Below are 183,607 nucleotides of genomic sequence, written 5' to 3'. Positions count from 1 at the left end.
ACCAATCTGACCCACGTGCTCAATGGCACTCAGTCTGAACAGTGTCACCCCGACCGGCCACATCAACAATATTATCTACTGGTGCGCTGGTATCTTCAATATACGAGGTCTGACATTTGGACACGAGCTTAACAGCACCAGCGGGGTCAGGTCTGACATTCGGACACGAGCTTAACAAGAAGTCTGTTGAAGGATACCTTTTCAAACGTACTAGGGTAGAGTCCGTGTCCAAATGTCAGACCTGACCCCGGCTATTTTCCGTAAGCGATCGCATCCTCGAGACGGTCATTCCCCCAGAACATCTCGTCGCCAACGAAAAACATGGGTGCGCCAAAGATGCCGCGGGCCTGGGCATCGGCTGTGCGCGCACGCAGCGCGGCCTTGCACGCATCCGTTTTCGCTGCCGCGATGATCTCTGCACTGTCAGCGCCAAGTCCTGCGAGAATCCCGGCCAGCACCGCCTCGTCGCCAATGTCGCGGTCGTCCGCGAAATTGGCCAGCATGACCTGTTCACAGAAACCCTCAAGCCAGGACGTGCCTTTGCCCTGTAGTGCGATGCGCCCGGCAAGTAGCGCATTACGGGGAAATACGGAAGGGCGTTGCCAGCGCAAGCCGTATTTGACGCACTGGCGGCCCATATCACGCCATACGTAATTGCCTTTCAGCGTCTGCAGCACGAATGGCGACTTCTCCCACCCGAGCGACTTGAAGATCGGACCGAGCATGAACGGCTTCAGCTCGACACGCAGGTTGGCAGCGGCCGCTGCATCGCGTATCCGCATCATGCTCAGGTAACTATAGTTGCTGCCGAAATCGAACCAGAATTCGATGGTGTTCATTTAGCGTGGACCCTGTGAGTCGAAGATGAAAAGGCAACGGTTCTCGATACTCTCACGGGGAGGAGTATCGGTCGGCGTGGCCGGATGGGTGAATCCCGCGTGGGGCGCATGGCATGTCCGTGGCCGAGTCGTATTGCTTGAAAGCAGCACCTCATCGAACTGCATCTCCTGGAAATCGATTCAGGCGTGGGCCGGGTTGTACAGCACTTCGAGGACTTCGACCACACCGGCGGGATCAGGTCCGACATTCAGGCACGGGCTTAACAAGATGCCTGTTTAACGATGCCTGGTTGAAGGTACTAGGAAGAGTTCGTGTCCAAATGTCAGACCTGACCCCGGCTACTATGTCAGACCTGACCCCGGCTACTCGGCTACATGACCCCGGCTACATTTAGGGAAGAGCTCGTGTCCAAATGTCAGACCTGACCCCGGCTACCCTCGGCTACATGACCCCGGCTACATTTAGGGAAGAGCTCGTGTCCAAATGTCAGACCTGACCCCGGCTACCTGACCCCGGCTACCTTGCATCCGAAAAAATCGGCTGGGATCATGTGTGCGTCTACGGTGTAATTGTCTGGAAACTGCACTGGGCCTTAGGTCCGCTTTTGGCCGAGCCCGGCCGTTATGCTAAGCATAGCAGGTGGCCAGGTTGATAATCCAGCGGTGGCCGCGAAGGCCGGTACTGTCCTGAAGCGGCGCTTACGAGTCGAACTGATCAACGAGCTTGTACAGCAAATTGCACTCATCGAGAGTGCCTGTGTCGCCTTCCAACTCATCAATTCGATGACGTACTGCATAGTATTCGCGCGCGTTTCTGATTTTTGATCGTTCGATAATTGCGGCGAGCAGCAATGCATCCTGCCTGAAGAATTCGGGGAAGTTCCTGGCTACTGAACTGTGCAGAATCTTTGAGACTTGGGCACGTTTGCCATTCTCAACCTTGCGCAGAAGCATCGGCAGTTCGCGTAACCCTTGCTCCAAACCGGACGCTATTTGAGACTTACGTACCCCTGCCTTTAAGGCTTGTTCATAGGCGCTCTTCAAGGACTTCCATGACGAACAAAGGGACGAAATAACTGGGTCGTGTATGTCAGCGATTGCTGTAGTGAGGTCTTCATACACGGCAAACAGCTTTTCATACTTCGTGTTGGCTGTACCCATTTCGTTCCTTCAATGTTCGTAGCAAAAGTCCGCTTCTGGCCCAGCCCGGCCGTGTAGGCAGCATAGCAGTTTGCCAGGTAGAAAATCCAACAGTGGCCGCGACAGACCGAAATAGACCCACTGCAGACATTGGCCTCTAAAAGAAAAACGGGCGGGGGTTGAACTCGTTGATGACTTCTGTTGCGCTAAAGAAGCGAGTCGTCTCATCACGGGGATACTGCGATACGCGAGCTGTTTGAAGATGTTTGCACTTCTCAAGTGAGACGAGCGATTTGTCCGGAGGACATACACCTAAAAGTTCTAAATGGGTCAGCAGAGGAAGATGGGCCAACGGATCGAGCGACTGAACCGTTGTTGTTTTTCTCGAAGCGTCCCAGCTCGGGAGCGTCGACAGGGACAATGTCGTCAGCCGTTGTAGCCTGCTTAGCGGCGAGATATCGCAGATCTTCGGCATGTGCAGTATTTGCAGAAAGTGCAGTTCACTGAGCTTCCCAAGAAACTCGAAAGACTCATCAGGAAACGTAGCAATCACCAGCTCCTCCAGGTTAGGCAGCGCGCTCAGGGGTACAAGGCTCTTGTACTTACAATGCCATATCCTTGCGCTACGTACCAGTTCGGGATCTGCAACTGATGGGAATGTGCGAGCAGGGTCGCGCATTAAATCTAGGTGTACATCCGGCATATCGTGTTTTCCCATTGTTGCCATATAGCAATGTCGAGCTTGTACTCCTGGCCGAATTCGGCCCTTGCGTTAGCTTAGCGGGTTGCCATGCTGGAAAAGTCACACGCTATCTCGGCCGGCAACTGACGACTCAAAGCAGACGTCGGAGGCTACAGGCGCGCTATAACTTCACAACCTTCTCAAATTTGATCTCGTCAGGCGAGAATAAATGTAGCCATTCGGTGATTCCATTCTTGTCGCTGCATTCCAGCTCGTATCCCGGTGGCTTTTCGTAAATCTCAATGACCCACGCGACGTCACCTACCTCTGGTTTACGAATATCGCCCTTGCCCAAGTCAGAATTCACAGGCTGTCTTAACTCCGTGATCCGTACAGCGTCAAAGAGCTCAATTGTTGGGTCTAACATTTGTTCTCCTAACAAATCGGCGGAACCCGGCTGTTCGGTCCAGCATGGCAGGTCAGCCGGGCTGAAATGCAGCATTGGTCGCGACAGGCCGGTACTGGCTAATAGCGGGCTTTCCGCAAGCGTACGCAGAAATTGTCCTGGTCGCAACAAATTGCGTTTGTTGAATTTAATTATTGCGTCAATTTCGGTAGCGGTTTTTCACTGACCTGGTGCAGTCTTTGCGCTCTGTGTAACCCGACATGGGTCCGCAGACTCGAATCGCGCCCGTTTCTCGTTCTATAGTTGATTACCTCACCAATTAACCAGCGCCATGCCCCATATTGCTGTTGACGTCAACAACGTGCGCATCACGACAATCAACCTGGCCTCAACGCGCCTCATGAACGTATCCGTGCATGGCGCGCTCGACCGGACGTTGAAAGCGGCCGTCGATGCGATGGGCGGTAATTATGACGAAGGCAGCTGCGGCCATCTGACCTGGCTGATCGACCATCCCGTGCAGCTGGGAGACATCGTGCGCGTCCACCTGAACCAGGGTGACGCGAATGGCGATGCCGGCAAGACGTTCGAGGAACTGTTCCCTGACGAGCCGCCATCGACCCAGACCGATTTTTCGATCTCCGACACCATGGCCGCTGAAATTCGCGCCAGGCCACGGCGCCATGCGGCATTCGAGGTGCAGGCATCGACATCGGCCGGGCAACAGGCAACTGCCACCAGCAACGAACGCGATACCGACTTCAGATTCAGCGTGCTATGGGATCACTTCCAGCCGGACGAGGCCCGCATCCACCTCGCAACCTACTGCCTCGATCATGTGCTGGCCCGCATGGCGGGAACGACGCATCTACAAACGACGATCCGCGCAGGCGAGACTGCGACGTTCTCACTCGTGGCATGACAGGCACTGCACCGTTATTTGGTCCCCGTCCAACCCAGTTTTTTTCGCACGAACGCGGTCAGCAAGTCCGCATTGGCCTGATGCTGTTTGACACGCGGATGCTGCCCATAGCCAGTGAACGGGAAGAACAGCGTATCGATGCGCGCGTCACCTGATGCGTGCAGGTTCGCCACCGCCGACTTGACGTAGCCCGGCCACACGGAACCGGCGCGGGTTGCGTCCATGCTCCCCAGCGCGCAGACGATGTACGCGTTCGGATACAGCGCGCGCACGCGGGCAACGAACGCCTGGTAGGCCGCGATACGCTGCGCATCCGTCGGTTCCGGCTGCAGCTTGTGATCGCGCCCGATCAGCCAGCTGTCGTTCTGCATCAGGTTGATGACGACGACATCAGGCGTCCAGCGCTTGAAGTCCCAGCGGCTGTCGTTGTCGCCGACGGCATTGATCTGGTCATAAAAATCCGGCATCGTAAACGGGAACCAGCTGATCATGACGCCGATGCCGCTCTGCGACGTGATGTGTGCTTCGGCGCCAAGCTGGCGCGCTGCGATTGACGCATACGATTGGTAGTTGTTCTTGTCCTTGCCCAGATCGTCCCGCCCATCATCGGGCGCTTCGTTGCCCATGCCGCTCGTGATCGAATCGCCGAAGAACTCGATCCTGCGCGTCGGCCGTGGGGGCGGCGGCGCCAGCGGCGCCTTGTCATCGAGCTCGATGCCCTTGAAGACGGTGGCGCCCTCCTCACCCTCGGTGCGTTTGGTCAGCAGAAAACGGTGCGCGCCCGCTGCCAGGCCATTGGCGACCAGATAGGTCTTGCTGCCCTTCTCCAGCTGCAGGATGACGGGCCGCGCGGTGTCGCCATCGATGAACACATTGAAGTAATTTTTGCCGTGCTGGTCATCGAGCACGATCGCCAGCGAGGTGCCCGTGAAGTTGGCGGCAATGCTCGTCCCGGGCCAGCTCAGAACGGGCGCCTTCGCATCGGTCATGTCCACGCGGCCCGTATAGGCCAGGTTAGGATGATCCGCCGCGATCTGGTTGGCAGCGCCAGCGGGCGCAAGATGCAGCAAGGCGGCCAGTGCAAGTGAATACGCGAGATTTTTCATGGATGTCAGTATGAAAAAAGCCGGGTGCATGCTGGCACCCGGCTGTTGATAAGCGCCGTAATGATTACAGCTTGATGGTCACCGGCTTGCCGTCATAGACCACGGTCTTGTCGGCCGCGTCCAGATTCTCCGCCGTCGACACGCCCGGCTTGATGACGCGCACCTTGAACTCGCGCTTCATCGGCATGCCCTTGTACTGGCCGGCGCGCTCGCCGATCTGCACGACGCCTGTCTTGTCGTCGTAGGCGATCCGGATGCGGCTGGCCTCACCACGCTCGTAGGCATTGGTCACGCCATCATCTTCGTACAGCGTGGCTTCGCCATTGGCACCCGCGTACACGAACAGCGTGACCGGCGCATCCGGCTTCTCGTCGACGTACTGCGTCACCGGGCCCGCCGTGATAACTGAGCCGGCCTTGACGAACAGCGGCATGCGCTCACGCGGTGCCTGCACGGTGCGCGTGGCCCCGCCCTTGAAGCGCTCGCCCGTATGGAAGTCATACCAGTCCGCGCCCGCCGGCAGGTACACCTGGCGCGACGTGGCCTTGTACGCATACACCGGCGCCACCAGGAACGACGGGCCGAACATGTACTGGTCCTTGATGTTCTTGACCTTCTCGTCGTGCGGGAAGTCCATCACCAGGCCACGCATCATCGTGCCCGAACCGTAGTGCGTGTCGGCCGCCATCGTGTAAATGTACGGCATCAGGCGATAGCGCAGCTTCAGGTACCACACCATATTGTCGCGCATGGTGTCATCGCCATTGGCGATATTGTAGATCTCGCGCTTGACCACTTCACCGTGCGAGCGGAACAGCGGCGTGAAGGCGCCGAACTGGAACCAGCGCTGGTTCAGCTCACGCCATTCCTTCATGTCTTCCGGATTGGCTTCGGCGCGCGAGGTGACGCGGTTTTCCTGGGCCGAGCCCACGTCGCCTGTCTGGTAGCGCACTTCCTGCGCGTAGCCGCCGATGTCGTGGGTCCAGTTCGGGATGCCCGACATCGACATGTTCGTGCCCGATGCGATCTGGTCGAACAGGTTGTTCCAGCGGCCGACCGTATCGCCGCTCCATACCGCCACCGAATTGCGCTGGATGCCTGCAAAGCCCGAACGCGACAGGATGAACTGGCGCTTGTCCGGCTGGTCGCGCGCCAGGCCATCGGCCATCGCGCCCGTGCTCACCAGGCTGTACGGATTGAACGTGATTTCGCCGGCGCCATACACGGTCGGGCCGATCAGTTCCTTGAAGTCTTCCAGGCGGCTGTTGGACAGAACGTCAGGCTCGGTATTGTCCATCCACCAGGCGTCGAAGCCCAGGTCGACCAGTTTCGTCTTCAGCTGGCGGTAGTAGATGTCGCGCGCTTCCTTGGTATACGGATCGTAGTGGCTGTTCAGGTAACCCTTGCCGACCCAGTCGCGCGAGCCATTCTCGACGTTCTTGGTCCACATATAGCCCTTGGACTCGAGCTCCTTGTAGTTGTCGGTATTGGCGTAGAACTTGCCCCACACCGACAGCATGATGCGCGCGTTCTGCTTGTGCACCGCGTCGACCATGCCCTTCGGGTCCGGGAAGCGCTTCTGGTCGAAATCGTGCGATCCCCAGCCGTCTTCGGGCCAGTAGAACCAGTCCTGCACGATGTTATCGAGCGGCCAGCCGCGCTTGCGGTACTCGGTCACTGTATCGAGCAGCTGCTGCTGCGTCTCGTAGCGCTGGCGCGATTGCCAGAAGCCGTACGACCATTTCGGCATCATCGGCTGCTGGCCGGTCAGGTGGCGGTAGCCGGCGATCGCGCGGTCCATGTTGTCGCCGCTGATGACGTAGTAGTTGATCGCTTCGGCGATCTCGGACGACAGCGTCAGCGAATGGCGCTCCGGCGCCGGCAACGGATTGTTGTGGGTGATCGCGACCATGCCGCCCGATGGCTTCCACTCCAGGTGCAGCTTGACCGGCTTGTTCTTCGCGAACTTGACTTCGAAGTTGTGGTACCACGGGTTCCAGCCCATGCGCCAGACATCCATGACCTGCTTGCCGTCGACGGTCAGCGTCGCGTAGTCCGACGAGTACAGCTGCATTTTGTGCACGCCCGGCTTGTCGCTGCTCATCGTGCCTTCCCAGACCACGCGCACGTCCTTCAGGTCCTTGTGCGGGCCGAGCTCTTTCGGCCAGTTCTCGTCGAGGTCCTTCAGGTACTGATAATCGATGTCTTTCTCTTGTCGCGTCAGCGCCAGTTTGCCGCCGATGTAGTAGCGGGCCGTCAGGCCTTCGCTCTTGCCATCGACGCCGCGCAGAACCAGGTCACGCGACATCAGATCGTACGGCGTCTGGTCACCGAAGCGAGAAATCGAATTGTTATCCCACAGGACGCCATAGCCCTTGTCGGACACGACGAACGGCACCGCGGCGATCATATTGTGCTGCTGGAGCAGCACGTCTTCGCCGTTGTAGTTCATCTGGTTGTTCTGGTGCTGGCCCAGGCCGTAATACGCATCCTTCGTGCCGTGGTTGAAGCCCTGCTTGATCGCCACGAACGGCTTGCCGCCCACGTTCACGGGCTGCATCGATTCGGAAGCCTGCGCCAGGAAGCGCTTGCCGTTCGCGTCGAAGAAGGCGACCTGGCCATCCTTGAGCGACACGGTGGCGGCGATCTTGCCGGCCTTGAGCTGGACCGAGTCCTTGCCGGGCGTGACGGTAAAGGCGCAGCTGCTCGCGCATGGCTTGGCGACCGTCATCAGGGATGGCGTGAGCGTCTTGTCGGCCTGGTCAAGCTTGACCACCTGGACGATGTTGTCGCTCATGAGGTTCAGCCGCACCACCTTGGCGCCGCTGTCCGGACGCACCTCGATACCGGTCGCGGTCTGTTGGAAGGTGCCTGCATCGGCCCCGGTTGCCGCCAGCATCACTACTGCGGCCGCCACTTGTGTCATACGCATTTGTCGATCTCCTGTTGTGTACTTTTTATGCTTATTACTTGTTGTGCTTATTACTTGTTACGCCTACTCGGTATAGGTGCCCAGCCGGACCTTGAGGACGGTCGGCGTGGCCGGCAGGTTCAGGCCGTAATCGGTCTGGTCGCCATTCCAGTTGCGCTCCATGACCCATGTGCCATTCGCGTCGAAGCGCCCTTCTTCGACCCGTGCCAGCATCGACGGCTTGCCGTCGTTGGCGCCGCTGCCGGAGAGCTTCACGCGCGCCTGCTGGCCGACGATGACGAATTCGTTGTCGCCGATCTGCGCGAACGCGACGCCGCCAGCCGGCTGCTCGGTGCCCGACTGGTACTCGTTCTTGTCCTTCAGGTACTGGCGCTCGCCGAACTGGAACTCGCGGAACGACACGTTCGCCGTCCAGCCCTTCATGGCCACCGTCTGCGCGGCGCGGTCGTCGCCCTCGGCCACGCCGTAGGTACGGCCTTCGAAGGCCCAGCGCGCCCACTGGCGCGTCATCGGCGCGAACACGCCGTACACCTTGGCGAATGGTTCGACCATCCGCTTGTCGGTGTGCTTGGCGCCCAGTGGGTAGTTGCTGTAGTCGGCATAATCCAGGCCGAACGGCGCCACGCCGATCGCGCCCATGCCCAGGGCCTGGTACACGTAGCGCGCGTAGCCGGGCGCGTTGCCCATTTCCGGGATCATCAATGCGTTGTCGGGCCGCTGGAACGACTTGAGGACCGCCTTGACTTTTTTCGATTCCGGCATGTAGATGTCCGGCGCAGCGAAGTCGATGTGGGGCGCGGCCACTTTATAAATGTCGAGGACGTCATAGGTTGGCCCGCCGCTGGCGAAGCCCCCGCCGTCCTTCCACAGTGCTGCCGGTTTGCCGTCCAGCGCCGGTTCGCGCAGCGCATTGTTGACGAACATCGGCAAGTCGTAGACCGCGCGGCCGGCCTTGGCGATCGACTCGATGTAGCTGGCAATCGCCCAGGAATGGAAGTACTGGGCGGCGTAGTCGCCATACACCTGGGTCCAGGTGCCACTCGTGACGCCATGGACCTTCGGCGTCTGGCGCGCCACGACGGCGGCCGGCACTGGCTGCGCGAACGCGGCCTGCGCGCGCGCGCCGAAGTCGCGCTCGAAGCCGTAGGTGCCCACCTCGTTCTCGACCTGCACCATGATCACGGTGCGGTGCGCACTGTCGGTCTTCTTGATGTGCTCCATCATGCGCACGAATGCGCGGCGGTCCAGCGCCAGCGTCTCTTCGCCAAACGGCGAATGGCTGTAGACGGTCTTGCCGTCCTTGTCCTTCATGCGCGGAAAGCGCGCGTTGTCGAACTTGACCCATTCCGGCAGGTAGCCGGGCCCCGTGTTCTTCCAGGTGCCGAACCAGACGATCACGAGCCGGATCTTGTTGTCGCGCGCCTGCTTGACCAGCGTGTCGAGGAAGCTGAAGTCGAAGCTGCCCTCTTTCGGTTCGATCTGCTCCCACGCGATCGGCATCTCGAGCGTATTGGCGCCCGCGTCCTTCAGCGCGGCCCAGACCTTCGGCAACGCCGCCGGGTAATTGCTGGAGTTGTGGGCCTGGCCCGCCAGCATCGTGAACGGCGCGCCGTCGACGATCAGGGCGTGGCGGCCGTCCTTGCTCTCGAGGCGCGGCAGCTCGGGCGCGGCCAGCGCGCCGTGCGCCGTCAAGGCCAGGCACAGTGGCGCGAGATGCGTCAGGCGGCGGGCGATCTGGTTCAGCTTCATGCGGGTTGTCTCCTTCGTGGTGTCGTTTTTTATTTGAACAGCGAGGCAGACACAGTGCGGCTCTGCCCTTGTTTGAGCTCGACTTCGGTCACCCATGCGCCGTAGCGCAGCTTGACCTTGCCGTCGTTCGACGGGGCGCGCACGGTGACGTTCTTCAGCAGTCCCTTGCGCCAGACGATGTCGACTTCAAAGCCGCCGCGCGCGCGCAAGCCCTTGACCGAGCCCGTGGCCCAGGCTTTCGGCAACCCGGGCAAGACCTGGATTTCACCCGCGTGCGATTGCACGAGCATTTCAGCCATCGCGGCGGTGGCGCCGAAATTGCCGTCGATCTGGAATGGCGGGTGCGCGTCCAGCAGGTTCGGGTAGGTGCCGCCCGCATTGTTATGTTCCGAGAAGATGCCACCCTGCTCGGCGGCGCGGGCGCCGGGCGCGGCCAGCACGCCGCGCAGCATGCGGTGGGCGCGTTCGCCGTCGTGCAGGCGGGCCCAGAACGCCATCTTCCACGCCATCGACCAGCCGGTGCCGGCGTCGCCGCGCGCTTCGAGCGTGCGTTTGGCCGCAGCGGCCAGCTCAGGCGTTTTGACAGGCCCGATCTGGCGCCCCGGGAACAGTGCGAACAGGTGCGACACGTGGCGGTGCGTGTCATGCGGCGTATCGAGCACCGGATCGTGTTTTTCGTCCAGCCATTCGAGCAGCTGGCCCCAGCTGCCGATGCGCGGGCCGGCCAGGCGGTCGCGCAGATTGGTCAACTCGGCGCGCAGTTCGGGATCGATGTCCAGGATGCCGGCCGCTTCGATCGTGTTGTTGAAGAGGTCCCAGACGATCTGCTGGTCGTAGGCGACGCCGTCTTCGACCGGGCCGTGCTCGGGCGACCAGCCTTGCGGCGCCACCAGGCGTCCGTCGGGCAGCACCTTCAGGTAGTCCTGCCAGAACGCGGCAGCCTCCTTCATCATTGGATAAGCCGTCTCGCGCAGGAAGCGTTCGTCGCGCGTGAAGGCGTAATGTTCCCAGAAGTGCTGGGCGTACCAGGCGTTGCCCGTCTTGTTCCACAGGTAGCCCATCGCGCCAAACGGGTTTGATTCGGTGCGCAGTGTCCAGCCGCGAATCGGCGCGCCATCCTTGCCCTTGAATTCCTGCGCCGTCTGCTGACGCCAGACCGGCGCCAGGCCATTCACGAAGCCGAAGAACGGTTCGGCCAGTTCGGAGAGGTTGGTCACCTCGGCCGGCCAGTAATTCATCTGGACGTTGATGTTGGTGTGGTAGTCCGCATTCCATGGCGGCGCATAGCTGTTGTTCCACAGGCCCTGCAGATTGGCCGGCAGCGAGCCGCGCGAACTGGCGGTGAGCAGGTAGCGGCCATACTGGAAATACTGCGCTTCGAGCTCCGGGTCGCCCCCTTCGCGCGTGTAGGCCAGCAGGCGCGCGTCGGTCGGCAGCGTGCGGCGCTCGGCGAGCGTCGGGCCCAGATCGAGCTCCACCCGCTTGAGCAGGTTGCCCAGATCGCGCTCGTGCTCGACGCGCAGCTCGTCGACGGGGCGCGCGGCGGCCGTGCTCACCTGCTGCGTCACGCGTGCGAGCGGATGGCCGCCTTCAAAGCGGCGCGCCGGATCCATGACGAAGCTGGTGCCGGCGCCCAACACCAGCGTGACCGAATTTGCATTCGCAAAGCCGATCCGCTTGCCGTCGACGGCCAGCTTGCCGCCGTCGTTGAGCACCTGGACCTGGCTCGCATACGACATCACGTTCGTGCTCGGGGCCTGGTCGGGCAGCACGAAGCCGGCCAGCGTGCCCGCCGCGTACAGGCGGTTGCCGCTGACGGCCAGGTGGGCGCCGTGGCGGTCGGTCAATGCGACGCTGCCCGTGTAGCGGCCCGGCTTGTCGGCCGACAGGCGCAGCACGATCACCTGCGCCGGATAGCTGGCCCAGGCTTCGCGCTTGTAGTTCACGCCGTCGTGCGTGTAAGTGACCGTGTGCACGCCGCGCACCAGGTCGAGCGTGCGGCGGTAGTTGGTCACACCGCTCGCATGGGCTGGCAGGTCGACCAGCACGTCGCCGAAAGGTTGAAAAGCGCCCATCGTCTTGTCGTCGCCGGTCCAGAGGGTGATGTCGTTGAACTGCAGGTGTTCGCGGCCCGGCTGGCCGAACAGCATGGCGCCGATGCGGCCATTGCCGATCGGGAGGGCTTCCTTCTCCCAGCCGGTGTCGTTGTCCTGTGCGGGCGCGTGGTAGCGCAAGACGAGGTCGGGAGCGGCCAGCGCGGCGCCGGCAAAGGTCAGGCCGAAGCCAAGGCTGGTGGCGGCAAGCGCCACGCGCAGCGTGTGATTCAAGGTCATTGGGTAACAGGCTTTCCGTGCACGATGCCGCGTCCGGCAGTGCTCATGTAGACAACGCCGAAGCGGTTCATGTCACCGACGATGAAGTGGCCGTCGCCAGGGCCGCCATACTGGTGCGCGTCATCGTTGATGCGCTGCCAGGTGGCGCCCGTGTCGAGCGAGCGGTAGATCCCGCGCACGCCCTTGACACTGCCCCAGATGAACACCGTCGGATACGTTTTGCCCGGTGCAGCCTTGCCGAAGCCGACCGCGCCGCAATAGTCGATATCGAATACCGGCTTGAAGCTGGCGCCGCCATCGATCGAGCGCGCGAGGCCCCCCTGCTTGAGCGGGGCCCACAAGTCGCCTTCCCGTTCGGGCGCCGCGCGGATTAGGCGCGAGCCGCCCGAAGGCAGACTGGCGCGCGCCGTGAACGTGGCGCCGCTGTCACTGCTGGCCACCAGGGCCTTGTCATCATACGCGTAGAACACGTTCGCCCGCACCGGATCGGCCACGGCGCGCATCCGATTGCCCGTCAGGCCGGCGACCGGGGTCCAGGTCGCGCCCGTGTCGCCGGAGCGGAACGAGGTCGTCGAGTCCTGCGGCGTGTGCACGAGCGTTGCGCCATCGGCCGAGATGGCAATCTGGCCCCGCGTGCCCTGCATCGTCGGTGTCTTGTTCCAGGTGGCGCCACCGTCGCGCGTGACCAGCATCGCGTCGCCAACCCGCACCAGGGTGCCGGGCCGGCCCGCCGCCGCGTCCAGGCCCGTCGTGGTACCGATTTCGGGCTTGTGGATGCGGCCATGGCGCGCCGGATCGTCGTGCAGGAAGCCGTCGTAGTCGCCGATGGCGGACACCAGCGGCGCGCCCGGCATGCTCACCAGGCCAAGCGGCACCGTCTCTTCCAGCCCCTTGACCGTGAACGTCCAGGTGGCCGGGACGGCGTCGATGTTCGCGGTGCGGAAGATGCCGTTGCCGGACGTGACCCAGACCGCGCGGGAGTCGCGGGGATCGAATTCGACCGACCCGGCCCAGTGAATCGCATGCCCTTCGAGCCACGGCACGCCGGCGGCGTCGCGCCGGAAGCCACGCGCGATGACGTCGGTCCAGGTGGCGCCGGCGTCGTTCGACACCAGGATGCGGTCGCCTTTGGCGTCGCCTTGTGGGATAAACGTGTTGATGGTCGAGACGACAAGGCGGCGCGGGTTGACCGGGTCGACGCTGATGCCGGCGAACGGGCGCGTCCAGCCGGCCGGCGTGACGTCGGCCCAGGCACCCGTGGCGATCTTGTAGCGCCAGACCTGGCCCCGTTGCATCGGTTCGTTACCGCTCTTGTCCGGATGCGGACCGGCGCCGTCGGCGTACGCGATGTACAGGTTGCCTGCGCCATCGAGCGCGGCACGCTGGGGCATCAGGCCGGCCGGTCCGCCTGTCACCGGCTGGAAGCTCGCGCCGGCATCGTCGCTGCGGTACAGGTTGGGGCCGACGCTGGCGAAGCGCGAGACGCCGACGAACACGCGGCGCGCGTGGCCATCTTTTACGCTGGCGGGATCGGGCAGCACGATGTTCAGGCCGACGTCGTTCGGCGTCGTCGTGACGGGCAGCGCGTCGTTTCTTTGCCAGGTCTTGCCCGAGTCATTGCTGGTAAACAGGCCGTTGCGGCGTGAGCCGAGGTACAGGCGTGTATTCGTCGATTGATTCGATCCCGGGTCGACAGCGAGCCGCTCGCCGTTTTGCCGGCCGAAGCCGTTGCCGTGCGTTTTGAACTGGGCGGTGACATCGACGACGTCGAAGGTCTTGCCATAGTCGGTCGAGCGCAGGATGGCGGTGCGGCCGCCGTTCAGGTAGGCGATACCGGCCAGCAGCCAGATGTTGCCGGCGTTGTGCGGATCTACGGCGAGTGCATCGATGCCCAGGAAGCCCGTCTGGTCTTCGCCGACCCAGTCGAGCAGCGGATACCAGCGGCCCTCTTTTGCGCTCCAGCGGTAGGCGCCGCCAACATCGGTGCGCGCATAGGCGACGTCCGGCTCGCTGCGGCTTGGCACGACGGCCGTCACGAAGCCACCGCCACCGATGGCGACGCTGTCCCAGGCATAGGCGACGGTTGATGCAGTCGATGCAGTCGATACAGTCGCTGATACCTCAGCGCCGGATGATGACGCCGCGGTCGCTGTGTCCGTGACGGTGGCCGTGGCCGTGGCAGCGGCCCCGACGACGATGGCCGCGACCGCGCCCACGAACACGCCAAGCTGGCGCGCGTACGTGGTAGGCATGGTGTCTCCTGATTGTTCTTATGTGTCGCCTGTGGGTGGCGACTATTAGCTTGCTGCAAACCATGCTAAACAATACAGACGACGCTGGCAAGCAGAATGTTCGCGCTAACAAATAATTTACAGGATAGGAAGCAGGATATCGCCCAACCTCTCCACGCAGGCATGATTGCGTATAACATTGGCGACCTATACGAATTCAACACAGGAGATTGCATGAACATCAGCGGAGAAATGATCATCGGCGCACGCATCGTGCGCGGCGCAGCCGGTACCGTACGTGCCTACAACCCGGGCACGAAGCAGGAACTCGAACCCGCGTTCGGTCTTGCCTCGCCCGACGACCTGGCCCAGGCCTGCCTGCTGGCCGACGCCGCCGTCGAACCGTACCGCGCGCTGAGCCTGGAAGAGCGCGCCAATTTTCTTGAAACGATCGCGCAGCGCATCCTGGATCTGGGCCCGGCACTGATCGAGCGCGCCAGCCAGGAAAGCGGCTTGCCGACGGCGCGCCTCGAAGGCGAGCGTGGCCGCACCGTCGGCCAGTTGCGCCTGTTCGCCAAGGTCGTGCGCGACGGCTTGTTTCTCGAAGCGACGCTCGACTCGGCCCTGCCCGAGCGCACGCCGCCACGCGCCGACCTGCGCATGCGCAAGATTCCCGTCGGCCCGGTTGCCGTGTTCGGGGCCAGCAATTTCCCGCTCGCGTTTTCCGTCGCCGGTGGCGATACCGCCTCGGCGCTCGCCGCCGGCTGCCCGGTCGTCGTCAAGGCGCACAATGCGCACCTGGGCACGTCCGAGCTGGTCGGCAAGGCCGTGTTGCAGGCAGCGCTCGACTGCGGTATGCCCGAAGGCGTGTTCTCGCTGCTGATCGGCGAAGGCAACATGATCGGCGGCGACCTCGTGAGCCATCCGGCGATCCGTGCGGTCGGCTTTACCGGTTCGCGCGCAGGCGGGCTGGCCCTGGCGCAGATCGCCAGCCGCCGCAAGGAACCGATTCCCGTCTACGCCGAGATGAGCAGCATCAATCCGGTCTACCTGCTGCCGGGCGCGCTGGCCACCGGCAGCGCTGCGCTGGCAGGCGCGTTCGTCGACTCGCTGACGATGGGCGTCGGCCAGTTCTGCACCAACCCGGGCCTGGTGATCGGCGTGGCCGGGCCGCAGCTCGACGCGTTCCGCACTGCGGCAGCGGCAGCGCTGCAACTCAAGCCGGCGGGCACGATGCTCACCGCGGGCATCCATACTGCCTATACGGACGCGGTGGGTATGCGCGCCGGTATCGCGGGCGTGACGCTCGTCGCGCACGGCAGCAGCGAAGGCGCGGGCTGCGCGGCGAAGGCGGCGCTGTACGAGTGCGACGCCGCCACCTTCCTGGCCAATCCGGCGCTGGAAGAAGAAATCTTCGGCCCGGTTTCGCTGCTGATCGCGTGCCAGGATGAAGGAGAGCTGCTGGCCGTGACGCGCCACCTGGAAGGCCAGCTGACGGCCACCGTGCATGCAGTCGCGAGCGACCATGCACTGGCCGGCGCTCTGTTGCCGCTGCTGGAACGCAAGGTCGGCCGCATCCTGTTCAATGGCTTCCCGACCGGCGTCGAGGTAGCGCATGCGATGGTGCACGGCGGCCCGTTCCCGGCCACCACCGATCCACGCAGCACATCGGTGGGCGCGACTGCCATCGAGCGCTTCCTGCGCCCCGTTTGTTACCAGGACGTGCCGGCTGGCCTGCTGCCCGATGCGCTCAAGGACGGCAATCCGCTGCGGATCGCCCGCCTGGTCAATGGCGAGCTCGAGCTGCCTGCGTAAGCACTACGAACGCGGACCAGGGTTGCGGGACCAACACCGCGGCCATGGTCAGCGTCTGTGTCTGTGTCTGCGTCTGCGTCTGCGTCTACAAATGCTGCCGTTCGATATCCTCGGCATCTCCGGACAACATATGCGCATCGTCCGGGACGAACGCGAGTTCGACCCGGATCTCGCTGGCCAGGATGGCCTTGCCGGCCGGCGGACGATCGCCGTCGACACGCACCCAGGACAACGCGAGCTCGCTGAAATTGACGCGGTCTTGCCGCGCCAGCAAGTACGACACATCGAATTCGATCCGTGGCGTGCCGTGGTGCGCTGCGGCGGCGATCTGGAATGCGCCCAGCGTGCCGATGAGCGACGCCTCACGCTCCGCCTGCGACGCAACCACGGCTGGCAGGTCGAGATACAGCGCATAGAAAAAGCCGCCCTTCTTCGCGGCCGTGCCGACGGCCAGGTTGTCAAACACCAGCTTGATCGTGCCCGGCATCTGTCGAGAATTCGAAAAAGAATCGGAAGGAGATTCGGAACGAGATTCGGACCGGGAATCCAGCTCACCAACATCACGGCACAGCGCAACGACCCGTGCAAGTTCCGCCGCGTCGCTTTTCCCCAGCCGCAGCAGTACCGACACCGATTGCTCATCGAACGGCACTTGCGCCACGCCACTCACTGAGCGCCGTGTGCTCGACAGGCGGCGCCCCGCCACCGTCCTGAACGACTGGAACGGCGGCCGCTCCAGCAGCGCTGCACGGGCCGCAGAAACGGCAGGGACCGGTGGCAGCGTCGTCGGCACAGCGTTGGACGCATATGTCGTGCCCAGCCAGCCGGGGATTCTGGTCTTGTAGCGCTCGATGCTCAGACCGCTCGCATACACATGGTTGCCTGCCCAATAGACATCGCTGTTGGTCGACGAATACGGATTCGCTGACTTGGGCATGGTCTTGCCCGTTAGCAGCGACCAAGCATGCGTCAAGCGGTCGACACTGGCGTGATGCAGGAAAAAGATGGGATCGAGCGGCGACTGCATCGTGCTCATGACGCCGCCGATCAGATCATGGATGGGATTGTGCACGTCTTCGATGCTCGGCTCGAACGCGTTGCTCTTGCCACGCTGAAAATTGCGCACCGCCGACGCGAATGGCGCCAGGCTCAGTGCGCTGCGAACGTTCGAACTCTGCCTGGGCACATACAGCGGATTGCCGGGCGCCGGATCGGTGAACTCCGCTGGCAAGGTCGCGTACGAGTAATAGTCCCAATACGGCAGCGTCAGGTTCGGATTGCCGGACACGGTACGCAATTGCTGCTCGAAGTGATACAGATACCCGCGGTGCCATGAAATGAAATAGGGCACGCCGTGCGGACAGGTGTTGACATGCACATTGGACCAATAAGACAGTGAGCCGGGGCTGGCCTGACTGGCGTTGGCGCGCATCGTCGCAATGGCATTGACGAAGGCCGGATATTGATTGGTGGTCTTGAACTGTTTCCATTCAAGCCGCGGCCCACTACTCGCCTGCGCGGCCGCCAGGCCGGGAAAACACTGTAAGACAGTGACCCCGATACCTGTTTTTAGAAACGTTCTCCTCGCGCCACTATGGGTTTTCATCGCATCCCCCGACTGAACAAAAAACGCTACATGTTCAGTCGAGTGTAGGAAAAGATCCGGCGGATGGCGCGCGCACGATTGTCCGATTTAACAGCGATCAAAAACGCGCCAAAGCGCGTGGCTCACATCGGACAATTGGTGCGCTGACAGCGATAAATCCAATGAAGCTTAACGCGTGTTGCCGCGCGTCGCGACATCCAGCCACACGGCCAGTGTCAGAATCAAGCCCTTGACGATCATTTGCCAGTACGCATCCACATCCAGCATCGACATGCCATTGTCCAGGCTTGCCATCACGAGGGCGCCGACCAGGGCGCCATGCACGGTGCCGGCGCCGCCGCGCATCGAGGTGCCGCCGATGAAACAGGCAGCGATCACGTCGAGCTCGGCCGACACCCCGGCCGACGGCGAACCGGCCGCCAGGCGCGCCGTGTTGATCAGGCCAGCCAGCGCGCACATCAGGCCCATCAGGCCGAAGATCCACAGCTTCACCTTGCGCACGTCAATGCCGGACAGGCGCGTCGCTTCCATATTGCTGCCCACCGCGTAGATGCGGCGGCCGAACACGGTCTGCCGTGCGATGTAGCTGAACACACCCAGCAGCACCAGCAGGATCAGCACCGGCAGCGGAATGCCTTCGTAGCTGTTGAAGGTCGAGATCAGTCCGGCCAGCACGGCGCCCGCAATCACCACGCGCAGCGCCGAGCGCCACATCGGAATGACCGGCAGCTTGTGGCGCGCCTGGCTCGCACGCTGGCGCCAGACCAGCACGCAGGTCAGCACGAACAGGGCCACGCCCAGGATACTGCCCCACAGCGGCGGCAGGTACGCCTGGCCCAGCTGCTCCATGCCAGGCGACACGGGCGCCACGGTGGCGCCGCCGGTCAGCCCCAGCACGACCCCGCGGTACGCCAGCATCCCGCCCAGGCCGACAATGAAGGACGGTATGCCCGCATACGCTGTCAAGTACCCGTTGAGAAACCCGCACAACAGCCCCGCGCCAAGCACGATGAGGATGGACAGCGGCAGCGGCAAGCCGTGCGTGACATCGAGCACCGCGGCCATCCCGCCCAAAAGCCCCAGCAACGAGCCGATGGACAGGTCGATTTCGCCGGCGATGATGACGAACACCATACCGCAGGCGAGGATGCCGGTCACCGACATCTGGCGCATCAGGTTCGACAGGTTGCGCGCCGAGGTAAAGCCGCCGTCCGTCTTCCAGCTGAAGAAGGCCCAGATCAGCGCGATTGCCACCAGCAGCGCCAGAATCTTGTACTGCGTGAAAATCCGTTTGAACGTCATCGTGGTCATTGTGTGATTGTGGTTGTCATGCGTGATGTGGGATCGATGGCGCGGCGGCGGCCTGGCCCAGCGCGGCGGCCAGCACCGTTTCCTGGTTCAGGTCCTGGTTGACGAAGTCGCCGTTCAGGCGCCCTTCCTTCATCACCAGCACGCGGTCGGACACGCCCAGGACTTCGGCCAGTTCGGACGAGACCATGATGATCGCGATCCCCTGCGCCGCCAGTTCCAGCATCAGTTTGTAGATTTCGAACTTGGCGCCGACGTCCACGCCGCGCGTCGGTTCGTCCAGGATCAGCACTTTCGGGCCAGTCAACAGCATCTTGGCCAGCACCGCCTTTTGCTGGTTGCCGCCCGAAAGCGACGTGATGGCCAGCGCCGGTGTCGCGGTCTTGAGCGCCAGCCGGCTGATTTGCTCGCTCACGGCGCCCGCTTCTTCGTGGTCGTCGATGCGGCTCGCGTGCGAAAAGCGCGGCAGGACCGACAGCGTGATGTTCTCGCCCACCGACAGGTCGCGCACGATACCGTGGTGCTTGCGGTCTTCGGGCACCAGCGCGAAGCCGGCGCGGATGGCTTTCAGGGGTTCGGACGTATCGACCTTGCGGCCCTCGAGCCAGACTTCGCCTTCATGCTTGCCCGGGTACGCACCAAAGATGGCAGTCACGAGTTCCGTGCGCCCGGCCCCGACGATCCCTGCGATGCCGAGGATTTCGCCGCGCCGCACCTGGAACGACACGTCGTCGACCTTCTTGCGACCCGGCTGATCCGGGTCGTAGCACGTGATGTGGCGCGCCTCCATGACCACCTCCCCCACCGGATGCGGCAGCGACGGATACATCTGGCTCATCTCGCGGCCGCACATCTGGTTGATGATGCGCTCGACGCTCATCGCTTCCATCGGCGTGGTGGCGATATGCTTGCCGTCGCGGATGACGACGACGGTGTCGCAGATGGCCGCGACTTCTTCGAGCTTGTGCGAGATGTAGACGCAGGCGACGCCCCGGCTTTTCAGGTCGCGGATGATGTCGAGCAGGACCGCGATCTCCGACGCCGTCAGCGATGCCGACGGCTCGTCGAGGATCAACAGGCGCGCGTTCTTGTTCAGGGCCTTGCCGATCTCGATCAGCTGCTGGTGCCCGCCGCCGTAGTGCTTCACCGGCAGCACCACGTTCACATCCGGCAGTTTCAGGCCGCGCAGGATCTCGGCAGCCTTCTGGTTCATGGCCGGATAATCCATGCGCCCGCCGGGCAGCGTGATCTCATTACCCAGAAAGATGTTCTCGGCCACGCTCAGTTCGGGCACGAGCATCAGTTCCTGGTGGATGATGATGATGCCGGCGTCCTCGGTCTCGCGCACCGAGCGCGCCCGGAGTAGCTGGCCATCCAGCACGATCTCGCCCTCCCAGGTCCCGTGCGGATAGACGGCCGACAGCACCTTCATCAGCGTCGATTTGCCGGCGCCGTTCTCGCCGCACAGGCCGATACACTCGCCCGGGCGGATCGCCAGGTCGATGCCATCGAGCGCGGGCACCCCGTTGAATCGCTTGGCGATTCCCTTCATTTCAAGCAGATAGCCGGCCATCGAAAGACTCGTTTCAAGACGTTGGACCACCGGCCGGCGAGGCTCGCCAGCCGGTGCGCCCGCAGGCGCGGACGCTGTAGCAGCGTGACGCCGGCTTATTTTCCGGCCAGCTGGCCCTGGGTGTAGAAGCCGTCCTTGACCAGCATGTCGACGTTGGCCTGGTTCAGCAGGATCGGCTTGAGCAGGATGGTGTTGACGGGCTTGAAGCCGTTATTCAATTGCGCGTTGTAGGCGGGCTTTTCGTTGCGCACCAGTTGTACGGCCAGCGTTGCGGCGCTGGTGGCGATATTGCGCAGTGGTTTGTAGACCGTCATCGACTGCGTGCCGGCGATCACGCGGCGCACGGCCGCCAGGTCGGCGTCCTGGCCCGAGACCGGGACCTTGCCGGCCAGCTTCTGCGACGACAGCGCCTGGATCGCGCCGCCGGCGGTGGCATCGTTCGAGGCCACGACAGCGTCGATCTTGTTGCCGTTGGCGGTCAGCGCATTTTCAATGATGGCCATCGCCTCCGACGGGCTCCAGTCCTTGACCCACTGGCGGCCGACGACCTTGATGTCGCCCTTGTCGATCAGCGGCTGCAGCACCTTCATCTGGCCTTCGCGCAGGATCTTGGCGTTGTTGTCAGTCGGCGCGCCGCCCAGCAGGTAGTAGCTGCCTTTTGGTTTGAGCGCGACGATCGACTGCGCCTGCAGTTCGCCAACGGCCTTGTTGTCGAACGAGATGTAGGCGTCGACATCGGCATTGAGGATCAGGCGGTCGTACGACAGCACCTTGATCTTGGCTTTCTTGGCTTCGCGGATCGCGTTGTTCAGCACGGTCGCGTTGTACGGCACGATGACCAGGACGTCCACGCCGCGCGAGATCAGGTTCTCGATCTGGGCGATCTGGCGCTGCTCGCTGGCGTCGGCCGACTGCACATATACCTTGGCGCCGAGCTTTTCGGCCGCGCCGATGAAGTAGTCGCGGTCACGGGTCCAGCGCTCCAGGCGCAGGTCGTCGATCGAAAAGCCGATCTTCGGATTCTTGGCGTCAGCCATGGCGGGGGCGGATGCGAACAGCATTGCGCAACCGATGCCGACTGCCGTGATGAGTTTTTTCATGCTTGTCTCCAGTTATTTTCGACGCGTGGACAGTACCGTCCAGGCGAAGTTCCGACATTCTGCTCAAGAATGGCTATGAATGCCACTTTTAGTCATCGTACAAACTGCCGTTTAGTGGTTATGCCGCGGCATCGCGCCGGCCACGGCCCGGTACGGCAAGGCCAGTTCCATGCAGGCGCCCGTGTGCAGCTGGCCCACCGTCGCGCGGTAGATCTCTTGCCACGGTGTCTGGCTTGGCGGGATCGCTGGCGGCGTATCGAGCTTGCGCGCCTCGAGTTCGGCGTCCGACAGCAGCACGTCGCAGCGCCCGTGCACCAGGTCGACGCGCACGATATCGCCCGTGTGCAGCAGCGCCAGATTGCCGCCGGCCGCGCTTTCGGGTGACGCATTCAGGATCGACGGGCTGTCCGAGGTGCCCGACTGGCGACCATCGCCCAGCGTCGGCAGGTTGTTGATGCCGCGCTTGATCAGCGCATCGGGCGGTTGCATGTTGACGACTTCGGCCGAACCGGGCCAGCCGATCGGACCGGCGCCGCGAATCACCAGCATCGTGTGCTCGTCGATACCCAGTTCAGGGTCATTGATGCGCGCATGGTAATCGTCCGAGCCGTCGAACACGACGACCTTGCACTCAAAGCAGTTCTCGGCGCCCGGCGTGGCCAGGTAGCGTTCGCGAAAGCTCGGTGAAATCACGCTCGTCTTCATGATCGCGAAATCGAACAGGTTGCCCTTCAGGACCAGGAAGCCCGCGTTTTCTTTTAGCGGATCGGCGAACGGGCGGATCATCTCGCGGTCCATCGTCTGGTGCATGTCGATGTTCTGGGCCAGCGTTTTGCCGGTCACCGTCAAACGGTCCGAGCGCAACAGGCCCGCCTGATCGAGTTCCCACATCACGGCCGGCACGCCGCCCGCGCGGTGGAAGCGCTCGCCCAGGTATTTGCCGGCAGGCTGCATGTTCAGCAGCAGCGGCACTTCGTAACCGTAGGTCATCCAGTCCTCGGTCGTGATCTCCACGCCCGCATGGCGCGCCATGGCCATGATGTGCGGCTGCGCATTGCTCGAGCCGCCGATGGCCGCGTTGACGACGATCGCATCGAGGAACGCGTCGCGCGTCAGGATGTTCGACGGGCGCACGTCTTCCATCGCCAGGCCAACGATGCGCCGGCCCGTCTCGTACGCCATCTGGCCGCGCTCACGGTACGGCGCGGGAATCGCGGCGCAACCGGTCAGCGACATGCCCAGCGCTTCGGCCACGGCATTCATCGTCGAGGCCGTGCCCATCGTGTTGCAATGGCCGGCCGAGGGGGCCGAGGCGGTGGCGATGTTCATGAATTTCTGTTCGTCGATCGAGCCGGCGGCCAGCTGGCGGCGCGCCTTCCAGATCGCCGCGCCCGACCCCACCAGTTCACCGTCGAACCAGCCATCGAGCATCGGCCCGCCCGACAGCACAATGGCCGGCATGTCGACGGTCGACACGGCCATCAGCTGGGCCGGCGTGGTCTTGTCGCAGCCGGTCGTCAGCACCACGGCGTCGATCGGATAGCCGTGCAGGATCTCCACCAGGCCCAGATAGGCCAGGTTGCGGTCCAGGGCAGCGGTCGGGCGGCGGCAGTTTTCAAAGATCGGGTGCAGCGGGAATTCCATCGGGATGCCGCCGGCATCACGGATGCCGTCGCGCACGCGCTTGACGAGTTCCAGGTGGATCCGGTTGCACGGCGTGATGTCGCTGCCGCTCTGGGCGATGCCGATGATCGGTTTGCCCGAGCGCAGTTCGTCGGGCGTGATCCCGTAGTTCATGAAGCGCTCGAGGTACAGCGCCGTCATGTCGATCCGCTCCGGATTGTCAAACCAGTCCTGCGAGCGGAAACGGAAGGTGGATTGCTTGGTCATGCGGTGATTCTCCAGTGCGCGTTACAGGTGCAACGCATGTTGCGGCAGGCCCGGCGCATCGGCGCGGAACGTGAACAGGCCACCGGCCAGCGGCTGCGCCAGCAGATCGGCCTCGCTCAAACCCTTGCGCGCGGTGGTGGCATACACGGTGCGCAGATCGTCGCCGCCAAAGGCCGGCTTGGTGATGTTCGCGCACGGGAAGCGCACCTCACCGACCTTGCGTCCTTGCGGATCGTAGCGGTCGATGCGCCAGCCGCCGAAGACGGCTACCCAAAGGTGCCCTTCGGCGTCGACTGCCATGCCGTCCGGATGGCCGCTGCCTTCGTGCGTGACGAACAGGCGTTTGCCCCTGAGCGCGCCATCCGCGCCCAGGTCGAACGCGTAGATGGTGCGTGCCAACGTGTCGGTGTGGTACAGCGTGGTCGCGTCCGGGCTGATGGCCGGGCCATTGGTGATGATGTAGCCGGCGTCCATTGCGCGCGCCGGCTGGCCGGCGCCGTCGAAGCGGTACAGCGTGCCGGTGGTCTCGCTCTCGCCATTGTCCATCGAGCCAAACCACAGGCGCCCGGCTGCATCGACGTGGCCATCGTTGAAGCGGTTGCCCGGCAGGTCGGCTTCGACGCGGGCCAGCGCCACGAACGCGCCGTCGTTCTCCAGAAAGCGGTACAGGCCATCTTCGAGCCCGCACACCATGCCGCCGTCGTCGCTCGGCGCGAGAAACCCGATCTGCGACGGCGCATCCCAGCTCTGGCGCGCACCGCCGTCTTCATCGCAGCAGTGGATGCGGCGGCCCTTGATGTCGACGAACCAGATTTTGCGCCGGACCGCGTCCCACAAGGCGCCCTCGCCCAGCGTGGCCTTGACGTCCCACAGGCAGTGTACGGCGCCGGTCATGCGCCGTACCAGCCAGCGTCGACGAAGTATTCGCGGCCGCTGCAGCGGCGCGCGTTGTTCGAGGCCAGGAACAGCGACAGCGCCGCCACGTCCTGCATCTCGACGCGCTGCGGCAGGCACTGGCCGGCCAGGATGCGCGCTTCTTCTTCCGGCGTATGCCACAGCGCCTGCTGGCGCGGCGTGCGCACGGCGCCCGGGATGACGGTATTGACGCGGATGTTCTCGGCGCCAAGGTCGCGCGCCAGGCCGCGGCTCATCGCCTCGATCGCCGCCTTGGCCATCATGTACAGCGACAGCTGGTTCGACGCGAGGTACCACGAGATCGAGCCGAAATTGAGGATCACGCCGCTGCCCTGGCGGCGCATCATCGCGACCGCCGCCTGGCTGCAGAAATACGTGTGGCGCAGATTGACCGCCATCCGGCTTTCCCAGTAGTCGGGCGTGACGTCGTCGATGCCGTGGCGGTCGTCGTTGGCGGCGTTATTGAGCAGGATGTCGATGCCACCAGCCTCGGCTTCGATGGCGGCAAAGGTCGCGGCCAGCGCATCGAGGTCGGTCAGGTCGCACGGCAAAAAGCGTGGCTTGTGCGCGGAACCGGCCAGCGCGTCGGCCAGCGCCGTCGATGCTTCCCTGGCGATGTCGAGGAACCAGACCTGCGCGCCCTGACCGGCAAATGCCGTCACCAGTTCGCTGCCGATGCCGGTGCCGCCACCGGTGATGACGACGCGCTTGTCGCGCAGGTCGGGATAGGTCGCGTAGACCAGCGCGGCGGGGGTGGAATCTGGTGTTGAATCGTGCATCGTGAACTCGTGGTTATCTTGAAGCGGATCGGAAAGCGAAACGTGCAGCGCGCCGTCAGGAGGGGTCATGCTGGACGGCCTGCCAGCAGGTCGCGCCGGGCCAGGTTCTGGTACAGCGCGCGCACGCCGAAGGTCCATGGCGTAATGGTGTCGCTGCGGCCGACCGTGTTGACCAGGGCGCCCAGCGCCGGGGTCGAGATGGTGACCTTGTCGCCCGGGTGGTGCGTAAAGCCGCCACCGGCCGCGCCGCGGTCCTTGATCGGCGAGAACATCGTCCCCAGAAACAGCATGAAGCCATCCGGATACTGGTGATGCGCGCCGCAGGTCTGGGCCACCAGATCGAGCGGGTCGCGGCTGATCTCGCGCATGCGGCTAGAGCCGGCCAGCGTGAAGCCGTCGTCCGCGCCCTCGATCAGCATGCCCACTTCGCAGCCCCGCAGCGTGTCGAGCGTGAAGTCGCCGTCGAAGAGGCGCACGAACGGGCCGATGGCGCACGAGCCGTTGTTGTCCTTGGCCTTGCCCAGCAGGAGCGCGCTGCGCCCTTCAATGTCGCGCAGGTTGACGTCGTTGCCCAGTGCGGCGCCAACGATTTCGGCGCGGCTGTTCACGGCCAGCACGATCTCGGGTTCCGGGTTGTTCCAGTGCGACGACGGGTGCAGGCCGACCACCGCGCCATGGCCCAGCGACGACATCGGCTGCGATTTGGTAAAGACTTCGGCGTCCGGGCCGATGCCCACTTCCATGTACTGCGACCACAGGCCGCGCGCGCTCAGCTCCGTTTTCAGGCGCATCGCGGCGCTGGAACCCGGCACCATCTCGGCCAGGTTGGTGCCGATGGTCGCCTGCAGTTCCGTGCGCAAGGCAGAGGCGCGGGCAGGATCGCCCTTGGCCTGTTCTTCGATGACGCGCTCGAGCAGGCTGACGGCAAACGTCACGCCGGCGGCCTTGATGGCCTGCAGGTCGCATGGCGCGAGCAGCCCGACGCCGCCCTCGCCCAGGCCACCGTCCAGCGCGGCCTGCAGCAGGCTGGCAGCGTCGCCCAGGTCCTCGCCCGCCGCGCTCCTGACGATCGCCAGCATGTCGGCGGCATCGCGCTCGAACAGGTCGGCGACGGTGGCCGCGTGGTGGGTGATGTCGATCAGGCGGCCGGCGCGCACGGCGACGACTGCCGGGCCGTCGATCGGCGCCGGGCGCCAGACGCGGCCAACCAGCAGGGCCGACGCGATGTCATCGGGTAGCGAAGATGCGGTCATGTTCTCTCTCGTTCGTGGTGATGGGTCTTGGCGGGCGCGCAGACGGATGCAAGGCAGCGTGGCGCGGGCAACCGGGACAGACCGGTACTCAGGAGGTGTGACGGGAAGGCGCGCGGCGCAGCGTGGCTGCAGCCACGCCGGCGGGCAGCCGGGTGTGCGGGTCTGGCATGGTCGTCTCCTGATGCTTTTTGATTATTTTAATGTGCGTCACAACAATCCTTTAACAGAATTGTTAGCGCAACCATTGCAGTCTAAACTTCTGCTCGGATGGTTGTCAACGAATTATTGGAAAGCTTGCAGGCGGGAGGGACGGGTACAGAAATCCGTGCTGCGCGCTGGTCCCGGCCCACAGCGGGACCAGCACGGCATCTTGATCAGACGGTCCGCGCAGCAGCAGGCAGGCGTGCTGGCGGGCGCACGCGTGGCGCGGCGTCGGACTGGCGCCGCACCAGAACGAAGTCCATCCGCGTCTGCTCCGGCTCGGCCGGTTCTTCTTCGCGCATTGCGCGCACACGCCGCACCAGCGCCTGCACCGCTTCACGCGCCATCTCGGCAATCGGCTGGCGCACCGTCGTCAGTTCGGGCCAGATGGTCGTGGCCAGCGCGGTATCGTCGAAGCCGGTCACGGTGAGGTCGCCCGGCACGTCCAGCGCCAGGCGGTGCGCGACAGCGACCGTGGCGGCAGCCATGTCATCGTTGCTGGCGAAGATCGCCGTCGGTCGCTCGGCGAGCGCGAGCAACTGCTCGGCCGCGTCCAGGCCCGAGCGGTAGGTGAACATCCCCTGCACCACCAGTTCATCGGCTGCATCGGCGTTCATTTCCGCGATCGCGGCGCGGTAGCCGTCGAGACGGCGCGCGCTGGCGCTCTGGTTCGGGTGGCCGACGATGAAGCCGATGCGCTGGTGGCCGAGGGCGATCAGGTGGCGCGTCATGTAGTGGGCGGCATCGTAGTCGTCGATGCTGACGGCGCCCAGGCCCGGTGCGGGCGAACCGCAGGCAACGACGACGGCGGGAATGCCGGCGCGTTCCACGCAACCCAGCACGGCTTCGCTGTCGCACAGGGGTGGCGGCAGGATCACGCCATCGAGCCCGTTGTCGATCAGGCGCTGCGTGTGTTCGGTTTCGTGGTTGCCCGCTTCGCACTTCTCGACGAACAATTGCACGTTGTTCAGGCCCGACTGGTTCAGCAGGCCGACGAGAAATTCGCTCAGGTAGGCGGCACTCGGGTTGCTGTACAAGAAACCGACGCGAATCGGCTTGGAACCGGCCAGATTGCGCGCTTCCTGGTTCGGCGTATAGTTCAGTGCAGCGACCGCATCGGCAACTTTGCGCCGGGTGCTCTCACGCACCAGGGTTTTCCCGTTCATGACGCGCGAGACCGTCATGGCGGACACGCCGGCCAGTTTGGCGACGTCCACCATCGTTGGCTTACCGTGTTCCATTGCTTCACGGATGCTGTCGAGCGTCACTTTACTCATGTCAGGATTGTTTTCAAGGCCAGGGAAATGGGCTTGATGTTAGCACAGCAACGCTTGGGATTGCGCTAACATCCTCTCGCGTCGACCGGCGCTGCAACGTCGCGGCACATGACGGCAGCGCGCCGACTGGCTATAATCCCGGTCTTCGCATCGAAGGATTCCCCATGTCATTGCTAGCCCACGAGCTTGAACTGCTGTCGCCCGCCAAAACCGCCGAGATCGGGCGCGAGGCGATCCTGCACGGCGCCGATGCCGTCTATATCGGCGGCCCGGCATTCGGGGCGCGGCACAATGCCAGCAACCCGCTCGAGGACATCGCCGGGCTGGTGCAGTTCGCGCACGCCTACCGGGCGCGCATCTTCGTGACCATGAACACGATCATGCACGACAGTGAACTCGAGCTGGCACGCAAGCAGATCTGGCAGCTGTACGAGGCCGGCGTCGATGCGCTGATCATCCAGGACATGGGCTTGCTCGAGCTCGACCTGCCCCCGATCCAGTTGCATGCCAGTACCCAGTGCGATATTCGTGGGCCAGAGAAAGCGAAATTCCTCGCCGACGTCGGTTTTTCGCAACTGGTGCTGGCGCGCGAATTGACGGTCGAGCAGATCCGCAAGATCCACCAGGTGACCGACACCCCGCTCGAATACTTCGTGCACGGCGCGCTGTGCGTGGCGTATTCGGGCCAGTGCTATATCTCGCACGCCGACAACGGCCGCTCGGCCAACCGGGGCGACTGCTCGCAGAATTGCCGCCTGCCCTACACGCTCAGCGATGGCCAGGGCCGCGTGGTTGCGTTCGACAAGCACCTGTTGTCGATGAAAGACAACGATCAGAGCCGCAACCTGGGCGCGCTGGTCGATGCGGGCATCCGCTCGTTCAAGATCGAAGGCCGCTACAAGGACATGGGATACGTGAAAAACATCACGGCCCACTACCGTCTGCTGCTCGACGAACTGCTGGACCAGCGGCCGGAATTCGTGCGCGCCTCGAGCGGCCGCACGCGCGTCATGTTCACGCCGGATGTCGACAAGAACTTCCACCGCGGCCATACCGAGTACTTTGCGCAGGGCCGCCTGACCGACATCGGCGCGTTCGATTCGCCGAAGTACGTGGGCGTGGAGCTGGGCATCGTGGCGCGCCTGAATGGCGACAGCTTCGATGTCGTGACCAGCGCGCCGATGGCCAACGGCGACGGCCTGAACTATATGTACAAACGCGACACCGTCGGCATCCAGGCCAACAAGGCGGACAAGCTTGGCGACGAGGCCGATGGCCAGCGCTGGCGCGTGTATCCGAACGAGCCGATGCAGACGCTGGCAGGCCTGAAGGTCGGCACCGTCATCCACCGCAACCGCGACCACGGATGGGAAGCGACGCTCAACAAGAAATCGTCCGAGCGCAAGGTGGCGCTGGAACTGGTCCTCAGCGAACAGCCGGATGGACTGCGCCTGGACATCATCGATGAGGACGGCATCGCGTCGCATGCAGCGGCAGCAATTGCCCTGCAGCCGGCGACGCAGGCCGCGCAGGCCGATGCCTCGCTTCGTTCGAGCCTGGCCAAGCTGGGCAACACCATGTTCGAGGCCGGTCACGTGGAGCTCAAGCTGAGCCAGCCGTGGTTCGTGCCAAGCGCGGCGATCAATGCGTTGCGGCGCGACGCCATTGCGGCGCACGAAGCGGCGCGCCTGGCGGCCTGGCAGCGGCCCGAGCGCAAGTCGGCGACCACGCCACCGCCGGTGTATCCGGACGTGCAGCTGAGCTACCTGGCCAACGTGTACAACGACAAGGCGCGTGCGTTCTACCAGAAGCATGGCGTGCAGCTGATCGACGCCGCGTACGAGTCACACGAGGAAGCCGGCGAAGTCTCCTTGATGATCACCAAGCACTGCCTGCGCTTCTCGTTCAACCTGTGCCCGAAGCAGGCCAAGGGCGTGCAAGGCGTGCAGGGCCAGGTGAAGGCCGAGCCGATGACGCTGGTCAGTGGCGAAGACCGCTACACGCTGCGCTTTGACTGCAAACCGTGCGAGATGCACGTGGTGGGCGCGATGCGCTCGAACATCCTGAAGCAGCCGCCACCATCGGCCGTGTCGTACACGCCGTTGACGTTCCATCGCCAGCGGCCGCGGGCCTGACCGGCTGCTGACGGCTTATTATTGTCAACCTAACGGCGCCTGCGGGCGCCGTTGTTCATTTCCGGAGGATCGTGCAATCGATGCCGAGGTTTCGGCATGGGCAACGCCACGCCCGATGCCCATACTTGCGCCACTGTCAACACACCAGGGAGCACAGCATGGAACACGCATCGAAAGTCATCCTCATCACGGGCGCCAGCAGCGGCATTGGTGAAGCTACCGCCCGTTTTCTCGCCGCACAGGGGCACCGCGTCGTCCTTGGCGCGCGCCGCGTCGAGCAATTGGTCGCGCTGGCAAGCGTGATCCGGGCTTCGGGCGGCACTGCCGACGTCGCCCGGCTCGACGTCACCAGCATGGAAAGCATGACGGCGTTCGCCGACTTCGCGCTCGACTGCCATGGCCGGATCGATGTCCTCGTCAATAATGCGGGCGTCATGCCGCTGTCGAAACTCGACGCTTTGAAGATCGATGAATGGAACCAGATGATCGACGTGAATATCCGCGGCGTGTTGCACGGGATTGCTGCCGTGCTGCCCGGCATGCAGACGCGTGGCAGTGGTCAGATCATCAATATCGCGTCGATCGGTGCCTATGCGGTCAGCCCGACAGCGGCAGTGTATTGCGCGACCAAGTTCGCCGTGGCAGCGATCACCGAGGGCTTGCGGCAAGAGGTCGGCGGCGCGATCCGCGTCACGCTGGTGTCGCCTGGCGTCGTGGAGTCGGACCTGGCCGAGTCGATTTCGGACTCTGCTGCGCGCGCCGCGATGCGCGAGTTTCGCAAGGTGGCGATCAAGCCGGAAGCCATTGCACGGGCGATCGGGTTCGCGATCGATCAGCCGGCCGACGTGGATGTCAGCGAGCTGATCGTACGGCCCACGGCCAGTCCTTATTGAGGCGGATTTGCCGGCTTGATCATGCCGGGATCTTGAGCCCTTTTTGCACGGTTGGGCGCGCGAGGAATGTAGCGAGCGCGGCCGACACGTGCGGGCAGTTCTCGATGCCGACCAGATCCCCTGCTTCGTAGAAATTCAGCAGGCCATTAATCCAGGGGAAGATCGCGATATCGGCGATCGTGAATTCGTCGCCAGCGATCCAGGCATGCTGCGCCAGTTGGCCCTCGATCACGCCCAGCAGGCGACGTGACTCGTCGGCGTAGCGGTCGCGGGGGCGCTTGTCCTCATAGTCCTTGCCGGCAAACTTATGGAAAAAACCGAGCTGGCCAAACATCGGCCCCACGCTGCCGATCTGGAACATCACCCACTGGATGACCTGATAGCGCGCGGCCGGGTCCTGAGGCATGAGCTTACCGGACTTGTCCGCCAGGTAGATCAGGATGGCGCCCGACTCGAACAGCGGCAGCGGCTGGCCGCCGGGGCCGTCCGGGTCGATGATCGCCGGGATCTTGTTGTTCGGGTTGAGCGACAGGAAGGCCGGCGCATGCTGTTCGTCCTTCGCGAAGTCGACCTTGTGCACTTCGTACTGCATGCCGATCTCTTCCAGCATGATCGGAATCTTGACCCCATTGGGCGTCGGCATCGAGTACAGCTGCAGCCGGTCCGGATGCTGCGCCGGCCATCGTTGCGTGATGGGGAATGCGGAGAGATCGGTCATGGTGATGGCGCCCGCCCGATCAGCCGAACAGCTTGGCGGCGGTCTCGGCGATCAGCTTGCCCTGGTGGCGCGCACCGCCCAGGTCGATCTCGCTTGGCTGACGCTCGCCCTTGCCACCGGCAATCGTCGTCGCACCGTACGGGCTGCCGCCGGCGACTTCGTCGAGCGTCATCTGCTGCTGGTAGCTGTATGGCAGACCGACGATGGTCAGGCCCAGGTTCATCAGATTCGTGATGATCGAAAACAGCGTGGTTTCCTGGCCGCCGTGCTGGGTGGCCGTCGATGTGAAGGCGCCGCCGACTTTGCCGTTCAGGGCGCCACGCGCCCACAGGCCGCCGGTCTGGTCGAGGAAGGCCGCCATCTGGCTCGGCATGCGGCCGTAGCGCGTTGGTGCGCCGATGATGATCGCGTCGTAGTGCTCCAGCTCATCTACCTTCGCGATGGGCGCAGACTGCTCCAGCTTGAAGTGGCCGTTCTTGGCGATGTCTTCGGGGACGGTTTCAGGGACGCGCTTCACGTCGACCGTTGCACCGGCACCGCGTGCGCCTTCCGCCATTGCATTGGCCATCGTTTCAATGTGACCGTAGGTCGAGTAATACAGAACCAGTACTTTTGCCATGGACTTCTCCGATAGGTGAAAACAGAAAAGCCATTGTAGCGAGATCGGCAAAGATGCCGGTTTCGCTACAATGGCTTGTCGTGTCGTCTCTGACGTGTCGTCTCTGACGTGTCGTCTGACTATCGGCGCGGTTGGCGTACGTCAGATCCAGTAAATGAATGCAGCCAGTGCGATAACCAGCGCCACGCGCGTGATGTTGTACGCGGTCTTGTTCCACGCCTTGAAACGGCGGCGGTACTGGCCCATGTAGAACGAAATGCGGAACAGCTTGCTGACCAGGCCCACCTGGTCGCCCGTTTCGTTGGGCGATGCGGCGGCCGTCATCAGGTTGCGGCCGAGCCAGCGATTCACGCTCTGCATCCAGCGATAGCGCATCGGGCGCTCGACATCGCAGAACAGGATGATGCGGTCGCTGTCGCTGCCATTGATCGCCCAGTGGATATAGGTTTCGTCAAACACGACGCCCTGGCCATCGCGCCAGCTGTGGCGCTCGCCATCGACTTCGATGAAGCAGCGGTCATCGTTTGGCGTGGCCAGGCCCAGGTGATAGCGCATCGAGCCGGCAAACGGATCGCGGTGCGGATTGAGCTTGCCGCCAGGTGGCAGCTCGGCGAACATCGCGGCCTTGACGGACGGGATCGACTGCAGCAGCGCATAGGTCTGCGGGCACAGGCGCTCGGCCGACGGGTGGCTGGCGTCATACCATTTCAGGTAGAAACGCTTCCAGCCATTCTTGAAGAAGGAATTGAAACCGGCATCATCGTTCTGCTCGGCAGCCTTGATCTTTTTGAGCGCGAGCATGCTCTCGGCTTCGGCGCGGATGATCGGCCAGTTCTCTTGCAGGCGGGCCAGTTCGGGGAATTCGGAGAGCGGTGTAAACGGCGTATTGGGTACGCGCGAAAACTTGTGCATGAAGATATTGATCGGCGCCATGAACGACGAGTGATCGAAAATCTGGCGACGAAACGGTAGACGGACTCGGCCGCGGAAATGGATGTGCAGGATCGATAACACGTAAAAACCGACGACAACCCACTTCATACCATCCTCCATCCCAGTCCATCGCGTGGCTGGCTTGCTTGATCAAGGACGCAGAATACCACAACGGCTATGGGGCCGTTGCGGGCGGGCCAGGTTCTCAGGGAGAGATGCCGGCCCATCGGCAAGGGGCGAATTGCGCGCTTGCCGATGGAGGAGAGTTGACGGGCGTGAGGGCCCGCCGGCGAAATCTTAGTGCGTCACCGACGTGATCGCGTACCCTTTTTCAGCGATCTGGTCGCTCAGGTGTTCGATGTCGAAATCCTTGATCGCATCGGTGTTGTCTTCCACCTCGTAGCCCTGGGCTTCGACTTCCCAATCGGTGTTGGTGGCTTCTTCAGGAATGCTTTTCGATTCCGGGACGGCCAGGTACGAAAACTTGCCATCATGTTCAGCTCGGCGATAGATATCCAGGCGCATATTATTTCCTCTATTTAATGTTTGCTTTCGAATGAAAGCGAGCATCTTCACAGTAGAAGATCGCGCTCGACGCGTCTGTTAATTGCCCAACACTCAGTCATGCCATAACGTCATCAGCGACCCGGTTGCTGCCCCAATACCCGCGCAGGCAGCATGACAATGGCTTTGAGCAGATTGAACACGGCATCGACACCGATCCCTAGCAGCCTGAACGGCAGCAGCAACAGCCACACGACCGGATAGATCAGCAGCGCCAGCAACGCAATCGGCCAGCACACCATCAACAGCAGCACCCACACCAGAAAACTCAGCATATTGCCTCCACGTTGACCATGAAGGCACTTTACCGGCCACCATCTTCAACAGGCCACCCCCATCCGACGCATGGTCATTTCCCCGGCACGAACGGTCGCCTACCCCGATAAACGGCCCAGGCAATAGCCATAAGGCTCAATCCAAACAATTAGGGTCAGTGTCGAATTATTGAGCAACTGATTGACTGAAGTTGGCAAACAATTCGACACTGACCCTATCTATCCGTCGAGCAATGACCCATCAATTGGGGTCAGGGTAGAATTATTGAGCAACTGATTTACTGAAGTTGTCAAACAATTCGACACTGACCCTGGTTGGGGGTTAGGCGTATTCGGGGATTTGTTCGGTGACGGATTGGGTGACGACGTCGGCCTGGATCGAGGCTTGCAGGGATGGGATCGAGCCGCCGGCGCGGTAGGCGAAAGACAGGCGCAGCAGGTCGCCGGCTTTGACGGTGATGGGCGCGTAGAGCGGCAGCGTCATGTAGTGGTTCAGCCAGTCGATCGTGGTGGCTTGCTCCTGCACGATGGCCAGGACGTTTTTCGTCACGAAGCGCATGGCGTTCAGGGTGCCGGACTGTTCGATCAGGACCGAGCCTTCCCAGGCGATCAGGCTGTCGACCGGTTGGCCGAAGTCGATGATGCTGTAGACGGCGGGCTGCGACAGCTCGATGGTGCCGGGCTGGACGACGCCGGTTTCCTGGAACTGGACGATCGGGGCGTAGAAGCCGTCGAAATCGTATTCCTGCTGGAGCGGCTGGACAGCCATGATGACGGCTTCCGGCATGAACAGCGGCAGCGGGCCGCCGAATTTGGCCAGGTAGCGGCGCTTGAACGATTCGATCACTTCGACCTGTTTTTCACGCAGCATGCCGACGTGGATCATTTCGCAGATGACAACATCGACCGGCTCCGGTGGCAGGTAGTCGAATGCGTCGGCGTGGACGACTTCGACTTTGTGGCCGTTCGGGTTCATGGCCAGGAAACGGCGCGCTTCGCGCACCATGTCAGGGTTGTATTCGACGCAATAGACTTTCGATGCTTTTTGCGCCGCGAAGAACGACAGCACGCCCGTGCCGCCGCCCAGTTCCAGCACCTTGGCGCCGGGGAATACCGAGTAGTGGATGGCGGACTTGAAGCTGTGCATCCGGTTCTGGTCCATCAGCATATTGTGATGGTAGTGGACTGGAATGAACTGCCCCAGGTAGCAGCTTTCGATTTCGCGTTCGTTCAGCATGATTATCCTCGTCGTCCTGTGTTGTGGGACCGTAGGACTATTATGGATACTCTTTCCTGCGCGCAATCTGTCGAGGTGAGGGGCAAATAACGTCCAATTCAATCCGGACGCCGTTCGCCACTCTTTACCGGCCGGACAGCAGTCCGGCCAGTTTGTCGTGCCCGGCCTGCTTTGCCAGCTGGGCGGCGGTGAAGCCTTCGGTATTCTTCAGGCCCGCATTCGCGCCCTTGGCCAGTAACAGGCGCACGATTCCATCCTGTCCCTCGCGCGCCGCCATCATCAACGGCGTCACGGCGCCGGACGGGCGCGGCGACAGCGCATCGAGCTTCGCGCCACGCTCGATCAGCAGTTGCGCGATCGCGGCGTCGCCGCTGGCGGCTGCGTAATGCAGCGCTGTCCAGCCGGGCTGGTTGACCTTTGCGCCCTTGTCCAGCAGCGCGCGCACGGTGTCGCCATCACGCTTGAACGCTGCCATCATCAGTGCCGTGTTGCCGTTGACTGCCTTGCGTTCCAGGTCGGTGCCCGGATGCGCCAGCAGATCCTGCACGACCGCCGTCGAGCCTTCGCGGATCGCCAGTACCAGCGCCGGCTCGCCACCCAGCGGATTGAGTTCGTTGGCGTTGACGATCGTGCCGACCATCTTGCGCACGGTGCTCGCATCGTCCATCTGCACGGCGCGGAAGAACGACGACACCTGCTTTTCATTCGGCGCCTGGGCAGCGATGGCACCGACGGCCACCACACTCAGCACACCGCCCGCGCACACGCGCACCATCGAACGAACAATCCGCATGCGTCAGCTCCTGGCTGTCTGGAACAGGTTGAAGAAGTTCCCGCTCGTCTGCGTCGCGACATCGCGCAGCGACACGCCCTTGAGCGTGGCGATGTACTCGGCCACATGCGCCACATACCCTGGCTCGTTCATGCGGCCACGAAACGGCACCGGCGCCAGATACGGCGAATCGGTCTCGATCAGCATGCGCTCGAGCGGCACGGCCAGCGCCACTGCCTGCAGATCCTTGGCGCTTTTAAACGTGACGATGCCCGAGAACGAGATATAGAAGCCCTGCTCCATCGCCGCCTGCGCCACTTCCAGCGACTCGGTGAAACAATGCATCACGCCCGCCACGCCACCGGCGTCGGTGCCGGCGCCCTCTTCCTTCATCAGGCGGATCGTGTCTTCGCTGGCGGCGCGCGTATGGATGATCAGGGGTTTACGCGTCTCACGCGACGCGCGGATATGCACGCGAAATCGCTCGCGCTGCCATTCGAGGTCACCCTTGAGGCGGTAGTAATCCAGGCCCGTCTCGCCGATGGCGACGATCTTCGGATGGTCCGCCAGGTCGACCAGCTGCTGCACGGTCGGCTCAGGGGTCTCCTCGTAGTCGGGATGCACGCCGACCGAGGCAAAGATATGCGGATACTGCTCGGCCAGCGCGAGCACTTGCGGAAAGTCCGGCAGGTCGACCGACACGCACAGGGCATGCGTGACCTGGTTCTCGGCCATTTTGGCCAGCACCTCGGGCATGCGGGCGGCCAGTTCCGGAAAATTGATGTGGCAGTGGGAATCGATAAACATCCCGCCATTGTACGCGAGGCGCCCGGCCGCAGCACGGGCGCAGCCTACGCGCTCAGGCCACCCGCTTGCCCAGAATGATCAGATCTCGCTCGATGCCATCGAGGTTCGCCACGCGCGGGAAGTTGGCCCAGGTCTCGAACCCGTACTTACCGAACAGCGCCAGGCTCGGCGCATTGTGGCCAAAGATGAAGCCCAGCAGCGTGTGCACCTTGACCTCGGGCGCGAACGCGATCGCCAGCTCCAGGCAATAGCGCCCCAGGCCCTGGCCGCGCGCGCTTTCGGCGATATAGATCGAGACTTCGGCCGTGCCCGAATACGCCGGCCGGCCATAGAAGTTCGAGTACGACAGCCAGCCAATGACGGCCGGCTGCTCGCTCGTATCGAGCGCATCGTGGATCACCCACAGCGGGCGCCGGTCGGGCGTGTGCTCGTTGAACCAGGCTTCGCGCGACTGCACCGATACCGGTTCGGTATCGGCCGTCACGTCGCGCGAGGCGATGGTGGAATTATAGATATCGACGATGACCGGCAGGTCGTCGCGTCGTGCCAGGCGATGGACGTAGGAAGGCATGCAGCAGGGATGGGTTAGTTACAAAATTTGGTGAGTTACAGAGTATGGGTGGCGCGCGACGAACGCAGCGCGGCGCCGAGAATTTCTTCGATGCGCTGGCGGGCGCGCTGGCCCGATTCGTCGGCCGGGAAATGCACGCCGATGCCTTGCGCCTTGTTGTTATTGGCGCCCGCCGGCGTGATCCAGGCGACGGTGCCGGCAATCGGGTATTTGTTCGGGTCGTCCATCAGCGCCAGGATCAGGTAGATCTCGTCGCCGATCTGGTAGGGCTTGGTGGTCGGGACGAACATGCCGCCATTGCGCAGGAACGGCATGTAGGCCGCATAGAGCGCTGCCTTTTCCTTGATCGCCAGCGACAGCACGGACGGCCGCGGGGCCTGGGCTGCGGTTGCATCTGGCGGATTGGCGCTCATCGTGGTCCTCTCATGTACAGCAGCCAGTGTACTCAAGCAGCATGTCCTCGACAAATAATTTTGCCGACAGCGGATGATCGGCCACTGCGCGCCGCTCGTTCATGGCCTTGATCGCGCGCAGCAGGCTGTTCGTCTGCGCCCGGCCGGCCAGCGCCGCCAGCTCTTTCTGGTAGCGCGGGTAGTAGCGGATCTTGCCCGACAATTTGTACGAAAACACATCGTACAGCCAGCGCTGGGTCCACGCCACCAATGCCGGCAGCTCGGCCTTGGCCAGCTTGTCGGCCGCGCGCAGCGCCGCATCCGGCGCCGGGCGCGCCAGAAACGCGAGCAGCACGTCGAGTTCTTCGCGGCTGCCGTGTGCCGACGCGGCCAGCGCCGCCAGCGGCGCCCCGCCCTGCTCGCGCAGCCAGCTGTCGGCATCCGGCACGCTTTGCGCGTTGAGCCACGCCAGCGCGTCATCGTGCGACGGCATCGGCAGCGCAAACTTGCGGCAGCGTGACAGTATCGTCGGCAGCAGCCGGTCCAGGCTATTGGACGACAGCAGGAACACGGTGCCCGGTGGCGGTTCTTCCAGCGTCTTGAGCAGCGCGTTCGAGGCCGGTGTATTGAGCGCCTCGGCCGGATACAGCACCACGACGCGCAAGCCCTGGCGGTGCGTCGAGATATTCATGAAGTCGGCCAGCGCGCGGATCTGCTCGATCTTGATTTCTTTCGACGGCGCCTTGGTCGACTTCGATTTCCGATCGCCGTCGCCTTCCTCGTCGCCCGCGCCCGGTTCGTCCTCGAGTGCTTCGGGCCGCACCCGGCGGTAATCGGGATGGTTGTGCTGGGCAAACCAGCCGCACGATGCGCAGACGCCGCACGCCTGGCCGTCCGGCCGGGCGTTCTCGCACAGCAGCGCCTGGGCAAACGCTTCGATGAAATCGGCCTTGCCGGTGCCGGCCGGGCCGTGGAACAGGATCGCGTGCGGCATGCGCGCGCGCAGCGCCTGCAGTTGCGTCCAGGCGGCGCCCTGCCACGGATACATCGTCACAGCAGGCGCTCCAGGACATCCGCGAGTTCGCGCTGGATCGCCTCGATGCTGCGCGTCGAATCGACGACCACGAAGCGCTGCGGGAACTGCGCCGCGCGGCGCAGGTACTCGGCGCGGCACCGGCCAAAGAATTCAGCCTGCTCGCGCTCGAACTTGTCGAGCGTGCGCGAGGCCGCAAGCCGTTCGCGCGCCACGTCGAGCGGCACGTCGAACAGCAGCGTCAGGTCCGGCTGCAGCGCTGGATGCACCCATGCCTCGAGTGCTTCCATTTTCTCGCGCGACAGGCCGCGGCCACCGCTCTGGTACGCGAAACTGGCATCGGTGAACCGGTCCGACAGCACCCAGTCACCCTGCGCCAGCTGCGGCGCAATCACCTGCGCGATATGTTCGCGGCGGCTGGCGAACATCAGCAGCGCCTCGGTCTCCAGATGCATCGTTTCGTGCAGCAGCACGTCGCGCAGCTTTTCGCCCAGCGGCGTGCCGCCCGGCTCGCGCGAGGCGACAACGGTCTTGCCGTGCGTTGCAAGAAAATCGGTGACGAAACCGATATGGGTCGATTTTCCGGCGCCGTCGATGCCTTCGAACGTGATGAACTTGCCCTGCATGGAACAACTTTCTGTCATTGGGTGGTGATCCCGCGCTGGTAGCGATTCACGGCGCGGTTATGGTCCGGCAGATTGCTGGAGAACTGGCTGGTGCCGTCGCCGCGCGAGACGAAATACAGCGCCGGCGTCTCGGCCGGCGCGAGCGCCGCCTGCAGCGATTGCAGGCCGGGCAGCGAGATCGGCGTGGGCGGCAAGCCGCCGCGCGTGTAGGTATTGTACGGCGTGTCGGTCAGCAGGTCCTTCTTGCCGATCTTGCCGACGAACGCGTCGCCCATGCCGTAGATGACGGTCGGATCGGTCTGCAGCAGCATCCCGGTGCGCAGGCGGTTGACGAACACGCCGGCAATCATCGTGCGTTCGCTCTTCTGCCCCGTTTCCTTCTCGACGATCGAGGCCATGATCAGCGCCTCGTACGGCGTCTTGTACGGCAGCTCCTTGTTGCGCTTTTCCCAAGCTTCGTTCAGGTGATCCAGCATGGCCTGGTGCGCGCGGCGGTAGATCTCGATCTCGGACGAGCCCTTCGCGAACAGATAGGTATCGGGGAAGAACAGGCCTTCCGGATCCTTGTACTCGGTCGAGATTTTCGCCATCAGTTCGGCGTCGGTCAGCTTGACGGTATCGTGCTTCAGGCGCGTGTGGCTGCTGATCGCCTGGCGCATCTGCTTGAAGCTCCAGCCTTCGATGATCGTCACGGCTTCTTGCGCGAATTCGCCGCGCACCAGTTGCGACAGCAGGCGGCGCGGCGATGTGTTCGGCTTGAGTTCATAGCTACCAGCCTTGATGCGGCCCGCGTCGCCCGTCAGGCGCGCCAGCAGCACGAACAGCGTCGGGTTGACGGGCACGCCGGCGGCGGCCATCTGCTGCGCGCTGGCGGCCACGCCACTGCCGGGGTTGATCGAAAATTCAATCGGGGCACCGGGGACGGGCAAGGCCTGCTTAGTCCACCAGGCAAAGCCGCTGGCGGCGGCGACGGAAACGATGACGCCGGTAACGAGTAATTTTTTTATCAGTGCCATGTCTTTGCGCGGTCAACGTGCGAAATGGACCGCGCCCGGCGCGATTTTCCACACAACTCTATAATGAGGCCGTAATGATAAAGCCTAATTGCCTAAATATTAGCGGATTTTGATGACGACCCAGACAGACATCCAGAACACGCCTTCGCCAGCATCCGGTCACGACCAGCTCGCGGTCGCCGCGCAGGCCATCGAGACTGGCCCGCAGCTCACGCTCGACGACGTCACCGCCGGCTTCATCGCGACGGTACGCGACCAGGGCCTGATCGCCGTGAGCGGTGACGACGCTGCCAAATTCCTGCACACGCAACTGACCAACGACGTCGAGCACCTGACAGCAACGGACGTGCGCTTCGCGGGGTTCTGCACGCCGAAGGGCCGCCTGCAGGCAAGCTTCCTGATGTGGCGCGACGTCGATGCCGTCTATCTGCAACTGCCGCGCGCGATCCAGGCGCCGCTGCAGAAACGGCTGTCGATGTTCGTCATGCGCTCGAAGGCCAAACTTGTCGATGCAACCGAAGCGGCGCCATTCGCCACGGTGCTCGGCCTGGGCGGCGCGCGCGCACAAGCGGCGCTCGGCCAGATCGTGTCAACGCTGCCGGCCACGCCGATGACCAAAACGGATGGCGCGTTCGGCACCGTGCTGCGCCTGAACGATGCGTTCGGCGCGCCGCGCTACCTGTGGCTCACGTCCGCCGAGACGGCAAGTGCTGCACTGTCCGCATTGGGCACGCAGCTCGCCGTCGGCGGCGACCAGGCCTGGCAACTGGCGACGATCCACGCGGCCGAGCCGCAGGTGGGCCCCGCCACGCAGGAACAGTTCGTCCCGCAGATGATCAATCTGGAGCTGCTCGGTGGCGTCAATTTCAAGAAGGGCTGCTATCCAGGCCAGGAAATCGTCGCACGCACCAAGTACCTCGGCAAGATCAAGCGCCGCGCTGCGCTGGCCCGTATTGACGACGCGGGTGCACGCGCCGGCGACGAAGTCTTTTCGTTGCTCGACCCGAGCCAGCCATGCGGCATGGTCGTCAACGTCGCGCCCAACGGCATCGGCGGCGCCGACGCGCTGGTCGAAATCAAGCTGGCGCAGCTGACGGAAGACGTGCGCCTGGGTTCGGCCACCGGTGCGCGCGTAAGCTTCCTGCCAATGCCGTACAGCCTCGACGCGATCGACGACTGACGATGGCCGATTTGTCCGTCTCCGACCTGTACGTGTATTACAAGGTGCGCGACGCCGACACCGCGCAACTGGCCCCGCTGGTGCGCGCGATGCAGGCAGCCCTCGTCGCCAGCGAAGGCGTGAGCGTACAGCTCAAGCGCAGGCCCGGCAACCAGGATGGCCTGCAAACCTGGATGGAAGTCTACCCGTCCGTCCCCTTTGGCTTTGACGCCGCGCTCGCGCGCGCCGTCGACGAAGCCGGATTCGAATCCTTGCTCGCCGGCCCGCGCCGTGTCGAAGTCTTTACGGAGTTGCCGCCATGTGCCTGATCGTCTTTGCATGGCACGTCGTCCCTGGCGTGCCCGTTATTGCCGCCGCCAACCGCGATGAATTCTATGACCGCCCGGCCCTGCCCGCCGCGCCCTGGCCCGAACATCCGCACGTGATCGCCGGACGCGACCTTCAAGGCGGCGGCAGCTGGATGGGCGTGTCACTCACGGGCCCCAACGGCCCCCGCTTTGCCGCGTTGACCAATATCCGCAGCCCGGGCGAACGTCAGCCCGATGCGCCGACACGGGGCGCGCTGGTGGCCGACTACCTGGCGGGCGAGCTCGATGCCGGCGCCTACGTCGCGCAGCTCGCGGCGCAGCCGGACCACTACAACGGCTACAACCTGGTGCTGGGCGACGGCGAGACGCTGTACTGGTACTCCAACCGCGGGCAACACGACCCGCGCAACGGGCAGCCGCTCGAGCGTGGCCGGATCTACGGCATCTCGAACGGCCTGCTCGACGCGCCGTGGCCCAAGGTGCTGCGCACGAAAGCGCAGTTCGCGAGCCTCTTGTGCCAGGGCGCGCCGGAAGACGCGTACTTTGAAATGCTGGCCGACACGACCCGTGCACCCGATCTGCGGTTACCCGAGACGGGCGTGCCACTCGAGATGGAGCGGATGCTGTCGTCGGTCTGCATCGAGTCCGAGGAGTACGGCACGCGCACGTCGACGGTCGTCAAGCTGTACCTCAACGGCGCGCCCGACCTGCACGAGCGCGTCGTGGTGCCGGGCGAGCAGGTCGAAGCCTGACGCAGTAAACGTTTGGCCGCTTAGCGGCGGCCCTTCAGGCCCGCCTTCAGGATGTCGCGAAGGTGCGGCGTGGCCGCATACGGGTCCGGCGGCTGCCGGCCATGTACGAGCGCATCGGCATGCTCGGCCACGGTGCCCAGCGCCTGCGGATGCGAGAATACATAAAAGCGCTCGGCGCGGATGGCATCGAACGTCAGTTGCGCCACCTGCGCCGCGGACACCTTGCCCGAGCCGACGGCTTTCTCGGTCAGTGCCTGCGCCGCCAGCTGGCTGGCCGTCATGATCTCGTCGGTGCGCAGTTCGTCCGGCCGGTGCCGGTGCGACTGCGCGATCTGCGTCGGGATGAAGTACGGGCACAGCACCGACGTGCCGATCGGCGCATCGACCAGCTTGAGGTCGTGATACAGCGTTTCGGTCAGGGCCACCACCGCATGCTTGGACACGTTGTACAGGCCCAGAGCCGGTGAATTGATCAGCCCCGCCATCGACGCCGTGTTGACGACATAGCCCCGGTACGCAGGATCCTTGGCCGCGCATTCCAGCATCACCGGGATGAACGCGCGCACGCCGTTGACGACGCCGTACAGGTTCACGCCCAGCACCCACTCCCAGTCTTCCTTCGAATTTTCCCAGATCAGGCCACCAGCGCCAACGCCCGCATTGTTGAACACCAGGTGCACCGCGCCGAAGCGCGCCATCGCCGAATCGGCCAGCTCCTGCACGTGCGCGCTCTTGCGCACATCGCACACCATCGCGATGACCTCGGCGCCGCCGTCCATCAATTCCTCGGCAGCTTTCTCGAGCGGCTTGCGCTGCACGTCGCCCAGCACCAGCTTCATGCCCAGGCTGGCCGCCATGGTGGCAAACTCGCGGCCCATGCCACTGGCCGCGCCCGTGATGACCGCGACCTTGCCTTTGAAATCATCCATCGTCTTGTCCTTTGACCGAACGTTGAGACAACCGTCAGACAGCAGTCACGCCGCCATCGACCGCCAGTATTTGTCCCGTGATGTGCTTGCCGGCGTCGGAGGCAAACAGCACCACCGCGCCTTTCAGGTCTTCGTCGTCGCCCAACCGGCCCAGCGGCGCAGCGGCTGCCAGGCCTTCGGCGCCGTAGGCGGCCAGCACGCCCTTGGTCATCTTCGATGGGAAAAAGCCGGGCGCGATCGCATTGACCGTGATGCCATGGCGGCCCCATTCGCCTGCCAGCGTGCGCGTGAAGTTGACCACCGCACCCTTGGACGTGTTGTAGGCAATGGTCTGCATGGCGTGCGGTGGGTTGCCCGACAGGCCGGCAATCGACGCGATATTGACGATGCGCCCGTAGCGGCGTGGGATCATCGACAGCTTGCCGACCGCCTGCGCCACGAGGAATACCGAGCGCACGTTCAGGTTCATGACCTTGTCCCACGCCTCGAGCGGATAATCCTCGGCCGGTGCGCCCCAGGTAGCGCCGGCATTGTTGATCAGGATATCGACGTGACCCAGGCGCGCCAAGGCCGTCTCGACCAGACTTGTTGCGTGCGCCGGGTCGGACAGGTCGCCCGCAAAGCAGCTCGCCTCGATGCCCAGATCGTGCAGCCGGGCGACGGCGGCGTCGAGTTCTTCCTGCTTGCGCGACGTGAGGATCAGGCGCGCGCCCTGCTCGCCCAGCGCCTGCGCCATCTGCAGGCCGAGCCCGCGCGAGCCGCCGGTGACGATGGCGGTCTTGCCCTCCAGTGAAAACAGTTGCTGCGTGGTGCGCATATGGCCTCCGGTCAGAACGGCGGGGTCAGACTTCGTAATCCATGCACTGGCGGCCTTCGCGGATCGCGCCGATGAAGGGCATCACAGCCTGGTGCACCGGGTGGGCGACATACGCCGCCAGCGCTGCGCGGTCGGCAAATTCGGAATACAGCACGATATCGTAGGTCGCTTCGAGGTCGGGCTGGGCCAGTGTGACTTCGAACGTGATGATGCCGGGGACGATCGCGGCGCATTCTTCGAGCCGGCGTTTCATCTCGCGTGCATTGGTTGCGCGGTCCGCGCCTTCGGCCTCTTCCTTCAGCTTCCACATGACGATGTGCTTGATCATTCGTTCTCCTGTTGTATGCATCGTGGGCAGCATTGCCTGCCCTTCGCAACCAGTATAGCGACCGCATGACCGTTCGCCAAAACCGTACAAAAAACATATTTACACCAAGGGGATCCGGCCACCCTTTTTGCAAGATTCGCGTAAGGTTCGAGGCGCACATTGGGTTGGCTGACCAACAATCAGCCTTTCCGCTTAAACACAAAACAATGAACGGAGACCACCCATGGCCATCACACCCGGCAACACTGTCGGCGCCGTACCACCTCCCACCACCACCGCCGGCCTGACCAAGGAAGAGCGCAAGGTCATTGCTGCTTCCTCGCTCGGCACCGTGTTCGAATGGTACGATTTTTACCTGTACGGCTCGCTCGCCACGATCATCGCCAAGCAGTTCTTCATTGGCGACCCCAACACTACCTTCATCTTTGCACTGCTGGCCTTTGCCGCCGGCTTCATCGTGCGCCCGTTCGGTGCACTCGTGTTCGGCCGCCTGGGCGACATGATCGGCCGCAAGTACACGTTCCTGATCACGATCCTGCTGATGGGCGCGTCTACCTTCCTCGTCGGCATCCTGCCCAGTTACGCACAGATCGGCATCGCCGCGCCGATCATTCTCGTCACGCTGCGCATCCTGCAGGGCCTGGCGCTGGGCGGCGAGTACGGCGGCGCGGCAACCTACGTGGCCGAGCATGCGCCACACGGCAAGCGCGGCCTGTTCACGGCGTTCATCCAGACCACCGCGACGATCGGCCTGTTCCTGTCGCTGCTCGTCATCCTCGGTACCCGCACGCTGATCGGCGAAGAAGAATTCCAGGCCTGGGGCTGGCGCATTCCGTTCCTGATCTCGGTCGTGCTGCTCGGGATTTCGGTCTGGATCCGGCTGTCGATGAACGAGTCGCCGGCGTTTGCCAAGATGAAGGCCGAAGGCAAGACGTCGAAAGCGCCGCTGTCCGAAGCCTTTTTGAAACCGAAGAACGCCAAAATCGCTCTGCTGGCGCTGCTCGGCCTGACGATGGGCCAGGCCGTGGTCTGGTACACGGGCCAGTTCTACGCGCTGTTCTTCCTGACCAAGACGCTCAAGATTGCCGACCCGACGGCCAACATCCTGATCGCGATCGCCCTGCTGTTGGCCACGCCGTTCTTCATCATCTTTGGCGCGCTGTCGGACAAGATCGGCCGCAAGTGGATCATTCTGGGCGGCTGCGCGATTGCGGCGGCGACCTACTTCCCGATCTTCAAGGCCATCACGCACTACGGCAATCCGGCACTGGAAACGGCGCTGCGCACCGCGCCCGTGTTCGTCGTGGCCGATCCAGCGACCTGCAGCTTCCAGATCGATGCGACCGGCACGCGCAAGTTCCCGTCATCGTGCGATATCGCCACGCGCATGCTGACGGCCGCCTCGGTCAGCTACAACCGCATCGATGCGCCAGCCGGCACCGTCGCCACGATCAAGATCGGCACGACGGAGTTCAAGTCGTTCAACGCCGTCATGACGCCGGATAACCTGAACTTCAACGATGCCTCCAAGGCCAGCGAAGCGGCGCTCAAGAAAGAGGTCAACGGGGCGCTGGCCAGCGCCGGTTATCCGGAGAAAGCCGATCCGGCCGCGATCAACAAGCCGATGCTGGTCGTGCTGCTGTTCATCCTCGTGCTGTACGTGACGATGGTGTATGGCCCGATCGCGGCGATGCTGGTCGAGATGTTCCCGACCCGGATCCGCTACACGTCGATGTCGCTGCCGTATCACATCGGGAATGGCTGGTTCGGCGGGCTGCTGCCGACGACGGCGTTTGCACTGGTGGCGTTCAAGGGTGATATCTATTACGGCCTGTGGTACCCGATCATCATCGCCATGACCACGTTCGTGATCGGCGCGCTGTTCGTGCGGGAGACCAAGGACAACAATATCTACGCGAACGACTAGTCGTTTTGTTGTCTGCTTGATGCGTGGAAGGCAGCGCCGTCCACGCATCAAGCCGTTTTATCTTCAGGCGTTGAACGCGCCATTCGCCGCGGCCAGTTGCACCAGCAGCGGCGCTGGCGTCCACGCCTCCCCATTGCGCCCGCGCGCAAAGCCTTCGATTGCCGCCAGCACGGCCGGCAACCCGACCATGTCGGCATACAGCATCGGCCCGCCACGGTGCAGCGGGAAGCCGTAGCCGCTCAGGTAGACCATGTCGATGTCCGATGCCCGCAGTGCGATGCCTTCTTCGAGGATCTTCGCGCCCTCGTTAACCAGCGCGTACACGAGCCGCTCGACGATTTCAGCGTCCGCAATCGCGCGGCGCGCGACACCAATCTCGCCCGAATACTGCGTCACCATCGCGTCGACGGTGCCGGAAAGTGTGGCCGCCCGCGCGCCCGCCTGGTAGTCGTACCAGCCGCTGCCCGTCTTTTGCCCGAAGCGGCCCCGCTCGCACAAGAGGTCCGGCAGCTTCGAATAGGCAAAGTCCGGTGACTCGATCGCACGCCGCTTGCGGATATGCCAGCCGATGTCGTTGCCGGCCAGGTCGCTCATCCGGAATGGCCCCATCGCGAAGCCGAACGCCTCGATCGCGCGGTCGACCTGTTCCGGCAGCGCGCCTTCTTCCAGCAAGTCGTACGCCTGGCGCAGATACTGCTCGAGCATGCGGTTGCCAATGAAGCCGTCGCAGACGCCCGAGACCACACCCGTCTTCCTGAGTTTTTTCGCCAGCGCCAGCGCCGTGAGCAGGACGTCGGGGGCAGTCTGCGCGCCGCGCACGATTTCGAGCAGCTTCATCACGTGCGCAGGGCTGAAGAAATGCAGGCCGATCACGTCCTGTGGCCGGCCCGTGAATGCAGCGATGCGATTCACGTCGAGCGACGAGGTATTGGTGGCCAGGATTGCGCCCGGCTTCATCAGTTTGTCGAGTTCACGGAACACCAGCTCCTTGACGCCCATGTCCTCGAACACCGCTTCGACGACGATGTCAGCCTGCGCCAGCGCGTCATACGACAGCGTGCCGGTGATGGAGGCCATGCGCTGCGCCAGTTTGTCGGCCGTGAGCTTGCCCTTGGCGACGCTGCGTTCATACACGGTGCGGATGCTCGCCAGTCCCTTGTTGAGCGCTTCCTGCTTCGTCTCGAGGATCGTCACCGGGATGCCGGCATTGGCGAAGGTCATCGCGATGCCGGCGCCCATCGTGCCGGCGCCCACCACGGCCGCACTGGCAATCGGGCGTGGTTGGGTGTCGGGGGGCACACCCGGCACCTTGCCGGCGGCGCGCTCGGCAAAGAATGCGTGGCGCAGCGCCTTCGATTCAGGCGTCGTGGTCAGGTACATGAAGCGTTCGCGCTCGAACTGCAAACCGGCCTCGAACGAGTCAGCCGTGACTGACGCGGCGACTGTTTCGACGCACTCGCGCGGCGCCGGAAATGGCCCGGCCATCGCATCGACGCGGGCACGCGCCGCTGCCAGGAAGCCGGCGGCGTCCGGGTGGGCGACGGCGCGGTCGCGCACTTTGGGCAGCGGGCGCACGGCGGCAATGGATTCGGCAAACGCAATGGCAGCCGGCAGCAGGTCGACGTCCGCATCGAAAACACGATCGAACAGCGCCGTCCCGGCCAGTTTGTCTGACAACACTGGCGCGCCAGTAAGGATCATGTCGAGGGCCTTTTCCAGGCCCAGCATGCGCGGCAGGCGCTGCGTGCCGCCCGCGCCCGGCAACAGGCCCAGCTTGACTTCGGGCAGCGCGATCTGCGCACCGGGCGCCGCGACGCGGTAATGGCAGCCCAGCGCCAACTCAAGGCCGCCGCCCATGCACACGCTGTGGATTGCGGCAACGACCGGCTTGGCAGCGCCTTCTGCGGTCGCGATCAGCGTGTGCAGCGTGGGCTCGGTGAGCGCTTTGGGGGACGTGAATTCCCGGATGTCGGCGCCGCCCGAGAACGCCTTGCCGGCGCCGGTGATCACGATGGCTGTGACGGCCGGGTCGGCTTCGGCCTGCCGGATGCCGGCAACGGCTGCCGTGCGGGTCGCCAGGCCAAGGCCGTTGACGGGGGGATTGTGCAGCGTGATGACGGCAACGCTGCCGTGCACCTGGTAGTCGGCGCTCATGTCGATTTCGTCTCCTGAAAGTGGGAATGACCGAGCTTCCAACTATACCGCAAAGAAACGAACGAACGTGTTATTCGGGCACGCCAGGCTGGTGATTACCCGTTCAGAATTGGCCGCGCTGGCTCGCCTCAGCGATCTTCTTGTCGGTCTTGTACTCGTTCAGCGCATACACGGCCCAGATCGCGGCGGGCAGCCAGCCGACCAGCGTGATTTGCAGGATCAGGCAGATGACGCCGGCAATCGGACGGCCGATCGTGAAGAACGTCAGCCACGGGAAAATGAGGGCGATAAGCAGGCGCATGGGAATTCCTGTGAGTAGAAGATTGTTAAAAGTGACACAACTTTACCCGCCCGGCGTGAAATGCGGCGCACAGCTATGTTTCGCTGCCCTGCGCCGATGGCAGGCGATGCCGGGCATACGTCTCGCGCAACCGGTTCTTCTGGATCTTGCCGGTGCCGCCGACGGGCAAGCTGTCGGCGAACACGACGTCGTCCGGCGTCCACCAGCGCGCGACCTTGCCGTCGAACCAGCTGATCAACGCGTCGCGCGTGACGTTCATGCCGGGCCGGCGCACGACCACCAGCAGCGGGCGCTCGTCCCATTTCGGGTGCGCGACGCCGATGCAGGCGGCCTGCAGCACGGCCGGATGCGCCATCGCCACGTTTTCCAGGTCGATGGTGCCGATCCATTCGCCGCCGGACTTGATCACGTCCTTGCTGCGGTCCGTGATCGCCAGATAACCGTCGGCGTCGATGGTGGCCACGTCGCCCGTCGGGAACCAGCCATCGACCAGCACATTGCCGCCCTCCTCGCGGAAGTAGCCGGAGACGACCCACGGCCCCTTCACCAGCAGATGGCCATACGTCACGCCATCCCAGGCCAGTTCGGCGCCAGCGTCGTCGACAATTTTCATGTCGACCCCATAGATGGCGTGGCCCTGCTTGCGCAGCACGGCGCGCTGCGCCTCCGGTGACAGTGCCTGATGCGCGCTGTTCAATGTGCACGCTGTGCCCAGCGGCGACATCTCGGTCATGCCCCAGGCATGCACGACCTCGATGCCGAAACGGTCCATCAGCGTGTCCATCAGCGCCGGCGGGCAGGCAGAACCGCCGATCACCGTGCGGCAGAACGTGGAGAACGCCAGATCGTGCTCGATCACGTGGTTGACCAGGCCCAGCCAGACCGTGGGCACGCCCGCCGAGAACGTCACGCCCTCGCCTTCGAACAGGTCGTACAGCGAGCGCCCATCGAGCGCCGGCCCGGGAAACACCAGCTTGGCGCCCGACAGCGGCACCGAGTACGGCAAGCCCCACGCGTTCACATGGAACATCGGCACCACCGGCAGCACGACGTCGCGCGACGATACATTGAGCGCATTCGGCATGGCCGATGCATACGCATGCAGGACCGTCGAGCGGTGCGAATACAGCGCGCCTTTCGGGTTGCCGGTCGTGCCGGACGTGTAGCACAGGCTGGCGGCCGAGCGTTCGTCGAACTGCGGCCACGCGTAGTCGTCGCTGTGCGCGCCGATCAGGTCTTCGTAGCACAGCAGCGTGTCAATCCCACTGTCACGTGGCAGCGCCGCGCTGTCGCACAGGGCCACCCAGGCCTTGACGCCCGTGCAGGTGCGCGCAAGCGCAGCGACAATCGGCAGGAAGGTCAGGTCGAAGAACAGCACCTGATCGTCGGCGTGGTTGACGATATAGGCGATCTGTTCTGCGTGCAGACGGGGATTGATCGTGTGCAGCACGGCGCCGGAACCCGAGACGCCGTAATACAGTTCCAGGTGCCGGTAGCCGTTCCAGGCCAGCGTGGCCACCCGGTCGCCCATGGCGATGCCAAGGCTGTCCAGCGCATTGGCCAACTGGCGCGAGCGGGCGGCCGCATCGCGCCAGGTGTAGCGGTGCAGGTCGCCCTCGACGCGGCGCGAGACGATGTCGCCATCGCCATAATGGCGCGCGGCGAATTCGATGATGCCGGAAACCAGCAACGGTGCATCCATCATCTGGCCTTGCAGGGGACTCATCGGGTAATCAGGCATGTGGGCTCCGGAATCGTAGGGTCATAACACTCAGCAGCAACGTCGAAAGTGTCGTGTGCTATGCGGCGCGGCGTCAATGCAATTCGATGATGCAGCGCCGCATCGCTCAGGTGCTGCCCGGCCGGCGTCGTTACAGGGTGTAACGCGCGCGAACCGGCGTGCCCGATCACGCGTAATATCGCGGTCGGGTAAAATCGTTTCATTGCCGACCACGCCAACGAGGACTGCCATCACTGCCGATGAACTTGCACTGAACAATTCTTTCGCCGAATTGCCGCCAGCGTTTTACACGCGCCTGATGCCCACGCCATTGCCTGCGCCGCATTTCATCGCGGCCAGCCAACCTGCGGCCGCCCTGATCGGGCTGACCGTCGAGGATCTCGCGCGCCCTGATTTTGTCGAGGTGTTCACCGGCAACAAGGTGGCGCCGCGTTCGCAACCGCTTGCCGCCGTGTATTCCGGCCACCAGTTCGGTGTCTGGGCCGGCCAGTTGGGCGACGGGCGTGCGATCACGCTGGGCGACATCGCTACCCCGACAGGCCCGATGGAAATCCAGCTCAAGGGCGCAGGGCGCACGCCGTATTCCCGCATGGGCGACGGCCGCGCCGTGCTGCGCTCGTCGATCCGCGAGTTTTTGTGTTCCGAGGCGATGGCGGCGCTGGGTATCCCGACCACGCGCGCGCTGTCCCTGACCGGCTCGCCGCAAGGCATCGCCCGCGAAACGCTCGAGACGGCTGCCGTCGTGGCGCGCATGGCGCCGACGTTTGTTCGCTTCGGTTCCTTCGAGCACTGGGCATCGCATGACCGCCAGGACGAGCTGCGCGTGCTCGCCGACTACGTCATCGGGCAGTTCTATCCCGAACTCGCGGGTGAAGCCAATCCCTACGCGGCGCTGCTGGCCGAAGTCACGCGCCGCACCGCGCGCATGATTGCGCACTGGCAGGCTGTAGGCTTCATGCATGGCGTCATGAATACCGACAATATGTCGATCCTGGGCCTGACGCTCGACTATGGCCCGTTCGGCTTCATGGAAGCGTTCGACGCGCGCCACATCTGCAATCACACGGACCAGGGCGGGCGCTATTCGTATGCCAACCAGGTGCCGGTCGGCCACTGGAATTGCTATGCGCTGGGCAATGCCCTGCTGCCGCTGATCGGCGAACCCGAGGTGGCCGAAGAAGCCCTCGCCGTCTATCGGCCCGAATTCGGCCGTCAGATGGATATCCTGATGCACGGCAAGCTGGGCCTGCAAGACAGCCAGGACGGCGACGCCAAGCTGTTCGAAGACACGATCGAGCTGCTGCAGGCGAACCACGCCGACTTCACGCTGTTCTTCCGACTGCTAGGCGACCTGCAGGTGGACGCGCCCGGGCAGGATGAACCGCTGCGCGACCTGTTCATCGACCGCGCTTCATTCGACGCCTGGGCCACGATCTACCGCACCCGCCTGCGCAGCGAACACAGCGTGGACGCTACCCGGCGCGCTGCGATGAATCTGGTCAATCCCAAGTACATCCTGCGCAACTACCTGGCCCAGACGGCCATCGAACAGGCCCAGAACGGCGATTTCAGCGGCGTGCACAAGCTGCTGGCCGTGCTCGAGCGCCCGTTCGACGAACAACCCGACAATGCTGCCTACGCCGAGCTGCCGCCCGATTGGGCCGCGCATCTCGAAGTGAGCTGCTCTTCATAAACACACCAACGAGACACGAGGAAACCACATCATGACCGACAAAGTCACCAAGACCGACGCCGAGTGGCGTAACCAGCTCGATCCAATGGAATACGAAGTCACGCGCCATGCGGCCACCGAACGCGCCTTTACGGGCAAGTTCTGGGACCACCACGAGCATGGCATTTACAGCTGCGTCTGCTGCAATACGCCACTGTTCGAATCGGACACCAAGTTCGACTCGGGCTGCGGCTGGCCAAGCTACTTCCGTGCACTCGATCCGGCCAATGTGATCGAGAAAACCGACCGTACCCACGGCATGGTGCGCACCGAAGTCATTTGCGGCGTCTGCGACGCGCACCTGGGCCACGTGTTCCCGGACGGTCCGCCGCCAACCGGCCTGCGCTATTGCATCAACTCCGCCTCGATGCGGTTCGACCCGGCCTGAGAGTGATTGCGCGATGAAATTCCTGTTCGACTTTTTCCCGGTCCTGCTGTTCTTTGGCGTCTATAAGTATGGCGACAGCAACCAGGCCTGGGCGCATCGCATGGCCGTCGAGTATCTCGGCCCCCTGATTGCCGGCGGCGGCGTGCCGCCGTCACAGTCGGCGATCCTGCTGGCCACTGCCGTGGCCATCATCGCCACCGTGTGCCAGGTCGGTTACCTGCTGGCGCGCGGGCGCAAGGTCGACAATGCGATGTGGCTGACGCTGGGCGTGATCCTCGTCGCGGGCGGCGCCACGATCTATTTCCACGACGACCTGTTCATCAAGTGGAAGCCGACGATCCTGTACTGGGCATTCGCACTGGGTCTGTTCATCGCGCAAGTGTTTTATCGCAAGAACCTGATCCGCTCGGTGATGGAGCCGAACATGAAACTGCCCGAGCCGTTCTGGAACCGCATTGGCTACATCTGGATGGCGTTCTTCGTCGCGATGGGTTTGCTGAACCTGCTGATGGCGTTCGTGGTCTTCCATAACGATACCGGCGCCTGGGTCAGCTTCAAGCTGTTCGGCTTTACCGCCATTTTCTTTGCCTTCATCATGATTCAAACGATGATGCTCTACAAATACATCAAGGAGGAAGACGCATGACCACTCTGACAGACAAAAGCGATCGCGAACCACGCATGCGCGCCCAGCTCGAAGCCGAGCTGGCCCCTACCCTGCTCGAGATCAGCGACGACTCGCACCTGCACGCGGGCCACGCTGGCGCGGCCTCCGGCGGCAGCCATTATTCCGTCAAAATCGTGTCGTCGCGCTTCGAAGGCCTCAAGCTGGTCATGCGCCATCGTCTTGTGTATGATGCCGTGCACGATATGATCAACAAGGCGGAAATCCACGCTCTGGCCATCAATGCCATCGCGCCTTCCGAGCTGACCTGAAAGCGGGTTTTCAGGCAGTTTTAAGAAATTTGCCCGACAATCGAACAGATAAGTACACCACCTGAACTTCTCTTGTCCAGTTAAAACCCGTCACAGGAATACACATGACCTTTAAGCCCGCTCGCCTGCTGTTAGCCCTCGTTGCCATCGCATCGGTCCCGGCCTTTGCCCAGAACATCGCAGTGGTCAACGGCAAGGCGATTCCTTCGGCACGCGCCGACGCCGTCGTCAAGCAGGTCGTTGCCCAGAACCAGGGCAAGGATTCGCCAGAGCTGCGCGAAGCCGTCAAGAATGACCTGATCGCCCGCGAAGTGCTGATGCAAGAGGCTGTCAAGCAAGGCTGGGACAAGAAGCCTGAAGTGCGCGAAGCGATGGACAGCGCCCGCCAGTCGATCGTCGTCAATGCACTGGCCCGCGACTACATCGCCAAGAACCCGGTGACCGATGCCGAGATCAAGGCCGCCTACGACAAGGTCAAGGCAGAAACGGGCGACAAGGAATACCACGTCCGCCACATCCTGATGACGACCGAAGCCGAGGCCAAGGCAGCGATTGCCAAGATCAAGGGCGGCGCCAAGTTCGAAGACGTCGCCAAGACCTCGAAAGACACCGGCACTGCCAACACCGGCGGCGATCTGGACTGGGTCACCCCGAACACGATGCCGCCAGAATTCGCGGCCGGCTTCACCAAGCTCGCCAAGGGCGCGATCACCGACGTGCCGGTCAAGACCAATGCCGGTTTCCACGTGATCAAGCTGGACGACACCCGCGCGACCAAGCTGCCACCGATGGAGCAGGTCAAGCCACAGATCTCCGAGACGCTCGCGCAAGAGAAGCTGCGTGACTTCCAGGAGCAAATGGTCAAGAAGGCAAAGGTGCAGTAAGATGTATTGTCGCCGGCGCGCACACTGCACGCCGGCATTCGTCGCCTGCGGCGATACTTTTCGAGTTTATATAGGATCTCAACGATGATTTTGAAGCCAGCCAGCCTGTTGTTCGCCATGATTGCAGTCGTTGCCGTGCCTGCCCTCGCGCAGAACGCCGCTACCGTCAATGGCAAGGCAATCCCGCAAGCTCGGGTCGACCAGCTGGTCAAGCAGGTCGTGGCCCAGGGCCGCGCTGCGGACTCCCCTGACCTGCGCGAAGCGATCAAGAAAGACCTGATCAGCCGTGAAGTATTGATCCAGGAAGCCGACAAGCAGAACATCGGCGCCCGCGCCGACGTCAAGTCGGCCATCGACAACGCCCGTCAAAGCATCATCATCAACGCGATGCTGGCGGACTACGTCAAGAAGAACCCGGTCAAGGATGCCGACGTCAAAGCCGAGTACGACAAGCAGAAAGCGCTGATCGGCGACAAGGAATACCACGCACGTCACATCCTGGTCGACTCGGAAGCCGATGCCAAGGGCATCATCGCCAAGCTGAAAGCCGGCGGCAAGTTCGACGAACTGGCCAAGCAGTCGAAAGACGGCAGCGCACAGAACGGCGGCGATCTGGGCTGGGCCAGCGCGGCCACCTACGTGCCTGAGTTCTCGAAGGCCATGGTCGCCCTGCAAAAAGGCGCCATCACCGAAACGCCTGTGAAATCGCAGTTCGGTTTCCACGTCATCAAGCTTGAAGACGTGCGCGCAGCCAAAGTGCCGGCGCTGGAAGAAGTCAAGCAGCAAGTCACCGAAGGTCTGCAGCAGCGTCAGCTGGCAGCCTATCGCGAGACCCTGGTCAAGAAAGCCAAAGTGCAGTAATTCGCTGCCTGGCTGGACCGCAAAGAGCGCACCCAAGGGTGCGCTCTTTTTATTTGGAGGCTGGCGTTTATGCATCCCGTATTTCGTGAAGCGGCGTACAACGATATACCGCACATGACCCGCATCCGCCTGGCGGTGACCGAGAACGTCTTGCGCGACCCCACGCGAATCACGCCGCAGATGTATGCCGATTTTCTGGAAAAGCATGGTCGCGGCTGGGTGGCGCTGGTCGATGACGAGATCGTCGCATTCAGCTACGCCAACAAGATCGACGGGTCAATCTGGGCCCTGTTCGTCGATCCGCGTTTCGAGGGACAAGGGCTGGGCAAGGAATTGCTGGCAACGGCATCCGGGTGGCTGTTCTCGCTGGGGTTCAGACGCGTGACACTGAGCACCGGCGCACGCACCAGAGCCGCGCAGTTCTACACGCGACTGGGTTGGCGCCCTGCGCCGTCAAGCAACGACGACGTCATCTTCGTGCTCAACGCCTCATAAGATGAGCGACGACGCCACCCACGCGTCCAAACTCACTTCAAGAGCCTCAAAAGCCGGGGTCAGGTCTGACATTCGGACACGACCTCGACATTTAACTTACCAAAGCTGGGGGTCAAAAGCTGGGGGTCAGGTCTGACAATTGGACACGAACTCGACAGTCAACCGGTCCGGCTTCGCTGGCATCATCCATGCTGACTCTGAACAAGCCATCATTGGAAGTGGCTAAAGCTGAGGTCGTGTCCGAATGTCAGACCTGACCCCGGCTGAGAAGTGGCTAAAGCTGAGGTCGTGTCCGAATGTCAGACCTGACCCCGGCTGAGAAGTGGCTAAAGCTGAGGTCGTGTCCGAATGTCAGACCTGACCCCGGCTGTGCCCCCGGCTGAGAAGTGGCTAAAGCTGAGGTCGTGTCCGAATGTCAGACCTGACCCCGGCTGTGCCGGCTGTGCTACGGCGCAAAAAAAAACGCCTCGAAGGAGGCGTTTTTCATTTCAGTCAGCCGATCAGCCGACCCACTTGCGTGCGTTGCGGAACATTCGCATCCACGGCGATTCGTCGCCCCAGGATTCCGGTGCCCACGAATGCACCGAGGCGCGGAAGACGCGCTCGGCGTGTGGCATCAGGACCGTGAAGCGGCCATCGGCCGTTGTCACCGACGTCAGTCCACCCGGCGAGCCGTTCGGGTTGAACGGGTACGTTTCGGTGGCCTGGCCGCGGTTGTCGACGAAGCGCATCGCCTTGATCGATGCGTCGTAGTCGCCCGTCAGCGAGAAGTCGGCGAAGCCTTCGCCGTGCGCGATGGCGATCGGCGCGTGGGTGCCGGCCATGCCCTGGAAGAAGATCGATGGTGAGTCCAGCACTTCAACCATGCCGAAGCGCGCTTCGAATTGCTCCGACTTGTTACGGGTGAACTTCGGCCATGCCTGCGCACCCGGGATGATCGACTTCAGGTTGCTCATCATCTGGCAGCCGTTGCAGACGCCCAGGCCGAAGGTGTCCTGGCGCGCGAAGAAGCGGGCGAACTGGTCCGACAGCTGCGGATTGAACAGGATGGTCTTGGCCCAGCCTTCGCCGGCACCCAGCACGTCGCCGTACGAGAAGCCGCCCACGGCGATCACGCCATGGAAATCGTCCAGCTTGGCGCGGCCGGCAATCAGGTCGCTCATGTGCACGTCGACGGCCGCGAAGCCCGCCTGGTGCATGACCCAGGCCGTCTCGATGTGCGAGTTGACGCCCTGCTCGCGCAGGATTGCCACGCGCGGACGCTTGCCGGTCGCGATGAACGGCGCAGCAACATCCTCGTCCAGGTTGAAGCTGATCTTTGGCGTCATGCCGATATCGTGCTCGTCCAGCAGGCGATCGTATTCGGCGTCCGCGCACGCCGGATTGTCGCGCAGGCGCGCGATGCGCCAGCTGGTCTCGCTCCACAGGCGGTGCAGGCTGCTGCGTTTTTCGTTGTAGATGACTTTCGCGTCGCGCGTGAATTCGATCGCGCCACGGTCGTTCAGTTTGCCGATGATGTGGCTGCACGCACCGAGACCGGCTTCGCGCAGCACGTTCATGACGGCCGTCTTGTCGCCCATGCGCACCTGGAATACAGCGCCCAGTTCTTCACTGAACAGCGCGCGCAGCGTCATTTCGTTGCGGCGCTCGGCCACCTGGCCGGTCCAGTTCTTGGCGTCGCCCCAGTCAGCCGCGTGCTCGCTCTCCATCGTCAGGATGTCGAGGTTGACCGACACGCCGGTGCGACCGGCAAAGGCCATCTCGGCCAGCGTCGCGAACAGGCCGCCATCCGAGCGGTCGTGGTAAGCAAGCAGCTTGCCGTCCTTGTTCAATGCCTGGATCGCGCCGAACAGCGCTTTCAGGTCGTCCGGCGAATCGACGTCCGGCACCGAGTCACCCAACTGCTGCGTGACTTGCGCCAGGATCGAGGCGCCCAGGCGATTCTTGCCACGGCCCAGATCGACCAGGATCAGCGCCGTCTCGCCGGCATCGGTACGCAGTTGCGGCGTCAGCGAGCGGCGGATATCGGCCACGGGTGCGAATGCCGAAACGATCAGCGATACCGGCGAGATCACGGCCTTGGCGGCGCCGTCGTCGTTCCACGTCGTGCGCATCGACAGCGAATCCTTGCCGACCGGGATCGACACACCCAGCGCCGGGCACAGTTCCATGCCGACCGCTTTGACGGTGTCGAACAGTGCGGCGTCCTGGCCCGGCTGGCCGCAGGCCGCCATCCAGTTGGCCGACAGCTTGATGTCCGAGATGTCGTCGATCGCGGCGGCCGCGATGTTCATGATCGACTCGGCCACGGCCATCCGGCCCGATGCGGCAGCGTCAATGACGGCCAGCGGCGTACGCTCGCCCATCGCCATCGCTTCGCCGAGGAAGCCGTCGTAGGCCATTGCCGTGACGGCGCAATCGGCCACCGGCACCTGCCACGGTCCGACCATCTGGTCGCGCACCGTCATGCCGCCAACCGTGCGGTCGCCGATCGTGATCAGGAACGATTTGTCGCCCACGGTTGGATTCTGCAGCACGCGGCGCGCCGCTTCCACCAGCTCGATGCCCGTCAGGTCGATTGGCGGGAACGTGTTCTGCACGTGCTGCACGTCGCGCGTCATCTTCGGCGGTTTGCCGAGCAGGACGTCCATCGGCATGTCAACGGGCGACGCATTCGGGCCACCGGCCTGCTCGTCGTCGAGCAAGCGCAGCTGACGCTCTTCGGTCGCGGTGCCGACGACGGCAAACGGGCAACGCTCGCGCTCGCACAGCGCGGCGAACTTCGCCAGGCTCTCGGGCGCGATCGCCAGCACGTAGCGTTCCTGCGATTCGTTGGACCAGATTTCTTTCGGCGCCAGGCCGCTTTCTTCGAGCGGCACCTTGCGCAGATTGAAGATCGCGCCGCGCTTGGCGTCGTTGACGATTTCCGGGAACGCATTCGACAGGCCGCCCGCGCCCACGTCGTGGATCGAGATGATCGGATTGTGCGCGCCCAGCTGCCAGCAGCCGTTGATCACTTCTTGTGCGCGGCGTTCCATCTCCGGATTGCCGCGCTGGACCGAGTCGAAGTCCAGGTCGGCCGTGTTGGTGCCGGTGGCCATCGACGACGCGGCGCTGCCGCCCATGCCGATGCGCATGCCAGGGCCGCCCAGCTGGATCAGCAAGCTGCCGACCGGGATCTCATCCTTGTGCGTGTGCGCGGCCGAGATGCTGCCGATGCCGCCGGCGATCATGATCGGCTTGTGATAGCCGTAGACCGCGCCGGCTGCGCCGACGTTCTGTTCATAGGTACGGAAGTAACCGCCCAGGACCGGGCGGCCGAATTCATTACTGAATGCGGCGCCGCCGATCGGGCCCTCGATCATGATCTGCAGTGGCGAGGCGATGCGTTCCGGCTTGCCGTACAGCGCATCCGAGCGCACCTGGCCCGTCACGTCCGACGCGTTTTCCCACGGCCGCACGGCGTCAGGGATTACCAGGTTCGAGACCGTGAAGCCGGCCAGGCCTGCCTTCGGCTTGGCGCCGCGGCCCGTTGCGCCTTCGTCGCGGATTTCGCCGCCGGCGCCGGTGGAGGCGCCCGGGAATGGGGAGATCGCGGTCGGATGATTGTGCGTCTCGACCTTCATCAGGGTGTGCACGAGCTCCGTCGACGGGCCGTATTCTTCGCCATCGCGCGGGAAGAACCGGGTGACGGTCGCGCCTTCGATGATCGACGAGTTGTCGCTGTAGGCGACGACAGTGCCGCGCGGGTTCAGCTGGTGCGTGTTCTTGATCATGCCGAACAGCGAGATGCTCTGCTTCTCGCCGTCGATGACCCAGTCGGCATTGAAGATCTTGTGGCGGCAGTGCTCCGAGTTCGCCTGCGCGAACATCATCAGCTCGACGTCGGTCGGGTTGCGCTGCGCTTTCGTGAACGCGTCGTTCAGGTAATCGACTTCGTCGTCCGACATCGCCAGACCAAGTTCGGTGTTGGCGCGCACCAGTGCGGCGCGGCCGAGACCCAGCACGTCGATGCTCTCGAGCTGCTTGCCCTCGAGTTCATTGAACAGGTGCTGCGCGTCGTCGGCGTTGCGCAGGACGGTATCGGTCATGCGGTCGTGCAGCAGGCCGATCACTGCCTGCAGCTCGTCGTCCGCCAGCTTCTTGGGCGCGCCGAAGCTGCTGCCAAGGATGCCAGTCTTGAGCACAACAGTGTAGCCGATGCCGCGCTCGATGCGGTGGACATGGCCCATGCCGCAGTTGCGGGCTATATCGGTCGCTTTCGAGGCCCACGGCGAAATGGTGCCCAGGCGCGGGATGACGAAGAATGCTTCGGTAACGCCTTCGTACAGGGTTTCCGGCGCAGGCTCGCCATAGGTGAGCATGGCCGACAGGCGCGACGTATCGTCGATGGACAGTGGCGCGCTGGTGTCGATGAAATGGTAGAAACGGCCCTGGACGGCGGCGATCGACGGGGCGACAGCTTGCAGTTGGCTCAGGAGGCGTTGGCTACGGAAGGCGGACAGGGCATTGGAACCCGGCAGAATCAACATGGCTTGGACAGTCGGTTGATGCAGCGTCGCTGCTAGGGTGGAAGATAGGCCGGTATTATACAGCCTCCCCCCTCTGGCCGGGCCGTCATCGACGACCGGCTGGCACCCCGCGCACGCAGCGCACTGGTTTCCTTGATCGATTCGGCACTTGCCGGTATCTTAACGGTGGACAATCTTGCGATGTGCGCCGTCCGGCGTACGCGGCCAGAGCAGACAAGAGCGACGAGAGCGACGATGCAAGAAAACGCGAACCTGGCGGTGCTGGTGGTCGATCCCAATCCGGGCATGCGCACCAGCCTGCAAAACATGCTGGGCCTGGCCGGCATCACGAAGATCGAACACGCGGTCAATGCCAACACGGCGATTCGTCAATTGCAGCAACGCGCGTTCGACATCATCCTGTGCGAATACGACCTGGCCAGCGGCGCCGGCGAAGGCCAGGACGGCCAGCAACTGCTGGAAGACCTGCGCCAGCATCGCCTCATCACACCGTCGACCATCTTCATCATGCTCACGTCCGAGGCCGAGCGCGCCAAGGTCGTCAGCGCTGCCGAACTGGCCCCCACCGACTACCTGCTCAAACCGTTCACGGTCGACTTGATCAGCACGCGCATCAAGCGCGCGCTCGATCGTCGCACCGCCCTGCTCCCCGCCTGGCAACTGGCGGCGCAAGGCAGGCTGCGCGAGGCGATCGTCGCGTGCGCCAGCGGCGCCCAGGCGCAGCCGCGCTTCGCGGCCGACCTCGCGCGCGTGCGCGCCGAACTGCACACGACGCTGGGCGAACATGCCGAAGCTGCCGCCGTCTACCGCGATGTGCTGGCCCAACGCCCGCTGGGCTGGGCGGTGCTGGGCCTGGCGCGCACGATGCTCGCGCTGGATCAGATTGATGACGCCCGCGCGATCCTCGAAGAACTGCTGGTGGCCAACCCGCGCTTGATGGCCGCCTACGACCTGCTCTCGCACTGCCTCGAAGCGGACGGCGAGCCGGCACTGGCCCAGAGCGTGCTGGCCGATGCGGTGGCCATCTCGCCGCACGTCGTGGGGCGCCTGCGCAAACTGGGCGAGCTCGCGCTGACCACGGGCGACATGGCCGTGGCCGAGACGTCGTTCCGCCAGGTCGTGGGCAAGGCGCGCTACTCGGCGTTTCGCGATCCCGAAGACCACGTCAGCCTGGTCAAGACGCTGGTGGCGCGTGGCGACCTGCTGCAGGCCAGCGGCGCGATCCGCGACCTGGAGCGCACGCTGCGCGCGGCCCCGGGCTACGATGCCTGCCACGCCTATGCCAACGCGCTCCTGCACGACAAGACCGGCAACAGCGGCGCCGCCGTGGCTGGCCTGCAGAACGCCGTGTCGGCAGTGCGCGCCAACAATGCGCTGTCCTCCAGCCTCAAACTCGAACTGGCGCGCGCCTGCCTGGCACACCGGCTCGACGAGCAGGCCGCCGGCGTGATGCTGACCGTGGTGAATGACGCCAGCAGCGGGGTCTCGCCCGACCAGGCAATGACGGTCTTCGTGAATGCCGGCCGCGCCGACCTGCTGGAAAACATGGACCAGCAGCTCAAGGCGCAGGCGCAGATCCTGCTGGGCGTGGCCGACGAAAAACGCAATATGGGCGACGTGCGCGGCGCGGTCCAGACGCTGCGCGAAGCGCTGCACCTGGCGCCGCACAACCTGCAGGTGATGGCAGCCACCGCCGGCGGCATTCTTCGCCAGATCAACGAACTGGGCTGGGACCATCCACTGGGCCAGACCGCGGCCGGGCTGCTGGATGGCATCCGTGCCCAGGATGCGCAGCATCCAAGGCTGGCCACGCTGACCGAGGAATACCAGGCAGCACGACGCAAGTACGGGATCGCGGCCGGCTGAACGCCGTGCTCATGACCTGCATGCAAGCCGTCCTGCTCTACCTTGCCATCGGCGCGACTGCCATCACCGGGTCGGGCATCGCACGCGCCGCCGACGCGCAGTCGGCACTCAAATACGATTTGTATGCCTGCCAGCGCCCCGCCTGGCCTGCCGCCGCGCTGGCGCAGCACGCCAGCGGCACGACCACGCTCGAATTACGCATCCACGAACAAGGCTATCTCCTCGAAGCGCGCGTGACCGGTTCTGCGGGCCGGGCCGACCTGGACGAGGCTGCGCTCGACAACACGCGCGGTTGCACCTATCACGCCGTGGTGTCCACGGGCGAGGTGCCGAGCGGCTGGCTCAAGACGCAATTCAAATGGTCATACACCGGCACATTCCCGGCGTCCGACGCGTCGCTGCTGGTGGCCACTACGGCGCAGGCGACCGGCGGCGATCCGGCGGCCCAGAACCGGCTCGGCACCTGGTACGAGCGCGGCACCCACGTCAAGACCGATCTCGCACAAGCCGCGCTCTGGTACGAAAGGGCGGCGCGGGCCGGCAATGCGCATGCACAGAACAATCTGGGCGTCCTGTACCTGCGCGGCGCCGGCGTACAGCGCGATCGGCAGAAGGCAACCTGGTGGTACGCGCAGGCGGCCGCACAGGGGCATGGCTGGGCGCAGGCCAACCTGGCCTGGAGTTATCAGCATGGCCTGGGCAACGACCTCGACCCCGAACTGGCCACTTACTGGCTGACGCAAGCCGCCGATGGTGGCCTGCCTGACGCCCAGATACGACTCGGCACCATGCTGATGCGCAGCGCAGTAAACGACGATGAACGCCATACCGCTGCCGGCTGGCTGGCGCGCGCTGCGGCGCGGGATGACCCATCCGGGTTGTACCTGCTGGGCCGCACGTACGAGCTGGGGCTCGGCAATGTGCAGGACGACGTCGAGGCAGCAGCACTGTACCGCAAGGCACTGGGCCGTAGCGACGGGCGGGCCGAAACTGCCCTCGGTGTCCTGCTCGATACGCTGCGGGCGCAGCCGCAGGCTGACGATGAAGCGGCGCTCCTGTACGAGCGCGCCATGGGAGCGCGCCACGCGACCGCGTTCTACCGGTATGGGCTGTTGCTGGAACAGCGCGGCGAGGAGGCGCTGGCCGTTGCCCTCTACCAGCACGCCGCCGCGCAGCGCAACTGCGACGCCGTGCTCAGATATGTGCAATTGCGGCCCGCGGTGCTGGTGGCGGATCCCCGGGACAGTCATCCGCCGCTTTGGGAACGCCGGCAACGCTCGTGCAGGACCGACCCCGCAATGCAGCCGCGCTTCGAATGATCCTGCAACCTCACCACGACCACCTGCCATGGCATTGCTCTCTCTCGCTCTGACGCTGCTGTCGGCCTTGACCTTCTGGCTCGCCATCCCGATCTTCATCCTGCCGCCTCTGGGCGCGTATGCCGGTTATCGGGCGTATCGCACGCGCCGGCAACAGCAGCCGCGCATGAGCCGGACACGGAAGCTGGTGTGGATGCTGCCCATGCTGCTCGCCATCGTCGCCATGCCTCTCGAACTGTACGTGCTCAACGCCGGCTATCGCGCCTAGGCCTGCAAACTTGACGCACTGCACAAGTTACGGTCTACTGTCGATGTCATTGTTACTACAGCGGCCCGATCGCCTTCCATTTTGCTCGACCTAATCAACGCCCTTCCCCGCAACCTCTTCCTGCCTCCCACCAGCCTGTTCCTGATCATCGCGCTGGGTTTGTTGCTGTGGCGTTTCCGGCCCAGAGCCGGGCGCATCGTCGCCGGTACCGGGCTCGCCCTGCTGACCTTCATGTCGAGTCACGCGGGATCGAGCTTCCTGGTCGGACCGCTGGAGCAGATGACCAAGCCGCTGGCGCGGCCCGAGAGCGCCGGCGCCCAGGCCATCGTCGTCCTGGCAGCGGGCCGGTTGCGCAGCGCGGGCGAATACGACAACCGCGACATCCCCGACCATACCGCGCTGGCGCGCCTGCGCTACGGCGCGCACCTGCAGCGACGCACCGGCCTGCCGATTCTGGTCACGGGCGGCAATGGCGGCAGTGGCGTCGATCCGGCCAGAATCGACATGGGGTACACCAAGGCCGATGCGATGGCCAGGGCGCTGCGCGAGGATTTCGGGGTGCCGGTCAAGTGGATCGAACGGCGTTCGCGCGACACGGGCGAGAATGCCATCTACAGCAATGTGCTGCTGCGCCCGGCGGGGATCAAACGAATTTTGCTGGTGACCGATGCGATGCACATGCACCGCGCGCGCAATGTGTTCGAGCGCGAAGGCCTTGAGGTGGTCGAAGCGCCGACCATGTTCGTCTACAACCCGCACTACGGATTCGATGCGTGGCTGCCAAGCGCGGAAGGCATGCGGCGCTCGTGGTATGCAACCTATGAGCTGCTGGGTCTTGCGTGGTACCGGATCCGGGATCGCGAAGCGCCGGGCGCCAAACAGGATGCGGTGGCAACGCCACCGCGCCGGACGACGGTGGCGCCGCCGTTGACACCGGCGCCAGCACTGGAGACAGTACCGGCACTGGAGAAAGCACCGGCACCGGCAAAGGCACCGGCGTCGACGCCGGCTGCGAATTAAAGGACGTCGAGCAGTTCGACCTCGAACACCAGCGTGGCGTTTGGCGGAATCGGACCCGCGCCGCCGGCGCCATAGCCCATGTCGGCCGGCACGATCAGCGTGCGCTTGCCGCCGACTTTCATGCCCTGCACGCCCACATCCCATCCCTTGATGACCTGGCCGGCGCCGAGCTGGAACTTGAACGGCTCGCGACCGATCGACGAATCGAACTCCTTGCCGCGCTGCTGCGGCGCCACCGGCTCGTACAGCCAGCCGGTGTAGTTGACGACAGCGGTCGCGCCGGCCGTGGCTTCCTTGCCGGTGCCGACAACGGTGTCGATCTGTTGCGAGGCGACGGCCGGCGCAGTGGCGCTGGCGGTGCTGTCAGCGCTGGCAGCAGCAGGGGTGGCCGGTGCTTCGGCGCGCTTGCAGGCGGTGACCGTCAGCAGCATTGCCGCCACCAGGGCGGAGCAGGTCAGTACACGTTTCATGGTTTCTCTCGTAGGGTGAATAATGTGGTGAAAATCGGTACTGGTGCAGCATACAGGGCGCGCGGGCGCGCCACAATATGCCGCCCCATCCTAGGGCTTGCCGTAACCGCCGCCGCCCGGCGTCTCGATGACGAACACGTCGCCCGCGGCCATGTCGATCTTGCCGATATGGCCCACCTGCTCGATGCGGCCATCGGCACGCTCGACGCTGTTTTTGCCGCGCGCTGCCTCGCCGCCACCGGCCATGCCGAACGGCGCGTGAATCCGGTTGTTCGACAGGATCGCCGCCGTCATCGGCTCTAAAAAGCGCACCCGGCGAACGCCGCCATTCCCACCATGCCAGCGCCCCGCCCCGCCCGAATTCGGACGAATTTCATAACGCTCAAGTCGCACGGGAAAGCGGAATTCCAGGATCTCGGGATCCGTCAGGCGCGAGTTGGTCATATTGGTCTGGACCACGTCGGTGCCGTCGAAACCGTCGCCCGCGCCGGAGCCGCCCGAGATGGTCTCGTAATACTGATAGCGCTCATTGCCGAACGTGAAGTTGTTCATCGTGCCCTGCGCGGCCGCCATCACGCCCAGCGCGCCATACAGCGCATTGGTGATGCAGGTCGACGTTTCGACATTGCCCGACACGACCGACGCCGGATAATGCGGATTGAGCATCGAGCCGGGCGGAATGATCACCTTGAGCGGTTTCAAACACCCGGCGTTGAGCGGAATCTCATCGTCGACCAGCGTGCGGAACACATACAACACGGCCGCCATGCACACGGCCGACGGGGCATTGAAGTTGTTCGGCAGCTGGCCGGACGTGCCGGTGAAGTCGATTTCCGCACTGCGCGCCGCAGCGTCCACGCGAATCGCGACGTCGATGTGCGCGCCGTTATCGAGCTGGTAGTGGAAGCTGCCATCCTTGAGCGCCGAGATCACGCGCCGCACAGCCTCTTCGGCATTGTCCTGCACGTGGCCCATGTAGGCGCGTACGACGTCCAGGCCAAAGTGCGCGACCATTTTGTGCAGCTCTTCGACGCCTTTCTGGTTCGCGGCCACCTGCGCGCGCAGGTCGGCCAGGTTCTGGTCGGGATTGCGCGCCGGGTAGCGCGCACCAACCAGCAGCGCGCGCGCCGCGTCTTCGCGCAGCACGCCGTCCTGACCGTCAATCAACTTGAAATTATTGATCAGGACGCCCTCCTGCTCGATGTGGCTCGAGTCGGGCGGCATCGAGCCGGGCGTGGTGCCACCGATGTCGGCGTGGTGGCCGCGCGAGCCGACATAGAACAGGATCTCGGCGCCCGCTTCGTCGAACACGGGCGAGATCACCGTCACGTCGGGCAGGTGCGTGCCGCCGTTGTACGGGTCGTTCAGGATGTACACGTCGCCTGCATGCATGCGGCCAGCGTTCTCGCGCATCACGGTCTTGATGCTCTCGCCCATCGAACCCAGGTGCACCGGCATGTGCGGTGCGTTGGCCACCAGGTTGCCATCCTGGTCGAAGATCGCGCAGCTGAAGTCGAGCCGTTCCTTGATGTTGACCGAGTGCGCCGTGTTCTGCAGACGCAGGCCCATCTGCTCGGCGATCGACATGAACAGGTTGTTGAAGATCTCGAGCATCACCGGATCGGCCGTGGTGCCAATCGCGCGCCGTTCGGGCAGGGCCTCCACGCGCTGCAGCACCAGATGGCCATACGGCGTCACGCGCGCTTCCCAGCCCGGCTCGACGACCGTGGTCGCATTGTCTTCGGCGATGATCGCCGGCCCGCGCACCGCATGTCCCGGCTGCAGCGCGCCGCGGGCATAGACACCGGTATCGTGCCAGCGGCCCGCGCTGTACATGCGCGCGGCGTCCTGTGGGGCCGATTCCCCGACCTGCGCGGTGGAGGCCGCCAACTGCTCCGGCGGCGCATCGGACTGGCCGATGGCCTCGACCGACACCGCCTCGACGATCAGCGCGCGCGCCGGCATCAGGAACGAATAGCGGCGTTTATAGGCTTGTTCAAACTGCGCCGTCATCGCTGCCATGTCGCCCGCAAGCACGACCAGCGCCGAGTCGGTGCCTTCGTAGCGCAGGTGCACGCGTTCGACGAGCGTGATGCGAGCGGGCGCGACACCCTGCGCCTGCAACTGCGCGCGCGCGGCCTCACCCAGGACGCCGAGACGCTCGGCCAGCGCCGGCAGTACCGCATCGACCAGCCGCTCTTCGACGGCCTGCTCGCGCATCGCGCTCTGGTCGGCCAGCCCCATGCCATACGCCGACAGCACGCCCGCCAGCGAGTGGATGAACACCGTCTGCATGCCCAGGGCATCGGCCACGAGGCACGCGTGCTGGCCGCCGGCGCCGCCAAAACTGGTGAGCACGTAGTCGGTGACGTCATGGCCGCGCTGCACCGAGATCTGCTTGATCGCGTTGGCCATATTGCCTACTGCGATTGCGATGAAACCTTCGGCCACCGCTTCCGGCGCGGGCCGTTCACCCGTCGCGGCGCCAATCTCGTCCGCCAGCGCGTCGAAACCGCGGCGCACGGCGGCGACGTCCAATGCTTCATCGCCGCGCTGGCCGAACAGGTGCGGGAAATAATCGGGCTGCACCTTGCCGAGCATGACGTTGCAGTCGGTGACGGCGAGCGGGCCGCCGCGCCGGTAGCTGGCCGGGCCGGGATTGGCGCCGGCGCTGTCCGGCCCCACGCGATAGCGGCTGCCGTCGAAGTGCAGGATTGAACCGCCGCCGGCAGCGACAGTATGGATGCTCATCATCGGCGCGCGCATGCGCACGCCGGCAACCTGGGTTTCGAACACGCGCTCGAATTCGCCCGCAAAATGGGATACATCGGTCGAGGTGCCGCCCATGTCGAAGCCGATCACGCGCTCGAAGCCGGCCTGCCGGCTCGCGCGCACCATGCCGACGATGCCGCCGGCGGGGCCGGACAGGATGCTGTCCTTGCCCTGGAACGCGCGCGCATCGGTCAGGCCGCCATTGGACTGCATGAACTGCAGGTTCACGCCGGGCAGTTCGTCGGCCACCTGGTCGACATAGCGGCGCAGGATCGGCGACAGATAGGCGTCGACCACCGTCGTGTCGCCACGCGCGACGAGCTTCATCATCGGGCTCACTTCGTGCGAAACCGACACCTGCGTGAAGCCGATCGCGCGCGCGATGCGCGCCACCGCCGCTTCATGCGCCGTGTAGCGGTAGCCGTGCATGAAGACGATGGCCAGCGAGCGCAGGCCAGCGTCGAATGCTCCCTGCAGGCTGGCGCGGGTGGCCGCTTCGTCGAGCGGCTGCACGATGTCGCCGTGTGCGCCGACGCGTTCATCGATCTCGATCACCTGCGCGTACAGCAGCTCGGGCAGCACGATGTGGCGGTCGAACAGGCGTGGCCGGTTCTGGTAGGCGATGCGCAGCGCGTCGCGGTAGCCGCGCGTGATGGCCAGCACGGTCGGCTCGCCCTTGCGCTCGAGCAGCGCATTGGTGGCGACGGTCGTGCCCATCTTGACCGCCTCGATGCCGGCTGCCGGCAGCGGCGCGCCCGCGGCAACGCCCAGCAGGTGACGGATGCCGGCAACGGCCGCGTCGCGGTACTGTTCGGGGTGCTCGGACAGGAGCTTGTGCGTGACGAGTTGCCCATCCGGGCAGCGCCCTACGATATCGGTGAATGTGCCGCCACGGTCGATCCAGAACTGCCAATCCATACTTACTCCCTGTGCTGACCAGATGATGGCAGCCATTGTAGTGCGGACGGCGCGCCAACGTTGGCGCGAATGCACGACAATGGTCGCATTCTCTTTCACGCAAACGACCATGGCATACCCTCTCTACACCGTCGCGCAGCTGCGCGCCATCGAACACGCGGCCAGCAGCACGCTGGCGCCGGGCACCTTGATGACCCGCGCCGGCAAGGCCGCCGCCGACTATGCGCTCGAGTTATTGCGCGCATCAGCGGGTGCATCTCCGGATGGCCTGCGTGGCGCGCCGGTGCTGGTGCTGGCCGGCCCCGGCAACAATGGCGGCGATGCGCTGGAGGTGGCGGCGAACCTGGCCGAAGCCGGTGTCAACGCCACCGTCCTGCACTTGCCGGGCGACGGTAATGACGACGCCTCGAGCGAAACCGCCGCGGCCTACGAGCGCGCGCGTTCCGGCACGGTCGGCTGGCTCGACATGCTGCCGCCCGATGGCCAGTGGGCGCTCGTCGTCGACGGCTTGTTCGGGATCGGCCTGACGCGCGCGCTTACCGGCGAATACCGCGAGGTCGTTGCGGGCCTCGACGGTCTGCGCTGCCCGATCCTGGCGCTGGACGTGCCGAGTGGCCTGGACGCCGACACGGGCGCCGTCATCGGCCCGGACGGCATCGCGGTGCGCGCCACGCACACGATCACGTTCATCGCCGACAAGCCGGGCCTGCACACGGCCGACGGGCGCGATCATGCAGGCGTCGTGCGTGTAGACGCGCTCGGCGTGGATGCGGCAGCCACGCCCACGATGGCAGCCATGAACGGGCTGCCGGCCTTCGCGCACTACTTCGCGGCGCGCCGCCAGAACTCGCACAAGGGCAGCTTTGGCGACGTCGCCGTGATCGGTGGCGCGCATGGCATGGCCGGTGCACCGGTACTGGCCGCGCGCGGCGCGCTGTATGCCGGCGCGGGGCGCGTGTATGTCGCGGCGCTCAACACGCCGCCCGGCTACGACAGCAGCCAGCCCGAAATCATGTTCCGCGCGGCCGACGACCTGGATCTGTTTGGCCGTACGCTGGTGCTTGGGCCGGGCATGGGCGATTCGGTCGACGCGATCCGGCTGGTGGCCAAGGCGCTCGACAGCGACTGCCCGCTGGTGCTCGACGCCGATGCGCTGAATCTCATCGGCGCCAGCCCCGACCTGCAGGCGCGCCTGGCCCAGCGAAGCGCACCGGCCGTGCTCACGCCGCATCCGCTGGAAGCGGCCCGAATGCTGGGCATGACGGTGTCGGTGTTGCAGGCCGACCGCCTGGCCAGCGCGCGTGAACTCGCACAGCGCATGCATGCGGTCGTGATTCTCAAAGGGTCCGGCACCGTGATCGCCGGGCCCGATGGCGCAGTGCTGATCAACCCGACCGGCAATGCGGGGCTGGCCACGGCGGGCAGTGGTGACGTGCTGGCAGGGATCTGCGGCGCCCTGCTCGCGCAAGGCTGGCCGGGCAAGGAAGCGGCAGCGGCGGCGGCCTGGTTGCATGGCGCCGCGGCCGACGCGCTGGTCGAAGATGGCGTGGGGCCGATCGGCCTGACCGCCGGCGAGCTGCCAGCGGCCGTGCGCAAGGTGCTCAACGCGCAGGTGCGCGCAGGCAGCTGATTAATTATTTGACGAGGCGGCCCGCGGCGATCGTGATCGTCCGGCCGCAACGCGCGGCCATGCCCGGATCGTGCGTGACCAGCACCAGCGTCGAGCCGCGTTCGCGATTGAGTTCGAACATCAGTCCGATGATCGATTCGCCGGTGGCGGCATCGAGGCTGCCAGTGGGCTCGTCGGCAAACAGCAGCGGCGGCTGCGTGACGAAAGCGCGCGCCAGCGCAACGCGCTGCTGCTCGCCGCCTGACAAAAACTTGGGATAGTGCTTCAGGCGGCTGCCCAGGCCGACCCGGCCCAGCATGTCGGCCGCCTTCTCGCGCGCACCGGATTCGCCCCGCAATTCGAGCGGCAGCATCACGTTCTCGAGCGCGTTCAGGTGCGTGAGCAGCTGGAACGACTGGAACACGAAGCCCAGCTTGGCCTTGCGGAACGCGGCGCGGCCGTCTTCATCGAGCGCGAAGATATCGGTGCCATCGAGGCGCACGGTGCCGGACGATGGCGTGTCCAGGCCTGCCAGCAGGCCAAGCAGCGTCGACTTGCCGGAGCCGGAAGCGCCGACGAGCGCGAGCGTCTCTGCCGGTTGCACGGTAAAATCAATCTCTTGCAGGATGGTCAGCTCGCCGCTGGCGTCAGCGACCTTCTTCGACAAGCCACTGACCTGGATCGCGGGCGGCCGGCCTGTCATTACATCGACGTCAGTGACGTCATTTTTGAATGCCTCGGGATGATCACGCATGCTTGCTTTTCTTAAGAACGCAGTTCTCGGTAAATTAATTGTCGGCGCTGCACTGGGGTTGAGTCTATCCCTGGCGGCGACGGCGAACGCTTATTCTGCACCAAAAACCGTACTCGTGGTGGGCGACAGCCTGTCGGCCGAATACGGCATCGCCCGTGGCGCCGGCTGGGTCGCGCTGCTCGAACAAAAAATGAAGAGCGAAAAAATCGACGCCAGGGTCGTCAACGCCAGCATCAGCGGCGAGACGACCAGTGGCGGCAAGGCGCGCCTGCCTGCCCTGCTGGGCCAGCACAAGCCGGACCTGGTCGTGATCGAACTGGGCGCCAACGACGGGCTGCGCGGCTTGCCCGTGCCGTCGGCCGAAGCGAACCTGCGCGCAATGATCGCCGCAGCGCAGGCGCAGAAAGCGCGCGTGCTGCTGGTGGGCATGCGCATGCCGCCCAACTACGGGCGCGCCTACACCGAGCGCTTCTTCGGCATGTTCAAGACCGTGGCGACGTCGACCAAATCGCCGCTGGTGCCGTTCATGCTTGAAGGCGTGGCCGACAAACCTGCCCTGTTCCAGCAAGACCGCCTGCATCCGACCGCGCAGGCACATCCGATCATCCTGAACAATATCTGGCCGACGTTTGAAAAAATGGTGAAGCAACCATGAAGTACCCGGAAGTCGCAGGGTTCGACGCCCTGCTCCCGCGCCTCGGTGAATTCGACGCGATCATCGACGTGCGCAGCGAAGCCGAATTCGCACTCGACCATATCCCCGGTGCGATCAACTGCCCGGTGTTGAACAACGATGAACGCATCCTGGTCGGCACGCTGTACAAGCAGACCAGCGCTTTCGACGCCAAGAAAGCCGGCGCGCCGATCATCGCGCGCAATATCGCGCACCACATCGACACGCTGTTTCACGACAAGCCGCGCGACTGGCGTCCGCTGGTGTACTGCTGGCGCGGCGGTAACCGCAGCGGCGCGATGGCACTGATCATGGCGCGCATCGGCTGGCCCGTGGCGCAGCTCGAGGGCGGCTACAAGAATTACCGGGCCTGGGTCAGCGCGGCGCTGGCCGAGCCGCCTGCCGTCGATTTCCGCGTCGTCTGCGGCCCTACCGGCAGCGGCAAGAGTCGCCTGCTCGAAACGCTCGACGGCATCGGCGCGCAGGTACTCGACCTGGAGCAACTGGCCGCGCACCGCGGCTCGGTGCTGGGTCACTTGCCGAACGAACCACAGCCAAGCCAGAAGATGTTCGAGACGCTGGTGCTGGCCAAGCTGCGCAGCTTCGACCTGGCGCGCCCAGTGTTCGTCGAAGCCGAGAGCAAGAAGGTCGGCAACCTGCGCGTGCCGGATGCTGTGATGGTGCGCATGCGCGCCGCGCCCTGCATCGACCTGCAACTGGCGCGCGCCGCGCGCGTGCGCCTGCTGATGGAAGACTACCAGCACTTCTGCGCCGATCCGTCGGTGCTGGCCGATCAGCTGGTGCACCTGACGCTGGTGCATGGCCGCGCCAAGATCGCTGACTGGCAGGCGATGGCGCAAGGCGGCGCGCTGCCGGCGCTGGTCGACGAGCTGCTGGTGCAGCACTATGACCCGGCCTATCTGCGCTCGATCGACCGCAACTTCGTGCAGTATCCGCAGGCGCAGGTGGTGGAACTGGCCGATATTGGCACCAGCGATTTCCTGGACGCGGCGCGCCGCCTGCACGACGCGCGAGCCTGAGGCTACGGCGCGATCCGACGCAGCTCGTCGATCGCGACATCCTGCCAGAGCGTGTCGTCGCCCGCATGCTGCGCCGCCCACACACGGTAGACGCCAGGCTCGATGACGAAGCCCGGCGTGTCGCCGCCCACCCGGTAGCGTGCAAGCATGCGCGGCTCGAGGTCGATCTCGACGGTAGCGCGTTCGCCGGCTGCCAGGGTTGGTTTGGTGAAGCCTGCCAGGCGCTTGACGAAGCCGTCGGCGCCGGGTTTGGCAATATAGATCTGCACCACGACCGCTCCCCTACGCGCGCCGGTATTGGCCACCTCAACGCTCGCGCTATACCGCCCGTCAACGTTGACGCGCAGACCGGCCAGTTCAAACGTCGTGTACGACAGGCCGAACCCGAACGGGAACAGCGGCTGATGCCCTTCACGCGTGAACCACCGATAACCGACATCCGACCCTTCAAGATCGTAATCGAGCGGGATGATGCCGCCCTTGCGCGGCGTGGCCGGGTTGGACGTCGTGGTTTCCGGATCGATCTGTTCGGGGCGCGGCAACTGCGCCTCGCTGGCCGGGAACGTCACAGGCAAGCGGCCCGATGGATTGACGCGCCCGAACAGCACGCCCGCCACCGCCGGCCCGCCGCCCGATCCCGGATACCAGGCGGCCAGGATCGCGGCCACGCGGTCGCGCCACGGCATCGTGACGGGGCCGCCCGACTGGATGACGACGATCGTCGCCGGGTTGACGCCGGCAATGGCCTCGATCAGCGCATCCTGGTCGTCGGGCAGTGCGAGGCCCACGGCGTCGAGGCCTTCCGAGCGCCACTCCTGCGCGAACACGATCACCGCATCGGCGTTGCGCGCGGCGTCCAGCACCTGTTGCCGATCGGTGCCGTCGACGAACACGACGTCGCGCGCCCCGCTTTCTTCTTCGATCGCGGTGACGAGCGACGACGGCTGGACGACCTTGGCCACGTCCATCCCCATGATGCTGGTGCCGGGCAGCTGCAGGCTGCCGATGGGCGTCACGGCCGATGAACCGCCGCCACACAGCACGCCATGGTCGGCATGCTCGCCGACCACCAGCAACCGGGCCAGGCGCTGCGGCAGCGGCAGCGTGGCATTCCGGTTCGTGAGCAGCACGATGCCTTCTTCGGCCTGGCGCTGCGCGATCAGCTTGTGCTGGCTGAAGTCGACCGGCTGCATGCGGTCGTCAAGCAACGCTTGATCGAGCGCGCCGACACTGATCAGGCCTGTGAGGATGCGTGCGACCATATCGTCGATGCGCGACTGCGGCACCTGGCCCTCGCGCACCGCATCGCGCAGGGCCTGGCCGAAGTAATGCGCATCGTCGAGATTGGCGCCCGATTGCACGTCGAGGCCTGCGAGTGCCGCCTTGACGGTCGAATGCGTGGCGCCCCAGTCCGACATGACCCAGCCGGCGTAACCCCATTCCTCCTTGAGCACCTGCTGCAGCAGGAAGGCGTTCTCGGACGCATAGTGACCATTGACCAGGTTATAGCCGGGCATGACGGCGCCAGGCTTGCCGATCGCTATCGCGATCTGGAACGCCAGCAGGTCGGATTCGCGCAGCGCCGCTTCGGCCAGGTTCGCGCTGACCATCACGCGCCCGGTTTCCTGGCCATTGGCGACGAAATGCTTGACGGTCGAGACGATGCGCTGCGCCTGGATGCCGGCAACCGAGTGGCCGGCCAGCTCGCCGGTGAGAAGCGGGTCCTCGCTGATGTATTCGAAATTGCGGCCACCGCGTGGTTCGCGGATCAAGTTCGCGCCACCTGCAAGCTGCACATTGAAGCCCTTGGCCCGCGCTTCGCGTCCAACCAGCGCGCCGCTGTCGTGTGCGAGCTGGCGGTTGAAGGTGGCGCCCAGCAGCAGCGAGCTGGGCAATCCCGTCGCATGGTCACCAGGGCGCACGCCGCCGATATTGCTGATCCCGAGACTGGCGTCGGCCTGCTGCATGGCAGGGATGCCCAGCCGTGGGACGCCCGGGTAGAACGCAGCCGAACCGATGGCGCCCTGCGCTTTGAGCTCGTCCGTCAGAGGAATGGCCATCGGGCCGGACAGCCAGGCGAATTTTTCGTCCTCCGTCATGCGCGCGACGAGATCCTGAGCGCGCTGACGGCTCGTGGTGGCAGTGGTCATTGGAAGTCCCTTCATGATGGAGAGTCGCTGATCCGTCCAGTGTTCCAGATGCCATCCGCCGGGTCGGTTAACCACATCGCAAAAAAGCCCGGCTGCTTGCGCAACCGGGCTTTTTCAGTGAGGACCGAACAGGCGACGACTTACTGCGCGTCGGTATTCGTGCCCAGCTGCGACGGCGTGGCCGTTACCTTGGCCTTGGCCTTGACCTTCAGCGCTTCGACGTAATCGACCATCTGCTGCTGGCCCATCATGTTGCCGATCTGGTCCGCTTCCTGCTTGCGGCGCGCCGCGTCGAGCTGCGCGGGCTGCGAGACCTTGTTGATGCGATAGACGGCGTAACCCTGGCCCGGCACATCGACACCGACATACGCCGGCAGCTTGGTGGCGTCAGCCTTGAGCACGGCAATCGCACCGGGCTGGTTGATCGTCGGCTGCTTGGTCCGCGAGACGACCACTGGTGCGCCGAAACCGGTTGCGTCGCCTGCCGCCTTGGCTGCCGTCAGCTTGGCTTCGCCTGCCTGGCGTGCCAGGCGCACTGCTTCCTCGATCGTCACGCGCTGACGAATCTGCGCCTCGACCTCGGACAGCGGACGCTTGGCCGCCGGACGCAGTTCAACGACGCGGCCTGCCACCAGCACGCTTGGCGCGACTTCCACTGCTTCGGTATTGCGCTTGTTCTTCAATGCGTCGTTGCCGAACAGCGCCGTCAGGAACTTGGCGTTGTTGAACGGTGCATCGCCCAGCGCCGGATTCGGCGTACGGGTCAGGTTGTCGACGGTCTGGATCTGCAGCTTGAGCTTGTCTGCCACCGGCTTCAGGCTATCCGACTGGTCATACGCGGTCTCGGTAAAGACGCCAGCCAGTTCGGTGTACTTGGCAGCCATCTTCTGCTTCTTGAGGTCGCCTGCAATCTGCTCACGCGCCGTGTCCAGCGACTTTTGCGTCGCCGGCTTGATCGAATTGAGCTTGATGATGTGCCAGCCGAATTCCGACTGCACCAGGCCACTCGTCTCGCCCTCTTTCAACGCGTAGATCGAATCTTCAACCGACTTGACGAACAGGCCCTTTTCAACCACGCCCAGATCGCCGCCAGCCTGCGCCGAGCCCGGATCCTGCGAGTTGGCCTTGGCAATGGCGGCAAAATTGGCCGGCGCTGCGCGCACTTGCGCCAGCACGGCTTCCGCTTTCGTCTTCGCTGCAGCCTGATCGGCTGGCTTGGCGTCCTTGGCCACCGTGATCAGGATGTGGCTGGCGCTGCGCTGCTCGGGCGTCGTGTAGTTCTTGAGGTTCTTGTTGTAGAAGTCGCTGATTTCGGCATCCGACACCTGCACCTGGTTTTCGACGGTAGCGGCGTTGAAGACGACGTACTCGGCCTTGACCTGCTCAGGAATCTGGAACAGCGTTGCGTTCTTGTCGTAGTACGCCTTGACCATCGCATCGGAAACTTTCACCTGCGGCAGATAGGTCGCAATCGGGAACACGATCTCCTGCACTTCACGTTCCTGATCGTTGATGTTCGACAGGCGCGTTGCGACGCTGCGCGGTGCAAATGCGGTGGCCTGGATCGAACCGGTCAGCTGCTGCACGGTGAGGTCACGGCGCAGGCGCTGGTCGAACATCGCCGGCGTCATGCCTTGCGCTGCCAGGGCGGCCTTGTAGCCTTCCATGTCGAAGCCACCGTCCGGCTGGCGGAACTGCTGGATCTCCATGATGGTCTTCTGCAGCGTTGCATCGCTGACGTTCATGTGCGAGCGGGCGATCTCGGTACTGATGGCGCGTTCGCCGACCAGATTATTGAGGATCGTTTTCTTGGCTTCGGCGGTCTCGAACATCTTCTGGTCGAACTGGGCGCCCATCATCTGGCGTGCCTGGTCAATCTGACGACGCTGCGCATCTTCCCATTCCTGGCGCGAGATCTTTTCGCCGCCAACGGTGGCGACGTGGGTCCCGGCATCGTTACTCTGGTAACTCTCCATCCCGACAAACACGAACGATGGGACGATCAAAAGAAGCAGGATCCCGTACATCCAACGCTTGTTGTTCCGAATAAATTCAAACATGGTCAGCCATTCAAGGTTGAGAATGCAATAACAGCACAAGTTAAAAAAAAAGGCGAACTCGCGTTCGCCTCTTCTGGCGGAGCTACCCTGAAGGGCACTCCATACTACTCGAATTCTGGCGGAGCGGACGGGACTCGCCTACATGCTGCAGGCCGCTGATTTCCCTACAGGGAAATCCCTTCTCGTCCAAGCCATGCTCCCCGCAGGGGGAGCATTCTTGCTACTATATTCTGGCGGAGCGGACGGGACTCGAACCCGCGACCCCCGGCGTGACAGGCCGGTATTCTAACCAACTGAACTACCGCTCCAGACATACTGTCTGTGCGTTTTTTGTGGCGGAGCGGACGGGACTCGAACCCGCGACCCCCGGCGTGACAGGCCGGTATTCTAACCAACTGAACTACCGCTCCAGCAAAAAACACACCAACGAACATCAGGGACTACACAACAACCCCTGCTGCTTTTCTTCGCTTGTCACCGCGAAGAAGGCATTAGTTTACAGCATCTTTCAGCGCTTTACCAGCCTTAAATTTCGGGACGCGTGCAGCCTTGATTTTGATGGGCTCCTTGGTGCGCGGATCGCGGCCCGTGCGTGCAGCGCGCTCGCCGACCGTGAAGGTGCCAAAGCCGACCAGCGTGACGCTGTCGTTCTTTTTCAGGGTCTCGGTCACGGCGTCGATCACGGCGTCGAGGGCACGCGCTGCCGATGCCTTGGTAATGTCCGCGGACTTCGCGATTTCTTCGATCAGTTCTGTCTTGTTCACTCGTTCCCTCGTTTCCCGTTCGTGACGCACACGCGCCGCTGCTGCAAAAGTGCAGGCCGTATTAAACAAGGGCAACATGGCGCTGTCAAGCGAGCCCGGTTCAACGCAGGTTCATCTGTGGCATATGGCGCGCCAATACGACGACGCAAAAAAAGGGGCGCAGTCAACGTTAAATAGAGACCAGCTTTGAACTGACGAGCACTCCAATGGTCCAACCCTGTCCCCAGTGTCAGGAGTCGATCATGAAAGCGCCACGATTCAAGGGTTGGTTCGCAAAACTGCCTTTACTGAATCAGCCGCAGCGCCGGCAAGTGCTCGATGCCCTGCATCCTGCAGCCGGACTCGATCAAGTGGTCGCGCTCATCAGTGAGGTCAGAGCGCCAGGCCGCTGCTGCCCCAGATGCGGCAACGAGCGCTGCTATCGGCACGGTTTCGCCAACGACTTGCAGCGCTACCGCTGCTGCGCCTGCGGCCGCACCTTTAACGACCTGACCGGTACGCCATTGGCGCGGCTGAGGCTAAAGGGTAAATGGCTCGCGTATTCGCAAGTGCTGCTCGATTCACTGCCCGTACGCAAGGCCGCAGACCGGGTCGGCGTACACCGCAATACCGCCTTTCGCTGGCGCCACCGCTTCCTGCACTGGGTCAAGCTCGACCGGCCCGTAGCCCTTAATGGCATCGTCGAAGCTGACGAAACATTTCTGCTCGAGTCACAGAAAGGTTCGCGCACGCTTGATCGGCCAGCGCGTCGTCGCGGCGGCCACGCTGCCAAACGGGGCATTTCCGGTGAACTGGACTGCATCCTGGTTGCGCGCGACCGCGAGGGGCGCACCATTGATGCCGTGACCGGCCGCGGCGCGCTCACGGCTGCGCAACTCGACCGTGACTTGCTGCCCAGGCTCGACAGGCAGGCCTTGCTGGTCAGTGATGGCCATCCCGCTTACCGCGCCTTTGCACGCAAGCACAGGATCGCGCACGAGACGATCAATGTGCGCGCCGGGGTGCGTGTGAGGCGGCCAGGCAACCTTGCCATCCATGTGCAGAACGTGAACGCCTACCACCAGCGCTTCAAGACGTGGCTACAGGGCTTTCGGGGCGTGGCGTCGCGCTATCTACCCAATTATCTTGGCTGGCGCTGGGCGCTGGATGGTGCGCGGATTTTTTTGCCAGAACAATTGCTTAGTATCGCTATCAGTGTCATCAACAGATAACGCTGACTGAGCCCAAAAAAAACAGGCGCCACATGGGCGCCTGTTTCAGGGAGCTGACCAGCAGCCCGGTACTGTCTTAGTGCTTGACTACTTCCGGCTTGGCTTCCACCGGCGCTGGCGCGACGGCCACCGCAGGATCGTCCACCAACGGCTGTGGCTGGCGCTCCAGTGCGATCTCCAGCACTTTCTCGATCCAGCGCACCGGTACGATCTCGAGCTTGTTCTTGACGTTGTCCGGAATCTCGGCCAGGTCCTTCACGTTTTGCTCGGGAATCAACACCGTCTTGATGCCACCGCGATGCGCCGCCAGCAGTTTCTCTTTCAGGCCACCGATCGGCAGGACTTCACCGCGCAGCGTGATCTCGCCCGTCATTGCCACATCGGCGCGCACCGGGATGCCCGTGAAGGCCGAGACCAGCGCCGTCGTCATGCCAATACCAGCCGACGGACCATCCTTCGGCGTCGCGCCTTCCGGCACGTGGATGTGGATGTCGGCCTTCTCGAACGCCTCGTTCTTGATACCGAGGCGTGCGGCGCGGCTGCGCACCACCGTGCGGGCAGCTTCGATCGATTCCTTCATCACGTCGCCCAGCGTACCGGTGCGGATGATGGCGCCCTTGCCCGGCACGTTGACAGCTTCGATCGTCAGCAGATCGCCACCGACTTCGGTCCACGCCAGACCAACCACCTGGCCGACCTGATTATCTTTCTCGGCAACGCCAAAGTCATAGCGGCGCACGCCCAGGAACTTGTCCAGGTTCTTGCCGTTGACGATAACGCGCTTGTCGGCGCCCGTGCCCGGTTTTTTGAGCAGCAGCATCTTGACGACCTTGCGGCAGATCTTCGACACCTCGCGCTCGAGCGAACGCACGCCGGCTTCGCGGGTGTAGTAACGGATGATGTCGCGGATCGCGGTCTCTTCGACCTTGATTTCCTCTTCCTTCAAGCCGTTGTTCTTCAACTGCTTTGGCAACAGGTAGCGCAGCGCGATGCTGGTCTTTTCGTCTTCGGTGTAACCCGACAGGCGAATGACTTCCATGCGGTCCAGCAGCGCCGGCGGAATATTGTACGAGTTCGACGTCGCCACGAACATCACGTCCGACAGATCGAAGTCCACTTCCAGGTAATGGTCCGAGAACGTGTGATTCTGTTCCGGGTCCAGCACCTCGAGCAGGGCCGACGACGGATCGCCACGGAAATCGGCGCCCATCTTGTCGATCTCGTCGAGCAGGAACAGCGGGTTGCGCACGCCGACTTTCGCCAGCGATTGCAGCACCTTGCCCGGCATCGAACCGATGTACGTGCGGCGGTGGCCACGGATCTCGGCTTCGTCACGCACGCCACCCAGGGCCATGCGCACGAACTTGCGGTTCGTCGCGCGGGCGATGGACTGGCCAAGCGACGTCTTGCCGACGCCCGGAGGACCGACGAAGCACAGGATCGGCGCTTTCAGCTTGTCGACGCGCTGTTGCACTGCGAGGTATTCCAGGATGCGTTCCTTGATCTTGTCCAGGCCGTAGTGATCCTGTTCAAGCACGGCTTCGGCACTGGCCAGATCGATCGCGACCTTCGACTTCTTGCGCCATGGCAGCGACACCAAGGTGTCGATGTAGTTGCGCACGACGGTGGCTTCGGCCGACATCGGCGACATCAGCTTGAGCTTGCGAATTTCGGCCTGGGCTTTTTCCATGGCTTCTTTCGGCATCTTGGCGGCGACGACTTTCTTCTCGAGTTCCTCGATGTCGGCGCCCTCTTCGCCCTCGCCCAGTTCTTTCTGAATCGCCTTGACCTGCTCGTTCAGGTAGTACTCGCGCTGCGACTTTTCCATCTGGCGCTTGACGCGGCCACGGATGCGCTTTTCGACCTGCAGGATGTCCAACTCACCTTCCAGCTGGCCGAGCAGATGCTCGAGGCGCTTGGCGACGTTGAAGATCTCCAGGATCACCTGCTTCTGCTCAAGCTTGAGCGGCAGGTGTGCAGCGACGGTATCGGCCAGGCGGCCTGCGTCATCGATGCCGGCGAGCGAGGCCAGGATTTCTGGTGGAATCTTTTTGTTGAGTTTGACGTACTGGTCGAACTGCTGGACGATCGCGCGGCGCATGGCCTCGACTTCGGAGTCGTCGCCGATTTCCGATTCGACCGGCGTCAGTTGCGCGGTGAAGTGCGTGGCGCCGTCGTTAATCGTATCGATACGGGCGCGCTGCGAACCCTCGACCAACACCTTGACGGTACCGTCGGGCAGTTTCAGCATCTGCAGAATATTGGCGACGCAGCCGATCTCGTAGATGTCTGCGGCGGACGGTTCGTCCTTGGCGGCGGCCTTCTGGGCGGCCAGCATGATGCTTTTGCCCTGCTCCATCGCGGCTTCCAGAGCCTTGATCGATTTAGGGCGGCCAACGAACAGAGGTATCACCATATGCGGGAACACAACCACATCGCGCAACGGCAGAAGTGGCAGCGTCGTTTGCTCGGTTAATTTCGAAGTTGTCATGGCATACCTTATAAAAAGCGTGTTCTGAACTTGGGCGCTGGACAGCCAAAACACAAGACCGTCCGGTAAAAATATATTCTGTAAGTAAAAGAAATCTTACTTGTCAGAGCATATAGCCGTTCCAATAAAAAACCCTCGGAAAATGAAAAAGCCACCGCACGGCGTACCGCGAGTGGCTTTTCGAATGAAGCCGGGCTCTCTTATTGAGATTGATTGTACCGAGTTGAATCCGTGCGGCAAGCAATTTGTCGCTTGCCGACGGATTTTTTTCAGTTTTCTCCCGACGCTTTTGCCGTTTCGCTGTAAATCAGCAAAGGTTTCGCGCCGTTCGTGATCGTATTTTCATCGATCACGACTTTCACGACATTTGACTGGCCTGGCAATTCATACATGACGTCGAGAAGCGCATGTTCGAGAATCGAACGCAGGCCACGTGCGCCGGTTTTACGGGCCAGTGCTTTCTTTGCAATCGCGTGCAGCGCTGCCGGACGAATCTCCAGTTCGGCGCCTTCCATTTCCAGCAATTTCGAATATTGCTTGATCAGCGCATTCTTTGGTTCGATCAGAATCTGGATCAGCGCTTCTTCGGTCAGCTCGGACAAGGCAGCCACCACCGGCAGACGGCCGACCAGCTCGGGGATCAGACCGAACTTGATCAGGTCTTCAGGTTCGGCTTCGAGCAGGATCTCGGCGTTGTAGCCGGAATCGAGACTCTTGACCGTGGCGCCGAAGCCGATGCCGCTCTTGACCGAGCGGTTCTGGATCACCTTGGCCAGGCCGTCGAACGCGCCGCCGCAGATGAACATGATGTTGGTCGTGTCGATCTGGACGAAGTCCTGGTTCGGGTGCTTGCGTCCGCCCTGTGGCGGCACCGATGCCATCGTGCCTTCGATCAGCTTGAGCAATGCCTGCTGCACGCCCTCGCCTGACACGTCACGGGTGATCGACGGGTTGTCGGACTTGCGCGAGATCTTGTCGATCTCGTCGATGTAGACGATGCCGCGCTGGGCCTTTTCCACTTCGTAGTTGCAGCTTTGCAGCAGCTTCTGGATGATGTTCTCGACGTCTTCACCGACATAGCCGGCTTCGGTCAGCGTCGTCGCATCGGCAATCACGAACGGTACGTTCAGCATGCGTGCGAGCGTCTGCGCCAGCAGCGTCTTGCCGGAGCCGGTAGGACCGACCAGCAGGATGTTACTCTTGGCCAGTTCGACTTCGTCTTTCTTGCCCAGGTGCTTGAGGCGCTTGTAGTGGTTGTACACCGCCACCGACAGGATGCGCTTGGCCGTTTGTTGACCGATCACATACTGGTCGAGCAGTTCGGTGATTTCAAGGGGCGTCGGCAGGTCGGACTTGGCGCCCGTGACCGTTTCGACGTTCGAGGTTTCATCGCGGATGATGTCGTTGCACAAGTCGATGCATTCATCGCAGATGAACACGGACGGTCCTGCGATCAGCTTTTTGACTTCGTGCTGGCTCTTTCCACAGAACGAGCAGTACAACAGTTTTTCGCCGCTGGAGGATTTTTTCTCTGACATGGGGGCAGGACTCTATTGAATTGCTATGAATATAACGCTTAACCGGAAACGCAACAAGGGCGAATCCAAGGGCGCAACTGGTGCGCATGCGAACATGCTACCCGAAATAAAAAACAAACGCCCGAACGTGTTCGCGTCCGGGCGTTTTTTTCCAACATCGCGCTGGATGCTCGGGCAATTTCTTAACCGCGGTGCGTGAGGACCTTGTCGATCAGCCCATACTCCACCGACTCTTCGGCCGACATGAAGCGGTCACGGTCGGTGTCACGGTGGATCTGCTCGATGCTCTGGCCGGTGTTATCGGACATGATGCGGGCCAGACGCTCGCGCAGGTACAGGATTTCCTTGGCCTGGATTTCGATATCCGAGGCCATGCCCTGTGAACCGCCCGATGGCTGGTGAATCATGACGCGCGAGTTCGGCAGCGAGAAACGCTTGCCCTTGGCGCCGGCTGCCAGCAGGAAGGCGCCCATCGAGGCCGCCAGACCCGTGCACAGCGTCGAGACGTCGGGCTTGATGAAGTTCATCGTGTCGAGGATCGCGAGGCCGGCCGAGACCGAGCCACCCGGCGAGTTGATGTAGAGCGAGATATCCTTGTCAGGATTTTCGCTTTCCAGGAACAGCATCTGGGCGACGATCAGGTTGGCCATCTGGTCGTTGACCGGACCAACCAGGAAAATCACGCGTTCTTTCAAGAGGCGCGAGTAAATGTCGTAGGCGCGTTCGCCACGACCACTTTGCTCGACGACCATCGGCACCAAGCCGAGTGCCTGTGTATCCAGTGCTGGATTGTGCATCATACCTGTCTCGTTCCTTGTTAGGGGTTGGTCAAATGGGCCATTGAAAAAAGCCGGCCTCGAGGGGCCGGCCTGCTTTTCTTAAGCCTGTGGGACGCTGCCCATCAGTTCATCGAAAGCAACGGTCTTGTTCGAGACCTTGGCCTTGCCAAGTACGTAGTTGACGACGTTTTCTTCCAATACAAGGGCTTCGACTTCACCGAGGCGACGACGGTCGCTGAAGTAGTACTTCAGGACTTCTTTCGGGTCTTCGTAGCTCTGCGAGAAATCTTCGATCTGGGCTTTCACCTGATCTTGCGTGGCTTGCAGATCGTTGTCAGCAACCAGTTGCGACAGGATCAGACCCAGACGCACGCGGCGCTCGGCCTTGTCCTTGAACATCTCGGACGGGAATGGCAGCTTGGCCACGTCCATGCCGCGCTGTGCCATGTCCTGGCGTGTCATTTCGGCCAGACGCTCCGAATCCTGCTCGACCATCACGGTCGGCACGTCCAGTTCGGTGGCCTTGACCAGTGCGTCCATCACGGCTTCCTTGTTGCGGGCCTTGACGCGGGCGCGCACTTCGCGCTCCAGGTTCACCTTGATGTCTTCGCGCATTTTCTCGATCGAGCCGTCTTCGATTCCCAGCGACTGGGCGAATTCGGTATCGACGGCAGGCATGTGCGCCCACTCGAGTGCTTTGAGCGTGATGGTGAACTCGGCGGTCTTGCCGGCGACGTCCTTGCCATGGTAGTCCTCTGGGAACGCCAGTGGGAAGGTCTTGGCTTCGCCGACTTTCAGGCCGATCGTTGCGGCTTCGAACTCAGGCAGCATGCGGCCTTCGCCCAGTACGAACGCGTAGTCTTCAGCCTTGCCGCCGTCGAATTCGACGCCGTCCAGCGTGCCGACGAAGTCGACGGTGACGCGGTCACCCTCGGCTGCGACTGGCTCGCCGCCGGTGCCGTGTTCGCCTTCTTCGCCCTTGGTGTGGTAGTGCACACGCTGCTTGCGCAGGATGTCGATGGTCTTGTCGATTTCGGTGTCGGACACTTCGGTCACGACGGTTTCGACTTCAACGGCTGCCAGGTCGCCAATGACGACTTCAGGGTAGACTTCGAAAGTCGCGTTGAATTCGAGGACGCCTTCAGGGGCATCGTCTTTTGGCTCGATTTTCGGGAAACCGGCAACGCGCAGTTCGTTGGCGACAGCGGCTTCGTTGAATGCGCGGCCAACTTTGTCGTTGAGCACGTCCGATTCGATCTGGTAGCCGTACTGGGCAGCGACCATCTTGAGCGGCACTTTGCCCGGACGGAAGCCAGGCGCCTTGGCGGTCTTGGCCTGCTGTTTCAGGCGCTTCTCGACTTCAGTGCGGACGTCAGCGACCGGAAAAGAGATCGTCAAGCGACGTTCGAGTTTACCCAGGGTTTCGACTGCAGTTGCCATTGTAAAAATCGTCCAAAAAAATAATTATTCGTGGTGCGAGGAGGGGGACTCGAACCCCCACACCATTGCTGGCGTCAGGACCTAAACCTGGTGCGTCTACCAATTTCGCCATCCTCGCTCAGGATTGCAATATCGCCTCAAAAACAAAGGGCGCCCGACAGTAGAACCCGGCCGCCCTGCACTCCATTGTTTAGGGGCTACAACTTCAATCGATTATTTTACTGGAATTTCTGACACTATTGGGCATCATTTTTTCCAGTGCGGGGGTACGTGCTTTCATTCGATGCCTGCCCCTGCCGGCTTTTTGACGCGGAACCACGCCGCGTACAAGGCCGGCAGGAATAACAGCGTCAATGCCGTGGCCACCATCAGGCCGCCCATGATGGCCACCGCCATCGGCCCCCAGAACGTCGAGCGCGACAACGGGATCATCGCCAGCGCCGCCGCGGCGGCCGTCAGCAGGATCGGCCGGCAGCGGCGCACGGCCGCTTCGATGATCGCATCCCACGGATGGCTGCCGGTGGCAATGTCCTGCTCGATCTGGTCGACCAGGATCACCGAGTTACGGATGATCATGCCGAACAGCGCGATCACGCCCAGATTCGCGACAAAGCCAAAAGGCCGGTCGAGGATCAGCAGCGCCATCGCGGCGCCCGCCACGCCCAGCGGGCCGGTCAAAAACACCAGCAGCGAGCGCGAGAAGCTGTGCAGCTGCAGCATCAGCAGCGCAAACACGATGAACAGCACCAGCGGCACATTGGCTGCGATGGATGCCTCGGCTTCCGAGCTGTCGGCGGCGGCCCCTTCGATTGTCAGGGCGTAGCCGGCCGGCAGCCTGGCACGCAGCGCGCGCAACTGCTTGTCGACTTGCGCGGTCACGGTCGGCCCCTGGATACCGTCGACCACGTCAGCCTGGACCATGATGGCCCACTCGCGGCCTTCACGCCAGACGACGCCCGGCTCCCAGACGAAGCGCACGCTCGCCACCTGGCCGATCGTCACGGCCTGCCCGCCGGTGGTCGGCACCAGCGTTTCCGACAGCCGCGTGATGGTCGAGCGCTCTTCCAGTGGTTGGCGCACGACCATGTCGATCAGGCGATTTGATTCGCGGAACTGGCCGACCGTCGTGCCGGTGAGCGTCGTGTTGACCGCGCGCCGCACGGCCTGCGACGTCACGCCCAGCGCGCGCAGCTTGTCCTGGTCCAGGTCGAGGCGCAGCACCTTGATCGATTCGTTCCAGTTATCGTTCACGCCCAGCGTGTTCGGATTGGCCAGCAGCGTCGCCCTGACCTGGTCGGCGATTCCGCGCACGACGCCGATGTCCGGCCCCAGCACCTGGAACTGCACCGGGTACGGCACCGGCGGGCCGTTGGCCAGCAGCCTGACGCGCCCGCGCACTTCGGGGAAATCGTGCCTGAAGATGTCGACGATCTTCAGGCGCAGCGCGTCGCGCGCCTTGGTATCGACCGGCAGCACGACCACCTGCGAGACGTTCGACTGCGGGAAAATCTGGTCCAGCGGCAGATAGAAACGCGGGCTGCCGGTGCCGACATAGCTCGTCACGCTGCGCACGCCCTGCTGCTGCGCCAGAAACGCCTCGAAGCGCTTGACGGTCGCCTCGTTGGCGGCAAAGCTCGTGCCCTCGGGCGACCAGAGTTCGACCATCAGCTCGGGCCGGCTCGAATCCGGGAAGAACTGCTTCTCGATGAACGTGAAGCCGAAGATACCCAGCGCGAACACGGCAAGCGTCAGCGCGATGGTGGTCTTGCGCCACTCGACGCACCAGGTCACGATGCGCCGGAAGCGCCGGTAGGCCGGGGAATCGAAGACTTCGTGGCCACTGTCGCCATGGGCGTGCGGCTTGACCTTCAGCAGCATGAAGCCGATATAGGGCGTGAACATCACCGCCACCACCCACGAGATCAGCAGCGCCAGTCCATTGACCGAGAACATCGTGAACGTGTACTCGCCGGCGGCCGATTCGGCCAGGCCGATCGGGAGGAAGCCCGCCGCCGTGATCAGCGTCCCGGTCAACATCGGCATGGCCGTCGATGTGTAGGCGAAGGTGGCGGCCTCGAAGCGCGACATGCCCTCTTCCATTTTGCGCACCATCATTTCGACGGCAATGATGGCGTCGTCCACCAGCAGGCCCAGCGCGATGATCAGCGCGCCGAGCGAAATCTTGTGCAGCGAGATGTCGAGCATGCGCATGGCCAGGAACGTGATCGCCAGCACGAGCGGGATCGACAGCGCCACCACCAGGCCCGGATAGACATCGATACGCCATCTGGGCTTGCTGTGCAGACCGAGCGCCAGGAACGACACGACCAGCACGATGACGACCGCCTCGATCAGCACCTTGACGAATTCGCCGACCGATTCCTTGACGGCCTGCGGCTGGTCGGCCACCCGTTCGAGCTCGATCCCGACCGGCAGCTGCGCACGGATGCGGGCCACTGTCTCGGCCAGCCCCTTGCCCATCGTGATGATATTGCCGCCCTTTTCCATCGACACGCCCAGGCCGATCACTTCCTTGCCGTTAAAGCGCATCTTGTCGGCCGGCGGATCCTGGTAGCCGCGCTTGACGGTGGCGAAGTCGCCGAGGCGGAACGTGGTGCCGCCAGCGCGCAGTTGCAGCGCTTCGATCTGGTCAAGCGTGCCGAGCGCGCCCGTTACCCGAACCGACAGATTGTCCGTGGGCGTGACCAGCACGCCGCTGGCCTCGACCGCATTCTGCGTGGCGATCTGGTTCACGATCTGCTCGAACGGCACGCCCAGCTGGGCGAATTTCTTGCTGGAGAACTCGATATACACTTTTTCGTTCTGCACGCCGAACTGCTCGACCTTGGCCACCAGCGGCACGCGCAGCAGTTGCTGGCGCACGAAGTCGGCGTAGTCGCGCATTTCGCCATAGGTGAAACCATCGCCCGACAATGCGAAGATCGACCCGTAGGTGTCGCCGAATTCGTCGTTGAAGAATGGGCCGATCACGCCCTGCGGCAGCGTGGCGGTGATGTCGCCGATTTTCTTGCGCACCTGGTACCACGCGGCCGTCGTTTCCTTGGGCGGCGTCGATTCACGCAGCTCGATCAGGATCGTGGTTTCGCCCGGCTTGGAAAAACTGCGGATGCTCTTGACGTACGGCGTCTCCTGCAGCTTGCGCTCGAGCGGATCGGTGACCTGCTCGGCCATCTGCAGCGCCGTTGCACCCGGCCACACGGCGCGCACGACCATCGCGCGGAACGTGAATGGCGGGTCTTCGTCCTGGCCCAGTTCGAAGTAGCTCAGGATACCGAACAGCAGGCAGGCGGCGATCAGGAAGCGCGTGAGCGGGATGTGTTCCAGCGCCCAGCGCGACAGGTTGAAGCCTTTCATCGTGCGGCCCCGCCGTTGGCCGTCATGGCCGCTTCGGCGTCCGCCCGGCGCGCGACATCGGCGGTGAGGATGCGCACCTTCTGGCCCGGCTTGAGCAGGTTCACGCCGGCCGTGACCACGTTCTGGCCGGCGCGCACGGCGCCCGATACCAGCACGTCGTTCTCGACCTGGCCGGCCACCTGCACCGGCACGAGCCTGACGGCGCCGTTGTCGACGACCCAGACGCTGCTCGCGCCCTTGTTGTTGACCAGCGCGCTCAACGGTACGCGCAGGCCGCCGCTGGTTGCCGCGCCCGTGGCCAGCTCCACCGTCGCGCTCATCCCCAGGCGCGCATCGGCGCGGGCGGGCAGCGCGACCTTCACAGTGTAGGTGCGGGTTGCGGCGTCGGCCATTGGCGCGATTTCGCGGATCTTGCCCGGGATGGTCTGCTCTGCATCGGCCCACAGGCGTACGACCACGTCGGCCGACTGGCGCAATCCGTCCACCTTGTTTTCGGGGATGCCGATGACGACTTCCTTCTCCGTGGTGCGGGCCACGCGCACCACCGGCGTGCCGGCCTGGACGACCTGCCCCACTTCGGCATCGATGGCCGTGACGACGCCATCGACGTCGGCAACCAGGGTCGTGTAATCGGCCTGGTTCGACTGGCCGCGCAAGCCGGCGCGCGCTGCATCGACGTTGGCCTGGGCCGCCTTGAGCGCGCTTTGCTTGGCGTCGAGCACGGCCTGGCTGACGAAATTCTGGGAGCGCAGATTGACGTGACGCTGGTAATCGGCAGCGGCCAGTTCGCGCTCGGTGTCGGCGGCGCGCAGCGTGGCGCGGGCCTGGGTTTCGGCCAGCCGGATGTCTTGCGGGTCGAGCCGCATCAGCACCGTGCCGCGCTTGACGGTCGCGCCCACGTCCACCTTGCGTTCGATGATCTTGCCGCCCACCCGGAAGCCCAGTTGCGACTCGTAGCGCGGCCGCACGTCGCCTGCAAACTGCGACCGCTCGGCGCCCGCATCTGCCACCAGCTGGATCACCCGCACCGGACGGATATCCTCAAGCGGTGGCGCCGGCTTCGAGCACGCGGCCAGGGCGCCGGCGGCGCAGAAGGCGAGCACGGCTGCCCGCAGGATGGGGGAAGAAAATCGGACAAACACGGTGGTGATCCTTTGACTGGGCATGCGGCGTCTCAAGCCGAAGCTGGCGGCGCGTGGAGTACTGCGTTGGCGCCAGTTTGTAATTCAGCAATTATAATCATGCAAATAGACAATGTGACGACTTTAGCGTCTTCCCTCTAAACATGGCCGTCAATCACTACGAGAACTTTCCTGTTGCGTCGATCCTGCTGCCGCGCCGCCTGGTGCCGGCGGTCGAGGCAATCTACGCCTTTGCGCGCAGCGCCGACGATCTGGCCGACGAAGGCGACGCCACACCCGGCGAACGGCTGGCGGCGCTGCAAGCCTACGACCAGCAGTTGGACCGCATCGAGGCTGGCAGCGTTCCCGATGAGTCGATGTTCGCCCGGCTGGCGCATGTCGTGGCGCAGTACCGGCTGTCGGTCGGGCCGATGCGCGACCTGCTGTCGGCGTTCCGGCAGGATGTCGTGACGCCGCGCTACCAGGAATACGCGAGCCTGCTCGACTATTGCCGCCGCTCGGCCAACCCGGTCGGGCGCCTGATGCTGGCCCTGTACGAGGCCGACGACGCGGTCAACCTGCGCGACTCGGATGCCGTCTGCAGCGCGCTGCAACTGATTAACTTCATCCAGGACGTCGCAATCGATCTGACCAAGGGCCGGATCTACCTGCCGCTGGAAGACCTGGCGCGCTTCAAAGTCAGCGAAACGGCGCTGAAGTCAGGCGTCGTCGATGCACCGTTCCAGGCCCTGATGCGCTTCGAGGTCGAGCGCGCCCGCGCGTTGATGCTGTCGGGCGCGCCGCTGGCCAGGCGGCTGCCGGGCCGCATCGGCTGGGAGCTGCGCATGATCGTCCAGGGCGGCCTGCGCATCCTCGACCGGATCGAGCGCGCCGGCTACGATGTGTTCAGGCGCCGACCGACGCTGGCCACCGCGGACTGGGTCGCCGTTGGCTGGGGCGCGCTGCGCATGTAACGCTACGCATATAGCGCTGCGCATGTAGCGCTGCGCATGTAAAGTAGTGCCCCAGACCGCCGGCTGCGGCGTTCACCCTGCTAAAATGCAGCACTGACGGCACAGCCGTGCCGCAGCCGCCCAACCAGCACTCCACGACGATTTTCATGTCTCCAGACGAATACTGCCAGCAAAAGACCGTTCAAAGCGGCTCCAGTTTCTACTACAGCTTCCTGTTCCTGCCGCCCGAACGCCGGCGCGCGATCACGGCGTTGTACGCTTTTTGCCGCGAGGTGGACGATACGGTTGACGAAGCCACCGACGGTTCCGTCGCGCGCATCAAGCTGGCGTGGTGGCGCACCGAGGTCTCGAAGATGTATGCGGGCACGCCAACGCATCCGGTGATGCTGGCGCTGCAGCCCCATATCGCGGTCTACAAGCTCGAAGAACAGCACCTGCAGGCGATCGTCAACGGCATGGAGATGGACCTCGACCAGAGCCGCTATCTCGATTACCCCGGCCTGCAGCGCTATTGCTGGCACGTGGCGGGTGTCGTGGGCATCCTGTCGGCCAGCATTTTCGGCTACACCAATCCGCAGACGCTGGCGTACGCCGAAAAACTGGGCCTCGCGTTCCAGCTGACGAACATCATTCGCGACGTGGGCGACGACGCGCGCAAGGGCCGTATCTACCTGCCGGTCAACGAACTCCAGCAGTTCGGCGTCACGGCGAACGACCTGCTCAAGCTCCAGCACAGCGAGAAATTCGAAGCGCTGATGGCGTTCCAGGCCAAGCGCGCGCAAGCCATCTATGACGACGCTCTGGCCCTGCTGCCAAAGGAAGACCGGCGCGCCCAGCGTCCGGGACTCATGATGGCGTCGATCTACCGCACGCTGCTCGATGAAATCCAGCGCGACGGCTACCACGTGCTGAACCAGCGCATCTCGCTCACGCCGCTGCGCAAGCTGTGGCTGGCGTGGAAGACGTATGTCCGCACCTAGGCTGCGCGTTGCAGTCGTCGGCGCCGGCTGGGCCGGCTGCGCAGCGGCAGTCACACTCGCGCGCAAGGGCGCGGACGTCATCCTGTTCGAAGCGGCGCGCACCCTCGGCGGGCGCGCCCGCGGGGTCGACGTACGCGGCCTGGCGCTGGACAACGGCCAGCACATCCTGCTGGGCGCTTACGCCGAATCGCTGCGCATGCTGCGTCAGGTGGGCGTCGATCCCGATGCGGCGCTGCTGCGCCTGCCGGTGCAGATGCGCTATCCGCCCGGCGGCGCCGGCATGGATTTCGTTGCATCACGCCTGCCCGCGCCGCTGCACCTGGCGTTCGCGCTGCTGCGCGCCAAGGGCCTGACCCGCGCCGACAAGCTCGCACTGGCCCGTTTCAACAGCGCCGGGCGCTGGATGGGCTGGGCGCTGGACGTCGATTGCACGGTGGCCGAACTGCTCGAACGCTTCGACCAGACCGAGCGACTCACCACACTGATGTGGCGTCCGCTGTGCATCGCGGCGCTCAACACGCCGCCCGAGCGCGCGTCAGCGAATGTATTTTTGGCGGTCCTGCGCGACAGCCTGGGCGCCAGCAGGCGCGCGGCATCCGACATGCTGTTGCCGCGCGTGGCCATGGGCGCGCTGTTTCCGGAGCCTGCCGGTGCCTGGCTTGCGCATGAAGGTCACACAGTGCGCGTTGGCGTCAAGGTTGCGGCGATCGCGCGCAACGTGGATAGCGATGGCTGGTGCCTGACAACGGGCGCGGGCGAGGAGCGCGTCGATGCCGTCGTGCTGGCCACGCCCGCGAGCACCAGCGCCACGCTGCTGGCGCCGTTTGCCGACTGCGCCGCGCTTGGTGCGCAACTGGATGGTTTCACGTACGAGCCGATCGCGACCTGCTACCTGCAATATGCACCGGGCACGCGCCTGGACCTGCCGTTCTACGCGTTGCTGGACGATCCGCAGGCAGGCCGCTGGGGCCAGTTCGTGTTCGACCGTGCCCAGCTCGACCCGGGACAGGATGGCGTGTTCGCCGTCGTCGTCAGCGCCGCCGCCGAGGCTGCAGCGCTGCCGCGTGAGACGCTCGCCGGCGCCATTGCGGCGCAGCTGGCGCGCGACTTCGGCCGGCCCGAACTGGCCGCGCCGGTCTGGACCCAGCTGATCACGGAGAAGCGCGCCACGTTCACCTGCGCGCCCGGCCTGGTCCGGCCAGGCAACGTCACGCCACTCCCGGGCGTGGTGCTGGCGGGCGACTACACGGCCAGCGACTACCCGGCGACACTGGAGACGGCGGTGCGCAGCGGCCAGGGGGCGGCGACGGCCATCCTCGCCTACGGCGCCCTGCCCCGCGAAAAGCGCAGCCTGTCGCACGGCGATGGTGCAGCGGCGGCCGGCGCCATAGAGTAGCACCATCGAAACACCCCTGATGGACACCACCATGACACCCCGACTCGGACTGCGAACGGTCGCCCTGCTGCTTCTCGTGGCGGCCAGCACGCTCGTACTCGTCATGCCCGAACTGATCGGCGGCGGGGCCCCCGGCACGGCCAGCGCGATCGGTGCGATCCCGGTCCTCGGTCACCACTAGGCCGGCACACATCGTATGGCTTACTTTTTCTCCAAGCTCGACTACCTCGATGCGCTCAAGCGCGCGTTGATGGGACTCCCGCCCGATGTGCAGGCCAAGACGCTCGCCTGGTACGAACAGCGCTTCGTCGACGGCGCAGCGCTCGGGCGGCTTGAACCGGATGTGGCCCGCGAGCTGGGCGACCCGCGCGACGTCGCCCTGACGCTGCGCACCAATGCCCATTTCGCGCAGCTGGCGCACAAGCCGGCGCCGTTAGCGGGCTCCGTGGCGCGCACCATGGTGTCGGGCTTCGGCCTGCTGGTGTTCAACCTGTTCATGCTGATTCCGGCGGCGGTGTTCGCGTCGCTGCTGATGGCGCTGTACGTGTCGGCGTTTGGTGTCTATGTGTCAGGCATTGCCGTCACCGCCAGTGGCCTGGCCGGCTCGAACGAGCTGGTGCTGAGCGCCCCGTTGAGCCGCCTCGAAATGACGAACGACGACGGGGCAAGCGAAACGCAGACCCGGGTGTCGATCGGCGAGCATGGCATCCAGGTGTATGAAGAGCCAGTGCTGAGGCCGGATTTGCGGCCCGAGGCGGGCGACGATGGACAGGCCGCCGACGTCGTCAGCGACAATCGTGACAAGCGCTCGCGCGTGCTGCGCGGCGCCGAAGCGGTGGCCGAACGCCGCATCCAGATCACAACCGACCTCGATCCCGATTCGCGCACGACGCAGGTGGTGCTCGGGTGCGGGCTGATCCTCGGCGGCATTGCGCTGTTCCTGTTGTCGCTGGTGTTCAGCAAGTACACGATCGCCGGCATCCGCCGCTACGTGAACATGAACATGTCGTTGTTGAAGGGATAACCGCCATGCGCTCATTGATGAAAGTGGGTTTCAGCCTGCTGCTGCTGGCAGCGGTGCTCGTCGCGCTCAGCTACAGCATGCTCAAGGCCAGCGGCACGGTCAGCGCCGCCGAAGGCCGCGCCGTCGCCCAGGACACGCGCCCGGTACCGGCCGGCGTGGAGATCGTCGAACTCGACGGCCCCATCGACCTGAACCTGCGCTATGGCGCCACGCCGATGCTCCGGGTCAGCGGCGAGCAGCGGATGCTGGGCAATGTGGAGGTGACGGGCGACGGCAAGGTCCTGCGCATCGGCATCCGCGGCATGGTGCTGCGCCACCGCGAACCGCTGGTGGTCGAGCTGGTGCTGCCGGTACTGACATCGGTGACGATCGAAGGCAGCGGCGACAGCACGATCAACGGCTTTTCGGGCGACGCCATCGCAGTCCAGCTCAATGGCTCGGGCAGCGTGCGCTTCAATGGCCGCTACCGCGACGCCACGGTCGGCTTGACCGGCAGCGGCGACCTCGACGTCAATGGCGGCGCCGCCATGGACCGCGTCGAAACCCGCCTGATGGGCTCGGGCAGCATCACGGTCTCCGGCACTGCCCGTGCTCTGGAAGCCGACACGACAGGCTCCGGCCGCCTCGACGCCGAACACCTGCGCGCCAGCGAAGTCACGCTGAGCCAGACCGGCTCCGGCGACAGCGTCGTCCAGGCCCGCGACACCATCCGCATCACCCTGAGCGGCAGCGGTGACGTCGAAGTCTACGGCAACCCCGCCGAACGCAGCACCAGCCGCACGGGCAGCGGCAGCGTCACCTACCAAGAATAACCCCCCAAACAAATAGGGTCAGTGTCGAATTGTTTGACAACTTCAGTAAATCAGTTGCTCAATAATTCGACTCTGACCCCAATTGTTGGGCATTTGCCTTTTGGATAAATAGGGTCAGAGTCGAATTGTTTGACAACTTCAGTTTATCAATTGCTCAATAAATCGACACTGACCCTGCGTTTTGCTTAGCAGGCGGTGGGTTTCAGGCGCTCGACTTCGAGGCCGAAGAAGGGGCGCAGGCGGGTGCCGACGACGTTGCCGATGAAGGCGACGACCAGCCACAGCCAGCCGTGCAGGCTGCCCGACAGGATGCCGCTGAAGTACGCGCCGATATTGCAGCCGTAGGCCAGGCGGGCGCCGTAGCCCAGCAGCAGGCCGCCGACGATGGCGGCGATCAGCGAGCGCAGCGGCAGGCGCCAGACTGGGGCGTAGCGGCCGGCCAGCGCCGCTGCCAGCATCGCGCCCAGCACGATACCGATGTCCATCACCGACGTCACGTCCTGCGAGATCGGCGAGGCCAGTGCGGCGGCGTTGGCTTTCGTGGACCAGTAGGTCCAGCTGGCCGTGTCGATGCCCATCACCGCGGCCGCTTTCGCGCCCCACAGGGCGAAGGCCGACGTCACGCCCCACGGACGGCCGGACAGCGCCAGCGTTGCGAAGTTGAGCACAACGAGCGCGAGCGCGCCGGCCAGCAGCGGCCACGGGCCATGCAGCCATGGCGAGCGATGCGGCGGCTGCACGTGCGCCGGCACCAGTTTGCCGTGGCGGCGCTTTTCGACGACGATCGTAATGAACGCGATCAGCGCGAAGATGCCCCAGTTCAGCGCCAGCGCCGGCGCCAGGCCCAGTTCCTTGACGGCCGACAGCGGCGCCAGTTGCGGCATCGAGGTCCAGAACGGCATGTGCGCGGTGCCGATCAGCGAACCGATGATGAAGAACAGCAGCGTGACGATCATGCGCGTGCTGCCGCCACCGACCGTGTACAGGGTGCCGGACGCACAACCGCCGCCCAGCTGCATGCCGATGCCGAAAATGAACGCGCCGAAGATCACCGAGGTGCCGGCCGGCTGCACCAGGCCGGTCACTGGGTTGCCGAACAGCGTGCCGGCAGCCAGCGCCGGGAAGAACAGCGCCACGCCGACGGCCAGCATGACCATCTGCGCGCGCAGGCCGGCGCCGCGGCCATCGGCGATGAACACGCGCCAGGCCGACGTGAAGCCGAACGCCGCGTGGTACAGCGCCACGCCGAGCAGCGCGCCGACGATGTACAGCGCCGACTGGCGGCCGCTCACCGCCTGCGCGAGATACCACGCGCCAAGCACGAGCAGGAACAACGCCACGCCAAGCGGGCGCACATTGAGATCGACGCGGGGCGCCATCGACAGAGTGGAAGAATTGGACATGACAGGGACCGTGCAAATGAAAGTAGGCCGGTATTGTCGTCGCTTTTGACAATCGTTGCTGGCCGCGCGCCCATTTTGCGCGTCGAAGACACTGCAGGCAGCAGGCCGGCGCGTCAACGCTTACAATGCGCCTGCTGCTGCGAACCTGCACGGCACATCATGCAACCAGGACCGAGATGGCCGCCCTCACCCCACATGTCAATCCAGCCGAAGTCGAATTCAGCGCAATCCGGGCCCAGGGTCCGGGCGGGCAGAACGTCAACAAGGTCTCGTGCGCCGTGCATGCGCGCTTTGACATCCCGGCGTCGTCGCTGCCACAGCCGGTCAAGGAGCGGTTGCTGGCGCTGCGCGACACGCGCATCTCGCATGAAGGCGTGCTGGTTTTGAAGGCGCAACAGTCGCGCAGCCTGGAACAGAACAAGGAAGACGCGCTGCGGCGCCTGCAGGAACTGGTCGACAAGGCCGCGATCGTGCCGGTCATCCGCCGTCCCACCCGGCCAACACGCGGCTCGCAACTGCGGCGGCTCGACGGCAAGACGCGCAGCAGTCAGACCAAGGCGCTGCGCGGCAAGGTCACCGACTGAACGTCACTCGGAAGCGTGCAAAGTCTCGGACTCCACGCCGTCCAGCCCCGCATACCACGCCGCATACGGCGTATTGACCGCCATGCGCCGGTTGTAATCCGGCGCGCCATCACTCCACCAGACCGGCCCACGCTCTCCCAGCGCCCTCTTGGCCTCATCGACAGCGGCGCGGGCCGCGCGCTCGGCTGCATCATCGTTCGCCTTGAGCGCCGCCCCGACCTGCCGCCGTGCGTCCATCAACTGATTCACCAATTGCTGGCGCTCGTCCGGCGCCAGATGCGGATTGCTGCTGCGCCAGAGGCGCCCCTTGACGACAAAGTAGCGGCCGTCCGGCGTGTTCGGATAACGGGCCGGCGGGCATGGTATCGACTATACCCGCCGGCCCGGGATGCCAGCGCCCGGCTGCAGGATGCTCAAGGCATCACGCCATAGCGGTCGATGAAATACTTGACCCCGCCCGGATTCGCGGCCATCCACGCCCCCAGCGCCGGCCGGTACGCCTGTCTGAACATCAGCAGCAGGATCGCCGGTTCGAGCTGCCCTTCGCGCGCCAGCGCCCGCATCTGCAACAGGCCCGGATCAGTGATGCCTGCGCCACTATTTGCCTCGGCCTCATCGGCGCTCTTCAAGGCCCGACGCCACGTTTCGAGCTCGATCCCGAACGCCGACTTGCGCTTATCCTTGTCGTCGGTGCGCAGCGCAACCTCGTTCATGCCCAGCGCCAGCCGGAACGCATGATCGGGCGTCTTCTCCCCATCCGTTTGCGAATCGAGACTGATCACGTATTTGCCGTCCGCGTTTTCCGCCACGCGTACGCCACGGCGCAGGCCCAGCGCCTTCAGTGGCAAGCCGGCGCCGGCCCGGTACCTGGCCAGCTTGCTCCAGTTGGGCCGCTGCGACGGGTCGGCCTCGATGGCCTTGTACAGCATCGCCTCGGCCGCGCCCCGTTTGTCCTGGTAGAACAGCGCATCGGACAAGTAGCGCCAGGCCTGCGCATTGTGCGGCTCGATCAGGGTCGCCTGACGAAACAGCGCCTCGGCGCCCTTCCAGTCCCGTTGCACATAATGACAGTTGCCGGCGGCGACCCAGGCGCTGGAATACTGCGGATCGGCCAGCATCGTCGCCTCGTACTTTGCCAGCGCGGCCTTGATGTCCTGGCGCGCAAATGCCGCCTCGCCTTCGGCCATCAGTTTCGCCGCCCTGGCATTGGGCTGATGCAGCGGCGGCGGCGCCGGATCGTCCAGCATGCGCAGGACTTCCTGCGCGACCGGATCGTCGGCCGCCAGCAGCGTCGCCCGCTCGGCCAGCGCGCGTGCCATGTCGCGCAGCTGCGGCGCCTTGTCCTGCGGCGCCACCGTCGAGAGTTTCAGCACGAGGCCCGCCGCCAGCGACAGCGGGATCGAGGCGGTCGGATCGGCCTGTTCGGCCGCCTTGTACTTTGCCAGCGCTTCTTGGTAGCGGGCGCGCCCCTCCAGCGCCTGCGCTTCGAGCACCAGGCCACGACATGGCTGGCCGCAGCCGATGTCTGCACGGGCGCTCGGGGCGCCGGCGACATGCGCAACGGCGAGAACAACTGCGAGCGTCAGTACGCGAAAGGAAGTCATGAAATGGACGTGGCGCGGAACGCTGATGAAGCGCTCATCTTACCAAGCATGCGCCCCGAATAATTCACGGAATGTCACCGCTGTGCAGCATCCAGCCAGGCCAGCGCGTCCCGCCCCGCTGCACGTCCGCTGGCAAAGCAGGCCGTCAGCAGGTAGCCGCCGGTGGGCGCTTCCCAGTCCACCATTTCGCCGGCGACGAACACGCCGGGCAGCGCGCGCAGCATCGCGCTCTGGCCGTCCATCGCATCGAATTGCACGCCGCCCGCGCTGCTGATCGCCTCGTCGATCGGGCGCGCGCGCAGCAGCGTCACCGGCAGCGCCTTGATCGCCGTGGCCAGCCGCGCCGGATCGGCGTAATCGGCCTTTGACAGGCACTCATGCAGCAGGCCTGCCTTGACGCCCTTGATGCCGAGCCGGCTTTGCAAGTGGCTCGACATCGAGCGCGAACCCCGCCCGCGCGTGACCTCGTCAAACACCCGTTCAGCACTGTGATCCGGCGCCAGGTCGAGCCACAGCGTGGCATTGCCATCGCGCGCAATCGCGTCACGTAGCGGCGCCGACAACGCATACACCAGACTGCCTTCGACGCCGCCTTCCGTGACGACCAGCTGGCCCTTGCGCCAGGCGATGGCGCCGTCGGCACCGCGCACGCCGGCCGCAACCGTCAACAGCGGCGCGCCGGCAAAGCGGCTGCTGAAATGCGCGCTCCAGCCGGTGTCAAAACCGCAGTTGGCCGGCACCAGCGGCGCGACTTCGACACCGCGCTCGCGCAGCAGCGGGACCCAGGCGCCGTCCGAGCCCAGGCGCGCCCAGCTCGCGCCGCCCAGCGCCAGAATCGTCGCGTCGGCGTCGACCAGCCGTTCGCCGTCCGGCATGGCAAAGCGCAGGCGGCCATCCTGCCAGCCGAGCCAGCGCTGGCGCATGTGAAAGCGCACGCCGCTGTCCTTCAGGCGGTGCAGCCACGCGCGCAGCAGCGGCGCGGCCTTCATTTCGAGCGGGAATACACGGCCCGACGTGCCGACAAAGGTCTCGATGCCAAGGTCGTGGATCCAGGCGCGCACGGCGTCGGCATCGAACCCTTCGAGCCAGCCGTTCACGTGCACGGCGCGGTCGCGGTAGCGCTGCACGAAATCGGCATACGGTTCCGAGTGCGTGATGTTCATGCCGCCCTTCCCGGCCAGCAGGAACTTGCGGCCGACGCTGGCCATCGCATCGCAGACGTCGACCTGCACGCCCGCTGCGGCCAACGTCTCGGCCGCCATCAGGCCTGCAGGACCGCCGCCGATCACGACGACACGGGGCGAAACGGCAGAATTGGCGGGCTGGGTCATGGTGACGAACGAGAAAAAGCGGGACCCGCATTGTAGTCGACTTCCCGCCCCGAAAAACGCTGTAAAGGATGCTTGACATCCCAAAATAACGGGCCTACGATGTAAAGCATCCTTTACTAACCACGAGAGGCACCAGATGGCTGCGAGCAAGCACGAGAAGCGGGTTCACACGGCGTACCTGCGCGAGATGGCCGGCGCGTTCCTGGTCTATGCGGTGTTGCTGATGGCCTCCATCCGCTTCGGCAGGCCAATGGACGACGGCCTGCTGCGCATCCTGGTGCTGCTCTCGCCGATGATCGGCTTTTGCCTGGCGCTGTGGGCGATCGCGCGTCACCTGGGCCGGGTCGACGAATACCTGCGCAGCTTTTTGCTCGAATCGTTCGCGCTGGCGGCCGGGCTGACTGCCGGGCTCACCTTCAGCTACGGTTTTCTGGAGACCGCCGGCTATCCGCGCATGTCGATGTTCGCCGTGTGGATGGTGCTGTGCGGCGCGACCATGCTCGTTTGCCTGATACGCTCGGTGCACGAGAAACTGCAGACGCGATGAAAAACCGTATCCGCGAACTGCGCGCCACGCAGGGCTGGAGCCAGGCCGATCTGGCCGAGCGGCTGGACGTCTCGCGCCAGAGCGTCAACGCGATCGAGACGGGCCGTTACGATCCCAGCCTGCCCCTTGCCTTTGCCATTTCCCGGCTGTTCGGCCTGCCGGTCGAAGCCATCTTCACACCTGATCAGGAGACCGCATGAAAGCTGCACTGTTGTTGACTCTGGCGCTCGGCGCCGCCCCCTTTGCCGCCGCCCAAGCACAGTCTGCGGCCACGGCACCCCAGAGCGCGAACCGCTTTGCCGCCAGCATCAAGCCAGCCGAAACCTTTGAATCCGGCGCGCTGCTGGTCGAGCGCCATGGCAGCAAGGGCCGCCCGGTAATCCTGATTCCTGGCCTGGCCAGCGGCCCATGGGTATGGCAGGAAGTGATCCGCCAGTTCAAGGACGAGTTCACGCTGTATGTCGTGACGCTGCCCGGCTTCGACGGCCGCCCGGGCCCAACTGGCGAACCCTTTGAAGGCGCCCGCGCCGCACTGGAAGGATTCATCGCGCAGCGCAAGCTGAACAAGCCGATCCTCGTCGGTCACAGCCTGGGCGGCACGCTCGCCTACGCCGTCGCGCAGGATGTAGGCAACGGCATCGGGGGCGTCGTGGCGCTCGACGGCCTGCCGGTGTTCCCCGGTACCGAGAACATGCCGCCCGCGCAGCGCCCACAAGCGGCGCAGCGGGTGCGCGACACGATGGCCGTGGCCGACCCCAACGCCTGGGCCGCCCAGCAGCGCCAGTACATGCGCGGCCAGGGCGTGCTCGACATCGGCAAGGCCGACGACATCACGCCACTGCTGCTGCGCAGCGACCGCGCCGCCGTCGGCGCCTACGTGGCCGACGCGCTGGCGCTCGACCTGCGCCCGGGCCTGGAAAAGATCACCGCGCCGGTGCTGGTGGTGGCGCCGTTTTACCAGTACGATGGGGCGCAGGACACGATGACGGCAGACGACAAGGTCGCGCACTACCGCAGCCTGGTCGAGGGCATCCCCTCGGTCGAGGTGGTGCCCATCGCGCCGTCCCGGCACTTCCTGATGATCGACCAGCCGCTGGCCCTGGCCGGCATCCTGCGCCGCTTTTTCGACCGTCGTTGAAAGGAGTTATCCATGCGCCCTGTCACCTATTGGATCGGCCAGTTCCTTCTGGCCGCCGGCACGATGTTTCTGCTGCTTGCCGCCGTCGACCTGATGCGCGGCGACACCCTGGCTGCCACCTGGCCCGGCACGCTGGCCTGGTCGGCTGCGGCGGCAGCGATCTTTGTCGCCTCACGCTGGCGCCAGGCCAGCCGCGGCATCGCCTGCGCGGTCTGCAAGGATGAGCAGGCGCGCTGATACCACCGGCCAGGCGATTTCTCCAGAATGTTCCATTTGTCAGATCTGCAATATTCCGCTTGACATGCCGCGCAGCAGGCATATTCTTGTCCTAGCCAGCTGCGAACGATGACGCCCGCACCGACGAGGCACGCCACGATTCGCCCGGCAGTCCGTTACAACATCTTGGAGGATGTATATGTCGGTAGAAATCGAATCGTTCGCTACGCGCAGGACAGTACTCGGGGCGCTCGCCACCAGCCCACTCTGGATGGGCTCGGCGTGGGCCCAACCCAACAATCTCAAAATCTCGCACCAGTTCCCCGGCGGCAGCATCGCGCGGGGCGACTTTCGCGACCGCCTGTGCCGCATGTTCGCGTCCGAGGTCGAAAAGCGCACGCGCGGCGGCGTGAAGTTCTCGATCTATCCGGACTCGACCATGATGCAGCCGGGCGCACAATTTGGCGCGCTGCGCAGCGGGAAACTCGACATGGCGCTGGTGCCGCTGTCGTACGCGGGTGCCGAGGCGCCGGAAGCCAATATTGGCCTGATGCCGGCACTCGTCACGTCGTACGAACAGGGCTATGGCTGGCGCAATGCACCCGTCGGGCGTGAACTGTCGCGCATCCTTGGCGAACAGGGTCTGGTCATCGTCAGCTGGATCTGGCAGGCGGGCGGCGTGGCGTCGCGCGGCGACCCGATCATCACCCCCGACGATGCGCGCGGGCTGAAAGTGCGCGGCGGCTCGCGCGAAATGGACATGCTGCTGCAGAACGCGGGCGCCACGGTCGTCAACATGCCGTCCAACGAGATCTACAACGCCATGCGCAGCGGCGCCCTCGATGCGGCGCTCACGTCATCCACGTCGCTGATCTCGTTCCGTCTGCAGGAGACGGCCCGTTCGCTGACGACAGCGCGCGGCGGTTCGTACTGGTTCATGTTCGAGCCGCTACTGATGTCGCGCACCGTGTTCGAGCGCCTGACCAAGGCGCAGCAGCAGGCACTCATGACGGTGGGCGCCGATCTGGAAAAGTTCGCGATGAATTCGGCGCGCATGGACGATGCTGAAGTCGCGACCGTGTATCGCGGCGTCGGCGCGCGCGTGGTCGACCTCAATCCTGACGCGCTGCGCGGCTGGCAGGAAGTCGCGCGCAACACGGCCTGGAAGGACTTCGCGGCCCGCAACAGCAATTGCGCCAAACTGATGGCGCTCGCCGAGCAGTCGATCGCCGCGATCTGACCTTGTGAAAGCTTACCCGCCCGTCACGGGCGGGAAGAACGCCACTTCGGCGCCGGCCGCCACGGGCGTGGCGCCGTCGCACATCACCTGCTGATGGGCCATGCGCACCGCGCGCTCAGGCGCCAGCGCCTCGGCCCAGACGCCACCGCGCGCGCGCAGCAATTCGCGCACCGCGCCCACGGTCGCCACGTCAGGCGGCAGGTCCAGCTGTTCCTGCCCCGTACCGACTGTTTCACGCAGCGCGGCAAAATACTTCACGTTGATCTTCATGACAATCCTAATGCTGTAGTTCGGCGAACGGAATGAAGCGCACCAGGTCGCCCGCGGCAATCGCATTGCCCGGCGGGTTGTCGATGAGGCCATCGCCCCAGACGGTCGACGTCAGCACGCCGGAACCCTGATTCGCAAACAGTTCAAGGCCACCACCTGCATTGAAGCGCGCCCGCAGGAATTCGTTGCGGCGGTCGCCCTTGGGCAGGTCGAAATCGGCGCGCACCAGATAGCCGCGCGGCTCGACCGGACCATGCACGCCCTGCAGGCGCAGCAGGAACGGCCGCACGAACAGCAGGAAGGTGACGAAGCTCGATACGGGATTGCCCGGCAAGCCGATGAAGAACGCGTCACCCTCATCGCCCCCTACCTCGCGGCGTACTTCACCGAACGCCAGCGGTTTACCCGGCTTGACGGCGATCTGCCACATCGACAGCCGCCCTTCCGCCTCGACGGCCGGCTTGATATGGTCTTCTTCGCCCACCGACACACCGCCCGACGTGATGATCAGGTCATGCGCCTGCGCGGCGTCGCGCAGTGTGGCGCGCGTCGCGGCCAGCGTATCGGGCACGATGCCGAAGTCGGTGATCTCGCAGCCGACGTTTTCCAGCAGCGCGCGCAGCGTGAAGCGGTTCGAGTTGTAGATCCCACCCGGTGCCAGATCCTGCGCCGCCACTTCGCCCGGCATCGCCAGTTCATCGCCCGTGAAGAACACGGCCACGCGCAGGCGCCGGTGCACGGGCAGCGCCGCCAGGCCGACCGAGGCAACCAAGCCAAGCTCCTGGCTGCGCAAGCGGGTGCCAGCGCTCAGGATCACGCTGCCGTTGCCGATGTCTTCGCCTTTGCGGCGGATCCACTCGCCGTCGGCCGGCGCGTGGCGCACGGTGACGCTGTCGCCTGCGGCCTCGCACTGCTCCTGCATGACGACGGCGTCGGCGCCCGGCGGAATCAGCGCGCCGGTGAAGATGCGTGCTGCCGTGCCGGGTTCGAGTGGCTGGCCGACGTGGCCGGCCGGGATGCGCTGGGCCACGCGCAGCGTCGCGTCGCCGCTCGCGCAATCGGCGGCGCGCACGGCGTAGCCATCCATCTGCGTGTTGTCGGCCGATGGCACGTCGATGGTGGCCAGCTGGTCTTCTGCCAGCACGCGGCCGTTGGCGTCCAGCGTGGGGATCGTTTCGATGGCCGTCACGGGGCGCGCGGCGGCAAGCAGCACGTCCAGCGCCTCGCGCACCGTCAGCATCGGCGGTCGTTGTCCTGGTGCGTTCATGCTACAGCCCCGTGTGATCGGCGATGTACGCCTTCATTTGCGCGACGTCCGCAGGCATCACGACGTAGCGCTGCGGCAGCGCTTCGATGTCGTCGAAACCGGCCGGACGCTCGGCATCGGTGCCCAGCGCTTCGAGGATCGTCTCGTTGAACTTGGCGGCCAGTGCGGTTTCCAGCACGATCATCGGCACGCGCGGCGCCATGTGCTCGCGCGCGACCTTGATACCGTCGGCCGTGTGGGTGTCGATGGTGATGTCGTAGTCATCGGCCACATCGCGGATTGTGTCGAGGCGGTCGTTGTGCGTCGAGCGGCCCGAGGCGAAGCCGAAGCGCGCCACCTGCTTGAATTCGTCGCCATCGCTGCCCGGCTTGCCGGACAGGTCGAAGCCGCCATGCGTGTCGACCTTGCGGAACAGTGCGTGCGTACGCTCGGCGTCGCGCCCGACCAGGTCATACACGAAGCGCTCGAAGTTCGACGCCTTCGAAATGTCCATCGACGGGCTGCTCGTGTGGAACGTCTCGGCCGCCTTGCGCACGCGGTACACGCCGGTGCGGAAGAATTCGTCGAGCACGTCGTTCTCGTTGGTGGCGGCCACCAGCTTGTCGATCGGCAGGCCCATCATGCGGGCGATGTGGCCGGCGCAGATATTGCCGAAGTTACCTGACGGGACGGTGAACGAGACCTTCTGGTCATTGCTCGTGGTGGCGGCAAGGTAGCCGCGGAAGTAGTACACGACCTGCGCCACAACACGCGCCCAGTTGATCGAATTGACGGTACCGATCTTCTGGCGCGCCTTGAACGTGAGGTCGTTCGAGACGGCCTTGACCAGGTCCTGGCAATCGTCAAAGTTGCCTTTCACGGCGATATTGAAGATGTTCGGGTCTTGCAGGCTGAACATCTGCGCGGTCTGGAATGCGCTCATGCGCCCGTGCGGCGACAGCATGAACACGCGCACGCCCTTCTTGCCGCGCATCGCGTATTCGGCCGCGCTGCCGGTGTCGCCCGAGGTGGCGCCGAAGATATTCAGTGCATCGCTGTTTTTGGCCAGCGCATATTCGAACAGGTTGCCGAGCAACTGCATCGCCATGTCCTTGAACGCCAGCGTCGGGCCATTCGACAGCGCCTGCAGGATCAGCTTGCCATTGCGGCCGTCTTCCAGCACGCGCAGCGGGGTGATCTCGGCAGCGGACTCGCCGGCACGGGCGTTGCAGTACACGGCAGGCGTGTAAGTGCGCGTGGTGATGGCCTTGAGGTCGGCATCCGGGATATCGGTGGCGAACTTGCGCAGGATCTCGAACGCCAGATCGGCGTACGACAGCGTGCGCCACGCGTCGAGCTCGGCGCTCGTGACCTGCGGGTACTCGGCCGGCAGGTACAGGCCGCCGTCCGGGGCGAGGCCGCCGAGCAGGATGTCACAGAAGTTCTCGGGATTGCGTGCTGCGGACGCGCTCGTCGCGCGGGTGGACACATAGTGCATACGGTTGTAGATCCAGTTGGCTCGGGTGGATCGTCAATTATAGTGGGAGCCAGAGAAATTGTATGCTGTGCTGCAAAAAAGTCATGTCACCCAATAAAATTGGGCGGCCGATGCCCTGGCCGCCCAACGATTGCCGAGGCGCAGTCAACGTTAAATATTGCCGAGCTATGAACTGATGAGCATTTTCGTGGTCCAACCCCTGTCGTCAGCGCCAGGAGTCGAGCATGAAAGCACCCCGTTTCACGCGTTGGTTCGCCAACTTGCCATTGCTGAACGTCCCGCAGCGCCGGCAGGTGCTGGATGCCTTGCATCCTGCCGCCGGGCTCGACCAGGTCGTCGCACTCATCGCGCACGCCAGGTCGCCGGACCGATGTTGCCCCCGCTGTGGCAGCGTGCGCTGTAACCGGCACGGGTTCGCCAACGACCTGCAACGCTTCCGGTGCTGCGACTGCGGATGCACCTTCAATGACCTCACCGGCACGCCCCTGGCGAGGCTCAGGCACAAGGCCAAGTGGCTCGCCTATTCACAAGTTCTGCTCGATTCACTACCTGTACGCAAGGCGGCAGACCTGGTTGGCGTGCACCGCAACACGGCTTTCCGCTGGCGCCACCGCTTCCTGCATTGGATCAAGCTCGACCGGCCGAAGACCCTGAATGGCATCGTCGAAGCCGATGAAACCTTTCTGCTCGAATCGCAGAAAGGTTCGCGCGCGCTCGACCGGCCCGCGCGGCGGCGGGGTGGCCGCGTCGCCAGGCCCGGCATTTCCGGAGAACTCGACTGCATTCTGGTGGCACGTGACCGCAACGGACGCACGGTCGATGCCGTCACGGGCCGCGGCGCATTGACGGCCGCGCAGCTCGAACGCGACTTGCTTCCCAGACTCGATCCCCAGTCCTTTCTGGTCAGCGACAGCCATGTCGCCTACAGGGCTTTTGCACGCAAGCACGGGATCACGCACGAGACCGTCAATCTCCGTGCGGGGGTACGGGCCAGGCGCCTGGGCAGCCTGGCAATTCACGTGCAAAACGTGAATGCCTATCATCAGCGCTTCAAGGATTGGTTGCGGGGCTTTCGCGGTGTGGCGTCGCGCTATCTCGCCAACTATCTGGGTTGGCGCTGGGCTCTGGATGGCGAGAGAGTACGTTCACCAGAACAATTGCTACACATCGCAATCAGAGTCATCAATACGTAATGCTGACTGCGCCTTGCCGAACCGATGTAAATCAGCAGGCGGCGTGATTGACCGTCACGACGTGGATCGCCAGGCCGCCCAGCGACGTTTCCTTGTACTTGACCTGCATGTCCGCGCCCGTCTGGCGCATCGTCTCGATCACGCTGTCCAGGCTCACGAAGTGCACGCCATCGCCCTTGAGCGCCAGCGACGCCGCCGTGATCGCCTTGATCGCGCCCATGCCGTTGCGCTCGATGCACGGGATCTGCACCAGGCCGCCGATCGGATCGCAGGTCATGCCCAGATGGTGTTCGATGCCAATTTCGGCCGCGTTCTCGATCTGCTCGTTGGTGCCGCCCAGCGCCGCAACGAGGCCCGCTGCCGCCATCGCGCACGCCACGCCAACCTCGCCCTGGCAACCCACTTCGGCGCCCGAGATCGACGCGTTCTTCTTGCACAGCATGCCGATCGCAGCCGACGTGAGCAGAAAGTCGCGCACGCCGCGCTGCGGATCGATCGGGCGGCAGTCTTCGGCGTAGTAACGCAGCACGGCCGGGATGATGCCGGCTGCGCCGTTGGTCGGCGCCGTAACGACACGGCCACCGGCGGCGTTTTCTTCGTTGACTGCCATCGCGTACAGGCTGACCTGCTGCACGGCGTCGTGCGGCAAGGCGTTCTGCGGCTGGGTTTCCTGCGCCTGCTTCCACAGGGCGGCCGCGCGGCGGCGCACATTCAGGCCGCCCGGCAGGCGCCCTTCCGTCTTGAGGCCCTGGCAGATACAGTCGCGCATCACGCGCCACAGGCGGTCCAGGCCGGCATCGAGGTCGGCGTCGCTCATGCGCACACGCTCGTTCGCGCGCAGCATGTGCGGGATCGTCAGGCCGTACGTACGGCCATGCTCGAGCAGCTGGACCATCGTATCGAACGGGTACGGCACCGGCGTGCCGACGGGTTCCGCGGCGCGCGCCTGCGCTTCGCCGGCTGCGGTGATGAAGCCGCCGCCGACCGAATAATAAATGCGTTCGATGATGCTGCCATCGCGCAGCTGCAGCACGAAGCGCATGCCGTTCGGGTGTTCGGGCAGCGTCGACGCTTTGTGCCAGACCAGGTGGACACGGGCGTCGAACGGCACGGTCCTGATGCCCAGCAGTGCGATCTGTCCATCGAGCGCGGCGAGATCGAGCTTGTCATCGACCGAGGCCGGATCGAGCTCCTGCGGCGTCTCGCCCATCAGGCCCAGGATCACGGCCTTGTCGGTGGCATGGCCGACGCCGGTCAGCGCCAGCGAGCCGTACAGATGCGCCTCGACGCCAACCGCCTCGTCCAGCATGCCGCTCTCGAGCAGAAAGCGGCGCGCCGCGACCATCGGGCCCACCGTGTGGGAACTCGACGGGCCGATGCCGATCTTGAACAAATCAAACACGCTCATGTCCATCTTGTGTCTCCTGCTTTTTTATTTTAAGGCGAGGTCTTACGCTGCTGCCTTGATGCCGACGTCGATATTGGCCAGCATCGAATCGACCATTTCGTCGATGCCGATGCGGGATTGCCAGCCCCAGTCCGCCGTCGCGCGGCTGTCGTCCAGGCTTTTCGGCCACGAATCGGCGATCTGCTGGCGGCTGTCCGGCGCGTAAGCGATGGCGAAACCGGGGCGCGCCTTCTGGATTGCGGCGGCCAGTTCACGCGGGTTGAACGAAACGCCGGCCACGTTGTACGACGAACGGATCGCGACCTGTTCGGCGGGTGCTTCCATCAGTTCGATGGTGGCGCGGATCGCGTCGGGCATGTAGATCATCGGCAGCGTGGTTTCGGGGCCGAGGAAGCATTCGTAGGTCTCGCCGCGCAGCGCCGCGTGGAAAATCGCGATCGCGTAGTCGGTGGTGCCGCCGCCCGGTGGCGACTTGTAGCTGATGATGCCGGGATAGCGGATGCTGCGCACGTCCACGCCATACTTGCTGTGATAGTACTCGCACAGGCGCTCGCCGGCCAGCTTGCTGATGCCGTAGATCGTGGTCGGGTCCATGATTGTGAACTGCGGCGTGTGTTCGCCCGGCGTGTTCGGGCCGAAGGCGGCGATCGACGAGGGCCAGAAGACTTTCAGTGGCTTGCCGGCGTCGCCGCGCTCGCGCGCGATCTCGAGGATGTTGAGCAGGCCATCCATGTTCAGGCTCCAGGCCTTGAGTGGCGCTTTTTCACCGGTGGCCGACAGCATGGCGGCCAGCTGGTAGACCTGGGTGATGTCTTCGTCGGCGATCAGGCTTGCCAGCGCGTCGTTGTCCAGCACGTTCAGGCGGGTGTAGCGCGCCGCGCCGTACAGGTTGTTCTCGCCGATGTCCGACGCGATGACGTTCTGCGCGCCGTGGCGCTCGGCCAGCGCGCTAACCAGTTCACTGCCGATCTGGCCATTGGCGCCGATGATGAGGATGCGTTCCATGCTGTGTTTCCTTGCCTATGTATTTATTATTTATTGTTGCTTGATGATGCCCAGCTCGCGGCCGGCTTGTTCGAATGCCTTGAGCACGATGTCCAGCTGCTCGCGGGTGTGCGCCGCCGACAGTTGCACGCGCACGCGCGCCTGGCCCATCGGCACCACCGGATAGAAGAAGCCCGACAGCAGCACGCCCAGCTCGAACATGCGCGCCGCGAATTTCTGCGCGACCGGTGCGTCGAACAGCATCACCGGCACCACCGGGTGCGTGCCCGGCTTGATGGTAAAGCCGATGCGCTCGATCTCGGCGCGGAAGTACGCGGTGTTCTCCATCAGGCGGTCACGCAGTTCGGTCGACTTCGAGATGCGCTCCAGCACTGCGAGCGAGGCGCCGGCAATCATCGGCGCGAGCGTGTTCGAGAACAGGTACGGGCGCGATTTCTGGCGCAGCGTCTCGATCACTTCTTTCTTGCCCGACGTGAAACCGCCCATCGCGCCGCCCAGGGCCTTGCCCAGCGTACCGGTGATGATGTCGATCTTGCCGATCACGCCGCAGTGTTCGTGCGTACCGCGACCGGTCGCGCCCATGAAGCCCGATGCGTGGCACTCGTCGATCATGGTCAGCGCGCCGTACTGCTCGGCCAGTGCGACGATCTTGTCCAGCTGGGCGATCGTGCCGTCCATCGAGAACACGCCGTCGGTGACGATGATCTTGTGGCGCTTGCCGGCTTCGGTGGCGGCGATCAGCTGCTTTTCGAGGTCCGCCATGTCGTTGTTGGCGTAGCGGTAGCGCGCCGCCTTGCACAGGCGCACGCCGTCGATGATCGACGCGTGGTTCAGCGCGTCCGAGATGATCGCGTCGTTCTCGTCGAACAGCGGCTCGAACACGCCGCCATTGGCGTCGAACGCGGCGGCGTACAGGATCGTGTCTTCGGTGCCCAAAAACTTCGACAGCGCCGCTTCCAGTTCCTTGTGCACGGTCTGGGTGCCGCAGATGAAGCGCACCGACGACAGGCCGTAGCCGTACTTTTCAAGCGCCGCGGCTGCGGCTTGCTGGGTTTCCGGATCGCCCGCCAGGCCCAGGTAGTTGTTCGCGCACATATTGATCAGGGTGCGGCCATCCTGCGCGACCACTTCGGCGCCCTGGCGCGAAGCCAGCACACGTTCCGGCTTGAACAGGCCGTCGCTACGCAAGGTGTCGAGTTTTTGCTGCAGGCCGCTGTAGAAAGTCTGGTCGCTCATGGTGTTTTTCCTGTTCCGTGGATGGTCCGGCTTGACCGGCAGTTGGCGGATGCTGTACCGTGGGTTTGTTCGATGTAGAAGACTTATCCTGTATATCGAACAAAGATTCAATATAGTGGATATTACCCGCGCCCAATCGACTTGGCAAGCCGGTCCTCAACACCTTATGCGGCAATGAATACAATTTCAACCAACAACGCGCCACCCGAAGTCGGCGCCACACTGCAACGCCTGCGCCTGGCCCGTGGCCTGACGCTCGAAGACCTGTCACGCATTGCCGGCGTCTCGAAATCGATGCTGTCGCAGATCGAACGCGAAAAAGCCAACCCCACCATCGCCATCACCTGGCGCCTGGCCAATGCACTGGGCGTGCAGATTGGCGAACTGCTGTCGTCCGAAGTGCGCCCGACGGAACTCATCCGGCTGGTGGACGCACACGAAATCCCCACGCTACCGGGCGCGCACGCCGGCTATTCGCTGCGCATCCTCGGCCCGATGGATTTGGCCGGCAAGTATGAATGGTATGAGCTGACCTTGGCGCCCGGTGGCGAACTGGCGTCGCAGGCGCACGATCCGGGGACGGGCGAACACCTGACGGTGATCACGGGGACCGTGGAGCTGGAAGTGGGACCGGAGAAGAAAAAGGTGCGCCACGGCGCGACGGCGCGCTACCCGGCCGACCAGAATCATGTGATCCGCAATACGGGCAAGACCGAGGCCAAGGCGGTGCTGGTGGTCGTGCACCGCTAGTAGAAACACCAGGCGACAGACACACAAAACAACATGGCCGCCGGATCGCTCCGGCGGCCATGTTTGCATGCGCCTGGGGTTACTTGGCGCCGGCGGCCGTCACGGCCGCGTCATTCATGTGCAGCTCGCGCGACAGGAAGCCCCAGCGATCTGCCACTTCCTCGATCTGCTTGCCCGTCGGCTTGCCCGCACCGTGACCCGCCTTGGTGTCGATGCGGATCAGGATTGGCGCGCTGCCGGCCTGCGCCGCCTGGGCAGCGGCGGCGTACTTGAAGCTGTGCGCCGGGACCACGCGGTCATCGTGATCGGCCGTCGTCACCATCGTCGCCGGGTAGCAGGTACCGGCCTTCAGGTTGTGCAGCGGCGAATACTTGACCAGCGCCTTGAATTCATCCGGGTTCTCGGACGAGCCGTAGTCCGAGGTCCAGGCCCAGCCGATCGTGAACTTGTGGAAGCGCAGCATGTCCATCACGCCCACCGACGGAATCGCCGCCGCGAACAGGTCCGGGCGTTGCGTCGTGGCCGCGCCGACCAGCAGGCCGCCGTTGCTGCCGCCGCCAATGGCCAGCTTCTGTGGCGACGTGACCTTGTTCTCGACCAGCCACTCGGCCGCGCCGATGAAGTCGTCGAACACGTTCTGCTTCTGCAGCTTGGTGCCCGCCTGGTGCCAGGCTTCGCCGTATTCGCCGCCGCCGCGCAGATTGGCCACGACATACACACCGCCCATTTCCATCCATGCCAGGTTGGCCGGCGAGAAGCCCGGCGTCAGCGAGATATTGAAGCCGCCATAGCCGTACAGGTAGGTCGGGTTCTGGCCGTTCATTTTCAGGCCCTTCTTCGACACGATGAACATCGGGACCCTGGTGCCGTCGCGGCTCGTGTAGAACTGCTGGCGCGTTTCATAGTCGGCCGGGTTGAACGCGACCTTCGGCTGGCGGAACACCGTGCTCTGGCCCGTGGTCATGTTCAGGCGGTAGATCGTGGTCGGGCTGGTGAAGCTCGTGAACGAGTAGAAGGTCTCGGTGTCGCCACGCTTGCCCGACAGGCCGGCGACAGTGCCGATCCCCGGCAGTGCGATCTCGCGCACCGGCTTGCCGTCGAGCGAGACGACGCGCACGACGCTGCGGGCATCCTTCAGGTATTCGAGCACCAGCTGGTTGTTGACGATGTCGGCGCCGGTCAGCGTGTCGGCACTCTCGGCAACGACCTCTTTCCAGTTCGATTCCGCAGGCTTGCTGACGTCGATCGCGATCACGCGCTTTTTGGGCGCCTTGCGGTCGGTGCTGAAGTAGAACACGCTGCCGACGTTGTCGATGAAGTCGTAGCCGGCGTCGAAGTTGTCGATCAGGTCGACCACTTTCGCGTCCGGCTTCGACAGGTCCTTGTACGACACGCGATACTTCGGCGCCGTGCCCTTGGTGGTGGTGATGATCAGGTAACGGCCATCGTCCGTGGTCTGGCCGCCGAAGCCCCATTCCTTCTGGTCGGCGCGGTCATACACCAGCGTGTCGGCGCTTTGTGGCGTGCCGATGCGGTGGTAGTACAGCTTCTGGAAGTAGTTCACGTCGGCCAGCTTGGTCGCTTCCTTCGGCTCGTCGTAGCGGCTGTAGAAGAAGCCCTTGCCATCCTTGGTCCAGGCGGTGCTCGAGAATTTGACCCACTTGATATGGTCCGGCAAGTCCTTGCCGGTCTCGATGTCGCGCAGCTTGATCTCGTTCCAGTCCGAGCCCGACGCGGCAATGCTGTACGCCAGCAGCTTGCCGTCGGGGCTGACTTCGGTGCCGGCCAGGGCGACGGTACCGTCGGCGGCCAGCTTGTTCGGGTCGAGCAGCAGGCGCGGCTCGTCATTCAGGTTTTTCAGCGTGTACAAGACCGCCTGGTTCTGCAGGCCATCGTTGCGCGTGTAGAAGTAGCGGCCACCTTCCTTGCCCGGCACGCTGTAGCGCTCGTAGTTCCACAACTGCGTCAGGCGCTGGCGGATCGCTTCGCGTTGCGGGATCGCGGCCAGATAAGCCTGGGTGACCTTGTTCTGGGCGTCGACCCACATCTTCGTTTCGGCGCTGTTGGCGTCTTCGAGCCAGCGGTAAGGATCGGCGACGACGGTGCCGTGGTAGTTGTCCGTCTGGTCGACTTTCTTCGTCACCGGATAGGTCGGCCCGGTGCCCTTGGTGGAACAGCTTTGTGCGAGCGCCGGATTGGCGCTGAAGGTCGTGGCCAACACGGCGGCAAGCGTGGCAAGTTTCATGTGCATGTTGTTCTCGGTCTGTGAATGATGAGGTCGGCTTGTGGCCGCAGGGCATCATAGCGCGAAACGAGAACAGTGCAAACCGCCCGCCCGCGGCGGCTACATCAGGCCTAGGGCGCGCCTGGCCACGGGATTGCCGGCGCCTGCCGCATGGCGGTACCAGTACAGGGCGCGCGCGCTGCTGGCTGTCACGCCCAGGCCGCGCGCGTACATATGCGCCAGCTGGACCTGCGCCGCGACGTGCCCCTGCAAGGCGGCCTTGCGGTACCACGCCATCGCCAGCGGATGACTGACCGTAACGCCCAGCCCATGCAGATAGCCGTGCGCCAGCTGCGCCTGCGCGCGCGCCATGCCCTGCTCGGCCGCCCGGTAGAACCAGCTCAGTGCAGTGGGATGCGACAGCGTCACGCCACGGCCCTTGCGGTACAGCAGGCCGAGATTGTATTGCGCCGAGCGATCGCCCTGCTGCGCTGCGCGACGGAACCAGCGCGCAGCGAGCGCGTGGTCGGGCGGCACGCCCCGGCCGCTGTAGTGCAAGGCGCCGAGATGGTTCTGGGCATAGGCCAGGCCGTGCGAGGCCGCGCGCGCCAGCCAGGCGGCGGCCTGCGCATCGTCGCGCTCGACGCCGTGGCCGCGCAGGTAGAGCTGGGCCAGGTTGAACTGGGCATACGGATTGCCTTGCCTGGCAGCGCGGTGATACCAGGAGAACGTCGCGGCGCCGGCGCGGGCGGCATGGTCGGAGCTCATCCAGATCCTTTCGGCAAGTCGTGCGAACGGCCGCAGGCGCAGCCGATTCCATTGCCAAAAGTTTAAGTAGATCGGGGCTACGCGGTTTGCGAGCGCACAATCAGGATGTCAGGCAAGATCAGTTGCCATCAGTTGCCATCAGCTGCAATGCGCCTCGGCAGCCATCCGGCGTTCGCGCACGGTGGCCGCGTATTTTTCGAGAAATACCGGGATCTTGGCGGCAGCGACCTTGTTGATCGACACCAGCAGACTCGGCTCGACGCGATCGATGCCGCAGGTGCGCCCGAGATGCCGCGCAGCATGCAGCAGCACGTCGGCGGCGACCTGGGCGTCGGCCTCGGCCCGGTGGGCGGTGCCGACAAAGGGAATGCCGAGCTGGCTCGACAACTGGCCCAGCTTGTAGCTGACCAGGCCCGGGAACAGGCGACGCGACAGTTTCAGCGAGCACACGAGGCCCACGTGCTGCGTCGTGCGGCCCAGGCGCGCACCTTCGGCCTTCAAAAACTTTTCGTCGAAGCTGGCGTTGTGCGCCGACAGGACGTCGCCGCCGATGAAGTCGAGCAGCTCGGGGACGACCTGGTGCGAAGGCGGCGCGCTGTCGACCATCTGCTGCGTGATGCCGGTCAGGGCCGTGATGAACGACGGCACGCGCACGCCGCAATTGACGAGCGAGACATAACGCTCGGTCACTTCGCCGCCGACGATGCGCAGTGCTGCCACTTCCGTGATGCGGTCGCCCATGTCGGGCGACAGGCCGGTGGTCTCGAAGTCGAGCATCACCAGCGGTCGGTCGAACATACTCATCCTTGCTCCTTTGTGTGCTTTTCCAGCGGGGTATCAGCCGAACTTGCGCAGCGCATCGAGCGCCAGGCCGGTGCCGATGCTGCCGAACAGATCGCCCTCGACACGGCGCGCATCCGGCACCATCGCACCAATCCGCGCGCGCAGCAAGCCCACGCCGCTCGAACCACCGGTGAAAAAGACCGTGTCGACATCGCTAGGGCGCACGCCAGCATCGGCGAACAGCTTGCCGACGGTGGTGGCGACCTGCTCGACAAGCTGCGCGATCGCTCCTTCGAACTGGGCACGCGCGATGTTCAGCGACTCGGGCGGCGACAGGCGATCGAGCTGCAGATTGACCATGTCGGCGTCGGACAGCGCAATCTTGGCGCCCTCGACCTGCATCGCCAGCCAGTGACCGGCGCGGTCTTCGATCAGGTTTTGCAGGCGCGCGATGCGGGCCGGTTCGGCGGCGTCGCGCGCCAGGTCGGCCAGCTGCGTCACGCTCTTGCGCGTATAGGCCTGGTTGATCGTGTGCCAGGTGGCCAGATTGAAATAGTAGCTCGACGGGATTTCGGCGCCCGAACGCAGCTTGCTGCCGTAGCCGAGCAGCGGCATGACGCTCGCCAGGCTCAGGTACTTGTCGAAATCGGTGCCGCCGATATGCACGCCGCCGTTGGCCAGGATGTCGTCGCGGCGGTCGGGCCGGCCCGCGCGCTCGGGCCCCAGGCGCACCAGCGAAAAGTCGGACGTACCGCCGCCGATGTCGGCGATCAGGACCAGTTCTTCGCGGTCGATGCGCGATTCGTAATCGAAGGCGGCAGCGATCGGCTCGTACTGGAAGCCGATGTCGCGAAAGCCCACCGAGCGCGCCACGTCGAGCAGTGTATCCTCGGCCAGCTGGTCAGCCTGGGCATCGTCGTCGATGAAGAACACGGGGCGGCCGAACACGGCGCTCTGGAACGGCTGGCCGGCCTGTGTTTCGGCGCGGTGCTTGACCTCGCCAATGAACTGGGCCAGCAGCGAACGGAACGAGACCGAACGGCCCGCGACCTCGGTCTGGCCATCGATCAGGCTCGTGCCCAGCAGGCTTTTGAGCGAGCGCATCAGGCGGCCTTCGTAGCCTTCGAGATATTCGGCAAGCGCGGCGCGGCCATAGCTGACGCGGTCGTCGTCGGCATTGAAGAACACCACCGACGGCAGCGTGGGCTTGCCGTCCTCGAGGGTCAACAGCGCCGTCGGGGCGGATTGCATCATGCCGGGCCGATACCAGCCGACCGTGGAATTTGACGTGCCGAAGTCAACGCCGCAAGCGTGCACCATAGGAACCTTTATCTTGAAGGGGCGGTATGGTAACAGATTCCGTCGAGTATCGCTTCCCCGCTTCCCGCTGTAAGCAAGCTCTTACAGGGAGGCGGCAGGCGTACCGATATGGCGTCCCTGGTGAACACCGGATAATCGCCCGGCAATGCACTGCCGGTGCTGCACGCTGGCCACGACAACAATAAAGCAGAAAGATTGACCGCATGAGCAATACCCCCCACGCTGGCGCCGTCGTTGTACACGGCGGCGCCGGCACGTCGCGCGACCATGAAGACGGTTGCGTGCTCGCCGCGCGCCGCGCCCTGGCGCAACTGGAAATCAACGGCGACGCACTCGACGCCGCCATCGGCGCCGTGACCACGATGGAAGACGATGGCCGCTTCAATGCCGGCAGCGGCTCCGTGCTGGGCCTGGATGGCGCCACGGTCGAAATGGACGCAGCGATCATGGACACGCGCGGCCGCCTTGGCGCCATCGCCTGCGTGCAGTCGGTGAAGAATCCGGTGCGCCTGGCGCACGCGGTGGCCGACACGCCGCACTGGCTGCTCGTCGGCGAAGGCGCCAGCCGCTTCGCGCGCACGATCGGCATGCCGGACGCCGCCCCGGTCACCGAACGCCAGCGCACGGCGCACCGCAAGCTGCTGGCGCAACTGGCCGGCTCGATGCCGGTGATGCCTGGCTTAGATCGCGACCTGATCGACCGCTACTGGAATTACAATACGCCCATGCGCTTGCCCGAAGGCGTGGCATGCGACACCGTAGGCGCCGTCGTTCGCGGCGCGGATGGCCACTTTGCCGTGGCCTGTTCGAGCGGCGGCTCGGCGCCGGCCCTGCTGGGCCGCGTCGGTGACGCGCCGATCATCGGCAGCGGCTTTTTTGCCGGCCCGGAAGGCGCTGTCGCCGCGACCGGCATCGGTGAGCAGATCGTGCGCCATCTTCTGGCGCGCACCGTGTACGGCTGGATTGCCGATGGCATTCCGCTGGCGGCCGCGCTGCAGCGCGGTGTGGCGTTGTTCACCCCGGACATCAAGGTCGGCCTGATTGCGGTCAGCCGCACGGACGCCGGCGCTTTCAGCAACAGTGATATGCCCACTTCGAAAATGGTACAACGATGAACCAGGAAATGAACGTACCGCGCAACGGCCACCTCGTCATCATCGGCGGCCACGAGGACCGCCAGCACGACATGCAGATCCTGTCGCGCTTTGTCGAGCTGGCCGGCGGCGTCGACGCCCGCATCGTCGTGATCACGGCCGCCAGCCAGATCGCCGACACGATGTGGCACATCTACGATGATGCCTTCGGCGCACTGGGCGTGACCCGGCACAGCCACCTCGAAATCACGAGCCGCGACGACGCCAACGACGAGAACTTCGTGCGCCAGGTTGCCGAAGCCGATGGCATCTTCATGACGGGCGGTGACCAGAAACGCCTGCTCGCGCTGATCGGTGGCACGGCGCTGGACGCCGAAATGCACGCCGCACTGAAGGTGCGCGGCGCCACAATCGGCGGCACCAGCGCCGGCGCATCGGCCATGTCGGGCCACATGCTCGCGCAGGGCCGCACCGACCTGCTGCCCGAAAAAGGCTCGGTCAGCCTGGGCGCCGGCCTGGGCTTTCTGCATCGCGTCGTCGTCGACCAGCACTTCTCGGAGCGCCAGCGTTTGTCGCGCCTGCTGTCGATCGTCGCGCAGAACCCGTACCTGCAAGGCATCGGCATCGATGAAGACACGGCGCTCGTGATCGAGCGCGGCGTGGGCATCGAAGTGCTGGGCGAAGGCGCGGTGACCGTCGTCGACGGCCGCTCGATGAGCAGCAACGTCGCCGAGATCAAGGACCGGGCCATCCCGGAACTGATCGACGTGCGCCTGCACCTGCTGCCGGCCGGCGCCAAGTATTCGCTGCCGATTGGCGATGAACAGGTGGGCAGGCGCATTCCGGCGTCGCTGCTGGACTTCCTGCAGATCGTCACGAAGCGCACGCCTCTCTCATGAAGGTCATCGAAAAGCGCCTGCTGCGGGGCCCGAACCTGTATGCCGAGACGCCGTGCCTGATGGCGGTGGTCGACAATCTGAATACGAAGGGACGCGGCTTCGGTGCGCGCCTGCTGGCGCTGCTGCCGGGGCTGCCCGCGGCGGCGGCCGTGCGCTTGTTGGACGATGCCCTTCCCGTCGATGCGCTGGAACCGGCCATCATGGAACTTCAGCGTCTGGCAGGCATCCCGGGCGAACACGGCGCGACGCTGCCAGTGCTCGGTGACGAGCAGCGCCGCCGCATCGTGTGCGGCTATGGCGTCGAGCAGGTGGCCAGCGAAGCGCTGCGCACCGGCATCAAGCTGCTGACTGCGCTGACGCGCGATGAACCGTTCGATCTCGATGCCGCTGTGGCGGCGCTGCGCGAGATCGCTCTAGAGCATGCGATCGGCACCAGCACCGGCGCCGTGCTCGATGCGGCGCAGCGGCGTGGCATTCCACTGCGCCGTCTGACGGACGACGCCAACCTGTTCCAGCTGGGCTGGGGCAGTCGCCAGAAGCGCTTGCAGGCGACGATTACCGGTGCCACCAATTCGATTGCGGTGAGCATTGCCAGCGACAAGCACCTGACCAAGACGCTGCTCGCGCAGGCCGGCGTGCCGGTACCGCGTGGCGAAGTCGTGACGACGAGCGAGGCGGCCCAGCGGGTCGCACGCCGCCTGGGCTGCGCGGTGGTGGTCAAACCACTGGACGCGAATCAGGGCAAGGGCGTGACGGTCGATTGCGCCACGCCGGACAGCGTCGAACGGGCATTCGAGCATGCGCGGCGACACGGTCGCCGCGTGATCGTCGAGCAGCGCCTAGAGGGACGCGACTACCGCGTGCTGGTCACCGGCGGCCGCATCGCCGCGGCATCGTGGCGGCGCCCGCCCGGCGTGACGGGCGATGGCCATTCGACGATCCGCGCGCTGGTCGAACGCGAAAACCGCAATCCGGCCCGGGGCGACGGGCACACGAATATCCTCACCAGGATTCCGCTCGATGCACTGGCCGTCGAGACGCTGGCCAGCCAGGGCTACGAGCTCGATACGGTGCTCACGGCAGGCATCGGCGCCGACTTGCGCGGCAACGCGAACCTGTCCACCGGCGGCACCGCCGAAGACGTGACCGATCTGCTGTCGGAAGAGACGCGCGACATCTGCATCCGCGCCGCGCGCACGATTGGCCTGGACATCGCGGGCATCGACATCATCTGCGACGACATCGCCCTGCCCTTGCGCGATCAGCGCGGCGGGGTCATCGAAGTCAATGCCGCGCCGGGGATCCGGATGCACCAGTATCCGAGCCGCGGCGCGGCGCGCGATGCCGGTGACGCCATCGTCCAGGCCCTGTTCGGCGCCGACGACGGCCGCATTCCCGTGGTCGCCGTGACGGGCACCAATGGCAAGACCACCACCAGCCTGTTGATCGAACACGTAGTGCGCCTGACTGGTCTGCGCACCGGCGTCACGACGACCAGCGGTGTGTACCTGGACGGGCAGCTGGCCTATGAAGGCGACTGCACCGGCTACCATTCGGCGCGCAGCGTGCTGGGTTCGCCCGAGGTCGATTTTGCGGTGCTGGAAACAGCGCGCGGCGGCATTCTCAAGCGGGGACTGGCGTACGACCGCTGCGACGTGGCAGTGGTCCTGAATGTCTCGGCCGACCACCTGGGGCTGGATGGCATCGACACGATCGAGGATCTGGCGCGGGTCAAGACGGTGGTGGCGGCCAGGGCGACGCGCGCGCTGGTGCTCAATGCCGAAGACGCCCATTGCGTGAAGATGGCGGATACGCTGGCCGACGGCGTCGAGATCATCTATTTCGCGCTGGACGCCGAAGACCCGGTCCTGGTGCCGCACATCGAACACGGTGGCCGCGGCGTGTACCTGCAGGATTCGACGATTGTGCTGGCCGGGGGCGTGCGGCACGAGGCCTTGCTCGATGTGCGCGACATGCCCGTCTCACTCGGCGGTCGTGCGCGCTACAACATCGCCAACGCGATGGCGGCTGCGGCAGCGCTGATGGCCAGCGGGTTCAGCAACTACGACATCGCCGCCGGCTTGCGCGGGTTCGTTTCGGACAGCAAGCACAATCCGCTGCGCTCGAACTTGTACGATGTCGACGGCGTGACGGTCGTCGTCGACTACGCCCACAATTGCGCCGCCTACGCCGCGCTGGCCGAGATGGCGCGCGCCGTGACCGCGGGCCGCCTGGTCGGCGTCGTGGCCGCCCCGGGCGACCGCCGCGACGCCGACCTGATCGACATCGGCCGTACCTGCGCCGCCGGCTTCGACGAACTGGTCGTCTACGACAGCGAAGCGCGCGGCCGCGCCAAGGGTGAATCGGCAAGACTCATCGCCCGCGGCGCCCAGCTGGCGAAAATTGCGCCAGACCACCTGCAGATCGAGCATGACGTCCACTGCGCCATCCGACTGGGCCTGGCACGCTGCGTGCCCGGCGACGTCCTCGTCTTTGGGTGCGGTTCATCGATCTCCGAACTCACGGAAGCCCTCCGCCCCACCCGTCCGGACCTGGCCAACAAAATCGAAGCCGCCGCAATCTGAACCTCAACGACAAAACGGCCCGAAGAGGGTCGTTTTCTTTCGCGCACCGTCAGTGCACACAAATCAATTACCCAACAATTCGACACTTACCCCAATTCATCATTGCACGACGACGCTACACGAAGAAACTGAACAATTAGGGTCAGTGTCGAATTCTTTGACAACTTTTTCGAATCAGCAATCCTTCATGGGCTGAGCACGCTTAGTTTGGGAGAAATTGCCCAACAATTCTACTCTGACCCTCATTAAATCATGTGCCTCAGATTTGCCATTGGAAAATGAACAATTAGGGTCAGTGTCGAATTGTTTGATAACTTTTCCGAATTGGACGGACTCAGTCAGTTGAGTCTGTTTAAATCCGGAGCAATTGCTCAATAATTCTACTCTGACCCTAATTGTTCGTGATCTTCGGGTTAGGCCGTTTGGGCGGCGATCAGGGCGGCGCTTTCGGGGTCGCTGATGCGGATGGCGTCGATGAACACTTGCAGGGAGGAGCCGCAGGCGAAGATCAGGACGTCGCCTGGGTTGCACAGGCTCAGGCCGAGGCGGATGGCGTTGCCGACTTCCAGCTCACGGTGCAGCGTGTCGCTGATGCCGACCACTTCTTCGGCGCCGGACAGGATCAGGTCGACCGCTTCACCCGGTTCGCGGCCGCGGCTTTGCGATTCGTAGACCACCAGCTCGTCGAAACGCTCGCCACAGACGCGGCCAACCTGCTCCAGGTCAGTGTCGCGGCGGTCGCCCGGCGCCGTCACGATGCCGATCAGTTGACCAGGCAGCATGCCGCGCGCCATGTCGGCCATGGCGGCGTAGGCGGCCGGGTTGTGCGCGTAGTCGACGATGACCGTCACGCCGCGCACGTCGAACATGTTGGTGCGCAGCGGATTCGTGCGGCCGTTCGAGACGAACGTCGACAGGCCGGCGGCGATGTGCAGATGGTTGAAGTTGGCAGCCATCAGCCCGGCGGCGGCGGCCAGTGCATTGGCGATGTTGAAGCGTGCCAGGCCGCCGAACGAGATCGGCATGCTCTCCACCCGCAGCAATGCTTGCTGGCTGTGGCCATCGGCCAGCACCACCGCCCCATCCTGCAGATACGCGCCGCGTCCGCCGTCTTCCAGGTGCTTGAGCATCACCGGGCTTTCCGGATCCATCGAGAAGAACAGCACTTCGGCGCCCGGCTTGACGCGGCGCGCCATCTGCACGCACAGCGCATCTTCAGCGTTGAGCACTACCGCCTTCGAGGCCGACTGCGCCACCACCGCTTTCACCTGCGCCAGATCTTCGATCGTGTCGACGCCATCCAGGCCGAGGTGGTCGGCCGCGATGTTCAGCACGATTGCGACGTCGCAGCGATCGAACGCGAGACCGCGTTTGAGGATGCCGCCACGCGCCGTCTCCAGCACCGCGACCTCGACTTCCGGTGCGCCCAGCACCGTGCGCGCCGACCAGTAGCCGGTGCAATCGCCCTTGACCACCTGCTTGCCGTCGATGAAGACGCCCTCGGTGGTCGTCACGCCTGTCACCTTGCCCGCCATGCGCGCCGCGTGGGCAACCAGCAACGTGGTGGTAGTCTTGCCGTTGGTACCGGTCAGCGCGATGACGGGAATGCGCCCGTCGGTATTGCCCATCAAACCTTCGACGATGGCGTCGCCCGCGTCGCGCGGTTCGCCCGCGCTCGGGTACTGGTGCATGCGGATGCCCGGCGCGGCGTTCACTTCAATCACGGCGCCCCGCTGCGCTGCGAGCGGCTGCGCGATGTCCTGGCACACGATGTCGATGCCGGCCACGTCCAGCCCAATTTTGGCGGCGGCCCGCACGCACAGCAGGCGCGTCGATTCCGGCAACTGGTCGGTCACGTCTTCGGCGGTGCCGCCGGTCGACAGGTTCGCGTTACCGCGCAGTTCGGCGGTGACGCCCACCGGCAGCACGCTGTCCACGTCGAAGCCCTGGCGCGCCAGCATGTCGTTCGCATGTTCGTCGAGCGTGATGCGGGTCAGGATGGTCGCGTAGCCCGCGCCGCGCGCGGGGTTGGCGTTTTCGATCTCGACCAGCTGGCGCACCGTCAGGTTGCCGTCGCCGACCACGTGCGCCGGGCGGCGGCACGAGGCGGCTGCCACGCGCCCGCAGGCCACGAGCACGCGGTAATCGCGTCCTTCGACATGGCGCTCGACGATCACGCGCCGGCCGAAGCCACGGGCAAATTCGAACGCCAGCGCCACGTCTTCCGGTGTCGCGCAGGCCACCGTGACACCCTTGCCCTGGTTCCCGTCGAGCGGCTTGAGCGTGACTGGCACACCCAGGCGCCGCGCCATGCGCTGCGCTGCTTCGACGGTCGTGACTACATCGCCCTCGGGCACCGGCACGCCGGCTTCCTTCAACAACGCTTTGGTCAACTGCTTGTCGCTGGCGATCTTCACGGCGATGAAGCTGGTCTCGCCCGTGGTGGTTGCTTGCAATCGCTTTTGCCGCACACCCCAGCCCAGCAGGAACAGGTTCGCCTCTTCGGTGATGCGCTGGGTCGGGATGCCACGCTCGTGCGCCGCCGCCAGTACAGCCGCCGTGCTGGTGCCGATGGCATAGCGCCCGGCGATGCCGCGCAGTTCTTCCAGGCGCGGTTCGAGCGCAAACGCTTCGCCGCGTGCCAGCGCCGTGACCAGGTCCACCGCCAGATCGAATGCCGGCTCGGCCAGCTTTTCGCAGGTGTACGCGACAACCACGCGGAACTGGCCTGGATGGCCATTCACCGGGCGCGTACGGCCGAAGGTGGCAGGCGCGCCGGCCAGCGATTGCAGTTCAAGGGTGACAGTTTCGATCACCCGGCCCAGGTACGTGCCAGCCGCCAAGCGTTGCGCAAAACCGCCAAGGGCCCCATCGGACAGGCGCGCGCCGCCCAGCGCTGGCAGCAGGCCCAGCAGCGTATCGTTGAAGCCGGGGATATCGCGGGTCGAGAGGCCGTACAGGTCTTCCAGGTCGACGACGGACAGCAGGCAGGGTGAATCGGCGTGGACGTTCGGTCCGCGCAGAAAGCGTTGTTCCAGGATTTGCACGTTGGTGTTCCCTTGTTATGGTGTTGATGAAGCGACGGCCGGCACACGCTCTCTACGTGTACCGGCCGCTTTGTGCACTATGCGGACGCCTCAGGCGTCGAACAGTTGCGTGTACATCCGGGTGGCCATCAGGCCCACCGTGGTGTGGTGCACTTCCGGCGACAGCAGGCGCGCCAGCAGCGCCATTGCTTCCTGCTTGCCGCTGCTCGAAGCAACCTGCTGCTCAAGCACACGCAGCTCGTTGCCGGTATCTTGCGCATCGGCGCCTGTATGGCGGCGGATCAGGCCACGCACGGGGAATGCAGTCCCGCGCTCGGTGCCCAGGCCGTGCTGGTCGAGGGTACGCTGCCGCGCACGAGCAGTCAGCACGCGTGGTCCGGCCGCCTGCCCGCCGTCAGGGTGGCTCGTGATCCAGTCGCGCAGCACTTGCAGTTCGTAGGCATTGAACACACCGAACATCTCGGCGCGCTCGCCTTCCACCAGACGCCAGAAGCGGCTGTGCTCGACTTGCTCGCCGCGCTTGATCCAGCCAGCTTCTTCGAGCGCGGCCAGGAATGCCGGGATCTGCGCTGGTTCGGTCAACCAGTCATTGACCGAACGCCCGGCCACGCGGCAGTAGTCCGAGTGCATGTTCTTGCCGACCACGCTCTTGGCCGCCATGATGTCGACCAGTTCTTCCTGCAGATCGAATTCGCCAATCACCGACGTCGTGCTCGCACCCAGTTCGTTGAGGCGGTAGCCGTTGACGACGCGTTGCCAGAACGCGTCACGGTCACCCACGCGCGGCATCAGGTCATGGACCGATTGCACCGCCTTGCGGGCATGGCCGCTGCCGGCGTTGTCGACCGTCACGTGCAGCGTGAAGTAATAGGGATCGATGCCCAGTTCGTTGAGCTCGTAGGAGGTAATCAACAGGTGCAGCGGCAATTGCTCGTAGCCGAGGTTGTAGCCGATGATCTCCGGCAGGTAATGTTCGGCGTTGTGACCCAACGCAAGTTGCAGTGCGCCCTGCAGGAAATGGCTGTCGCTCAAACCTGCCCAGCTGTCGCAGCCATGCGTGGCCAGCAGCTTGCGGTACAGCGTCACGTGGTTCTTGTCCGGCAAGCCATCGCCCAGCTCTTCGAGATACGTCTTGATCAGCGGGTGGAAGGCAACGTCGTCCCACTGGCGCACCAGGCCATACAGCCAGGCACCGTCGACCAGCTTGGTCGGCGCCACGCCCTTGATGAAGTACAGCGCATGAGCGCGGGTGCTGAAATAGCGGCGCGGCGCACCATTCTTGCGCGCAGCCAGGTAATCGCGGTATTCCTGCCCGACGATATCGGCGCGCTCTTCGATCCACGCTTGCAGGTCATTCATGTTCGATGGCAGATCGACCGGCAGTTCGCGTGCGAGCGCGAGCTGGTCGTCGATGAACGATTTGGCGGCATCAGGCTGCGCTGCCGGGTCGGCATACAGCGAGAAGTACAGATTCCTGGCACCCTGGCCGGTAGGCAGCGGGGCACTCTGGACGCCTGGCGCGTCGGCTAACAGCATTGGGCTCATATCTCGATTCTTGAAATGCGTTCTATGGACGGTACCGCATTATCCGTGCTCAGGCATGTCGAGAGAATCGGTAGGCGTGCTGTCGGCCTGTAAGATAGGGATTACAAAAATATTATCGAGTGACGCAGGTCATTACGCGGCTGCGCCCAGCGCCAGGGCTTCAACCGGGTCTGTAACCAGGCCACCGCCTGACAGTTGTACTGGCATTGCCCCGGCATCGAGCATGCGTGTCAACGCGCGCTCGCCATCACCTGTGCTGACGTCCACGGCGCGTATTGCTTCCGTTACGAGTAGCACCTCGAACCCTGCCGTCAATCCATCGACGACCGTATTGAGCACGCAATAATCCGTTGCCAACCCGCACACAGTCAGACGCCGGATGCCGCGCTCACGCAGCGTCTCGGCCAGGCCGGTACCGTTGAAGGCCGAGTAGGCATCGACATCTACGGTGGTGGCTTTGGAAACGACCACGGCGTCATCGAGCTGCAGCGCGTCGGCAAAGCGCGCACCATCGCTGCCCGCGACGCAGTGCACGGGCCACGGCCCACCCTGGTCGGCAAACGAACAATGCAATGTAGGATGCCAGTCGCGCGATACATACACCGGTAGCGCATGCGCGCGGTACAGGTCGATCAGGCGATTGATCGGGGCCAGCACGGCGTCGCCTTGCGGGACGCCCAGGCTGCCGCCGGGAAGGAAGTCGACCTGCGGGTCGACGATCAGGAGGGCGTCGCCCCCACCCAGCACGATGGCACTCATGGTTGTTTCCTTTGCTATTCGTTCACATGACGCCATGACAGCGTCGCCAACGAGAGCCTACCATGAAGCCCCCGCGCTGGCAGGGGCGCAAAACAGCTTACTGTGGCGTGTTATTCAGCAGCGAATGCTTGCGTGCATAGCCGAAGTACACGATCGCGCCGATGGTCAGCCAGATCGCGAACGCGACCCAGGTATGCCAGCTCAGGAACGACATCAGGACCAGGCAGAAGATGATCGCCAGGATCGGGATCAGCGGCACGGCCGGGCAACGGAACGCACGCGGCAGGTCAGGACGCTTCTTGCGCAGCACGATCACGGCAATCGAGACCAGCGTGAAGGCGGCCAGCGTGCCGATATTGACCAGCTCGGCCAGCACCGTCAGCGGCACCACGGCAGCGATCAGACCGAAGATGATGCCCACCAGCCAGGTTGCAAAGAATGGCGTGCCGTATTTCGGGTGCACTTTCGACAGGCGCGCCGGCATCAGGCCGTCACGCGACATCGCGAACAGGATGCGGGTCTGGCCATACGCCATCACCAGCATCACGGTGCTCATGCCCAGGATCGCCGCCAGGTCGACGAAGCCGGCGACCCAGTCTTCACCGGCCACTTGCAGCGCCAGCGACACCGGATGGTCGACGCCCTTGAAGTCCATGTGCGGCACGATACCGGTCATGATCGCAGCGACCACGACGTACAGGATCGTGCAGATGATCAGCGAACCGATGATGCCGATCGGCAGGTCGCGCGCCGGATTCTTGACTTCCTCGGCCGCCGACGTAACGGCGTCGAAGCCGATGAAGGCGAAGAACACCAGTGCGGCAGCGCTCATCACGCCCGTCATGCCGTATGGCATGTACGGCTGCCAGTTCTCCGGCTTGACGTGGCCCACACCGACAGCGATGAACAGCAGCACGACGCTGATCTTGATGATCACCATCACGTTGTTCAGACGGGCCGACTCGCGCATGCCGAGCGACAGCAGGAACGTGATGGCCATCATGATCAGGAAGGCCGGCAGGTTGAACAGGGTCTCGACGCCAGGGCGCGCGCCGGGGGCGGCGGTCAGCGCATCAGGCAGTACGACGCCAAAGCCGGACAGCAGCGACTGGAAATAACCCGACCAGCCCACTGCAACGGTCGAGGTAGCCAGGCCGTATTCGAGCAGCAAGTCCCAGCCGATCATCCAGGCGACGAATTCGCCCAGCGTGGCGTAGCTGTAGGTATAGATGGAACCGGCGACCGGGACGGTCGAGGCGAATTCGGCGTAGCACAGCGCGGCGAAGCAGCATGCCATGGCCGCGATGACGAACGACAGCGACAGGCCGGGGCCGGCCGTGACGGCGCCGGTGCCGGTCAGCACGAAGATACCGGTGCCGACGATGGCGCCGATGCCGAGCAGGATCAGGTCGGTCGGGCCGAGCACTTTCTTGAGGCCGCCCGGCTTGGCGCTTGCGGCGATCATCGCATCCAGATTCTTGGTTCTAAAAATACTCACTACGTGTTCTCCAATCAAATAATGGTGTGGTCCCGCGTCTTGTCATTCCTGCGCCTGCCTGATGGGCGGGCGCTTTCCCGGGATCCTGCCTGGTGGGCCGGCTTGCCTGACCTGAAACCGCCGCTGCTTGTACCTGTCATCTCCAGCTTTTTCGCAGGTGTGCCAATATAACCAGAATGTTGTCTCGAATCAAAGCAATCTGCTGAAACGGGTGCAATTTACGTGCCCGCTGGCAAATCCAAAGGAGCGTTGCGTAAACAGCGCGCCGGCATCGAGCGTCCTTGATTTCCCAAGTGCAACATTCGATAATGGATGGTAGCCACCGCCCCAGCTCGTATGGGCCACCACCTCCCCCGCCGTTTGGACTCCGCTGTTCCCCCGCCATGAATGTCACCCCAGGACACTTGATTACCGGACTGCCCGCGCACGCGTCGAGGCGGCCCGGACTGCGGCCTGGAATGCGCCGCGCAATGGTGGCCTGCGGCTTCACCCTGGTGCTTGGCGGCGCACTGGCAGCGCCGAACCCGGCGTCGCGCCTTGACGACATTGCCGTCATCGCGGAACAACATCATGCACAGGCCCGCACCCTGTTGGTGCAGGAAGGCCCGGCACTGATCGCCGGCGCGCCCTATGCAGTGCGGATCCGTTATCTGTTTCTGTTGCGCCGGGTGCAGGTCGATGGCGGCAATTACCGCGACGCGTACGAGACCAACGAACAGATCATCAAGCTGGCCACGACTGCGCACGATCCGCGCAACCTGGCACTGGCCAGCCTGGGCCGCGTGTATCGGCTGATTGAAAACAATGATCCCGCCGGCGCGCTGGGCTTGCTGGAAACGCTGGGCGCCCGCTACCGCGATCTCGACAGCCTGGAGTTCAAGGCCGGGTTCGATGTACTGCAGGGCGCCGCCTTCAGCGCCGTCGGCCAGTACGATCGCGCGCTGCAGCGCTTCCTGCCCGCGCTCGAACTGGTCAACAACCATCCCGATCTGTGGAGCCCGCGCAAAGCCGACATCCTGCTGGCCATGGCGCGCATGTACGTCAATGCGCGTGATCCCGTGCGCGCGCTCGAGACGCTGCGCGAAGTACGCGCCAGCAAGGCAAGCCTGCCGCCGCGGCTGGATGCGGCGGCGTCGTTCCTTGAAGGCCGCGCGCTGATCACGCAAGGCCAGCCCGAAGCCGGCCTGGTCGCGCTCGAGCGGGCGCTCGGGCTGGCGCAAACGCATCAACTGCTGTCAGTCGAGGCCAATGTGCTGGGCAATATTGCCAACGCCTACCTCAAGCTGGGCCGCTACGGCCAGGCCGAAACAGCCGCGCGCGCCGCCTTGATCCCTGCCAGAGACAGCGAAGACAGAATCAGCCTGCAGATGGCAACCGCGAACCTCGGCTTTGCGCTGTTCGGCCAGCGGCGCTATCAGGAAGGCATGCGCCTCGTCGACGAGGTCAGCGCCGCCATGCGCCAGGCGGGTGCCCTGTCCACACTGGGCCGCATCCTGGACGAGAAAAGCCAGGCGCTGGAGCGGGCCGGCCGTTTCAAGGAGGCCCTCGCCACGCTGCGGGAGCGCGAAAAGGTCGTGCAGCAACTGGCGCTGAATGACCGCAACAAGGCGATCTCGGCGTTGCAAGAGCAATTCAAGTCACGCGAGCGCGTTGCCCAGATCGACAGCCTGCGCCTGGAAAACGCCGCGAAGGATGCTGAACTGCGTCACCGCACGGTGATCCAGACGGTTGCCTCGCTGGGCGCCGCGCTGGCGCTGCTGCTGTGCTCGGGCGTGCTATGGCTGTATCGCAAATCGGAACGCACGGGCCAGCGCCTGTCGGAATTGAACGCCGAGCTGGCCCACTATTCGGCGCATGACCCGCTCACGGGACTGCACAACCGGCGCTCGTTCCAGGACCGCATGCGCAGCCGCACCGGGGAAGCGGCGCCGCAACCGGATGCCGCGGACTGCTTCACGCTGCTCGATATCGATCATTTCAAACGCATCAACGACGATTACGGCCACGCCGCCGGCGACGCCGTGCTGGTCGAAGTGGGCAAGCGCCTGCGCGCCACGCTGCGCGAGTCGGACATGGTGCTGCGCTGGGGCGGCGAAGAATTCCTCGTGTATTCGCAGGGCGTCACGCCGGCGCAGCGGCCACTGCTGGTGCAGCGCATCCTCGACGCGCTCGCCAGCGCGCCGGTGCTGCTGACCGACGGCACGCTGCTGGCCATCAGTGCCACGGCCGGCGCCGTTGCGCTGCCGTTTGCCGCGGGTGAGGACGACGCGCCGGCGCCGTCGATGGATTGGCAGCAAGCCATCGCCCTGGCCGATCGCGCCATGTACAAGGGCAAGGAAGCAGGCCGCAACCGCGCGTATATCGTGGCCGGCCTGCGCCGCCCGGAAGGCGCCTTGCAGCTCGACCTGGTGTTGCCGGGTATGGCGGCCTGAGGCTAGACCGGCAGCGGCGTGCGGCGTGCGTTGACGGCCGCCACGGTCTGCAGCAGCGCCGCCGGCACCAGCGGCTTGGCCAGAAATTCATCGAACCCCGCCGCCAGCACTTTCTGTTCGTCTTCCTTGCGCGAAAACGCCGTTAGCGCGATCACTGGCACGCTGGCGACCAGGCGGTCCGGCAAGGCGCGCACCTTGCGGATGAACTCGAATCCATCGACGACCGGCATGCCGATGTCGCTGATGATCAGGTCGGGCCGATGCTGCGCGATCAGGCGCAGCGCTTCCTGGGCACCGGTGGCGGTCAGGATCCTGGCCTGGCTGGGCGCCAGCACTGCCTGCACCAGTTCGAGCGAGTCGAGCGCATCGTCGATCACCAGCACCGTCAAGCCCTGTAGCGCCAGCGCCGTCAGCGGCAACCCTGGCACCGGCACCGCTGCGGCAGGCGCCGGGGCACAGCTGCTTGCGAGCGGCATGCGCAGCGTGAAGGCCGCCCCCTGCCCTTCGCCCGCGCTGGCCACGCTCAGCGCGCCACCCTGCAAGTCGATCAGCTGGCGCGCAATGGCCAGCCCCAGACCCAGCCCCCCATGACGCCGTGAAGACGATCCATCGGCCTGGCGGAACCGGTCGAACACGAATGGCAGGAACGCGGCCGGGATGCCGGCGCCGGTATCCTGCACCGTGATCTCACTGGCGTCTTCCAGGGTGCGCAGCGTCACGGTCACGACACCGCCCGGTTCGCTGAACTTGATCGCATTGGACAGCAGGTTCACCATCACCTGCTGCATGCGGCCGCTGTCGCCAAGGATGCGACCTGCCCCGGCGTCGAGATCGCTGATCAGCGTTACCTGGCGTGCCAGAGCCGCGGGCCGCGTCGTGTCGAGCGCGGTGTTGATGAAGTCGTGGGGTTGCAGCGGCACGTGATCGATGCGCACCTTGCCGGCCAGCAGGCGGCTCATGTCGAGCATGTCTTCGATGAGTTCGGACTGCGCACGTGCATTGCGTTCGATCGTGCACAGGCCGCGCTTGAGCGAAGCATCGTCGCGCCCGCCTTGCAGCAGCAATTGCGACCAGCCGAGCATGGCGTTGAGCGGTGTGCGCAACTCATGCGACAGGGTGGCCAGGAAGTCATCCTTCATCTGACTGACGTTTTCCGCATCGAGTCGCGCCTGCTGCTCGATCAGGAACAGCTTCTGGCGCTCGGCCGCGGCCACGAGCGAGGCGGCGATGGTCTGGTTGCGCTCTTCGAGACGTGCATCAAAGATTGTCGCGAGCAGTGTGATACTCAGCAGCAGCACCGTCGTGATCGTCACCATCGCCGCCAGGTAATCCTGGTTGACGCCCACCAGTGCGGCGCCACAGACACTGCCGGGTGCGAAACGTGCGGCGGCCATGCCGGTGTAATGCATGCCGGCGATCGCGCCGCCCATGACGACGCTGGCCGCCAGTTGCAGCGTGCGGCGCGAGCGAGCCCCCTCCTGCATGCGCATGCCGATCTGCAGCGCCAGCGCCGACGCGCCGATCGCGATGGCGACCGACAGCCCGAACAGCCATGGCGAGTAGGTGATTGCAGGATGCATCTGCATGCTGGCCATGCCGGCGTAGTGCATGGCGTTAATGGCAAGGCCCATCAGCAACGCACCGGCAGCAAGATGCCGCGGCCGAACCGTGCGGTGCCGCACTTGCCAGAGCGCGAGGCCGGACGCGACGACCGGCAACAGCCACGAGACGAAGGTCGTCGTCGTGTCGAAGCCGATCGGCAGCGGGAGGCGAAACGCCTGCATCCCGACGAAGTGCATCGCCCAGATGCCGCTGCCCATGGCCATGGCCCCGCCAGTAATCCAGACATACCGTGTGCGCCCCTGTGCCTGTCTGACGCGCATGACCAGACTCAGGGCGGTATACGACGCCAGTATGCCGACCAGGATCGAGACGACGACCAGCAAGGGTTGGTAATGCCCATTCACCATGAAAGCTTCGCTGCTTGAGTGTTTCGGATGCCCGCATGTGCTCAGACACAGCGCATGTCGGGTAGTTGTACGACAAGTGTACAGGGCGAAACGACTGGCGCGATTGAATTCAGACCGTCCCGCGACCTGTTTGACCGCGTTTTTTTGACAATAACTCATGTCAAAAATGTGCGTGACGGTAAGCGGGCCAACTGGTCGCTGAGCAGCGCAGATCGGAGCACAATGCAAAAAAGGCTTGCACGGTGAAGTGCAAGCCTTTTTTGGTCAACCATATTCATTGGTGGGAAGTGCAAGTTTCGAACTTGCGACCCCTGCAGTGTGAATGCAGTGCTCTACCCCTGAGCTAACCTCCCAGCGAGGCCGTATTATGCCACAGCGGATAAATTATGCCAAATGGCAATCGACTGTGTGCATGCGGGCGGCGCACTGTACAACCGGCGCAGAAACAAACAAGGCCAGCATCTCTGCTGGCCTTGCAAATTCTTGGTGGGAAGTGCAAGTTTCGAACTTGCGACCCCTGCAGTGTGAATGCAGTGCTCTACCCCTGAGCTAACCTCCCGAAGCGAGGCATATTATGGCACAGAATTTTCTTGGCGTCACCCCTGCGCAGCACGATCAGGCCCCGTAAGTCCGCCAGACGCAGTTGCCCTTCACACTTTTATCCAGGCCAGCCAGCACCGTATCGTGCTCGGCCAGTTCATCGCTGCTGGCCGTCACAACGATAATCTCGCCCAGCGGGACGATTTCGAGCGCCTCGCCATCGTTGCTGGTTTCTTCTTCCACATCCATGGTCAGCGAATTCTGGCCGCGCGTCATCGCCAGATACACATCGGCCAGCAACTCCGAGTCGAGCAGCGCGCCGTGCAGCTTGCGGTGCGCATTCGAGATGTCGTAGCGGTCGCACAGCGCGTCGAGCGAGTTGCGCTTGCCGGGGTGCAGTTCTTTCGCCTGCACCAGCGTGTCGATGACGCCGTCGCAATACTGGACGAACGGCGGCAGACCCATGCGCGTGAATTCGGCGTTCAAAAAACCCAGGTCGAACGGCGCGTTATGAATGATGACCTGGGCGCCCTGGATGAAGTCACGCAGTTCGTGTGCAATCTCGTGGAACTTCGGTTTGTCGCTCAGGAACTCGGTGGTCAGGCCGTGCACGGCCAGTGCGCCCTCGTCCGACTCGCGCTCGGGATTGATGTAGCAGTGGTAGTTATTGCCGGTCAGCTTGCGGTTGAAAATTTCAACGCAGCCGACTTCGATGACGCGGTCGCCGGTGCGGGGGTTCAGGCCTGTGGTTTCGGTATCGAGAACGATCTGACGCATGGTGCAATTCTTCAAAGTGGGTGCGGGCGCAGTATAACAACTGCGGCGGCGCGGTGCGCAGCGTTGGACTCGGGACTCGGGACTGACTACCGCCGTACCGATGCCGCGCCCTTGTTGGCCAGCACGTCGGCCCGCTCGTTGCCAGGGTGGCCATTGTGGCCGCGCACCCAGCGCCATTCGACGGCGTGCTGCTGCTGGGCCAGGTCGAGGGCCTTCCACAGGTCTTCGTTTTTCACGGGCTCTTTCGCCGCCGTCTTCCAGCCACGCGCCTTCCAGCCGTGGATCCACTCGGAGATGCCTTTCTGGACGTACTGGCTGTCGGTGTGCAGAACGACTTCGCATGGCCGGTTCAGCACGCCCAGCGCCTCGATCACGGCGCGCAATTCCATGCGGTTGTTGGTGGTGTTCGGTTCGCCGCCAAAGATTTCTTTCTCGTGCCCGTTCGATACCAGGAGCGCGCCCCAGCCGCCCGTGCCCGGATTGCCCTTGCAGGCGCCGTCGCTGAAAATCTCGACCCGGGTCGGGTTGGTGTCGTTGTTCGTTTCGCTTTTTGCGTCGTGCATTGTTTCGCTCATGCCCTGCTATTCACTTTCAATTCGTTCGATCCGGTTTGCCGCCGGCACTGCCGCCGGTCGCTTGCTGGTTTTTTTGTTCCATGCGGGGCCAATCAGATGCATCCCCTTGACGCGCTTGATCGCATGCACGACGTAGACGGCGCCAAGATACGGCCACCAGCGCCCGCCGGCCGATTCCATCATCGCAAAGCGGCTCAGCCAATGGGCGGTGCGGCATGGTGGTGCGTAACAGCCGAAGTGGCTGCGCGTCGCGCTCAGATTGAGCAATTTTAGCCAGTCTTTCAGGCGCGGCATAGAAATGAATTCGCCCGTGTCCGGCAAGTAGCCATTGCGGGTGACACGCCCGATGCCCTGGCGCATGCCCCACAGGCTGGCCGGATTGAAGCCGCAGATGATGACCTGCCCCTCGGGAATCAGGATGCGCTCGACTTCGCGTAACACCTGGTGCGGCTCTGCAGCGAACTCGAGCACGTGCGGCAGCACCACCAGATCGATGCTGCTCGACGCAAACGGCAGCTCGGCGAAGTCGGCCGCGGCAGCGATCTGGCGGCCGTTTGAGGCGAACGCAAGCTCGTCGGCATTCGACGTGCGCGTGGCCACCTGCCACCGGTTGGGCATGCGGCTGGCGGCCAGCGCATCGAGCTGCGGCACGCCGATCTGCAGCGCGTTGTAGCCGAAAATATCCGCCGTCAGTTCTTCGAGGCAGGCCTGCTCGAACGCGCGCACGTACGCGCCGGCTGGCGATTGGAGCCAGTTGTCGAGCGCTATAATGGATTTCTCGGCAGCGCTATCCATGCCACCTCTTGACCATACACATGACCATGACACCTCCACGGCAGCCGGCCCTGTCGGTACTGACAGTGCCGGCCTTCAAAGACAACTACCTCTGGCTGGTTCACGACGGCACGCATGCAGCCATCGTCGATCCGGGCGACGCAGCACCGGTGCGCGCGGCGCTGGCCGCGCACAACCTGCGCCTGACTGCCATTCTACTCACCCATCATCATGCTGACCATATCGGTGGCGTGCCCGCCCTGCTGGCCGAATGGGATGTGCCGGTCTTTGGCCCGAAGGACGATGGCATCGACCTCGTCACCGACCCGCTGGCGCAGGGCGATCGCATTACCGTGCCGGGCATTGAGCTGACGCTCGACGTGCTGGATGTACCGGGCCATACGCTGGGGCACATTGCCTATGTGCGCCGCGACGCGGACGCGCCGTGGCTGTTCTGCGGTGACACGTTGTTTGGCGCCGGCTGCGGACGCCTGTTCGAGGGCACGCCGGCGCAGATGGATGCGTCGCTGACGCAACTGGCGGCGCTGCCCGATGAGACGCTGGTGTATTGCGCGCATGAATACACGATGTCGAACCTGGCGTTTGCGCAGGCCGTGGATGGCAGCAACACGGCGCTTGCTGCGCGCGTGGAAGCCGACGGCGCCAGCCGCGCCGCCGGCCAGCCGACCATTCCCTCGACCATTGCACTGGAAAAAGCCACCAACCCATTCCTGCGCACGACGAGCGCGCCGATCGTGCGCAGCCTGGTTGCTGCAGGGCGGGTGGCTGAAGGTGCAGCGCCGCTCGAGGTATTCACGGCGCTGCGGGCGTGGAAGAATACGTTCTGACGCGGCGTCAGATTTCTTCGTACAGCGGCAGCGTCAAAAATTCCGCGAACGCCTCCGCTGTCGACATCTGTTCAAAGATGGTGGCGGCGCGCTCGTAGCTTGCATGCGTCCCATCGGCTGCCACCAGCTTCACTTTTTCCAGTTCTTCCGGAATCATCGCGCGCACCATCTCGGCCGTGACCTTGCGGCCGTCTTCCAGCACGCCCTTGGCGGACCGGATCCACTGCCACACCTGCGAGCGGCTGATTTCTGCCGTCGCAGCGTCTTCCATCAGATTGTGGATCGGCACGCAGCCATTGCCGGCCAGCCAGGCGCCCAGATAGTGAATGCCGACGTTGATGTTGTAGCGCAGGCCCGCTTCCGTGATCGGCGCTTCCGGCTTGAAGTCGAGCAATTGCGCAGCAGTCACGACAACATCGGGCCGCTGCTTGTCGAACTGGTTCGGCCGCTCGCCCAGCACCTTGGTGAATTCTTCCATCGCCAGGCCCACCAGCCCGGGATGCGCGACCCAGCCGCCGTCATAGCCATCGGTCGCGTCGCGCGCCTTGTCGTTGCGCACGCCGCCCATCGCGATCTCGTTTTTCTCCGGGTCGTTCTTGATCGGGATCAGCGCGGCCATGCCGCCGATGGCCGGCGCGCCCCGGGCGTGGCAGGTCTTGAGCAGCAGCAGCGCGTAGGCGCGCATGAACGGCGCCGTCATCGTCACTTTGGCGCGGTCGGCCAGGCAGAAATCGCTGTCGCGCTTGAACTTCTTGATGCACGAGAAAATGTAATCCCAGCGGCCCGCGTTCAGGCCGGCGCTGTGCTCGCGCAGCTCGTACAGGATTTCGTCCATCTCGAACGCGGCCAGGATGGTTTCGATCAGCACCGTCGCCTTGATCGTCCCCTGCGGGATACCGAGCAGATCTTGCGTCATCACGAAGATGTCGTTCCACAGCCGCGCTTCCAGGTGCGATTCGAGCTTGGGCAGGTAGAAATACGGGCCGGCGCCCCGTGCCAGCAATTCTTTCGCGTTATGGACCATGTACAGCGCGAAATCGAAGATGCCGCCCGAGACGCGCTTGCCGTCGACCAGCACGTGTTTTTCATCGAGATGCCAGCCGCGCGGGCGCACCAGCAGCGTGGCGACCTTGTCATTGAGCCGGTACGACTTGCCGTTCTGTTCGAGCGAAATGGTCTTGCGGATCGCATCGAACAGATTGATCTGGCCGCTGATCTGGTTATCCCAGTTGGGCGTGTTCGAATCCTCGAAGTCGGTCATGTAGCTGTCGGCGCCCGAGTTCAGCGCGTTGATGACCATCTTGCGCTCCACCGGCCCCGTGATCTCGACCCGACGGCAATGCAGCGCAGCGGGAATCGGGGCGATGCGCCAGTCACCGTCGCGGATCGCAGCGGTCTCGGGCAGGAAATCCGGGCGCTCGCCGGCGTCCAGGCGCTCTGCCCGCTCGGCACGCGCGGCCAGCAAGGCCTGGCGCCGCGGCTCGAACGCGCGTGTGAGCGTGGCCACCAGCGCCAGCGCGTCCGGCGTCAGGATCTGCTCGTAGGCCGGCTGGATCGTGCCGGAAATTTCCATGCCTTGGGGGATGCTGAGGGACATATCGACTCCTGAAGATGAATGAAAATCACGTGCGACGCTGCGCCGGGACTGGCCCCGCTTGGCGCTCCTGTTGGCATCCAGTATATTCACCCGCGTAACGCTAAACGAGACAAATACGCACTTCATCTGTGTGTTTTTGTATTAAATCAAACTACATAACTGGATCGCTGGCATGAGCAAGTTCACCCAGATGGCAACCTTTGTCGAGGTCGTGGCGCGCGGCAGCCTGTCGGGCGCGGCGCGCGCCGAGGGCATTGCACCGGCGATGATCGGGCGCCGGCTCGACGCGCTCGAGGCCCGGCTGGGCGTGAAGCTGCTGCGCCGGACCACGCGCAAGCTCGTGCTGACCGACGAGGGCGTGGCGTTTCTGGAGGATTGCCAGCGCATCCTGGTCGAGGTCAACGAGGCGGAGTCGGCGATCTCGGAGCGCAGCGGCCGCGCGTCAGGCCACCTGACGGTCTCGGCCCCGGCCGGCTTCGGCCGCCAGCACGTGGCGCCCCTGCTGCCGTCGTTCCTGGCCGAGCACCGCGACGTCACGGTCAACCTGAACCTGAATGACCGCGTCATCGACCTGATCGGCGACGGCGTCGACGTGGCCATCCGGATCGCCCGCCTGGGTGACTCGAACCTGGTGGGCGTGAAACTGGCCGACAACGGCCGCGTGCTGGTTGCCGCTCCCGCCTACCTGAAGCGCCATGGCACGCCGCGCACACCGGGCGACCTGGCGCGCCATAACTGCCTGGCAATCAGCAGCGAAGGCAGCCAGCCCGGCTGGACTTTTCTCGAGAACGGCAAACCCGTCACGCACAAAGTCAGCGGGAATATGGTGTGCAACGACGGCGCCGTACTGCACGCCTGGGCACTGGCCGGCAAGGGCCTGGCGTGGCGCTCGATGTGGGAAGTGGGCGAGCAGATCGCCAGTGGCGAACTGTGCACCGTGCTGGACGCCTTCGCGGCGCCCGGCAATGACATCCACGCCGTGTTCGCGCAGCGCCGCCACTTGCCGCTGCGTATCCGGACCTTCGTCGACTTCCTGCGCCGCAGTTACGCGGCGCCCGACTACTGGCGCCAGCGCTGACGCCTCACCCTCTGCGAAGAAGGGTAGCAACAAAAGGTATGGACGAAAAAAATCCCCGGCAGTTCCGGGGATTTTGGTCTCGCAACGCCTGTTAGGCGATTACAGAGGCTGGATGTTCGAGGCTTGCTTGCCCTTAGGGCCGGTGGTCACGTCGAACGAGACGCGCTGGTTTTCCTGCAGCGACTTGAAGCCGTTGCTCTGGATAGCCGAGAAGTGCGCGAACAGATCTTCGCCGCCTTCATCAGGGGTGATGAAGCCGAAGCCCTTCGAGTCATTGAACCATTTAACGATGCCAGTTGCCATTACAATTTCCTATTTCGGTTAGTTGGGCTTGCGCCCGTTTTAGATCGTTTGAAGAAGCAAGAAAGAAATGACAGACAGACTGCACTACTACCTCGAACCCAACGATCCCACATTATACCGAATATTTCTCGCGCATGCCCTATTCGTTGAATAAAAATACGTAAGTAGCCCCACGATTCCTAATGTCAATAAATTTGACAACACGATTTTTAATTCGGTATGCAGCAAAGAATAGAGGCAAGGACGTTTGATTTGTTTGCGCTTAATCAAATTCCGGTCTGCTCGACAATTGCGCGCGCGACTTGCGCTGCCCGTGTTTCAGGTCAGCGCCTTGGGGTCGCGCAGGGCGGCGGCTATATAGTCGTCGAGCTCGGCGCGCCAGGCTTGCCATTCGCCCGCAGCGACGGCATCGAATGCACGCAGCACGCGCAGGCGCTGTTCGAGCAGGCGCGCGTGGTGGCCCAGGCCGCGAAAGCCGAAGGTCGCCGCTGAACCTGCCAGCGTATGGAGCATCGCCTGCAGCTCGCCCGCCGGCCCGGCGGGGTCGAACCCGGGTGCGCCGGCCGGTGCAAGCTCTTGCGACAACTGCGCCAGGCGCCCGAACGTGGATGGCAGGCGCGCCGCGAACTTGTCGTTCAGTTCGGCCAGGCGGGCGAAGAATTGCTGGTCAGCCGGCTGCGTCATGGTCATGCCAGCCTTACTTGGTGCCAAAGATACGGTCACCCGCATCGCCCAGGCCCGGGATGATGTAGGCGTGTTCGTTCAGGTGCGAATCCAGCGAAGCGACGTAGATCTTGACGTCCGGATGCGCGTCCTGCACCACCTGGATCCCTTCGGGCGCGGCGACCAGCGCCAGGAACAGGATCTGCTCGTCCGGCACGCCGCGCTTTTTCAGCACGTCGATTGCGTGCACCGCCGAGTTGCCGGTAGCAATCATCGGATCGCACAGGATGAACGTGCGATCGGTCGTGTCCGGCAAGCGGACCATGTACTCGACCGGCTCATGCGTATCGGGATCGCGGAATACCCCGATGTGGCCCACGCGCGCCGACGGCACCAGTTCGAGCAGGCCGTCGCTCATGCCGATGCCGGCGCGCAGGATCGGCACCACCGCCAGCTTCTTGCCGGCGATGACAGGCGCATCGATCGTCACCAGCGGCGTGCGGATCTGGCGCGTCGTCAGTGGCAGGTCGCGCGTGATCTCGTAGCCCATCAGCAGCGTGATTTCGCGCAGCAGTTCGCGGAACGTGCGCGTCGACGTGTCGTGCTCGCGCATGTGCGACAGCTTGTGCAGGATCAGCGGGTGATTCAGGATGAAAAGGTTCGGAAAGCGCGGATCTTGGTTCATGGCGGGGCTCGACACGGTCGATGAAGCTTGTAAGCCAGCATTATCACAGGCACAACGTGGTTTGTCCCGGCCCGGGCCGAAATAATTCTTGGTCGACGCTGCCGAAGTGCAGTCGCTGACGCTCTGCAGCGGCCAGCCTGCCGGCCGTCGCGCCTCCCTCCCCGGCGCACCGAATCACGCAAGCGCCCTGCTCCAACGCATGAATGTGTCACGATGACACAAATCTGGTTGCATTAAGGCACTAAATTGAGCGATAGATATTTTCTACTCAGCAATAATCGGCGACAATACACAGGTGGCAGGCCAGCGTGTGACGACGTTGGCAGTGACGCGCCTCAGCGCCCGGATGCGCGCACGCGCAGACATGGAAGCGAACGCACCGTACGTTGCTCATTCTGATGCAGTACGGAATTTTTCAGTGATAGACTCGTTCCTGGTTTGTTGCCCGGCACGGATAACAAGATGATATCGGCATGGCTTGACCATGCCGCGACACGAGAGCCCTGACCGACCATGCTGACCCCACCCTCCGCAGCTTCCCATCCGCCGACGGCGCACCCGCCGCCGGCGACGCTGCTCGACGGTCTGCTGGAAAGTGCGGGCGACGCCGTGTTCCGGGTCGCGCCCTGCGGAACGATCCGGGCGGCGGGCACCCGTGCCCAGCGCCTGCACGGGTATGCGCCCGGCTGTTCGCTGGTGGCGCTCGTGCACGACGTCGACCAGGCCGCCTTGCGCCACGCACTGGACGGCGCCGCGACAGCGCACGAAGCAGCGCTGGTCGAGGCGCGCTTTCGCAGCGGCGAGCGTGACATCTGGTTCGAACTGCGCATTGCCCAACTGACGACGGGCGACGATGCGCAAATCCTCGTGATCGGGCGCGACATGTCGGCGCAGCACGCGACCGAGGAGCGGCTGCGTCACATGGCGACCCACGACGCGCTGACCGAATTGCCGAACCGCCTGCTGCTGGCCGACCGCATCCGCGTGGTGATTTCAAATGCGCGCCGGTCGGGCCAGGGTTTCTCGGTCGTCGCGATCGGCATGGACGGGTTCAAGAAAGTCAACGATGGCCTGGGCCACCCGCTGGGCGACGCCGTACTGCAGATGGCCGCCACGCGCCTGCGCCGGGTCTTGCGCGACAGCGATACGCTGGCGCGCGTCGGTGGCGATGAATTCGTCGCCGTGCTGCCCGGCACCTTCACCGACGCCCAGATCAAGCTCGTCACGGGGCGCCTGATGGCCACCTTGCAGTCGCCGTTCGAGACGGATGGCCACACGATCTACCTGGGGGCCTCGATTGGGGTGACGGTGTACCCGGACCACGCCGAAGACGAAGTGCGCCTGGTCACGCTGGCCGACGCCGCGCTGTCGCGCGCGAAGGAAACCGGCAAGGGCCGCACGGTCGTCTACAGCCCGCGCGACCAGGGCCCGCCCGAGCACGACATCTCGCTCGAGGCGGCCATGTTCAAGGCCGTGCGCGAAGGCGAGTTCCTGCTCTACTACCAGCCAATCGTCGACGCCCGCACGAAAGTGATCGAAGGCTTCGAGACACTGATGCGCTGGAAGCACCCGACGCTCGGCATGGTGCCGCCGGTGCGCTTTATCCCGATCGCCGAAAACAACGGCCTGATCAACCTGCTGGGCGCCTGGGCGCTGAAGGCGGCGTGCATGCAGATCCGCCAGTTCCAGGAAGTGGCGGGCCGCGAACTGTACATCTCGGTCAACATCAGCCCGCGCCAGTTCCGCAGCGACCGCTTCCTGTCGGTGCTCGATGACGCGCTGGCGATGTCCGGCGCCCAGGGCCACCAGCTGGTGCTCGAAATCACCGAAGGCACGCTGATGGTCGACCCGGTCCACGCCGAAGCGGTCATGGAAAAAATGGTCGAGCGCAACGTCCGCATTGCCATCGACGATTTCGGCACCGGCTACTCGTCGCTGGCGTACCTGAAGCGCTTCCCGATTTCGGTGCTCAAGATCGACCGTGCATTCGTCAAGGACCTGCCCGGCTCGCACAAGGACGCGGCCATCTGCAAGGTCGTGCTCGACCTGGCCCGCCACCTGAGCCTGGCCGTCGTGGCCGAAGGCGTCGAGACCGAAGACCAGCTGTCCTGGCTGGACGAACAGGGTTGCCACTATGTCCAGGGTTACCTGACGGGCAAGCCGATGCCGGCCAACGTGGCCGTGACGGCCCTCAAGGAAAACCTCTATACCGCTCTACTGCCGGCCGACACCCGGACAGGGAAACCATGACCACACCAATCACCACCGCGCGCTCGGCGAAAGCGCAAGCCACTCTCGCCCTGCTGTGGGAACGCATCCGCCGCCAGGGCGACATGCCCGGCTTCACCAAGGCCATCAATGCCATCCTGGCGTCGATGCGCGGCGAGGACGAACGCGATTTCTCGATGACGCAGACCGTGTTGTCCGACCCCGTGCTGACCCAGAAGGTCCTGCGCCTGGCCAACAGCAGCATGTACGCGGCGTTCGGCCAGCACGTCAACACGATTTCCAAGGCCGTGCTGGTACTCGGCACCGAAAGCATCGGCCATCTGGCGCTGGGACTGAAACTGATCGAAGAGCTCGGCCGCAGCACGCCGGACACCGAGATCGCGCACATCGAGATGGAAAAAGCCGTGCTGGCCGGGATGGTGGCGCAGCAACTGGCCAGCGGCGCGCAGGTGCGCAATCCCGAAGAAGCCGTGGTCTGCTCGATCCTGCACTCGCTGGGCCGCATGATGGTCACGTTCTACATGCCCGAGCGCTGGACCCTGATCCAGGCCGGCGCGGCCGGCGGCGACGACACGGCAGCGGCCCGTGACGTGCTTGGTCTGCACCTCGAAGAGCTCGGCCGCGCCACCGCCGCCCATTGGGGCCTGCCCGGCAACCTGGTGGCCGGCATGCGCCGCGTCGAACCGGGTGAACGGGGTGAACGCTTCGAGCACGATGACTGGCTGGCGGCGCTGGGCACGATGTCGACCCGCGCCGCCGATGCACTATGGGCAGACGACGACGCCGGCGCCGACAAGGTGGCCGAACTGGCGGAGCAGTTCGCACCGATGCTGGGCATCTCGCCGGCCGGCATCCTGGCATCGATCGACAAGGCCCGGATCGAAGCGGCGGCCGATCTGTCGATCGCGCCGCTGGCCCGGCCGGCCGAGAAACGCGCGCGCCTGGCCGCAGCCAGGCGCGACCGCATTGCCGGCAACCAGATCCTGATGGGTGGCGTGGCCGACATGCGCGACGCGGGCCTGAACGCGACCGCCGGCCAGATGATGTCGCTGGCGCTGGAAACGATGCACGAGGGGCTGTCATTCTCGCGCTCGTTTGCGTTCATGCGCAACCGGCGCGAAGGACGCTACACGGCGCGCCTGGCGCTCGGCGAAACCGCCAAGGCCCTGCAGCCGGATCTGACCTTCGACGACACCTACGAGGCGAACGTGTTCCACGCCGCGCTGGCAAGCGACCGCGTGATCTTCATCGAGAATGCGCACGACACCAAGTTCGCGGCCAAGCTGCCGGGTTGGTGGAAAGACACGCTGTCGGAGGCGCGCTGCTTCATCGTGATTCCGCTGTGCGCGCACGGCCAGCCCGCCGGCTTCATTTATGGCGACTGGGACGACACCTATCCGCAGGTGATCCTGAGCCAGACAGAATTTGCGCTGCTCAACGACTTGCGCACGCTGGTCGTGCGCACGGTCGAGCGCCGCCATCAGATGGACGTGATCGCGACCCGCGCCTGAGCACGCCGCCGCAGTCCACGACGGTTACGTCAAGCGGGGCGTGGCGACCTTCACATCGCCGCACTGCGCGCGGTGCATCAAGGCGTGATCGATCAGCACCAGCGCCAGCATCGCTTCGGCAATGGGTGTGGCGCGAATGCCCACGCACGGGTCGTGGCGACCGAACGTTTCCACCAGCGCCGGATTGCCTTCCTTGTCGATCGAGCGGCGTGGCACGCGGATCGACGAGGTCGGCTTGATCGCGAGCGACACCGTGATGTCCTGCCCCGTCGAGATCCCGCCCAGCACCCCACCGGCATGGTTGCCGACAAACCCTTCTTGCGTCAGCTCGTCGCCGTGCTCGGAACCGCGCTGCGCCACCGAGGCAAACCCGGCGCCGATTTCGACGCCCTTGACGGCATTGATGCCCATCATCGCGTAGGCGATATCGGCGTCGAGCTTGTCGTAGATCGGCTGGCCCCAGCCTACCGGCACGCCCCGCGCGACGACGTCGATGCGCGCACCGATCGAATCGCCATCGCGGCGCAGCTGGTCCATGGCATCTTCCATGCGCGCCAGCAGGGCGGCGTCGCCCGTCGCAGCGAAGAACGGATTGGCGTGCACGTGCTCCCAGCCGTCGAACGGTACGTCGATGTCGCCCAGCGCGCGCATGCAGCCCATGAATTCGGTCCCATACTGCTCGCGCAGCCACTTTCTGGCGACGGCGCCGGCGCCCACCACCGGCGCCGTCAGGCGCGCCGATGAACGCCCGCCGCCGCGCGGATCGCGCACGCCGTACTTGTGCCAGTACGTGTAGTCGGCATGGCCGGGACGGAAGCTCTCGGCGATATTGCCGTAATCCTTGCTGCGCTGGTCTTCGTTGCGGATCAGCAGCGCGATCGGGGTGCCCGTCGTGACGCCCTGGTAGACGCCGGACAGGATCTCGACGCGGTCAGGCTCCTGGCGCTGCGTGACGTGACGTGACGTGCCCGGCTTGCGGCGGTCGAGGTCGGCCTGGATATCGGCTTCGGTCAGTGCCATGCCGGGTGGGCAGCCATCGATGACGCAACCGATCGCGGGACCGTGCGACTCGCCGAAAGTGGTAACGGAAAACAGCTTGCCAAATGTATTGCCGGACATGGATATGAGGGAGTGCGATTTGATCGAAAGAACATTTTAACAGGCGATCCGGCAAGCAGAAACCGACAATCTGCAATCCACTCTCGCCAAAATGTTTCTATCAGGATATATTTACCAAAATATATTCTCTGTTGAGCAACTGCTGGTTTCCTTTCCTATTTACAAATGCCTATATACTTCACGTATACATGCCAAGCCTCCCTGGAGACGTAGCACATGCCAGCTTCGACGCCGCCCTCCGATCCAACGCAGGATGCCCCCGTGACAGATGACCTCGTTTTTGCCGACGAAGTCGACGCCGTCGACGACAGCAGACGGCTGCCGTGGCGCATCCTGGTCGTCGACGATGACGCCGATGTCCATTCGACGACCACCTTTGCGCTGGACAACGTCGTCATGCAAGGCCGTCCGCTGGCGTTCCTGCACGCCTACTCGGCGGCGCAAGCGTTCGCGCTGCTGAGCCGGGAAAGCGATATCGCCGTCATTCTGCTGGACGTCGTGATGGAGCGCGCCGACGCCGGCCTGCAACTGGTGCGCCGCATCCGCGACGAACTGGGCTTGCGCGACGTGCGCATCATTCTGCGCACCGGCCAGCCCGGTTACGCGCCCGAGATGGAGGCGATCCGCGGCTACGACATCAACGATTACCGCACCAAGTCGGAACTGACCCGCACCAAGCTCTACACCGCAGTAGCCGCCGCCATCCGCTCGTACGAGCAACTCTGCGCACTCGACGCGAACCGGGTCGGCATGGAGCGCATCGTCGCCGCCTGCGCACAACTGATGGCGCTGCACGGCGTGCGCGACGTGGCGTATGGCATCCTGGCCCAGGCTGCCGGCCTGGTCGGGCAGCCAGTCGATGGCATATTGTGCACGCGGGAGTTTGGCGATGGCACCGGAACCGGCGCCTTCGGCCCGCTGTGCGTGGTCGCCGCCAGCGGCGACAGCCGCGATCTCGAAGGCTGCGAACTCGGCGCGCAGTACGACGATCCGGCTGTCACCCGGCTCGCGCTGGCCGCCGAACGCACGCTGGCGCAGCGCGGGTGCACGACCGACGACGGCATGCTGACCTTGTTCTTCCCTGGCAAGGCCGGGCGCGATTTCGTGGCTTGCCTGCCGCTCGAACGCGCGATCAGCGACGTCGAGACGCGCCTGCTACAGGTCTTTTGCGGCATGGTGGCCGTCAGCCTGGACAATTGCGAACTGGTGACCGACCTGAACAAGTCGGCGTTCCACGATCCGCTCACCGGCCTGCCCAACCGCACGCGCATGATCGAACTGATCGACGCCACGCTTGCCGCCGGGACCGACAACGACGCCGTGCTGGCGCTGGTCGACATCGACCACTTCGCCGAAACCAATGACGCGCTCGGGCATCGCTTCGGCGACCTGCTGCTGGCCGCCGTCTCCCGGCGCCTGTGCACGCGCCTGGCGCCTGGCCTCGCACCTTCGCTGCATATCGGGCGCATCGGCGGCGACATTTTCAGCGTGCTGGGCAGTGCCGAGGTGGTCCAGCCAGCCGCGCTGCAGACGCTGTTTCTGGACGCGTTCCACATCGACGGTCAGGACGTGCAGGTATCGTCGACACTGGGCCTCGTCCGCCTGCGCGAACACGACGGCAGCGGCGCCGATGCACTCAAGGATGGCGACATCGCGCTCAAGCGCGCCAAGCTGCAGCAGCGCACCGGCCATTGTTATTTTTCGCGCAGCATGGGCGTTGAAATTCGCGAGCGGGTACGCATGATGCATGCGCTGCGCAGCGGCTTCCAGCGCGGCGAACTGTTCCTCGATTACCAGCCGCAGATCGATCTGGCCAGTAACCGCGCTGTTGGCGCCGAGGCGTTGCTGCGCTGGCGCCAGCCAGACGGCGGGTTGGTCTCGCCCGACCGCTTCATCCCGATTGCCGAATATTCCGGCCTGATCGTCGAGATCGGCGAATGGGTGCTGCGCCAGGCCTGCACCGAACTGCTGCGCCTGCGCTCTGCGGGCCACACGACCTTCACGATGTCAGTCAATGTATCTCAGGTGCAGTTACGGCATCCACACTTTCTCGACATGCTGCGCCGCGCGCTCGACGATACGGGCGCACCGCCCGACTTCATCGAGCTGGAAATCACGGAATCGATGGCCATGGAAGAGCCCGCTGCGCTCGTCGAAAAGCTGGCACACGTCAAGCGCACCGGCGTGTCGATCGCGATCGACGATTTCGGCACCGGGTTTTCATCGCTGTCGCACCTGCAGCGGCTGCAGGTGGACCGGCTCAAGATCGACCGCACGTTCGTCACCGAGATTACCGGCTCGGCGCGCGGCAGCAGCATCGCGCAGATGGTGGTGCAGCTGGGCCGCAACCTGGGCCTGTCGGTGATTGCAGAAGGGGTCGAAGACGAGCGCCAGGCGCAGATCCTGCGCGAGCTCGGTTGTCCTCTGGCCCAGGGCTTTCTGTATTCGCGGCCGTTGTCGCCGGAGGCGCTGCTGGCCTGGCTGGCCGATGAGTCGGTCACGCGCGCGGCGTGACCGTTGGCGTGGTCAATCCGGAGCGTTCTGCTCGGCTGGCCAGTCGCGGATATAGGCCTTGAGCATGCGGTTCTCAAAACTTTGCGCTTCCAGCACCGCGCGCGCCACGTCGTAGAACGAGATCACGCCCAGCAACGTGCGCGCGTCCATCACCGGCAGGTAGCGCGCATGCTTTTCGAGCATGATGCGGCGCACCTCGTTGACCTCGGTGTCCGGCGTGACGGTGATCGGGCTGTCGTCCATGTGACGGCGCACCGTGCCGGCGCCCACCGCGCCGCCATTGGCGTGCAGCGTCTTGAGCACTTCGCGGAACGTCAGCATGCCCACCAGGTCGCCGTATTCCATCACGACGAGCGAGCCGATATCGTTCTCGGACATCGTGGTTACGGCCTCGACCAGGGGCTGGTCGGGCGTCACGGTATACAGGATATTGCCCTTCACTTGCAGGATTTCCGAAACTTTCATGCTGGCCACCCCCGCGCGGTCAATACTGCTGTTGGATAAATTTGTATAAGGCATAACGCCGACTGTAGCCTATGCCCGGTAAAAAATCCAGCATTGCGCCACCTCATGGTGCGAACGCGGCGGCAGAATGGTGCAGTGCAGATTGCGCAAACGGCCATCGCTGCTAGGATGGCTGGCTTCCATCAACACAGGCTATCTGACATGCAACTCACGATTGGCGACCATACCGCCTTTTGCCATACCGGCGACAGCGCGTTCGACCCCGCACTGCCCACGGTCGTGCTGGTGCACGGCGCCCTGAACGACCACGCGGCGTGGACGCAGCAAAGCCGGACGCTGGCCGCACGCGGTTTCGCCGTGCTGGCGCCCGACCTGCCCGGCCATGGGCATAGCAGCGGGCCGGCCCTGCGCTCGGTCGAGGCGCTGGCCGACTGGTTGCTGGCCTTACTGGACGCGGCGGGCGTGAAACGCGCCCTGCTTGCCGGCCACAGCATGGGCTCGCTGATCGTACTGGAAGCGGCGTCCCGGGCGCCCCAGCGCGCCACCGGCCTGGCCTTGCTCGGCGCCACGTTCCCGATGAAGGTGGCCGACGCCCTGCTCGCCACTGCCCTCGACGATGAGCAGGCGGCCATCGACATGGTCGTGGCCTGGTCGCATGCGGCATCAAGCGACCCGTCGATTGCCAACGCGGCGCGCGAGCTCATGCGGCGGCTGGCAGCCGGTAGCGACGAACCGCTGCTGCACACCGATCTGGCCGCGTGCAATGCGTACACCAACGGCATGACGGCTGCCGCCACCATCACCTGTCCGGTCGTGTTCGTGCAGGGAACGCAGGACAAGATGACGCCACCGCGCAAGGCGGCATTGCTGACTGACGCGATCGCGCATGCATCGATCGTCACGGTCGATACGGGCCACGCGATGATGCAGGAAGCGCCCGAGGCGGTGTCGAACGCGCTGCTGGCGCTGGCGGACCGGCTGATCAGCTGACCGGCCCGGCAACCGCCTCGGCGTCGACGTCGGCGTCGCCGAAATGCTCGCGCAGGGTTTCGCCCAGCCCGGCCTCGACCGCCTCTTCGACCCGGCGCGCCAGCGCGCCGGTGTCGAGCGACAGGGCGGTATCGGGGCTGGCCTCTTCTTCACGCTGCACGGCCTCCTCCACCGCGAAGTCGAACACGAACAGGCGGTACACGTCGGCCAGGCGCAGCGTGTCCGGATCGGCCAGCAGCACCCAGTGCTCCTGGCTGGCGCGCTTGGTGTGGCGCCAGCTGATCTTCGCCGGCGCCTGGTCGTGCACGCGCCCGACCCAGCCCTCGGCCACCATGCGGTGCAGCAGGCGTGCCAGTTCGTTGTAACCGATGCGCGTGTGATGGCGGATGGTGCTGCCGGACACGAGCGCCGTGCCACTCAGCTTGGCGCTGCCGTGCAGGACCTTCAGCACCGACATCGCGTCGACGAAGGCGCCGCCCGGCGCGGCCTGGTACCACCAGCGTTCGTACTTCACGACCGGCAGTGCCGCCGTCAGCAAGGCCCCCACCAGCGTGATCATCCACGTGACATAGATCCAGACCAGGAACAACGGCAGCGCGGCCAGCGCGCCATAGATGATCGCGTAGGTCGGAAACTGGCGGATGAAGAGGCCAAACACGCGCTTGGCGACTTCGAACGCGATCGCGGCGGCGAGCGCGCCCCAGAAGGCGTCGCGCCAGGCGACATGGCGATTCGGCACCGCCACGTACAGCAGCGTGTAGCCACCTGTCGTCGCGGCAATCGAGGCCAGGGTAAAGGCCAGCGTGGCCAGCACGCTGGCATCGCGCTCCAGTCCGCCGGTAACGTCAACCAGCTGTGACGTGAAACTGAGCGAGGCGCCGAACAGGATCGGACCCAGCGTAATCAAGGCCCAGTACACCAGCAGGCGCTGGGTCCACGGACGGGGCTGGCGCACGCCCCAGATCTGGTTGAAGACCCGCTCGATCAGGCTCATGGTCGCGGCCGTCGTAAACAGCAGCGCCACCGCGCCCAGCGCCGACAGGCCCTTGGCCTTGCTGGCAAACTGCGTCAGATTGCCGCTGATCGTGCTGGCAATGGCCGGCGGCATCAGGTTCTGCACGAACCAGGCATCGACCATCGTGCGCACCTGGCCGAACGCCGGGAACATCGTGAAAATGGCCAGCACGATCGTCAGCAGCGGCACCAGGGCCAGCGTGGTCGTAAACGTCAGGCTGCCGGCAACTTGCGGCAGGCGTTCTTCGCGCAGGCGGCGCAGCGCAAAGCGCACCAGATCCTTGGCCTCGGCCCGCGTCAGGCTACGTTCGAGGCTGCCCTCGAGGCTGCCATCGGCGCTGTCGGTAACGGCGTGGGAAGGATGCTGCGGCGGTTGGTTCGGCATGGCCATGGAAATACCCGATTCAGGCCGCGAATTGGGCGTCAACCCGGGCATGTCACTTCAACAAAGCGCACTATAATACCAAGGATGAACACGAATCCTTTGAGCATCCTGGTTTTGTACTACTCCCGCCACGGCGCCACGCGCAAACTGGCAGAACTGATCGCGCAGGGCGTCGACAGCGTCCCCGGCGCCGAGGCGCGCCTGCGCACCGTGCCCGCCGTGTCATCGGTGGCCGAAGCGACTGCACCGTCGATTCCCGAGGATGGCGCGCCCTATGTCGAGGCGGCCGACCTGGCCGAATGCGCGGGCCTGGCGCTGGGCTCGCCCACGCGCTTTGGCAATATGGCCTCGAGCATGAAGTACTTCCTCGACGGCACCGCCGCCGAATGGGTCAACGGCACGCTGTCGGGCAAGCCGGCTGTCGTGTTCACGTCCACCGGCAGCCTGCACGGCGGGCAGGAAGCAACGCTGCTGTCGATGATGATTCCGCTGCTGCACCATGGCATGCTCGTGATGGGCTTGCCGTACACGCATCCCGAACTGATGAACACCGCCAGCGGCGGCAGCCCGTATGGCGCCACCCACTGGGCCGGCGTCGATGGCAAGCGTGCCATCACCGAGGACGAGCGCGCCTTGTCGATCGCGCTCGGTCGCCGCCTGGCAACCGCGGCGCTCAAACTGCACGAAGGTCAATAATGGGCAAAGGCAGAGTCTTTCATATCGGCGCGGTGCTCAGCCTGGTCTGGCTGATCGGCTGGCTGGTGGCGTGGGAAGCGTTCGTCGCACCGCTCCAGCCGGGCAGCTGGCTGCTGGCCCTGAAAGCGCTGCCGTTGCTGCTGCCACTGCGCGGCGTGGTCAAGCGCGACCTGTACACGCTGCAATGGGCGTCGATGCTGATCCTGATTTACTTTGCCGAAGGCGCCGTGCGGGCCTGGGCCGATACCAACCCGCTGTCGCGCCAGATGGCCATCGGTGAAGTCGTGCTGGTGGTCGTGTTCTACGTCTGCGCCCTGCTGTACCTGCGCCCGTTCAAGAAAGAAGCGCAGCGCATGGCCAAGGAATTGCTGGACAAGGTCAAAGTCCCGCATGGTTGACCAGTCAGCGGCCGCCTTCCTGCAACAGCTGCGCGCCATCGTGGGCGTCGACCACGTCATTACGATGGATGCCGAGATGGCGGGCTACCTGGCCGACTGGCGCGGTCGCTACAGTGGCCGCGCGCGCGCCGTCGCGCTGCCGCTGGACACCGATCAGGTGGCCGCCGTCGTGCGCCTGTGCGCCAGCGCCGGTGTGCCCATCGTCCCGCAAGGCGGCCGTACGGGCCTGGTCATGGGCAGCGTGCCCGATACGTCGGGCGACGCCATCGTGCTGTCGCTGCGCCGCCTGAACCGTATCCGCGCGATCGACCCGGCCAACCGCACCATGACGGTCGAGGCCGGCTGCATCCTGGCCGACATCCAGGCCGCCGCCGCAGGGGCCGGCATGCTGTATCCGCTGTCGCTGGCGGCCGAGGGGTCGTGCACGATTGGCGGCAATCTGTCGACCAATGCCGGCGGCACAGCGGTGCTGCGTTACGGGAACACGCGCGACCTGTGCCTGGGCCTCGAAGTCGTCAATGCCGAGGGCGCCGTCTGGGACGGCTTGCGCGGCCTGCGCAAGGACAACACGGGCTACGCGCTGCGCGACCTGTTCATCGGCGCCGAAGGCACGCTGGGCGTCATCACGGCGGCCGTACTGAAACTGTTCCCGGCGCCGCGCGGCATGCGCACGGCCCTGGTCGCACTGGACTCGCCGCGCCAGGCGCTGGCGCTGCTGAACCTGCTGCAAGCGCGCTGCGGTGCGGCGCTGACGGGTTTCGAGCTGATGTCGGCCGTCTGCATGGATCTGGTCGCACAACAATTTCCCGCCCTGCCGCAGCCATTTGCCGCGCGCCACCCGCACTATGCGCTCGTCGAATTGTCGAGCAATGAATCCGAAGCGCATGCTCAGGCGCTGCTCGAATCCGGCATCGGCGCCGCGCTGGAAGATGGCATCGCGCGCGACACCGTCGTGGCCACGTCCAGCCAGCAAGCGCTTGGCCTGTGGCGCCTGCGTGAACACATCCCGCTGGCGCAGGCGGCGGCCGGCAAGAACATCAAGCACGACATCTCGTTGCCGGTCTCGACAATCCCGGATTTCATCGCGCACACCGACGCCGCACTCGACCGCGCGTTTCCCGGCTGCGTGCTGGTCACGTTCGGCCACCTGGGTGACGGCAACCTGCACTACAACGTCGCGCCGCCACCGGGCATTGCGCACGACACGTTTCTGCTGCGGCAGGATGCCGTGAACCGCATCGTGCATGACGCGGTGGTCGCGTTTGCCGGTTCGATTTCGGCCGAGCACGGCATCGGCGCGCTGAAACGCGACGAACTGGCGCGCACCAAGTCGCCGGTCGAACTTGGCATGATGCGTGCCATCAAAACCGCGCTCGACCCGCTGGGCATCATGAATCCCGGGAAAATACTATGACCGGGAGCCTGCCATGCGTTGCCTGTGGTGCATTGTGCTGTGTGCGACGTGCTGCGCCCTGGGCCGGCTGGCCACGGCTGGCACGGTCTACAAATGTCATGAGGGAACGCACGTGAGTTACGCCGACCGCCCCTGCCCTGGCGCCGGTGCGCCCCTTGCGCTGCCACCCGCCCCGGCGCCCGATCCGGTGCAGGCCGCCCGCCTCGCTGCTGCGCGCGCCACGCTGGCGGCCATCGACGGGGCACGCGCCGTGCAGGCTGCGCGTGACGCGCATGAATTCGGGCGCGCCGGCCGCGCAGCGCTGGCCCTGCGCAAGCGCTGCGACAAGCTGCGTCTGCAGGCACGCTGGGCCAATGAGGACCTGGCCAAGAGCAGCGATGATGCAAAAGCCGTCGCGCGCATCAAGGCGCGCCGCATGGCCGACACACTGGCGGTCGAATGCCCGGGTTGAGCCGGCTCACGCGCTGGCTGCTGCTCGGCGAGTGGCGTGCGCACCCGGTGCGCGCACTGGTGGCGATTGCGGCGATTGCCGTTGGCGTGTCGATGGGCTTTGCCATCCACCTGATCAATGCCGCTGCCTTCAATGAATTCTCGGCCGCCGTCAAGAGCCTGTCGGGCCAGGCCGACATCCAGGTCCAGGGGCGCGAACTGCTGTTTGACGAAGCCGTGTACCCGCAGCTGGCCAGCCATCCGGACGTCGCGGTGGCCGCACCCATTCTCGAGGTGCAGGCCGGCGTGCCGGGCCAGGACACGCCATTGCGCATCATCGGCATCGATGCCTTTCGCGCCGGCTTCATTTCGCCCGACCTGACCGGCGTGCCGGGCAATGGCAGCATGCTGGACGTGCTGGCCGACGATGCGCTGTTCCTGTCGCCGGCCGCCGAGGCGTGGCTGGGCAAGCGGCGTGGCGACACGCTCAATCTGCGCGCCGGCACCGGCGTCATCACGCTGCGCGTGGCCGGCCCCGTACAGCGGGCACGCAGCGGCCAGCGTCTGGCCGTGATGGACATCGGCGCCCTGCAATGGCGCCTGGAACGCGTGGGCAAGCTCTCGCGCGTGGACCTCAAGCTGCGCAGCGGCGTCGACCGCGCCGCGTTCCAGCGCGCTCTGGCAGCCGATCTCGAGCGCACCTGGCCGGGGCGCTTCACGGTCGGCCAGCCCAACGACGCCGACCAGGAAAGCCGCACGTCCAACATGAGCCGCGCCTACCGCGTCAACCTGACGGTGCTGGCGCTGGTCGCACTGTTCACCGGCGCCTTCCTCGTGTTCTCGACCCAGGCCCTGTCGGTCATGCGCCGGCGCAGCCAGTTCGCGCTGCTGCGCGTGCTGGGCTTCGAACGGGGTCAGCTGCTGCGCCAGGTGCTGCTTGAAGGCGCGAGCCTGGGCGTGGCCGGCAGCCTGCTCGGCATCGGCGCCGGCTACGCACTGGCCGCCACCGCCCTGCATTATTTTGGCGGCGACCTGGGCGCCGGCTACTTCCCCGGCATTCGCCCGCAGGTCGCGTTCACACCGGGTGCCGCCATCGTCTTCTTCGCGCTGGGCCTGGGCGTGGCCCTGCTCGGTTGCCTGGCGCCGGCGTGGGAAGCGGCGCGCGCGCGGCCGGCCGTGGCGATCAAGTCCGGCGCCGACGAAGCACCGCTGTCACGCCTGGCGCGCGTCTGGCCATCGCTTGCGTGCCTGGCAATCGCCGCGCTGTTCGCGTTCGCGCCGCCCGTGTTCGAGTTGCCGCTGTTTGGCTACCTGGCAATCGCGCTGCTGCTAATTGGCGGCATCGGCCTGATGCCCCGTTTTGCCGCCGTCACGTTTCGCGCACTCGAAGGGTGGCTGTCCAAAAAACGGCATCCGATGCCGGTGCTGGCGCTGTCGCTGGGGCGCCTGGCCAATGCGCCGGGCCAGGCTTCGATTGCGCTGGGCGGCATCCTGGCCAGTTTCAGCCTGATGGTGGCGATGGGGATCATGGTCTCGAGCTTCCGGGTCTCGGTCGACGACTGGATGGGCCACATCCTGCCGGCCGACCTGTATGTGCGCACGCTGGATGCCGGCGGCACCGGTTACCTGAGTCCGGCGCAGCAGGCTGCCTTGACGGCGCTGCCCGGCGTACAGCAGATCCAGTTCCTGCGCACGCGGCGCGTGTCGCTGGCGCCCGAGCGGCCGCCAGTCGTCGTCATCGCGCGCGACATCGATGTGCGCGATCCGGCGCGCCTGTTGTATCTGGTGGGCGACAGCGCGCCCATTCCTGCCGGCGCGCGGCCGGCCTGGGTGTCCGAGGCGCTGCTCGACCTGTACGGCGCGCGCGTCGGCCAGACGCTGCGCCTGCCGCTGGGCGGCGCCGAGACGCCGTTCTTCGTGGCCGGCGCCTGGCGCGATTACGCCAACCAGAGCGGCTCGGTTGTCATCCAGCTGGCCGACTACCGCAAGCTGACCGGCGAAGGCGCTGTCACCGACGCGGCGCTGTGGACCGCAGATGGGGTCGACGCGGCTGCCCTGGAAACCCGTTTGCGCGCGCTGCCGTTCGGCGCGGCGCTCACCTTCATGCGCCCGGGCGACATCCGCGCCGCGAGCCTGAAGATTTTCGACCGCAGTTTCGCCGTCACGTACTTACTGGAGGCGATCGCGATCGCGATCGGGCTGTCGGGCATCGCCGCCAGTTTTTCGGCCCAGACTTTGGCACGGGCGCGAGAATTCGGTATGCTGCGCCACGTCGGCGTCACGCGGCGCCAGGTGTTGCAGCTGCTCGCCTTCGAAGGCGGCCTGCTCACCGGCCTGGGCGTCATCGCCGGTTTCGTGCTCGGGCTGACCATCAGCCTGATTCTGGTTTTCGTGATCAACCCGCAGTCGTTCCACTGGACCATGGGCCTGCACCTGCCTTGGCCACTGCTGGGCAGCGTGGCCGCGGTGCTGGTGATCGCGTCCGTCGCCACCGCGCTCGTGTCAGGCCGCCAGGCCTTGTCGGGCGGTCCGGTGCGCGCTGTCAGAGAGGATTGGTAATGCGTTTCATCCTAGGTGTACTGCTGTCGCTGTTGACGTTGCTGGCGCTGCCAGCGCGCGCCGAACCGCCCGTGTTTGCCCCCGTCACGCCCGGCGCGGCGCTGACGTTCCCGCGCGACTATGGCGCGCATCCCGAGTTTCGCACCGAATGGTGGTATGTCACGGGCTGGGTCGAGACGCCCGACAAGCGCCCGCTGGGGTTCCAGGTCACGTTCTTTCGCAGCCGCACGGGCGTCGACGGCGCCAATCCAAGCCACTTCACGCCCCGCCAGCTGGTGATCGGCCACGCGGCGCTGTCCGACCCGGCGGTCGGGCGCCTCGTGCATGACCAGCGCAGCGCCCGTGAAGGCTTCGGCCTGGCCTGGGCGCGGCCCGGCAACACCGACCTGAAACTCGATGACTGGCGCATGGTGCGCGACCAGGATGGCACCTACCGCGTGACGATCCGCTCGAACCAGCTCACGCTGGAACTGCGCCTGCGCCCCACGCAACCGGTCCTGGCGCAGGGCCAGGGCGGGTACTCGCGCAAAGGCCCGAGTGCGCAGCATGCCAGCTACTACTACAGCGAACCGCAACTGGCCGTCACGGGCAGCGTGGGCCGCGCCGGGATGGCAGCCACGGCCGTTACCGGGAGCGCCTGGCTCGATCACGAGTGGTCGAGTGAAGCCCTGCAGCCCGACGCCGTGGGCTGGAACTGGGTCGGCGCCAACCTCGACGACGGCGGCGCGCTGATGGCTTTCCAGATCCGCGACAAGCAAGGTGGTAAACTATGGGCGCATGCCACCCGGCGCGACAAGGCAGGCAAGGTCACGCATTACGCGCCCGAGCAGATCACGTTCACGCCGCAAACGCTTTGGACGTCCCCGCGCACTCAGGCGACCTACCCGATCGCCACCACGATCACCACCGGCGACCAGGTCTGGCAGATCGTCCCGCTGCAGAACGACCAGGAGCTCGATTCGCGCCGCTCGACGGGCGCCGTGTACTGGGAAGGCGCGGTCACGATCCAGCAGAGCGGCCGCCGCGTCGGCCGCGGCTACCTCGAGATGACCGGCTATGTGCAGCCAATGAAATTATAAGAATCCCACGAAGACACGATGACCACGCGTACCACCAGCTCCACCGCCTCCCCCGACGCAGACAGTTCACGCAAGAGCAGCCTCTCGACCCTCAAGGGCTTGATCCCGTTCATGGCGCCGTACCGCCGCCAGTTCATCCTGGCCGGCATTGCGCTGCTGTTCGCGGCGGGCGCCACGCTGGCGATCCCGGCGGCCTTCAAGCAGATGATCGACCTGGGCTTCGGCGCGTCAGCCACCGCGCGCGGCATCGAGAATGTCAACGCGACCTTCTTGGCACTGTTCGGCGTGGCCGCCGTGCTGGCGGTGGCCACGGCCGCACGCTTCTACATGGTCTCGTGGCTCGGCGAGCGCGTGACGGCGGATATTCGCAGCGCCGTGTACCGCCACGTGGTGCGCCAGAGTCCCGAATTTTTCGAGACCACGCGCACCGGCGAAGTGCTGTCGCGCCTGACCACCGACACGACGCTGATCCAGGCAATCGTCGGCACCAGCATCTCGCTCGCACTGCGCAACACGCTGCTGTTCATCGGTGGCCTGGTCATGCTGTTCATCACGAGCCCGCGCCTGACGTCGATCATTCTGGGCCTCCTGGTGCTGGTCGTGCTGCCGATCGTGCTGTTCGGCCGCCGCGTGCGCAAGCTGTCGCGCGATTCGCAGGACCGCATCGCCGATGCGTCGGCCGTGGCCGGTGAAATCCTCAACGCCATGCCGACCGTGCAGGCCTTCACGCGCGAAGGCTACGAAGCCGGGCGCTTTGGCGTCGAAGTCGAAAGCGCGTTCACCACCGCCATGAGCCGCATCCGCGCGCGGGCGACACTGACGCTGCTGGCGATCGTGCTGATCTTCGGGGCGATCGTGTTCGTGCTGTGGCTGGGCGCGCATGCCGTGATTGCCGGGACCATGACCGGGGGCGAACTGGGGCAGTTCATCCTGTACGCCGGCATCGTCGCCGGCTCGGTCGGGGCCTTGTCCGAAGTAATGGGCGACGCCCAGCGCGCCGCCGGCGCCACCGAGCGCCTGCTCGAACTGCTGGGCGCCCGTTCGGACATCCAGGACCCGCTGCACCCGGCCACGCTGCCCGCGCGCACCGCCAACGGCGCGCGTGTCACGCTCGATGGCGTGACCTTCGCTTATCCATCCCGCCTGCAGGAAGCGGCGCTGTCGCACCTGGCGCTCGAGATCCAGCCCGGCGAGACGGTGGCTGTCGTCGGCCCGTCCGGCGCCGGCAAGACCACGCTGTTCCAGCTGCTGCTGCGCTTTTACGATCCGCAATCGGGCAGCATCCGCCTCGACGGCGTCGACGTGCGCGACCTGACGCTGCAGACGCTGCGCAGCGCGGTGGGCATCGTGCCGCAGGATACGGTCGTGTTCTCGCTCGATGCGATGGAAAACATCCGCTACGGCCGCCCCGACGCCACCGACGAGGAAGTGATTGCGGCGGCGCGCATGGCAGCCGCCCACGAATTCATCGAGCGCCTGCCGGAAGGCTACCGTTCGTTCCTGGGCGAACGCGGTGTGCGCTTGTCGGGCGGCCAGCGCCAGCGCATCGCGATTGCGCGCGCATTGCTGAAAAACCCGCCGTTGCTGCTGCTCGACGAAGCCACCAGTGCGCTCGACGCCGAATCCGAACGCCTCGTGCAGCGGGCGCTTGAAGCGGCCATGATCGGGCGTACCACGATCATCATCGCCCACCGCCTGGCCACTGTGCAGCGCGCCGACCGCATCGTCGTGCTCGATGGCGGCAGGATCGTCGAGATGGGCACGCACCACGAACTGGTCGCCCTGCGCGGTGTATATGCGAACCTCGCCGCGCTGCAGTTCCAGGCGCATGCACCCGTGGCAGCGTGACCGGATCGACCGGAGTATTGCGGGTGTCGGTGACCGAACCGTGACTTCCCGTCACATTCCGTTGCATCCAGGCACCGTAATGACTGCCAAAACTCACTAAATATTGCCATGAGAAAAGGTTGGGGCGTATGATCCGGAGTTATACCCTGCATCATCACTCGACTTTCATGAGCAACCAAAAATTTAGTTTAGCCAGCTGGAATGTCGGCACCCGCATCAGCGCCGTCACCTTCGCCCTGGCAGGGGTCATCATCGCCGTGCTGATCGGCACGATCACGCTCTCGACATCGAGCATGCTGGAACAGCGCGCCATGGAGAGCGTTTCCAGTGAACTCAAAGGCGTGGCCAACACGGTCGAACTGTTCAACAAGACCGTGTCGAGCCAGGCCGTCAGCTTCGGGCGCATCTTCAGCGCCGGCCTGCCGGGCGCGTATGCGCTCGACGAACCGGCCACCGTGGACATCGGCGGCCGCCAGGTGCCGACGCTGAGCCTTGACGGCAAGGCGCTGAACCTCGACTTCGCCGTCCCCGACAGCTTCACCGAGCGCACCGGCGCCAACGCCACCGTGTTCGCCGTTGCCGGCGATGACTTCGTGCGCGTGACCACGTCCGTCAAGAAGGAAAACGGCGACCGCGCCGTCGGCACGGCCCTGGACAAGACCGCACCGGCCTACGCCGCGCTGCGCGCCGGCCGTACCTATGTCGGCCTGGCCACACTATTCGGCAAGCAGTTCATCACCCAGTACGAGCCGGTGCGCGACGCCGCCGGCAAGGTCGTCGGCGCACTCTACGTGGGCGTAAACATCAGCCAGGACATCGCCTTCCTCAAGGAGCGCATCAATGCGATCAAGGTCGGTGACAGCGGCTACTTCTACGTGCTGTCGGCAGCGCCCGGCAAGACCTACGGCGACCTGCTCGTGCACCCGAAGAGCGAAGGCAAGAACATCCTCGACAGCAAGTCGGCCAACGGTCACGAGTTCGTCAAGGAGATGCTGGAGAAGAAGGAAGGCACTGTCCGCTACGACTGGCAGAACCCCGGTGAAACCGGCGCGCGCGAGAAATTTGCGGCGTACACGCACATGAAGGACTGGAACTGGGTCATCACCGGTGGCACGTATATCGACGAGATCACCGCCGCCGCCACCCAGCTGCGTAACCGCTTCATCCTGTTCGGCATTGCCGCGCTGGCCGTACTGGCCACGCTGCTGTACCTGCTGGTGCGTGCGACGGTGACGCGCCCGCTGGCCGAAGTCGAAGAAGTGGCGCGCCGCATCGCCGGCGGCGACCTGACCGCCCGGATCGCGCCCCGCAACAATGACGAAATCGGTCGCCTGACCGTAGCGATCAACGACATCGGTGAGAGCCTGTCGGGCGTGGTCGGCAAGGTACGCGACGGCGCCGAGCACATTGCGGCCGCCTCGCAGCAAATTTCAACCGGCAACCTGGACCTGTGCAGCCGTACCGAAGAACAGGCCGCCAGCCTGGCCACCACCGCGTCGTCGATGGACGAGCTGACCACGACCGTGCGCCAGAACGCGGACAATGCGCGCCAGGCCAACGAATTTGCCCAGACTGCGTCGAACGTGGCCCAGAAAGGCGGCGACACGGTGTCGCAAGTGGTCGCCCGCATGGATTCGATCACGGTCGCCTCGCGCAAGATTTCGGACATCACGAGCGTCATCGATGGCATCGCGTTCCAGACCAATATCCTGGCACTCAATGCTGCCGTGGAAGCGGCGCGCGCCGGCGAACAGGGTCGCGGTTTCGCGGTCGTGGCGTCCGAAGTGCGCAACCTGGCGCAGCGCTCGGCCGCTGCCGCCAAGGAGATCAAGGGTCTGATCGACGCATCCAACCATGAAGTCGGCGCCGGCAGCGCGCTGGTGGCGCAGGCCGGCACCACGATGCAGGAAGTGCTGACGAGCGTGCAGCGCGTTACTGCCATCATGGCCGAAATCAGCAACGCCAGCCAGGAACAGACCCAGGGCATCGAGGAAATCAACCGCGCCGTCGTCGAGATGGACACGACCACGCAGCAGAACGCGGCACTGGTCGAAGAAGCCAGCGCCGCGGCGCAGGCCATGCACGAGCAGGCCGATGCCCTCGCCCGTTCGGTGCGCAGCTTCCGCCTGGCCGAAGACGGCCCGAGCCTCGGCTACGATGCACCCGCGTCGGCCCCGCGCCGCCCGGCGCTGACCCACGGCTGACGTTCGGCCAATCAAGCGTCTTGCGCCCGGCCACCCGGCCGGGCGCTTCCTGTGTCGACCTCGCGCGGTGTAGAGTAGCGTTCCTGTCTTTCGGAGTGCACCTTGTCAGAATCCGCCCTGCAGCGCCGCTGCCACACGATCTTCCCCGGCCATCGCCAGCGCCGTCCTGCGGAACATTTTGCAGCGATGGCCGCCTGGTGCGAGCAGCACGACATCGATCACGACGTGTATGGCAATGGCGACCTGATTCAGTCGTTCGAAGCGAAGGTGGCGGCCACGCTCGGCTTCGAGGCCGCCGTGTTCTGCGTCAGCGGCACGATGGCGCAGGTGACGGCGCTGCGCCTGGCCTGCCTCGAGCGCGCCAGCCGCATGGTGGCGCTGCACCCGACCTCGCACATCTTCGTCCACGAACGCGCCAACTACCAGCTGCTGGACCACTTCCAGGCACTGCCCGTGGGTGACCGGCACCGGCCATGGACGGCCAGCGATCTGCTGGACGTGCCGGACCGCCTGGGCGCCGTGGGCCTGGAAATCCCGATGCGTGAGATCGGCGGGCAGCTCTCGCCATGGGACGAACTCGAGGCGATCAAGCGCGGCTGCCGTGAGCGCGGCATCCACCTGCACATGGACGGCGCACGCCTGTGGGAAGCGGCGGCCGGGTACGGGCGCAGCGCGGCGCAGATCGCGGCCGGCTTCGATTCGGTGTATGTGTCGCTGTACAAGGGCCTCGGTGGCCTGGGCGGCGCGATGCTGGCCGGCAGCCGCGAGTTCGTGGCGCGCTGCGCCGAATGGTTCCGGCGCCAGGGTGGCAACGTGATCCATCGCTCGCCGTACGTGGTGGCGGCCGCGATGGACTTCGACGCGCGTCTGGCGGCGATGCCCGACTATTTCAGGCGCACCCAGTTTCTGTATGTCGCGCTGCGCGCGCACCCGGCAATCCGCGTGAATCCGGCCGCGCCCCAGGCGAATATGCTGCATCTTCACCTGCCCGTATCCCGCGACACCGCACTGGCGATCCGCGACGCGCTGGCGGCCGAGCATGGTATCTGGATGTACAACCGCGCCGCTCACGGCGCATTGCCCGATACCAGCGTCGTGGAAATTTACGTGGGTGACAACCTGCTGGCGATGTCCGACGACGCACTGCGCCTGGCCTTGCAGCGCTTTGCCGACCGGCTGGCGGCGCCCGCCGTGGCAGGCGCCGGCGCCCCCATCTGCACCGGATGATAGAATGACGGGTTGTCCGTCCCTTCATTACACCATCCGCAATGCGCCAATATCTCGACTTCATGCGCCATGTCCAGCAGCATGGCGCCACCAAAACCGACCGCACCGGCACCGGCACCCGCTCCGTGTTCGGCTACCAGATGCGCTTCAATCTGCAGGAAGGCTTTCCGCTCCTGACGACCAAGAAAGTGCACCTGAAGTCGATCATCCATGAACTGATCTGGTTCCTGCAGGGCTCGACCAACATCGCCTACCTGAAGGAAAACGGCGTATCGATCTGGGACGAATGGGCCGACGCCGACGGCAATCTGGGGCCCGTGTACGGTTACCAGTGGCGCAACTGGCCAACGCCCACCGGCGAGCACATCGACCAGATCGCCCAGGTGCTCGAGCAGATCCGCACCACGCCCGATTCGCGCCGCATGATTGTCTCGGCCTGGAACGTGGCCGACGTGCCGTCGATGAAGCTGCCGCCCTGCCATGCGCTGTTCCAGTTCTACGTGGCCGACGGAAAGCTGTCGTGCCAGCTTTACCAGCGCAGCGCCGACATCTTCCTGGGCGTGCCATTCAATATCGCCTCATATGCGATCCTGACCCACATGATGGCGCAGCAGGCGGGACTGGAGGTGGGCGACTTCATCTGGACCGGGGGCGATTGCCACCTGTACGCCAACCACATGGACCAGGTCGACCTGCAACTGTCGCGCGAGACGCGCGCGTTGCCGCAACTGGTCATCAAGCGCAAGCCGGACTCGCTGTTCGACTACCGCTTCGAGGATTTCGAGATCACGGGGTATGACCCGCATCCGGGGATCAGGGCGCCGGTGGCAGTCTGACGGCGGCCGGCTTCGGCAAAGCGCGTGAGCCGTCCATGAAGCATCTTCGAAAGGTCGACATGACATTTTTATCAAGCACGATGATCCGGCGCATCATCCCGCCCATGATCTGTGCATCGATCGCAGCTTGCGACGGTCACGCTGCCGTGGATGCGCAAACCGCAACGGTAGCAGTACAGCCTGGCGCAGCAGATACCAATGCATCCGCGCATGGCACCTATTTGCGTCCTTACTCCGCCACTTCGTTGTGGAATGTACGGCCCGTTAAACCCGTGTTTGGAACATTTGTCATACCCAGGTCCAGGTATTTTCCCACCGTTACGTCGGGCGCTTATTCCACTGGCGTCTTCCTTGCGTCATCGTCTGACAAGCCAATGACGGTTGTCGGTCGCGGCTCCAGCGATACCGCCACGAACACCGTTTCCGATCCTGACAATGGCGCCGCGCGGGTGATCACGCTACCCCGCTGGCCTGCCGGCGTGTTGCCGGCTACAGGCACGGATGGTCATGCGGATATTGTCGATCCGGTCACGAATACGATCCACTCCTTCTGGCAACTCAAGCAGAATGATGGACGCTGGACCGCTGCGCTCTATTCATGGAGCAATCTCGCGGGCACGGGCTGGGGTGATCCTGCTCACTATTACCAGGGTGCCCGCGCCGTGGGCGTCCCGGCGTCGGCTGGTCTGATACGCAAGCATGAAATCAAGGATGGCTTGCCTGTCTACCACCATGCCCTGGCACTATCGCTGGCCCATAACGCGTTGTCGAATGGCGTGAATGGCCCGGCGTATATCTTTCCGGCTACATCGGCCGACAACACGCTGACAACCAATACCGGCGCCATTCCAGAGGGCGCACTGCTGATGCTGCCACCCGGCTTTGACACCGGCGCAATCGACGACCCAAAACTGAGGAAGATCGCTGAAACGCTCAAGGTGTACGGCGCCTACGTGGTTGACCGAAATGACGGTACACCATTTGTCATATACGTCGAAAACGATGCAGGCTTTCACCTGATGCGCACTGGCTGGGACAACAAGATCGCCAGCCAGCTCGACACAATACGTGCCGGCCTTCGGCAAGTGACGAGCGCGCAAGCCTGGATCGACGCCAAAGGCAATGATGCGTCCGCTGCGATCAAAGCGCAACGAAACATGAATATTCTGTCGATGCGCGGTCCCTGGCAACAACAAGCCGGCACCGCTGCAGCAAGCTACGACACCGCCACGCAGCGCTTGGTGTTCGATGCAACGATAACGAAAACCGTGTATGTCAATGCCAACAATACCGGCATGACGCGCGTTTCATGGGCCGTGCCAAAGGCGGGAGCTAAGTTCACGTTTTTGGTCAGCGCAACTGGGGGCGCTGCGCTGCGCATGCAACTTAACACCAACGGACAGATTACATTCGACAGCAAAGATCTGAAAGATGGACAATCGGTGAATCTCACGTGGCCAGCCAGCGCCAAGGTGACCTTGATCGCGACGAGCGGAACAAAGGGCGCCTCGTCGGTTCGCGCCAATCTGGTGCTGGCACCCTGACGCTTCCTCTACACAAAACGGATAGTTGTAGCACGCGCGCAATCAAGCGCACACAGTTGCCAAAAGTGCAAATAGTCGAAAGTTCGCTACAATACTGCCACGTAGAAAATTTTGTTTACTGGGGATCTGATGCAGGATAGGCATGACTGGGATTGCGATCTGCTGCGATATGACATGCGGCGACCGTTCTTGCGTGAGCAATCGATTTGGGCCATCTGGCTATATCGACGAGGACGTAGCCTCGATGGACGTCCGGCCGGGTTTGGCAAGAAATGGCGCATGCCCCTGTACTGGTTGATGTTTCGCCTGATCGAGACTGTGACTGGTGTTAGCCTTCCCAAATCTGCCTCGATCGGTCCCGGATTACGCATCTGGCATTTTGGCGGTATTTTCGTTCACCCCGATGCGAAGATTGGCGCCAATTGCACCTTGCGGCAAGGCAATACGATCGGCAATCGCCATGTCGACGGTCCAGTCCCGGTCTTGGGTGATAACGTTGAGCTCGGTGCTTACGCGCAGATACTTGGTGGAATAACAATCGGCAATAATTGCCGCATCGGCGCAATGTCCGTCGTACTGCACGATATGCCAGACGGCAGTACTGCAGTGGGCGCTCCAGCCCGCATCATCATGGCACCCGTGACAAACGAACACTGATGAAATTGTGCCGCGTTGGCGCGGTCACAGTGGACGCCTCGTAGAGCCATGCGAGATCTGGATAGCGAAACCGAAGCACCTCGCAACCGGTGCTGGCGACCTGATCGCGCGTTGACTAACGCATCGCAGGCGCAACCACAACACGCTTCAGCAAAAAGTTTGCAAAAAAACATTGTCGCCACAAAAATTGCGCTTACCATATTGCTTAAAATCAGAATCATACCGAACGGCGCACTGCGGGTGGCCGTTGGCCAGGCTATTTGAGGTGCCGAGTGAGCACCCTGCGCTTGTCGCTATGTACATTCCCGTTCGTAACCCCCAGGAAGGATCGTTTTGATATCTGCGTTTTCGCTCGCTCTGCTCGTGCTGCTATGTGTCGTTCTGATACCGATACTGGTGCTGCTTGCACAAGTACTCCTGGCAATGTTTCCAGTGCGCCCCGCGTCTGCACTGCCCGGCCCGCGTCCACGCGTCGCGGTATTGATACCTGCCCACAATGAAGAGGCGGGCTTGCTCGCGACCCTCGCCAGCGTGCAGCCACAGCTGACGCCTGGCGATCGTATTCTGGTGGTTGCCGACAACTGCAGCGACCGTACTGCAGATGTCGCACGACTGGCCGGTGCCGACGTGGTCGAACGCAGCCATGCGCAATTGCGCGGCAAAGGCTACGCGCTGGACTTCGGCGTGCAGGCGCTGTCGGCTTCACCACCCGACGTGGTAGTGATCATTGATGCTGACTGCATCGTTGGCGAGGGCACGATCGAGCGCGTGGCAGGCCTGGCAGCGCAGCATGGACGGCCGGTCCAGGCGCTCTACCTGATGTACCTTCCTAGCGGCAGCAGCGCGCTGAAAAAGATCGCCGAATTTGCCTGGCTCGTCAAAAACAAGGTCCGCCCGCTCGGTTGGTTCCGCCGGGGCTGGCCTTGTCAGCTGATGGGTACCGGGATGGCCTTTCCCTGGCAGACGATTGCCAAGGCCAGCTTGGCCACCGGCCATATCGTTGAAGACATGAAACTGGGAATGGACCTGGCGCTTGCTGGCAGTGCGCCGATGTTCTGCCCCCATGCCCTGGTATACAGTTACTTCCCGACGAGTACCGAAGGTGTGCAAAGCCAGCGTACACGCTGGGAGCACGGGCATCTGAGCATGATTGCCAGCACGGCTCCTGCTACGCTGCTTGCCGGGTTGCGCCGTGCCAGCCTCAGTCTGTTTGCCTTTGGACTAGATCTGTGCGTGCCGCCACTGGCATTGCTGGTACTGCTGGTGAGCGGGCTGGGAGTGCTGAGTTTGTTGCTGGCATTGTTTGGCGGCCCGGCTGGGCCGCTGGTGTTGGCCGTACTAGCCGGCGCAGCGCTGGGTGCGGCAATTTTGATGGCCTGGTGGCGCCACGGGCGTGCCGTACTCAGTGGTAAAGAACTCGGCCTTGCCGTCGTCTATGTCTTGGCGAAAATACCACTGTATTTTCGCTTTCTGTTCCGGCGCCAGGTCGCCTGGGTGAGGTCCAAACGTGATAGCGAATAATATTCTGACAGCACCTCATGACGGTGCGCCCGTTGAAACCGACTTTACGCGCCGGGTTTATTGTGTGCTAGGACTTCCGTTCGATGCAATCGATACCGAACAAACCGTGCAGTTGCTGCTCAAGCGTGCCCGTCATGGCGAGCGCTGCTTTTTCTCGACGCCTAATTTGAATTTCCTGATCACAAGCGGGCAGGACCCGGAATTCCGGGACTCGGTACTGCGCTCTTCCCTGTCGCTGGCCGACGGCATGCCAGTCGTCTGGCTGGCGCGCCTGTTGGGCCTACCGTTTACCAGCCGCGTTGCCGGCGCAACGGTCTTTGAGCAATTGCGCGCGCAACACACCATGCCACTCAAGGTTTATTTCTTTGGTGGTCCCGACGGCGTGGCGCAACAGGCGGCCGACGTTCTGAACGCCGAGCAGGGCAGCATGCGCTGCGTGGGCGCGTACTCACCTGGCTTTGGCACACTGGCAGACATGAGCACACCGGCCGTCATCGAGCAAATTAATGCTAGCAACGCTGACCTGCTGGTAGTTGCCTTGGGTGCCAAGCGCGGCCAGGCGTGGATAGAACACAATCTCGCGGCCCTGCGTACACCACTGATCAGCCATCTTGGCGCAGTGGTCAATTTCGTTGCGGGCACCATCAGCCGCGCGCCGGTTGGCGTTGGCCGGTTCGGCCTGGAATGGTTATGGCGCATCAAGGAAGAACCGGCGCTATGGCGTCGCTACTGGAATGACGGTACAGCGCTGGTGCGCCTCCTGATCACTCGCGCCCTGCCCGGCGCCATTGCTTTGCGCAATGCCCGTGCCGCTACAACGGCGCAGGTGCTGTCGGAGCGGGATGATGGGCATCACTACACGCTGACTCTGGACGGAGCGTGGCACGATGCTGCACTGGCCGATTTACGAGCCGCGCTCGCGCGCATGACTTTGCAGCGGCGTCACATTCACGTCGAACTGATGGCCGATTGCCGTCTCGACAGCGCAGCGCTAGGCTTGTTGCTTCTTTTATATGGCCACCAGAGCAGGATTGGCGCTCCCCTGAGTGTGGATGCCCAAAATCCAACGGTACGGCGCACCATGCGCCTGCAGAATGTCGCGTTCTTGCTGGAGGGTTTGAACGAAGCAGTACCGCTTGGGCCCGCGACGATACCTGCGGGTCCGCGATAGCTCGCTACCGGCCACCGAGAGCACAGACGGGGGACGTGAGCAACGTCTCGCCGTGATTGGCGGTATTTCGCCAGAATCGGTTGCCTGGTGCGGCTGAGACTGCCGCCCGACTTCAAAGAATAGAGCTGCCTAATGACATCGTAAACTCGCCTTTACGCATCTTTTGCAATGCAAACTTCGAGTACCTGCTACGCAACATGACACCGATGTCGCCCAGAGTCAGCCGCACCTGCTGGTAGCCGACCAACGAATAGAGTATTCCCGCCAGGTCGTCGTGACTGCAATGTTTCTGATAAAACATACGAGCAGCTCGCAGGATCTTTTCCGACGACCTCTGCGTGATACGCTCGAACTCGTGTGAAATATCCATGACGTAGGTATTGGCCTGGATGCTGCGCGCCGGGCCGGCAGTTTTGATGAGTCGGACCCACATATCCCAATCCTGCCACGCTGGCAAATCCGCGTCAAAGGAGCCGGCATCTTTCATCCGTTGAGGCGTAGTAAACACCTGGTTGCCAACGGCATTCGTTTTCACGATCTGCTCCGGTGTTACCAGTGCTTCCTTATCCCATAACCAGACTTGTTCGCCGACATTGACAATGCGGCGGTCGAACAGGCACGAGAAATGCTCCCCTTTCTGCTCGAGACGCAGCCATTCGGACAAAAACGTTTCCAGCCGATGCGGCAGGAAAATATCATCGTCATCGAGGCCAGTAATAAAATTGCCAGTTGCAAGTTCGATCGCCTGATTGCGGGCAGCACATGCACCGATCGATGTGTCATTGTGGATCAGCTTGACTAATTGTGGCCCCTCCAGCCCATTCACATAATCGCACGTACCATCCATTGAGCCATCAGACACGATAATCAACTCAATATTCCGGTGGGTTTGCGACAGCACCGAATTGACGGCACGCTGCAGCAAATGCAAACGATTTTTCGTGGGTATATAGACTGTTACCAGATTTTCCATAGATGTCGTTTCTCGATAAATTTGCACATGATTAGGTACGTCTTGAATTCAAGGTCTACGCAGTTTTCATGCCGATCATTTTTTTACAACTTTGCACGACGTCTTTAGAAAATATCACGATCAATGCACCGTAAATGATGGCGCCGGCCAGCGTAGTCACGGCAAATACAATCAGTGCGGCAAGGCTGGTCCCTGACAGGAAGGAGAATAATGGATACAACGCAGCCGTCATCAACAGTGCAAACAGCACCGGCTGCCATATCTCCCTGAACAAACCCATCAAGCTGGAATTGAGCTGTTTCGTTGCAAAATAAAAATGAGGAATTCCGTTCAACACGTTCGCGATCAAATAACAGCAAGCAACTCCTTCAATCCCCCACTGCACGCCAATCAGAAAGCTGCCGACCTGCAGGACAGAACCCAGCAATCCAAGACGCATCATGAGATCTGTCCGACCTGTCGCCATGAAGACCGAGCCTGTGGTCGAAATCAATGATTGTAAAAATCCGACCGGTGCCAGCCATGCCAGAACCATCGGTACCTTGCCCCATTGGTCTCCCAGCGCGATCAGCACGAACGGCTCACGCAATAGCCAAAGTCCTGCCATCATGGGCGCAGTTAACGTCGCAATCAGCCGAATCGAGCGGAAATACAGCTGCCCCATTTTTTCCCGCTCAGTTTGCTGACGGCTCATTACCGGGAAGAGTGCTCTGCCAACAACGTAGCTCATGCTCTGCAACGGAAACATCATGACTTTGTAGGCTTGAGCATAAATACCCAACTGTATCGACCCCAGTACCCTGCCGATCACCATGCTGTCCGCATTGCGCGCAAAAAAATTGATGAAGTTAAAGCCTGTCAAATTGCCGCTGAACCCCCAGAGCGAGCGCAGCTCCGCGTTGTTCCAGATTTTTTTCGGACGCCATGGGCTGGTCGTCCACAACTGTACTGAAGAACATATTGCCGATGCCAGGGTGTTCCACACCAAGCTGTAGACGCCATAGCCAAGGAACGCCAGGGTGATCGCCACTGTCAGTCCGACTAACGAGGAGATGATTTCAATTCGTGCCACCGTTTGAAACCCCGAACGGCGCTCAAGCAAAGCCTGATGAACAGCGCTGGCGCTCGTGATCGGGAACACGATCGACAGCAGGCAAAGGACGGGAGCAAGTCGGTCGATCCGGAAATAGGCTGCCAGAAGTGGCGAGGCAATGATCAGAGCCAGCGTCAAAAACACGCCCATCCCGACGTTCAACCAGAAAACTGAACTGGTCGTCTCCTCCGTGAGGTTTTCCTTCTGGACCACAGCTGCAGCCGTTCCCATGTCTCGGAGCAGGAAGGCGAAGTTGGTTGCAACAGTCGCCATTGCCAGTAATCCATACTCGGAAGGTTGCAACAGCCTTGACAAGACAAACAGGGAAATCAGCTGCATGATGACCCGTGAACCCTGCGACAGCGTCAGCCAGCGCGCATTAGACATCGCAGACATCATGCTGTTTTTCTTTCTGCACCAAAACCGTATGCGGCGATCATTGCGCGAATCTGGTCATCGTTAAACTTACCGACGAGATTATCTTTCCAGAGCGCGACATCTTGTGAACCGTCCCAACAATGCACTTCATGGTGCTCGGCGACGCGTTTGAAGGTAGCGCCATTCATGCTCGCCATCCACCAGAACCAGATATCGTCACCACGTGGACACAGCGCGGTGAAGGCAGGAACATTGAGTATTTCAGGTCCGAACACATTGGCGGGATATAGCACGCCGCCGATACCGGTCGGGAAATTCAAAGGACTTGATTCTGCATTGCTGGTTTCAAACTCCCATTCGTTGTAGGAGACAGGTAGCCCGTTCGCGTCAAGTCTGATGCGATGCATCCGGTGGCAAATGACCTCAAGCTTGCCCGGAACGCGCGCCTGAACTAACTGCTGCAACCAGTCACGCCAGTAAAACACATCGTCGTCTGCTGTCACGATCGCGCTTGCACATCCCTGCTGCAACAGCGGTATCATTTTTTTGTATGACTTGGTATCGTCGCAGGCGATAATTTCCAGGCCGGCTCGCTGCAGACGGGTGACTGCCGGTGGTAGCAGCGCCATATCCGCATGAGCGATCCACAGCACGACCCGATCTGCCGCATAGGATTGCGACAGCAGCGATTTCAGCGTCCAGTGGAGCGTGCTAAAGCGTGGTGGATAGGACGTCAGGGAAACGACAACCCCAGCCTTGACATCGTTTGCACACCCAGGCCTGCGACCATAGCGTCTCCAATTCATTTCCAGAGTTGCATGCAAAATGAGCTTCTTCCAGCGCAAGTGCAGCCTGCTGCGTTTATTTTGCAACCAGCTAATCATGAGTTACAACCCTACTTGACATAATAATATTGCTATAAATTAATAGATCCCTTGCGGTGTACGAGCACCGATTGCTGGGAGCACGACCAGTGATGCAGCCCTTATGAGTGACTTGGCAATCGCCGTTGCGCAGCGTCGGGTCACAACGATCAACAGTCGAGGCATGTTTCATCCAGGAATCTTGTCTAATTTTACACGTTCTGAACAAACGCGTATTCCGCTCACGCATTTGGCCGCGGGAGTTCATTCGAATCGCTCTTCGCAGTCGGAAGCCAGCGTGCATGACGCACTGTGCCCTCGCAACACAGCGCCTGATCACGACAACGAAGGCAGTGGTCGCGCCGCCGACGTCGACTCGCACTCTGCCAGCGCGAAAGTCGACAGCGCGACATTGCATAATTGCCTATCCATCAACCGCACCAGCTCACCATCACCATCATTGAATTTGCGCGCGAATATCATTGGTCCGCCACCGTAGACGTTTTCTTCACTAAACCGCCGAGTGGAAAGGAAGTAGTCCACATGGCTGATCGACATGTTGGCAGGACTGGCGCCACCAGCGCTCCAGTCGGTATAAGTCAAGTTCCGTCTAACGTGGGCCAAGAATGGCGAGTTTCCCAAAATCGTGTGCAGGAATGTCTCATCAGCGTACTGCGTACCTTTGAAGAACTGCACCAGTGCCGGATTACGATCTTCGAATTGGAGCAGATAATCGCAAGCAGCCCTCGTGAGTGCCCACCAGGTCGAGCCACCATATGGCGTCAGGTTGCCCAGTGCGCGCTGAAGATTACGTTGACGGGGCATGATGCGTACCTTGAGCAGGACGCGTATTGCCAGGCTTTGCAGCAGTGACAGTGTTGGGCGCACCTTGTAGGTCGTCAGGCGTGCCAATGGCTTACCCGCCGCCTTGCACGGCATCGGCACCATGCTGATAAATTCAACAGTGCGATGAGCTGCGAAGAAGGCGTTGATGTCCGCCGTCGGCCATAGCGGGTAATCGACGCCGCTGAGTAATACAAAGCGATCGAAGTTGCCTGCTGCGCAGGCAGTTTTCATCAAGCTAAGAATCGCCTCCACCTGAGAAAAGTCACCCCAATGGACCGCGACCGTCTCATCCCGTGGTAACACCCTGACATCGTCCGACTGCAGATGAATGAACGCGTTGAGATCCGTTTTCTTGTCCACATGTACAAAGAACATTGCCCCATCTGACCGCAGGCGATTAATCAATCGCTGCAGGTGCAAGGGATTGCCGTGCACTAGTAGCAAATATGCGATCACGCCGCTTCGGATATTAGTGTCATTTATTGTCATTACGTTGAAGCCGTTTTAAAAGCGTTGCGGGAGAGTGTCATTACTGCTCCGCCAGCATGTCATTACTAAATACATGCAACCTACCGTTACCGATTGGTAACGGTAATTTGAATACCGTCCATACCAAGAATTCCATCTAGTCACTTATTTCAGGCCTCGAATTTAAATGGGTAAAACGTCTAGCCAAGATCATTACGAATAGCCGGGAATTGAGTTTACCTCAACAGTCTTAACAATAAAGCCTCATTACGCACCATTACTGTGCGGAATTGTTTTCTTAAACCAACGGTTCTCCAAATTTCACACAAATATGTTCTTTGGGTGAAATTTTATTCCCTATATGCATTAAGATTTCCACTGGTCACTAATTCAACGAGTAAATGATGAACAATTTTCAACAAAGTCCAATTCTGAAACGCATACATGCTTACAGCGGCATGACGCTTGTTGCTGCCGCGCTCGGGATTGGAAATGTAAATGCGCAATCCATCAATCTTGCAGCAAACAGACCTGCCATGGCGTCTTCGTTTCAGACGAGCACCATGGTGCCTGCAAGTGTCGTTGACGGTGATCCGAAAACGCGTTGGTCGTCAACATTTTCCAATACAGAGTGGATCCAAATCGACCTCGGCTCGGTACAGAGTTTTAACAGCGTCCTGCTTGATTGGGAAACAGCGTTCGCCCGCGCATACAGCCTTCAAGTATCCACCAATGGCAGTGCCTGGACGACCGTGTTCAGTACGAAGACTGGCCTCGGTGGCGCAGAGAGAATTGACTTCCCCGCCACAAACGCACGTTTCGTGCGCATGGTGGGTACGCAACGCGCAACGAACTGGGGCTACTCGCTGATCGAGTTCAAAGTTTCGAACGAACCGAAGCGCACCGTGGTTGCGGCTGTCAATCCACTTCCGACCGATGCGATCTTTGCGCCGACGAGCTTCTGGTACCAAGTAATTCCCACGAACGTTACCCTTCACCCCAACTCGGCAATGTTCACGGCTGATGTCGAGCGTCAGATCAAAGCGTATTACGGCAATGTCACCATCAACACCACTTCCTACGCAAGCCCGGTATATGTAGCGCCGGCGAATACCCCTACAGCCGCAGTGCGATTCTGGGATTGTCAGAACAAACGGTACACCGACCCGGGCCTGGTACAGCAGTGGTCTGCCGTTCCCATGCCAACCCACGCGCAACCGGCAGTTGGCACCGACAGCGAGATGACGGTATATCAGCCATCCACCGATACCATTTGGGAGTTCTGGCTGACCCGCAATCAAGGCGGCGTGTGGCAAGCGTGCTGGGGCGGTCGTCTTCAAAACGCCTCCAAGAGCAGCGGTATCTTCCCAGGAAGTTACGGCACCACCGCAACCGGCTTGCCATTTCTCGGCGGTCAAATCACTGCTGAAGAGCTCCAGCGGGGTGAAATTCGCCACGCAATCGGCATCTCGCTGGTTGAACTTGCGAGCTGGAACGTCTTCTCTTGGCCGGCACAACGTTCTGATGGCCACAACCCGAACAACGTACCAAACCGTATCGCCGAAGGTCAACGTTTCCGCCTCGACCCAAGCATCAATGTCGACGCACTCAATATTCACCCGGTTGCCAAGACGATTGCCAGGGCAGCACAAAAATATGGTTTCGTGGTCTGGGACAAAGCTGGATCGGTCAGTCTGCGCGCGCAGAATCCAAAATCGTACACTGCCCTCGGCCAGCCAAATCCGTACAATGCCCTGTTTAACGGCACAGCCGAATACAACGTGCTGAAAGGCTTTCCCTGGAATCGCCTGCAATTCCTTCCAATGAATTACGGCAAGCCCTGATTGCTGATACTGCCCCCCTGTAAGACCCACCCGTCAACACGCTGTACACCATGAACGGGAGCGTTTCACTTAAAGCGACCTCCTGCCCCCCCGGGAGGTCGCTTCACGTTCGCCACAAAAACCAACGGTACTCAGCACCGCATTTTTGCACGATGAAATGCCGCCATCAGGCCAACGTGGCGTTGATCAAACGCGACAGCTTGGCTGCCTCGGTATCGATCGCGTGGCGTTCCAGCACACGGCGATAGCCGGCTTCGCCCATCGCCTGCAGCTGTTCGGGTGAGGTGGACAGGCAGACTTCCAGCATCTTGGAAAGCTCGTCCACATCTCCGGCCGGAAACAACCAACCCGTCTCTCCGGTCCGTACCAGTTCCGGAATGCCAGCGATGAATGTTGAAAGTACCGGGCGGCGCAGCGCCATTGCTTCCATCACGACCACAGGCAAGCCTTCAGCAAAGCTTGGCAGCACCAGGGCACGTGCTGACAGCATTTCCTCACGTACCCTGTCTCCATCGATCCAGCCTGTGATGCTGATGTGATCCTGCAAGCCGGACTCGGCGATCAAGGCTTCGATCGCCGGGCGCATCTCGCCGTCTCCGGCGAGCACCAGGTGAATCGCCAGGCCTCTGGCAACGACTGCCTTCACCGCGTGTACGAGCAACATCTGCCCCTTCTGCTCGCACAGACGACCGACACAGACCAATCGTGGCGCAGCGGGAATCGGGCGCACAGGCACCGCATGGAAATCTGGATCGATGCCGCAATGAACCACTTGCACCTTCGGCCAGTCCGTTGCGGCTGCCCAGCGGAACAGCTGGCTGCGGCCGAATGAGCTGACGCCGACGACGAATGCCGAACGGCGAATTTTTTCCGCCAGCCACAGGAATTCCGGCTTGTCGAACTCTTCCGGACCGTGCACGGTAAAACTGTAGCACGGACCGCCAAGAATACTGGCGAGCATCGCCACCTCAGTTGAGTTGGTGCCGAAGTGAGCATGCAGATGGCGCGCGCCATGGGCCGCCATCCAGGGCACGATCCGGCATGCTTCCGCCAAGTAAATCAGGTGCAGAGGCAGTGGCCGGTCGGACCGCATGCCGATCTTGCATGCCAATACCAGTGCCTTGAGCAGACGCCCCGGCCGCGTGAGCGCCATGCGCACGACGTCCATGCCCATGGCGAATGCTCCATCCTGCAGGACGTAACGGGTAACGGCGCGTTCGCGCACGTCTTCTTCATCGCGCAGTTCGTCGGCCCAACCTCTCATCGCCAATCTTTGCACTTCGTAACCTTGACGCTCCAACGCAAGAATCTCGCGTCGGATAAAACTGTGACTAATTTTGGGATACTGGTTCACCAAATATGCAATCTTCATGCTCGGCCTTCATTGACGGACCCGCTGTTGCGGTCCAGGGAATACAGGTGCACGAGCGAGCAGGCTGCGCCCACCGTGAACCAGAAGTACCAGTTAAACACCAGATAACGGAACATGTTGTCGGAGTAGGAAACTATCAAATATTGAACCACCACTGCCAGCAGGAGAAAGCCGGATACGCGGTCCATACGGGCGAACGACCTCAGCGTCCAAAGAACGCGTGCATATAGCCACAAGTAGCACGCCAAGCCGATCACTCCCGTTTCGAAAAGAAATTGAACATACACATTGTGGGCATCCCATCTGACCGTTCGGTCCATCGGGAAAAACGTTCCCGCAAAATGACCGAACCCATCCAATCCGTAGCCGTAGATCAACCTCATTGGCTCCATCCACCCGATTGCCGCTTTCCAGAGCAACTGGCGCCAAGCAAAGGAATTCAGTGGTGCATAGCGGACCACTTCATTACCCTGATTCAAGTCCATCAAACGATCCTGAATGGACGGAACGAACACGACGACGAGTGGCAATACGAGCAAGTACAGCAGGTATTTACGCTCGAAAAACAATGCGTACAGTACGAAGATCAACAAACAGGACAGCCAAGCGCTGCGAGTCTGGGTCAGCAGTAGTTGAATCAGCAACAGCGGCAGATAACAGCAAACCACCACGCGGCCAGTCGGCGTGATGTTGAAAAGCGGGCTCTTGAGCATGTACAAGCACAGAACCAGCATCAGCGCGACATAGAAGGCCAGAATGTTCGGGTGTGTAAAGGTAGATTCCAGACGGAAGCTGCTTGTACCCACATTCAGTGCGATATCGACGAATGCATATAGCGTGGGGATTGCCGACGACCACAGCACCAGCCGAATGGCTTTGTTGAAGTCGTCGATGGAGCGCACCATGTAGACGGCAATGATAAACATCGCAAAATTGGACAGGATGCCGAGGTATTGTTTGACCGCATTTGCTTTCTCATAAGAGATCACAACGCCAATGGCCATCATGACCAATACCGGGAACCAGAACCGCGCCAGTTTGGTCGGGAATTCCTTGGGCTTCTCCATCACAAGCATGCAGGTAATCAGGATAACGACGAGGTTGATGAGCCCGCCAATACCCATGCGAGTATCACCGATACCAACTTGCGTCGACTCCAGGACACGGTCTCCAACGGAACGGAACAGGAGAATCAGTATCAACAGCTTTTTATAGTCGTACACCAGCAGCACGCCAAGCAGCAACACAGCAGGCAAGGCAACGAGGCGACCAGGATGATCTCCCACGGCATCGGTAAACACAGGAATGGCTGCGCCGATCAAGAGGCACAATATGACAATCGCCGCCATGAGCCATACTGGCGCCTGAAACGGATTTTTGATCCGGGCACCCATTATTTGTGAGCCATAAACGAGTTAATAGATATCATCAAGCCAATTCTGGGGCGACACTGAGTCGGCGCTTGCCGGGCAGGCGCCGGATTAGCCAGCCACGAACCGCGCTCCAGTCATTCGTTTCCGGAACATGCGCAGTACGAAAACGGTTGTAACGCCATAGCAGCGCCGCCCCATTTCGGGTCGAGATCGTCTTGCGATAAGAGAGCTCGCGCTCCAACTCGACAGATGGGCCGAAGCCGCGGCGCAGGGCATCGGCCATCCTGGCGTATTCGACATCAAAATTCATTTGGCCGCCGACGTCGAACAGGATGCCGCCATGGTTGCAGAACGGCGCCGGGTCGAACCAGGGAATGTCGTGCATCGCGCAGAACGAACGCGTCAACGAGCGCGAAATTGCCAGAGACATCTCCATCTGTTCGACGTAGCGGGCGGCGCTGACGTTGTTGCCGTGCCAGCGGTAGCGAAGCAGCTTTTGCGGCAGGTTCGTCACCTTACCCATGACCGCCAACTGCCCGAACAAGAAGTAATCCTCGGCCAGCCCTGGCACCTCGAGGCGCTGGTGCTCGGGAAGAACCTTCAGCATGTCGACTCCGTAGCGCACACCAAGCTTCCGGACCTCGTCGAAGCGCAGCGCCGCCGCGGGATGGATGACGGGATTGCGGAATAGGCTCGCGACGCTGACGCGCGCGCTGCCTACCGGAACGCTCATGTCCCCGATCTTGTTACCTGCGGCGTCGATCACATCCGCCTGTCCGCCAACGGCGGCGCAGTCCGGTCGTGCTTCGAACGCAGCCAGCGTCACCGCCATGCGCTCAGGCAAGCAGATGTCGTCGGCATCATGTCTCATCACAAACTCGCAATCTGCAATGTCAAGGCCGCAGTTCAGCAGGCCGGACAAACCTTGTGCATGCGGGAACGAATGCAATTGGATACGCGGATCGCGTGCATGATAAGCCTCGGCCATCTCGCGGCTGCCATCGGTCGAGCCATGGTCCAGCACGAGCAGCCGCCAATCGGTGAAGGTTTGAGCACGAACGCTGTCGATGGCTTCAGCCAAAAACGCTTTCCCGTTTTTCACGGGCAGCAAAATATCAAATCTGGCCATTCTGGACCCTATATGTCGCCTCGTCCGGACGAGCGCCTGGATGGGCGTGGCGTTGCACCGCAAAGCCATCGATGGCGTCGAGCACGGTGGCCGGCGAGTTGGATGACTTGCGCGCGAAGAGCACTTCGCGCTTCTCGTTGGGGCAGTTGTTGTTGACTGAATCGAGAATGACCGGTTCTGCAAACGTCGGCAAATGACTGGCGTCGATCAGCTCGGGGCCGGTTTTCCCCGGCATCCAGTCGGTATACGTCAAACTATGGCTGATGCTGGCCCTGAACCGCGAATTCCAAAGGATGACCTGAAAATAAAATTCATCGGGACAGTCGACGAACTTGCAGAATCGGTAGATCGCCGGCTGGTTTGCCGTGACATCGAGCACGTGCTGTACTGCCTCACCGCTCAGGCACCACCACTGCGATCCAGTGACCAGCTCCTTGCCCTCGAATACTGTCTTGTAGTCGCGCAGCGGAAAAATGCGGTTGAGGACGCGCTGCAGCGGCCAGCGCAGGCGCGCCAGCGGCTTGCCCTTGCGTATCCACAGGCGCGTAATCCGTTCGATCGGCTTGTTATACGTCACGTCCGGCAGTGGAAATACCTCAATGAATTCTGTGCCGCGATGGCGTGCGAGGAAGGCGTCGATGTAGCCGGGGGTCTGCAGCGGGTAGCAAGCGCCGCTGAGCAGCACGAAGCGCTCGAAGGTATGCGATGCGGACATCGCTACCTTCATCAATTCGAGCGTGGCCTCGACGAGTGACATATCGCCCCATGCGCCATTGATGCGGCGCGTGCAGAACGTCACCGCCGGCGCCAGGGAAGCGAAATGGCTCTGATCCGCCTTGGCGTCGATGTGTACAAAAAACGCGACGCCTGGCGCCGTCAGACGCTGCACCAGCCGCTCCAGATGCGCCGGACGGTCGTGCGCCAGAATCAAATAGGCAATCCGCACCGTCAATACTCGTTAAGAACGGTTCCCACCAGATGCACGCGGGCATCGCCCAATAGGGCGACTAGCTCGCGCATCTTTTTCAGTTGGCTTTGGTCCTGATGCGCAACGATCACGGCTGCCCCGGCGCGGCTGGCGATGAGCTGAGCATCGGAGTACATTTCGCCGGATGGGGTGTCGATCAAAATCACGTCATAGTCAGCAGCCAATTCGCGCAGCAGGCGCCCGAATGACGGGAGACCCAGCAATTCCGAAGGATTCGGCGGCAGCGCACCGGTGGTCAGAACCGACAGGTCTGCCAGCGCAGGGACACGCTGAATAGCGTCCCTGCCGCTGCGGCCAGCCAGCATGGCCGACAGGCCGTCGCGGTTTTCCAGTGCGAACAGCGTGTGCTGACGCGGTGAACGCAAGTCGGCGTCGATCAAGAGCGTGCGCTGATGCTGCTGCGAAAACACCACAGCCAGGTTCGCCGCGAGAAAACTCCGGCCATCGCCGGATTCGGCGCTCGTGATTGCAAGGGCGCGGCGGTCGGCCCCCGTGTCGAACCAGCGCCACATCAGCTGGTTACGTAACGCGCGTAGCGATTCAACGCGAGCGGTGAATGGCTCGTAAGCGGCGATGACGTCTGCACTGATGGCGCTCTCCCCCGGCAGAAGGTAATCGTAGTCGTACTGGTGCGACAGCGCCAACTCGATGTCGGCGGCCGTGAGCACGCCCATTTCAACGGCGGCGTCGCCAAAGCGCATATTGCGCGCCAACGAAAAACGCATCACCTTGTCGGCATCGAGCGCCGATAGACGGCCACTGCGGATCAAGATGGCGCCGATGGAATCGTCTGTATGGCGGCTGGCCGGGCGCTCATCGCGGCCCGGATCAGTAACGAATGCTTCGGGTGGGTTGGTGGAATTCATAATCAACGCTCCATGCTATACATTAGGCCGAGGCGCCGGGATTGCCGAGCGCCCCAGTTTGCCCGCGCGACCGCTGCCCGACGATCCTGGGGATACGTTCCTGCGGGATGCTGCACGGGGCTTCTTGATCACGCCGAGCAGCGGCAGATCGAACGCGCTGACCAGATGCGACGCCGATCGCACGCGCGCGTCCAGCAGTTCCAGGACCAGGACAGCACCCAGGCCAAGAACGGTGCCGACGACGAGCGCCAGGGCAATACTCAGCAACAGACGTGGACCAGATGCATGCAGCGGCGGCGTGGCCGCCGTCAGCACGGCGATATCGGCCTGCTTGGACTCGCCTTCCAGACTGATCAGGTTCAGGCGGGCACTTGCCGACTCGTAAGCGCGGCGCGCATTTTCCACTTCGTTGGTCAACAGGTTGAAGGAATCGCGCGCGCCGTTCAGGGTTTGCACTTTCGCCTTCTGCGCCGCCACTGCGGCGCGTAATTCGCCTTCACGGCGCTGGCTGATGTCGGCGGAAGCGATGACGCTGCCGGACGAGATGCGCATCTGCGCCTGCAAGTTCGAGCGCAGTTTGTCCACTTCCGATTTGGCGGCCATGTATTGAGGATGATTCGGCGACAAACGCTGTGCGGTGTCGGCAAACTTGGCTTCGGCCAGCGACAGGCTGCCTTGAAGATTCTGGATCAACGGATTGTTCATCACGTCGGGCGAATTGCCGGCGTTGTTTTCAACCTGCCGGCGGCGTGAATCTGCATCCATGCTCTGGCTCTGGACCGTGACGAGCTGGTTCGACAGTTCGTTCAGACGTGTCGTCTCAACATCCAGTCGGTTGTCAGCGCTGTAAATGTCGTTGTCCTTCTGGTACTTGGACAGACGCGCCTGTGCCGTTTCATAGCGGTCGCGCAGGGTCTTGATCTGGGACGTAATGTAACCGCTGGCCCGTTGCACCGGATCGGTCTTGAGCTGCACACTGACGTCGAGATACGCGTTCGCAAAGGCATTGGCCACCATCGACACATATTGCGGATCAGTGCCGCGAACGTTGATCGTCAAGACACTGCTCTCGCGTGCTGGCACCACGTCCAGGCTACCTAGCAGCGACTCGGCCAGCCAGTCGCGCAGGGTACCACGCCCGCCAGTCGCCGCCTCGAAATTGGCTTGCACGCCGGGGCCGCTGGCCAGTTTGAGATCATCGACGACTTTTAGAGCGACACTCTTGCTTCGGATGATATCGACTTGGGTCGCAATATATCCAGGCATCAGCTGTGCTGGCGCGCTCAGCCCGGTTACCGGATCGACTCCCTTGTAATTGACGACCATCGACACGCCTGCCACGTACTTCTTGGGCTGGATCAGACTGATCACCACCGCGCCAAGAATAGTCATGGCCAGCGTGAGCAGGATGATCTTGTAGCGGGCGCGCAAGGCGAGTAACAACACAGTTGGATTCATGATGGCTTTCAAAACATGCAATGGAGCGCGCGCGGCGCGCTCCGGGACTGAATGACATTGGGCTTAGAACAAACTTTCCTTGACGTACACGACATCGTCAGGCTTCAACAGGTCATCGCCCCTGACATCAATGGTCTGCAGCTTGCCAAATTCGTCGCGGCGCTTGATGCGCAGGCCGCGCTCGGTACCGCGCGGGGTCAGGCCGCCGCCGGCCGACAGCGCCTGCAGAACAGTCATCTGACGCTCAAGGCGCAGCATGCCCGGTCTCTGGACTTCGCCGTAGATGTAGAAGCGCGGCGCACGCTCCACGAAGATCGTGTCGCCACCCTGCACATCCAGATTCGATGCCATATCAGTATTACGGACCAGTTCCGCTGTATCGACCTGCTCCTTGTAAATTTTGCCGTCACGCGTGCGCACCACAGTCACGATGTCGCCACCATCAATGCCGATGCCGCCGGCAAGCGCCAGCAAGTCAAGTACAGTGCGGCGACCTTCGATGGGATAGCGACCGGCGTTCTTGACCTGACCGAGTACCGATACCTGCTGGCTGGTCAGCGCCGTGATCAGGAGGTTGACTTGCGGCTTCTTCACGAAGCCGCCGCGCTCCAGCATGGAGGCAATTTTCGCTTCTGCAGCGGCGCTCGACAATCCACCAACGGCAACTTGCCCCACCAGCGGTACGGTGATGAAGCCCGACTCACTGACACGTGTCTCCACGCCCAGATCAGGATTGCCAAACACGGAAATCTTGACGACGTCGCCGCCGCCGAGCACCATTTCATCGGCACGTGCCGCTCCCATGCTCCACGCCAGAACGACAGCGAACATACCAAGCAAGATTCGTTTCATATTGAGCTCATTTCATTTACAAAAGTGTCGATAGTGCAATTCGGATTGGTGGTTCATGCCAGGTCATGGCGTACAAGCTTGATGCCGCGCTTCCATCCCTGTCATCGGTCAATGAAATTGCAGG

Annotated in this window: 154 protein-coding genes and 5 tRNA genes (1 of these 159 running past the window's edge); 62 read left to right on the top strand and 97 right to left on the bottom strand. The window is 63.7% G+C overall.

Going from position 1 to position 183,607, the window contains the following annotated elements; genetic code table 11:
• Positions 1-251: 251 nt before the first annotated feature.
• The 5 genes from AC56LW_RS20190 to AC56LW_RS20170 form a co-directional block, all read right to left on the bottom strand.
• Positions 252-839, bottom strand: a complete 588-nt coding sequence (locus AC56LW_RS20190; RefSeq protein ID WP_332532109.1) for a 2-hydroxychromene-2-carboxylate isomerase — start codon at positions 837-839, stop codon at positions 252-254.
• Complete coding sequence (locus AC56LW_RS20185; protein ID WP_499637103.1) at positions 840-1,004, bottom strand: hypothetical protein; 165 nt, start codon at positions 1,002-1,004, stop codon at positions 840-842.
• A 534-nt stretch (positions 1,005-1,538) separates the two neighbouring features.
• Positions 1,539-2,000: a hypothetical protein gene (locus AC56LW_RS20180; protein WP_332532110.1), complete on the bottom strand. Its 462-nt coding sequence runs from the start codon at positions 1,998-2,000 to the stop codon at positions 1,539-1,541.
• Positions 2,001-2,136: 136 nt separating this feature from the next.
• The gene (locus AC56LW_RS20175) at positions 2,137-2,706 is read right to left on the bottom strand and encodes a hypothetical protein (protein WP_499637102.1); all 570 of its coding nucleotides are present in this window, start codon (positions 2,704-2,706) and stop codon (positions 2,137-2,139) included.
• Between the two features lie 136 nt (positions 2,707-2,842).
• Positions 2,843-3,163 carry a hypothetical protein gene (locus tag AC56LW_RS20170; protein WP_499637101.1) on the bottom strand — a complete coding sequence of 107 codons (321 nt, stop codon included), beginning with the start codon at positions 3,161-3,163 and terminating at the stop codon, positions 2,843-2,845.
• A gap of 235 nt (positions 3,164-3,398) precedes the next feature.
• Between AC56LW_RS20170 and AC56LW_RS20165 the strand changes: the two genes are divergently transcribed.
• The gene (locus tag AC56LW_RS20165; RefSeq protein WP_332532113.1) at positions 3,399-3,989 is read left to right on the top strand and encodes a hypothetical protein; all 591 of its coding nucleotides are present in this window, start codon (positions 3,399-3,401) and stop codon (positions 3,987-3,989) included.
• 14 nt (positions 3,990-4,003) lie between these two features.
• Here the strand turns inward: AC56LW_RS20165 and AC56LW_RS20160 are convergent, their stop codons facing one another.
• The 5 genes from AC56LW_RS20160 to AC56LW_RS20140 all read right to left on the bottom strand — a co-directional run bounded on the left by AC56LW_RS20160 (position 4,004) and on the right by AC56LW_RS20140 (position 14,361).
• Positions 4,004-5,095: an SGNH/GDSL hydrolase family protein gene (locus AC56LW_RS20160; protein WP_332532114.1), complete on the bottom strand. Its 1,092-nt coding sequence runs from the start codon at positions 5,093-5,095 to the stop codon at positions 4,004-4,006.
• Positions 5,096-5,159: 64 nt separating this feature from the next.
• Positions 5,160-8,027 (bottom strand): glycoside hydrolase family 31 protein, encoded by a 2,868-nt coding sequence (locus tag AC56LW_RS20155; RefSeq protein ID WP_499637099.1) that lies wholly within the window; start codon positions 8,025-8,027, stop codon positions 5,160-5,162.
• A 63-nt stretch (positions 8,028-8,090) separates the two neighbouring features.
• A complete protein-coding gene (locus AC56LW_RS20150; RefSeq protein ID WP_499637097.1) occupies positions 8,091-9,776 on the bottom strand; it encodes a DUF5597 domain-containing protein in 1,686 nt (561 codons plus the stop codon).
• A 29-nt stretch (positions 9,777-9,805) separates the two neighbouring features.
• A complete protein-coding gene (locus AC56LW_RS20145; protein ID WP_499637095.1) occupies positions 9,806-12,109 on the bottom strand; it encodes a glycoside hydrolase family 95 protein in 2,304 nt (767 codons plus the stop codon).
• The gene (locus AC56LW_RS20140) at positions 12,106-14,361 is read right to left on the bottom strand and encodes an exo-alpha-sialidase (protein ID WP_499637093.1); all 2,256 of its coding nucleotides are present in this window, start codon (positions 14,359-14,361) and stop codon (positions 12,106-12,108) included. The genes AC56LW_RS20145 and AC56LW_RS20140 overlap by 4 nt, the downstream gene beginning before the upstream one ends.
• Before the next feature lie 213 nt (positions 14,362-14,574).
• On the opposite strand from AC56LW_RS20140, the gene AC56LW_RS20135 reads away from it, so the two are divergent.
• Positions 14,575-16,155, top strand: coding sequence for an aldehyde dehydrogenase (NADP(+)) (locus AC56LW_RS20135; protein ID WP_499637091.1), 1,581 nt, complete (start codon positions 14,575-14,577; stop codon positions 16,153-16,155).
• A gap of 85 nt (positions 16,156-16,240) precedes the next feature.
• On the opposite strand, the gene AC56LW_RS20130 is transcribed toward AC56LW_RS20135, so the two are convergent.
• The 9 genes from AC56LW_RS20130 to AC56LW_RS20090 form a co-directional block, all read right to left on the bottom strand.
• Positions 16,241-17,761 carry a tyrosinase family protein gene (locus AC56LW_RS20130; protein WP_499637089.1) on the bottom strand — a complete coding sequence of 507 codons (1,521 nt, stop codon included), beginning with the start codon at positions 17,759-17,761 and terminating at the stop codon, positions 16,241-16,243.
• A gap of 168 nt (positions 17,762-17,929) precedes the next feature.
• Entirely contained in the window at positions 17,930-19,072 is a 1,143-nt protein-coding gene (locus tag AC56LW_RS20125) for a sugar ABC transporter permease (protein ID WP_499637087.1), read from the bottom strand.
• 16 nt (positions 19,073-19,088) lie between these two features.
• Positions 19,089-20,642 carry a D-xylose ABC transporter ATP-binding protein gene (gene xylG, locus AC56LW_RS20120; RefSeq protein WP_499637085.1) on the bottom strand — a complete coding sequence of 518 codons (1,554 nt, stop codon included), beginning with the start codon at positions 20,640-20,642 and terminating at the stop codon, positions 19,089-19,091.
• A 95-nt stretch (positions 20,643-20,737) separates the two neighbouring features.
• The gene (xylF, locus tag AC56LW_RS20115) at positions 20,738-21,742 is read right to left on the bottom strand and encodes a D-xylose ABC transporter substrate-binding protein (protein ID WP_499637083.1); all 1,005 of its coding nucleotides are present in this window, start codon (positions 21,740-21,742) and stop codon (positions 20,738-20,740) included.
• A gap of 111 nt (positions 21,743-21,853) precedes the next feature.
• Entirely contained in the window at positions 21,854-23,632 is a 1,779-nt protein-coding gene (locus AC56LW_RS20110; RefSeq protein ID WP_332532123.1) for an IlvD/Edd family dehydratase, read from the bottom strand.
• A 21-nt stretch (positions 23,633-23,653) separates the two neighbouring features.
• Positions 23,654-24,526: an SMP-30/gluconolactonase/LRE family protein gene (locus AC56LW_RS20105; RefSeq protein ID WP_499637081.1), complete on the bottom strand. Its 873-nt coding sequence runs from the start codon at positions 24,524-24,526 to the stop codon at positions 23,654-23,656.
• Positions 24,523-25,326, bottom strand: coding sequence for a D-xylose 1-dehydrogenase (gene xylB, locus AC56LW_RS20100; protein WP_332532160.1), 804 nt, complete (start codon positions 25,324-25,326; stop codon positions 24,523-24,525). Before xylB ends, AC56LW_RS20105 begins: the two co-directional genes overlap by 4 nt.
• 65 nt (positions 25,327-25,391) lie before the next feature.
• A complete protein-coding gene (locus tag AC56LW_RS20095) occupies positions 25,392-26,579 on the bottom strand; it encodes a fumarylacetoacetate hydrolase family protein (RefSeq protein ID WP_499637079.1) in 1,188 nt (395 codons plus the stop codon).
• 374 nt (positions 26,580-26,953) lie between these two features.
• Complete coding sequence (locus AC56LW_RS20090; protein ID WP_499637077.1) at positions 26,954-28,057, bottom strand: LacI family DNA-binding transcriptional regulator; 1,104 nt, start codon at positions 28,055-28,057, stop codon at positions 26,954-26,956.
• A gap of 164 nt (positions 28,058-28,221) precedes the next feature.
• Here AC56LW_RS20090 and AC56LW_RS20085 point away from each other — a divergent pair, with 164 nt between their 5' ends.
• Together AC56LW_RS20085 and AC56LW_RS20080 are read left to right on the top strand one after the other, a co-directional pair.
• The gene (locus tag AC56LW_RS20085) at positions 28,222-30,192 is read left to right on the top strand and encodes a peptidase U32 family protein (protein WP_499637075.1); all 1,971 of its coding nucleotides are present in this window, start codon (positions 28,222-28,224) and stop codon (positions 30,190-30,192) included.
• A 158-nt stretch (positions 30,193-30,350) separates the two neighbouring features.
• The gene (locus tag AC56LW_RS20080; RefSeq protein WP_499637073.1) at positions 30,351-31,085 is read left to right on the top strand and encodes an SDR family oxidoreductase; all 735 of its coding nucleotides are present in this window, start codon (positions 30,351-30,353) and stop codon (positions 31,083-31,085) included.
• Positions 31,086-31,104: 19 nt separating this feature from the next.
• Here the strand turns inward: AC56LW_RS20080 and AC56LW_RS20075 are convergent, their stop codons facing one another.
• The 13 genes from AC56LW_RS20075 to mltG all read right to left on the bottom strand — a co-directional run bounded on the left by AC56LW_RS20075 (position 31,105) and on the right by mltG (position 40,648).
• On the bottom strand, positions 31,105-31,803 hold the full coding sequence (locus tag AC56LW_RS20075) for a glutathione binding-like protein (protein ID WP_499637071.1): 699 nt from the start codon (positions 31,801-31,803) through the stop codon (positions 31,105-31,107).
• Between the two features lie 19 nt (positions 31,804-31,822).
• Positions 31,823-32,422, bottom strand: coding sequence for an NAD(P)H:quinone oxidoreductase (gene wrbA / locus AC56LW_RS20070; RefSeq protein WP_482898716.1), 600 nt, complete (start codon positions 32,420-32,422; stop codon positions 31,823-31,825).
• A gap of 141 nt (positions 32,423-32,563) precedes the next feature.
• A complete protein-coding gene (gene lpxO, locus AC56LW_RS20065) occupies positions 32,564-33,463 on the bottom strand; it encodes a lipid A hydroxylase LpxO (RefSeq protein ID WP_332532131.1) in 900 nt (299 codons plus the stop codon).
• Between the two features lie 189 nt (positions 33,464-33,652).
• Positions 33,653-33,880: a DUF6139 family protein gene (locus AC56LW_RS20060; RefSeq protein ID WP_499502180.1), complete on the bottom strand. Its 228-nt coding sequence runs from the start codon at positions 33,878-33,880 to the stop codon at positions 33,653-33,655.
• 113 nt (positions 33,881-33,993) lie between these two features.
• Complete coding sequence (locus AC56LW_RS20055; protein WP_332532133.1) at positions 33,994-34,194, bottom strand: hypothetical protein; 201 nt, start codon at positions 34,192-34,194, stop codon at positions 33,994-33,996.
• 322 nt (positions 34,195-34,516) lie between these two features.
• Positions 34,517-35,431: a class I SAM-dependent methyltransferase gene (locus AC56LW_RS20050; RefSeq protein WP_499637068.1), complete on the bottom strand. Its 915-nt coding sequence runs from the start codon at positions 35,429-35,431 to the stop codon at positions 34,517-34,519.
• A gap of 124 nt (positions 35,432-35,555) precedes the next feature.
• Positions 35,556-36,224: an ankyrin repeat domain-containing protein gene (locus tag AC56LW_RS20045; protein WP_499637066.1), complete on the bottom strand. Its 669-nt coding sequence runs from the start codon at positions 36,222-36,224 to the stop codon at positions 35,556-35,558.
• Positions 36,225-36,227: 3 nt separating this feature from the next.
• Positions 36,228-37,010 (bottom strand): TatD family hydrolase, encoded by a 783-nt coding sequence (locus AC56LW_RS20040; RefSeq protein ID WP_499637064.1) that lies wholly within the window; start codon positions 37,008-37,010, stop codon positions 36,228-36,230.
• A gap of 52 nt (positions 37,011-37,062) precedes the next feature.
• Positions 37,063-37,581, bottom strand: coding sequence for a GNAT family N-acetyltransferase (locus tag AC56LW_RS20035; RefSeq protein WP_332532137.1), 519 nt, complete (start codon positions 37,579-37,581; stop codon positions 37,063-37,065).
• A gap of 35 nt (positions 37,582-37,616) precedes the next feature.
• Complete coding sequence (locus tag AC56LW_RS20030) at positions 37,617-37,994, bottom strand: PilZ domain-containing protein (RefSeq protein ID WP_332532138.1); 378 nt, start codon at positions 37,992-37,994, stop codon at positions 37,617-37,619.
• 10 nt (positions 37,995-38,004) lie between these two features.
• Complete coding sequence (locus tag AC56LW_RS20025) at positions 38,005-39,021, bottom strand: DNA polymerase III subunit delta' (RefSeq protein ID WP_332532161.1); 1,017 nt, start codon at positions 39,019-39,021, stop codon at positions 38,005-38,007.
• Positions 39,022-39,023: 2 nt separating this feature from the next.
• A complete protein-coding gene (tmk, locus tag AC56LW_RS20020) occupies positions 39,024-39,632 on the bottom strand; it encodes a dTMP kinase (protein WP_499637062.1) in 609 nt (202 codons plus the stop codon).
• A 14-nt stretch (positions 39,633-39,646) separates the two neighbouring features.
• Complete coding sequence (gene mltG / locus AC56LW_RS20015) at positions 39,647-40,648, bottom strand: endolytic transglycosylase MltG (RefSeq protein WP_332532140.1); 1,002 nt, start codon at positions 40,646-40,648, stop codon at positions 39,647-39,649.
• A gap of 112 nt (positions 40,649-40,760) precedes the next feature.
• Between mltG and ygfZ the strand changes: the two genes are divergently transcribed.
• From ygfZ to AC56LW_RS20000, 3 genes are read left to right on the top strand one after another with little or no spacing between them, the layout of a single operon-like run.
• Positions 40,761-41,828, top strand: a complete 1,068-nt coding sequence (gene ygfZ, locus AC56LW_RS20010) for a CAF17-like 4Fe-4S cluster assembly/insertion protein YgfZ (RefSeq protein ID WP_499637060.1) — start codon at positions 40,761-40,763, stop codon at positions 41,826-41,828.
• Between the two features lie 2 nt (positions 41,829-41,830).
• Complete coding sequence (locus tag AC56LW_RS20005; RefSeq protein WP_499637058.1) at positions 41,831-42,136, top strand: DUF4936 family protein; 306 nt, start codon at positions 41,831-41,833, stop codon at positions 42,134-42,136.
• Positions 42,127-42,888: an NRDE family protein gene (locus AC56LW_RS20000; protein WP_499637056.1), complete on the top strand. Its 762-nt coding sequence runs from the start codon at positions 42,127-42,129 to the stop codon at positions 42,886-42,888. Before AC56LW_RS20005 ends, AC56LW_RS20000 begins: the two co-directional genes overlap by 10 nt.
• A 20-nt stretch (positions 42,889-42,908) precedes the next feature.
• On the opposite strand, the gene AC56LW_RS19995 is transcribed toward AC56LW_RS20000, so the two are convergent.
• From AC56LW_RS19995 to AC56LW_RS19985, 3 genes are read right to left on the bottom strand one after another with little or no spacing between them, the layout of a single operon-like run.
• Entirely contained in the window at positions 42,909-43,817 is a 909-nt protein-coding gene (locus tag AC56LW_RS19995; RefSeq protein ID WP_499637054.1) for an SDR family oxidoreductase, read from the bottom strand.
• 34 nt (positions 43,818-43,851) lie between these two features.
• The gene (locus AC56LW_RS19990) at positions 43,852-44,634 is read right to left on the bottom strand and encodes an SDR family oxidoreductase (RefSeq protein ID WP_499637052.1); all 783 of its coding nucleotides are present in this window, start codon (positions 44,632-44,634) and stop codon (positions 43,852-43,854) included.
• A gap of 25 nt (positions 44,635-44,659) precedes the next feature.
• Positions 44,660-44,962, bottom strand: a complete 303-nt coding sequence (locus tag AC56LW_RS19985; protein WP_499637051.1) for a Dabb family protein — start codon at positions 44,960-44,962, stop codon at positions 44,660-44,662.
• A gap of 223 nt (positions 44,963-45,185) precedes the next feature.
• Between AC56LW_RS19985 and AC56LW_RS19980 the strand changes: the two genes are divergently transcribed.
• Complete coding sequence (locus AC56LW_RS19980; RefSeq protein WP_499637049.1) at positions 45,186-46,889, top strand: MFS transporter; 1,704 nt, start codon at positions 45,186-45,188, stop codon at positions 46,887-46,889.
• A gap of 63 nt (positions 46,890-46,952) precedes the next feature.
• Here AC56LW_RS19980 and AC56LW_RS19975 read toward each other — a convergent pair whose 3' ends face one another.
• From AC56LW_RS19975 to AC56LW_RS19965, 3 genes are all read right to left on the bottom strand, one after another.
• A complete protein-coding gene (locus tag AC56LW_RS19975; protein WP_499637047.1) occupies positions 46,953-49,043 on the bottom strand; it encodes a 3-hydroxyacyl-CoA dehydrogenase NAD-binding domain-containing protein in 2,091 nt (696 codons plus the stop codon).
• A gap of 103 nt (positions 49,044-49,146) precedes the next feature.
• Positions 49,147-49,344, bottom strand: coding sequence for a YqaE/Pmp3 family membrane protein (locus AC56LW_RS19970; protein WP_258834116.1), 198 nt, complete (start codon positions 49,342-49,344; stop codon positions 49,147-49,149).
• Positions 49,345-49,417: 73 nt separating this feature from the next.
• On the bottom strand, positions 49,418-51,085 hold the full coding sequence (locus tag AC56LW_RS19965; protein ID WP_499637045.1) for a 3-(methylthio)propionyl-CoA ligase: 1,668 nt from the start codon (positions 51,083-51,085) through the stop codon (positions 49,418-49,420).
• 76 nt (positions 51,086-51,161) lie between these two features.
• Between AC56LW_RS19965 and AC56LW_RS19960 the strand changes: the two genes are divergently transcribed.
• From AC56LW_RS19960 to AC56LW_RS19930, 7 genes are all read left to right on the top strand, one after another.
• Complete coding sequence (locus AC56LW_RS19960) at positions 51,162-52,778, top strand: protein adenylyltransferase SelO (RefSeq protein ID WP_499637043.1); 1,617 nt, start codon at positions 51,162-51,164, stop codon at positions 52,776-52,778.
• Positions 52,779-52,809: 31 nt separating this feature from the next.
• On the top strand, positions 52,810-53,205 hold the full coding sequence (gene msrB / locus AC56LW_RS19955) for a peptide-methionine (R)-S-oxide reductase MsrB (protein ID WP_183552199.1): 396 nt from the start codon (positions 52,810-52,812) through the stop codon (positions 53,203-53,205).
• Between the two features lie 13 nt (positions 53,206-53,218).
• On the top strand, positions 53,219-53,851 hold the full coding sequence (locus AC56LW_RS19950) for a septation protein A (RefSeq protein WP_332532150.1): 633 nt from the start codon (positions 53,219-53,221) through the stop codon (positions 53,849-53,851).
• On the top strand, positions 53,848-54,141 hold the full coding sequence (locus AC56LW_RS19945) for a BolA family protein (RefSeq protein WP_499637041.1): 294 nt from the start codon (positions 53,848-53,850) through the stop codon (positions 54,139-54,141). The genes AC56LW_RS19950 and AC56LW_RS19945 overlap by 4 nt, the downstream gene beginning before the upstream one ends.
• Before the next feature lie 104 nt (positions 54,142-54,245).
• Positions 54,246-55,025, top strand: coding sequence for a peptidylprolyl isomerase (locus AC56LW_RS19940; protein WP_499637039.1), 780 nt, complete (start codon positions 54,246-54,248; stop codon positions 55,023-55,025).
• A gap of 84 nt (positions 55,026-55,109) precedes the next feature.
• Positions 55,110-55,886: a peptidylprolyl isomerase gene (locus AC56LW_RS19935; RefSeq protein ID WP_258834112.1), complete on the top strand. Its 777-nt coding sequence runs from the start codon at positions 55,110-55,112 to the stop codon at positions 55,884-55,886.
• Between the two features lie 114 nt (positions 55,887-56,000).
• A complete protein-coding gene (locus AC56LW_RS19930; RefSeq protein WP_499637037.1) occupies positions 56,001-56,381 on the top strand; it encodes a GNAT family N-acetyltransferase in 381 nt (126 codons plus the stop codon).
• 500 nt (positions 56,382-56,881) lie between these two features.
• Here the strand turns inward: AC56LW_RS19930 and purL are convergent, their stop codons facing one another.
• Positions 56,882-60,913, bottom strand: a complete 4,032-nt coding sequence (gene purL, locus AC56LW_RS19925; protein WP_499637035.1) for a phosphoribosylformylglycinamidine synthase — start codon at positions 60,911-60,913, stop codon at positions 56,882-56,884.
• Positions 60,914-61,147: 234 nt separating this feature from the next.
• Between purL and AC56LW_RS19920 the strand changes: the two genes are divergently transcribed.
• The 4 genes from AC56LW_RS19920 to AC56LW_RS19905 all read left to right on the top strand — a co-directional run bounded on the left by AC56LW_RS19920 (position 61,148) and on the right by AC56LW_RS19905 (position 65,386).
• Positions 61,148-62,779, top strand: a complete 1,632-nt coding sequence (locus tag AC56LW_RS19920) for a response regulator (protein ID WP_499637033.1) — start codon at positions 61,148-61,150, stop codon at positions 62,777-62,779.
• Positions 62,780-62,790: 11 nt separating this feature from the next.
• On the top strand, positions 62,791-64,098 hold the full coding sequence (locus AC56LW_RS19915) for a TonB family protein (RefSeq protein ID WP_499637031.1): 1,308 nt from the start codon (positions 62,791-62,793) through the stop codon (positions 64,096-64,098).
• A 28-nt stretch (positions 64,099-64,126) separates the two neighbouring features.
• Positions 64,127-64,366, top strand: a complete 240-nt coding sequence (locus AC56LW_RS19910) for a hypothetical protein (RefSeq protein ID WP_499637029.1) — start codon at positions 64,127-64,129, stop codon at positions 64,364-64,366.
• Between the two features lie 81 nt (positions 64,367-64,447).
• Positions 64,448-65,386, top strand: a complete 939-nt coding sequence (locus AC56LW_RS19905; RefSeq protein ID WP_499637027.1) for a YdcF family protein — start codon at positions 64,448-64,450, stop codon at positions 65,384-65,386.
• Here the strand turns inward: AC56LW_RS19905 and AC56LW_RS19900 are convergent.
• Together AC56LW_RS19900 and AC56LW_RS19895 are read right to left on the bottom strand one after the other, a co-directional pair.
• A complete protein-coding gene (locus tag AC56LW_RS19900) occupies positions 65,383-65,856 on the bottom strand; it encodes an FKBP-type peptidyl-prolyl cis-trans isomerase (RefSeq protein ID WP_499637025.1) in 474 nt (157 codons plus the stop codon). The genes AC56LW_RS19905 and AC56LW_RS19900 overlap by 4 nt on opposite strands.
• A gap of 90 nt (positions 65,857-65,946) precedes the next feature.
• Positions 65,947-69,546, bottom strand: a complete 3,600-nt coding sequence (locus tag AC56LW_RS19895) for a hydantoinase B/oxoprolinase family protein (protein ID WP_499637023.1) — start codon at positions 69,544-69,546, stop codon at positions 65,947-65,949.
• Between the two features lie 109 nt (positions 69,547-69,655).
• On the opposite strand from AC56LW_RS19895, the gene AC56LW_RS19890 reads away from it, so the two are divergent.
• Complete coding sequence (locus AC56LW_RS19890; protein WP_499637021.1) at positions 69,656-71,176, top strand: NAD(P)H-hydrate dehydratase; 1,521 nt, start codon at positions 69,656-69,658, stop codon at positions 71,174-71,176.
• A gap of 4 nt (positions 71,177-71,180) precedes the next feature.
• Here the strand turns inward: AC56LW_RS19890 and AC56LW_RS19885 are convergent, their stop codons facing one another.
• Positions 71,181-71,858: an ABC transporter ATP-binding protein gene (locus AC56LW_RS19885; RefSeq protein WP_332532754.1), complete on the bottom strand. Its 678-nt coding sequence runs from the start codon at positions 71,856-71,858 to the stop codon at positions 71,181-71,183.
• A 49-nt stretch (positions 71,859-71,907) separates the two neighbouring features.
• Between AC56LW_RS19885 and AC56LW_RS19880 the strand changes: the two genes are divergently transcribed.
• Together AC56LW_RS19880 and mnmH are read left to right on the top strand one after the other, a co-directional pair.
• Positions 71,908-72,564 (top strand): arylesterase, encoded by a 657-nt coding sequence (locus AC56LW_RS19880; protein WP_332532653.1) that lies wholly within the window; start codon positions 71,908-71,910, stop codon positions 72,562-72,564.
• Positions 72,561-73,622, top strand: a complete 1,062-nt coding sequence (gene mnmH / locus AC56LW_RS19875) for a tRNA 2-selenouridine(34) synthase MnmH (RefSeq protein ID WP_499637019.1) — start codon at positions 72,561-72,563, stop codon at positions 73,620-73,622. The genes AC56LW_RS19880 and mnmH overlap by 4 nt, the downstream gene beginning before the upstream one ends.
• Before the next feature lie 2 nt (positions 73,623-73,624).
• Here mnmH and AC56LW_RS19870 read toward each other — a convergent pair whose 3' ends face one another.
• The 5 genes from AC56LW_RS19870 to AC56LW_RS19850 all read right to left on the bottom strand — a co-directional run bounded on the left by AC56LW_RS19870 (position 73,625) and on the right by AC56LW_RS19850 (position 78,596).
• Positions 73,625-75,772 carry a beta-glucosidase gene (locus AC56LW_RS19870; protein ID WP_499637017.1) on the bottom strand — a complete coding sequence of 716 codons (2,148 nt, stop codon included), beginning with the start codon at positions 75,770-75,772 and terminating at the stop codon, positions 73,625-73,627.
• A gap of 140 nt (positions 75,773-75,912) precedes the next feature.
• Positions 75,913-77,832 carry a SurA N-terminal domain-containing protein gene (locus AC56LW_RS19865; protein ID WP_499637015.1) on the bottom strand — a complete coding sequence of 640 codons (1,920 nt, stop codon included), beginning with the start codon at positions 77,830-77,832 and terminating at the stop codon, positions 75,913-75,915.
• Between the two features lie 231 nt (positions 77,833-78,063).
• Positions 78,064-78,140, bottom strand: a tRNA-Asp gene (locus AC56LW_RS19860).
• A 25-nt stretch (positions 78,141-78,165) separates the two neighbouring features.
• Positions 78,166-78,242 (bottom strand) — tRNA-Asp (locus tag AC56LW_RS19855).
• A gap of 81 nt (positions 78,243-78,323) precedes the next feature.
• Entirely contained in the window at positions 78,324-78,596 is a 273-nt protein-coding gene (locus AC56LW_RS19850) for an HU family DNA-binding protein (protein WP_332532657.1), read from the bottom strand.
• Positions 78,597-78,838: 242 nt separating this feature from the next.
• Here AC56LW_RS19850 and AC56LW_RS19845 point away from each other — a divergent pair, with 242 nt between their 5' ends.
• On the top strand, positions 78,839-79,807 hold the full coding sequence (locus AC56LW_RS19845) for an IS1595 family transposase (protein WP_499637013.1): 969 nt from the start codon (positions 78,839-78,841) through the stop codon (positions 79,805-79,807).
• A gap of 76 nt (positions 79,808-79,883) precedes the next feature.
• Here AC56LW_RS19845 and lon read toward each other — a convergent pair whose 3' ends face one another.
• The 7 genes from lon to AC56LW_RS19810 form a co-directional block, all read right to left on the bottom strand.
• Positions 79,884-82,298 (bottom strand): endopeptidase La, encoded by a 2,415-nt coding sequence (lon, locus tag AC56LW_RS19840; protein ID WP_499637011.1) that lies wholly within the window; start codon positions 82,296-82,298, stop codon positions 79,884-79,886.
• 269 nt (positions 82,299-82,567) lie between these two features.
• Positions 82,568-83,836 (bottom strand): ATP-dependent Clp protease ATP-binding subunit ClpX, encoded by a 1,269-nt coding sequence (clpX, locus tag AC56LW_RS19835; RefSeq protein WP_183552143.1) that lies wholly within the window; start codon positions 83,834-83,836, stop codon positions 82,568-82,570.
• Between the two features lie 182 nt (positions 83,837-84,018).
• Positions 84,019-84,636: an ATP-dependent Clp endopeptidase proteolytic subunit ClpP gene (clpP, locus tag AC56LW_RS19830; RefSeq protein WP_307732379.1), complete on the bottom strand. Its 618-nt coding sequence runs from the start codon at positions 84,634-84,636 to the stop codon at positions 84,019-84,021.
• Between the two features lie 78 nt (positions 84,637-84,714).
• Positions 84,715-86,055: a trigger factor gene (gene tig, locus AC56LW_RS19825; protein ID WP_499502146.1), complete on the bottom strand. Its 1,341-nt coding sequence runs from the start codon at positions 86,053-86,055 to the stop codon at positions 84,715-84,717.
• Between the two features lie 31 nt (positions 86,056-86,086).
• Positions 86,087-86,173 (bottom strand) — tRNA-Leu (locus AC56LW_RS19820).
• Between the two features lie 158 nt (positions 86,174-86,331).
• Positions 86,332-89,430 (bottom strand): efflux RND transporter permease subunit, encoded by a 3,099-nt coding sequence (locus tag AC56LW_RS19815; RefSeq protein ID WP_499637009.1) that lies wholly within the window; start codon positions 89,428-89,430, stop codon positions 86,332-86,334.
• Positions 89,427-90,596, bottom strand: coding sequence for an efflux RND transporter periplasmic adaptor subunit (locus AC56LW_RS19810; protein ID WP_499637007.1), 1,170 nt, complete (start codon positions 90,594-90,596; stop codon positions 89,427-89,429). Before AC56LW_RS19810 ends, AC56LW_RS19815 begins: the two co-directional genes overlap by 4 nt.
• 119 nt (positions 90,597-90,715) lie before the next feature.
• On the opposite strand from AC56LW_RS19810, the gene hpnC reads away from it, so the two are divergent.
• The 6 genes from hpnC to AC56LW_RS19780 all read left to right on the top strand — a co-directional run bounded on the left by hpnC (position 90,716) and on the right by AC56LW_RS19780 (position 95,737).
• Positions 90,716-91,525 carry a squalene synthase HpnC gene (hpnC, locus tag AC56LW_RS19805; RefSeq protein WP_499637005.1) on the top strand — a complete coding sequence of 270 codons (810 nt, stop codon included), beginning with the start codon at positions 90,716-90,718 and terminating at the stop codon, positions 91,523-91,525.
• Positions 91,526-91,671: 146 nt separating this feature from the next.
• Positions 91,672-92,505, top strand: coding sequence for a presqualene diphosphate synthase HpnD (hpnD, locus tag AC56LW_RS19800; protein ID WP_499637003.1), 834 nt, complete (start codon positions 91,672-91,674; stop codon positions 92,503-92,505).
• Positions 92,492-93,901: a hydroxysqualene dehydroxylase HpnE gene (hpnE, locus tag AC56LW_RS19795; RefSeq protein WP_499637001.1), complete on the top strand. Its 1,410-nt coding sequence runs from the start codon at positions 92,492-92,494 to the stop codon at positions 93,899-93,901. The genes hpnD and hpnE overlap by 14 nt, the downstream gene beginning before the upstream one ends.
• Before the next feature lie 31 nt (positions 93,902-93,932).
• Positions 93,933-94,082 carry a hypothetical protein gene (locus AC56LW_RS19790; RefSeq protein ID WP_332532663.1) on the top strand — a complete coding sequence of 50 codons (150 nt, stop codon included), beginning with the start codon at positions 93,933-93,935 and terminating at the stop codon, positions 94,080-94,082.
• A 15-nt stretch (positions 94,083-94,097) separates the two neighbouring features.
• Positions 94,098-94,925 (top strand): DUF1700 domain-containing protein, encoded by an 828-nt coding sequence (locus AC56LW_RS19785; protein ID WP_499636999.1) that lies wholly within the window; start codon positions 94,098-94,100, stop codon positions 94,923-94,925.
• 5 nt (positions 94,926-94,930) lie between these two features.
• On the top strand, positions 94,931-95,737 hold the full coding sequence (locus tag AC56LW_RS19780) for a GIN domain-containing protein (protein WP_499636997.1): 807 nt from the start codon (positions 94,931-94,933) through the stop codon (positions 95,735-95,737).
• Between the two features lie 185 nt (positions 95,738-95,922).
• Here AC56LW_RS19780 and AC56LW_RS19775 read toward each other — a convergent pair whose 3' ends face one another.
• A complete protein-coding gene (locus AC56LW_RS19775) occupies positions 95,923-97,140 on the bottom strand; it encodes a YeeE/YedE family protein (protein ID WP_499636995.1) in 1,218 nt (405 codons plus the stop codon).
• Positions 97,141-97,316: 176 nt separating this feature from the next.
• Between AC56LW_RS19775 and arfB the strand changes: the two genes are divergently transcribed.
• Entirely contained in the window at positions 97,317-97,724 is a 408-nt protein-coding gene (gene arfB / locus AC56LW_RS19770) for an alternative ribosome rescue aminoacyl-tRNA hydrolase ArfB (RefSeq protein WP_332532667.1), read from the top strand.
• Positions 97,725-97,727: 3 nt separating this feature from the next.
• Here arfB and AC56LW_RS19765 read toward each other — a convergent pair whose 3' ends face one another.
• The 3 genes from AC56LW_RS19765 to AC56LW_RS19755 all read right to left on the bottom strand — a co-directional run bounded on the left by AC56LW_RS19765 (position 97,728) and on the right by AC56LW_RS19755 (position 100,659).
• The gene (locus AC56LW_RS19765; protein WP_499636993.1) at positions 97,728-97,961 is read right to left on the bottom strand and encodes a hypothetical protein; all 234 of its coding nucleotides are present in this window, start codon (positions 97,959-97,961) and stop codon (positions 97,728-97,730) included.
• A gap of 176 nt (positions 97,962-98,137) precedes the next feature.
• Positions 98,138-99,328, bottom strand: a complete 1,191-nt coding sequence (locus AC56LW_RS19760; RefSeq protein ID WP_499636991.1) for a tetratricopeptide repeat protein — start codon at positions 99,326-99,328, stop codon at positions 98,138-98,140.
• A 74-nt stretch (positions 99,329-99,402) separates the two neighbouring features.
• A complete protein-coding gene (locus AC56LW_RS19755) occupies positions 99,403-100,659 on the bottom strand; it encodes a TIGR03862 family flavoprotein (protein ID WP_499636989.1) in 1,257 nt (418 codons plus the stop codon).
• A 136-nt stretch (positions 100,660-100,795) separates the two neighbouring features.
• On the opposite strand from AC56LW_RS19755, the gene AC56LW_RS19750 reads away from it, so the two are divergent.
• The 5 genes from AC56LW_RS19750 (at position 100,796) to dctP (ending at position 103,800) form a co-directional block, all read left to right on the top strand.
• Positions 100,796-101,206 carry a hypothetical protein gene (locus AC56LW_RS19750; RefSeq protein ID WP_499636987.1) on the top strand — a complete coding sequence of 137 codons (411 nt, stop codon included), beginning with the start codon at positions 100,796-100,798 and terminating at the stop codon, positions 101,204-101,206.
• The gene (locus AC56LW_RS19745) at positions 101,203-101,406 is read left to right on the top strand and encodes a helix-turn-helix transcriptional regulator (protein ID WP_183552114.1); all 204 of its coding nucleotides are present in this window, start codon (positions 101,203-101,205) and stop codon (positions 101,404-101,406) included. Before AC56LW_RS19750 ends, AC56LW_RS19745 begins: the two co-directional genes overlap by 4 nt.
• Positions 101,403-102,344, top strand: a complete 942-nt coding sequence (locus tag AC56LW_RS19740) for an alpha/beta fold hydrolase (RefSeq protein ID WP_499636985.1) — start codon at positions 101,403-101,405, stop codon at positions 102,342-102,344. The genes AC56LW_RS19745 and AC56LW_RS19740 overlap by 4 nt, the downstream gene beginning before the upstream one ends.
• Before the next feature lie 12 nt (positions 102,345-102,356).
• On the top strand, positions 102,357-102,581 hold the full coding sequence (locus tag AC56LW_RS19735) for a hypothetical protein (protein WP_332532673.1): 225 nt from the start codon (positions 102,357-102,359) through the stop codon (positions 102,579-102,581).
• Positions 102,582-102,759: 178 nt separating this feature from the next.
• A complete protein-coding gene (gene dctP, locus AC56LW_RS19730) occupies positions 102,760-103,800 on the top strand; it encodes a TRAP transporter substrate-binding protein DctP (RefSeq protein ID WP_499636983.1) in 1,041 nt (346 codons plus the stop codon).
• A 12-nt stretch (positions 103,801-103,812) separates the two neighbouring features.
• Here dctP and moaD read toward each other — a convergent pair whose 3' ends face one another.
• Genes moaD through thrC form a run of 3 tightly spaced genes read right to left on the bottom strand, consistent with a single transcriptional unit; the run spans position 103,813 to position 106,814 of the window.
• The gene (gene moaD / locus AC56LW_RS19725) at positions 103,813-104,070 is read right to left on the bottom strand and encodes a molybdopterin converting factor subunit 1 (protein WP_332532675.1); all 258 of its coding nucleotides are present in this window, start codon (positions 104,068-104,070) and stop codon (positions 103,813-103,815) included.
• A 7-nt stretch (positions 104,071-104,077) separates the two neighbouring features.
• A complete protein-coding gene (locus AC56LW_RS19720; protein WP_499636981.1) occupies positions 104,078-105,337 on the bottom strand; it encodes a molybdopterin molybdotransferase MoeA in 1,260 nt (419 codons plus the stop codon).
• Between the two features lies 1 nt (position 105,338).
• A complete protein-coding gene (gene thrC, locus AC56LW_RS19715) occupies positions 105,339-106,814 on the bottom strand; it encodes a threonine synthase (RefSeq protein WP_499636979.1) in 1,476 nt (491 codons plus the stop codon).
• A 224-nt stretch (positions 106,815-107,038) separates the two neighbouring features.
• Here thrC and AC56LW_RS19710 point away from each other — a divergent pair, with 224 nt between their 5' ends.
• Positions 107,039-108,007, top strand: coding sequence for an IS1595 family transposase (locus AC56LW_RS19710; RefSeq protein ID WP_499636977.1), 969 nt, complete (start codon positions 107,039-107,041; stop codon positions 108,005-108,007).
• Between the two features lie 31 nt (positions 108,008-108,038).
• Here the strand turns inward: AC56LW_RS19710 and AC56LW_RS19705 are convergent, their stop codons facing one another.
• From AC56LW_RS19705 to kbl, 3 genes are read right to left on the bottom strand one after another with little or no spacing between them, the layout of a single operon-like run.
• The gene (locus AC56LW_RS19705; protein WP_499636975.1) at positions 108,039-109,421 is read right to left on the bottom strand and encodes an L-serine ammonia-lyase; all 1,383 of its coding nucleotides are present in this window, start codon (positions 109,419-109,421) and stop codon (positions 108,039-108,041) included.
• A gap of 36 nt (positions 109,422-109,457) precedes the next feature.
• Complete coding sequence (locus tag AC56LW_RS19700; RefSeq protein WP_499636973.1) at positions 109,458-110,420, bottom strand: NAD-dependent epimerase/dehydratase family protein; 963 nt, start codon at positions 110,418-110,420, stop codon at positions 109,458-109,460.
• A gap of 30 nt (positions 110,421-110,450) precedes the next feature.
• Positions 110,451-111,656: a glycine C-acetyltransferase gene (gene kbl / locus AC56LW_RS19695; protein WP_499636971.1), complete on the bottom strand. Its 1,206-nt coding sequence runs from the start codon at positions 111,654-111,656 to the stop codon at positions 110,451-110,453.
• A 174-nt stretch (positions 111,657-111,830) separates the two neighbouring features.
• On the opposite strand from kbl, the gene AC56LW_RS19690 reads away from it, so the two are divergent.
• Positions 111,831-112,406, top strand: a complete 576-nt coding sequence (locus tag AC56LW_RS19690) for a helix-turn-helix domain-containing protein (RefSeq protein WP_482898654.1) — start codon at positions 111,831-111,833, stop codon at positions 112,404-112,406.
• Positions 112,407-112,485: 79 nt separating this feature from the next.
• Here AC56LW_RS19690 and AC56LW_RS19685 read toward each other — a convergent pair whose 3' ends face one another.
• The 4 genes from AC56LW_RS19685 to AC56LW_RS19670 all read right to left on the bottom strand — a co-directional run bounded on the left by AC56LW_RS19685 (position 112,486) and on the right by AC56LW_RS19670 (position 117,501).
• Positions 112,486-114,657: a prolyl oligopeptidase family serine peptidase gene (locus tag AC56LW_RS19685; RefSeq protein ID WP_499636969.1), complete on the bottom strand. Its 2,172-nt coding sequence runs from the start codon at positions 114,655-114,657 to the stop codon at positions 112,486-112,488.
• Between the two features lie 93 nt (positions 114,658-114,750).
• A complete protein-coding gene (locus AC56LW_RS19680; protein ID WP_499636967.1) occupies positions 114,751-115,398 on the bottom strand; it encodes a tetratricopeptide repeat protein in 648 nt (215 codons plus the stop codon).
• A 138-nt stretch (positions 115,399-115,536) separates the two neighbouring features.
• A complete protein-coding gene (locus AC56LW_RS19675; protein ID WP_499636965.1) occupies positions 115,537-116,202 on the bottom strand; it encodes a 3'-5' exonuclease in 666 nt (221 codons plus the stop codon).
• Between the two features lie 33 nt (positions 116,203-116,235).
• Positions 116,236-117,501, bottom strand: a complete 1,266-nt coding sequence (locus AC56LW_RS19670) for an Hsp70 family protein (protein ID WP_499636963.1) — start codon at positions 117,499-117,501, stop codon at positions 116,236-116,238.
• Between the two features lie 203 nt (positions 117,502-117,704).
• On the opposite strand from AC56LW_RS19670, the gene AC56LW_RS19665 reads away from it, so the two are divergent.
• From AC56LW_RS19665 to cphA (AC56LW_RS19655), 3 genes are read left to right on the top strand one after another with little or no spacing between them, the layout of a single operon-like run.
• Entirely contained in the window at positions 117,705-118,616 is a 912-nt protein-coding gene (locus AC56LW_RS19665; RefSeq protein ID WP_499636961.1) for an isoaspartyl peptidase/L-asparaginase, read from the top strand.
• Positions 118,613-119,494 carry a cyanophycinase gene (locus AC56LW_RS19660; protein ID WP_499636959.1) on the top strand — a complete coding sequence of 294 codons (882 nt, stop codon included), beginning with the start codon at positions 118,613-118,615 and terminating at the stop codon, positions 119,492-119,494. The genes AC56LW_RS19665 and AC56LW_RS19660 overlap by 4 nt, the downstream gene beginning before the upstream one ends.
• Entirely contained in the window at positions 119,491-122,079 is a 2,589-nt protein-coding gene (cphA, locus tag AC56LW_RS19655) for a cyanophycin synthetase (RefSeq protein ID WP_499636957.1), read from the top strand. Before AC56LW_RS19660 ends, cphA (AC56LW_RS19655) begins: the two co-directional genes overlap by 4 nt.
• Positions 122,080-122,492: 413 nt before the next feature.
• Here cphA (AC56LW_RS19655) and cphA (AC56LW_RS19650) read toward each other — a convergent pair whose 3' ends face one another.
• From cphA (AC56LW_RS19650) to bcaP, 4 genes are all read right to left on the bottom strand, one after another.
• On the bottom strand, positions 122,493-125,126 hold the full coding sequence (gene cphA / locus AC56LW_RS19650) for a cyanophycin synthetase (protein WP_499636955.1): 2,634 nt from the start codon (positions 125,124-125,126) through the stop codon (positions 122,493-122,495).
• 90 nt (positions 125,127-125,216) lie between these two features.
• On the bottom strand, positions 125,217-126,671 hold the full coding sequence (locus tag AC56LW_RS19645) for an iron-containing redox enzyme family protein (RefSeq protein WP_499636953.1): 1,455 nt from the start codon (positions 126,669-126,671) through the stop codon (positions 125,217-125,219).
• Positions 126,672-126,803: 132 nt separating this feature from the next.
• On the bottom strand, positions 126,804-127,430 hold the full coding sequence (locus tag AC56LW_RS19640; RefSeq protein ID WP_499636951.1) for an isochorismatase family protein: 627 nt from the start codon (positions 127,428-127,430) through the stop codon (positions 126,804-126,806).
• Between the two features lie 97 nt (positions 127,431-127,527).
• Positions 127,528-128,928: a branched-chain amino acid transporter BcaP gene (gene bcaP, locus AC56LW_RS19635; protein ID WP_499636949.1), complete on the bottom strand. Its 1,401-nt coding sequence runs from the start codon at positions 128,926-128,928 to the stop codon at positions 127,528-127,530.
• 458 nt (positions 128,929-129,386) lie between these two features.
• On the opposite strand from bcaP, the gene AC56LW_RS19630 reads away from it, so the two are divergent.
• Entirely contained in the window at positions 129,387-131,360 is a 1,974-nt protein-coding gene (locus tag AC56LW_RS19630; protein ID WP_499636947.1) for a diguanylate cyclase, read from the top strand.
• Positions 131,361-131,362: 2 nt separating this feature from the next.
• Here AC56LW_RS19630 and AC56LW_RS19625 read toward each other — a convergent pair whose 3' ends face one another.
• The 6 genes from AC56LW_RS19625 to AC56LW_RS19600 all read right to left on the bottom strand — a co-directional run bounded on the left by AC56LW_RS19625 (position 131,363) and on the right by AC56LW_RS19600 (position 136,017).
• The gene (locus tag AC56LW_RS19625; RefSeq protein ID WP_499636945.1) at positions 131,363-133,330 is read right to left on the bottom strand and encodes an MHYT domain-containing protein; all 1,968 of its coding nucleotides are present in this window, start codon (positions 133,328-133,330) and stop codon (positions 131,363-131,365) included.
• A 278-nt stretch (positions 133,331-133,608) separates the two neighbouring features.
• Positions 133,609-133,683 (bottom strand) — tRNA-Val (locus tag AC56LW_RS19620).
• A gap of 131 nt (positions 133,684-133,814) precedes the next feature.
• Positions 133,815-133,889: transfer RNA gene (locus AC56LW_RS19615), tRNA-Val, on the bottom strand.
• Positions 133,890-133,945: 56 nt separating this feature from the next.
• Positions 133,946-134,647: a DNA polymerase III subunit epsilon gene (dnaQ, locus tag AC56LW_RS19610; protein ID WP_499502110.1), complete on the bottom strand. Its 702-nt coding sequence runs from the start codon at positions 134,645-134,647 to the stop codon at positions 133,946-133,948.
• 86 nt (positions 134,648-134,733) lie between these two features.
• Positions 134,734-135,210: a ribonuclease HI gene (gene rnhA, locus AC56LW_RS19605; protein ID WP_332532696.1), complete on the bottom strand. Its 477-nt coding sequence runs from the start codon at positions 135,208-135,210 to the stop codon at positions 134,734-134,736.
• An 18-nt stretch (positions 135,211-135,228) separates the two neighbouring features.
• Entirely contained in the window at positions 135,229-136,017 is a 789-nt protein-coding gene (locus AC56LW_RS19600; RefSeq protein WP_332532697.1) for a class I SAM-dependent methyltransferase, read from the bottom strand.
• A 26-nt stretch (positions 136,018-136,043) separates the two neighbouring features.
• On the opposite strand from AC56LW_RS19600, the gene gloB reads away from it, so the two are divergent.
• Positions 136,044-136,844, top strand: a complete 801-nt coding sequence (gloB, locus tag AC56LW_RS19595; protein WP_499637118.1) for a hydroxyacylglutathione hydrolase — start codon at positions 136,044-136,046, stop codon at positions 136,842-136,844.
• Between the two features lie 7 nt (positions 136,845-136,851).
• Here the strand turns inward: gloB and aceB are convergent, their stop codons facing one another.
• On the bottom strand, positions 136,852-138,441 hold the full coding sequence (gene aceB / locus AC56LW_RS19590; RefSeq protein ID WP_499636941.1) for a malate synthase A: 1,590 nt from the start codon (positions 138,439-138,441) through the stop codon (positions 136,852-136,854).
• A gap of 172 nt (positions 138,442-138,613) precedes the next feature.
• Between aceB and AC56LW_RS19585 the strand changes: the two genes are divergently transcribed.
• On the top strand, positions 138,614-139,519 hold the full coding sequence (locus AC56LW_RS19585) for a LysR family transcriptional regulator (RefSeq protein ID WP_499636939.1): 906 nt from the start codon (positions 138,614-138,616) through the stop codon (positions 139,517-139,519).
• Positions 139,520-139,618: 99 nt separating this feature from the next.
• On the opposite strand, the gene AC56LW_RS19580 is transcribed toward AC56LW_RS19585, so the two are convergent.
• The 3 genes from AC56LW_RS19580 to upp all read right to left on the bottom strand — a co-directional run bounded on the left by AC56LW_RS19580 (position 139,619) and on the right by upp (position 141,170).
• Entirely contained in the window at positions 139,619-139,822 is a 204-nt protein-coding gene (locus tag AC56LW_RS19580) for a cold-shock protein (protein WP_137176112.1), read from the bottom strand.
• A gap of 318 nt (positions 139,823-140,140) precedes the next feature.
• Positions 140,141-140,512 (bottom strand): Hpt domain-containing protein, encoded by a 372-nt coding sequence (locus AC56LW_RS19575; RefSeq protein WP_183552033.1) that lies wholly within the window; start codon positions 140,510-140,512, stop codon positions 140,141-140,143.
• Positions 140,513-140,519: 7 nt separating this feature from the next.
• On the bottom strand, positions 140,520-141,170 hold the full coding sequence (gene upp / locus AC56LW_RS19570) for a uracil phosphoribosyltransferase (protein ID WP_332532702.1): 651 nt from the start codon (positions 141,168-141,170) through the stop codon (positions 140,520-140,522).
• Between the two features lie 513 nt (positions 141,171-141,683).
• On the opposite strand from upp, the gene AC56LW_RS19565 reads away from it, so the two are divergent.
• The gene (locus AC56LW_RS19565; RefSeq protein ID WP_332532703.1) at positions 141,684-143,420 is read left to right on the top strand and encodes a putative bifunctional diguanylate cyclase/phosphodiesterase; all 1,737 of its coding nucleotides are present in this window, start codon (positions 141,684-141,686) and stop codon (positions 143,418-143,420) included.
• On the top strand, positions 143,417-144,910 hold the full coding sequence (locus AC56LW_RS19560) for an HDOD domain-containing protein (protein WP_499636937.1): 1,494 nt from the start codon (positions 143,417-143,419) through the stop codon (positions 144,908-144,910). Before AC56LW_RS19565 ends, AC56LW_RS19560 begins: the two co-directional genes overlap by 4 nt.
• A 24-nt stretch (positions 144,911-144,934) precedes the next feature.
• Here the strand turns inward: AC56LW_RS19560 and aroC are convergent, their stop codons facing one another.
• On the bottom strand, positions 144,935-146,029 hold the full coding sequence (gene aroC, locus AC56LW_RS19555) for a chorismate synthase (protein ID WP_499636935.1): 1,095 nt from the start codon (positions 146,027-146,029) through the stop codon (positions 144,935-144,937).
• Positions 146,030-146,245: 216 nt separating this feature from the next.
• On the opposite strand from aroC, the gene AC56LW_RS19550 reads away from it, so the two are divergent.
• A complete protein-coding gene (locus tag AC56LW_RS19550; RefSeq protein ID WP_499636933.1) occupies positions 146,246-148,543 on the top strand; it encodes a GGDEF/EAL domain-containing response regulator in 2,298 nt (765 codons plus the stop codon).
• Between the two features lie 12 nt (positions 148,544-148,555).
• Here the strand turns inward: AC56LW_RS19550 and AC56LW_RS19545 are convergent, their stop codons facing one another.
• The gene (locus tag AC56LW_RS19545) at positions 148,556-149,008 is read right to left on the bottom strand and encodes a CBS domain-containing protein (protein WP_332532707.1); all 453 of its coding nucleotides are present in this window, start codon (positions 149,006-149,008) and stop codon (positions 148,556-148,558) included.
• Positions 149,009-149,209: 201 nt separating this feature from the next.
• Here AC56LW_RS19545 and AC56LW_RS19540 point away from each other — a divergent pair, with 201 nt between their 5' ends.
• Positions 149,210-149,998: an alpha/beta fold hydrolase gene (locus tag AC56LW_RS19540; protein ID WP_499636931.1), complete on the top strand. Its 789-nt coding sequence runs from the start codon at positions 149,210-149,212 to the stop codon at positions 149,996-149,998.
• Here the strand turns inward: AC56LW_RS19540 and AC56LW_RS19535 are convergent.
• Complete coding sequence (locus AC56LW_RS19535) at positions 149,991-151,403, bottom strand: YihY family inner membrane protein (protein ID WP_499636929.1); 1,413 nt, start codon at positions 151,401-151,403, stop codon at positions 149,991-149,993. The two genes, AC56LW_RS19540 and AC56LW_RS19535, sit on opposite strands and share 8 nt — an antisense overlap.
• Before the next feature lie 78 nt (positions 151,404-151,481).
• Between AC56LW_RS19535 and wrbA (AC56LW_RS19530) the strand changes: the two genes are divergently transcribed.
• The 14 genes from wrbA (AC56LW_RS19530) (at position 151,482) to AC56LW_RS19465 (ending at position 168,980) form a co-directional block, all read left to right on the top strand.
• A complete protein-coding gene (gene wrbA, locus AC56LW_RS19530) occupies positions 151,482-152,093 on the top strand; it encodes an NAD(P)H:quinone oxidoreductase (protein WP_183552021.1) in 612 nt (203 codons plus the stop codon).
• The gene (locus AC56LW_RS19525; protein ID WP_332532710.1) at positions 152,093-152,491 is read left to right on the top strand and encodes a DUF2069 domain-containing protein; all 399 of its coding nucleotides are present in this window, start codon (positions 152,093-152,095) and stop codon (positions 152,489-152,491) included. The genes wrbA (AC56LW_RS19530) and AC56LW_RS19525 overlap by 1 nt, the downstream gene beginning before the upstream one ends.
• Positions 152,484-153,905: an FAD-binding oxidoreductase gene (locus tag AC56LW_RS19520; protein ID WP_499636926.1), complete on the top strand. Its 1,422-nt coding sequence runs from the start codon at positions 152,484-152,486 to the stop codon at positions 153,903-153,905. The genes AC56LW_RS19525 and AC56LW_RS19520 overlap by 8 nt, the downstream gene beginning before the upstream one ends.
• Positions 153,906-154,017: 112 nt before the next feature.
• Positions 154,018-154,356: a DUF4124 domain-containing protein gene (locus AC56LW_RS19515; RefSeq protein ID WP_499636924.1), complete on the top strand. Its 339-nt coding sequence runs from the start codon at positions 154,018-154,020 to the stop codon at positions 154,354-154,356.
• Positions 154,344-156,893 carry an FtsX-like permease family protein gene (locus tag AC56LW_RS19510; protein ID WP_499636922.1) on the top strand — a complete coding sequence of 850 codons (2,550 nt, stop codon included), beginning with the start codon at positions 154,344-154,346 and terminating at the stop codon, positions 156,891-156,893. Before AC56LW_RS19515 ends, AC56LW_RS19510 begins: the two co-directional genes overlap by 13 nt.
• On the top strand, positions 156,893-157,972 hold the full coding sequence (locus AC56LW_RS19505; protein WP_499636920.1) for a lipocalin-like domain-containing protein: 1,080 nt from the start codon (positions 156,893-156,895) through the stop codon (positions 157,970-157,972). Before AC56LW_RS19510 ends, AC56LW_RS19505 begins: the two co-directional genes overlap by 1 nt.
• An 18-nt stretch (positions 157,973-157,990) precedes the next feature.
• Positions 157,991-159,820: an ABC transporter transmembrane domain-containing protein gene (locus AC56LW_RS19500; RefSeq protein ID WP_499636918.1), complete on the top strand. Its 1,830-nt coding sequence runs from the start codon at positions 157,991-157,993 to the stop codon at positions 159,818-159,820.
• 167 nt (positions 159,821-159,987) lie between these two features.
• Positions 159,988-162,024, top strand: a complete 2,037-nt coding sequence (locus AC56LW_RS19495; RefSeq protein WP_499636916.1) for a methyl-accepting chemotaxis protein — start codon at positions 159,988-159,990, stop codon at positions 162,022-162,024.
• 102 nt (positions 162,025-162,126) lie between these two features.
• Positions 162,127-163,251 carry a threonine aldolase family protein gene (locus AC56LW_RS19490; protein ID WP_499636914.1) on the top strand — a complete coding sequence of 375 codons (1,125 nt, stop codon included), beginning with the start codon at positions 162,127-162,129 and terminating at the stop codon, positions 163,249-163,251.
• 41 nt (positions 163,252-163,292) lie between these two features.
• Positions 163,293-164,087, top strand: a complete 795-nt coding sequence (locus tag AC56LW_RS19485) for a thymidylate synthase (RefSeq protein ID WP_332532718.1) — start codon at positions 163,293-163,295, stop codon at positions 164,085-164,087.
• 35 nt (positions 164,088-164,122) lie between these two features.
• Positions 164,123-165,631: an Atrophin-1 multi-domain protein gene (locus tag AC56LW_RS19480; protein ID WP_499636912.1), complete on the top strand. Its 1,509-nt coding sequence runs from the start codon at positions 164,123-164,125 to the stop codon at positions 165,629-165,631.
• A gap of 129 nt (positions 165,632-165,760) precedes the next feature.
• The gene (locus AC56LW_RS19475) at positions 165,761-166,288 is read left to right on the top strand and encodes a serine O-acetyltransferase (protein ID WP_499636910.1); all 528 of its coding nucleotides are present in this window, start codon (positions 165,761-165,763) and stop codon (positions 166,286-166,288) included.
• Between the two features lie 363 nt (positions 166,289-166,651).
• Positions 166,652-167,809: a glycosyltransferase family 2 protein gene (locus AC56LW_RS19470; RefSeq protein WP_499637116.1), complete on the top strand. Its 1,158-nt coding sequence runs from the start codon at positions 166,652-166,654 to the stop codon at positions 167,807-167,809.
• On the top strand, positions 167,796-168,980 hold the full coding sequence (locus AC56LW_RS19465) for a WecB/TagA/CpsF family glycosyltransferase (protein WP_499636908.1): 1,185 nt from the start codon (positions 167,796-167,798) through the stop codon (positions 168,978-168,980). The genes AC56LW_RS19470 and AC56LW_RS19465 overlap by 14 nt, the downstream gene beginning before the upstream one ends.
• Positions 168,981-169,092: 112 nt before the next feature.
• Here the strand turns inward: AC56LW_RS19465 and AC56LW_RS19460 are convergent, their stop codons facing one another.
• From AC56LW_RS19460 to AC56LW_RS19445, 4 genes are all read right to left on the bottom strand, one after another.
• Positions 169,093-169,953 carry a glycosyltransferase gene (locus AC56LW_RS19460; RefSeq protein ID WP_499636907.1) on the bottom strand — a complete coding sequence of 287 codons (861 nt, stop codon included), beginning with the start codon at positions 169,951-169,953 and terminating at the stop codon, positions 169,093-169,095.
• 55 nt (positions 169,954-170,008) lie between these two features.
• Positions 170,009-171,445 carry an MOP flippase family protein gene (locus AC56LW_RS19455; protein ID WP_499636905.1) on the bottom strand — a complete coding sequence of 479 codons (1,437 nt, stop codon included), beginning with the start codon at positions 171,443-171,445 and terminating at the stop codon, positions 170,009-170,011.
• Positions 171,442-172,308, bottom strand: coding sequence for a hypothetical protein (locus AC56LW_RS19450; protein WP_499636903.1), 867 nt, complete (start codon positions 172,306-172,308; stop codon positions 171,442-171,444). Before AC56LW_RS19450 ends, AC56LW_RS19455 begins: the two co-directional genes overlap by 4 nt.
• Before the next feature lie 315 nt (positions 172,309-172,623).
• Positions 172,624-173,589, bottom strand: a complete 966-nt coding sequence (locus AC56LW_RS19445; RefSeq protein WP_499636901.1) for a beta-1,6-N-acetylglucosaminyltransferase — start codon at positions 173,587-173,589, stop codon at positions 172,624-172,626.
• 413 nt (positions 173,590-174,002) lie between these two features.
• On the opposite strand from AC56LW_RS19445, the gene AC56LW_RS19440 reads away from it, so the two are divergent.
• Positions 174,003-175,445, top strand: coding sequence for a discoidin domain-containing protein (locus AC56LW_RS19440; RefSeq protein ID WP_499636900.1), 1,443 nt, complete (start codon positions 174,003-174,005; stop codon positions 175,443-175,445).
• A gap of 166 nt (positions 175,446-175,611) precedes the next feature.
• Here AC56LW_RS19440 and AC56LW_RS19435 read toward each other — a convergent pair whose 3' ends face one another.
• The 8 genes from AC56LW_RS19435 to epsL form a co-directional block, all read right to left on the bottom strand.
• Positions 175,612-176,817 (bottom strand): glycosyltransferase, encoded by a 1,206-nt coding sequence (locus AC56LW_RS19435; protein WP_499636899.1) that lies wholly within the window; start codon positions 176,815-176,817, stop codon positions 175,612-175,614.
• Complete coding sequence (locus tag AC56LW_RS19430; protein WP_499636898.1) at positions 176,814-178,211, bottom strand: O-antigen ligase family protein; 1,398 nt, start codon at positions 178,209-178,211, stop codon at positions 176,814-176,816. Before AC56LW_RS19430 ends, AC56LW_RS19435 begins: the two co-directional genes overlap by 4 nt.
• Before the next feature lie 34 nt (positions 178,212-178,245).
• Positions 178,246-179,319 (bottom strand): glycosyltransferase family 2 protein, encoded by a 1,074-nt coding sequence (locus tag AC56LW_RS19425; protein WP_499636897.1) that lies wholly within the window; start codon positions 179,317-179,319, stop codon positions 178,246-178,248.
• Positions 179,306-180,265 (bottom strand): beta-1,6-N-acetylglucosaminyltransferase, encoded by a 960-nt coding sequence (locus tag AC56LW_RS19420; protein ID WP_499636895.1) that lies wholly within the window; start codon positions 180,263-180,265, stop codon positions 179,306-179,308. The genes AC56LW_RS19425 and AC56LW_RS19420 overlap by 14 nt, the downstream gene beginning before the upstream one ends.
• A 2-nt stretch (positions 180,266-180,267) precedes the next feature.
• A complete protein-coding gene (epsG, locus tag AC56LW_RS19415; RefSeq protein WP_332532731.1) occupies positions 180,268-181,173 on the bottom strand; it encodes a chain length determinant protein tyrosine kinase EpsG in 906 nt (301 codons plus the stop codon).
• 15 nt (positions 181,174-181,188) lie between these two features.
• Complete coding sequence (epsF, locus tag AC56LW_RS19410) at positions 181,189-182,631, bottom strand: chain length determinant protein EpsF (protein WP_499636893.1); 1,443 nt, start codon at positions 182,629-182,631, stop codon at positions 181,189-181,191.
• A gap of 63 nt (positions 182,632-182,694) precedes the next feature.
• Positions 182,695-183,483: a polysaccharide export protein EpsE gene (epsE, locus tag AC56LW_RS19405; protein ID WP_499636891.1), complete on the bottom strand. Its 789-nt coding sequence runs from the start codon at positions 183,481-183,483 to the stop codon at positions 182,695-182,697.
• 108 nt (positions 183,484-183,591) lie between these two features.
• Positions 183,592-183,607, bottom strand: partial view of an XrtB/PEP-CTERM-associated polysaccharide biosynthesis outer membrane protein EpsL gene (epsL, locus tag AC56LW_RS19400; protein ID WP_499636889.1) — the 3' end only. It continues 1,214 nt past the right edge of the window; only the last 16 of its 1,230 coding nucleotides appear in the window; its start codon lies beyond the right edge, outside the window; its stop codon occupies positions 183,592-183,594.

It is taken from the genome of Telluria sp. LT2P80, from assembly GCF_059685955.1.
The sequence above is the reverse complement of the archived record's forward strand: the minus strand, read 5'-3'. Positions and strand labels throughout refer to the sequence as shown.

Excerpts from the sequence above, each read along its gene's own strand:
- gloB (WP_499637118.1), top strand. The coding sequence starts at position 136,044 with ATGACACCTCCACGGCAGCCGGCCCTGTCGGTACTGACAGTGCCGGCC.
- AC56LW_RS19950 (WP_332532150.1), top strand. The coding sequence starts at position 53,219 with ATGAAATTCCTGTTCGACTTTTTCCCGGTCCTGCTGTTCTTTGGCGTC.
- AC56LW_RS19435 (WP_499636899.1), bottom strand. The coding sequence starts at position 176,817 with ATGAAGATTGCATATTTGGTGAACCAGTATCCCAAAATTAGTCACAGT.
- AC56LW_RS19750 (WP_499636987.1), top strand. The coding sequence starts at position 100,796 with ATGGCTGCGAGCAAGCACGAGAAGCGGGTTCACACGGCGTACCTGCGC.
- AC56LW_RS19680 (WP_499636967.1), bottom strand. The coding sequence starts at position 115,398 with ATGAGCTCCGACCATGCCGCCCGCGCCGGCGCCGCGACGTTCTCCTGG.
- arfB (WP_332532667.1), top strand. The coding sequence starts at position 97,317 with ATGGCCGCCCTCACCCCACATGTCAATCCAGCCGAAGTCGAATTCAGC.
- xylG (WP_499637085.1), bottom strand. The coding sequence starts at position 20,642 with ATGGCCGGCTATCTGCTTGAAATGAAGGGAATCGCCAAGCGATTCAAC.
- AC56LW_RS19600 (WP_332532697.1), bottom strand. The coding sequence starts at position 136,017 with ATGGATAGCGCTGCCGAGAAATCCATTATAGCGCTCGACAACTGGCTC.
- AC56LW_RS20040 (WP_499637064.1), bottom strand. The coding sequence starts at position 37,010 with ATGTTTATCGATTCCCACTGCCACATCAATTTTCCGGAACTGGCCGCC.
- upp (WP_332532702.1), bottom strand. The coding sequence starts at position 141,170 with ATGAACCAAGATCCGCGCTTTCCGAACCTTTTCATCCTGAATCACCCG.
- AC56LW_RS20180 (WP_332532110.1), bottom strand. The coding sequence starts at position 2,000 with ATGGGTACAGCCAACACGAAGTATGAAAAGCTGTTTGCCGTGTATGAA.
- AC56LW_RS19540 (WP_499636931.1), top strand. The coding sequence starts at position 149,210 with ATGCAACTCACGATTGGCGACCATACCGCCTTTTGCCATACCGGCGAC.
- AC56LW_RS19965 (WP_499637045.1), bottom strand. The coding sequence starts at position 51,085 with ATGCCTGATTACCCGATGAGTCCCCTGCAAGGCCAGATGATGGATGCA.
- AC56LW_RS20025 (WP_332532161.1), bottom strand. The coding sequence starts at position 39,021 with ATGTATCCGTGGCAGGGCGCCGCCTGGACGCAACTGCAGGCGCTGCGC.
- AC56LW_RS19890 (WP_499637021.1), top strand. The coding sequence starts at position 69,656 with ATGGCATACCCTCTCTACACCGTCGCGCAGCTGCGCGCCATCGAACAC.
- clpP (WP_307732379.1), bottom strand. The coding sequence starts at position 84,636 with ATGATGCACAATCCAGCACTGGATACACAGGCACTCGGCTTGGTGCCG.
- xylB (WP_332532160.1), bottom strand. The coding sequence starts at position 25,326 with ATGCACGATTCAACACCAGATTCCACCCCCGCCGCGCTGGTCTACGCG.
- clpX (WP_183552143.1), bottom strand. The coding sequence starts at position 83,836 with ATGTCAGAGAAAAAATCCTCCAGCGGCGAAAAACTGTTGTACTGCTCG.
- AC56LW_RS19970 (WP_258834116.1), bottom strand. The coding sequence starts at position 49,344 with ATGCGCCTGCTTATCGCCCTCATTTTCCCGTGGCTGACGTTCTTCACG.
- AC56LW_RS19480 (WP_499636912.1), top strand. The coding sequence starts at position 164,123 with ATGAAGCATCTTCGAAAGGTCGACATGACATTTTTATCAAGCACGATG.
- AC56LW_RS19810 (WP_499637007.1), bottom strand. The coding sequence starts at position 90,596 with ATGCCCAGTCAAAGGATCACCACCGTGTTTGTCCGATTTTCTTCCCCC.
- AC56LW_RS19585 (WP_499636939.1), top strand. The coding sequence starts at position 138,614 with ATGAGCAAGTTCACCCAGATGGCAACCTTTGTCGAGGTCGTGGCGCGC.
- xylF (WP_499637083.1), bottom strand. The coding sequence starts at position 21,742 with ATGAAAAAACTCATCACGGCAGTCGGCATCGGTTGCGCAATGCTGTTC.
- AC56LW_RS19960 (WP_499637043.1), top strand. The coding sequence starts at position 51,162 with ATGCAATTCGATGATGCAGCGCCGCATCGCTCAGGTGCTGCCCGGCCG.
- AC56LW_RS19930 (WP_499637037.1), top strand. The coding sequence starts at position 56,001 with ATGACCCGCATCCGCCTGGCGGTGACCGAGAACGTCTTGCGCGACCCC.
- AC56LW_RS19630 (WP_499636947.1), top strand. The coding sequence starts at position 129,387 with ATGCGCCGCGCAATGGTGGCCTGCGGCTTCACCCTGGTGCTTGGCGGC.
- AC56LW_RS20080 (WP_499637073.1), top strand. The coding sequence starts at position 30,351 with ATGGAACACGCATCGAAAGTCATCCTCATCACGGGCGCCAGCAGCGGC.
- AC56LW_RS19945 (WP_499637041.1), top strand. The coding sequence starts at position 53,848 with ATGACCACTCTGACAGACAAAAGCGATCGCGAACCACGCATGCGCGCC.
- AC56LW_RS19675 (WP_499636965.1), bottom strand. The coding sequence starts at position 116,202 with ATGAGTATGTTCGACCGACCGCTGGTGATGCTCGACTTCGAGACCACC.
- dnaQ (WP_499502110.1), bottom strand. The coding sequence starts at position 134,647 with ATGCGTCAGATCGTTCTCGATACCGAAACCACAGGCCTGAACCCCCGC.
- AC56LW_RS20085 (WP_499637075.1), top strand. The coding sequence starts at position 28,222 with ATGTCATTGCTAGCCCACGAGCTTGAACTGCTGTCGCCCGCCAAAACC.
- AC56LW_RS19425 (WP_499636897.1), bottom strand. The coding sequence starts at position 179,319 with ATGGCCAGATTTGATATTTTGCTGCCCGTGAAAAACGGGAAAGCGTTT.
- wrbA (WP_482898716.1), bottom strand. The coding sequence starts at position 32,422 with ATGGCAAAAGTACTGGTTCTGTATTACTCGACCTACGGTCACATTGAA.
- AC56LW_RS20165 (WP_332532113.1), top strand. The coding sequence starts at position 3,399 with ATGCCCCATATTGCTGTTGACGTCAACAACGTGCGCATCACGACAATC.
- AC56LW_RS19535 (WP_499636929.1), bottom strand. The coding sequence starts at position 151,403 with ATGGCCATGCCGAACCAACCGCCGCAGCATCCTTCCCACGCCGTTACC.
- AC56LW_RS19455 (WP_499636905.1), bottom strand. The coding sequence starts at position 171,445 with ATGATGTCTGCGATGTCTAATGCGCGCTGGCTGACGCTGTCGCAGGGT.
- AC56LW_RS19510 (WP_499636922.1), top strand. The coding sequence starts at position 154,344 with ATGCCCGGGTTGAGCCGGCTCACGCGCTGGCTGCTGCTCGGCGAGTGG.
- aceB (WP_499636941.1), bottom strand. The coding sequence starts at position 138,441 with ATGTCCCTCAGCATCCCCCAAGGCATGGAAATTTCCGGCACGATCCAG.
- AC56LW_RS19845 (WP_499637013.1), top strand. The coding sequence starts at position 78,839 with ATGAAAGCGCCACGATTCAAGGGTTGGTTCGCAAAACTGCCTTTACTG.
- AC56LW_RS20090 (WP_499637077.1), bottom strand. The coding sequence starts at position 28,057 with ATGAGTAAAGTGACGCTCGACAGCATCCGTGAAGCAATGGAACACGGT.
- AC56LW_RS19685 (WP_499636969.1), bottom strand. The coding sequence starts at position 114,657 with ATGCACATGAAACTTGCCACGCTTGCCGCCGTGTTGGCCACGACCTTC.
- AC56LW_RS20190 (WP_332532109.1), bottom strand. The coding sequence starts at position 839 with ATGAACACCATCGAATTCTGGTTCGATTTCGGCAGCAACTATAGTTAC.
- AC56LW_RS20005 (WP_499637058.1), top strand. The coding sequence starts at position 41,831 with ATGGCCGATTTGTCCGTCTCCGACCTGTACGTGTATTACAAGGTGCGC.
- rnhA (WP_332532696.1), bottom strand. The coding sequence starts at position 135,210 with ATGCACGACGCAAAAAGCGAAACGAACAACGACACCAACCCGACCCGG.
- aroC (WP_499636935.1), bottom strand. The coding sequence starts at position 146,029 with ATGTCCGGCAATACATTTGGCAAGCTGTTTTCCGTTACCACTTTCGGC.
- thrC (WP_499636979.1), bottom strand. The coding sequence starts at position 106,814 with ATGCACTATGTGTCCACCCGCGCGACGAGCGCGTCCGCAGCACGCAAT.
- AC56LW_RS19920 (WP_499637033.1), top strand. The coding sequence starts at position 61,148 with ATGCAAGAAAACGCGAACCTGGCGGTGCTGGTGGTCGATCCCAATCCG.
- AC56LW_RS19990 (WP_499637052.1), bottom strand. The coding sequence starts at position 44,634 with ATGCGCACCACGCAGCAACTGTTTTCACTGGAGGGCAAGACCGCCATC.
- AC56LW_RS19915 (WP_499637031.1), top strand. The coding sequence starts at position 62,791 with ATGACCTGCATGCAAGCCGTCCTGCTCTACCTTGCCATCGGCGCGACT.
- AC56LW_RS19935 (WP_258834112.1), top strand. The coding sequence starts at position 55,110 with ATGATTTTGAAGCCAGCCAGCCTGTTGTTCGCCATGATTGCAGTCGTT.
- AC56LW_RS19665 (WP_499636961.1), top strand. The coding sequence starts at position 117,705 with ATGAGCAATACCCCCCACGCTGGCGCCGTCGTTGTACACGGCGGCGCC.
- AC56LW_RS19790 (WP_332532663.1), top strand. The coding sequence starts at position 93,933 with ATGACACCCCGACTCGGACTGCGAACGGTCGCCCTGCTGCTTCTCGTG.
- AC56LW_RS19625 (WP_499636945.1), bottom strand. The coding sequence starts at position 133,330 with ATGGTGAATGGGCATTACCAACCCTTGCTGGTCGTCGTCTCGATCCTG.
- AC56LW_RS20095 (WP_499637079.1), bottom strand. The coding sequence starts at position 26,579 with ATGACCGCATCTTCGCTACCCGATGACATCGCGTCGGCCCTGCTGGTT.
- AC56LW_RS19885 (WP_332532754.1), bottom strand. The coding sequence starts at position 71,858 with ATGACAGGCCGGCCGCCCGCGATCCAGGTCAGTGGCTTGTCGAAGAAG.
- tmk (WP_499637062.1), bottom strand. The coding sequence starts at position 39,632 with ATGCAGGGCAAGTTCATCACGTTCGAAGGCATCGACGGCGCCGGAAAA.
- AC56LW_RS20175 (WP_499637102.1), bottom strand. The coding sequence starts at position 2,706 with ATGGCAACAATGGGAAAACACGATATGCCGGATGTACACCTAGATTTA.
- AC56LW_RS20105 (WP_499637081.1), bottom strand. The coding sequence starts at position 24,526 with ATGACCGGCGCCGTACACTGCCTGTGGGACGTCAAGGCCACGCTGGGC.
- AC56LW_RS19735 (WP_332532673.1), top strand. The coding sequence starts at position 102,357 with ATGCGCCCTGTCACCTATTGGATCGGCCAGTTCCTTCTGGCCGCCGGC.
- AC56LW_RS20170 (WP_499637101.1), bottom strand. The coding sequence starts at position 3,163 with ATGCTGCATTTCAGCCCGGCTGACCTGCCATGCTGGACCGAACAGCCG.
- AC56LW_RS20110 (WP_332532123.1), bottom strand. The coding sequence starts at position 23,632 with ATGACCAAGCAATCCACCTTCCGTTTCCGCTCGCAGGACTGGTTTGAC.
- AC56LW_RS19500 (WP_499636918.1), top strand. The coding sequence starts at position 157,991 with ATGACCACGCGTACCACCAGCTCCACCGCCTCCCCCGACGCAGACAGT.
- mltG (WP_332532140.1), bottom strand. The coding sequence starts at position 40,648 with ATGGCACTGATAAAAAAATTACTCGTTACCGGCGTCATCGTTTCCGTC.
- AC56LW_RS19485 (WP_332532718.1), top strand. The coding sequence starts at position 163,293 with ATGCGCCAATATCTCGACTTCATGCGCCATGTCCAGCAGCATGGCGCC.
- AC56LW_RS19755 (WP_499636989.1), bottom strand. The coding sequence starts at position 100,659 with ATGACCCAGCCCGCCAATTCTGCCGTTTCGCCCCGTGTCGTCGTGATC.
- tig (WP_499502146.1), bottom strand. The coding sequence starts at position 86,055 with ATGGCAACTGCAGTCGAAACCCTGGGTAAACTCGAACGTCGCTTGACG.
- AC56LW_RS20075 (WP_499637071.1), bottom strand. The coding sequence starts at position 31,803 with ATGACCGATCTCTCCGCATTCCCCATCACGCAACGATGGCCGGCGCAG.
- AC56LW_RS19700 (WP_499636973.1), bottom strand. The coding sequence starts at position 110,420 with ATGGAACGCATCCTCATCATCGGCGCCAATGGCCAGATCGGCAGTGAA.
- AC56LW_RS19975 (WP_499637047.1), bottom strand. The coding sequence starts at position 49,043 with ATGAGCGCCGACTACCAGGTGCACGGCAGCGTTGCCGTCATCACGCTG.
- AC56LW_RS19690 (WP_482898654.1), top strand. The coding sequence starts at position 111,831 with ATGAATACAATTTCAACCAACAACGCGCCACCCGAAGTCGGCGCCACA.
- epsF (WP_499636893.1), bottom strand. The coding sequence starts at position 182,631 with ATGAATCCAACTGTGTTGTTACTCGCCTTGCGCGCCCGCTACAAGATC.
- AC56LW_RS19710 (WP_499636977.1), top strand. The coding sequence starts at position 107,039 with ATGAAAGCACCCCGTTTCACGCGTTGGTTCGCCAACTTGCCATTGCTG.
- AC56LW_RS19645 (WP_499636953.1), bottom strand. The coding sequence starts at position 126,671 with ATGAGCCCAATGCTGTTAGCCGACGCGCCAGGCGTCCAGAGTGCCCCG.
- AC56LW_RS20160 (WP_332532114.1), bottom strand. The coding sequence starts at position 5,095 with ATGAAAAATCTCGCGTATTCACTTGCACTGGCCGCCTTGCTGCATCTT.
- AC56LW_RS19565 (WP_332532703.1), top strand. The coding sequence starts at position 141,684 with ATGCTGACCCCACCCTCCGCAGCTTCCCATCCGCCGACGGCGCACCCG.
- AC56LW_RS19740 (WP_499636985.1), top strand. The coding sequence starts at position 101,403 with ATGAAAGCTGCACTGTTGTTGACTCTGGCGCTCGGCGCCGCCCCCTTT.
- dctP (WP_499636983.1), top strand. The coding sequence starts at position 102,760 with ATGTCGGTAGAAATCGAATCGTTCGCTACGCGCAGGACAGTACTCGGG.
- AC56LW_RS19780 (WP_499636997.1), top strand. The coding sequence starts at position 94,931 with ATGCGCTCATTGATGAAAGTGGGTTTCAGCCTGCTGCTGCTGGCAGCG.
- wrbA (WP_183552021.1), top strand. The coding sequence starts at position 151,482 with ATGAACACGAATCCTTTGAGCATCCTGGTTTTGTACTACTCCCGCCAC.
- AC56LW_RS19720 (WP_499636981.1), bottom strand. The coding sequence starts at position 105,337 with ATGAACGCACCAGGACAACGACCGCCGATGCTGACGGTGCGCGAGGCG.
- cphA (WP_499636957.1), top strand. The coding sequence starts at position 119,491 with ATGAAGGTCATCGAAAAGCGCCTGCTGCGGGGCCCGAACCTGTATGCC.
- AC56LW_RS19900 (WP_499637025.1), bottom strand. The coding sequence starts at position 65,856 with ATGAAACGTGTACTGACCTGCTCCGCCCTGGTGGCGGCAATGCTGCTG.
- AC56LW_RS19430 (WP_499636898.1), bottom strand. The coding sequence starts at position 178,211 with ATGGGTGCCCGGATCAAAAATCCGTTTCAGGCGCCAGTATGGCTCATG.
- AC56LW_RS19550 (WP_499636933.1), top strand. The coding sequence starts at position 146,246 with ATGCCAGCTTCGACGCCGCCCTCCGATCCAACGCAGGATGCCCCCGTG.
- AC56LW_RS19660 (WP_499636959.1), top strand. The coding sequence starts at position 118,613 with ATGAACCAGGAAATGAACGTACCGCGCAACGGCCACCTCGTCATCATC.
- AC56LW_RS19870 (WP_499637017.1), bottom strand. The coding sequence starts at position 75,772 with ATGACCACTGCCACCACGAGCCGTCAGCGCGCTCAGGATCTCGTCGCG.
- lpxO (WP_332532131.1), bottom strand. The coding sequence starts at position 33,463 with ATGAAGTGGGTTGTCGTCGGTTTTTACGTGTTATCGATCCTGCACATC.
- AC56LW_RS19815 (WP_499637009.1), bottom strand. The coding sequence starts at position 89,430 with ATGAAAGGCTTCAACCTGTCGCGCTGGGCGCTGGAACACATCCCGCTC.
- AC56LW_RS19980 (WP_499637049.1), top strand. The coding sequence starts at position 45,186 with ATGGCCATCACACCCGGCAACACTGTCGGCGCCGTACCACCTCCCACC.
- AC56LW_RS19560 (WP_499636937.1), top strand. The coding sequence starts at position 143,417 with ATGACCACACCAATCACCACCGCGCGCTCGGCGAAAGCGCAAGCCACT.
- msrB (WP_183552199.1), top strand. The coding sequence starts at position 52,810 with ATGACCGACAAAGTCACCAAGACCGACGCCGAGTGGCGTAACCAGCTC.
- AC56LW_RS19460 (WP_499636907.1), bottom strand. The coding sequence starts at position 169,953 with ATGGAAAATCTGGTAACAGTCTATATACCCACGAAAAATCGTTTGCAT.
- lon (WP_499637011.1), bottom strand. The coding sequence starts at position 82,298 with ATGACAACTTCGAAATTAACCGAGCAAACGACGCTGCCACTTCTGCCG.
- moaD (WP_332532675.1), bottom strand. The coding sequence starts at position 104,070 with ATGAAGATCAACGTGAAGTATTTTGCCGCGCTGCGTGAAACAGTCGGT.
- AC56LW_RS19450 (WP_499636903.1), bottom strand. The coding sequence starts at position 172,308 with ATGATTAGCTGGTTGCAAAATAAACGCAGCAGGCTGCACTTGCGCTGG.
- epsG (WP_332532731.1), bottom strand. The coding sequence starts at position 181,173 with ATGAATTCCACCAACCCACCCGAAGCATTCGTTACTGATCCGGGCCGC.
- AC56LW_RS19910 (WP_499637029.1), top strand. The coding sequence starts at position 64,127 with ATGGCATTGCTCTCTCTCGCTCTGACGCTGCTGTCGGCCTTGACCTTC.
- ygfZ (WP_499637060.1), top strand. The coding sequence starts at position 40,761 with ATGACGACCCAGACAGACATCCAGAACACGCCTTCGCCAGCATCCGGT.
- AC56LW_RS19520 (WP_499636926.1), top strand. The coding sequence starts at position 152,484 with ATGGTTGACCAGTCAGCGGCCGCCTTCCTGCAACAGCTGCGCGCCATC.
- AC56LW_RS19895 (WP_499637023.1), bottom strand. The coding sequence starts at position 69,546 with ATGGATTGGCAGTTCTGGATCGACCGTGGCGGCACATTCACCGATATC.
- AC56LW_RS19525 (WP_332532710.1), top strand. The coding sequence starts at position 152,093 with ATGGGCAAAGGCAGAGTCTTTCATATCGGCGCGGTGCTCAGCCTGGTC.
- AC56LW_RS20185 (WP_499637103.1), bottom strand. The coding sequence starts at position 1,004 with ATGCAGTTCGATGAGGTGCTGCTTTCAAGCAATACGACTCGGCCACGG.
- AC56LW_RS19940 (WP_499637039.1), top strand. The coding sequence starts at position 54,246 with ATGACCTTTAAGCCCGCTCGCCTGCTGTTAGCCCTCGTTGCCATCGCA.
- purL (WP_499637035.1), bottom strand. The coding sequence starts at position 60,913 with ATGTTGATTCTGCCGGGTTCCAATGCCCTGTCCGCCTTCCGTAGCCAA.
- AC56LW_RS19775 (WP_499636995.1), bottom strand. The coding sequence starts at position 97,140 with ATGTCCAATTCTTCCACTCTGTCGATGGCGCCCCGCGTCGATCTCAAT.
- AC56LW_RS20060 (WP_499502180.1), bottom strand. The coding sequence starts at position 33,880 with ATGCGCCTGGATATCTATCGCCGAGCTGAACATGATGGCAAGTTTTCG.
- AC56LW_RS19475 (WP_499636910.1), top strand. The coding sequence starts at position 165,761 with ATGCAGGATAGGCATGACTGGGATTGCGATCTGCTGCGATATGACATG.
- AC56LW_RS19765 (WP_499636993.1), bottom strand. The coding sequence starts at position 97,961 with ATGGACGCACGGCGGCAGGTCGGGGCGGCGCTCAAGGCGAACGATGAT.
- AC56LW_RS20035 (WP_332532137.1), bottom strand. The coding sequence starts at position 37,581 with ATGCCTTCCTACGTCCATCGCCTGGCACGACGCGACGACCTGCCGGTC.
- AC56LW_RS19495 (WP_499636916.1), top strand. The coding sequence starts at position 159,988 with ATGAGCAACCAAAAATTTAGTTTAGCCAGCTGGAATGTCGGCACCCGC.
- AC56LW_RS19575 (WP_183552033.1), bottom strand. The coding sequence starts at position 140,512 with ATGACCATGACGCAGCCGGCTGACCAGCAATTCTTCGCCCGCCTGGCC.
- AC56LW_RS19705 (WP_499636975.1), bottom strand. The coding sequence starts at position 109,421 with ATGGACATGAGCGTGTTTGATTTGTTCAAGATCGGCATCGGCCCGTCG.
- AC56LW_RS20145 (WP_499637095.1), bottom strand. The coding sequence starts at position 12,109 with ATGACCTTGAATCACACGCTGCGCGTGGCGCTTGCCGCCACCAGCCTT.
- AC56LW_RS20000 (WP_499637056.1), top strand. The coding sequence starts at position 42,127 with ATGTGCCTGATCGTCTTTGCATGGCACGTCGTCCCTGGCGTGCCCGTT.
- AC56LW_RS19865 (WP_499637015.1), bottom strand. The coding sequence starts at position 77,832 with ATGTTTGAATTTATTCGGAACAACAAGCGTTGGATGTACGGGATCCTG.
- hpnC (WP_499637005.1), top strand. The coding sequence starts at position 90,716 with ATGGCCGTCAATCACTACGAGAACTTTCCTGTTGCGTCGATCCTGCTG.
- AC56LW_RS20045 (WP_499637066.1), bottom strand. The coding sequence starts at position 36,224 with ATGCGGATTGTTCGTTCGATGGTGCGCGTGTGCGCGGGCGGTGTGCTG.
- AC56LW_RS19580 (WP_137176112.1), bottom strand. The coding sequence starts at position 139,822 with ATGGCAACTGGCATCGTTAAATGGTTCAATGACTCGAAGGGCTTCGGC.
- AC56LW_RS19785 (WP_499636999.1), top strand. The coding sequence starts at position 94,098 with ATGGCTTACTTTTTCTCCAAGCTCGACTACCTCGATGCGCTCAAGCGC.
- AC56LW_RS20140 (WP_499637093.1), bottom strand. The coding sequence starts at position 14,361 with ATGCCTACCACGTACGCGCGCCAGCTTGGCGTGTTCGTGGGCGCGGTC.
- AC56LW_RS20150 (WP_499637097.1), bottom strand. The coding sequence starts at position 9,776 with ATGAAGCTGAACCAGATCGCCCGCCGCCTGACGCATCTCGCGCCACTG.
- AC56LW_RS19505 (WP_499636920.1), top strand. The coding sequence starts at position 156,893 with ATGCGTTTCATCCTAGGTGTACTGCTGTCGCTGTTGACGTTGCTGGCG.
- AC56LW_RS20125 (WP_499637087.1), bottom strand. The coding sequence starts at position 19,072 with ATGACCACGATGACGTTCAAACGGATTTTCACGCAGTACAAGATTCTG.
- AC56LW_RS20030 (WP_332532138.1), bottom strand. The coding sequence starts at position 37,994 with ATGAGCGCCAATCCGCCAGATGCAACCGCAGCCCAGGCCCCGCGGCCG.
- AC56LW_RS19760 (WP_499636991.1), bottom strand. The coding sequence starts at position 99,328 with ATGACTTCCTTTCGCGTACTGACGCTCGCAGTTGTTCTCGCCGTTGCG.
- AC56LW_RS19880 (WP_332532653.1), top strand. The coding sequence starts at position 71,908 with ATGCTTGCTTTTCTTAAGAACGCAGTTCTCGGTAAATTAATTGTCGGC.
- AC56LW_RS20130 (WP_499637089.1), bottom strand. The coding sequence starts at position 17,761 with ATGAAAACCCATAGTGGCGCGAGGAGAACGTTTCTAAAAACAGGTATC.
- kbl (WP_499636971.1), bottom strand. The coding sequence starts at position 111,656 with ATGAGCGACCAGACTTTCTACAGCGGCCTGCAGCAAAAACTCGACACC.
- mnmH (WP_499637019.1), top strand. The coding sequence starts at position 72,561 with ATGAAGTACCCGGAAGTCGCAGGGTTCGACGCCCTGCTCCCGCGCCTC.
- AC56LW_RS19640 (WP_499636951.1), bottom strand. The coding sequence starts at position 127,430 with ATGAGTGCCATCGTGCTGGGTGGGGGCGACGCCCTCCTGATCGTCGAC.
- epsE (WP_499636891.1), bottom strand. The coding sequence starts at position 183,483 with ATGAAACGAATCTTGCTTGGTATGTTCGCTGTCGTTCTGGCGTGGAGC.
- hpnD (WP_499637003.1), top strand. The coding sequence starts at position 91,672 with ATGTCTCCAGACGAATACTGCCAGCAAAAGACCGTTCAAAGCGGCTCC.
- AC56LW_RS19670 (WP_499636963.1), bottom strand. The coding sequence starts at position 117,501 with ATGGTGCACGCTTGCGGCGTTGACTTCGGCACGTCAAATTCCACGGTC.
- AC56LW_RS19440 (WP_499636900.1), top strand. The coding sequence starts at position 174,003 with ATGATGAACAATTTTCAACAAAGTCCAATTCTGAAACGCATACATGCT.
- AC56LW_RS20050 (WP_499637068.1), bottom strand. The coding sequence starts at position 35,431 with ATGCTGAACGAACGCGAAATCGAAAGCTGCTACCTGGGGCAGTTCATT.
- AC56LW_RS19995 (WP_499637054.1), bottom strand. The coding sequence starts at position 43,817 with ATGGATGATTTCAAAGGCAAGGTCGCGGTCATCACGGGCGCGGCCAGT.
- AC56LW_RS20155 (WP_499637099.1), bottom strand. The coding sequence starts at position 8,027 with ATGCGTATGACACAAGTGGCGGCCGCAGTAGTGATGCTGGCGGCAACC.
- hpnE (WP_499637001.1), top strand. The coding sequence starts at position 92,492 with ATGTCCGCACCTAGGCTGCGCGTTGCAGTCGTCGGCGCCGGCTGGGCC.
- AC56LW_RS19985 (WP_499637051.1), bottom strand. The coding sequence starts at position 44,962 with ATGATCAAGCACATCGTCATGTGGAAGCTGAAGGAAGAGGCCGAAGGC.
- AC56LW_RS19545 (WP_332532707.1), bottom strand. The coding sequence starts at position 149,008 with ATGAAAGTTTCGGAAATCCTGCAAGTGAAGGGCAATATCCTGTATACC.
- AC56LW_RS19745 (WP_183552114.1), top strand. The coding sequence starts at position 101,203 with ATGAAAAACCGTATCCGCGAACTGCGCGCCACGCAGGGCTGGAGCCAG.
- AC56LW_RS20055 (WP_332532133.1), bottom strand. The coding sequence starts at position 34,194 with ATGCTGAGTTTTCTGGTGTGGGTGCTGCTGTTGATGGTGTGCTGGCCG.
- AC56LW_RS20135 (WP_499637091.1), top strand. The coding sequence starts at position 14,575 with ATGAACATCAGCGGAGAAATGATCATCGGCGCACGCATCGTGCGCGGC.